We start from the raw sequence: 230686 nt of genomic DNA, 5'->3' as shown, positions 1-230686 counted from the left end.
CCCGGCATCACCACCTGGACCGCGCTGATCAGCGACCACATCCGGGCGCTGCGCACCGCCGCCTTCCGCACCTCCTGCGACGCCTGGCGGTAGCGGGTCAGGAACAGCTCCTCGCCGCCGATGCCGCGCAGCACGCGCAGCCCCGCGACCGTGTCCGAGGCGAGCTCGGTCGCCCGGCCCGCCTTCTCCCGCTGCTCGTCCGCGCGCCGGGTGGCGCGCGGCAGCAGCGGCATCACGGCCAGCGCGAGGACCGGTACGCCGATGGCCACGACCCCGCCGAGCGCCGGCTCGTACACCATCAGGGCCACGCAGACGGCCACGGAGGTGACGGCCGCCGCGGCGAAGCGGGAGAGTGCCTCGACGAACCAGCCGATCTTCTCCACGTCGCCCGTCGACACCGCGGTGATCTCGCCCGCCGCCACACGCCGGGTCAGCGTGGCCCCCATCTCGGCCGTCTTGCGCGCGAGAAGCTGCTGCACACGGGCGGCCGCGGTGATCCAGTTGGTGACGGCGGCGCGATGGAGCATGGTGTCGCCGAGGGCGATCAACGCGCCCAGGACGGCGATCAGTCCGCCGGACAGTGCCAGCCGGGGGCCCGAGCCGTCGACGACGGCCTGCACGGCGATGCCCACCACGGCGGGGAGCAGGGCGACACCGGACATGTGCAGGGTGCCCCACAGCAGTGCCTTGAGCTGACCCCGCCACTGGCGGCGGCCCAGCCACATCAGGAAACGCGGGCCGGACCGGGCGTCGGGTACGCCGGGATCGGGATACGGAAGATCGCGAATCTGCATGACGTCCCAGGGGCCGTTCTCGTCGTTCCTGCGGGGCGGGTGGTGAGCCGTGCAAGGTTCGCGCCGACGGCAGGCCCGTATCAACCGAATTTCCTCGCTCAACGTCACCGCGTGCGGCGGCCGCCGTAACGGAGTGGGAGCATGGGGTCCATGCGCATATCGGGGTCTTTGCGGGCAGGAGCCGTCGCCGTGGCCGGGATCGCCCTCCTGGCGGGCTGCGGCGGCACGGACAGCGGCCGCGGCGAGGGACGGCACGACGCGGGCGGACACCGGGCCGGTGCCTCGCCCGTCGCGAACCTCAAGCGCATACCGGGCCTGGGGGAGCGACTCCGGTCACGCATCCCGGCCGAGGCGGGCCAGGTCGTCGCGGTGTACGGCCGCGGCCGGAACTCGGCCGATGCCACCGTCGTGCTGTGGACGAAGAACGGCGGAAGCTGGGACCGTACGCGCAGTTGGACCGGGCACAACGGCAAGCGCGGCTGGACCACCGATCACCGCCAGGACGACAAGCGCAGTCCCGTCGGCGTCTTCACCCTGACGGATGCGGGCGGGGTCCTCCCCGACCCCGGCCCCGGCAAGGGGCTGCCCTACAGCCGTTCCGCCGCGTTCGCCGCCCCGCGCTCCTGGGCCGAGTCCCACTGGCACGACTTCGACTACGTCATCGCCATCGACTACAACCGGGTCAAGGGCACGGCCCCGAACGACCCGACGCGCCCCGAGGGCCAGGCCAAAGGCGGCAGCATCTGGCTGCACATGGACCACGGCAGCGGCACCTCGGGATGCGTGAGCCTGTCCAAGTCCGGGATGGCGTACCTGCTGCGCACCCTCGACCCGGCACGGCACCCGGTCGTCGTCATGGGCGACCGGGCCCATCTGACGGGCTGAGCGGGGCACTTGGGGGGAAGGAAGGCGGCTACGCCCCGGGCTTCTCCGAGTCCATGCCCGGCCGGGTCGCCTTCCACAGGCCGCGCGTGAAGTCCGGGATCTGCTGCGGCGCGCCCTTGGCCTTGATCGAGGCATGACTCAGCGGTACCGGCGCGGTCCAGGTGGCCGCGTCGTACACGTCGAAGTCGGGGACCAGGCCGAGCTGCATGGTCTGCATCAGCCGGAAGACCATGATGTAGTCCATCCCGCCGTGTCCGCCGGGCGGATCGGAGTGCTCCTTCCACAACCAGTGGTCCCACTCGGCGTACCGGGTGAAGTCACCCCACTCGTCGTCGGACATCTCCGGCTCGAGATAGATCCGTTCCGGGTAGTCCTCGAAGACGCCCTTGGTGCCGCCGAGGATGTTCAGCCTGCTGTACGGGTGCGGGTTGGAGACCGCGTGCTCCAGCCGGATGACCCGGCCCTTCGCCGTCTGCACCAGGCTGATCGACATGTCGCTCTCGATGTACGACTCCTTCCAGCTCGGGTCGCCCGGCGGCATGTGCTCCTTGCGGTAGGCGGCGAGACCCAGGGACGGGGATCCGAACGTGCTGATGCGTACGGCACGGTCGCCGCGGTTGACGTCCATGTAGTTGGCGACCGGACCGAGTCCGTGGTTCGGATAGAGGTCGCCGCGCAGACGGGTGTGCCACAGCCGCCGCCACGGGCCCTCGTAGTACGCCGGATCGAACATCAGGCCGCGCAGATCGTGGATGTACGCCCCTGCGCCGTGCAGCAGATCACCGAAGAGGCCGGCGTGCGCCATGCGCAGGACGCGCATCTCGTTCTTGCCGTAACAGCAGTTCTCCAGTTGCATGCAATGGCGCCGGGTGCGCTCCGAGAGGTCGACCAGCTCCCACAGTTGCCGCATCTCCAGCGCGACGGGACACTCCACGCCGACGTGCTTGCCGTTCAGGAGCGCCGACTTGGCCATGTCGAAGTGCCACTCCCAGGGCGTGGCCACATAGACGAAGTCGAGATCGCCGCGCTCGCACAGCTTCTCGTAGTCGTGGTCGCCCTTGGTGTAGAGAGCGGGGGCGGGCTGTCCGGCGGCGGTCACCTTGGCGGCGGCCTTCTCCGCCTTCTCCCTGACCGGGTCGCACAGCGCCACGACGCGTACGCCGGGTATCGCCAGGAACAGGTCGATCATGCTGCCACCGCGGTTGCCGAGGCCCACGATGGCGATCCGAACCGTGCTGCGCCGCTCGAACGGTACGCCGATCATGGTCTCGCCCTGACGCGCGGGCCAGTGCTCGTCCGTCGTCCCGGTGGCGTCCGCCTCCGCGGGGGCGGCAGCGGCGGCGGGACCCGCCCCGAGGCCGGTGATCCCCATGCCGAGACCGGCACTTGCGGCTCCGGCGCCCCACAGGACGGAGCGGCGGCTGACCGAGGACGGCGCGGTGACGGCCTCGCCGGTGTGGTGATCGACGCGCTCACCGGCGTGGTCGCCGGCGCGATCGTCGGGCGGTGCTGAGTCGTTCATCGGACCTCCAGGCAGGCGGATGGACGCGCTGGCGCACGGGAACTTCCGAATATCCCGACTGGACCCTGGCGGTTGCCGCCGACGCCGCGCAAGGGGACCGATCGGACACCGATTGGACTCTTCGCGCGGGTAGTTGGACTAGTGGTCGATCGCGGCGGCGACCAGCGCCTGGAGCTGCTCCGCGGTGCGGTCGAGCGGCTCGATGCTGCGCTTGGCCCGGCACAGGGCGACCGTGCCCTCGACCGCGGCGACGACGAGCGTGGCGATCTGCTCGGCCTGCTGCGCATCGGCTCCGTGTTCGCGCAGGGAGTCGGCGAGCAGGGATTCCCAGGCGCTGAAGGCCTCGGCCGCTGCGGTGAGCACGGCGGGGGTCTCGCCCTCGGGGGGCTCCTCGATGGCGACGGCGAGGACGGGGCAGCCGGCCCGGAAGTCCGTGCCGAGGACGGTCTCACGCCACAGCGCGAAGAAGGCGCGAAGCCCGGCGACGGGGCCCGCCGCGAGCTCGCGCCGCAGCGTACGGCTCACCATGTCGCCCGCGAACCGTACGGCCTCCGTGGCCAGTTGCTGCTTGCCGTCGGGGAAGTAGTGGTACGTCGAGCCGAGCGGCGCGTCGGCGTGCTTGGCCAGGGTGCGGACGGTGGTGGCGTTCAGCCCGCGGCGGCGGATCATGTCGGCCGCACCGGCGACGATGCGCCCGCGGACGTCCTGGCTCGGCTGGACCATTGCGCGTTCTCTCCGATCACCGAGGACTGGCTATGACGGTCGTCATAGTCTAGCGTGGGGTTTTCTATAACGGTCGTCATAGCGGAGGAGTCCTCCGCGCCAGAGGAGTGCAGAGATGCCGTTCATCCAGCTCACCGCCCCCGAGGGCGCCCTGACCCCGGAGGGCCGCGAGACCATCCGCACCACGCTCGCCCGGCTGCTGCTGCGCTGGGACGGTGCCCCGGACACCGCCTTCTTCCGCTCCGTGACGTGGACGCAGTTCGACGAACTCCCGCCCGGTGCCCTGACGGCGCTGGAGGACGACGAGCCGAGGTTCCGTGTGGACGTTCGCGTCCCTGCCGGTGCTCTGTCCCAGCGGCGCAAGGAGGGACTGATCGGCGATGTCACCGCCGCCGTGCTCAAAGCGGCCGGGCTGAGCGAGGCCGACGCACTACGGATCTGGGTGCTCGTGCATGAGCAGCCCGACGGCACCTGGGGTGCGGGCGGAAACGTGGTGCGCTACGCCGATCTGGTCGCCCTGGCGGCCGACGGGCAGGACGGCGGCGGCGCGAGCTGACGACGCAGCGACGCAGCGGCGCGAGCTGACGACGCAGCGACGCAGCGACGCAGCGACGCAGCGACGTTGCGACCCTGCGACGACGCAACGCCGCCGAGCGTGGCGGCCCGGCTGCTGCCCGGGCCCTGTACTTGACCGCACGTGTAAGAACGTAAGAACCGAGGAGCCTCCCCATGGTCGAAGTCCTGGAGCCGAGCGAGGAGTTCGGGGTGGTCGGCAGTGCCTGATGCGGTGGCCGGCGGTGTGGGCGGGACCGGAGGATCGTCGGCCGTGCCCGCCGCGGCCGGGCCGCCCGGCGGGGCGGGTCGGTATGACGAGGCGGATCGGTATGACGAGGCGGGTCGTTCGGGCGGGGTGGGCCCGCACGGCGCCCGGACGCGGACGTACCAGTGGGACGACCCCACGGTCATCGCGGACGCGGCGAGGAGGATGAGCGGTCTGGAGATCGTGCGGTCGCTGCTCTCCGGCGATCTGCCGGCGCCGCCCATCACGCACACGCTCGGGTTCCGGATCACCGAGGCGGAGCCGGGCCGTGTGGTCTTCAGCGCCGAGGCGGCCGAGTACATGTACAACCCGATCGGGTCCGTGCACGGCGGCGTCTACGCGACGTTGCTGGACTCGGCCGCCGGCTGCGCCGTGCACACCCTGCTTCCCGTGGGTGCCCGCTACACCTCACTCGACCTGTCGGTGAAGTTCCTCAAGGCCATGACCACGGAGACCGGTGTGGTGCGGTGCATCGGCACCGTCACCCATCTCGGGCGGCGCACCGCGCTGGCGGAGGCGCGGATGACGGACGGGAAGGACCGGCTGCTGGCCACGGCGACCAGTAGCTGTCTGGTCACTCCGGCCCCGGGGCCGGAGTGAGCGCCGAGCCCTGCTGCTGAAGGTGGCCCTCGGCGCCGTACATCAACGCCGTGCATCAACGCTGTACATCAACGGGGTGCATCAACGGCGGGTATGCACCGGCGGCGTCGATGGCGGGCGTCCACCGGTCGGGCGTGGGCGAGCGGTGGGGCGCCGGTGCCCCCGCAGGGGCGGGGCCGTTCAGCAGCGGCGGTCGGGCGCGCAGGTCAGGTCCGCCAGCAACTCCCCGAGCGCCGCGCGCTGTTCGGTGCTGAGTGGCGCCAGGATGTCCTCCGCCGCGGCTCTGCGAGCGGTGCGCAGGGCCTTGAGTGTCGCCCGGCCCTCGTCGGTCACCTCGATGCGCACCACGCGACGGTTGGCGGGGTCGGGGACACGGCGCACCGCTCCGTTCGCCTCCAGTGCGTCGACCAGCGTCGTGACCGCCCGGGGGACCACCTCGAGCCGCTCGGCGAGATCGGCCATCCGCGGGGGCTCCGGGAACTGCGTCACCGTCCGCAGCAGGCGGGACTGCGCGGGGGTGAGTCCCAGGGGCTCCAGATGCCGCTTCTGGGCGCGGTGCATCCGCCGCGTGAGTCGCAGCAGTTGCTCGGCGAGGGCGCCGTCGGCGTCGGTGCCGGGACCGTCCTGGGGGGAGCGCATGGCGTGAGCGTATCAGGACCATGTTCATTGTGAGTGTAGGTAACAATGAGCTAGGCTCTCCTCGTCACCGCCGGACGACGTCACCGTAGGAGCCCATGAAGCACGGCGAAACCGACTGGACCCCACCACCCCCCGATCCCGAGCAGCCCGCCCAGGTGCGGCGCATCCTCCGGCTCTTCCGTCCCTACCGCGGCCGGCTCGCCCTCGTCGGGCTGCTGGTCGCCGCCTCCTCGCTGGTCGCCGTGGCCTCGCCGTTCATGCTGCGCGAGGTGCTCGACACGGCCATCCCCCAGGGGCGTACGGGGTTGTTGAGCCTGCTCGCGCTCGGCATGATCGCCGCCGCCGTGGTGAGCAGCATCTTCGGCGTGCTGCAGACCCTGATCTCGACGACCGTGGGCCAGCGGGTGATGCACGATCTGCGCACCGCCGTCTACGCCCGCCTCCAGCGCATGCCGCTGGCCTTCTTCACCCGCACCCGCACCGGCGAGGTGCAGTCCCGTATCGCCAACGACATCGGCGGCATGCAGGCGACCGTGACCTCCACCGCCACCTCGCTGGTCTCCAACATCACCAGCGTGGTCGCCACGATCGTCGCGATGATCGCGCTGGACTGGCGGCTGACCGTGGTCTCCCTGGCCCTGCTGCCGGTGTTCGTGTGGATCAGCCGCCGGGTCGGGGACGAGCGCAAGAAGATCACCTCGCAGCGGCAGAAGCAGATGGCCTCGATGGCCTCGATCGTCACCGAGTCGCTGTCCGTGAGCGGCATCCTGCTGGGCCGCACCATGGGTCGCGCGGACTCGCTGACGGCGTCGTTCCGTGACGAGTCCGAGCGCCTGGTCGACCTCGAGGTGCGGTCCAGCATGGCGGGGCGCTGGCGGATGTCCGTCATCGGCATCGTCATGGCCGCCATGCCCGCGGTCATCTACTGGGCCGCGGGAACGGCGCTCCAACTGGGCGGCCCCGTCGTGTCGCTGGGCACCCTGGTCGCCTTCGTCTCCCTCCAGCAGGGCCTGTTCCGGCCGGCGGTCGGCCTGCTGTCCACCGGTGTGCAGGTGCAGGCCTCGCTCGCGCTCTTCCAGCGCATCTTCGAGTACCTCGACCTCCGCGTGGACATCACCGAACCCGCCGAGCCGGTGCGCCTGGAGACGGTGCGCGGCGATGTCACGTTCCAGGACGTGCACTTCTCCTACGAGGACACGAGCGGCGGCGGCTCGGCGACACTCAGCGGTATCGACCTCGCCGTCCCCGCGGGCAGCAGCCTCGCCGTCGTCGGATCCACCGGATCGGGCAAGACCACCCTCAGCTATCTGGTGCCCCGGCTCTACGACGTGACGGGCGGTCAGGTACGGCTCGACGGCATCGACGTCCGGGACCTCGACTTCGACTCGATCGCCCGCGGCGTCGGCGTGGTCTCCCAGGAGACCTACCTCTTCCACGCCTCCATCGCGGACAACCTCCGCTTCGCCAAGCCCGACGCGACCGATGCGGAGATCGAGGCCGCGGCGCGGGCCGCGCAGATCCACGACCACATCGCGGGTCTGCCCGAGGGGTACGACACCCTGGTCGGCGAGCGGGGCTACCGCTTCTCCGGGGGCGAGAAGCAGCGGCTGGCCATCGCCCGGACGATTCTGCGCGACCCGCCCGTCCTCATCCTCGACGAGGCGACCAGTGCCCTGGACACCCGTACCGAGCATGCCGTGCAGCAGGCCATCGACGCGCTGGCCCGGGGGCGCACCACCATCACCATCGCCCACCGGCTGTCCACGATCCGGGAGGCGGACCAGATCGTCGTGCTGGACGGCGGGCACATCGCCGAGCGCGGGACGCACGGCCAACTGCTCGCCCTGGAGGGGCGGTACGCGGCGCTGGTGCGGCGCGCCGCCGAACGCGCGCCCGCTGCAACGCCCGCCGCAACGCTCGGAGGCTGAGGTCCGGGTGAGCCCGGCGTAGCGACCCCGGGACCCCCGCCGTCCCTGCCGTCCCTGCGCCGCGGCGCCGCGGTGTCAGGCGACGGACACGGCCGCCGGACGCTCGTCGCGTTCCAGCAGCGCCAGGATCTCCCGCACCGCGGACCTGCCGAAGCGGTTGGCGCCGATCGTGCTCGCCGACGGCCCGTAGCCGACCAGGTGGACCCGCGGGTCCCGCACCGCCCGTGTGACCTCGACGCGGATCCCGCCGCCCGGCTCGCGCAGCCCCAGCGGCGCCAGATGGCCGATCGCCGCGCGGAATCCGGTGGCCCACAGGATCGCGTCCGCCTCGACCGCCGTGCCGTCCGCCCAGAGGGCGCCGTCCGGGGTGATGCGCTCGAACATCGGCCGACGCACCAGCACACCCCGCTCCCGCGCCTCCCGCATCGCCTCGGTGAGCGGCAGCCCCGTCACCGACACCACGCTCTGCGGCGGAAGGCCCTGCCGCACCCGCTCGTCGACGAGCGCCACCGCCGCCCGGCCCTGGTCCTCGCCGAACGGGCCGTCGCGGAAGACCGGCGGCCGCCGCGTCACCCACGTCGTCTCCGCGGCCACCTCCGCGATCTCCAGCAGATGCTGGACCCCGGACGTGCCGCCGCCGACGACGATGACGCGCTCACCCGCGAAGTCCCATGGCCCGCCGTACTGCGCGGTGTGCACCTGCCGTCCGCGGAAGGTCTCCTGACCGGCGTAGCGGGGCCAGAACGGGCGGTCCCAGGTGCCCGTGGCATTGATCAGAGCACGGGTGTTCCACACCCCGGCCGAGGTCTCGACGCGCAGCCGGCCGCCCTCGCCCTCCCGTACGGCCGTCACGTCCACGGGCCGGTGCACCCGCAAGCCGAAGGTGTGCTCGTAGCGTGCGAAGTAGTCGCCGATGACTGCGGAGGACGGCAGCGACGCGTCCGCTCCGATCAGTTCCATGCCGGGCAGCGCGTGCATCCCGTGCACCCTGCCGTACGTCAGCGTGGGCCAGCGGAACTGCCAGGCGCCGCCCGGCCGCGGAGCGTGGTCGAGTACGACGATGTCGCGGTCCGGCGCGTATCCGGCCTGTCGCAGGTGGTAGGCGCTGGACAGGCCCGCCTGCCCAGCGCCCACGACCACGACGTCGACCTCGGTACCGACTTCGGTCTCGGTGCCGCGTACTCTCTGCGCCCCGGAGTTGTTCACGCTTCCACCAACTCGGCCGGGGCTCCGAATCTTCCCGCTCAGCGGCCCCCGGCCACCAGCAGCGGTGCGCCGCCCGGCGCGGAGGCGGGACGCCCGTTCGCGGCGGGCACCCCGAGCAGCGGCGAGGCGGGGACCCGCGGCAGCAGCCCGCGCTCGGCCAGCAGCGGGGTCACACCCTCCCCGAACCAGTACGCCTCCTCCAGATGCGGATAGCCGGAGAGTATGAAGTGCTCGATCCCGAGCGCGTGGTACTCCTCGATACGGTCCGCCACATCTGCGTGGCTGCCGACCAGCGCAGTGCCGGCCCCGCCGCGTACCAGGCCCACTCCGGCCCACAGGTTCGGCGAGATCTCCAGCTCCTCCCGCGAGCCCCCGTGCAGGGCACGCATTCGCTGCTGTCCCACCGACTCGCTCCGGCCCAGTGCCTCCTGCGCCGCCGCGACCGTGTCCGCGTCCAGGTCGTCCAGCAGCCGGTCCGCGGTGGCCCACGCCTCGCGCGCCGAGTCCCGCGAGATCGTGTGCAGCCGGATGCCGAAGCGGACCGTCCGCCCGCGCTCCTCGGCCAGGCGGCGGATCCACGCGATCTTCTCCTCGACCTGCTCGGGGGGCTCGCCCCAGGTGAGGTAGACATCGGCGTGCCCGGCCGCAACCGGTCCCGCCGCCGCCGAGGAGCCGCCGAAGAAGATCTCGGGGAGCGGGTCCGGAGGCAGCGCCGTCAGACCGCCGTCGACCGTGTAGTGCTCGCCGTGGAAGTCGTACGGAAGCCCACCCCACACACCCCGTACGACCTCCAGGAACTCGGCGGTGCGCGCATAGCGCCGGTCATGGTCCAGGTGGTCGCCGAAGCGGCGCTGCTCGGTCGAGTCCCCGCCGGTGACCACATTGAGCAGCAGCCGGCCCCGGGTGATCCGCTGGTACGTGGACGCCATCTGTGCCGCGAGCACCGGCGAGATCACTCCCGGACGGAAGGCGACCAGGAACTTCAGCCGCTCGGTGTGCTGCGCCAGGGCGACCGTGGTCAGCCAGGCGTCCTCGCACCACGTCCCCGTCGGCGTCAACACGGCCTCGAAACCGAGCTGTTCGGCCGCCTTGGCGATCTGTGCCAGATAGTCGATGTCGGGCGCGCGGACCCCGCTGACGGGGGTGATGCGCGACCGCCGGACCCCGCCGTCGGTGTAGGCGTGACGGTCGACGAGCGTCCGCCCGTCACCGCCGGTGGGCAGGAACCAGTGCAGGCGTACGGTCATCAGGACTTCTCCTCGAAGGTGCGGGCGGGTGTCGTGGACGGCGGCAGATCGCCGTTGAACCGGGTGTCGACGAAGTCGCCGAAGTCGAACCGGCCCGGAATGAGCTTCAGTCGGGCGAAGGTGTCGGCGATCTCCTGCTCGGAGGCGATCGCGGCCTTGTCGACGGAGACGGGTACCCGTGTGCCGTTGCTCCGCTTCACCGCGTCCAGCGCCACCTCGTAGGGCAGCTTGGTGTCCTTCGCCCAGACCTTCGCCCACGCCTCGGGGTGCTTGTGGGCCCAGTCCTGGGCTCGGCGCAGCCGCTCGACCAGGTCGCCGATGGCGGCGGCCTTCTTCTTGTCCTTCAGGGCGCCGGGGGCCGCGACCTGGAAGCCGAGGCCGTTGACGACGCCCTGCCCGTCGGTGAGCACCCGGCCCTGCTTGCTGCGCAGCACCTGGGAGGTGTACGGGTCCCAGACGGCCCAGGCGTCGACCTTGCCGCCGTTGAACGCGGCCAGGGCGTCCGCCGGTTGCAGATAGCTGACCCGTACGTCCTTCAGCGTCAGTCCGGCCTTCTTCAGGGAGGCGACGAGCTGGTAGTGGGCCGAGCTGCCCTGCGCCACGGCCACCGACTTGCCCTTGAGGTCCGCGGTCTTCTCTGCCGACGAGTCCTTCGGCACCAGGATGGTGTCGCCGCGGGCATGCCCACGGGTCGCGGCGATCACCGAGATCTTCGAGCCGGCGCCGGCGGCGAAGACCGGCGGGGTGTTGCCGACGGTCCCGGTGTCGACGGCGCGTGCGTTGATGGCCTCCAGCAGTGGAGGCCCGGAAGTGAACGTCGACCATTTGATCCGGTAGTCGAGATCGTCGAGTTCACCGGCGGCGCGCAGGATGGCCTCCGAACCACCCTTCTGGTCACCGACGTTGAGGGTCAGGGACCCCTTGCCGTCGATGCCGCCGCCCGTCCCTCCCGAGGAGTCGTCGGCGGAGGACGCACCGGAGCAGGCGGTGAGGAGCAGGGCGAGCGGGAGAAGAGCGAGGGGGACGGTACGTCGTCGCATGGGCTGTCCGTTCGGTTGGTGCGGGGTAAGGGAGGGGGCGGGGTGACAGGGGGTCAGGCGGCCTTGTGCGCCGGGCCGGGCTCCGTGACGCCCAGCCGGTCCAGCAGCCGGGCGCGCAGTCCGGCGAACCGCGGGTCGGCGATGTCGCGAGGCCGCGGCAGGTCCACGGGCGTCTCGTACGCGATCCGGCCCTCGTCCATGACCAGGGCGCGGTCGGCGAGCAGCAGCGCCTCCTCGACGTCATGCGTGACCAGGAGGACGGCGCAGCCGCGGCGCTGCCACAGCTCCGCCACGAGCTGCTGCGCCTTGATGCGGGTGAGGGCGTCGAGTGCCCCGAACGGCTCGTCGAGCAGCAGCAGATCGGGCTCGCGGACGAGGGCGCGGGCAAGCGAGGCGCGCTGGGCCTCGCCGCCGGAGAGTGTCTTGGGCCATGCGTCGGAGCGGTGACCGAGGCCGACCTCCTCCAACGCCCGCTCCGCCACGGCTCGTTCGGGACGGCCGGGCAATCCGAGCATCACATTGCGCCATACCCGCTTCCACGGCATGAGCCGTGGCGCCTGGAAGGCGACGGCCCTGCGGCGGGGGACCAGAACGGTGCCGTCGATCTCGCGGTCGAGTCCGGCGAGCACGCGCAGCAGCGTGCTCTTGCCGCATCCGCTGCGCCCGAGCAGTGCGACGAACTCGCCCGGGCGTACATCGAGTTCGAGGCCGTCGATCACCGGCCGGCCGTCGAAGGCGCGGGTCAGGCCCGAGACCCGTACGGCGGTGGTGGCGGTAGGCGGGTCGGGGGTGCAGGTCACCGGCCGGTGAACGTCGGTCGCCATTGCAGCAGCAGCCTTTCGAGAGTACGGACGGCGAAGTCGGCGAGCAGGCCGAGGAAGGCGTAGACGATCAGGCAGACGACGATCACGTCCGTCCGCAGGAAGTCGCGCGCCTGGATCATCAGAAAGCCGATTCCGGCGTCCGCGTTGACCTGTTCGGCGAAGACCAGCGCCAGCCAGGCGATGCCCAGCGAGTAGCGCAGCCCCGTCAGCGCGCTGGGCAGGGCGCCCGGCAGGACGACATGGCGGACGAGCCCCCAGCGGGACAGCCCCAGGGACTCGCCCGCCTCGATGAGTTGCGCGTCCACGCCGCGGATGCCCGCGTAGACGTTGAGGTAGAGGGGGAAGGAGACACCCATCGTGATGATGGCGACCTTCGGGGCCTCGCCGATGCCGAACCAGATGATGAACAGCGGGATCAGCCCGACGAACGGCACCGTGCGCAGCATCTGCACACTGGCGTCCACCAGGTCCTCGCCGGCCCGGAACAGGCCCGCGAGCAGCGCGAGGGAGGTCCCGACGAGCGTCCCGAGGAGCAGCCCCGCCGCGACGCGCTGCAGCGAGACCCCCATCGCGGACGTCAGCGAGCCGTCGGCGACGAGGTCGGAGGCCACCTGCGCGATGGTGCCGGGGGAGGCCAGTACGTCGGCCGAAAGGACGCCTGTGGCGCTGAGCACCTGCCAGAGGACGAGCAGGAGGAGGGGGCCGGAGGTACGGCGCAGCCACCGGGGGACGCGGGCGCGGCGGGCGGTGGTGGAGGCGATGGGTTCGAGATCGGTGGACGTTTTCATGGGTTGTGTTGATATATCCCGCCGCGTGAGATGCGGCGGGGCGTGGCTGATGGTCATGAGGGCTCCACGGAGGACGGGAGAGACGGTTACGGACGGCCGGGTACGCGTCGGAGCCCGGGCACGGATTCAGCGCAACACGGCGTCAGCGCAATGCGGTTGGGCATCGCGGCACGGGCGACGTGGGCGCGGAACGGCGCACGGAGCCGGAACACCTGGGACGGGCCGGGCAACACGTACGAGAAGCAGGCCGGATGACGGCCGGAGGGGAATGACGGAACGTCAGCAGCCGCGGGGACAGGCGGCGGAGGCCACCCGCAGCAGGTCGATGTGACCGCGCGTGGTGAGCAGGGCTGAACGTGACATGCCGTGGAACGTAGCGAGAGGGGGTGGGCGGGGTCAATGCCGTCTCGCCACGCGGACGGAGGATGCCCGCCGAGTCGGCGTCATGCGGACGCGCAATGCCACCGCGTCGGCGTCACGCGGACGCGGTGGCATTGCGTCGGAGAGGATGGAGACATGTCCGATGCCTTCACCACCCGCATGATCGATGTCGCCACCGGCTCTTCCGAGACGGTGCACGACCTGACCCCGGCCTGCGAGAGCTTTCTGCGCGAAGCGGCGCGGGACCGCGACGGGCTGCTCCATGTGTTCGTGCCGCACGCGACGGCTGGTGTCGCACTGATCGAGACCGGCGCCGGCAGTGACGACGACCTGTTGGCCGCGCTGCACGCGCTCCTGCCCGCCGACGACCGGTGGCAGCACCGCCACGGCAGCCCCGGCCACGGCCGGGACCATGTACTGCCCGCGATCGTGCCGCCGTACGCGACGGTGCCCGTCATCGGCGGACGCATGCAGCTCGGCACCTGGCAGTCCGTATGCCTCGTGGATACGAACCGTGACAATCCGGACCGCCAGGTGCGGCTGTCCTTCCTCGGCTGACCCGCTACCCGCGCGTCAGTCGCGCTGCGCGCTCTTGGGGAGCTGGCGCAGCTTCATGGCGGTGTGCGCCCCGTACGCCCAGTCGAGCATCTTCTTGGCGTCCGTGTACCGGTTGGCGTCGTTGAGCACCACGCCCACGATGGTGCGGCTGCCGCGCTTGGCGGCGAACAACAGACACGGTCCCGCGGCGGTCCCGGTCCCGGTCTTTATGCCGATCGCGCCGTTGTAGGAGCCCAGAAGCTGGTTCGTGTTGTACCAGGTGTACGTGCGGCCGTTGGTCGCCTTCTGCTTGGTGCTCGTCGCCTTGACGACGCCGCCGAAGGTGCTGTTCTTCATCGCGTGCCGCGCGAGCTTCGCCAGGTCACGGGGGGTGGAGAGGTTCTTCCCCGTGGGCGAGATGCCGTCGAAGGAGTCGAAGTCGGTCTTCGACATGCCCAGTTCGTCGGCCTTCTTGTTCATCTTGGCGATGAAGGACTTGGTCCGCTTGGCCTTCGTGCTGCCCGTACCGAAGGTGTCGGCGAGCGCGTACGCGGCGTCGCACCCCGAGGGGAGCATCAGCCCGTACAGAAGCTGCCGGACCTTGAGCTTGTCGCCCGTCTTCAGGTCCGCCGTGCTCGCGCCCTCCCGGGCCACGTAGTCGCGGTAGGCCTGCTTGACGGTCACCTTCTTGTCGAGATCGACGCCCCGCGTGTCCAGGACCACCATCGCCGTCATGATCTTGGTGGTGCTGGCCATCTGGCGCCTGGTGTCGGCGCTCTTGCTCCACAGCTTCTTGTTGGGTCCGCTGTCGAGCAGATAGGCGCCCTTGGCGGTGATGCCCGACGGGCCCGCCGCGGCCTGGGCCGTGCCCATCGGCACCAGAACCGTCACGGCGGCCGTCGATGCGACGACCGCCACCCCCCACCGGCGAACCGCCGGTCTGCCCCCTGATGACATTTATGCTCCGTTTCCCTCTTTGTTCGAGTGAACCAGCGCATAATTGCACGTTCTTGCTACCGGAGAGCTTGGTGGGGCCCCGGATTGAGTAGCACTTTCTCAGTGGGCCGAGATCACCCAGTCGAACGCGGCAGCTGGATCGAACTCGCCCTGTCCGCCTGCGAAAAGCAGACCGGCCGTGGCGAAGGCGGGATCGGCGGCCGTCCCCGGCACGTACGGCACGGCGATGCAGCGCATTCCCGCGCGGTGTGCGGCCTCGGCGCCCGGCGGGGCGTCCTCCACCACCACGCAGCCGGAGGGATCTGCGCCGAGCCTGCGGGCCGCCTCCAGGAACACATCGGGTTCCGGCTTGCCGCGCGCGACCTCCTCCGCCGAGACGACCGTGTCCATCAGCGGGGCCAGACCCGTCGCGCCGAGCACCGCCTCGATCGCCGCTCGGGACGACCCCGAGGCCACCGCGGTACGGACCCCGGCAGTGTGGAGCGCGTCGGCGAACGTCCGCATCCGCGGAAAGGCTTCGGTGGAGGCGGAAGCCAGAGCGAGGTAGTGGCGGTTCTTTCCCTGAAGGAGTGCCTCGACCGGGGCGTCGATGCCGTGCTCGCGACTCAGCACCTCGAGCGTCTCCCGCGTGCCGATCCCGATGAAGCGCGTGTGCTCCTCCCAGGTGAAGCCGGTGACGCCGTACTCGGCGAGAAGACGACGCCCCGCCTCGTAATAGTTCGGCTCACTGTCGACCAGCGTGCCGTCGAGGTCGAAGATCACCGACGGGGTACGGGGCGGGCGCGCGGAACTCATGTCCCCAGCATGCAAGAGCAGCCTGCACGAGCCACGCCCGGGGGAGTGCGGGCGGGCGGGCCTGTGGGCGGAGGGCGGAGGGCGGAGCGTGCGAGAGAGGGCGGGCCCTGCCGGTCAGCGGGGCGCCTCCCGCCCCACCGCCTCGACGAGCGGCAGCATCCGATGCGGTACGCGCTCGCGCAGTGCCACCTCGGTGCGGGTCCGTACGACGGCGGGCAGCCGGATGAGCCGCTGGATGACGTCCTCCAGGTGCACGTTGTCGCGCGCCACCACTCGTGTCATGAGATCCCCGCCGCCCGTGATCGAGAACGCCTCGATGATCTCCGGCAGTTCGGCCAGGGCATCGCCCACCTCGTCCAGGTGCCCCTGGGTGACCTCGATGTGCACGAAGGCCAGGACCGGGTGGCCCAGCGCGGCGGGGGACAGCCGCGGCCCCGAGCCGGTGATCACGCCGTTCCGCTCCATCCGGTCGATCCGGGCCTGCAGCGTGCCCCGCGCGACGCCGAGGATGCGGGCGTACTCGCGGGCACTCGTCCGCGGCTGCTCCAGCATGAGCCGCAGGATGCGGGCGTCCAGCACGTCCACGGTGTCCATGGGCCATCGGCCTCCTTTCGGTCCAGGATATGCGCGAGTGGCTGTACCGATGGCCCAGTGGGACCGGGTGCCGGTTGAGCCACTGACCTGAATGATGCTTTCCTTGGCCGAGAGATGGCGCTGCACTGGGGCTGCGCCGGACGGCCAGGAGCCGCTTCCGGACCCCACGCGGCGCCATTTGCCGTGTTCGCGGTTCCGCGAGGCGCGGCCGGTCCGCAGGCGGGCCGACAGGTCCAGCAGGTCGGCGCGTCAGCCGGTTCGTAGGAAAGGAGTGGGGTCCACCCCGATGAAGAGGATGTTCGCGGCACCGGATCCGGGACTGCTGCGGCTGCGCACCTCCGTGCGCGCCGTCATCGGTGTCGGGCTCGCCGTCGCCGCCGCCGAGCTCAGCGGCCTCTCGCTGCCCGCGTCGATCACGGGTGGTCTCGCGGCGCTGCTCGCCCTCTTCAACGTCGCCGACCCCACCGTCCGCCGGCAGATGGTGACCACCGCTCTGCTCCCGGTCGCCGGTCTCCCGGTCCTGACGCTGGCCACGGTGCTCCACGACCGGCCACTCCTGCGCGACGCCGCCTTCCTCGCCGTCGTCCTCTGCGGCGTCTACGCCCGCCGCTGGGGTCCGCGGGGCACCGCGCTCGGCATCTTCGCGTTCATGATGTTCTTCGCCACCCAGTTCCTGGACGCGGTGCCGGCCCGGCTTCCGCAGCTCTACGCGGCGGTGCTGCTGGCCGTCGCCGCCGTGGGCCTGGTGCGCTTCGGCCTCTGGTGCATCGAGCGGCGCACCCCGCCGCCGGCCGCGCCCGCTCCGCTCGCCGGGCGCGGTCTGGCCCGTACGACCACGCGGCAGGCGGTCCAGTGCTTCGTGGCCTGTGCCCTGGCTCTGGGCGTGGGGCAGGCGATCTCCGACGACCGCTGGTACTGGGCCGTCGGCACCGCTTGGTGGATCTTCGTCAACACGGCGTCCCGCGGCGAGACCATGGTCCGCGGGTTCCGCCGGGTCGTCGGTACGGTCGCGGGGATCGCGGCCGGGCTGCTGGTGGCCGTACCGCTGCAGGGCGCGCCCCTGCCCTCCGTCCTCCTCGCCGCCGTCTGCGTCTTCGGGATCTTCTACACGGCCGCGCCCTCGTACAGCTGGATGATGTTCTTCGTGACCGTCATGGCCGGGCTGCTCTACGGGCTGCTCGGCGTGCTCCACCCCGGGCTCCTGGCGCTGCGCTTCGAGCAGACCATGGTGGGCGCGTTCGCGGCCGCCATCGCCGTGGCCGTGGTCCTTCCGCTCACGACGCATGCCTCGACCGACGCGTGGATACAGCGCGCCCTGCTGTGCGTACGCCGCTGCACGGAGGAGGCCGCCCGGCGGCTCGCGGGCGACGCGACCGCCGACCCGTCGGCCCGCGTCGCCGAACTCGAGGTGCTGCTCGGCCGGGTACGGACCTCGCTCGCACCGCTCGTGCACCCGCTCAGCCCGCTGCGGGCGCGCAAGGCACGTGCGTTGCGCGTCATCGAGCTGCTCGACGACTGCGCCCGGCAGGTCCGCGGCCTTGCCGAGACGGCCGGTGACCCGGAGGCCTCGCGCGACGAGCGGCTGACCGCTGCCTGCCGTCGGGTGGAGGCGGCGGTCGAGGGGCTCCTGGCCCCGGCGCCCGAGCGGGCGGCCGCCCCCGCCGCTCCGGCTGCCGAGGCGCACCACCACCCCGGTGTCGAACGGGCGCTGGCGCATCTGCACGCCCTGGAGGGGGCTCTCGCCGGTCTCGCCGCGCCGCTGAGGAGTCATCCACGCGCTCCGCTGACCTCGTCCTGAGCCGCCGCGCCGCCCGTCCTGTGTCGCGGGCCCAACCCGCAGTCCTGACCGGCCGGTTGACGACCGGCGTCTTCGTTCTGGTCTAGACCTACTGCTACGGTCGGGGTGGACGCATCCGCGTCCGCGGGGCGGCGGGCCCGCCCCTGCGATGCGGCGGAAGGGGAACGTGGTGGGCGGAAGCAGCGCGGTGCGGCCGGCACGGGCCTACATCGGATCCTTCACCTCCGCGGGCGGCGACGGCATCACCACGGCGGCCGTCGACCCCGGCTCCGGCGCCCTCACTCCTCTGCACAGCACCGATGACCTCGCCGACCCGTCCTTCCTCGCCGTGGCCGCCGCGGGTGACGTGCTCTACGCGGTGAGCGAGACCGAGAACGGTGCGGTGGCGGCGTTCGACCTCACGCGGGACACCGACCGACGGCCCACGCCCGGCGGCACCGCCCTGGTCCGCGGCCGCGGACCCACCCACCTGGCAGTCGCCGGCGGCCATCTCCTCGTCGCCAACTACGGCTCGGGAAGCGTGACCACGCTTCCGCTCCGCGCCGACGGCACCTTCGACCGAGGCGGTCATGTCCTGCGACACGAGGGTGGAGGGCCGCACCCCGAGCGGCAGGAAGCGCCGCACGCCCATGCCGTACTCCCCGATCCGACGGGCCGGTGGGTGCTCTCCGTGGACCTGGGGACGGACTCCGTCCGCATCTGCGCACTCGACCCCGAGGCCGGGGCGCTGGCCCTGCACCACGAGGTGCGTCTGCGCCCCGGCTCGGGGCCGCGCCACCTCGCCTTCCATCCGCACGGCGATCGCGCGTACGTCATCAACGAGCTGGTTCCGACCCTGACGACCTGCCGCTGGAACGGGGAGACGGGCGAGCTGGTGCCCGTGACGGAGACGGCCGTTCTGCCGGAGGGGGAGGGCGAGGTCACCTATCCCTCGGAGGTGGTGATCGCACCCGACGGCCGCTTCGCCTGGACGGCGAACCGCGGGCACGACTCCCTCGCCGTCCTTGCTCTCGACGGGGAGGGGGACCGGCCACGCCGCGTCGGACAGGTGCCCTGCGGTGGCCGCTGGCCGCGCCATCTGACGCTCGACCCCTCGGGCAGGCGCCTCTACGCGGCGAACGAACGGTCCGGTGATGTCACCTGGTTCGACGTGGACCGGGCCACGGGGATGCCGCGGCGGGCGGGCTCGGTGCCCGCCCCGGCGGCTTCCTGCGTCGTCTTCGGCTGAACCGCCGGCCGGGCACGCGCGCGTACCCGGCCCTGGCCGGTTCGCTGCCGGTTACGGGTCGGTTCGTGGCCGGACCCGGCGGACCCGGCGGACCCGGGATCCGGCGGTCCGCCGACGCCGCGAGGCGTCAGCGGACCGGCGAGGTGCCCTGGAGCTGCGGGTGCGAAATCCCCAGCGCCGTCGCGTACTTGCCGAGGACCAGCCGCCCGATGGTGGGGTAGGCGCCGAGCGGCTCCGCCGATGCGCAACCCGCCTCGTCCGCGGCCGCCTTGAGCAGCCCCTGGGCGACCTCGGGGCCGACCAGGTACGGCGCGAGCGCCAGCTGCGCCGAGCCGGAGTTCCTGAGCTGCTCGGCCGTGTTGGCGATGGCGCCGTCGACGTCGAGGGCCGCGGCCAGCACCGGTACGGCCAGGCGTGCGGCCAGCAGCATGCCGGTGATCCCGGCGGCCTGCACCGCCTCGTCGCCGCCGACCGTGGCGAGGATGATGCCGTCCGCGGCCGTGGCCACGGTGAACAGGCGGGCCCGGTCCGCGCGCGCGAGACCGGCCTCGGACAGACGGACGTGCAGCGCCTCCGCGAGCAGCGGGTGCGGACCGAGGACATCGGTCAGCTCGGCCGCGGTGCGGCTGTCCATCACGGCCTGCCGTATCCGGCGCATGAGCGCGCTGTCCGGGCCGGCCAGCAGCGGGACGACCACGGCGACCGGACCGTCGAGGTCCGGCATCTCCGGCATCTCGGACGCGTCGGCGGCCTCGTCCTCGGAGATCTGCTCACGTATCAGAGCGATGCGCTGGGCACGCTCGGAGCGTTCGGCCGCGGCCTTGCTCAGCACCGCTCCCAGCGAGGGGAACTCCTCGTCGTTCCCGTCCACATAGCCGATACGGGCATCGAGCCCGGGCAGCTCGGAACGCGCGATGCTCAGGACCTCCTCGGCCTGGCTGCGCGTCTCTGAACTGGGCGTTCCGGGAACGGCAAGGACAAGCGCGGGCGCACCCTCGGGAGCCGCCAGCGGCTCAGGTCTGCGGTGCCGCCCGGGTTGGCGGGGACGCGGCATTCGTACGGGCAGGCCGGAAGCAGGCCCTGTGGGGTGGCTCATGGCGCCGCATGCTAATGCCTTTGGGGTCGGATGCGTTCGGGGAGGGTGCGGCTGTGCGGCATCCGTCCCGAAATTTCCGGTGGAACTACGGTTGAACGCGGAACCGTCCAGCGATCGGTCGGTCGGGCAGCTCCGGACCGTGGCTCGACGCATGCGATGGAGGGGCCGGCGCATGCAGCGCGCGAGGATTGTTATGCCCGGGATTCGGGTGGTTCGGCCTCCGGCATCGCAGGCAGGTGCAGCAGCCGCGGATCGGCCGGGAGGAGCAACTCATCCATCGCCAGGGCCGCGGCGATACCCAGGGCGCCGTCCAGCGGATCACCCGCGGCCGGGACCAGCCGCGCGTACGGCAGATGGCGGCCGATCGCCTCCCGTACGGGGCCGAGCAACTGCTCGCCCATCCCGAACAGCCCGCCGGTGAGCGCCACGTCGAAGGGCGCCTCGCCACCGTCGTCCGGCGGGCGGACCGCGGCCGCGGCCTCCGCGATGCAGTGCGCCGCCTCCCGGAGGATCTCGGCGGCGACCGGGTCCTCCGCGGCGCAGCGGCCGACCTCCGGTGCGAACGAGGCCAGTACGGCGGCCCTGTCGGTGCGCGGATACAGCAGTCCCGGCAGTTCCGCTGCGGGGCCGAACACCGCCTCCATCCTGGCGAGCAGCGCGCGCGACCCCCGGCGCCGGCCGTCGGACGCGCGCAGTGCCGCCTCGAGACCGGCCCGGCCGATCCAGGCGCCGCCACCGCAGTCGCCGAGGAGGTGGCCCCATCCGTCGGCCCGCCGCCAGGTGCCCGGTCCGTCCGCGGTGCCGAGCGTCGCGCCGAGGGCGATCAGGCCGGTGCCCGCGGCCACCACGACGCCCGGACGCGGGCCGAGCGCACCGGCGTACGCGGTCACGGCGTCGGCCGCGAGGGCCAGCCGCCGCACTCCGAGGGCCGCGGCCAGCGCGCCGGGCAGCGTCGCGCGCAGATCGTCGCCGAGGGTGGCCATGCCGGCCGCACCGATGGCGACGGTGGCTACGCGCCCGCCCGACTCGGCCGGATGCCCGGCACCCTCGCGGCCCAGCACATCCCGTGCGGCAGGGAGTAGTTGCTCCAGCAGATGGCCGGCGTCGATGCCGGCGGCACCGGTGCGTACCGGCTCGCGCGACACCACCGTTCCGACCGGTTGCGGGTCCCCGGCGCGGGCCAGACCGATCCGCAGGCCCGAGCCCCCGGAGTCGACTCCGAGCACCCACTCGGAAGCGGAACCGGCGGACGGGGTCATCCGGCCCGCCCGGTCCGGCACGAACGCGGGCCATGGAGCGATCCGTTGCGGGGCCCGCGTCGGCCGTGAACCGATCTGCTGCGGGGCCAACGCGGGCCATGGGTCGCTCCGTTGCGGGGCGAACGCGAGCCGTACGCCGATCCGTTGCGGCCGGACGGCGCGGCGGGCCGGTCCCCGCAGGCCGCGCTCACGGCAGTCGCCAGTCCACCGGCTGGGCTCCCTGCCGGACCAGCAGATCGTTGGCGCGGCTGAAGGGCCGTGAGCCGAAGAAGCCCCGGTCGGCGGACATGGGGGAGGGGTGCGAGGACTCGACCGCCGGCAGATCGCGCAGCATGGGACGGAGGTTACGGGCGTCCCGGCCCCACAGGATCGACACCAGCGGCCTGCCGCGCGCCGCAAGCGCCCGGATGGCCTGTTCGGTGACGTCCTCCCAGCCCTTGCCGCGGTGCGCCGCCGGCTTGCGCGGAGCCGTGGTGAGCGCCCTGTTGAGCAGCAGGACGCCCTGGGCGGCCCACGGCGTCAGATCACCGGTGGAGGGCCGGGGCAGCCCGAGATCGGTGTGCATCTCCCGGAAGATGTTCTCCAGGCTGCCGGGCAGCGGGCGGACGTCCGGAGCCACCGAGAAGCTGAGCCCCACCGCATGGCCTGGTGTGGGATACGGATCCTGGCCGACGATCAGCACGCGGACCTCGTCGAACGGCTGCTGGAAGGCGCGCAGCACATTCGCTCCGGCGGGCAGATAGGTCCGCCCGGCGGCGATCTCGGCACGCAGGAAGTCGCCCATCGAGGCGACCCGTTCGGCCACCGGTTCCAGGGCCTTGGCCCATCCCGGCTCGACGATTTCGTTCAACGGTCGTGCAGCCACGGGGCGTCACTCTACTCGGCTCGGCGAACCGCCTCCTCACGCGACGTCATCGAGCCCGTACGGTTCGGGCCGGATCCGTACGGATCGAGCCACGGCCCGTACGGATCACGCACTCCCCGTGCGGAATCCGCTCTTTCCGCCGGGGTCAGGCCATCACGGCGGCCCGTACGCACAGCACATCCGGAAGGTGCGAGGCGATCATCTGCCAGCTGTCCCCGTCGTCCGCGCTGGCGAAGACCTCGCCGTTGCGATTGCCGAAGTACACCCCGGCCGGGTCCGCGTCGTCGGTGCACAGGGCGTCCCGCAGCACCGTGCCGTAGTGCGTGCCCTCGGGCAGGCCCGCGCCGAGCTTCTGCCAGGTCGTGCCCGCGTCCTCCGTGCGGTAGACGCGGCACTCCCGCCCCGCGGGCACCCGGTCCGCGTCGGCGTTGAGCGGAAAGACGTATGCCACGCCGCCTCGGGTCGGGTGGGCCGCGACGGGGAACCCGAAATCGGACGGCAGCCCTTCGCCGATGGACGTCCACGTGGCCCCCGCGTCGTCGCTGCGGTAGACGCCCCAGTGGTTCTGCAGATAGAGCCGGTCCGGATCCGCCGCGTCCTGCGCGACCTTGTGCACGCACTGCCCGAACTCGGGGTTCGGGTCGGGCAGGAAGACCGCCTGGACACCGGAGTTGGACGGCGCCCAGCTCGCCCCGCCGTCGAGCGAGCGGTAGACCCCTCCGGTGGAGACCGCGACCGTCACCGCGCCCGCGTCGCGCGGATTCGTGACGATCGTGTGCACCGCGAGCCCGCCTCCGCCCGGCGTCCACTGCTCACGCGTCGGGTGGTCCCACAGCGCCCGCACGAGCTCGAAGGTCTCCCCGCCGTCCTCGGAACGGAACAGCGCACCCGGCTCGGTCCCGGCGTAGACGACGCCGGGCGCGGCGGGGCCCGCCGGGTGCAGCTGCCAGACGCGCTCGAGCGAGGCACCGGTGTCCTTGGGGAACTTCACCGCCGGCTGGAGCGGTTCCTTCCAGGTCTTTCCGAGGTCGTCGGAGTGGAACACCGAGGGGCCCCAGTGGGAGTTCGTCCCGCCGGCCAGCAGCCGGGGCGCGGCTCCGCGGGTGTCGATGCCGACGGAGTAGACCTCCTCGGCGTTGAAGTGCGGACCGTCGAACTCCCAGCTACCGCCGTGTCGTCTCCCGACGAACAGCCCTTTGCGTGTGCCCACCGCGAGTAGTGCATCGTTCACTTCCGGCCACCTCCGGGACGCCGTTGTCTCCAGTCGGGCCAGTCTGCACCCGGCCACTGACAACGGCGTCCCAACGTGCCGTGATCGTCGCTCAGGCGGCCCGGTGGTACTGCCGCGGGCTGCCCACAGCACCCCCGAGTTCACGCGCCGCATGCCGCGCGAAGTAGGGATTGCGCAGCAGCTCACGGCCGAGCAGGACGGCGTCGGCCCGGCCCTCGTCGATGATCTTCTCGGCCTGCTGCGGCTCGGTGATCTCGCCCACGGCCGCGGTCGGAAGGCCGGTCCTCGCCTTGACGGCCTCCGCGAACGGCACTTGGTAGCCGGGCCCCGTGGGGATCCGTACGCGCGCCGCGTTTCCGCCGCTGGAGACGTCCAGCAGGTCGACGCCATGGCTGCGCAGGTCCTCGGCGAAGCGCACCGTGTCGTCCCCGGTCCAGCCCGTGCGGTCGTCGTCCGTGTTCTCCGTCAGCCAGTCGGTGGCCGAGATGCGGAAGAAGAGCGGCAGTTCGTCGGGCCACACGGCGCGCACCGCGTCCACGACCTCCAGCGCGAAACGCGTCCGGTTCTCGTACGACCCGCCGTACGCGTCCGTGCGGTGGTTGGAGTGGGGGGAGAGGAACTCCCCGATCAGATAGCCGTGGGCGCCGTGCACCTCCACGACCTCGAACCCGGCCGCCAGTGCTCTGCGTGCGGCGTCGGCGAACTGCCCGACGATCTCCTGGATCTGCTCGGTGGTCAGCTCGTCCGGTATCGGGTGCCCGTCCATGAAGGGCAGCGGGCTCGGCGCGACCGGCTGCCAGCCACCGGCCTCCGGCCCGACGGGAGCGCCGCCGAGCCAGGGCCGGTCGGTCGATGCCTTGCGTCCGGCGTGGGCGATCTGGATGCCGGGCACGGTGCCCTGCTCCTTGAGGAAGGCGGCGATGCGGCGGAAGGCATCGGTCTGGGTTTCGTTCCAGATCCCCAGGTCCGCCGGGCTGATCCGGCCCTCGGGGCTCACGGCCGTCGCCTCGACCAGGATGAGGCCGGTGCCTCCGGCGGCGCGCGAGGTGTAGTGCGAGAAGTGCCAGTCGTTCGGCACGCCGGTGCCGGGCCCGGAGTCCTCGGCGGAGTACTGGCACATCGGGGCCATCCAGATCCGGTTGGGGAAGGTCAGCGACCGCAGGGTGAAGGGCTCGAAGAGGGCGCTCACGGCAGGCTCCGTTTCGCAAGGGGTGGCCGGGCTGGCCTTCGTACGATAGGCATCGTAGTACGCCATGTGTCAAACTACGATGGCTCTCGTACAATGGCTGTCCCGAGAGACGAGGAGCCGCCGCGATGACCGGGACCGTCACCACGCCGGGCCGCACGCTCGACCACCCGGCGCGCGAGGACATCCGCCTGGAGGGTGTGCTGCACGCGCTGTCCGACCCCATGCGCCTGTGCATCGTCCGGACGCTCGCGGGCGGGAAGGGCCCGCTGTCCTGTTCCGTCTTCGATCTGCCCGTCACCAAGTCGACGGGCACGCACCACTTCCGTGTGCTGCGTCAGAGCGGCGTGATCAGACAGGCCTATCAGGGCACGGCCAAGTTGAACGGGCTGCGCCGGGACGATCTGGATGCCCTCTTCCCCGGGCTGCTCGACTGCGTCCTCGACGCCGCCGCACGTCAGGCGGATCGGCCCGGCACGCACTAGCGGGGCGGCGGACCCGGTAGTCGGCCACGCGGCCCGTCGGCTTCCGAGGCCAGTCGGCCACGCTGCCCGTCAGCCTCCCGTGCCCGTCAGCCTCCCGGGTCCGTCAGCTTCCCGTGCCCGTCAGCTTCCGGGGCCCGTCAGTCTCACGCGCCCGCCTGCTGTCCCGCCCCCGCGACGCTCCCGCCGGGTCCGTCGGCGGACGGAGGCGCTCCCGCCGCCGCCCCGCTCGCGCCGTTCGCCGCGACCGCGGATGCCGCTGCCAGCAGCCCCGCCCAGTCCGGGATCTTCGCGACCGTACGGCCGAGCGACCGGCCCAGCGCCGCCTCCGCCGCCTCGATGCCCTGCCACCCCGGCCACTCGACGGGCGCCTGGCCCAGCCTCCGCAGCTCCTCGACCGGATCGTCCGGCACCGGGCGTGCGACCAGTGCCCCCGCGTCCGCCAGCACCGAGGCGGCGGTCTGCTTGGCGCACGGCCGGTTGGTGCCGATGACCCCCGTCGGGCCGCGCTTGATCCACCCCGCGACGTACTCCCCGGGCGAGGGCGCGCCGTCGCGCAGGACGCGCCCCTCCTCGTTCGGCACGGTCCCGCTCTCCGCGTCGAAGGGGAGGCCCGGCAGCGGCACGCCCCGGTAGCCCACGGACCGCAGCACCGTCCCGGCGGCGATCTCCTCGTACTCGCCGGTCCCCGTCACCCCGCCACGTCCGTCCGGCAGCGTCCGCTCGAACCGTACGCCCGCCACGCTCTCGCCGTCCGTACCCGCGAGCACGGCCACCGGGCGCAGGAAGAACCGGAGATGGATGCGGCGGGCCTTTCCCTGGGGCGGCTGTGCTGCCCAGCTCCGCAGCACCTCGACATTGCGCCGGTTCACCGCGGGCAGCCCCGACGGATCGGCGAACGCCGGGTCCAGCGCCAGCTCCTCCGGCCGCACCACGACCTCGGCGCCGGTCAGTGCCCCCAGCTCGCGGAGTTCCTTCGTCGTGAACTTCGCCTGGGAGGGCCCGCGGCGCCCCACCATGGACACGTCCTTGATCCGGCTGTCCGCGAGCGCTCCGAGCGGCCCCTGCGGCATGTCGGTCGGTACCAGGTCGTCCACGGACCGCGCGAGGATCCGGGTGACGTCCACCGCCACGTTCCCGACGCCGATGACGACCGCCGCGGGGCCGTCGAGCAGGAACCGGTGGGTCGCGGCGTCGGGGTGGGCGCTGTACCAGCCGACGAAGTCCGTGGCCGAATAACTGCCCCGCAGCGTCTCGCCCGGGATTCCGAGGTGCCGGTCGGTGGCCGCGCCGACGCAGTAGACCACCGCGTGGTACAGCTCGTGCAGCTCCGCCGCGCCCAGCCCGCCCTCGCCGATGTGCACATTGCCGAGGAAGGAGACGCCGGGGTGGTCCAGGACGGTGCGCAGGTTGTTCTGCAGCGACTTGATCTTCTCGTGGTCGGGCGCCACGCCGTACCTCACCAGGCCGTAAGGGCAGGGCAGCCGGTCCAGTACGTGCACCCGTACGTCCGGCACGGCCTGCTGCTCGACGAGGGACTGCGCGGTGTAGACCCCGCTCGGTCCTGAACCTACGACGGCGACGCGAAGCACGGCGGGGCTCCTTCCCGCAGGGTGATTCCAGCATCGCACCGGGGCGCGCCGGGCGGGAGGTGCCCTGCCGCCACGTCTCTAGCGCATCCCCCGCATGCGGTTGATCTCACTCGTCTGCTGGGCGATGACGTCGTTGGCCATCTCCTCGACGAGGATGTTGTTGCCGTCGGAGAGCACTTCGGTGGCCATGCTGACGGCGCCCTGGTGGTGGGTGATCATCAGCTTCAGGAACAGCTCGTCGAAGTCGGCGCCGCGCGCGGCCCGCAACCGGCCGAGCTGCTTCTCGGAGGCCATACCGGGCATCGTGCCGTGGTCCACGTGGTCGTCCGCGCTGCCGTGCCCGCTGTGTTCATCGGTCCCTTCGTGATCACCGTGCTCGTCCGAGCCCTGGTGACCGCCCTGTTCGTCCTTCCCGGCGTGCTGGTCGAGCCAGCCCTTCATGGCTTTGACCTCCGGCCCCTGGGCCGCCGATATCCGCTCCGCCAGCCGCATCACCCGCTGCGCATCGGCCCGTTCATCGACGAGTGCGGTCATCGTCAGGGCCTGCCGGTGGTGCTCGATCATCCGCTGCGCATAGGAGAAATCGGCCGAGTTGGGGGTGTCGTCGCCGACGGCTTTCTCCGCCTCCTGCGCGGACAGCGTCTCCGCCGCCTCACCCGGCTTGCCGGGCGCCACCACCGAGGGCTCCTTGCCCTTCGCGTCGGCGTCCCCGCCGTCCGACTCGCAGCCGCTCAGGGCCAGTACGGCGGCAACGGCGGCCGCCGTTGCCGCCAGGACGCGGACGTGCGCTCTCGTACGGCGGTGGATCACTACGACCTCCTGAGAAGTACGGATGAGTCGGAAGCTGTCCGGGCACGTCAGCGACTATCGCCGATCGGCTTCGTTTTTTACATGCTCATTGACACCTGTTGTTGTGTACATGAGAGCAGCGATACTGCCGGGGTCCGAGAACCGTTCATCACCGAACGGACACTAGGGAGGACGCAGATGTCGTTGCACACCACCCGCGTGCGGCGCAGACGCCTCGGCGTGGCGGCGGCCGCCTTCGGCCTGATCGCCTCGTTCCTTGCTGCTGCACCCGCGGTCGCGACCCCTGACCCGGGGGACGCGCCCACCACCCGAGAAAGGGTGAGCACGAGCGAAGCCGCCGATACGAAAGCCGCCATCAAGGCCGGCGAGATACCCCCCGTGGACGCGGTCGTCCACAGCGACAACGTTTCCCATCTGGCCAACATCCCCAAGGACGCGCTCCCCGGGACCAATTCGGACCTGGCGTTCCAGGGCAAGTACGCCTTCGCCGGCAACTACGACGGCTTCCGGATCTTCGACGTCAGCAACCCCAAGGCCCCCAAGACGGTGAGCCAGGTGCTGTGCCCGGGGTCGCAGAACGACATCACGGTCTCCGGCGACCTGCTCTTCCTCTCCACGGACTCCTCGCGCAGCGACAACTCCTGCAGCAGCGCCACGCAGCCCGCGACCGAGAAGTCCTCCTGGGAGGGCATGAAGGTCTTCGACATCAGCGAAAAGCGCAACCCGAAGTACGTCGCCGCCGTCGAGACCGCCTGCGGTTCGCACACCCACACCCTGGTGCCCGAGCGCCGCAACGTCTACATCTACGTCTCCTCGTACTCGCCGAGCGACACCTTCCCCGACTGCAAGCCGCCGCACGACGGCATCTCGGTCATCAAGGTGCCGCGGAGCGCGCCCGAGAAGTCGGCGGTCGTGGACTTCCCCGTGCTCTTCCCGGACGGCGGCAACCCGGGTGCGCCCACCAACCCCGGCGTCTCCCAGACCACCGGGTGCCACGACGTCACCACCTTCCCGAAGTTGAAGCTGGCGGCGGGTGCCTGCATGGGTGACGGCATCCTGTTCGACATCTCACGGCCCGAGCGGCCACGGGTGATCGACCGGGTGCAGGACAATGTCAACTTCGCCTTCTGGCACTCCGCGACCTTCAACGAGCGCGGGAACAAGGTCGTGTTCACCGATGAACTCGGTGGCGGCGGCGCGCCCACGTGCAACGAGGCGACCGGTCCCCACCGCGGAGCCGACGGCATCTACGACATCACCGGCAAGGGCGACCACCGCAAGCTCGCCTTCCGCAGCTACTACAAGATCCCGCGGCACCAGGCCGACACCGAGAACTGCGTCGCGCACAACGGCTCGCTCATCCCGGTGAAGGGCCGCGACATCATGGTCCAGGCCTGGTACCAAGGCGGCGTCTCCATCTGGGACTTCACCGACTCGAAGCGGCCGAAGGAGATCGGCTACTTCGAGCGCGGTCCGATCTCCGCGGACACGCTCGTCGGCGGCGGATCGTGGTCGGCGTACTACTACAACGGCTACATCTACTCGAACGACATGGCCAAGGGCTTCGACGTCCTCCGGATCGACGACCGGCGGACGGACGGCGCCAAGTGGGTCCGGCTGAAGGAGCTCAACGTCCAGACCCAGCCCGACTACCTCTGAGCGGGCGGGGCGTCCGGCTTCACCGCGGGCACGCCCTCCGCTGCGGTCACCGTCTCCACCGCGGTGACCGCAGCGGGACGCCGGACCGCTCCGGGACCCGTGGCCGCTTCGGCCCCGCGGGTCGGTTCGGCCCCGCGGGTCGGTTCGGCCAGGCTCACCGGTTCCCTGGCGCTCACCGGTTCCACCGCGCTCACCGTCAGCCCGCCGGGCGGCTTCTCGCCCGGCGGGCTGCCCAGTTCCCAGGCCAGCCCGTACCGCTGGAACAACTCCGCGCGCAACCGTGCCAGAGGCATCGGCGCACCCGGTATGAGGAGGGCGAAGACCGCGCCCATGAGCAGCGCACGCAGCATCGTGTAGTCGGCGGCGAGATCGTCCGAGCCGTACCGCTCGACCGTGTCCCGGAGCAGCCCGGCGAGCCGTTGCTGCTCCGGGCACTGGACGAACCCGCCTTCCGTGAGGATGCCCGCCATGTGGGTCCGCATCAGTACGGGCCGCTCGGCCGCGACGCCGAGCAGGGAATCGATGGCGCGCGCCAGCCGCTCCCTCCCGTCGTCGCTCCGCGGCTCACGCTCCAGTTCTGCCTCCAGCCTCAGATGCATGAGCCGGTGGACGGCCGACTGCAGAAGCTGGCGCTTTCCGGGGAAGTAGTACGAGACCAGGCCGCGAGCGGCGCCCGCGCGATCGGCGATGTCGGCGAGTGTCGTCGCCTGGTACCCGCGTTCCCCGATGAGGTCGACCGTCGCCTGCAGCAGCCGTTCTCGGGAACGCCGGCGCAACTCTTCATTGACCGCTGCGCTTCGCGGGGACATCCTGTAACTCCTGCGTTGACTGGCTACGAGCCAATATACTCAGAGCGTCTCCGGAATCGCCCCTGTTCACAGGGGCTTTCGGAGCGTCCGCCGTCTCGGGCGACGCGGGGGATCGCCCGAGACGGCGACTTCCGGGGGGACATCGTTGTCAACGACCCGACCGAGTCCGGTCCGGCCGAACCCGCCCTCCGTCACCGTCCCGTGCCGACCCGGTCCAGTACGGGCCGCAGGGCCGCGGGCCGCCGTTCCACCGGCAGATGGTCCACCAGGTGCACCGCGCAGCCCAGTTCGGCGGCGCCACCGTCCGCGCGCCGGTCGTCCCCGACCATCAGCACCTCCCGCGGCGCCGCCCCGATCGCCTCGCAGGCCGCCCGGAACAGCCGTGCGTCCGGCTTCTGCACCCCGTGCTCGTACGACAGGACGTACGCGTCCACGAGTGCGTCGAGGCCGTGCTCCCGGAAGACCGGCCGCAGATCCCAGCCGATGTTGCTGACCACCGCGGTCCGCACGCCGCGGTCCCGCAGCGTCTTCAGCACCTCGGCCGCATCCGGGTAGGGCGACCACGCCGCAGGCTCCATGTGCCGGTCGTACAGCGGCTCGTAGAGCTCCGGCCAGGGGATGCCCGCCTCCCGCGCCAGGCCCGAGTACGCCGCACGATGGGTCCCGGCGCTGTTGTCGCGCTCGGCCCATGCCGCGGCCAGGTGGTCCGGCACCGCCTCGGGGGAGGCGCCGCCCGGCAGCGCCCCGGCCCGTTCGAGCCGCCCGGCCCAGTGGAGCAGTTCCTCCTCCGCGACGCGGATGCCGGCGCGGTCGAGCACGGTCCGCAGCCAGGAGCCGGTCGGTTCGACGCGGAACAACGTCCCGGAGAAGTCGAACAGCACGCCCGTGATCGTCATGCCCGCACGCGTCCTTTCCGCAGCCCGCTCGGGGCGCGTCGTCTACGGCGCCTCCGGCCGGTCCGAAGGCGCACCTCTCCCGGCATCGGCCGGATCTCCTGCGGCATCCACCGGAGTTGTCCCCGCACCCGGTGGCCCCCACCGCAAGCAGGCGGCAGCCGTCAGCGCGGCCAGCGCCACCCCGAACAGCCAGCCCCCGAGCACGTCCGAGAACCAGTGGACACCGACCCACAGCCGGGTGAACCCCACACCTGCTATCGAGATCACGGCCAGGGCGGTCGCGCCCCACAGCCACAGGCCCCGTGCGCCCGCGCGCAGCGCCAGCCACCACAGCAGCGCGCAGCCCAGGGCCGCCGTCATGGCGTGTCCCGAGGGGAATGCCGAGAAGTGGGCGGTGGCCACGGGGTCGGGCCAGTGCGGGCGGTCGCGCCCGACCGCCAGCTTGAGACCCTGCTGAAGTCCGGACACGACGGCCGTCGCGATCAGCACGCACACGCCCGTCACGCGGTCACCGCGCCACAGGAACCACAGGGCCGCGGAGACGAGCAGGGCGCGCACCGTCCAGGGGTCCCACACCCAGTCCGTGAGGATGCGGCTGACCCGCGTCCAGCCGGGGTGGTCGACCGCCGGTCCATGCAGATCGACCGCGATCGTGCGATCCCACGCGAGCAAGGACCCCCACTCGGCGGCGACCATCGCCAGGACGATCGTGCCCAGCAGGCCGGTGATCCCCGCGACCCGGAGACAGACGGCGGGACGACGAGACAGTGGCACATCCATGCGGAGATCTTCGCGGACAGCCGGGGCGAACCGCCAACCCGGCACCCGCACGTCCCCGTCCGTCCGCACGTTCCTCGTAGGTCAGCGCAGCACGCCGAGGGCGGGGACCAGCGTGACCAGCAGCGGCACCACGGGGACGAACGCCGCCGCGGCCGTCAGCCGCAGCCTGCGTGCCGGGGTGAGGCGGGTCGGAGCGGCCAGCAGCCGGTCGACGCGGCGCGGGAGTTCCGCGTGCGGCGTGGGACAGGGGCCGAACACCCCTCGGTCCTCGTTGAGTTGGACCAGGGCCAGAGCGATCGTCAGCCGGCCGAACTGCCGCGAGGCCACATCGTCGGCGGCCAGTTCGACCAGCCGGTGCATCTCATCGCGGAACCCGGCGAACACCGGCACCTGGGGAAATCCCTTCGCCAGCGCCGAGGAGCAGTGCAGCAGCCAGTCGTGGCGCGCCCGCGCGTGCCCCTGCTCATGGGCGAGTACGGCGTCGAGCTGGCGCCGGTTGAGGCGCCGCAGGGCCGCGGTGGTGATGACCAGCCGGGCTGCCGCGCCGGGCATCCACCAGGCACCGGGCCGCTCCCCTTCGAGGACGACGAGACGGTCTCCGGCCTCCACCTCGCCGGGCAGCCGCGGGGAGCGCACGAGCAGTTCCCTGCGCTGCCGCCTGCGCTGGGCGCGCGCTGTGCGCACTTCGCGGGTGAGCATCGCCGCCGTCCATGCCCCGCCGCAGGCGAGCACGGCGGCCATGGCGCCGGCCCACGGGCCGTACCCCTGCAGGGCGTACGCCTCGACCACGCCACGCGGCGCAGGAGCGAACACATGCCCGCGTACGGCCTCCCAGGCCGCGGCCGCGCTCAGCGCCATCGCGAGCGCGCAGCACAGCAGCACTGCCGCGACGACGCACTGCCAGACCCACAGCGCCAGCACGGGTTCGCGGTCCGGCCACTCGGCGCGCGCCAGGAGGCGGGGGGCGACGGCCGCGGCGAGCCCGCCGAGTGCGAGCAGCGCGAGCGGGAGCATCATGCCCGTCAGCCTACGAGCGGGGGCTACCGGCAGGTATGGCAACGACGGTGAAGTGACGGAAACCACGGCATGCGCACGGAACTCGGGGCCTGAGTGCCGGGACGTACGCGCGGACGCGCACGCACGGGCTTCGGTGCGCGGGGGCTGCTCAGACAGCCAGGAGCATCGCGAACATGCCCATGCCCATCGACACCCGGCACGCGGTGGCCAGCTCCGGGTGGTGCGTCCAGCGCATGCCCGGCGCAGGCGAGGGACCCCCGCCACCGATCCCGGCCGTCGCGGGAATGCCCGGCGCAGACGGGAGACCCTCGCCGCGGTTCCCGGCCGCCCCGCGGGTCCCGGCCGTCGCGGCCGGCGGCACGAGGGCGATGCCCGTACGCAGCACGTACACCGCGAAGTAGACGAGCAGCACCGCCGTCAACAGGGCCGTCCCGGCGACGGGTTGGGCCGCCCCGTGCGCGGCATGGTTCGAATGCCCCGGAGCGAGCGACATGTGGACCATCGCCAGCGCACCGACGACGTGGTGCAGATGATGACGTCCGCGCCGGGCGAGCAGCAGGGCGTGCAGTGCCGCCGCGGTGAACACGGCCGCGAACACGAAGTGGTCCCACGGCTGCGGGGCGCGCGCCACGGTCGGGACGGCCATCGCCGCCATGCCGATCCCCATGAGCGCCTCGCCACCCGCTCCGTGCCGCTGTCCGGAGTCGCCGCCCCGCATCCGCAGCAGGCACAGCATCCCGGCAGCTCCGCACAGAATGACCAGCAACCAGCCGACGAGCGGCGGTCCGTGCACGGCGCACCTCCCCGTACGCGACGAGACCGCCCGGAGCATGCCCGCGGGGGACGCCGCACACGGGAGCGCACAGGAGCACGGGAGGGGGCGCGCCGGCTCGGCGTGCCGCGCACTGTCCCGCCGCACGACCGTGCCGCGCGACCCTGCCCGTGTCGCCGACCGGTCAGGGCCGGTAGCGCATCGGGTGGTCCTCGGGGACCTCGACGACCGCGATCCGCACCCCGTCGGGGTCGGCGACCCACATCTCGATCAGCCCCCACGGCTCCTTGACCGGCGGCCGCAGGATCTTCACACCGCGTGCCGCCAGCTCCTTGTGGGCCGCCGCCGCGTCCGCGACCTGCAGCCAGAGCTGGAGCCCGGGCGCGGGGGGCTGCTCGGACCGTCCCGAGACCTCCAGAAAGCCGCCGCCGAGGAAGTACACCGTGCCGCGCTCGGGCCCCGTCCCGAACTCGCGGAAGACCGCGAGCCCCAGCGCCTCTCCGTAGAAGGCCCGCGACCGCTCGGGGTCCGTGGGCCGCAGCAGGATCCGGCCGCTCAGTACATGCACCATGAACGGGACCCTACGCAGAAGGGGCCGCTCCGGAGCCCCGCGACAGGCTTGTACGGGGAGCCCCGCGACAGGCTCGTACGGCCGCCGGACGCCACGCGCTGACCGGCGGCCGTACGAGATGACGTCGTACCCATGGAGCCGGGGGGACGAGCGCCGGGGGCGCGGCCCCGACCGCCTACGCGGTGAAGCGGCTCGTCCGCTTGATGTCCGGGAAGTCGGTGGTCGCGGCGTCCAGCCCCAGGGCGCGGACCAGCCGCAGATGGTCCTGGGTGTTGACCACCCATCCCACGATGCGCAGCCCGGCCGCGCGGGCGCGCTCGACGACCTCCAGGGTCAGCCGGCGGATGTTCAGCACGACCGTGCCGGCGCCCACGGCCACCGCGCGGTCGACCACGTCCGTGCCGTAGCGGCTCGCGACCAGGGCGGTGCGCACCCCCGGCACCAGCCGGGTGATCTCGGCCAGCGCGGAGTCGTGGAACGAGATGACCTCGACCCGGTCCACGAGATCGCGGCGGTGCATGACCCCGGCGAGGGCCTGCGCCGCCGCCACGTCCTTGATCTCCGCCTGCAGAGGGGCCTTCACCGCGTCGAGGACCTCCTCGAACACCGGGACGCGCTCGCCGTCGCCGGCGTCCAGCTCGCGCAGCTCGTCCAGCGTGAAGTCGCAGATCTGGCCCGAGCCGTCCGTCGTACGGTCCACCTCGGCGTCGTGCATGACCACGAGGGCGCCGTCCTTGCTCAGATGCAGGTCCAGCTCGATGACGTCCATGCCCTCGCGATCCGCGCGCACGAATGACCGGAGGGTGTTCTCCGGCTCTACGCCCATCACGCCACGGTGTCCGATGGTGAGGAATGTCAAGGATGTCTCCGTTCGGGCGGGGTCGACCGGGCGGTGCCGCAGCCTAATGGCTCCCACTGATTTGTGACCCATGCCGCGCCAGAATCCTTCGGACGGGAAAAACACCGGCGTGAGAGGGGGTCCGGCAGGATAATTTTCGGTCTCTCCGGTTGTACCGGATATCCTCGTACCTATACGGTGTCTTGACGCTAGGTTCTCCCGTGGAAGGTGGGCTATGACGGAAATTCTTGTGCAGGACCGCAAGGGCGGTGAAGGCGCCGACGCACAGCGCGTGATCGACCACCCGGCCTGGCCTGTTCTCAAGGATGCCGTGGAGCGGATCAGGGCCTGGCAGTCCAAGGACGGTTCGATCGACTTCGCCGCCGAGGGTGTTCCGGACCAGACCACCGTCGAGACGGCGCTGGACCGCGCGGTGTCGGCCATCGGGCAGCTCTCCCCGCTGCTGCCGCACGACGCGGGCTACCACCGTGCGCTCGTCGCCGACCTGTGCCGCTGGGCCGAGGGCGGCTTCGCCGTGCCCGACTTCCTCGACTCCCTGCTCGCGTTCCACCCCGCGCAGCACCGTGCGGACGGGCTCCAGCACCTCGTCGTCTTCCCGATGTACACGCAGAACGGGAACCCGGACCGCAACCTCGAGGCCGTCGTCCTGCGCGTCGTCTGGCCGGAGTGGCTGGCCGAGCTGGAGCGCACGCGCTACGACAACCCGCTGTTCCTCGGCATCACCTTCGAGGACTTCACCGGTGGCTACGACACCAACTCCGCCGTCCTCTTCCCGGAGACCATCGCCGTCCGCCAGGCCCCCGAGCGCTTCACCTGGGGCGCCATCTTCTGCGACCGCGAGGCCGCCCGCTTCCGCCGGGTCACCGAGGCCGCGGTGGACATCCTGAAGCTGGACCTGCCCGATGACATCCGGGAGATGGTCGGCGACCAGCAGCGCTGCCAGCAGGCATTCGTGCTCTGGGACATGGTCCACGACCGCACGCACAGCCACGGCGACCTGCCGTTCGACCCGTTCATGATCAAGCAGCGCCAGCCGTTCTGGATGTACGGCCTGGAGGAGCTGCGCTGCGACCTCACTGCCTTCAGGGAGGCCGTGAAGCTGGAGGCGGAAGGTTTCGCCCAGGCCCGCGACGTGCAGTACGCGGTGATCTTCGACCGGATGTTCCGCTTCCCCGTCAGTGGCGACCGGGTGCGCAACTACGACGGTCTCGGCGGCCAGCTGCTCTTCGCCTACCTGCACCGGCGCGATGTGGTCCGCTGGACGGACAACACCCTGCACATCGACTGGGACCGCGCCCCGCAGGTCACCAACGAGCTGTGCGCCGAGATCGAGAAGCTGTACCGCGAGGGCATCGACCGCCCGAAGTTGGTGCACTGGTTCGCCGCGTACGAGCTGGTCTCGAGCTACCTCTCCCCGCACCCCGGCTCCACCTGGGCCAAGGGGCCCGACGCGCTGGATCTGACGCTGCCGCCCCGCAAGCTCGTGGACGACGTGCTTCCGGACGAGTTTCCGCTGAGCATGTTCTACGAGGCGCTTGCGAAGAAGCTCAAGAGCGTGATCGCCTCCACCAAGGGCATCACTGCTCACAGTGACGAGCAGGTGGCCGCGTGACCGAGGCGGGAGAGGCGGAAGGCATGACGAGCAAGAGCAAGGGGGCCCTGGACGGATCGGTCGTCGCGGTGGCCGGCGCGGGTGGGCCCGCCGGGCGGGCGACGCTGATGCGCCTGGCCGAGCGGGGGGCGACCGTCGTCGCCGCCGACGCGGACCCCGCGCGACTCGTGGAGGCCGTGGACGCCGCCCGTTACGCCCACGGCGGCGCCACCGTCACCGGCGAGACCGTGGACCTGCTCGACCCCGAGGCGACCCGGGCGTGGGCCGACCGCACCGAGAAGGAATTCGGCCGGGTCGACGGCCTGGTCCACCTCGTCGGCGGCTGGCGCGGCTCCAAGACCTTCGCGGACGCCCCGCTCGCGGACTGGGAGGTCCTGCACAACCTGCTGATCAGGACCGTGCAGCACACCTCGCTCGCCTTCCACGACGCACTGGGGCGCAGCGGCCGCGGGCGCTACGTCCTGATCAGCGCGGCCGGTGCCGGCAAGCCCACCGCCGGCAATGCGGCCTACGCGGCGGCGAAGGCCGCCGCCGAGGCCTGGACCCTCGCGCTCGCCGACGCCTTCAAGAAGGAGGGGGGCGAGAGCGGTCCGCAGGCCGCTGCTGCGATCCTGGTGGTGAAGGCGCTGGTGCACGACGCGATGCGCGCCGAGCGTCCCAACGCGAAGTTCGCGGGCTTCACCGACGTGAACGACCTGGCCGAGGCCATCGTCGGCGTCTGGGACCGGCCCGCCGAGGAAGTGAACGGACACCGCCTGTGGCTGACCCCGCAACCGTGACCACCGACGCACGGCGGCGCCATGATCCCGAGGTGCGCGGATTCGCCAGCGACAACTACGCGGGCGCGCACCCCGAGATCCTGGAGGCGCTCGCGCTGGCCAACGGCGGGCACCAGATCGCGTACGGCGAGGACCAGTACACCGAGCATCTGCAGCGCGTCATACGCAGCCACTTCGGCCCGAGCGCCGAGGCCTTCCCGGTGTTCAACGGTACGGGCGCCAATGTCGTCGCCCTCCAGTCGGTCACCGACCGCTGGGGTGCCGTGATCTGCTCCGCCACCGCCCACATCCACACCGACGAGTGCGGGGCCCCCGAGCGCGTGGGTGGCCTCAAGCTGCTGCCCGTGCCGACCCCCGACGGCAAGCTCACGCCCGAGCTCATCGACCGGGAGGCGTTCGGCTGGGAGGACGAGCACCGTGCGATGCCGCAGGTGGTCTCGATCACCCAGAGCACCGAGCTGGGCACCGTCTACACCACGGACGAGATCCGGGCGATCTGCGCGCACGCCCACCGGCACGGCATGCTGGTGCATCTCGACGGGGCCCGGCTGGCCAACGCGTCGGCATCCCTGGACCGCCCGATGCGCGCCTTCACCAACGCCGCGGGTGTGGACCTTCTCTCGCTGGGCGGCACGAAGAACGGCATGCTGTTCGGCGAGGCCGTGGTGGTCATCAACCCGGACGTCGCCCGTGCGATGAAGCACGTACGCAAGCTGTCCATGCAGTTGCCGTCCAAGATGCGGTTCGTCTCGGTGCAGTTGGAGGCCCTGCTCGCCGGTGACCTCTGGCTCCGCAACGCCCGTCACGCCAACGCGATGGCCCGCCGCCTCGCCGAAGCAGTGAGCGACGTGGACGGCGTCGAGATCGTGTATCCCGTGCAGTCCAACGCGGTCTTCGCCAAGCTGCCGAACGAGGTCTCCGAGCGCCTCCAGAAGCGCTACCGCTTCTATTTCTGGGACGAGGCGGCGGGGCTCGTCCGCTGGATGTGCGCCTTCGACACCACGGAGGACGATGTGGACTCCTTCGCGAAGGCCCTCGCGGAGGAGATGGGCGGAACACAGCCCTGATCCTGCATGGGTATGCATCCGGGCGTAAATCGATTGACCCGCGCCCGGGTGCCCGCCTACGGTCCGGATGCCATGGAGCCGATCCAGGACGTCCCCGACCTCTCCGCGTATCTCGCCGCGGACGATGTGATCGACCACGACCACGACACCGTCCGTGCGACAGTGGCCCGTCTCGGCGCCGCGGGCCAGGACCCCGAGGCCTACGCCGGACGGGCCTTCGCGTTCGTACGGGACGAGATCCCGCACTCCGCCGACGCCGGCGACCCGCGCGTCACCTGGCGCGCCTCGGACGTCCTGCGGCTGCGCACCGGCATCTGTCATGCCAAGTCCCACGCCCTGGTGGCCCTGTTGCGCGCCGCCTCTGTCCCGGCGGGGCTCTGCTACCAGAAACTCGACGTCGTGCACGGGCTCGTGGCGATCCGGCTTCCGGGGCACCCGCGCTGGGCCCGGCAGGATCCACGGGGCAACAAGCCCGGTGTCGACGCCCGGTTCAGCCTCGACCGCGAGCAACTCGCCTGGCCCGTACGCCCGTTGCTCGGCGAGGCGGACTACCCGACCGTCCATGCCACGGCGCACCCCGCGGTCCTGGACGCGCTCCGGCGCGCCCGCGACCGCACGCACCTCATGCGGCTGCTGCCCGCCGCCCTCTGAAGCCTGAGAAAGGCCGCACATGACTCTCGCCCTCACCGTCTCCGACGAGGTCCGGGCCCTCGCCCCCGGCTTCGCACCCGTCGCCGTCGAGGCGCATGGGCTGACCAACGGGTCCAGCGACGAGGCCGGTTCCGCGATGCTCGACGCCGCCGCGCGGCGGCTCGCCGCGCGCCTCGACGGCCGGGCTCCGCACGAGCATCCGCACATCGCCGCCTGGCGCGCGGCGTACACCGCGTTCGGCTCCAAGCCCTCCCGCACCCGCAACTCCGCGGAGGCGCTGGCCCGCCGGGCCCTCGCCGACGGCGGACTGCCGCGCATCAACCGGCTGGTGGACCTCTACAACGCGATCAGCGTCGCTCACCTGATTCCGGTGGGCGGCGAGGACATCGCCCGTATCCAGGGCGGCATGCGACTCGTACGGGCCGTGGGCGACGAGCCGTTCGACACCGTGGCGGGCGGCGAGCCGGTCGTCGAGCACCCCGATCCCGGAGAGGTCGTCTGGCGCGACGACCGGGGCGTCACCTGCCGCCGCTGGAATTGGCGCCAGGGGGTCAGGACCCGCCTCACCGAGGAGACGTCCGACGCCCTCTTCCTGCTGGAGGGAATGGAGCCGATGGCGGTCGGCGAACTCGGGGCCGCGGCGACCGAACTGGCCGAGTCGCTCGCCAAGGCCTGCCCGGGCGCCCGGATCGAGATCCGCGACGTGCTGTAGCCGGCGCCCGGGTGGGCAGGGTGGTCAGCGACGGTCGAGGCGCTTGGCTTCCGCCGGAGTCGGGGCGGTGCCGCCGAGGTGCGCCGGGATCCACCAGGTGTCGTCCGGGCCCTTGGGCCGTACGGGGTAGGCGCGCTGGCAGGCCTCCAGCAGCTCCTGGACTCCGATGCGCAACCGCTCGGTGACGCTGACCGCCGTCTCGGAGGGGTCCGCGGTGATCGGCTCGCCCACACGCATCGTGATGGGGATGTGGTTGCGGCCGAGGTTGCGCGGACGGCCCTTGGTCCACAGCCGCTGCGTGCCCCACAGCGCCATCGGCAGCAGCGGAACGCCGGCCTCCTGCGCCATCCGGGCCGCACCCGACTTGAAGTTCTTCAGCGTGAAGGACGGCGAGATGGTCGCCTCCGGGAACACACCGACGATCTCGCCCGCACGCAGCGCCTTCACCGCGTGCGCATACGCGTGCTCGCCCTGCGCCCGGTCGACCGGAATGTGCTTCATCGCCCGCATCAGCGGTCCCGAGACGCGGTGCCGGAAAACGGACTCCTTCGCCATGAAGCGCACCAGGCGCTTGGCGGGCAGAGCCGTCAGACCGCAGAAGACGAAATCCAGGTACCCGATGTGATTGCTCACCAGAACCGCCCCGCCCCGCCGCGGAATGTTCTCGGCGCCCTTGATGTCGAAGCGCAGGTCGAGCGCCTTGAACATCGTGCGGGCGAGGCCGACGACCGGCGGATAGACGAGTTCTGCCATGTGGGGGGACCCTTCTGCGCAGCCCGGGGAGGGTTCTCCCGGCGAAGTTACGCGGCCGTAGGTCGCCGCTTTCGCCGATCGTGCCCCATCGTCCGGCCCCGGGCCAGTCCCGGAGCCGCCTTCGCGGGAGATCCTCGTCACGTCGAGCGCGCCGACGTGCACGGCCCGTGGCCTTCACTGACACCTGCTCAGCTCGTCGCCCTGCGCAGCAAAAGGTACATCTCGCATCCCAGGCAGTAGCCGAAGACGGCGTTGAGGAACGCGGCCGCGAGCGCGCACGCCGTGGCCGCCATGCCCAACCACTCCTGGCCCACGCCGTATCCGATGAGCGCGACGACGGTGAACAACAGCCCGACGGCCTGTGCGAAGCGCGGCGGTGCCGGGTGCTCGGACTCCTGCGGCGGCCCCAGTCGCGGGCGCACCAGCAACCGGAACAGCAGACCGTAGGGGGAGCGGGCCACGCCGGCCGCCGCCCCCACCGCGAAGGCCAGTGCCTGCCACTCCAGCAGCCAGTGGCTGCCGGTGGCGAGAGCGGCGGCCAGGACCACGCTTGTCACCGCCGCACCGAACCTGGGTCCCCGCACGTCGATCTCCGCGGCCGGGGCTGCTTCGGTACTCGAACTCATGCCGCCCAGCATGCCCCGGCGGAACCCGTCCGCGGCCACGGGAATTCTTGCAATCCTGTGAACGCTGAGCAGGGCGATGACCGGACTCATGGTGTGCGTGGTGGTGCTCGCGGCGGCGGGCGCCTACGGCCTGCTGCACACGCGACGCGGCGGGAGGCTGAAGGTGCGCGGGCGCGACGGTGAAGTGAGGCTCGGCGAGGACCGTCTGGGGGCGCGGCCGGGCGAGCGCGCGACGCTGGTGCAGTTCTCCAGCGCGTTCTGCCAGCCCTGCCGGGCGACCCGGCGCATCCTCGCCGACGTGGCCGGCATGGTGGACGGCGTCGCGCATGTGGAGATCGACGCCGAGGCGCAGCTGGACCTCGTACGGGAGCTGCACATCCTGCGCACGCCGACGGTCCTCGTGCTCGACGCGGACGGCCGGATCGTCCGCCGCGCCGCGGGCCTGCCCCGCAAGGCGGACGTCATCGCCGCCGTCGGTGAGGCGGTCGCACCCGCCGGCTGACTCCGCGTCATGCCCGCCTCACCCGGGCGTGACCGATCTCCCATCTCCACCGGGCCGCTTGACGTGGCGCTTCGCGGATCGCCACGCTGATGCGATGCAGTTGGTCTTTCTCTACGGACGGTCCTACGTGGATCTCGTGCGGCACGCCAGTGCGCGCTGTCCGGGTCGGCTCTGAGCGCCATCGCTCCTCCGCTCGCCCTCCCGGACCACGACTGAAGGACAACTGCATGACGGCCACGCACGATCTCGGTACGTCCCCGATCGCCGACCGCGACCTCGCCACCCCCGACCTCCTGCGCTCCGCTTTCCGCCGCCACGCCGCCGGTGTCTCCGTGATCACCGCGCAGGGCACCCGGCCCGTCGGATTCACCGCGACCTCACTCACCTCGGTGGCCGCGGAGCCGCCGCTGATCTCGTTCGGTATCGGCACCGGCTCGTCGAGCTGGCCGGTGATCGCCGAAGCCGGGTACATAGGGGTCCACGTCCTGGGCGAGCATCAGCAGGAGCTCGCCGCCACCTTCGCCCGCAGCGGCGCGGACCGGTTCGCGCCCCCCACCGCCTGGCGGACGGGACCGCACGGGGTGCCCGTCCTCGACGGAGTGCTTGCGTGGCTGGTGTGCCGGGTGGTGACCCGGATTCCGGCGGGCGATCACAGGATCGTCCTGGCGGAAGTGGTCTCCGGTGACCCGGACGGCGCAGGGCGCCCGCTGCTCCACCACCATGGCCGCTTCACGGGACTGCGGGACTGACGTTGGGGACGGCAGGCCGTGCGACGGGTGTACGCCGGTTACGCAGCGTTGGCAACGTCACAGTTCACCGGCCTTGAATACGGGGCAAGTGCACACTGTACTGACGAGTAATATTTCTGGTCGGAGCGCGGGCCGCCCCAACCGGGATACGCCCCGAAAGGCGCCTATGCTGCCAACAAGGCAGGCCCCTGGCCCTGACGTGGGGAACCCCGCGGAAATTAGACGATGCAGTAGGAGAGCCGGTCGTGAGCTTGAGGATCGTTGTCTGTGTGAAGTACGTGCCCGACGCCACCGGCGACCGGCACTTCGCCGAGGACCTGACCACCGACCGCGAAGCGGTCGACGGCCTGCTGTCCGAGCTCGACGAGTACGCGGTCGAGCAGGCCCTTCAGATCGCCGGGGACGCCGACGACGCGGAGATCACCGTGCTCACCGTCGGCCCCGAGGACGCGCGCGACGCGCTGCGCAAGGCCCTCTCGATGGGCGCCGACAAGGCCGTCCACGTCGAGGACGACGACCTGCACGGCACGGACGCGCTCGGCACCTCGCTCGTCCTCACCAAGGCCATCGAGCACATCGGCTACGACCTGGTGATCTGCGGCATGGCCTCCACCGACGGCACCATGGGTGTGCTCCCGGCGATCCTCTCCGAGCGCCTGGGCGTGCCGCAGGTGACGCTGCTGTCCGAGGTGTCCGTGACCGACGGCAAGGTCACCGGCCGCCGTGACGGCGACGCCGCGACCGAGGAGCTGGAGGCGTCCCTCCCGGCCGTCGTGTCCGTGACCGACCTGTCGGGCGAGGCCCGTTACCCCTCCTTCAAGGGCATCATGGCCGCCAAGAAGAAGCCGGTGGAGTCCCTGGACCTGTCGGACCTGGGCCTGGAGGCGGACGAGCTCGGCCTCCAGGGCGCCTGGACCAAGGTCGACGACGCCACGCAGCGCCCGGCGCGTACCGCCGGAACGATCGTCAAGGACGAGGGCGAGGGCGGCAAGCAGCTGGCCGAGTTCCTTGCTGGCCAGAAGTTCATCTGAGTCTTCAGCTTCGGCCACCACCCCAACCGCCCCAGATCCTTCGTACCGCAGGAGAGCAATCCCATGGCTGAAGTTCTCGTCTACGTCGACCACGTCGACGGCACCGTCAAGAAGCCGACCCTGGAACTGCTGACGCTGGCCCGCCGCATCGGCGAGCCCGTCGCCGTCCACCTCGGCGCCGGTGCCGACGCCGCCGCCTCCACCCTCGCCGAGTACGGCGCGGTGAAGGTCCTGGCCGCCGACGCCCCGGAGTTCAACGACTACCTGGTCGCGCCGAAGGTCGACGCGCTCCAGGCCGCGTACGACGCCGTCTCCCCGGCCGCCGTGCTCGTGCCGTCCTCCCCGGAGGGCAAGGAGATCGCCGCGCGCCTGGCCGTCCGCATCGGCTCCGGCATCATCACCGACGCCGTCGACATCGAGGCCGGCGGTGAGGGCCCGGTGGCCACCCAGTCGGTGTTCGCCGCCGCCTTCACCACCAAGTCCCGTGTCACCAAGGGCACCCCGGTGATCACCGTGAAGCCCAACTCGGCCGCGCCCGAGGCCGCCCCGGCCGCCGGCACCGTCGAGCAGCTCGCCGTCACCATCGGCGAGAAGTCCACCGGCACCAAGGTCGTCTCCCGCACCCCGCGTGAGTCGACCGGCCGCCCGGAGCTGACCGAGGCCGCGATCGTGGTCTCCGGTGGCCGCGGTCTGAACGGCGCCGAGAACTTCCCGCTGATCGAGGCGCTGGCCGACAGTCTCGGTGCCGCCGTCGGTGCCTCCCGCGCCGCCGTCGACGCCGGCTGGTACCCGCACACCCACCAGGTCGGTCAGACCGGTAAGTCCGTCTCGCCGCAGCTGTACATCGCGGCGGGCATCTCCGGTGCGATCCAGCACCGGGCCGGTATGCAGACCTCGAAGACCATCGTGGCCATCAACAAGGACGCCGAGGCCCCGATCTTCGACCTGGTCGACTACGGCGTGGTCGGCGACCTCTTCCAGGTCGTCCCGCAGCTCACCGAGGAGGTCAAGACCCGCAAGGGCTGACTTCCCGGCCGCGAGGCCGTTCCGCCGTGAGGCCCCCGTACACCGTGCGTACGGGGGCCTCACGTGTGCAGAGTGGTGTTGACCTGCGAGCCGACCCGCGGATAGCGTCATTCAACAGATTGTTGATTTAGCTGTTGATTGACCTGTTGATCGGCGTGCAGCGGACCATGGAGGGTTGTCGCATGGGGCAGGACGAGACCGTTCGCTCAGGGCAGGACGCGGCTGCGGCCACCAGCCTCACCGGCGCGGTGCACGAGCGGATCGGCGCGTCGCTGGCCGCCGTCGACGCGGACCTCGCCCGCCGTTTCCCGGGCGACCCCGGCACCCGTCAGCCCGTGCACACCGTCTACATCCCCGCCGACGCCTTCGCCGCCGGCACCATCCGCTCCTGGGGCGACCAGGCCCTCGCCGCCCTCGACGAGCACGCCCCCGACGCCGCCTCCTTCGCCGCCGTCCTGGGGCTGGACGACCGCCTCGCCGGGCCCGTCCACGCCCGCGTGCGCGCGAAGCTGGAACGCGAACCCGTCGAGGACCTGCGCATCGACTTCGAGGACGGCTACGGCCCGCGGCCCGACGCCGAGGAGGACGCCGCCGCGGCCCGGGCCGCCCGCCTGGTGGCCGAGGCGTACGAAACCGGCACCGCGGCCCCGTACATGGGCATCCGCATGAAGTGCATGGAGGCCGCCGTCCGCGACCGCGGCATCCGCACCCTCGACATCTTCCTCACCGGGCTCATGGACGCCGGGGGACTCCCCGGCGGTCTCGTCCTCACCCTGCCCAAGGTCACCTACGCCGAGCAGATCAGCGCGATGGTGCGGCTCTGCGAGGAGTTCGAGAAGGCACGCGGCCTCGAACCCGGCAGGATCGGCTTCGAGATCCAGATCGAGACGACCCAGTCGATCCTCGGGCCCGACGGCCGGGCCACCGTCGCCCGCATGATCGACGCCGCCGAGGGGCGTGCGACGGGCCTGCACTACGGCACGTTCGACTACAGCGCCTCCTGCGGCGTCAGCGCCGCGTACCAGTCCATGGACCATCCGGCCGCCGACCACGCGAAAGCCGTGATGCAGGTCGCGGCAGCCGGCACGGGCGTACGGCTCTCCGACGGCTCCACCAACATCCTTCCCGTCGGGCCGAGTTCGCAGGTCCACGATGCCTGGAGGCTGCACCACGGCCTGGTCCGGCGTTCCCTCGCGCGCGCCTATTACCAGGGCTGGGACATGCACCCGGGGCACCTGCCCACCCGCTACGCCGCCGTCTACGCCTTCTACCGCGAGGGCCTGGAGCAGGCGGCGGCACGTCTCACCGCCTATGTGAACCGGGCGGGCGGCGACGTGATGGACGAGCCCGCCACCGCCAAGGCCCTGAGCGGCTACCTGCTGCGCGGCCTCGACTGCGGTGCGGTGGACACCGACGAGGTCACCGGGCTCACCGGACTCGGTCGCGCCGACCTGGACCGCCTCGCGGGACGGCCCGTCACGGACTGAGGACCGGGTCGCCGCGCGGTTCCAACCCGTGGGCGCCATGGCGGGGTTGGGGGCGCACGGGTGCATCGATGGCGCCGAGACCGGACGCGATTCGCCGGCAGGCCCGTAGGCTGGGCCCCGGAACTGGCCGGGGTCGAGCATCGGAGCAGCAGTGTCGACGGGGGAGCACGGACAGGGCGCCGGGGCGGCACGGCTGCTCGCGGGCCGCTATCGCGTGGTGCGGCAGCTCGGGCGCGGCGGGATGGGCGTGGTGTGCCACGCGCTGGACGAGACCCTCGGCCGCGAGGTCGCGGTCAAGGAACTGCGCACGTACAGCGACTCCTCCGGGTCCGAACTCGCCGATCTGCGGCTGCGGATGCAGCGCGAGGCGCGTGCGGCGGCCCGTATCAAGCACCCCGGTGTCATCGCGATCCACGACATCGCGGAGGACGAGGGGCGGCCGCTCATCGTCATGGAACTCATCGACGGGCCCTCGCTCGACGACGTCCTGCGGGAGCGCGGCGTCCTCGACCCGCTGGAGGCCGCGTCGATCGGCGCCAAGGTCATGGACGCGCTGGACGCCGCCCACCGGGCCGGAGTTCTGCACCGTGACGTCAAGCCGGGCAACGTCCTCCTGGGTGGCGGAGGCCGCGTCGTCCTCACCGACTTCGGCATCGCCACGATGGACGATCCCGGGGACGACGCCTCGACACGGCTGACGCAGAGCGGCGACATCGTCGGCTCCCTGGACTACCTGCCGCCCGAGCGGGCGCAGGGACAGCTCCCCGGCCCGGCGTCCGACGTTTGGTCGCTCGGTGCCACGCTGTACGCGGCGGTGGAGGGCTCCTCGCCCTTCCGCCGTACGTCCACCTGGTCCACGCTCACGGCGATCGTCGTCGAGCCGCTGCCGGAGCCGCGGAACGCCGGACCGCTGGCACCGGTGCTGCGCGAACTCATGGACAAAAACCCGCAGTTGCGGCCGGACGCGCAGCGGGCCCGTGAGCTGCTGGAGGCCGTGGCGGCTGGACGGCCGTACGAGAGCGGGGCGCGCGACTCCGCGACGACCAACCTCGGTGGGCCGGTGCCGCGGGCTCCGGTGCCGGACGGTCGCGGGGTCGGCGGCGGGGCCGGTGCTACCGCGGGTACTCCCGCACCGGCAGCCGGGCCGCCCGAAGAGGGGCCGGCCCCGGCGGGGGCTTCGGCATCTGCGGGTGCGGCCGCGCCGGGCGGGGCTGCCGCACCGGCGGGGTCCGGCGGACCGGCGGCGGCCAGTGCTCCCGCTGGATCGGCCGAGCCGCCTCAAGGCCTGGGCCCGGCACCCGAGTTCGGCGCGCCGTCAGTGCCGTCAGTGCCGTCGGTGCGACCGGAGTCGGCGCAGTCCGTGCCGTCCGTGCCGCCCGTGCCGTCCGTGCCGCCCGTGCCGTCCGGGCCATCCTTGGCGCCTGTGCCGTCCGGATCGGTGGTGCCTGCGGCTTCCGCCGCTGCACCCGCGGCCCACGACCCGTTGGGTGCCAGTGACGACGGGTCGTTGGTGGCCGAGGGCCCTCACGGGCCGGGCGAGGGGCGCCGCCGTCGCCGTACCGTCGTGGCCGCGGTCGCGGCGGTCGTGCTCCTGGCCGGTGCCGTAGCCACCGCCGCCGTCGTGATGAACGGCCGCGGGGCATCGGACACGGTCGCGGCCGACGCCGCGTCGTCCTCCACCCGCGAACCGGGCGAACACGCCGATGACCAGGGCCAGTCCGCGGGGGAGAAGGCAGAGCGGTCGGACTCCGCGGCAGCGGAGGACCGGACGCCCGAGTCCTCGGACGGCAAACCCGCGGGCGGCGGGGACGACGGCAAGTCCACCGGTGGTTCCTCCTCCGGGAGCGAGAACGGAGGCTCGGACGCCGACGGCGCTACGACCGGGGGCGGTTCGGGCGACGCAGGATCCACGTCGGCCGGTGGGAACGGTTCCACCGGAGGCACCGGCACGAGCGGAGGCGGCGAGGACCCCGCCCCGGCACCCGTGTGCCGCGACATCGGCGCCGGCAAATACAACTGCCAGGTCTGGCGCACCGCCAAGTCCTATGACGCGGCGGGCCACGAGCGCGGGGTGCTGAACGCGGGCACCAACTACTTCTACTGCCAGCAGCAGGGACGCCGCGAGACCTCCGGTCAGTGGACCAACGTCTGGTGGGCCAAGACCGACGACGACAGCGGCAACGCGGGCGTCTTCGTCAGCGCCGTCTACATCAAGGGCGGGGACAACGACGAGCCGCTCCCCGGCCTCCCCGACTGCTGATGCGCGGGCCTGGGAGGGTGCGAGGGAGGAGGCCTCGACGATTGTGCGTCGCGGCCGCCCCGAGAGCGGGCGCCGAGGGCGCCTCGGGCGGCGGTGCCGTCGCTGGTGCCTCGGGGGTCGTCGTCTGCTGCGTGGGCGTATGTCTCGCGAGTCCCTCAGACGGCTTCCGCAGGCGGCAGTTCGCCGGATCCGCGCGGAATCAGCCGCGTCGGCAGCAGGAAGCTCATGGGCTCCTCCGCCACCCCGCCTTCGAGCCTGCGGAAGAGCTGCTCGGCGGCCGTACGTCCCAACTGGGCGGAATCCTGGGCGATCACGGTGACCGCGGGGGAGAGCAGATCGGCCAGCTCGAAGTCGTCGAAGCCGACCAGGGCGACCGGTCGCAGCCACCCGTTGAGGACACGTACGGCGGTGACCGTCACGCGGTTGTTCCCGCAGAAAAGCGCGGTGACCGGCTGCGGACCCTGCAGCATCGCCACGGTCGCCGACCGTACGCGCTCCGGTTCCGTGGAGCCGAGCGCCACCCAGGACGCGTCGACGGGGAGGTCGGCCTCCGCCATGGCGGCGAGGTAGCCGCGGTGCCGCTCGGAGGCGGTGTGGATCCGGGGCTGGTCGCCGATGAAGCCGATCCTGCGGTGGCCGTGGGCTATGAGGTGCGCGACGCCGTCGCGCGCGCCGGTGAAGCTGTCCGTGAGGACCGCGTCGGCCTCGATCCGGCCCGCCGGGCGGTCCACGAACACCGTGGCCACACCCGCGGCGATCTCCGGCTCCAGATAGCGGTGGTCGTCGCTGGCCGGGACGATCACCAGGCCGTCGACCCGGCGGGCGCACAGCGCCAGGACGAGTTCCTGCTCGCGCCCGGCGTCCTCGGCGCTGGAGCCGTGGATCAGCAGGGCGCCGTGCGCCCGCGCGGTCTCCTCCACAGCACGGCTCATCGGACCGTAGAACGGGTCGGCGAGGTCCTCCAGGACCAGACCGATGCTCGCCGTGCGGCCCTTGCGCAGCACGCGGGCGCTGTCGTTGCGCCGGAAGCCGAGGGCGTCGATGGATTCCTGCACGCGGCGGACGGTGTCGGGTGTGACGCCGGGCTCGCTGTTCACCACCCGCGACACCGTCTTCAGACCGACGCCCGCGCGTGCGGCGACGTCCTTCATGGTCGGCCTGGTGCCGTAGCGGCGCTTGGTGCGAGGGGCGGTGTCCGACACGTGCGCGTTCCTCTTCGTCCAGGGGCGGTTGCGCTATGAGCATAGGGCCTGGACAACGTTGTCAAAAGCGGTGAGACTGAACCGCCGGAACCTGAGACCGAACTGCCGGAAACGCTGCCCACCAGGAGATACGACACCGATGCAGAACGACCTCGTCGCCGCCCTCGACATCGGCGGTACCAAGATCGCCGGGGCGCTGGTCGACGGTGAGGGACGGCTCCTCGTACGGGCTCAGCGGCCGACTCCGGCGCGTGAGGACGGCGAGACCGTGATGGGTGCCGTGGCGGCCGTGCTCGCCGACCTGGCGGCCGACGCGCGCTGGGCCGGGGTGACTGCCGTCGGCATCGGCAGCGCGGGCCCCGTCGACGCCTCCGCCGGGACGGTCCGGCCGGTGAACGTGCCGGGGTGGAGGGACTATCCGCTGGTCGAGCGCGTACGGGCGGCAACCGGCGACCTGCCGGTGACCCTTGTGGGTGACGGAGTCGCCATGACGGCCGCGGAGCACTGGCAGGGCGCGGCCCGTGGCCGCGCCAACGCGCTGTGCATGGTGGTGTCGACCGGCGTCGGCGGCGGGCTCATCCTCGACAACCGGCTCCACCCGGGCCCGACCGGGAACGCCGGGCACATCGGCCACATCAGCGTGGACCTCGACGGCGACCCGTGCCCGTGCGGGGCGCGGGGGTGCGTGGAGCGCATAGCGAGCGGGCCGAACATCGCGCGCCGCGCGCTGGAGGGCGGCTGGCGGCCGGGCCCGGACGGTGACGCCACGGCCGCGGCGGTGGCGCAGGCGGCGAGCGCGGGGGACCTGGTCGCCCGCGCCTCCTTCGAGCGGGCGGCCCAGGCGCTGGCGGCCGGGATCGCCGCGACCGCGACGCTCGTGGAGATCGAGGTCGCGGTGGTCGGGGGCGGTGTCGCGGCGGCGGGTGAGGTGCTGTTCGCTCCGCTGCGGAAGGCTCTGCGGGAGTACGCGACGTTGTCGTTCGTGGGCGGGCTGGAGGTCGTGCCGGCGCAGACGGGGACGGACGCGGGGCTGATCGGGGCGGCTGCCGCGGCGCGGCCGGAGGTTGCCGCGCGGCAGGAGGCGGACGGGGAGCGGGTGTCGGCGGGAGCACGTACTTCGTCAACTCCCTGATCATCGCGGTCCCCGGCGTGCTGCTCGCCCTCTTCCTGGCCTCCTTCGTGGCCTTCGCGGTGGCGCGGCGGCATCGTGCTGCTGATGCTCTTCACGGCCGGCAACCTGCTGCCCCAGCAGGTCATCGTCACGCCGCTGTGTGTCGCCTTCAACCGGATCCCGCTGCCGTACTGGATGTCCGAGTCGATGACGCTGTACAGACTCGTACTGGGCCGTGATCGCCGCTCAGGTCGGCTTCCAGATGGGGTTCTGCGTCTTCGTCCTGGCCAACTTCATGCGCACTGCCGCAGGAGATCCTGGAGGCGGCGCGGGTGGACGGCGCCGGGGTGTGGACGCAGTACTGGCGCATCACCCTGCCGCTGTGCCGCCCGGCGCTCGCGGCCCTCGGGACGCTTCAGTTCACCTGGATGTACAACGACTTCCTCTGGGCGCTGGTCTTCGTCTCCGACGGCCAGAAACTGCCGGTCACTTCGGCGCTCAACAACCTCAGGGGTCAGTTCTTCACCGACTACACCCTGCTGGCGGCGGGTTCGGTGATCGTCGCCCTGCCCACCATCCTGGTATTCCTCCTCCTTCAGCGGCATTTCATCGCCGGACTGACGCTCGGCGCCAACAAGGGCTGACCGCAAGCCGAGTGGCCATTCGCCGACCTTGCCACGGCCGGTTTCCGTGGCAAGGTGTAGCGGGCAGTCCACTGGGGGCTACGGAAGAGGGGGAACCGTGATCGTCTGGCTGAACGGTGCGTTCAGTGCGGGGAAGACCAGCGCGGCCCGGGAACTGACCGATCTGATACCGGGCAGCACGTTGTACGACCCGGAGGTGACCGGCGGGACTCTGCAATATCTGCTTCCGCAGAAGCGGCTGAACGAAGTGGGCGACTTTCAGGACCTGCCCATCTGGCGGCGCCTCGTGGTGGACACGGCGGCGGCGATGCTGGCCGACCTCGGCGGCACGCTGGTCGTTCCCATGACCCTGCTGCGGCAGGACTACCGCGACGAGATCTTCGGGGGGCTGGCCGCTCGCCGGATTCCCGTACGGCATGTGCTGTTGTCACCTGACGAAACGATCCTGCGCCAACGGATCGCCGGGCGCGAGGAGTTCGAGGACGATCCGGGGCACAGCGCGCGCATACGTCAGTGGGCGCTGGACCACATCGCCCCGTACCGTTCGGCGCTCTCCTGGCTGGAGAAGGACGCCCACATGGTCGACACCAGCGCGCTCACCCCGCGGCAGACCGCCGAACACGTCGCCGAGGTCGTACGGACCGGGGCCGCCGGGGCATGCGAGATCGTCCAGACCCCGGAACCCACCGGCGAGACCCTGGCCGCCGGGGTCCTGCTCTTCGACGAGCAGGACCGGGTGCTGCTGGTGGACCCCACTTACAAACCCGGCTGGGAATTCCCCGGAGGCGTGGTCGAACCCGGAGAGGCGCCCGCCAGGGCCGGGATACGGGAGGTCGCCGAGGAGATAGGGATAGAACTCGACCGGGTACCGGCCCTGCTGGTCGTCGACTGGGAGCCGCCCGTACCGCCCGCGTTCGGCGGTCTGCGGCTGCTCTTCGACGGAGGCACCCTCGACAGTGCCTCCGACCGGCTGCTGCTGCCCTGTTCGGAACTGCGCGCCGCCCGCTTCGTGAGCGAGAGCGAGGCGGAGGAACTGCTGCCGCCCGTACGGTTCAACCGGCTGCGCTGGGCACTGCGGGCGCGTGAGCGGTCCACCGTCCTGAACCTGGAGGCGGGGGTCCCGGTGGGATGAGCGCCCGGGTGTTCCCGGCGCGGCGCGCGTCGGGAACACCCTTCGGCCGGGCTCAACCGGTCGCGGAAGCCCGGTAGTTGAGCAGAAACAGCGCCTCGGTGAGCGAAAGGCGCTCCAACTCCTCGGGGGACACGCTCTCGTTGACCGCGTGGATCTGCGCGTCCGGCTCGCTCAGCCCGATCAGCAGGATCTCGGCCTCCGGGTACAGCGACGCGAGGGTGTTGCACAGCGGGATCGAGCCGCCCTGGCCTGCGGTCTGCATCTCCTCGCCCGGGTAGGCGGCACGCATCGCCTCCGCCATCGCCGTGTACGCGGGGCTGGAGGTGTCGGCACGGAACGGCTGGCCCTGGCCGGCCTCGTCGACCGTGACCCGGGCACCCCACGGGGCCCGCGACTCCAGGTGCGCGGAGAGCAGCTTCGCGGCGTCGCCGGCATCCGTGCCCGGCGGCACGCGCAGGCTGACCAGGGCGCGGGCGGAGGCCTGCACGGAGGGTGTGGCGCCGACGACCGGCGGGCAGTCGATGCCGAGGACGGTGACGGCGGGGCGCGCCCAGATGCGGTCGGCGACCGTACCGGAGCCGGTCAGTTCGACGCCGTCGAGGACCTTGGCGTCCCTGCGGAAGTCCTCCTCCGGGTACTGCAGGCCCTCCCAGCCGGCGTCCGAGGTGAGCCCGTCGACCGTCGTCGAACCGTCCTCGGCCCGCAGCGAATCGAGGATGCGGATCAGCGCGGCGAGCGCGTCCGGGGCCGCGCCGCCGAACTGGCCCGAGTGCAGGTTGCCTTCGAGGGTGTCGACCTGGAGGCGGACGAGCGTCATGCCGCGCAGGGTGGCCGTGACGGTCGGCAGACCGACGCGGAAGTTGCCCGTGTCGCCGATGACGATGGTGTCGGCGGCCAGCAGTTCGGGGTGAGCCTCGGCGTACCGCTCGAGCCCGCCGGTGCCCTGCTCCTCCGAACCCTCGGCAATCACCTTCACGTTGACGGGAACGCCGCCGCGCTCCTTGAGTGCGCGCAGCGCCGTGAGGTGCATGATCAGGCCGCCCTTGCAGTCGGCGGCGCCGCGGCCGTACCACCGTCCATCCCGCTCGGTGAGGGTGAACGGCGGGGAGTGCCAGGCGTTTTCGTCCAGCGGAGGCTGCACGTCGTAGTGCGCGTAGAGCAGAACGGTCGGGGCGCCCTGGGGGCCGGGGAGGTGGCCGTAGACGGACTGGGTGCCGTCCGGGGTGTCCAGCAGGGCCACGTCCTGGAAGCCCTCGGTGCGCAGCGCCTCGGCGACCCAGCTCGCGGCCGCCTCGCACTCGCTCTTCGGGAACTGTGCCGGATCGGCGACCGAACGGAACGCGACCAGCTCGGCCAGTTCCGTCCTCGCGCGAGGCATCAGCGAGGCGATGCTTTCGGCCAGTGCGGGCAGCGCGGTCGGTTCCATGGGCACGCTCCTTGTGGGTGCGGGACAGAGGTGGGCGTCGGGTGCGGATGACGCGTGCGCACGGCGGTCCGAGGCCGTGCACGGGGCTTGCGCTACGCGCGTCCGCCGGGCGGGTTTCGTACGGCGTCCGTGCTGCCGATCATCCCACAGGGGCCGGACATGACCATGAGCCGTAGGATGCCAGGCGAGCGCCGGAGCCACGGGTCTCCGGCATGCGGACCAAGGCCGAGCGGGAGCGGAAGCACAGGTGAGCAGCGAGAACGCGGGACAGGAAAGCGAGCCGGTCTGGGACGTGGTGGTGATCGGCGCCGGTCCCGCGGGGGCATCGGCGGCCTATGCCGCCGCCGTCGCCGGACGCCGGGTCCTGTTGCTGGAGAAGGCGGAGCTGCCCCGGTACAAGACGTGCGGCGGCGGCATCATCGGCCCCTCGCGCGACTCCCTGCCGCCCGGCTTCGAACTCCCGCTGCGCGACCGGGTGCACGCCGTCACCTTCTCCATGGACGGCCGCCTCACGCGCACCCGCCGGTCCAGGTTCATGCTCTTCGGACTGATCAACCGGCCCGAGTTCGATCAGCGCCTGGTCGACGCGGCGCTGGACGTCGGCGCGCAGGTGCGTACGGGCGCCACCGTCTCCCGCGTCGAGCAGCACGGTCCCGCGGTGCCCGACCGGCGCACGGTAGCCGTGGTGCTCGGGGACGGGGAGACCGTGCTGGCGCGCGCGGTGGTCGGTGCCGACGGCAGCGCCAGCCGGATAGGAGCCCATGTCGGGGTGAAGCTCGACCAGGTGGACCTCGGGCTGGAGGCCGAGATCCCGGTTCCGCCGACGGTCGCGGAGGACTGGGCGGGGCGGGTGCTCATCGACTGGGGCCCGATCCCCGGGAGTTACGGCTGGGTGTTCCCCAAGGGGGACACCCTGACGGTCGGGGTGATCGCGGCCCGCGGCGACGGCGCGGGCACCAAGCGCTATCTGGAGACGTTCATCGCGCGGCTGGGCCTGGCCGGGTTCGAACCGAGCATCTCGTCGGGGCACCTGACCCGCTGCCGGGCCGATGACTCGCCGCTGTCCCGCGGCCGGGTGCTGGTGTGCGGGGACGCGGCCGGACTGCTGGAGCCCTGGACCCGGGAGGGCATCTCGTTCGCGCTGCGCTCCGGGCGGCTCGCGGGGGAGTGGGCGGTGCGGATCGCCGAGGCGCAGGACGCGGTGGACGCCCGCCGTCTGGCGCTCAACTACGCGTACGCCATCAAGGCGGGCCTCGGCGTCGAGATGGGTGTGGGGCGGCGGATGCTGAAGGTCTTCGAGCGCCGCCCCGGTCTGGTGCACGCGGCGATCACGAGCCTGCGGCCGGCGTGGCATGTCTTCGCGGAGATCACACGCGGCCAGACGTCGCTGGCGGAGATCGTCCGGACGAGCGGGCTGGCGCGGCGGGCGCTGACGGCGATGGATCGTTCGGAGAGGTGAGGGACCGCTCCCGACCGTGACGGACCGCTCCCGACCCTGACGGACCGGTTCGAGGTGGACGGACCGGTTCGAGGTGACGGACCGGTCCTCGCCGGGATGGGCCACTTCCTGCGGCCGGCCCTACGGGTTCTTGGAGTTCAGCTCCTGCCCGGACCGTGCTCGTCGTGCGTCTGATCCGCCGGCAGGCGCTCGCCGAGTTTCCGCGATCGCCCCGACGTGCGCTTGGTCGCCCACCACTCGTCGAGATGGGTGCGGATGAGCACAGCGACCCAGGCCACGAGATCGTCCGCCGGCCGACCGTCGAAGACGGCCATCTCGGCCGCCCCGTAAGGAAGCCGGACTCGCCACCGTTCCCCGAGGACCGAGACATCGAGGACGGCGGTGAAGGAGCGGCCGCGCTCGACCACTTCGAAGGCGGTGACATCCAGCTCCGTACCGTAGCTGTCCAGCCTTCCCATGAGAGACGGAGCCAGTAGGTCCCGTACCTCTTCAGCGGTTGGCATCCGACGCTCCTGCCCGTGTCGTGTCCTCCGTGCGGTGATCGGCCCGTTCGCTTGATCACGCCGCATGACAGGGCTCGTCAGGTCCGGGACTTCCGGACGGCCGCCACGGTGACACGGAAGACGGGGTGGTCGGGGGCGATCCGGCGCAGCTCCTCGTCTGAGGAGTCGGGCCCCACGCCGTTGAAGAAGGCGCCGACCTCCGCCTTCCAGCGCCGCAGATAGGCGCGAAGCAGCGGGGCCTTCTCGTCGTCCGGGACCTCGGCGGCCGTGAACTCCTCGACGGCCGTGCCGAGATGGAGTTCGCCGCCGCCCGCGGCACGCATGTTGTGGGTCCACTGGACGTGGCCGCGGGGCGCGACCAGATACGGCTGTCCGTCGACGATGAGCAGATTGACCGGCGTACGGCGCCACTCCCCGCTCTTGCGCCCCCGCACGGCCAGCACGCGAGAGCCCCACACGCTGACCCCGCGGCGGGTGAGCCAGGCGACGGCGCGGTTGACGACGTGGACGGTGAACCAGCCGGGCTTCTTGACGTGCTCGGACATCGGAAGTCTCCTCGGTGTGTGTGAGCACTCTGTGAGCACTGCTCTCGCTCAAGAACAGTGGTACACCCCGGCCCGGATCTCGGGCAAGAGCACTGCTCTCGTTGTTGGCCGCCGCTCCGGAGCGGTGGCACACTGGCCGACATGACCGCCATCAGGGGAGCCAGGGAGCGCGCCCGCGCAGAGGTGACCGCGGCCATCAAGGACGAGGCGCGACGGCAGCTCGTCGCCGAAGGGGCGGCCAAACTGTCCCTGCGGGCCGTCGCCCGCGAACTCGGCATGGTCTCGTCGGCGCTCTACCGCTACTTCCCCAGCCGCGACGCCTTGCTGACCGCGCTGATCATCGATGCGTTCGACGCCGTGGGCGAGGCCGCCGAACAGGCCCTCGCGGCCTCGCTACCGGCCGCTCCCGCCGACCGCTGTGTGATGGTCTGCCGCGCCGTACGCGACTGGGCCCTCGCGCATCCGCACGAGTACGCCCTGGTCTTCGGCTCTCCGGTACCCGGCTACTCGGCGCCCGAAGCCACCGTCGGACCCGCGTCCCGCGTGGGCCGCGCCCTGATCGCCGTCATCGCCGACGCCCGCGCCGACGGTGTCTTTCCCGTGCCGGAGCCCCCGCCCGCCCCCGAGGAGCTGGTGCGGGACGGCGAGCGGATCCGCGACCGGATCGGTGCCGGGCTGCCCGCCCCCGTCGTCGTGGAAGCCGCCGCGGTCTGGGCCGAACTCTTCGGCCTCATCGGCTTCGAGGTCTTCGGCCGGTTCGACGGCATGATCGAGGCGCGCGACGCCTTCTTCGACCGCGCCGTCACCCGCCTCGCCCACTCCGTCGGCCTCTGACAGCCCCGTGCCGCAGCACGGCGGCGACGGCAGGGGCTACTACGCCGGGAGTAGTGGCGGCCACCCCGCCCGGCGGACGCGTGAGGGACGCGGCCCGGTCTAGCGTTGCGATATGACAGAGGTGAGGGACGCGTTTCCGGCCGGACGGGCGTGGCAGCGGTGGCTGGGTGCGCTCGACTCCCGGCGTCCGGTCTGGATGTCCTCCCTCGTGGTGGCTGTCATCCAGAGCGTCGGGACGAACTTCGCCGCACAGGACCAGTCCGGCCGCGCGTCCCTGGACGTCTTCGCCCGCGTCCTGCTCCTCGTCGGTCCCGCCCTGCTGATCCTGCGCTACCGGTATCCACGGGTCGTCGTCTTCGGCGCGTCAGCCGTGGCCATCGTCTACTTCGCCGCCGGGTACCCGTACGGCCCGGTCTTCATCAGCGTCGCCGTCGCCTGCTTCGCCGCCATCGTCACCGGCCACCGCTGGGCCGCCTGGTCGGCCGTGGTCATGCTCTGGGTGGCCCATGTGCTCGTGGCGTTCTGGTTCTTCCACTGGCTGCCCCCGGCGGACGACACCTCACCTCCCTGGTTCCAGGAACTCGGTGTCGCCGCCTGGGTGGTGGCCATCATCGCCGCCTCCGAACTGGCCCGGGTGCGCATCGAGCAGATGGTCCGCGAGCGCGCCGAGCGCGAGGACGCGGCGCGGCGGCAGGCCGACGAGGAGCGGCTGAGGATCGCCCGCGAACTCCACGACGTGCTCGCCCACTCCATCTCGGTCATCAACGTCCAGGCGGGAGTCGGCCTGGCGCTCCTCGACCAGGACCCCGAACAGGCGCGCACCGCGCTCACCACCATCAAGACCGCGAGCAAGGAGGCGCTCGGGGAGGTCCGGCAGGTCCTCGACACCCTGCGCACGCCGGGCGAGGCGCCCCGCTCGCCCGCGCCCGGCCTCGACCGGCTGGGCGAGTTGACGGACCAGGCGTCCGGCGCGGGCCTCACGGTGGAGGTGAGGGTCGAGGGGGAGCGCGCCGCACTGCCGGCCGGAGCCGACCTCGCCGCCTTCCGCATCGTCCAGGAGGCCCTGACCAACATCGTGCGGCACTCCTCGTCCCGTACGGCCGAGGTCCTTCTGCGCTACGGCGTGGGGGAGTTGGAGGTCGCGATCGACGACGCGGGACCGGCGGCGCACAGCGGCGAGTCCCGTGGCGCCGGCGAGAGCGGCGGGGGAAGGGGCTTGGTCGGCATGCGTGAACGGGTCGCTGCGCTGGGCGGCAATGTCGAAACGGGTCCCCGCCCGGACGGTGGATTCCGCGTACTGGCCCGGATCCCCTTCACCTCTCCGGCTACGGTGTCCGAGGCCCCCGGCCGGGCCCCGGACAAGGAGGCGCCGTGATCCGCGTACTGCTCGCCGACGACCAGGTGCTGGTCCGCGCCGGCTTCCGTGCGCTGCTGGACGCGCAGCCCGACATCGAGGTCGCCGCGGAGGCGGCGGACGGCGACCAGGCGCTGGCCCTGGTCCGCGAACTCCGCCCGGACGTCGTGCTGATGGACATCCGGATGCCGCACCAGGACGGCCTGGCGGCGACGCGTGCGATCACCGCGGACCCGGACCTGGAGAGGGTCAAGGTGGTCATGCTCACCACCTTCGAGCTGGACGAGTACGTCTTCGAGGCCATCCGCTCCGGCGCCTCGGGCTTCCTGGTGAAGGACACCGAACCGGACGAGCTGCTGCGCGCCGTACGCGCCGTGGTCGACGGCGACGCCCTGCTGTCGCCGGGGGTCACGCGCCGTCTGATCGCCGAGTTCGCCGCCCGGTCCAAGGAACCCGCGGCCGCCGCGGGCCTCGGCGAACTGACCGAGCGCGAACGGGAGGTCATGGCGCTGGTGGGCATCGGCCTGTCGAACGAGGAGATCGCCCGCCGGCTGGTGGTCAGCCCGCTGACCGCCAAGACCCACGTCAGCCGTGCGATGGTCAAACTCAACGCCCGTGACCGCGCCCAACTCGTGGTCCTCGCCTACGAGTCGGGGCTGGTGCGCCCGGGCTGGCTCGGCTGAACGGCCCGTCTCCCCGAGGCCTGCGGGCGTAGGCCGCGTGGAGCGATGTGAACACCGGCCAGGGCCATTCCTCAGGCGAGGCGACCTCTCCGCCCGTGCGCCGATGAGCCGGGACGCGATACGGGCGGGCTGCTCCGGACGGCAGCGCGGCGGCCGGTCGTTGCGCCGCGACCGGGCCCTGCCGCAATCGGTGACGGCCGGTCACCGACCCTCGTAGCCGCCGCGTCCGGGCGCGCTGGGACCGCGACGCCGCGTCCGGGCCGCCCCGTCCGGGCCGCCCCGACCGGGCCGCTGCGACCGAGGCGTCGCGACCGTGCCGCCGTATTACGAGAGGGGGCGCCCGCCCTGGCGCGGAAGGCCGTAGCGGGTGGTCCGGGTGGTTCCGGGCTCTAGCTCTTCGCCGTCTCCGGCGCCGTCTCCGGTTGCCGGGGCTGCTTGCGCCGCACATGGAGCTGCTTGCGCACGCGCGCCACGACGGTGCCGTCCTCGCCCACGATGTCGCAGGTGAACCAGGGAAGTGCCTTGCCTCCGTCGGCCGTCTCCCGGCGGATCTCCTCCAGCCGCTCCTCGGTCACCGTGAACTCGGCGAACACATCGCCGCGCCCCGGCGCGAGGAACTCGATCTCGCCGACCTTGTCCCACACCACGTAGTCCCGGCCGAGGCTCTTCATGGTGAGCAACATCCAGAACGGGTCGCTCATCGCGAACAGCGAGCCGCCGAAGTGCGTGCCGACGTAGTTGCGGTTGAACCAGCTCAGCCGGAGCCGGACTCGGGCACTGCTCCAGTCGTCCGCGATCTCCAGCACCCGTACCCCCGAGAAGAGGTAGGGCGGCCAGCAGTTGATGGTGCGGCGGAGCGACGCGGGGGTCTGACGACGAGGCATACGGTCACGCTAGCACGGAATGTTACTCACCGGTAATACGCTGCTCCCGGCCCTGCTGCGGCCCTGCTGCGGCCGTACTGCGCCCCTCGGCCCTGCCCTCGCCGTGTCCCTGCCCTGTCCTCGCCGTGCCCTCCTCAGCCGAAGGTGATGGCCGATGTCTCCCGCCACAGCCGTGCCACTTCCGCGTCTCCCGCGACCTCGAGACTTTCCAGGGGCAGCCTGTTCCACAGGGCGAGGTAGACACGAGCCGCCGGCCCGGCGATCTCGCAGTCCGCGGCCTCGGCCCGCTCCTCGCCGTCCGCCGCCCGATCCGCCCGCAACGGATCGCCGGAGATCCGTACGGTCCAGGCGCCCGTCGCGCCCTTCGCATCCGCCGCCTCGCTCGCGTCCTCCGCATCCGTGGTCCTGACCCTCAGGGTGCGTGGTGTGGCGCTGCGGACCGCGCTGCGCTCGCGCGCGTGGAACCCCGAGAGCAACTCGTCGATCCCGTCGAGCGCGAACGCGGGGCCGATCGGCGTGAGCCGGTCCCAGGGCTGCGCGAGCGCACCCGGGCCACCGAGGGCGGCCTCGGCGTCCACCCGGTGCACGGTGGTCTCGTGCGCCTGCCGTCGCGCCCAGAAGGCGAGCGGTGACGGCGCGGGCAGAAACGCCCAGCACTTGAGGTCGTCCGGTGCGGCGAGCAGGGCGTCCACCAGACGTGCATGGCCCTCGCGGAACCACTCCAGCAGCTCGGCGCCGTCCAGGTCGGGCGGCGAAGCGGCGCGCCGTGGCCGGTCGAGTCCCTCGGCGACGAAGGCCGTCGCCCACCGGTGCACCGTCCCGGTGTGCCGCACCAGATCCCGTACGCGCCACTCCGGGCACGTGGGGACCTCCGCTTCGCTGCCCGCCCGTTCGGCGGCGTCCGCGAGCAACGAGCCTTCCGAGCGCAACGATTCGATCAGTTCGGCCGTTTCCATGCGAGGGATGCTATCCGCGGGTTCCGGCATTGCGGGTGGCGTGGGCGATGCAAGCGGCGGCGCCCGCGAGCAGCCCGACCGTGGTGAGGGCGACGGGCAGGGACAGCCAGTCGGCGAGGAAGCCGATGGCGGGCGGGCCGAGCAGCATGCCGCCGTAGCCGAGCGTGGACGCCGTGGCCACACCGCTCGGGCCTGCCAGGGCGCCGGCCCGGCCGATGGCGACGGGGAAGATGTTGGCCAGGCCGAGGCCGGTGACGGCGAAGCCGGCGAGGGTCGCCCAGATCGAGGGCGCCAGCGCGCCGAGCAGCATCCCGGCCGCGGCGGTGGCGCCGCCGGCGACCAGGACGCGCGTCTGTCCCAGGCGTTCGAGCAGCGCCGTGCCCGTCAGCCGTCCGACGGTCATCATCAGGGCGAAGACGGAGTAGCCCGCGGCGGCGATCCCGGGGTGCGCGCCGAGGTCCTGCTGGAGGTGGAGGGCGCCCCAGTCGGCGAGGGCGCCCTCGCCGTACGCCGTGCACAGCGCGATCAGGCCGAAGACGGCGACGATCCAACGCATACGGCCCGCAAGGCGCGTTGGCGCCACGGGTGTCGCCGACGACGGGCCGGGGTCCGGATGCGGATGCCGATGCGCCAGGAGCGTCCGTCCCGCGACGGCGGTGAGCGCCAGCCCGATGACGGCGAGGAGCAGCAGATGCCGGGTGGGGGAGAGGGAGCCGGCGACCAGGCCGCCCAGCCCCGCGCCGAGCATGCCGCCGAGGCTGAACGCGGCGTGGAAGCTGGGCATGACGGGGCGTCGCAGCGCGGCGACGAGGTCGACGGCCGCGCTGTTCATGGCGACGTTGATCGCGCCGTACGCGGTGCCGAAGACGAGCAGGGCGAGGCCGAGGGCGAGAGCGGAACCGGTCAGCGGGGGCAGCGCGATGCTCAGGGAGAGCAGCGCGCCGGTGACGACGGTGACGCGGTGGCTGCCGAACCGGCCGCACAGCCGGCCGGTGACCGTCATGGTCGCCACCGCACCTGCCGACACGCCAAGCAGTGCGAGTCCGAGATCGCCCGTGGAGGCGCCGGTCTGCGCCTTGATCGCCGGGATGCGGACAACCCAGCCGGCGAACAGGAAGCCGTCGAGGGCGAAGAAGGCGGTCAGGGCGGTACGGAGCCGGGCCGGAACGGGATCCGCGGTACTGTCGCGCCGCGCTCCGGGAAAGGCCGTCCGTATTTTGTTTAGGATCGGCACAAAGCCAGAATAGGGGTGTGACCCTGACTCGGACAACACGCTTGGAGAGAGGCCGCAGCGCCCTCGGCCCGGCCCTGGAGCTCGTACACACCGGCCGGGCGCCGACCCGCGCGGTGCTGACCGCGGAACTCGGCGTCACCCGCGCGACCGCCGGCGCCGTCGCCGCGGAGCTCGAAGCCCTCGGACTGATCGAGGTCGACTCCCGCCCCGGCGCCGCCGCGGGATCCCAGGGCAGGCCCTCCCACCGGCTGGCGATCGATCCCGCCGGGCCCGTCGTGCTCGCCGCGCAGGTGCACGCGGACGGCTTCCGCGCCGCGCTCGTCGGTCTCGGCGGCAGGATCGTCGCCACGGCCCCCGGCTGCATGACCGTGCCCGCCGACCCCGTGCACGTCCTGAGCGCCGTCGTCGACGCCGGCGCGGACCTGCTGCGCAGCACCGGACGGCGCTGTCTGGGCGCCGGGCTCGCCGTCCCGTCGGCCGTCGCCGAGCCCGACGGTACGGCGCTCAATCCGCTGCACCTCGCCTGGCCCGCTGGCGCGCCCGTCCGCGAGATCTTCACCGAACGCGTACGGCAGGCAGGCGTCATGGGCACTGCCGAAGTCACTGAATCCGCCGAATCCGCCGTCCCCGACTCCACCGCCTTCACCGCCTTCACCGGCAACGACGTGAACCTCGCCGCACTCGCCGAGCACCGGCACGGCGCGGGCCGCGGGGCGCGCGACCTGCTGTGCGTGGCGACCGGTCACCGCGGCGTGGGCGGGGCGCTGGTCCTCGACGGACGGCTGCACACGGGGAGTTCGGGCCTGGCACTGGAAGTCGGCCATCTGACCGTGAACCCGCAGGGGCGGACCTGCCACTGCGGCAGCCGCGGCTGCCTGGACGTCGAGGCCGACCCCCTGGCCTTCCTGGATGCGGCGGGGCGCGAGCCCGGCCCCGAGGTTTCCCTGCTCCAGCGGGCCCGGGACCTGCTGCGCACGGAGTACGAGGACGCCCGCGTAAGGAAGGCCGCCGAGTTGCTCATCGACCGGCTCGGCCTGGGCCTCGCCGGACTCGTCAACATCCTCAACCCTGACCGGATCATCCTCGGCGGCCTGCACCGCGAACTCCTCGAGGCGGACCCGGAACGGCTGCGTGCCGTCGTCGCCGAACGCAGCCTGTGGGGGCAGAGCGGCGGTGTGCCGATCCTGCCGTGCACGCTGGACCACAACAGCCTGGTCGGCGCGGCGGAACTGGCCTGGCAGCCGGTCCTGGACGACCCGTTGGCGGCCATGGCCGGCTAGCGGGAGCGGCCGTTGCCCCGGCGCCGCCTCTGCTCTCTCCTCGTGGGGATCCGCGGGCGTCCGCGGTCCCCGCACGGTGCGGCCGCCGGGCCCCCGCCGCCGTATTGCCTCCCGTACGTCATCCCGCGTACGTCATCCCCCGTACGTCATCCCCCGTACGTCATCCCCCGTACGTCACCCCGCGGCCGCGCCCAGGCCCGCCCCCACGGCTGGGCACTGGACGCGGCCCTCACGCCGCGTACGGGAACGACGGGCCCTGCCGTCCCGGACGCGGCTGCGGGGAGCCCCCCGGCCCCCGCGTCATTCGGCCAGCCACACCGCCGTGTCCGTCGGCAGCAGACCGTCCGTCAGGGGGCCGCTGGACAGCAGCACCCTGCTCTCCTCGGGCAGCGCGACCGGAGCCTCCGCGAAGTTGACCACGCAGCGGAAGCCCGGCGGGCGGCCGAAGGAGAGGACCTGGGACTCCGGCGACGAGTACCACGTCATACCGGCGCCCCGGAGGCCGGAGTGCGCCCGGCGGATGCGCAGTGCGCGCCGGTAGAGCGCCAGCATGGACTGCGCATCGCCCTGTTGCGCCTGCGCCGTCAGGCTCTTCCACTCCTCCGGCTGAGGCAGCCACGGCTCGGTCGCCGTGTCCTCCGGGCTGTAGCCGAACGGTGTGGTGCAGCCCGACCAGGGGAGCGGGACGCGGCAGCCGTCCCGGCCCCGGTCCGTGTGCTCCGACCGCTCCCAGATCGGGTCCTGGAGCATGTCCTCCGGCAGGTCCTCGACCTCCCAGAGGCCGAGTTCCTCGCCCTGGTAGACGTACGCGCCTCCCGGCAGGGCCAGCATCAGCAGGGCCGCCGCCCGTGCCCGCCGCGTGCCCAGATCGACATCGGCCGGGTTCTCCTCGGGGGAGAGATCGGCGAGCGTCCGGAGCGGGTGGTCGGGCTGGGGCCGGGCGAAGCGCGAAAGATGGCGCACCACATCGTGGTTGGAGAGCACCCAGGTCGCGGGGGCGCCGACTCCGCCCAGCACGTCGAGGGAGGCGTCGATGACGCGCCGCAGGTGATCGGGGCGCCAAGGGCACGTCAGATAGTCGAAGTTGAACGCGGTGTGCAGTTCGTCCTCGCGTACGTATCGGGCGAGCCGCTCCGGTGAACCGGTCCACGCCTCGGCCACGAACACCGGCCCGTGGTCGTACGCGTCGGCAACGCGGCGCCAGGAGCGGTAGATCTCGTGGACCTCGTCCCGGTCCCAGTGCGGATGGCCGGTGTTCGCCGCCGAGCCGCTGACCTCCAGGTCGGCGGTGCCGACGTCCGGCAGCCCCGGTGCCTTGACCAGGGAGTGGGCGACATCGATGCGTACGCCGTCGATCCCCCGGTCGAACCAGAACCGCAGGATGGACTCGAACTCCTCGCGCACCTCGGGGTTGTCCCAGTTGACGTCCGGCTGCTCGGGGGCGAACAGGTGCAGATACCACTGACCGGGGCGCCCGTCGTCCTCCACGACGCGGGTCCACGCCGGGCCGCCGAAGACACTCCGCCAGTTGTTGGGCGGCTGTGCGCCGTCCGCGCCGCGGCCGTCGCGGAAGATGTACCGGCCGCGGGCCGCGGAGCCGGGTCCGGCCCGGAGGGCCTCCTGGAACCAGGCGTGCCGGTCCGAAGTGTGGTTCGGGACAAGGTCGATGACCATGCGCAGACCCAGGTCATGGGCTTCGGAGATCAGGGCCTCGGCCTCGGTGAGCGTGCCGAACGCCGGGTCGATGTCCCGGTAGTCGGCGACGTCGTAGCCGCCGTCGGCCATGGGGGAGGGGTACCACGGGTTGAGCCAGAGCGCGTCGACGCCCAGGTCGGCCAGATACGGAAGGCGGGAGCGCAGACCGGTGAGGTCGCCGATGCCGTCACCGTTGCCGTCGGCGAAGCTGCGGACGTAGACCTGGTAGATGACGGCGCGGCGCCACCAGTCGGCGTCGGCCTGCTGGACGGCGGGGTCGGGCACCAATACGGGGCGGACGGTCGTCACTTGACTGCTCCTGCGGTGAGGCCGGCGATGATCCGGCGCTGGAAGACGAGTACGAGAATCACGAGCGGCACGGTGACGGCGACGCCGGCCGCCATCTTCGTGCCGTAGGGGACGTCGAAGCCGGACGTGCCGCCGAAGCGGGCGATGGCGACGGTCGCCGTCTGCATGTCCGGGCGGTTGACCATGGAGAGGGCGATGATGAATTCGTTCCAGGCCGCGATGAAGGTCAGGATCGCGGTGGTGAAGACACCCGGCGCGGTCAGCGGAAGGATCACCTTGCGGAAGGCCTGGCCCGGCGTGCAGCCGTCGACCATCGCCGCCTGCTCCAGCTCGCGGGGCAACTGCCGGAAGAACGCCGTCAGATTCCACACCGCCAGCGGCAGCGCGAACGACATGGTCGGCACGACCATCGCCTGGTAGGTGTTCACCCAGTGCAGGGTGTTGGAGAACAGCTTCAGCATCGGTACGAGAAGCGCGATGCCGGGGAACATCGAGGTGGCGATGATCACCGCCAGGACGAGGTTCTTGCCCCGGAACTCCAGGCGCGCGAGTGCGTAGGCGGCGAACGTGGCCACCAGCAGGGTCAGCACGGTGCTCGTGCCCGCGACGACCAGGCTGTTGAGCAGGGCACGGCCGAAGCCCGAGCCCGGTTCGAGCACGGCGCGGTAGTTCTCCAGCGACCACGGCGAGGGCAGCGGCGACTTGGCGAACAGGTCGGAACTGCGCCGGAGACTGGAGACGGTCATCCAGTAGAACGGCGCCAGGCAGTAGACGACGATGAGCGCCATGCCCGCCACGCTCAGGGCGGTCCTGACCGAGGGGACGGGGAAGCGCCGGGGGGCTTTCACTGCGGTGCTCATGCGGTCACCTCCGAGCCGGAGCCGTTCCGCCGGCGGAAGCGACGGGCCCTGGAACCACCGGACTTGGCGGGGCGGTCGGTGGCCAGGATGTCGGCGCCGAGCAGCTTCACGAACACGAAGGCCGTGGCCGCGACGTAGAGGAAGAGGATCACCGCGTACGCGGCGGCGGGCCCGTACCGCGTGTTGGCCGCCTCGTCGAAGGAGAGCATGGACAGCGTCTCCACGGACTCCTTGCGGGCGCCGATGAGGACGTACGGCAGGTCGAACATGCGCAGGGAATCCAGCAGCCGGAACAGTACGGCCACGAGCAGGACGGGCCGGACCAGCGGCAGCGTGATGCGCAGGAACTGCTGCCAGGGCCGCGCGCCGTCGACCCGCGCGGCCTCGTACACCTCGCCGGGGATGAGCTGCAGTCCGGCCAGCACGAGGAGGCCGACGAACGGGGCCGTCTTCCAGGTGTCGGCGATGATCACTGCGAAGGCCGCCTGCCCTCCGTCGGTGGTCCACAGGACCTCACGGCCCGTCAGAGCGTTGGCGACACCGTCGGCTTGGAAGATCCACTGCCACAGCAGCGCGGAGACCGCGGTGGGGATGGCCCAGGGGACGAGGATGCTGGCGCGCACCAGCCCCCGGCCGCGGACGACATGGTGCATGACCAGTGCCATGGCCACCCCGAGCACGGTCTCGGCGGCCACGGTGGTGACGGTGAAGAAGCTGGTGTTGGCGAACGCGTTCCAGAAGCGCTCGCCGGCCTCCCCCCGAAAGATGTCGGCGTAGTGCTGGAGTCCGACGAACGTCTCGCCCTCCCGCACGAATCCCGAGCTGTCCAGCCCCGACTGCTCGGCGAAGAGGGACTCGCGGAACGCGGCGAGCACCGGGTAGCCCGCGACGAGCGCGAGCACCGCGAGGGTGGGGGAGACCAGGAGCACGGCGAGCCGGGAGGTTCCGGCGCGGTGCCGCGTATGACGGGTCCGGCGGGACGTGCGCGGTGGCGGTGGCGCGGGGGGCTCGGTGAGAGAAGGCGGCGGTGCCGCTACGGCGGGCATGTACGGATCACCTCAAGTGCGGGGAATGCGGCGGGGGTTCCGACGGAAAAGACGCTCGCTGCCGGATCGACGCGTGACGCGGCCGCGGTTCACGGCTTGCTGACGGCCTGGAGCTTCCGCTGCAGATCGGTGAGCGCCTTCTTCGGCGTGACCTGGCCGCGCAGCGCGCCGTAGGCCGCCTCCTGGATCGCGGCGGTGGTGTCCCCGTAACGCACCACCTGGGGCCGGGGGTTGGCGTGCAGGAGGGACTGCTTCAGCACCGGAAGGTAGGGGTACTTCTCGATGAGCTTCTTGTCGTCGTAGAGCGAGGCGACGGTGGGTGCGTTGGAACTGAGCAGCAGGTTCTTGCGCTGTATCGGCTTGCTCGTCATGAACGCAACGAAGTCCAGTGCCGTCGCCCGGTTCTTGGCGGACGAGCTGATCGCCAGGTTGTGCCCGCCCAGGCTGGAGATGCCCGGTCCCTTGAGGCCGGGCAGCGGCGCCACGCCGAACTTGCCCGCCACGGCGGAGGATCCGTCCTTCTTGCTCGCCATCGACCACTGGTAGGGCCACTGCCGGTGGAAGACCAGCTTGCCCTTCTGGAACGCCTGCCGGCCTTCCTCTTCTTTGTAGGTGATGGCCTTCTTGGAGATCAGCCCGCTGTCGAAGGCGTCGGCGAAGAAGCTCAGGCCCTTCTCGGCCGCCGGGCTGTCGACGGAGGGACGGCCCTTGCCGTCGACGACGGTGCCGCCGGCGCTGTCGATCATCTCGGAGAAGTTGACCGTCAGGCCCTCGTACTTGTCGAACTGCCCGGCGTAGCAGGACATGCCTCTGCCCTCGGGCAGCTCACGGACCTTCTTGCAAGCCTCTGTCATCTCGTTCCAGGTCGTGGGCGGCTTCACCCCGGCCTTCTTCAGCAAGTCCTTGCGGTAGTAGAGGAGCGCGCCGTCCGAGGACCAGGGAGCGGCGTAGAGCTGCCCGCGGTACGAGGCGCCGTCCACGGTCGGCTTGAGGTCGTCCGAGGTGTCGACCGCCTTGCGGGGCAGGGGAAGCACCCAGCGGTTGGCCGCGAACTCCGACGTCCAGACGACGTCCAGGTTGAGCACGGTGAACTCGCTCGACTTCAACTCGGCGTTCTGGATCATGCGTTGCCGCTGCTCGTCGGGGGAGTCGGAGAACTGGATGGCGCGCACCCGCTCCTTGGGATGGCGGCGGTTCCATTCGTCGAGGGCCTTGTCGAGGGTCCCGGTGTTGTCCTTGCCCGTGGCCAGGGTGATGGGCCCGCGGCCCGTGAAGTCCCCGGTCGAGGCACCGGCGGAGTCCGGCCCTTCCGGACTCGATCCACAGGCGGCGATGGCGGTCGCCGCTATCGCCGCTGCACCGGCGCCAGTCAGTCGCTTGAAACGCATGATTTCTCCTCACCTGCGCACGCCGTGGCGGCTCATCCGGCAGTGCGTGACGAAAACCTTAAGAACGGGCTGACTGAAAGTCCACAGATTGACGAAAGATTCTTGCAAGATGGGAAAGTTGCTAATCATGGTCATGACAAAAGACCGCCACTGCTCAGGGGAAATCGCAGTCGTGCGGCCGATGCGGGGAGCGGGATCGTCGCGCTGCGGACGTCCGTTGGAGAGGGTCGCGGACGTCCGCGGAAGCCCGGGAGAAGCCGTGCCGGGGTCAGCCGTCGGCGGACGGCCGGGCGATGCCCGTGCTCGCCCGCACCACCAGCTCGGGCTCGAAGAGCATTTCCCGCAAGTCCGGTGCGCCACCGCCGATCTGCTGCAGCAGCACGTTCACCGCGGCCTGCCCCATGGCCTCGATCGGCTGCCGGACCGTGGTCAGCGGCGGGTCGACCAGCGGCATGAAAGCCGAGTCGTCGTAGCCGACCACCGACACATCGCCCGGCACGTCCAGGCCGAGGCGCCGCGCGGCCCTGATCGCCCCCAGCGCCTGCACGTCACTCCCGCAGACCAGGCCCGTGACCCCGCTCTGGAAGAGCTGCATCGCCGCGGACGTGCCGCCCTCCAGGGTGTACATGATCTGCACCGCGGTCGCGTCCGGATCGGACCGGGGGAACTGCGTGCTCATCGCCTCGCGGAACGCCGCCAGTTTGCGCGCCGCGGGCACATGTCCCGTAGCACCGATGGCCAGGCCGATCCGCTCGTGGCCCAGGGACATCAGATGCTGCAGCGCGAGCCGCACGGCCAGGGCGTCGTCCGTCGAGATGCACGGAATGCTCAGGCCCTCGACCATGCCGTTGACCGCGACGACGGGTAGTCCCCGCTCTGTGAGCCGGTCGTAGTGCGCGTGATTGGCGGCCGTCTCCGAATGCAGGCCGCAGACGAAGACCGCTCCCGAGACCTGGTGTTCGAGCAGGATGTCCACGTAGTCGGGTTCCGCCACGCCGCCGAGAGTGCGGGTGCACAGCACAGGGGTGAAGCCCCGCAGGGCCAGGCCGCTGCCGATGACCTCGGCGAAAGCCGGGAAGACCGGATTGCTCATCTCCGGAATGACGAGCCCGACCAGCCGGTTCGGGCGGCTGCGCATATGGGCGGGCCGGTCGTAACCCAGGACGTCGAGTGCCGTGAGGACCGCGGCCTGGGTCGATGTCGAGACGCCCGGCTTGCCGTTCAGGACCCGGCTGACCGTCGCCTCGCTGACGCCCGCGTACTGAGCAACCTTCGCCAATCGACTCGCCATGCCGTCAATTCTATGGCAACGGCTTGCATGAATGACAGGCGTCTTGCAAGCCGGGCCGATTCGGGCGGAGATCTTCCGTCCGCAGCCCGAATGCGCCGGACGTACTCCGGGGGAAGCAGCACAACGGCCTTCGGGCGTACGACGACCCGGCGGCCCCCGAGGACGACTCTCGGTAGCGGACACAGAACACCGCTACCGAAGGAGTGACGTTGCGATGAACACCCTGGCCTACGACGGGCCCGGCCCGTGGATCCTCTTCGTCCCCGTCATCTGGGCGATCGTCATCGGCGGCGCGATCCTGCTGCTGCGCCGCACCGTCTGGCGCGGCCGCGGCCCCGGGCGCGGCCCGTGGCAGCACAGCCCGGTCCGGGACGACAACTCGCCTCTCTCGGTGCTCGGCCGCCGCTTCGCGTCCGGCGAGATCGACGAGGAGGAGTACTGGCGCCGGCTCTCCGTCCTGGACGAGGAGTTCGGCCGCGGCCGGAGCGGTGCGGCGTGACCGCCACGCCTCCGGCGCGTACCGCCGCCGCCGGCGCAGCGCCTATCAACGGCACCGCGCCGGCCGCCCGCGTCGTGGACGCCGTGAAGATCTACGGCGCGGGCGACACACGGGTACGAGCCCTGGACGGGGTGAGCGTCGACTTCCCGGCCGGCCGCTTCACCGCGATCATGGGCCCGTCCGGCTCCGGCAAGTCCACGCTGATGCACTGTGCGGCCGGGCTCGACACCCTCACCTCGGGCTCGGCCTTCCTCGGCGGCACATCGCTCGGCGATCTCGACGACCGCCGGCTGACCCTGCTGCGCCGTGACCGCATCGGCTTCGTCTTCCAGGCATTCAACCTGGTGCCGACGCTGACGGTGGCCGAGAACATCACGCTGCCGCGCGATCTCGCCGGCCGGCGCGGAACGGACGAGTGGACCGACGCCCTCATCGACGTCGTCGGCCTGCGCGACCGGCTGCACCACCGGCCGAGCGAGCTGTCCGGCGGGCAGCAGCAGCGTGTCGCCGTCGCCCGGGCCTTCGCCGGACGGCCCGACGTCGTCTTCGCCGACGAGCCCACCGGCAACCTCGACTCGCGCTCGGGCGAGGAGGTGCTGCGTCTGCTCGGCCGGACCGTACGCGACATGGACCGCACCGTCGTCATGGTCACCCACGACCCGGTCGCCGCCGCCCACGCCGACGAGGTCCTCTTCCTCGCGGACGGCCGTCTCGTGGACCGGATGGGCGCGCCCACGGCCGAGCGCGTACTCGACCGCCTCAAGGAGTTCGACCTGGAGGCGCAGGATGCCCAGGAGGCCGAGAAGCGCCAGGTAGGCCGGGCGGGCCGGGCGGGCCGGGAGAGCGGCCGGGGCCCGGGCAGCCGGGACAACCAGGAGAAGGAATCCCTGACATGAGTGCCGCACGCGCCTCCCTGCGCATCAGTCTCGCCTCGCTGCGCGCCCATCGACGGCGCTTCGCGGGCACCTTCCTCGCCGTCCTGCTCGGCGTCGCCTTCCTCGGCGGCACTCTTGTCATGGGCGACACCCTGCGCGCCGGCTTCGACACGATGTTCGGCAACGCCGCACGCGGTACGGACGCGGTGGTGCGCAGTGCCGATGTCATCACCGTCCCCGGCGAGGGCCAGGGCACACGGCAGCCCGTCGCCGCTTCGCTCGCCGAGGACATCGAAGCGGTTCCCGGCGTGGCCTCGGCCGTGCCCAGCATCCAGGGTGCGGGCCAACTCGTCGGCAGCGACGGGAAACCGGTCGGCGGCCAGGGACCGCCCACCCTCGCGGGGAACTGGATCGACGACTCCGAACTCAACCCGTACCGCCTGGCCGAGGGCCGTACGCCGTCCGCGCCCGGTGAGGTCGTGATCAACCGCGGTGCCGCGAAGGCGGGCGGCCTGGACATCGGGGACCGGACCGTGCTGCGCACGCCGGACCCCGTGCGCGTGACCGTCGTCGGCCTGGCGACCTTCGGCGGCGCCGACGGCATGGGCCAGGTGACCTTCACCGGGATGACACGTGCCGACGCCGGGAAGTACCTCGTGCCCGAGCCGGGCCGGGCGGCGAGCATCCAGGTGCGCGGCGATCCCGGGACCGGACAGCAGGAGCTCGTCGACGCCTTGGAGCCCGTACTCCCCAAGGGAGTCGAGGCCGTCACGGGACAGGCGTCGGCCGAGGAGAACCTCGACCTGGTGACCGGTCAGTTCCTGACGTTGTTCACCACGCTGCTCCTGGTCTTCGCCGGAATCGCCCTGCTGGTCGCCACGTTCAGCATCCACAACACGTTCGCGATCGTCGTCGCCCAACGCACCCGGGAGAACGCCCTGTTGCGCGCGCTCGGTGCCTCCCGCCGCCAGGTCGTCGGCTCGACCCTCGTCGAGGCCGCGGTCGTCGCCGTCGTCGCCTCGCTCGCCGGCCTGCTCGGCGGCATCGGCATCGCGGCGGGCCTTCAGGCGCTGTTCCCCGCGGTCGGATTCCCGTTCCCCGACGGCGCCTTGGTGATCAGCGGGCTCTCGATCGCCCTGCCGCTCGTCGTGGGCGTCGTGGTGTGCCTGGGCTCCGCGCTGCTGCCCGCGCTGCGGGCCGGCCGTACGGCGCCGCTCGCCGCGCTGCGCGAGACGGCCGTCGACGACTCGGGAGCCTCCCGCACCCGGGCGGTCGCGGGCGCGGCGGCACTGCTCGCCGGCATCGGCCTGACCGTGTACGGCGTCGCCTCCGGGCCGTCGATCACGGGGACCGCGGCCGGGGCCGTGATCACACTCGGCGCGTTCGTCGTGCTGGGCCCGGTCGCGTCCTCGTACGCCGTACGGATCCTGGGCGCACCGCTCGCCCGGCTGCGGGGCGTGGGCGGGACGCTGGCCCGGCGCAACGCGCTGCGCAGCCCGAAGCGTACGGCGGCGACCGCCACCGCCCTCATGATCGGCGTCGCCGTGGTCTCGCTGTTCACCGTCTTCGGCGCCTCGCTCAAGGCGACGATGGACCGGACCGTCTCCCGTTCGTTCGCGGGCGATGTCGCGGTCAGCGCCCCGTCGTTCGGCGCGGGCGGCAGCGGGCTGAGCCCCGGGCTGGCTCCCGCGCTGGCGCGGCTGCCCGAGGTGGACACGGCCGTCGGTCTGGGGCGCGGCGTGGCCGAAGTGAACGGCAGCGGGAGACAGTTGACGGTCACCGACCCCGCCGCTCTCGCGCGCGTCCTCGACCTCGGTGCGGTCGACGGGTCGCTCGACGGCCTCGGCCGCGGTGGTCTGGCCGTGTCCGAGGACGAGGCGGGGAAGCGGGGCTGGAAGCCCGGCGACACCGCGCGGCTGACGTTCAGCGACGGATCGCGGCAGACGTTCACCGTGCGGGCGGTCTATGGGCAGGACGATCTCGCGGGCGACTACCTCGTCACGCGTGAGGCCTGGGCCGCGCACCGCGTACAGGACTCCGACCGGCTCGTCGCCGTCGGCTTCGGGGACGGCGTGGACGCGGGCGACGGAAAGGCGGCCGTGGAGAAGGCCGCGTCCGCGTACGGCAACCCGGAGGTGCAGACCCGCGAGGAGTACGCCGCGTCCTCGGCCGGCGGCGTCGACATGATGCTCACCCTCGTCTACGCCCTCCTTGCGCTGGCCGTCCTCATCGCCCTGCTCGGCATCGCCAACACCCTCACGCTCGCGATCCATGAACGGACCCGCGAACTCGGCCTGTTGCGCGCCGTCGGCCAGACCCGCGCCCAGCTACGGGCCATGGTGCGCTGGGAGTCGCTGCTGGTCGCGGCCTTCGGCACCGCCGGCGGTCTCGCGCTGGGCGGATTCCTCGGCTGGGCGCTGGTGCGGGCCTCGGACAGCGCGGGGACGAGCGTGTTCGCGGTGCCGCCTGACCGGCTGGCCGTCGTCGCTCTCGTGGGTCTCGCGGCGGGTGCGGTCGCCGGGTGGCGCCCGGCGCGCCGGGCGGCCCGGCTCGATGTGCTGCGCGCCGTCGCGACGGAATAGCGCGCGCAGGCGCCGGTGGTGGGCAGCTGTCCGTCAGGGCCGCCCACCACTTGCGTGCACCGCTGTCCGACGTGTCCTGGCGCGGCCCGGCTCCCGGGGCGCACGCCGGCCCCGTACAGCCCGAGTGCAGATGGGCCCCGTACAGCCCGAGCGAAGAGGCGCTGCCGAGGGTGTCCCGTGCGGTCTCCAGCGCGGACAGCCAGGAGGCGAGCGGGACATCGACCGTCAGTCGCCTGCCGAGACGGTCGGCAGGTGCCGAGTCGGTCGGCAGGTGCCGAGTCGGTCGGCAGGCCTCATGCGCGGCCGTTGATCCGGCCGCCGGTGCGGACGTCCGGTCAGCCCACGGCGGTCGGCCGGGCTTCGGTGCTCTCCCGGGTCCGCTCCCGGCCCTCGGCGTCCTCGCGGGGTACGGATGCCGAGGACGTGGGGCCGGCCCGGCCGCGCGAGGCCGCAGGACCGGAGCTGCGCATCGGGCCGGGCGCGGCCAGTGAGGGCACCGGTGCCGGCACCGCTACCGCGCTCCGCGGCAGGGCGGGGGTGTCGGTCTGGAGCGTGAACCACACCACCTTGCCCCCCTCGTCGTGCGGCCGTACGCCCCAGCTCTCGCTCACCGAGGCGACAAGCGTCAGGCCCCTGCCGCCGAGGGCGGCCAGGTCGGCGCAGCGCAGGCTCGGTACACGGGGGTCGTTGTCGCGCACCGAGACGGTCAGCCGGTCCCGGCGGAGATCGATCTCCACCCGGCACTGCTTGTCCGGCTCGGCATGGCGATGGACGTTGGTGAGCAGCTCGGTGACCCCCAGAGCCGCCGAGTCGATCAACGGATCGAGATGCCAGTAGCGCAGTTGCGCCGAAACGATCCTGCGGACCTGGCCTATACGCGACGGCAGGGCTTGGAGCTCCACCGTGCAGTGCCTGCTGGGCTTTCTGATCACGGCCGACTCCCTGAAGAAGTGCGGAAGACGAAGAACGCAGCCGGCAGCGACCGCCTACGGTTCCGGCCCGGTGCGGCCCCCAGCGCCGGACCCGGTTCCGATGTGCTCACTGCCGTAACCCGGCGGGACGGTCGAAGCGTGACCGCCGGTGAACCCTCGGTTACGTTCCACCAGAGTGAACCCGACCGGGCGCACGCGCAACTCGCGTCACGACTGCCACCGCGGCAACAGCAGGACCGGTGATACCGCCGAGGGTCGGCCGCGCTCGCGGCCCCCGTCACGACTGAGCGGCCTGACCGCCCGCGGTCCGGACTGCGTCGAGGAACGTGCGCGCCCATGGCCTGCTGCCGGGCTTCCTCTCGGGCGCGGGTTCGCTCCCGCCCGGGGAGAGGTGGTAGCGGGTGCCGTTCACGGTGGCCGATGCCCCGCCGCGGGCCGCGAACCACGGCTTGCCCGCCCGTACCTGCTGGACCGGCGCGCTGGCGATCTCGCGCCCGTAACTGGTCAGCAGCGTCAGCCTGCCGTCCTGGATCTGGACCTGCCCCGCACGGGTGACCGACCGCAGACCGTGCTCGATCCGCACCCCGGTCGCCGTGAATTCCGGCTCTGCCATCCTGCACCGCCCCCTCGACGTCCCATCGCCGACGAACCGCTCCGGTCGGTCTGCCATTCTCCCCTTGCTGCGCAGTGTGCCCGCGGCGGGGCTCGTGCACCAGTACCCCCCTTATGATCGAAAGGTCCGGTGCGTTGCGTCCGGACGCAGGTCAAGAGCTGGTCCCGACGAGATCCCGGACGGGGCGGAACGGCTCGGCACGGTTGAGGAAACACCCGAAGGAGCGCCACCGGTGAGCACGATCGAACGGCATAAGACCGGCGGCGCGGCCGCGACCATCGATGTCGACCGCACCGACCGCACGTACCGGAGCTGGCTGAAGGAAGCGGTCCGCAAGGTCCAGGCGGACGCCAACCGCTCCGCCGACACCCACCTGCTGCGTTTCCCGCTCCCCGACGAGTGGGGGATCGACCTGTACCTGAAGGACGAGTCGACCCACCCGACCGGCAGCCTCAAACACCGGCTGGCCCGATCGCTCTTCCTCTATGGGCTGTGCAACGGCTGGATCCGGCCCGGCAAGCCCGTCATCGAGGCCTCCAGCGGCTCCACGGCGGTCTCCGAGGCGTACTTCGCCGGGCTCATCGGCGTGCCCTTCATCGCGGTGATGCCCCGCACGACGAGCCGTGAGAAGACCCGCCTCATCGAGTTCCATGGAGGTCGGTGCCATCTGGTGGACGACCCGCGGACGGTCTACGAGGTCTCGGCTCAGCTCGCCGCGGACACCGGGGGCCACTACATGGACCAGTTCACCTACGCAGAGCGGGCCACCGACTGGCGCGGCAACAACAACATCGCCGAGTCGATCTACCAGCAGTTGCGCATGGAGCGGTATCCCGAGCCGGCGTGGATCGTCGCCACCGCCGGTACGGGCGGCACCTCGGCGACCATCGCGCGCTATGTGCACTACATGCAGTTCGACACCCTCCTCTGCGTGCCGGACCCCGAGAACTCCTGCTTCTTCGAAGGCTGGACGACCGGCGACCTCGAGGTGTCCAGCGACTGCGGATCGCGCATCGAGGGCATCGGACGCCCACGCATCGAGCCGAGCTTCGTGCCCGGTGCGATCGACCGGATGATGAAGGTGCCGGACGCGGCCAGCGTCGCCGCCGTACGCGCGCTGGAGCGGGCCATCGGCCGCAAGGCCGGCGGCTCGACGGGGACGGGGTTGTGGAGCGCCCTGAAGATCGTCGCCGAGATGGTGGCCGCGGGTCGTACGGGCAGTGTCGTGACCCTCCTCTGCGACCCCGGTGACCGCTATCTCGACAAGTACTACTCGGACGCCTGGCTGGAGGAACAGGGCCTGGACGTCACGCCGTACTCCGAGACCATCGACATCTTCCTGGCGACCGGGGCCTGGCCCGACTGACCGGTGGACTTCCCGGCCCCCGGCCCGGGAGGGAGAATCGGGGCGTGAGCGAAGCGGCGGACGGGGGTGAACCCGTGGACGAGGGCGGCGATCCGGCCTGCTGGCTCAGCCTGGTGTGCGAGGAGTGCGGGCGCGTGCGCGAGCGCCCGGGAGCCGGTGCGTGCGAGCACTGCGGAGCCCTCCCCGAGGGCGGCCTCTCCGGCGGGGGCGATGGCGAGGCATACGCCCCGCGGGTGCCGGGCCTCGGCACGGACGACGGCGCCGGGGACGCCACCGGCCCCGAAGGCCCCGAGGACGTCACCGGCCGGGCCGGGCGCTAGCCGCGCCGGGTGTCAGCCCGCCTGCACCCGCCGGTCGAGCGCGCGGACCGCGCTGCGGAACGCGTGCCCCAGCCCGGGGCGGCCGAGCCTCAGCGCCGTACGCAGCACGGCCGTGCCGTCCACAGCGAAGGTGTACCGGATGCGCGTGCCCGTCCCGGACGGGGACAGCCGCCACTCCTCCAACAGGGCATGCAGACCGGGGGCGTTGGTGTGGTCGATGCGGTACGCGTACCGCTCGGACGGCTCCGCCGCCATGATCGTCTCCTGGAACCGGACCCCGCCCTTGAGGCGGATCTCCCGGCCCTTGCCGCCGTCCGTCGGCCGGGCGTAGGCCACCGCGCCGAACCACTCGGGCCAGCCGGGGACATCGGTCAGTCCCCGGAAGACGGCGTCCGGCGGCGAGGCCGCCTCCGTGGTGAAGACCAGCCGCAATGGAGCGGAGTCGACAAAGTCGAGCGCGACGGCGCGCAATGAATGCGCCATGGTTCCGATCCCTCCCCTGAGTTCGGCCGTTGTGCGCGGCCACCGTAGCTGACGTGTTGTCAGATGTCGTCGCCGGGTTCCGATGAACCGGCGATCACCAGCTGCGCCAGGTGTTCCTTGACCTCTTCCCGGGCCTGGTCGGGCAGCCCGCGGTCCGTCACCAGCGTGTCCACCTCGCCCAGCGAGGCGAACGAACTCAGGCCCACCGTCCCCCACTTGGTGTGGTCCGCGACCACCACCACCCGCCGTGCCGAGGTCACCAGCCGCCGATTGGTCTCCGCCTCCGCCAGGTTGGGCGTCGACAGGCCGGCCTCCACCGAAACGCCGTGCACCCCCAGGAAGAGAACATCGAAGTGGAGCGAGCGGATCGCCTGATCCGCCACCGGCCCCACCAGGGAGTCCGACGGCGTCCGCACCCCGCCCGTCAGCACCACCGTCGCCGAGCCGGGCCCCAGCCCCTTGCCCGCCCGTCCCGCCGACCCCTGCGCCGCGTGGAACACGTCCGCCACCCGGACCGAGTTGGTCACCACCGTCAGGTCCGGCACTTCGAGCAGATGATGCGCCAGCGCGAACGTCGTCGTGCCCCCCGACAGGGCGATCGCGCTGCCCGGCGCCACCATCGGCGCCGCGGCCCGCGCGATGTCCTCCTTGGCCCGCAGCTCCAGCGAGGACTTCGCCTCGAACCCCGGCTCGTGGGTGCTCGCCTCCGCGACCGGCACCGCACCGCCGTGCACCTTCTCGATCAGGCCCTGGCGCGCCAGGGCGTCCAGGTCCCGACGGACCGTCATGTCCGACACCCTCAGCCTGCGGGTCAGTTCGTTGACCCGCACCCCGCCACGGCGCCGGACCTCGTCGACGATCAGGGCCCGCCGCTGCTCCGCGAGGAGATTCTGGTTGTCGTCCACCCCGGCCCGTCCTTTCGCCGACTGATCTTTCAGGCCGTCCGTCTTCATCCTCCCACGCACGGGTGACAAGTGGCCTGGCGCGCATCCGGCAGCGCTGGCAGGATCTTTGGGGGCAACAGAAGGATCGGGGGCGCGATGGTGTCGGCCATGCAGCCGGGCACAGCCGAGGCGATGAGCAAGGCCGTCGCACAGTCCGCAGCCGGGCCGCCGCTGGCGCTCGAACTCCTGGTGCACGGCGTCGGCGGCACCACCCCGCAGGAGATGCTCGACGACCCCAGCGTCGTCCGGGTCACCGGCGACGGGACGGCCGGCATCCACCGGCGTCGCGAGGACGCCGACGCCGAAGCCCGCCCGGAGGAGTACCAGGACCGGCCGGTCCCCGAGGCGTACTCCTGGTCCAATCTGACCTCCGGCAACAGCGCCCGCGCCCTGTGGCTGGTCCTGCTGCCCTTCATGGTCGCCAACCTCGCCCACTGGATGCGGCCCGCCGCCACCGGCCGCAGCACCGCGTTACGGACGTACGGGGTGCTGGTGCGGCTGGTCTCCCTCAGCCTCACCGTCCTGCTGGTCGCCGCCGCCTGCGAGGTCGCGCTCGACCTGGTCGCCTGGCAGTGCGCCGGTTCCGCGGGCTGCGCCCGCGACAAGTCCTGGCTCGGCTTCCTCTCCGCGGAACGCGGCGGCTGGTGGAGCGTCCCCGGCCGCAGGCTGGCCCTCGCCGCGGTCGTGCCCGCCGCCCTCACCGGACTGCTGTGGTGGCTCTCGCACCGCACCTGGAGCGCGTACGAGTCCCAGCCGCCGGTGCGCCGCCCGGTCCACGAGGACGATCCCGAAGCCGGTGCCCGGCCGGCGCTGTGCCTGCCCGGCTTCTGGTACGGCAGGCGCCTGGTGGCCCGGCTGCGCGCCGCCCACACGGCCGCCGGATTCCTGACCGTCGCCGCCGCCCTCTCCGCGGCCGCCACCCGGTTCGACCGCAAGCCCGGCGGCAGCGCCTCGCTGGACGCCGTCGGCTGGGCGCTTGAGGTCACGCTGGTCGTGGCGGGGGCCTTCGTCGTCTGGGTGGTGTGCAGCAGGGGGCGCAGCGAGACCGAGCCCGACGACCGGCTGGACCGGGCCATCGTGCGCTTCCTCCCGGGCGCGGCCCTCGGTGTCCTCGGCGTCGCCGTGCTGCACGCCGCCTGGGCGCGCCCAGGCTGGTCCTCGAACGGGCTGCTGCCCGGGGACGAGACCTTCGGCGTGCTCGCGCTCGTCCAGGGCGCCCTGGTCCTCGCCATCGCCGCCACCGCCCGGCGGCTCGTCTCCGATGCCCCCGACGACCGGTCCGCGCTGCACGGCCTCGGCGGCGCGGCGGTCGCGATGCTCGCCTGCGCACTCGGCAGCCTGATGTCCGGGGGCGTGGCCCAGCGGGTCGCGGACTGGCTGGACGACAACGGCACCCCGGGCATGGGCGACGGCCCCATCACCGGCCCTCCGGTCATGCTCTCCTGGCAGGCCGCCGTCATCCCGGTGCTGCTCCTGGCCCTGCTCGTTCTGGCCGGCTTCTTCGTACGGCGCACCTGGCGGAGTGCCCGCCGGGAGCTTCCCGCGGTCCGCGCGAGCCACCCCGGGGAGCCGGAGGACACCTCCCGGACCCGCAGGATCGCCGGCACGCTCGCCGCGGCCGAACTCACCGACTGCGCGCCCTGGTTCGTCGGTACGACAGCGGTCATCACCCTCGTCCTCGGCGGCGTCTCCGTCATCGGCGCGTGGACCAGTGGGGCGGTGCCGGGGGAGGCCGCGGAAGGGGCACCGGGCCTGATCGCCGCGGCCGCCCAGACGGCGCAGGCGCTCGGCTCCTGGCTGGTGGGCCTGGTGTTCATCCTGCTCATCGCGCTGGGCCGGCGCGCGTACCGTGACCCGGGCGCCCGCCGCACCATCGGTATCCTCTGGGACGTCGGCACGTTCTGGCCGCGTGCGGCGCACCCGTTCGCGCCTCCCTGCTACGCCGAGCGCGCCGTCCCCGACCTCTCCTGGCGTATGGCCACCTGGACCGAGAGCACGGGCGGGCGGCTGGTGATCTCCGGGCACTCCCAGGGCAGCGTCCTCGCCGCCGCCGCGGTCTGGCAGCTCGACCGGCGCACCCGGCGCCGGGTCGCCCTGCTGACCTACGGCTCGCCCCTGGAACGGCTCTACGGACGCTGGTTCCCCGCCTACTTCGGGCCCGGGCCGCTGCGTGCGCTCCACCGCGAGGTGCACTGCTGGCGCAACTTGTGGCGGCGTACGGACCCCATCGGCGGGGCCGTCCTGGTGCGGAGCGGCGAGGGTCCGCAGGTGGACCGCGGCCCGCTGCGCGACCCGCTGGCCTACGGCCGTACGGCCCAACACCCGCTCCCCGCACCGATCCTGGGGCACAGCGAATACCAGGCGGACCCGGCGTTCGGTGAGGAGCGTGCCGGGCTCCTCGCCCGCCTGCCGGACGTACCGCAGCAGCGCGGAGCCGAAGGCGGGTCCGGCACCGCCGCCGAAGCGACGTTGCCTGCCGCGCAGGGCGACCCACCCGCGCCGGATCAGGACGTCTCGGGAAGATCCTCGGGGTAGAGGAGCGTCAGGTCGTCCGTGCTGGGGTCGGCGACCTGGGCGACCCGGCCCGCATGGCGCTCGACCATGGCCTCGAAGGTCTGGCGTGCGGTCCTGCCGTTGCCGAACGCCGGGCCCTTGGGGAGCACCGTGAAGTACTTGAGCAGCGCTTCCGCAGCGCCTTCCCCGATCCGGTACTCGTGCTCCTCGGCCTGCTGTTCCACGATGTGCAGCAGCTCCTCCGGGGAGTAGTCGCCGAACCTGATGGTGCGTGAGAAACGGGACGCCACACCGGGGTTGACCGAAAGGAAGCGCTCCATCTCGGCGGTGTAACCAGCCACGATCACCACGACCGATTCCCGGTGGTCCTCCATCAGCTTCACCAGCGTGTCGATGGCCTCCCGGCCGAAGTCCCGCCCGGAGTCCTCGGGGGAGAGGGCGTACGCCTCGTCGATGAAGAGCACCCCGCCGCGCGCCCGGTCGAACGCCTCCATGGTGCGGATAGCCGTGGAACCGATGTGCTCGCCCACCAGGTCGACCCGGGACACCTCGACGAGATGACCCCGCTCCAGAACGCCGAGGGAGGCGAGGATCTCGCCGTAGAGCCGGGCCACCGTGGTCTTGCCGGTGCCGGGGGAGCCGGTGAAGACCAGATGGCGCTTCACGGAAGCCGCCTTGAGACCCGCCCGCTGCCGCCTGCGGCCCACCTCGATCATGTCGGTGAGCGCCCGGACCTCCTGCTTGACGCTCTCCAGGCCCACCAGACCGTCGAGTTCGGCCAGCACCTCACCGGACTCCCGGACCTCGGACCCGGGTCCACCGCCGTTCTGCCCGGACGGCCCCGCGGGCCCGGGGGACTGCTCGGGCACCGCCGAGAGCAGCCCGGCGGTACGGGTCTCGGTCTGCACGGCGGGCGCGACAGCGGGAGCCGGCGGGGCAGTGCGCAGCTGGCTGCTCTCGTCGCTGGTGCAGCCGTCGCGGACCGGGCCCTCCTCGGCGAACTCGTAACCCCCGCGGGCGCACCGCTCGGTACGGCAGCGGGTCAGCGTCGTGCGGCAGCCGTCGATGATGTGGAAGCCGTAGCCCGAACTGCCCGTCACCCGGCAGCCGTGGAAGGTGCCCCGGCCCTCCGCGGAGACGTAGAAGCCCGCCTCGGCAGGGGAGGTGACCGTGCAGCGCTCGATCGTGGGGTCGGCGCCCTTGGTGACGATGACGCCCGTGGCGGCGCCGTCGATCGTGCAGGAGGCGAGGGTTCCGCCGCTGCCGTGGTCGCGGAACCAGGCGCCGGTCGTGACGTCGCGGATCCTGCAGTCGTCGAGCTGGGCGGTGGCCCCGTCGCTCACGGACACCGCGGTGTTGCGGACCTGCGAGATGTCGCTGTCGACGACGTCGGCGCGGGAGCCGCGGTCGAGGACGAACAGCGCGTCCGGAACGTCGTGCACCCGGCAGGAGTCGAGCACCGCGACCGCGCCGTCACTGACCCATACGGCCGGATAGTCGCCCGTACTGTCATGTATCTCGCACTGGTTGGCGTCCACGCGGGTGCCCGGGTCCCAGACCGAGAGTCCGTTGCGCCCGAAGCGGCGCACCGTGCTGCGGGTGAGGGTGAGGACGGAGCGGGAGCGCAGATCGACCGCGTTCTCCGGGATGTCGTGGATCTCGCAGTCGGAGAGGGTCAGCACGGCGTCGGTGTCGAGGGTGAGGCCGTCGGCCGAAGTCCGGTGCACCGTGCAGTCGGTGAGGTGCCCGGCCGCACGGGAGGCGAGCTGCACACCCGCGCCCTTGATCTCGTACACCTCGCAGCCGATGGCCTCCAGCGAGCTGCCCTCACCCGTCAGCGCGAGCCCGGCGCCCGACGTGTGGTGGATCCGGCAGCGCTCCAGGCGCGGGTGCGCGCCGCCGCGGACGGCGACACCGGACTGGCCCGCGCAGACCACCTCGCACTCCTCGAAGACACCGCCCGAGCCGTCGACGACGGCAATGCCGATCCCACCGGGGTTGTCGACGGAGCAACGCCGCACGATGGGCCGGGCACCGCCGCGGACCTCGATGCCGGCGGCCGAGCGCGTGGCCACCCGCAGATCCGCCAACTCCGGTGTTCCGTCCTCGATCAGCAGCGCCGGGGCCGCGGAGTCCTGGCCCTCCAGGTGCAGGCTCTGGACGGTGGCCGAGGCGCGGACGGTCAGGGCCACACCGTCGATGGGGGCGATGCGCACCGAGCCGCGGGCCCCGTCCGGGCCGCGCAGGGTCACGGCCCGCTGGATCACCAGATTCTCGCGGTACGTGCCAGGGGCGACGGTGAGCACATCACCGTCTCCGGCGGCCTCCAGGGCCGCGGCGAGGGAGGGGTACTCGCCTGTGCGGCGCCGCCACCGCGATGTGCCGGTGTGCGTCACCTGGACCGTGCCCTGTGGTGCCATGCTGCTGCTGTGCCCCCACCTCGTGCGTGTGTCGACCGGGTACGGCGTGTACCGGCGCTCCACCGTAGCGCGCGTGGCGGGGGAGAGTTGTCAGGTCAGCTTCCTGTGCCCGTCCTGCCCCAGTCCTGACCGGCTCGTTCCCAGGCGCGGTCCCAACTCGCGTAACGCCGCTGCAGGATGCGCCACACGGTCAGCCGTCGTGCGCCCTCCACCAGGCCCGCGCTGAGGGCCCCGGCCCCGATGCCGGCGAGTGCTGCGTGCGAGCCGGCGGTGGACTCGTCCATGGGACGGTTCACCGGGCGTCCGTGGTCGTCGATCCAGAGACGGAACCGGTCGCCGGGCGTCACCGCGCGAGGGGCGCCCACCGGGCGGGTGTTCACGCTTCCGTCGGGGGCGGTCCAGGTGGCGACGACACGGTGCAGGGCATCCCGGGCCGAGGAGGTCTCGGGGTCGGGGTCGACCGGCGGCTGCTTCACCGGCCGGACCACCGTCGCGGCGACGAGATGACGGTGCTCGTTCTGGGCGCGCACGGACTGCACCAACGAGTCCTGGACCAGGGAGGCCACGGCCAGACCGGCGGCGGGGCCGCCGACGGCGATGAACAGGGCGGCGAGGAGCGCCACCCAGGATTCGAGGAGATCGGTCGGACGGCGCAGGGGATTGCGCCGCCACAGCCAGAATCCGGTCATTGCTCGCATGGGTCACGCACCCCCTTCCGACTGAGTAAGTACCGCAGAGAGCGCGATACATGCCCGATACGTGCCAAGAGAGAGCAACGTCACCCCGTGCCCCCGGTCCACCCCGTGCCCCCGGTCCGCCCCCCGGCACGCCGGTCAGCTCTCGATCTCGACTGAATCCCCCACCCGGATCGTACCGGTACCTTCCGGGATCACGTTCTGCCCGAAGACGAGTTTGTCGTCGAAACGGCGGTGGCGGGCGAGCGTGCGCAGGGGCTCCTTGCCGCGCTCGGCGGTGCGCTGGTCGGTCGTGGTGATCACGCAGCGGCCACAGGGCTTCGCGACCCGGAAGGCGACCTCGCCGATGCGCAGCCGGGTCCAGCCGTCCTCGGCCCAGGGGGCCGTACCGTCCACGACGACGCTCGGACGGAACCGGTTCATCGGCAGCGGGCCCTCGTCGGCATGGTCGCCCTGCGCTATCAGGGAGTTGAGGGCGTTGAGGGACGCCGTGGTGGTGACCAGCAGCGGATAACCGTCCGCGAAGGAGACCGTCTCGCCCGGGCGGCCGTACGCCGGGTCCACAGGGCGCCGGCGCGCGGGCTCGTCGAGATGCACCAGTCCCACCTCGGTGCCGAGCCAGTCGCTGAACCACGCACCCGCCGCCGGATCGGCGGGCACCGCTTCGACCTTGTCGCGCCAGACCTCCACGACCGTGGTGGCGCCGGGCTCCGGGACCTCGACGGTCAGCGGCTCCCTGCCCGGTGCGGCGACCTCGATTCCGCCGCCGGGCAACGGCGTGGCCGAAACCAACGCCAGCCGCCGCTGCTCCCGTTGGGTCACGAACCGTCCGTCCGGCTCGACCAGCATCCACCGGCGGTCCCCGGCGAGTCCCCACGGCTCCACAGCCGCCTCGCTCAGGGCGCACCCCGCCACCGACTTGACCGGATAGAGATGGACCGAGCTGAGCACTGTCTTCGGCATGGACCCAGTTTGCCAGCCCGGTCGGACAGCAGGACCGGCGGACGGCGCTTCGGCGAACCGGTGGGAGTACGGGCAGGCAGGAGGCCCGGCGTACGACCGGTCGCGCGGTTCGCGGCCCTCAGCGCGCCCCGGTCAGTAACCCCGCGGCGGGTACGGGCGGCCCTGGTACTGGCGGCCGTACGGGTCGTCGTACTGCGCCGGTGCGGGGCGCTGGGCCTGCGGCGGCCGCTGTGCGGGCCCGGGCCGGCCGGGCGCGGGGCGCGGGGCGGCGGGACGCATCTGGTCGTAGCCGGTGCCGCCCGGGGGTATGGGGTACTGCTGCGGTCCGGGGTACCCGCGCGGGGCCGTGGCCTGTTGCGGGATGTACGGCGCCGGAGCGTGCTGCAGCGGGGTCGGCTGCGGCGCGACCTGCGGATAGCCGTACGCGGCCTGGGGGTGCTGGGAGGGGCCGGCGGGGAGCGCGGGGAGCGCCGAAGGGAGAGCGGGCAGGTGGCTACCGGTCTCGTACGCGGACGGCACCCGGATGGGGGCGATCTGCGGCGTGCCCCGCTCGGCGACGAGGCTGTCGTAGATCGGCGTGTCCGGGAAGGGGGGCGCGGAGTAGTAACCGCCGCCATAGGTGGAGCGCGGGGAGGTCATGCCCCATAAGTTAAGCCCACGATGTGCTGGTTGGGGAGAGCGATAAGAGGGTTGTTTCTCGGGTTCGGAGTGGCTGTGCCGCGTCAATGCGAACGAAGCCGGGGAAATAGGGCTTCTCGTCGCGTTGAAATCGCGTAAAGGCCGAGTTCCCAGCGGGTTACCCAGGGTTGGCGAGGGGGCGCACCCGGCTGTCGCGCGCTCTTTCCGTACCGCATGGAGGGCGCAGGGCTCTAGGTTGGTCCCGGACATATATCGAGCTCCGGGACTTCCGGGCGGACCGGCCACCGCTTCCGGCGGACGGCAAGGGGGAAGAGCATGGCGATGCGCAAGGGCACCAATGTGCCGATTCCGGCACCCTCGGTGCGGATCGAGCTGGGCTGGCGCACGGGCGCGGGGGTCCCGGACGCCGATGCCTCCGCCCTGCTCCTCCAGCCGTCCGGAAAGGTGCGCTCGGACGCGGACTTCGTCTTCTACAACCAGCCGGCGCACTCCTCGGGGGCCGTGCGCCACGAGGGCAAGAGCTCGGGAGGCGGGAGCGTCACGGACACCCTGTCCGTGGACCTGGCCGAGGTCGAGCCGTCGGTGGAGACCGTCGTCCTCGCCGCGTCCACCGACGGCGGCACCTTCGGGCAGGTGCCCGGCCTCACCATCCGGGTGCTGGACGCGGCGGGCGGCGCCGAACTGGCACGGTTCGACAGCGACGACGCGACGGTCGAGACGGCCTTCGTGCTGGGGGAGCTGTACCGCAGACAGGGCGCGTGGAAGTTCCGGGCCGTCGGGCAGGGGTACGGCACCGGGCTCGCGGGACTCGCCACGGACTACGGGATCACGGTCGACGAACCGCAGACCCCGTCGGCCGCGGCGCCCGCCCCGGCCCCTGTGGCGCAGCCCGTACAGACGCCGCCCCCGGCGCCCGTCGCTCAGCCCCCGGCGCCCGCACAGCCGCCCGCGCCGCCTGCCCCGGCCGCCACCGCGGCGCCGCTGAGCCTGTCGAAGGTCACGCTCACCAAGCAGTCCCCCTCCGTGTCCCTCACCAAGCAGGGCGGCACGTCCGGCGCCCTGCGCGTCAACCTCAACTGGCAGGTGCACAAGCAGTTCAAGGGCTGGGGGAGCAAGCTCGGCCGGGCCATGGCCATGCACTCCGACCTCGATCTCGACCTCTGCGCGCTGTACGAGCTGACCGACGGCAGCAAGGGCGTCGTCCAGTCCCTCGGCAACGCGTTCGGGTCCCTGCACCATCCGCCGTACATGCTCCTCGACGGCGACGACCGCACCGGAGCGGTGGCCTCCGGCGAGAACCTCACCCTCAACCTGGACCACAAGGACCGGCTCCGGCGCATCCTGATCTTCGTCACCATCTACGAGGGCGCGCGCAGCTTCGCCGATCTGAACGCCACGGTCACCCTCCAGCCGCAGCACGGCGCGCCCGTCGACTTCTCCCTCGACGAATGCACGGTCCCCTCCACCGTCTGCGCGCTCGCGCTCATCACCAACGCCGGGGGCGGTGAACTCGTGGTCCAGCGCGAGGCCCGCTACCTGGTGCCCGAGCGCGGCGTCAGCCCGCAGCGCACCGTCGACTACGCCTATGGCTGGGGCATGAACTGGACCCCCGGCCGCAAGTGACCCGATAGGCACGGCTCGGGCGGTTCAGGGGGTGGGGCCCTCGTCCGCGGTACCGGACGCGGCCGGGTGTGCCTCCCGTGCGGCCCCGGCGCCGGCCCGCTCCCCGCGCAGCGGCGGCTCGTGCTGTTCCTGCCGGTCCGGCCGCACCTGCCGCTCGGGCGGCCCGGGCGGTTCGGGTCGCGCGTAGGTCCGCCCCTTCCAGGCGGCCCCCCGGCCCCGGTAGTGCTGTACGGCCGAGTCCACCGTCATCAGCAGATACAGCGCGGCGACGAACGGCAGCAGGGGCGCGAGCCACCACGGCTGCCCGTAGTAGCGGAGCATCGGCAGGTACGTCCCGCTCATCACCGCCCATGCCGCACCGGCCGTCACCGCCGCTGGGGTGTTCCCGTCCAGTGCGCCGCACAGCAGCACCACCGGCGGCACCAGATAGACCAGCGTCAGCCCCGCCACCGTCCCAGCCAGCAGCAGGGGATGGTGGCGCAGTTGGGTGTACGCGCTGCGCGAGACCATGCGCCACAGCTCGCCCAGACCTGGGTAGGGCCGCACGCTGTCCACCCGGTCGGCCAGCCCCAGCCAGATCCGCCCGCCACCGCGCTTGACCGCCCGCGCCAGCGCGACGTCGTCGATCACCGCCTGGCGGATGGACTCCGGGACGCCCGCCCGCGCCGCGGCGTCGTTGCGCAGCAGGACGCAGCCGCCCGCGGCGGCGGCTGTCCGCGTCCCGGGCCGGTTCACCCACCGGAAGGGATAGAGCTGGGCGAAGAAGTAGACGAACGCCGGGACGATCAGCCGCTCCCAGAGCGTCGCGACGCGAAGCCGCGCCATCTGCGACACGAGATCGAGGTCCGCGGCCCGCGCCGCACGCACCAACTCCCGCAAACTGTCCGGGGCATGGGCGATGTCCGCGTCCGTGAGCAGGAGGTATTCGGGGGCGGGGCCCTGGGCGCGGGCGAGCGCGATGCCGTGCCGTACGGCCCACAGCTTGCCGGTCCAGCCGGGCTCCGGTTCGCCGGGAGAGGACACCGTCAGCGGCAGACCCCCCGCCCCTGCGGCCAGTTCGCGCGCGATACGTCCTGTGCCGTCGGTGCTTCCGTCGTCGACGAGGAACACCGCGGCGCGGCCCGGGTAGTCCTGGGCGAGCAGGGACCCCAGGCTGTCCGGGAGCACCGCGGCCTCGTCCCGTGCGGGTACGACCACGGCGACGTAGGGCCACGCATCCGCCGTCCCTTCAGCGCCCCTTGCGGGCAGGCGTACCCCTGCCCGCCAGAAGCTCCCGTGGCCGAGCAGCAGCCACACCCACGCGGCGAACGATCCGGCAGCGATCCACGTCCATGCGCTCACGCGGGCAGTCTGCCGGACCGCACCGGTCACACCCCGCTGTGCAGGGGCGTTTCGCGGGCGCCGACGGCAGTGACCCTCGGTCGGCCCGCACGGCCGCGGCGCTGGGGCGGGTCCGGGGCACAGGCACGGTGCGTGTCTCTGCATCCGGCCGCCCCGTTCGGCCGGTCGGTGGGCGAGGGGCGGTCGGTGGGCAGATGAGCTCTCGTGCGGAATGACGGTGAACCGCGCCGAAAGAGCGTCCAACTCCGCACCGATCGCCTGGTGGAGCAAGGCCCGTATCCATTCGGAATCGGTGCTCTTGCGACTGCCGAACAGCTCGCGGGAAGCCACCCGCGGCCGCTCAAGGTGCAGTTCCGACCCGCGCAGTCCCCTTGTCGAACCGGTATCGACGTGAAAGTGCCCGAAATTCCCGACAGGGGCCCGAGGCAATTCCTCAACGGCGGGCCGGAGTGCCATTGACCTCGATCCGGGGCATGCGGGCCATGCTGCCGCAGCGCTCGTCAGGCCGATCGCGGCGATTCGGACCTGCGTCGGCCGGATCATCAGGACGGCGAGTGGGCGACGACGTGGCGCATTTCCCTGAGGGAACCTCTGGCATGTGAGGCGCCGGCGCCCTGAGGCTGCGGTCGGCGAGACCGAAACGATCGCGCCGAAATCCCCGCGGTACCGGGCCCGCAGGGTGGGGACCCGAGGCGATCGCATAGGGTTTGGCGGGTGAAGATCGCGCTGATTGACTCCGGGCTCGGACATCTGCCTGCTGCCGCCGCGGTCCGGCGACTGCGCCCCGATGCCTCTCTGATTCTCAGTTCGGACCCGGGCAGCATGCCGTGGGGGCCCCGTACGCCCGAGGACCTCACCGCGCACGCACTCGCCTGCGCACGGGCCGCGGCCGAGCACCGGCCGGACGCGCTGATCGTCGCCTGCAACACCGCGTCCGTGCACGCCCTTCCCGCGCTGCGCGCGGAGTTCGAGCCCACCCTGCCGGTCATCGGCACCGTCCCGGCGATCAAGCCCGCGACGGCGGCGGGCGGGCCCGTCGCGATCTGGGCCACCCCCGCGACCACCGGCAGCGACTACCAGCGTGGCCTGATCAAGGACTTCGCCGACGGAGTGGTGGCCACAGAGGTGGCGTGCCCCGGCCTCGCGGACGCCGTGGAGCGGGCGGACGAGTCGGCGATCGACGAGGCCATCGCCGCCGCGGCGCACGTCACCCCCGGTGACATCGGTGCGCTGGTCCTCGGCTGCACCCACTACGAGCTGGTCGCCGAGCGGATCCGGGCCGCCGTGCAGCAGCCCGGGCTGCCCCCGATCGCGCTGCACGGTTCCGCGGAGGCCGTGGCCGCGCAGGCGCTCCGCCGGATCGGTGCGGAACCGGATCCGGGCGCCGCGCCCTCGGAGCACCTGACCGTGATCCTCAGCGGTGCGGAAGCGGCGCTTCCGGCCGCCGCCCTCGTGTACGCCGAGGGCCGCGCTCTGACGGCTGCGAGCCCCGCCCCCCGGTAGATTCCGCACGCCGCGGGGCACCGGGCGCAGACGGCTCCACTCCCTCACCGCACAGGGCCGGGCACGGAAAGTCGTCGGCGACGACACCCTGCTGCCCCCGGCGATCACGGGTACTCTCACGTCCATGAGGGACCACCGCCACGGCGCATCCCGCGCGGCAGAGGGCGTCCCGGAGGTGTGGACCGGGCGTGCGGTCAATCGCGCCCAGTGGCCTCTCGCCGCTCTCGGTGCCGCCTGCATGGCCCTGGGAATCGAGCTCGCCGTGGATTCCCCGTGGACCGCGAGCATCGCGCCGCTGCTGATGTCCGTGATCGGGTGCGTGGCGACCGGTCTGCTGATCCTGTTCGGCACGCTCGCCTTTGTGCACGTCCATGTGCGGGTCGACGCGGAGGCGGTCGAGGTGCGCTGCGGCCATGTCGGTCTGCCGCGCCGCCGGATCCCCCTGGAGAACGTGGTGGGCGCCTACTTCGCACCCCGTGTCACACCCCACGAATGGGGCGGCTGGGGCTATCGCTGGCGCCCGGAGAAGGGCACGGCGGTCGTCGTACGACGTGGCGAGGGCCTGGTCGTACGGCTGGGGGACGGCCGGATCTTCACGGTGACCGTCGACGACGCCGAGGACGCGGTGCGGGTCATCCGCAACCGCCTCATCCGAATGGCCGAGCGGCGCCACACGGCTCAGGCCTGACACCGCTGACCCGCCTTGACCGCCCGAGACGGCCGACTCCTGACACCGCTCGCGTCTGAGGGCCCCGATCCTGACACCGCTCGCGCCCGAGAGCGCCGACTCCTGACACGGCTCGCGCCCGAGAGCGCCGACTCCTGACACGGCTCGCGCCCGAGAGCGCCGCGCCTCCGTCCCCGGTACCCCTGCTCAGGGGCCGCTTCCCGGCAGCGGCGAAGGAGCCGCCGCCCACGACGCGGCAGCGACCCGGGGCTCGGCGACCTGCCCCGCCTCCGCGCCCGGCCCATGGGCACCGCCCAGCGGGCGGGCCGTCGCCAGGCCCGCGAGGAATCCCATGCCGGCGGTGACCTGCGCGAAGCTCAGGGTGTTGCCGATGCTCGCCAGCGCGCCCACGACCGTCAGAGCCGCTCCTGCCGTGAGCACCACCTGCGTGGCCCGCGGCGAGTGCCACAGCGAGTGCAGCAGCCAGAGCGACGCCGCGCCCAGGAGCAGTACGCCCGGCATCCCCTGCTCGGCGGCAAGCTGCAGCACTGCCGAGTGCGGCTTGCCGTCCGGGCCTCCCGCAAGGCCCTGCGCCGCGGGGCTCAGATCGCCGAACCGGTCGGGACCGGCACCGAGCACCGGATGCGCCTCCGCCAGTGCCGCCGCGTCGTGCCAGAGCAGGACCCGCCGCTCGGTGAGCCGACTCTCCAGGGAGACCGCGAGGCCCTGGGGCAGCGCGTCCTGCGCGACCGCCCAGGCTCCTCCCGCGACGGCCGCCCCGGCGATGGCGAGCCCGGCCAGCCCGACAGCGCGGTGCCGGCGCATCGGGGCCGCGGCGAGCGAGCACAGCAGGACGGCGACCGCGGCCACGCATCCGGCCGGTGAGTCTGCGGCCAGGGCGGCGCCGGCGATGGCTGCGGCCAGCAATCGCAGCGCCGCGCGCAGTGCGGGCGCCCGGGCGGCCCATGCCGCGCAGCAGGCAGCACCGGCGGCGAGGGCGAACTGCGCCGCGTGCGCGCCGGTGTGCCCGGGCGGCGGATCGACGGCGACGCCGGGAAGCCCGTACGGAGCGGCCCACGCCAGCGCCGCGCCGGTGAGGGCGGCGATTGCCGGTACGGCGACGGGCAGGATCGCCCCGCCGATCCGGCCGCACGCATACCCCGCGGCGACGGCGAGGAGCGCGAGGAGCACCCCCTCGGGGCGGGCCTCCCGGCCCGCCGCCGTGATCAGCGCCCAGCCGGCGCAGCAGCCGAGGACGAGTACCCCCGTCACGTCGGCGGCGCCGCTTCGCCCCCTCTCGCCTGCGATTTCCCCTACGGCGGGCCTTGCGGCAGACGCCATCCCGTCAAACCCCCCTGAGACGGGCACCGCTTGCGGCGGTGGGGGGGACGCCGCCCGCGGGCACATGTGGGGCACACCGTAACGGCTGCGACGCGGGCGAGTGGAGCCATTGCGCGGAAACGGTGCGGTATGTGTGGGTGAGGGGACGCCAGGGACGGAACGCGTCGTCCGGATACGCTCGGGGTATGGCGACACCCGACTTCATCCGCGAACTGCGCGCCAAGGCCGGCCACCATCTCCTCTGGCTCCCCGGCGTCAGCGCCATCGTCTTCGACGACGACGGACGCGTGCTGCTCGGCCGGCGCGCGGACACCGGCCGGTGGTCGATCATCGGGGGCATCGGCGAGCCCGGCGAGCAGCCCGCGCAGACCGCCGTACGCGAGGTCCTGGAGGAGACGGCGGTGCGCTGCGTGCCCGAGCGGGTGGTCCTCGTACAGGCGCTGGAGCCCATGCGGTACCCCAACGGCGATGCCTGCCAGTTCATGGACATCACATTCCGCTGCCGCGCCGTGGGCGGTGAGGCGCGTGTCAACGACGAGGAGTCCCTGGACGTGCGGTGGTTCCCGCTGGACGCGCTGCCCGACCTCGAGGACTTCGCCCTCCTGCGGATCAAGCAGGCGCTGGAGGACGGCCCCGCATGGTTCGACCCCACCGTCGTGCCCTGAACTGTGTGCCGTCGCCACATCGGTGGTGAGGGGCCCGCTCCCTAGGGTTCCGCACATGACCGCGCCCCCACCGGGCCCCGGGCCCGCCGCAGCACCGGGCCCCGGCCCCGCCCCTCGCACCGTCGGCCTCGACCTCGGTGGCCGTACCGCGCTCGTCACCGGCGCCGCGAGTGGCATCGGCAGCGCCTGCGCGCTGCGCCTGGCGGCCGCGGGCGCCGAGGTACGTGCCGTGGACCGGGACGCCGACGGGCTCGCCGCCCTGGCCGAGCAGGCCGCCGGGCTGCCGGGAGTCCTCGAACCGCGCACCCTGGACCTCACCGACCTCGACGCCGCCGAGCAGGCCGCGGCCGGCACGGACGTCCTCGTCAACAACGCGGGTCTCCAACTCGTCCGCCCCATCGAGGAGTTCCCGCCCGAGGTGTTCTCCACGGTCCTGACGGTGATGCTGGAGGCGCCGTTCCGGCTCGTACGGGGCGCGCTGCCGCACATGTACGGGCAGGGGTGGGGCCGCATCGTCAACATCTCGTCCGTGCACGGACTGCGCGCCTCCCCCTTCAAATCCGCCTACGTCGCCGCCAAGCACGGCCTCGAAGGGCTCTCCAAGGTGGCGGCCCTCGAAGGCGCCCCCCATGGCGTCACCTCCAACTGCGTCAGCCCCGGCTACGTCCGCACCCCGCTCGTCGAGCGGCAGATCGCCGACCAGGCCGCAGCTCACGGCATCCCCGCCGACCGTGTCGTCTCCGAGGTGCTGCTCGCCGACTCGGCGCTGAAGAGGCTGGTGGAGCCGGAGGAGGTCGCCGAGGCGGTCGCGTATCTGTGCGCGCCGCCTGCCTCGTTCATCACCGGCACCTCGATCCCGCTCGACGGCGGATGGACCGCGCACTGAGCCCCTCCGGCGCGGGCGGGGACGGGCCGGACGGGAGCCCGGCGGGCGCTGCCGGCCCGGCGCGCTCCTCCGGCACGGGCCCGCGCCCCGCGCCGCCGCGCCCCGGGTCCTCGGAGCACCCGCCGCAGGCCACTGGCACACCCGGCCGCCCGGCAGGTATGTCTGGGAGCATGGCCCGCCCTCGTACGCCGCACTCCGCCGCCGAAGCCCCCTACCTGGAGCTTCTCGCCCGCGGTGCGCCCGCGGAGGAGTACGAGCGCCCCGTCCTGCGCGCCCGGGCCGACGGCGCGTCGGCCGAGGAGCTCGCCGCCCTGGAGAGCGGCAAACTGCTCGCGCTGCGGGTGCGGGGCGAGCTGGAGGGGCGGCGGCGCCGCGAGGCCGAGCTGTCCGCCCTGTTCGAAACGGCGCACGACCTTGCGGGGCTGCGGGACCTCGACGCCGTACTGCACGCGATCGTGCAGCGCGCCCGCTCGCTGCTGGGCACCGAGGTCGCGTATCTGACCCTCAACGACCCCGCGGCCGGTGATACGTACATGCGGGTCACGGACGGGTCCGTCTCCGCCCGCTTCCAGCAGTTGCGGCTCGGCATGGGGGAGGGGCTGGGCGGGCTCGTCGCACAGACCGCACGCCCGTACGTGACCGACAACTACTTCGACGACGAACGGTTCCAGCACACCCGGAGCATCGACGCGGGCGTGAAGGACGAGGGGCTGGTCGCGATCCTCGGCGTCCCGCTGGTCCTCGGCAGCGGAGTCATCGGCGTGCTCTTCGCCGCCGACCGCCGTGCCCGCGTCTTCGAGCGCGAGCAGGTCGCGCTGCTGGCGTCCTTCGCCGCCCACGCCGCCGTCGCCATCGACACGGCGAACCTGCTCGGCGAGACCCGTTCCGCGCTCGCCGAACTCGAGGCCGCCAACGAGATCATCCGGGACCGCAGCGGCGTCATCGAGCGCGCCTCCGACGTCCACGACCGGCTCACCGAACTGGTGCTGCGCGGCGGGGGAGTGGAGGACGTCGCCGACGCGGTGGCCGAAGTACTCGACGGCACCGTCGAGTTCACCGAGGCGGGGGCCGCGCCCGCGCAGGCCCTCGACCGCTCGCGCGCCGACGGCCACGCCGTACGCCACCGCGACGACTGGGTGGCCGCCGTCTCCGCGGGCGGCGAACTCCTCGGCGCCCTCGTCCTCCACGGGCACCCCGACCTCGACCCGGTCGACCAGCGCACCCTGGAGCGCGCGGCGATGGTGACCTCGCTGCTGCTGCTGGCCCGCCGCTCCGCCGGTGAGGCCGAGCAGCGGGTACGCGGGGAACTCCTCGACGACCTGCTCGACGCGCCCGACCGCGACCCGCGGCTGCTGCGCGAGCGCGCCGCGCGGCTCGACGCCGACCTCGACACACCGCATGTCGTTCTCTCCGCCCGCGTCGAGGCGTCGGGCACGGCGCCGGCCGGTCAGGAGACCGCCGACCGCCAGCGCCTGTGGTCCGCCGCCTCCCATCTGGCCGCCACCCGGCACGGGCTGGCCGCGGCACGCGACGGCGGCACCGTCCTCCTGCTGCCGCTGCGGGAGGGCGACGGTGCGGCCGCGACCGCACGGCAGACCGCCCGGCAGCTCGGTACCGCGGTGCATCACCCGGTCACGGTGGGCGCCTCGGCGCCCGTGCCCGAACCCGTCGCCCGGGCGGGATCCGTCGCCGCCGCCTACGCGGAATCGCGGCGCTGTCTGGAGGCGCTGCGGCTGCTGGGCCGGGCGGGACAGGGCGCCGCCGCCGAGGACTTCGGCTTTCTCGGGCTGCTGCTGGCCGACAACCGCGACGTGGGCGCCTTCGTCCGGCGCACCATCGGCGCCGTCACCGAGTACGACGAGCGTCGGGGCACCGACCTGCTCCGCACCTTGGAGGCGTACTTCGCCTGCGGCATGAGCCCGGCCCGTACGAAGGACGAACTCCACGTGCATGTCAATACGGTCGCCCAGCGGCTGGAACGCATCGGACGGCTTCTCGGCCCCGACTGGCAGGCCCCGGCCCGCTCCCTCGAGGTGCAGCTCGCGCTCCGGCTGCACCGGCTGGCCACCGCCGTCGACCGCTGACGGCGTCGCCCGGGGTGCGCGCCCGGACACCCTGCGGCAGCGTGGACTGCGGACGAATCCGTCCGAATCCAACACGACAGGAGGCAGCACGATGAGCTCCACGCGAAGCCAGAGCACCAGCCGGCGGCGCCCGGCCGCCAAGTCCGGCAGCACGGCGGGCAAGACGGGCGGCACCGCGCGCAGGACGGGCACCGCGACCAAGACGCGGAGCGCGGCGACCAAGACGCGCAGCACCGCGAGCCGGTCGAGTACCGCGACCAAGACGCGCAGCAGCGCGAGCCGGTCGAGTACGGCCACCAAGCCCCGGAGCACGTCGACCCGGTCGAGTACGGCGTCCAAGCCCCGGAGCACGACGACCCGGTCGAGTACGGCGTCCACATCGCGCAGCAGCGCGAGCCGGTCGAGTACGGCGTCCAAGCCCCGGAGCACGACGACCCGGTCGAGTACGGCGTCCAAGCCCCGGAGCACCACGAGCAAGACGCCCACCGCCGCGAGCCGGTCGGGCTCCGCGAGCCGGTCGAGTTCCTCGAGCCGGAGCACCAGCGCCGCGAGCAAGGCGAGCAAGGCCGGCAAGGCGAGCAAGGCCAGTGGCACCGCACGCAAGGTGAGCGGCGCCGCCGACAAGATGAAGGGCAAGGCCCGGGTCATGGCGGGCAAGGTCACCGGGGACAACGGGGTGCGCGCCCGGGGCGTGGCCGACCAGGCCAAGGGCAGGGCCAAGCAGGCGGTCGGCCAGGCCAAGCAGGCCGCCGGTCAGGCCAAGCGCAGCATCTCCGGGGCCAAGAGCACGGTGAAGAGCAAGACGCAGAGCAAGACGCAGAGCAAGACGCAGAGCAAGACGCAGGGCAAGGCACAGGGCAAGACGCAGAGCACGCGCCGGAGCGGGCCCAAGCGCTGACCGCCGACGGTCGCGCGACGCGCGGCTGCGCGGTCCGGCGGGGGCCGGCCGCGCAGCCGTCGTACGAGCGGAGGGTACGAGGGGGCTGCGGCGTCAGACCGTACGGGCCGGGGGTGCGGCCGTGGTGACGTCGGCGCCTTCCTCGGGTTCGATCGCCGCCAGATCCCGCTGCCGGGTCTCCCTCGCCGCCCCCACCGCGACCAGCGTGAGCAGGGCCGCCGAGATCACGTAGAGGGCGATCGGCGTCGCACTGTCGTAGTCGGCCAGTAGGGCGGTGGCGATCAGCGGAGCCGGGGCTCCCGCCGCCACAGAGGAGAACTGCGCGCCGATGGAGGCGCCCGAATACCGCATCCGCGTCGCGAACATCTCCGAGAAGAACGCCGCCTGCGGCGCGTACATCGCACCGTGGAAGACCAGGCCCACCGTCACCGCGAGCAGCAGGTTGCCGAAGCTCTCCGTGTCGATGAGTGCGAAGAACGGGAAGGCCCACAGGCCCACGCCCGCCGCGCCCAGCAGATAGACGGGCCGCCGCCCGACCCGGTCGGACAGGGCGCCCCAGGCCGGGATCACGGCGAAGTGCACGGCGGACGCGATGAGTACGGCGTTGAGCGCGGTCTGCTTGTCCAGCCCCGCCCGGGTGGTGGCGTAGACGAGGACGAAAGCCGTGATCACGTAGTAGCTGATGTTCTCCGCCATCCGCGCGCCCATCGCCACCAGCACATCCCGCCAATGGTGCTGCAACACTGCGACCAGCGGCATCTTCTCCACCCGGTCCTTGTCCGCAGCCTTGCGCTTCTCGGAGCGGGCGATCGCCTCCTTGAAGACGGGCGACTCGTCGACCGACAGCCGGATCCACAGCCCGACCAGCACCAGGACGCCGGACAGCAGGAACGGGATCCGCCAGCCCCACGCGGTGAACGCGTCGTCCGAGAGCAGCGCGGTCAGCGCGGAGAGCACACCGGTCGCCAGCAACTGCCCGGCCGGTGCGCCCGTCTGCGGCCACGAGGCCCAGAACCCGCGGCGCCGCGCGTCCCCGTGTTCGGAGACCAGCAGCACCGCGCCGCCCCACTCGCCGCCCAGTGCGAAGCCCTGGACCAGGCGCAGCACGGTGAGCAGGACCGGGGCAGCGGAGCCGATGGTGGCGTGGGTGGGCAGCAGACCGATGGCGAATGTCGCGCCGCCCATCAGCAGCAGGCTCAGCACCAGCAGCTTCTTCCGCCCGAGCCGGTCGCCGTAGTGGCCGAAGACGAGGGCGCCGATGGGGCGGGCGGCGAAGCCCACGGCGTACGTGAGGAAGGAGAGCAGCGTGCCGACGAGCGGGTCGGAACCGGGGAAGAAGAGCTGGTTGAAGACGAGAGCGGCGGCGGCGCCGTAGAGGAAGAAGTCGTACCACTCGATGGTGGTGCCGATGAGGCTCGCGGCCACGATGCGGCGGAGCGAACTCGGAGACGGGGGTGCGGAGGCCGGGGCAGCCATGGTCACCACTTCCGGGCGGGGACGGGGACGGGTTTCGTGTCGCCACACCGTAGAAATACGCAGGTCACCGGCACATGTGACGGGACACCATAGTTCGGCGTCCGGGTGTGCGCGCCACCACCATGCGGGGGCGCTCTGCGTGGCCCTCTGCGCGGCTCGTACGAGGGAGCGGACCGTACGAAGCGGGCCATGCCGTCCCCGGCGCCCTCGGGGAGGCGCACCTGTGCGTGCAAGGAACCGGCGTGAGGGCCTGCCTCGCGGGAGGACCTGGCCGTGAGCGAGCGGATCTCGTATCGGCGGTGGCGCTGGCGGTCCCCTCCCCGCGGGTATGGGAGCCGGCGGTCGTGCCGTTGCGCCGCTCCTCCGACCGCCCCGACCGCCGACGGCTCCGCTGCCCCGGAACGTGCCGGACCCCGCGCAGGTATGACGCGCAGGGGTGCCGGGCACGCGCGGCTCGACCGGCGATTTTGGCCCGTGCGTTCCCGCCCGGGGAAGCGCGGGGCCGGATCGCGCAGGGATCCGTGACGCCCGACGGGAGGGGCAGGCGTGGCAACGAGCACGGTGGGGCAGCGGCGGCCGTCGGCGGCCGGACTGCGGAACGTGCCTGCGCGGGCACGCGAGTGGGTCTCGCGAGCGGCCGGGGCGGAGGGGCACGAGCGTCACACGCTGCTACTGATCGCCAAGAGCACGCTGGCGGCCACTCTGGCGTGGGTGGTCTCGTACGACGTCCTGGATGCCGGGTCGCCGGCGTTCGCGCCCTTCTCGGCCGTGCTCATCATGCACGTGACGGTCTACCAGTCGCTGGTCCAGGCCCTCCGCTACGTCGCGGCCGTCGCCCTCGGCGTGGCCGTGCAGGCGGCGTCGGGCCTTCTCGGAGGGCCGGACCTGGCGACGTTCGTCCTGGTGACGCTGATCGCACTGGCCCTCGGGCGGTGGCCCGCTCTGGGTTCGCAGGGTCCCCAGGTCGCCACAGCCGCGTTCTTCGCCTTCTCGACCTATGCCGCCGCGACGACCCGAGCGGCCAAGGCCGAGCAGCTCGGGGAGATCGTCATCCTCGTCCTGATCGGCTGCGGGATCGGGGTGGCCGTGAACGTGCTGGTCGTGCCGCCCATGCGCTACCACAGTGCGGAATACGGCATCCGGACCCTGGCTCACGCTCTGTGCGACCTGGTCAGCGACATGCACCCGGCCCTGCGCGACGGCGCCCCGACCGATGAGGACACTCGCCGGTGGCGTCGCCGGGCGGAGCAGACCGGGGAGCTGGTGACACAGGCCCGGAGCGGTCTGCGGACCGCGCAGGAGAGCATCTACTACAACCCGCGCCGACTGCTGCGCCGGCATCGCGGGCGGGCCGGCTTCGACGGGTACGGCGCGGTGCTTGACGCGCTGGAACGGACCCTCCACCAGACCGCCTCCCTCACCCGCAGCCTCGACCAGTGGCACGAGGACCGAAAGGACCACCGTCACGGGCCGTTCCTCGCGAGCTACGGCGACTTCCTCGCATCGGTGGCCAGGATCAGCGCAGTGCTGGGCGAGTTGCGGGAGAGTGCGCTGCCGGACCAGGCGCGTGAGCTGTGCGGGCTGGCGGACGAGGCACAGGAGTGCCGCAGCAGGGTGGCCGAGCGGGCCGAGCGGGACGCGTTGCCTCTCGCGGACCCGACCCGGCCGTACGGGGTGTTGCTCGTCGAAGCGACCCGGCTGATGGAGGAGTTCCAGCACACCTGCGACGTACTGCAGTGCCACGCCGAGCGCTGACCTCGGCTCCCATTCTCCCGGCCTCCCGCCCTCTGACCTCGGTTCCCGTTCTCCCCCTCCCGCCCTCTGCCCGCGGTTCCCGTACTCCCCTCCCGCCCTCTGACCTCGGCCTTCCGGGCTCCCGCCGCCTTCTGACCTCGTCCTTCCGGCCACCCGCTTCTGACTTCGGCCCTCCGGCCTCCCGCCCTCCCGGGCGGGCCATGACCTCCTCCGGGAGGTACGCGGCCGCTGCCGTACTGCCGGAGATGTACGGGAAGGCACTCCTCGAGGCCGATGCCGCGGCAGGGGGCCGGGCGGCAGGGTGGGTGGTGTCACGGACGGCGTGAGCGGCCCCCCGGGGGGATCGGAACGAGCGGCCACCCCCTGGGGGACTCGTCGCCACCGTCGGACACGTGACCGCCGCCGGCAGGACGGCTCCGCAACGCTGCGGGAGCCCGCGGACGCCGCGGCCCGCGAGAGCGGACCCCGGCCCCGCGACCACCGCGCGGACCACACACGGGCCAGGACCGCGGCCCGCCACCACGGCCCGACCGCGTACCGGCGCCGCTCCCACCCCTCCCGGGAAGGCGCTACGCACTGCCTTCGGGCACCAGGAGCAATGATGGCCAGGACCCTCCCCGTCTTCTGCTACCACTCCGTCGCGGACGACCCGCCCGCGTGGATCGCCCCGTACACCGTCACGCCCCGGGACCTCGCCCGGCAGCTCGGACTCATCAGGGCCGGAGGCCGGATCGTCATCCCGCTGAGGCAGCTCGTCAGTGCGCTGCACGGCGGCCCGCCCGTCCCGGAGCACGCGGCCGTGATCACCTTCGACGACGGGTACTCCGACTTCGCCACCGCCGCGGCCCCGCTGCTGGCCCGTTACGACGTACCGGCGAGCGTGTTCGTCACCACGGGAGCTGTCTTCCCGCGTCTGCCCGCGCACAGTTTGCTGCCGCCCTCCGACATGCTCACCGTGCAGCAGCTGCGCGAACTGGACCAGGCCGACTTCGACATCGGGGCCCATTCCCGTACGCATCCTCATCTGGAGGCGGTGACCCGGGAGATGGCACGCCGGGAGATCGAGGAGTCCAAGCGGGAGTTGGAGGACATCCTCGGCCACGCCGTCCCGCATTTCGCCTATCCGCGCGGCAGTTCCAGCCGGGCGACACGACGGGCCGTACGGGAGGCGGGCTTCACGGCCGCCTGTGCGGTGGGCAACGTCCTGTCCTCCGATCGGGACGACCCGGTCCGCATCCGCCGGCTGCTCGTCCGGTCCACCACCTCCGACGAGCAATTCGGGAACTGGGTCCGCGGGGGCTCGACATGCCGTCCGCTGCGGGGAGTTCAGGAGCTGGCCGGGCGGACGTTCCGGCGGACCCGTCCCGGCCACCGACGTATCTGACGACCTCTCACATGCGAAGACGCCAAGGCTGCGGCGAACCGGAGGCGGCGAACCGGAGGGGCCGCGCCAGGAGGGGGAGTCATGCACGCCACTAGGCGCGGGACCGCTCCGGCGACTACCGTGCGTCCGCTCTCTGCGGATCGGGCGCCGGCCTCCGCGGATCGGGCGCCGGCCTCCGCGGATCGGGCGCGGGTTGATGCCGGGGCGCCCGGGCGGCGCCCACCGTCACAGCAGGGCGCAACGGACGTCCGGGGGCAAAAATCCGCCACCTGGCGGATGTTGCCCGCGCGCCCCCAGCGCATGCTCAGCCAGCCGGAACCCGCCGTCAGGCGACCAGTGAACGGAGGGCTTGTAGTGCTCCTCTCCAGGGAGGAAATCGCGCAATGATCTCTTGCCGCTGGGGAGTGGGCGCGTTTTCCGCACCGCCGTGCCTCGCGGACGGCCGTCCCGGGGGGGACGACCGGCCGCACCGGACGGATTCCCGCGCACACGCTGGTGCCGGCACCACGGGCGTCGCACACTTGAGACATCGGCCTCCAGGCGGAGGGAGGCAGGGATGGGCGACGTCCCCGTAGGGCTGCTCGAGCGAGTCGAGGCTGCCCACCTCGAGCGACTCGTCCTCCAGGCCTCCCGTGGCGTGGGACGCGCCCTCCTTGTCGAGGGAGAGCCCGGGATCGGCAAGACGGCACTCCTGGATCTCACGGGGGTGTACGCGGAGCGCCTCGGGCTGCGCGTCCTCAGCGGTGCCGCGGAAGAGATCGAGCAGCGCCTGCCGTTCGCGGCGATCTCCACCTGCCTCGGGAGCCGTACCGCCTCCGGTGACGCCCACGAGGCCGGCGTCGGCGCCCTCATCCGCGGCGAGGGATGGGCCGGCGCACCCCTGGGCGTGGACGCGGCCGACGCCGGGTTCGCGGAGTCCTTCCTCGCTCAGGTCGACGAGTTGTGCGCGGCGGGCCCGCTGGCGCTGGTGCTGGACGACCTGCACTGGGCGGACCAGGCCAGCCTCGGGGTGCTCGGGGAACTCGGCAGGTCGCTCGGCCAGCTCCCGCTGCTGCTGGTCGGCGCGTACCGCACCGCGCCCCCGCGCGGCCAGGACCTCGACCGTCTGCGCCGTGTCCTGCTGGCACAGGGAGCCACGGTGCTGCCGCTGGAGCCGCTGGACGACGACTCGGTCCGCGAACTGGTGACCCAGATGCTGGGCGCCACCCCCGGCGCAGGACTGCTGCGGCTGGTGAAGGACGCCGGCGGCAATCCCCTCTACATCACCGAACTGGTGGAGACGCTCACGGCTGGTGACCGGATCCGGATCAGCGAGGGCACGGCGGAGACCACGCTCGCCCCCGACAGCCCGTCGCCGGGAGCCGCGGTCCTGCACCGGCTGGACTTCATGTCCCCGGACGCGCTGTCCGTCCTGCGCGTCGCCTCCGTGCTCGGGTCCTCCATCACCGTGGAGGACCTGGCCGCGGTCGCCGAACGACCCGTGCCCGACGTGCTGGGCATCCTCCTCGACGCCTGTGACGCCGGTGTCCTCTCCGAGCGAGGCGGCCGGTTCTGGTTCCGGCACACCGTGATCCGGCAGGCCCTCTACGACCACCTGCCGATGCCGCTGCGGGCGGCGCTGCACCTGGAGGCGGGCCTGGCGCTCGCCGGAACGTCCGCCGCGCCGGAACTGATCGCGGGGCACCTGGACATGGGGACGCCGTCGGGCAGTCCCCGTGTCGTCGACTGGCTGGTCGGGCATGGCGAGCACCTCATGGTCAGCATCCCGAAGGTGACGGTCGAACTGCTGCGGCGGGCCCTGGACTACGCCGATGCCGCCGAGCCCCGCCGCTTCCGGCTGCGCATCCTCCTCGCCGCCGCCCTCCTGCGCTCGGGCCGGGCGGCGGAGGCCGAGGATCAGGCGCGCCAAGTGCTGGCCCACCACCACGACCGCGCCTCCGAGGGCGCCATCTGGTGGATCCTGGCCCGCGCCCCGTACGTGGCCGGCCATCCCGACCTGGCCTGGGCCGAGATCGAGCACGCGCTGCGCTCGGTCTCCCTCTCCCGCGTCGAGACCGTACGGCTCCAGGCATTCGGCTCCGTCGTTCTGCTGACGCTCGGGCAGCTCGAGCGTGCCGGGACGACCGCGCGCCAAGCCGAGCGGGATGCCCGGGAACTCGGTGACGTCAACGCCCTCTCGGACGCCTTCCAGACCCTGGCCGTGCTGCACCATCTGCAGCGGCGCACGCCCGAGGCGCTGGACCTGGCCGACCGTGCGCTGCGGATCGCGCAGGAGTCCAACGCCCCGGTGGACAAGCAGATCCCGCTGCACATGATCCGCGGTCACTGTCTGCTGGCGCTGGGCCGCACGCAGGAGGCAGACGACGCGATGCGGGCGGGCCAGCAGGTCGCCAAGCAGCTCTGGGACCACGTACCGCTGTGCGATCTGTCCCGGGCGCTGGTGATGTTCGCCGACGGACGGTGGGACGACGCGCTGGCGGAGATCCAGGCCGGTCTCGAACCCTCCGGCCAGTCACTGCCCAGGGCCCTGCACAGCCTGGCGGCGGTCATCGCCGTGCACCGCGACGACCTGGCGACCGCCCGAGCCCACCTCTCCGAAATCGGCACCGCGCAGGACGGGTCACCGGACGGAGGGTTCTACGCGTTCCTCGCCGCCTGGGCGGCCTGCCTGGTGGACGAGGCGGAGGGCGACTCCGACCGCGCCTTGAGCCGGTGCCTGGACTCCAGCCGGCAGGGGCTGGCGACCGTGATGTGCTCGGTACTCGCGTTCTTCGCACCCGGGGCGGTGAGCCTGGCGCTGAGTTCGGGGAACACCGACGCCGCTCGCGAGGTGACGGCCGCGATCGAGTCCCAGGCTGCTGCCGGCGGGGCGGACGACGGGATGGACGACCTGACCGGGATCGCCGCCCACTGCCGCGGCCTGCTGGACAACGACGCGGACACCCTGCAGAAGGCGGCGAGTTACTACGACAGGTTCCCCTGGGTCCTCTTCCGCGCCCGCTACTACGAGGACGCGGCCGCCGTACTGGCTCAGGCGAAACGGCTCTCCGAAGCGCGCGTGATGCTGTACCGCGCCATGGACGTCTACGCCGATCTCAATGCCACCTGGGACGCCACCCGGGCCGCCTCGCGGCTGCGGGCCCTGGGGGTCCGCCGCGGCCATCGCGGACTCCGGGGCCGTCCCGCCACCGGCTGGGACAGCCTCACCGACACCGAGCTGGCCGTCGCCGCCCTCGTCGCCCAGGGCCTGTCGAACCCGGAAGTGGGGGTACGTCTGCGCATCTCGCGCCGGACCGTGCAGACCCATGTGTCCAACATCCTGTCGAAGCTCGGCCTCGCTTCCCGTGTCGAACTCGCCACCGTCGTCACGGCGCACGGACTGGCCACGTCCGCCCGGGGCCGGACATCCCCCCGGTCCGGCGAGGAAGGGAGCACCTACACCGTCAGCGGCCGCGGCCTACCGCACCGTTGAGCGGTGCCGGGGAGACGCGCGGCGGCGGCACGGTGCCCACCCGGGCACGGGGGAGTACGACCAGAGATCCGACAGATGGCGAGGAAAGATGAGCGGGCCGAACGGCGACCTGCCGGGCAGGGCGGCGGAACTCCGCACCCTGGATGCCGTCATCGCCCGCGCCGGGACACGATCGCGTACGGTCCTGGGGACCCGGTCCGGCCGGGCGGTCCTGGTGGAGGGGGAGCCGGGCATCGGCAAGACGGCCCTGCTCCGGGCCAGTGCGGCCGATGCGCGCAGCCACGGCGTACGGGTGCTGGAGGGCGCGGCCGAACAATTCGAGCGCCGCGTCCCGTTCGCCGCTGTCGGCCGCTGCCTCGGGATCGGCGCCGCGGACGGCGACCCACGGGTGCGGACCGTCGCGGAAATGATCCGCGGCGAGGGCCAGCCGAACGCCATGCAGGCCCGCGACGCGGACTTCGCGATCGTCGAGGCGATCCTCGCGCTGCTCGACGAGTGGTGCGCCGCCGGCCCGCTGGCCCTGATGATCGACGACGTGCACTGGGCGGACGAGGCGTCCCTGCTGCTGCTCCACCGGCTCGGCAAGTCCCTGTCCACCCTGCCCATGGCCGTCGTGTGCGCGTACCGCCCGGTGCCCGACGAGGGGCTCGAACGGCTGCGCCGCAGCCTGATCTCGCGGGACGCCCGCGTGCTCACGCTGGGTCCGCTGGGCGACGACGCGGTCTCGCGGGTGGCGGAGGATCTGCTGGGCACCGCCATCGGACCGCGGCTGCGCCGCCTGCTGCGCGGGGCGTCGGGCAATCCGCTGTTCGTCACCGAGGTCGTGGAGGCCCTGGAGCGGGACCGGCTGATCCGCGTCGCCCAGGGCACGGCGGAGGCCGTCACCTCCTCCGTCCCGCAGTCGCTGGCCTCGGCGGTCCTCAGCCGGCTGGAGTGGATCTCCGACGCGGGCCTGTCCCTGCTGCGGGCCGCCTCCCTGCTGGGATCGAGCTTCACGGTCTCGGACCTGTCGACGGTCACCGGCCACTCGGCGGCCAAGCTCGTCGAGCCGATCCTGGAGGTCGTACGGAGCGGCGCCCTGACGGAGTGCGATGACCGGCTGGCCTTCCGCCACGACCTGATCCGGCAGGCCCTCTACGAGTCGACGCCCTCGCGCGCGGCCTCGCACACGGCTGTCGCCCGCGCCCTCGCGCGCAGCGGCGCACCGGTGGAGCGTGTCGCCGAGCACCTGCTGCTGGGCGCCGGATACGGCTGGGACGGCACGGTCGATTGGGTGCTCAACAACGCAGGGACGCTCATCCTGCGCGCGCCCGCCCTCGCCGTCGAGCTCCTGGGCCACGTGCTCAAGGAGACCGCCTCCGACGACGCGCACGGCGACACCCTTCAACTCATGCTGGCGTACGCCTTGTTGTGGGAGGGGCGGGCACCCGACGCGCACGAACGGGCCGAGACGGCCCTGAGCGGTCTGCACGACACCGCTCTGCGCGGCGAGTTGCTGTGGGTCCTCGTGCAGGCCGACACCGTCGCCGGACAACTCGAAGAGGCCGCGCAGCGGGCCCGGGACGTCCTGGACTCGGACACGCTCTCCCCGGAGGAGACACTGCGCTTCCAGGGATTCCTCTCCACGGCGCTGTACTTCCTCGGAGATCTGGACGAGGCGGAATCGGCCGCCCACCAGGTCCGGGAACGCGCAAGGGAGCTCGACCACACGGATGCCATGACCGACGCGCTCCAGACGCTGGCCGGGATCCACCAGGTGCGCGGGGAGACCGCCGCGGCCGTGGAGGGCGCGGACCACGCCCTGCTGTCGGGGCGGGCCCAGCCCATGAACACCCACCGTCAGGTGGCGCTCCAACTCATCCGTGCGGCCTGCCTGTTCGAGCTCGACCGGGGACCGGAGGCGCAAGCGGGTCTCGAGGCCGGGTTCGCACTCGCGGAACGCAGCGGCGGCATCCTCCTGGCGACCTGTCATATGTGCCGTGCCACCTTCATGTTCCACTGCGGACGCTGGGACGACGCCCTCGCCGAGATCGACGTCGCCCTCGAACACCCCGCCCATCTGGGCATCCCCCGAGCCTTCCAGGGACTTGGGGCGCTCATCGCCGCGCACCGCGGTGAATTCGCCGTCGCCAAGGCCCGGTTGGCCGCCGCGGAGCAGGTCGGCACCCCCTCGCCGACGACCACCTACTACGAGTACCTGGTCCACTGGGCGCAGCAGATCCTCCAGCAGGCGCAGGGCCACGGCCAGGAGGCTCTGAAGGATCTGAGGCATGGCTGGCGGCACGGCTTCGGGCCCGTGACCGGCCGTGCGATCCCCTGCCGCGCCGCCGATCTGGTGCGCCTGGCCCTGGAGTCGGGAGACCGGGCGACGGCGGAGGAGGTGACGACGTCGCTGGAGCTCCGTATCGCCTCGGAACAGCACGCCACCGTCAGGATGCGCGGGATCGCCGCCCACTGCCGGGGGCTGCTCGACGGCGACCCCGCCGTCATGGCGACCGCCGCCGTGGCCTACGGCGGCAGCAATTGGGTCGTCTCCCGCGCTCAGTACCACGAGGACGCCGCCGCCGTACTGGCCGGGGCGGGCAGGCCGGACGAGGCGCGCAAGGAACTCGACACTGCCCTCGGCATGTACGCGGATCTGCACGCGGACTGGTGCGTCGAGCAGGCCGAGGCGCGGCTCGGTGCGCATGGTGTCGTACGGCGGCGGCAGCGCCGCGAGCGGCGCCCGACCAGCGGCTGGGCCGCCCTGACCGAGACCGAGCACCGGGTGGCCGCGCTCGTCGCCGAAGGGCTGTCCAACCCCGCCATCGCGGCGCAGATGTTCGTCTCCCGGCGCACCGTGCAGTCCCATGTCTCCAGCATCCTGGCCAAGCTGGCCCTGTCCTCGCGGGTGGAGCTGGCGACGTACATCGCCGGCCGCCTCTGACGCTCCGGCGGGCCGCTGATCCGCGGCGCACCGCCACGCGGGAGGTACTCCGCCCGGCGCGGGCGACTGGTGTCGGAATTCGGGAACCGCAACGGTGATCTAGCGTGGGCAGGGCGACGGCGTCACCGAATGCGCCGCTCGCGGTACGAAGCGGATGCGGGACGTCCCACGGAGGCGTCATGACGGTGCGGGTACTGCTGGCGGACGACCAGGAACTGGTCAGAGCCGGATTCAAGCTGCTCATCGACTCCGATCCGGAGCTGACCGCGGTCGGCGAGGCCGAGGACGGCGCCCAGGCCGTCGAGCTGGCCCGCAGCACGCACCCCGACGTCGTCCTGATGGATATCCGGATGCCCCGGGTCGACGGGATCGAGGCCACCTCGATGATCATGGAGGACGAGGACCTGGCGGGCGTGAAGGTCCTCGTGCTGACCACGTTCGGGCACGACGAGCATGTCTTCGCCGCCCTGCGCGCCGGAGCCGGAGGCTTCCTCCTGAAGGACACCCCGCCCACGGAGCTGCTGAACGCCGTGAAGGTGGTGGCGCAGGGGGACAGCCTGCTGTCACCGAAGGTGACCCGGCAGCTCATCGAGGCGTTCGTCTCCCGCCCGGACCAGCGCGCCGACCCGCCCGACCTGACCATGCTCACCGACCGTGAGCGCGAGGTGCTGACCCTGGTCGGCCGCGGGCTGACCAACGGCGAGATCGCCCGGGACCTCGTGCTCTCCCCTCTGACGGCCAAGACCCATGTCAGCCGGATCCTGGCGAAGCTCGACGCCCGCGACCGTGCCCAGCTCGTGGTGATCGCATACGAGTCCGGGCTGGTCCGGGCACAGTCCTGAGCGCGCGTTCGGCGCGGAGGGTAGGTATGGGCGCGGAACGCGTGCGGCGGTCCCGGACCGGGCCGCCGGTCGCGCCCGTCAGCCCTCGGTCAGGACGGGAGCCGCCGCTTCGGGGTCGGCCGGGAGGAAGGAAGGCGCAGCGGTGCGGTGCTGCGCGGCCGCGACGGCATCCGGTGCGAGGGACAGCGGCGCGGGACCGACAGGGGCGGCCCCGTTGAGGGCGGACCCTGTGCGGGCACCGGGGGCACGATCGGCGGGTGCATGGCGGTCCGGCGGCCGCGGCAGCCGGAACCATACGGTTGTGGCGCCCTCGTACGTCTCGACGCCGCACGCGCTCGCGAGCTGGCGCATCAGCAGCAGGCCGTACCCGCCGGTGCGCAGGGCGTCCACGTCGGCGTCGTCCTCGATGGGATCGTGCCGCAGGTCCGGCTCGCCGCCGCCGTCGTCGCAGACGCATACGGTGAGGCTCCTGGCGTCCAGGAGCAGCTGCATCCGCAGGTGGGCGCAGTCCGCGACATGCTGGTAGCCGTTGGTGACCAGTTCGCTGACCAGCAGTTCGAGGTCGTCGGCCGTGGCCTCCAGCCCCCAGGCGGTGAGCTGATCGACGATGTGGGCCCGGGCCTCGCGGGGCGCGGTGTCGGAGGCCTGCTGCCTCCAGGTCTCCGCGGCGACCAGCGGTGGCACCTCGAGCTCGCGCTCGGCGGGGCGCACCTGCCGCCACGTGTGTTGCAGTGTCTGCTTCTCGATGCGGAACGGCATCGTGGGTTCCTCTCGGGCCACATGGCCATCCGGTACGGATCCCCCGATCACCTCCAGCGTGAAGCGGCGGCTTCGCTGCTGTATCCGCCACTTGGCGGCAATCTGTGCGATGTGCCGCGAATCAACCCCTTGGCCGGGCTGTGGCGGGCTCGGTTGCCGTGCGAGGGCGGGGTGCGGGGGGATCGAACCGGTCGTTCGGCGATCCCGATCCGGGGCCGGCGGCGCGAATTCGTCCACGCTCCGTGCCCACCCCGGTGCGGTACGTGCTCCGAGATGTCGCTGCGCCGGCGGACGGACGCCGGACGGGAGCACGGCATCCGCCAGGTGGCCATGTCGTGCGCGGGTGCCGGCGCGAAACCCGCCACCTGGCGGATATACGGAACCCGACCCGGGCGCAGGCTCACGCATGGGCGACGGGGGACGAACGCCCTCCTGTTCTGTGGGAGGAACGAGCGATGACGGTCCACCACGCTCGTTCCGCGCCGATGGCACCACTGTCCGTACATGTGGCCCGAGGTGACATCTGATGCACGCCATGCATGACGGGGAGAGGCTCGGTCCTGCACGGTCCTGGCTCAACAGCGGTCGTCCCGCCCCTCCCGGGTGGCCCGGTGACGTCCCCCCGCCGAGTTCCTCGCGCTTCGAGCAGGGCGCCAAGGACTGGCTCTTCGGTCTGGCACCCGACCGGTGGATCGGTCAGACGGTGCTGCACCAGTACCCGGTGGTCCTCGCCCGCATGGTGCGTCACCACCTCCAGGCGACCCTCGCGACGGCGTTCTTCTGCTCGCTCGCCGAGGACGAGCTGTCCACGGGGGTGGCGAGCCACCCGGCGGCGGAGGCCGTCGCCATCAGCCGGCACGAGGCCGAGCGCGCCGTGACGCTGGGCCATCAGGTACGACTGGTGGAGGAGGCCCTGCGCACCACGCGGTAGCGCATCTGTGCACCGACCCCCTCGCCACGCCGTACCTCCGCGTGACGCCCGCCCCACCCGAAAGCCCGGCCCGCACCTACCCCCATGGGTGCGGGCCGTTCGCGTGCCCGGGAGTCCTGCTGAGGAGGCGTCAACGGTGTTGCGGCAGGCGGACGTTGAAGCCCGCCGTCGGCAACTCGCCCCGGACGTAACGGATGAAGCACCGATATGTATCTCAGTCGGAACTTGTACTGATTGATTGTCTTTCATGGCGCTCTGGCGGGCTTGGGTTCCGCCAGGTGGCGGATATTGGTCCACGGAAGAAGTTGAAGGATGGCCGACCAGTAAGGGAGTTCTGCAAGAACTTTCACCGTCCACTTTCAACCCCCCACTGGAGACACGGTTGTGTGAGCGGAGCAAGGAGGCGCCCGCGCCACCATTCCGAGATCGATATCGCATCAGCACGGCGGGACGGAGATCTCTCCGGTCCCGCTCCGCGATCGCTGTCGCCTTCGCGCTGATGGCGCTCGCCGGCTGCGACTCGTCCGACGCCCTCTGGGCCGCACCGGAGAAACCGGCCGCGTCGCCCACGTCGTCGGCGCCGGAAAAGCCGGTACGGAAGAAGAAGCCGGCCGAGAAGCCGAAACCGTGTCCACGGCACCCGAGGAGCGCCGAGTACATCGCTGTCACCGGTAGCGGTACCGACGCCGGTGTCCTCACGCTGAAGACCGAAGAGGGCTATTTCGTCTGCTTCACGAACGCGGACCGGGCTTCCTTCGTGCTGACCGGCAAGCGGAAAACGCTCAACCTCGAACGCGCCGCGGACATCACCGCAGTCGCGCCGATGAGCGAGGACTCCTCCGCGACCAGCATCACCGTGGACGAATTCCTGACCGCCATCGAGAAGAAGAACGCCGACACGCTGCCTTTCACCTACAGCCTCAGCACCCGCGGCTGGATCGACAGGCTCGACGGAGTCGGCACCGACATACCGACAGGGCCGGCACCCAGCAGGTCGGCTCGCTGATCACCGCCCCCGCAGCCGAAATGCGGGGGCGACCCACGCGACACAGGGGAGGAATCCTGATGAGCACGCAGTACCACGCAAGGACCGGCAATATCGCCGAGGCCGCCGAACTCACCAAGAGGTGCCACAGTCAGATCGTCGACCTCACGCAGGCGATGCTGACCCGGACCCACTCGAGCATCGCCGAATGGCAGGGCCCCGCCTCGGAGAGCTACCGCACCGCCATAGCCCGCTGGCAGAGCCAGTCCGAGCGGATCCAGACCACCCTCCGGGAGATGGGGGATGCGCTGACGCAGTCGCAGATGAACTACGACAAGACCGAGCTCACCCACGTCCGGGCGCTCGACCAGCTCATCAATTCCATCTGACCCGCCCAGATTTCGGCACGAGGAGAAACCGCAATGGCCTACAGCGTGATGAACATCGACACCGGGGCGCTGTCGCGCGTGTCCACGGACATGGCGAAGCAGACGTCCGAGATCGAGCACCTTCTGACGGCGCTGGAAAACAATATCGAGGGCCTGATGGCGGGTTGGGTCGGCCCGGCGAACGTCCGGTACAACACATTCCGGCACGAATGGCGAGCGGCGGCGAAGTCGCTCAATGCCGCTCTGTCCGACGTCTCGCTGTGCACCAACAGGATGGCAGCCAACTACGAGGAGTGCGAAGCGCTCAATTCCCAGATGTGGTGAGGGGACGGGTGTGAGTACCTTCTGGGTGGACGCGCAGCAGCTCGATGTGGCCGCAGCGGGAAGCCAGATGCACGCCTGGGCACACAGCGCCGAATTCTCCGAATTCCAGACCAGGACCGCGGGAGCGAAAGGCGCCTTCGCCACCGACGAGGACAACAAAAAGTACGAAGAGACCCTGAACCAGGTCATCGCCTCGGAATCCAATATTGCGGACCTCTTCGTCAACGCCATCGACCGCATCCACGCCGTGGCGGTCAACTACGGGGCGGCCGACGTGTCCGCCAAGAATCCGCTGGACGGTTATATCGCCACGTGATGCGTCACGTGGCGATGTGGTACAGCACAAGAAATATGGGGAGGGTCCGCAGTGGCCTGTGGAAAACCGTCGGGCGATCCGCAAGCGATCCGCACCGCCGCGAGGGCGTACGACTCGTACGCCGATTCCATCGACCAGTTCTGGGCGACGGTGGACGCGATGGCAGGAACGCTTCTGCTCGGACACACCAGCGTCGTACAGCAATCGCTCGACGGTTCTCCCGTCCATCAGTCCGACGCCGTGTCCCTGGGGTTCGCATGGAAAGGCGCAGCGGCGGACAAGGCCACGGCGACCCTCACCCAGTCCCGGCTGGACCTGAATCAGTACACCCGCCAACTCCGTGACTACGCACGGCAGTTGAAGGAGTACGCGGACAAGCTGGAGGAGGCCCAGAAGTGCTCCATCTGGGAAATCCTCTCGTGGGTGCTGCTCGTCGTCTTCGCCGTCGCCGAGATCGTCGTCGGAATGTTCTTCGGCGGTGTCATCACAGCGGCCCTGCAATCGGTCTTCGGAGCCATCGCCCGATCCCTCTTCCAGGGCATCGAGTTCGCCGTGTCCACCCTGGCCCGCGCGGTCGGCGGTACGGGGCTGCGCGGAGCGGTGGCGGTGGGCCGGGGGCTGGGGGCGACGGGGGGCCGCCTCGGTGCCCAGGCCGGAGGCGGTTCCCTCCTCCGAGGTGGCGCCGGGGCGGCTCTGCGGAGCGGCGCGGAGTTCAACGCCGGCGGGTTCGTCCGGGGCAGCACGTACGCCGGGTCCCGCGGCTCGGGCATCGCCTTCCAGGACGCTCTCGGCAGCCTGACCGGGCACCTGGCGACCTTGCCGGACAACATCCTCCGCAAGGGGGGTGAGTACCTGTGGAAGTTCACCGTCCCCTACGCCCAACTCACCGGTGAGGACCTCCTGATCAAGGGTGTCGCGGCCCTCGATCCGCGGGTGAGCTTCAAGGACCTCTGGAACGTCAAGGGCGATCTGCTCTTCCCGCTCCTGGCGATCGGCGGGGGCATCGTCGCCAGCGGCATGACCTTCGACGCGCTGCACGCCCTGTCCAAGGGCGTGGTCAAGCAGGGCAAGGAGATGGGGCTCGACGTCTTCAAGCGGTTCGACGACCTCGACACCGCGGTCAAGGACCTTCCCTGGTCGCAGGCGGACATCGGTCCGGTCAACGGGGAGAAGTTCGCCTGGGGGAACATCCTCGACGGCACCGACCCGCGCGGCGCCCGTCTGATCAAGGAAGGGGCGGTCGGCGCGTTCCAGAACGTCCTGACCCAGGCATACGTCCAGCCCCTGTTCGCCACGCTGGGCAGCGTCGTCGACGGCAAGGACTTCGAGATCGACTGGAAGTCCTTCCTCTGGTACGCCGCTGCCGGAACCATTGCCGGCAGCGCGGTGCCCATCCTGAAGCGCAACGGCCTCTATGTGACCGAGAAGAACTTCGGTTCCCTCTCCAAGAACAACGACTTCGCCAAGGACCACCCGAACCTCGACCGGCCGGCGACCTTCTTCGGCAATGTCCTCCTGGAGTCGGGCCTGGCCGAGCTGCGCAAGGTGGCGATCGACCCCAACCTCGGATACGGCGCCTACTACACCTATCTGAAGGCGCTCAATCCCACGCTCGACAGCGCGACACCCCCGGCCCCGTTCGACCCCGCGTCCCTGCCGGGCGTCACGCAGGAGACCGTCGAAGCCGCGACCCGGGCCCGGCCATGAACGGCACCGGCACCTCCACCGGCCTGTTCGGCGGATCCGGCAGCGGGTCCGTATCCGAGCAGATCGCCGATCAGGAACTGCGCGGACTGCACGACCGCATCCACGCCGGCGAGGTGCACGGCAACCTCCTGGCGGAGGCCACCGGGCGCGGCCGGCCGGGAGCCGGCCTCGTCTCCGGCAGCACGCTCGCCGCGATCTCCGTGGTGGCCGCCCTCGTTGCCGGCATGGCCGGGGCCGTCATCACCCACCAGCGTGAAGAGACCCGGAAGACCGAGAGGGCGCCGAGCGTTACGGCGCCCCACCACCCCGCGTCGAAGGACGGGTGAATCCGTACATGTCGATTCAGGTTCCCGAGGCGCGAGCCGACCGTACCCAGCACATCAGGGTCACCGTTCACACCAACCGCTACGCGGTCGACGTGGACGCCCCCGCCCGCGCGCCCGTGGGGGAGTGGCTGCACCATGTGGTGGCCACCCTCCACGAGACGGGATTCGCAGCCGACTTCACCGGACCGCTGACCACGAGCGCCGGCACGCCGCTCGCGCTGGACATGCCGCTCGCGGCCCAAGGGGTCGTCAGCGGCGACCGGTTGTGGTTCACCGTCCCGCCCGAGCGCCCGCGGGTGTCCCCGCCCAGGGACGCGGGCCTTCCATCCGGCAGGGCGGGCACCTCACCGGCGGGCCCGAACGGCGTGGTCCCGGCGCTCATCGCGGCCGGTGTGCTGCTGTCCGTCGTCGCCTTCGGAGCCTCCCGCGGCTCCTTCGCCGACGTACCGGCCGTCCTGGCCGCCCTGTGCCTGCACGTCTGGGCCCTGCTCATGGCGAGATCCTCCGCCTGGAGGCCCGGCCGCGCCGGACGGCATCCGCGGCGCCCCTCGAATGATGTGCCGAGCCTGGCCGTTGTGGGCTGGGCCGCCGTCGCGTCGGCCGCGATCCTCACCCTGCTGCACGTACCCGGCCTCGCCGGCGGGATGGCACTCGCCGCGCTCGTCGTCCTCCTCGACGTGGCCGCCCTGGTCATCGCGAAGGTGCTGGGCCCCGGCTCCGCAGGAGCCCTTGTGGTGCTGCTCGTGCCGCTGGGCGGCGCGGCGGGAGCCGTTCACCTCGCACCCCGGTCGTTCGACGTCGGCCTGCTCGCCCTCGGGGCCGCCTGGACGGCGGCGATGGTGACCAGCCACCGCCTCGGTCTGTGGATCTCCCATGTCGTCGAGGCCGTCGGCAGGAGCAGCACCGCCCGGACCGATACGACCGCCAGGTCCGACTCCACCACGCGTATGCTCGACCGGCTCAGCCACAGCGAGACGCGGCTGGTCGACCGCGCCCGTACCGTTCAAGCGGCCATCGCCGCCGCGTCGTTCGCCGGACTGGTCGCCTGCGTTCTGCTCGACGGTGTCGCGCTGCCGTACCACGTGGCCTTCTGGGGCTGCACCCTCGCAGCCGCCGCCCTGCTGCCCCTCGGCGGGACCTTCCCCGGCAGGAGCGCCATCGGCGGCCTCGCGCTGCTGACGCTCGTCAGCCTGCTGGCCGCCAACGTACGGCTGCCGCTCGCCTCGTCCCTGGTCCTGGCCGCCTTCACCCTGCTCGCGGCCACGCTGGTCCTCATCGGCCACGCCTTCGTGCCCAGCAGATGGGCCGTGGTCACCTGTCTGCGGCTACGGCCCCTGGTGCACATCGCGGTGTTCGGGACCCTCGTCATGGAGCTGGGCGGCTGGACGTGGGCCTGGTCCGTCGGATACGACCTGGCGCAGGGGTGGTTCTGACCATGACACCCCCTGCTCCGCGGCCCACCGGAGGCCGCCGCTCCCGCGTGGTCCGCGAGGTACGGCCCGAGGTCCTCGACCCGGCGGACGTCGTCGAGGTCGACCTGCCCGACGTCCCCAAGGTCGATACGTTCCAGCGCGACGGTTCGGCCCTCGCCCAGGCCCTCATGCCCCTGGTCGGCATGATCGGCTTCTCCTTCATCTATCTCGTCAACCCCTCGCTGTCGTCCGTCTTCATGGGCGCCGGGCTGGTCTTCGCGACGATGATGTCCTCGGTCGGCATGGCCGTGCTCAGCCGCAGGCAGCAGGCCCGGCGGATGCGCCGCACCAAGCTCGCGTATCTGCTGGATCTGCGGGAGGCGCGGCGCGGGCTCGCCGAGACCATCGAGCACCGCCGTGCCGACCTGCGCCGGTCGGTACCGCATGCGCGGGAACTGCCTGTCCTCGCCCACGTCCCCGAACGGCTCTGGCAGCGCACGCCGGGCGACCCGGACTTCCTCTGTGTCCGCCTCGGCGCCGGGCCGCTGCCATGGCGGCTGGGCATCAAGCCGACCGCCTCGGCCAGTGAACAGATCGATCTGGACATCGCCTGCACCAAGGCGCAGACCGATCTCGTACGGCTGCTCGCCACGGTGCGGGACTGGCCGGTGGTCGTTCCCCTCGCCCGCTTCCGGGAGGTGACGCTCTGCGGCGACCGGGCGACCGCCACCGCGGTGGCCCGGAGCCTGATCGCCCAGGCCGCGATGTTCCATGGCCCGGACGGTCTGACGATGGTCTTCGCCACGGACTCCGCCCGCATGGCGGAGTGGCGCTGGTGCCGCTGGCTGCCGCATCTCGCCGGGCACGAACAGGCGGCAGGACGGGCAGAGTCGACGTCCCTGCAGAAGCCGGCGCACGGCGGCCGGCGGATGGCCGAGGACCGGCAGCGGGCGGACGACAGCGGGCACACCCTGATCGTCGTGGACGGCGAGGCCACCGCATCGCTGATCGACCGGCTGCCGCGCGCCTCCGACGCCTTCTCGGTCATCCGGATCGCCGAGACGCCGCCGGCGGCGCAGACGGCCGAGCAGGCCGTCCTCGAATGCCGGGCCGACGGCCGGGGCGTCCTGAGCCTGGTGAGCGGTGACCCTCAGGACATCGAAGTGGAGACCCTGGCCGCGGCGCCAGCGGACGCGGTCGCCCGCAGCCTCGCGCATCTGGCACTCGCGAGTGACGCCGTGGCCGCGGCCGGCGAGGGCGTCGGCCTGGACGAGCTCGTGCCCACCGCCCACCTGGACCGCCCGCCCGCCGACATCGGCTGGGTCCACGAGGAGTCCCCGGACTTCCTCCGCGCCGATCTCGGACTGGACGGGCAGCGCCGCCTGGTACGTCTCGACCTCAAGGAGAGCGCACGCGGCGGTGCGGGACCGCACGGCGCCATCGTGGGCGCCACGGGATCCGGCAAGAGCGAACTCCTGCGTACGCTCGTCGCATCGCTGGCCGTACGCCACCACACCGACGACCTGGCGATGATGCTGGCCGACTTCAAGGGCGGCGCCACCTTCGTGGGCCTCTCGGCGCTGCCGCACGTCTGCGGCGTCGTCACCAACCTGGAGGGCGATGCCACGCTGGTCGACCGCATCAAGCTGGCCCTCGAAGGCGAACTCCAGCGCCGCCAGGAGGTTCTGGCCGACCGAGGCGTCTCCTCGCTCCGCGAGTACCGCGCCCTGCGGCAGACGCGCAACACCGACTGGGAGCCCCTGCCGCACCTGCTGGTGATCGTCGACGAGTTCAGCGAACTCATCGAGGCTCACCACGACTTCGTCGAGACCTTCACTGCGCTCGGCCGGCTCGGCCGCAGTCTCGGCCTGCACCTGCTCATCTGCTCGCAGCGCCTGGACGAAGGCCGGATGCGCGGCCTGGAGAGCCACTTGAGCTATCGCGTGGCGCTGCGCACCTTCAACGCCGCGGACAGTGTGGCGGCCATCGGGGTCCGGGACGCGTTCCATCTGCCGAGCCGCCCGGGCGCCGCGATCCTCAAGGCGGGCGGCGACTCCCTGCGCGTCTTCCAGAGCGGCTATGTCTCCGGGCGGATCCGGGAGTACCGGACCGGCGAGACCGGTGTCGTCATCCGTACCGAGGACGGCGACCGGATCGGCGGGAGCACGGCGTCCCATGTCTACGGCCCCCAGACGGTCGTGGACCGCGCGGTCACCGCCCTGCAGCACGCCCTGCCCGCGGTCCGGCAGATCTGGCTGCCGCCCCTGCCCGGCAATCTGCCGCTGCGGGACTTCCTCGCCGAACGGGAGCAGGGCACGGCGGGCGTCCGGGTGCCCTTCGGACTGCTGGACCAGCCCTCGCGCCAGCGCACCGAGACGCTGCTGCTGGATCTCGGCGGCTCGTCCGGGACCACCGCGGTGGTGGGCGCTGCGCAGACGGGCAAGACCACCATGCTCCGTACGGTCGTTCTGTCCGCGGCGAGCCTCTATCCGCCGACCCACCTGGGCTTCGTGGTCGTGGACTACGGCGGCGGCCTGTCGGCGCTGCGCGAGCTCCCCCATGTCATGCGCGTCGTGTCGCGCGGCAGCGAGGGCCTGCTCCAGCAGACGATCGACTTCCTGCAGGCTTCCCTGCTCTACCGCGAACAGGCCCTGTCCGAGCGCGGACTCGACGGCGCCGAGCATCTGCGCGCCGCCTGGACGCCGCAGGACGTCGCCCAGGCGGGACCGGCCGATCTCATCCTGGTCCTCGACGACTTCGCCGAGATCAAGCGGAAGTCCGAGGACTTCGAGAGCGTGCTGAGCGAACTCATGGCCCGTGGACCGGGGTTGGGCGTGCACGTCGTCCTCACCGGGCGCCGCTGGGGCGATTTCCGCCCCAGCACCACCGAACTCGTGCCCAGCAAGCTGGAGTTCCGGCTCAACGACGTCATCGACTCGATGTACCAGCGGCGAGGCGGCCAGTCCCTCGACGGCGCGGGCCCCGGCCGGGCGCTGTGCCCCCTGGGACTGGTCCAGGTGGCAGAACCCCATCTCGTCGACGCCGACGACGAGCCCGGGACGCGGTACGCGCGGTCCATCGAGTACGTCCTCGGCCTCTGGGGCCGGGAGCAGGCGCTCTCCATCCCGACCCTGCCCTCCAGCGTGGAACTGGCCGAAGTCTCCGCCCTGGCGCCGGACTCCGGTGAGCGGATGCTCGACCGCGTCGTCGTCGGGCTCCGGGACGTCGACCGCGGGGTGGAGACCCAGGACCTGCTGGGGGCAGAGCCGGGGCTGATCGTCCTGGGCGGGCGCAAGCGCGGGAAGACCAGCGCTCTGCGGGCGATCGTCGAGCAGCTCGCCGCGGCGCACGACCCCGACTCCCTGCGCCTGATCGTCATCGACCCGCGGCTGGAGATCATCAAGTCCCTGCCCGAGGCGTACGTCCAGGCGTTCGCCGCCTCTTCCGTACGCGCCGAGCATCTGATCAACGAGCTGGTCTCCGACCTCGGCAACCGCCTGCCCAAGGGCGGCGTCGCAACCGGGGACCTGCTCTCCCGCGAGCGCTACCGGGGCCCGAGGACGGTCGTCGTCGTCGACAACGCCCAGGTCATCTCCCGGTCCGCGCTGGCCCCGCTCAACGACTGGCTGCCGCTGGGGCCGCTGCTCGGGCTGACCACGGTCGTCGCCTGCGACAGCGGACAGAGCGGAGCCGGGCTCCCCGGCATCGTCGACACGATGCGCTCCTTCGGAGCGCCGATGGTGCTGCTGGGCAAGGAGACCGCCGGCCGCCCCGTGTTCGGCCACCTGCCGGTCATCGGCCCGCCCGGACGCGCCCGTTACGACCGCTCCGACGGCTCCCCGTCCGTGGTGATCCAGGTCCCCTGGGCCGGGGCCGCGGGCCGGGACGGGGAGGGCGAAGGCCGAGGCGGCGAAGGCCGAGGCGGCGAAGGCCCGAGAGAGGCAACACCACGAGAGGAAACCCTGACATGAGCGAGACACCGTCATCGATCCCCGACCCCGACCGTCCGCTGGACGAGGAACTGGCCGCCTATCTCGGCCGGTTGCGTCAGCGCCTGCCGTCCATGACGAACCACCTCGGCGGCATCGCCTCCACCGCCGTCACCGCCGATGAGACCGTGAGCCCGCAGCGCTTCCAGGAGGACTTCTCCCGCGTCGTCCGGTCGCTCAGCTACCTCGGCGTCTCCCTGGACCGGCTGTCCAAGGAGCTCTCGACCACGACGGTGCGCGGCCAGGACGGCAGGTCCATGGTCGAAGTGGAGTGCTCGGCCCGGATGGAGGGCATCAAAGTCCGCTTCCTGCCCACGCCCACGCCGGTACCCACCAGAGAACTCGAGGCGGCCACGGCCAGAGCGTTCGAGGACGCTCTCCGGGCCTGCCGGGACCTGTCGATCCGCCGCGTCGAGGAAACCGCACAGAACGAGAGCGAACGATTCGGATGACCATGCCCCGAGACGGCGGACGGCCCGTTCCGTCGGACCGCTCCTTGCCCGAAGGCAGCACGACGACCTCATGAACCCCCCTCACATCGCGCTGGTGCTCTCCCTCTTCACCGCGGGAGCGGCGCTCGTGACCGCCCTGACGGTGATGCTCATACGGTCGGTCGCCGACACCCGTACCCTCCGCCGGCTCCTCGCCCTACGCGACGAGGAGCTGGGGCGGTGGGTCGCCGACGCCCTTCCCGCCATCGCCGAGGCCGTCGGCGAGCACCGGGAGGCGCCCCGATACGAGCCCGCCGACCCGCAGTTGGCCGACTCGGCCTTCGCCCACCATCTCCGCGGCGCCGGGGCGCGCGTCGCGCGTGCCGTCGCCGAGTCGCGCGACTGCACGGGACAGGAGACGATGCGGCTGCTCCTCACGGTGGCGCGCGAGACGCAGGCGCTCTCCCATACACAACAGGCCAAGATCGTGGAGATGGCGAGGTGCGACGCGGACCCGGACGTCCAGCAGAGCCTCGCCGAGATCGATCACGCCAATGCGCAGATCCTCCGCCGCGCCACGGCGTTCGTCGTCGAGTGCGGCACCCCGCCCGGCCGGCGGCGCCCCGCGACGCCGCTGAACGACGTCCTCCGTACGGCGGTCGGTCAGATCCGGGGCGGCAACCGGGTCCGCATCACGCTCGCCGACAGCGACCGTGCCGTGGCGGGCCCGGTGGTGGACGGTCTGATCCTCGTCCTCGCCGACCTCCTGGAGTCCGCCACCAGCGCCTCCGCCTCACGGACCACGGTCCAGGCACAGATCCAGCGCACCCGCGACGGCCTCGCCGTCGTCATCGAGGACGAGGGCTGTGCGCTCGACACCGCCGAATGGGGGCGTACGTCCCTGTTGTTGCAGAGCGAGTCCCCCGACATCTCCGCCCTGCGCACCCCGCCCCGCTTCGGCCTCGTCTTCTGCGGACTCCTCGCCCGGCGCTACGGGTTCGCCGTCACCGTGGACTCCTCGGTGACGCGTGGCCGCGTGCGTACCGTCGTGGATCTGCCGGACGAGATCCTCACCGGGCCCGGCATCGCCGCGGGGCGTGCCGCGGATACGCCGTTCCCGGCACCGTTCCCGGCGCCGTTCCCCGGAGGGGACCGCGGAGGGTCGGGCGAGCTCTCAGGCCCGTCCGGGCTGCCGAGACGCCCCCGCCACCGGCCCGTTCCCCTCGTGCCGCCGCCGCTGAACCGCACCCGGGGTGTCGGGGGCCGCTCGGCGCGCGAGGCGGCGGCACGGATCGCCCGCTTCATGCACGCCGCCCGCGCCGCCCGCCGGTTCCGTGCCTCCGGCGAACCGGAGGTCGTGGTCGTGCTGCGAGAGGCGGAACCGGAGACGGCCGACTCCTGGGGGACGTGACCACCACTCCCGCCTCGACGGAACGTCAACACCATTACACGCTCGCAGAGATGGCCGAAACCCGACCCCCGGCGGCGGTGCCGGCTCGACCTCCTGGAGCCACGGCGTACCGGGCTGAGACACTGCACCCACGGGGGCCGGCGTGCGCGGGACGCATCCGGTGCGGGACGGCGAGTCCGGCCGTCGGTCGTGTGCCGGCGCCGTGCCCCCCGCGGATGCGGACTCCGTATCAGCCCGGTTCTGAGGAAGGGAAGTCGGTGAGCAGTCTCAACAAGGGGATCTCCAAAGCCGAGGTGACGCTCAAATGGGACCCCAGTCCGTCCGGCACGCCGGCGAATGATCTCGACATCATCGCCGCGACCTATGCGGCGGACGACCCGTACGGGCGGCCCGTCTATCTCGTGCACTTCGACAGCCGTTCGCCCGACGGCACCATCACGCTCAGCAGGGACAGCCAGACCGGCCAGGGCTTCGGCACGGACGAGGCGATGATCCTGGAACTCGACCGGCTGGCACCCTCGTTCGGGCGGGTCGTCGTGGGCGTGGCCATCCAGCAGCGCACCGGGCGGAAGACCTTCGGCGAGGTGCCGAACAGTGAGGTCCGTGTCCTGGAGGGGCACATCGAGCTGGCGGGCGACGACTTCGGCGGCGTCGCGGGCGCCACGGCCGCGACGGTGGCGGAGTTCACCCGCTCGGAGTCGGGCACGTGGCAACTCCGCACGGGTGTCCGCGGGTTCGACACGGACCCGGAAGCCTTCGCCGACGAGATGGGTGCCGACTACTCCTGAACCCGGGGCCGCTGCCCGGAGAGCGCCGAGCGGAACTCCTCCGTGGTCGTCAGCAGGGAGTCGCCCGCGAAGCGGAGCCCGGCGAGGGCCCGTTCGGCCGCCTCCGGGTCGCCCGCGCCGCAGGCGTCGGTGACGACGACCGGGATGTAGCCGAGGTCCGCCGCGTGCCGTGCGGTGGGTTCGATGCCGATCTCCGTGGCGACACCGACGAGCGCGACGGCGGTGATCCCGCAGTCGCGAAGGACGATATCCAGCCAGGTGCCCTCGAACGCCGACATGGTGACCTTGTCCAGGACCGCCTCGCGGTCGGTCGGCCGCAGCTCAGGCACGAGCTGGGTCTGCCCGGCGTCCGGCGGGAAGGCGGAGACCACCTCGGCCGCACCGCCGGCCCGCTGCCAGCTCCGCCACATGCGGAGCTGGCCCGTGCCCATCAGCGCGGTGGGCAGCGTGACATGGCGGAGGAAGACCGTACGGACTCCCGCTGCCCGCGCGGCCCCGAGCACCTCGACGACCCTGTCCACGACCCGGTCGCGGTCGCCGATCTGACCCAGGACGCCGGCCTGCATGTCGTAGACGAGCAGCGCCAGGCGTCCGGGGTCGCACACCTCTTCCAGCGTCCGGGGAACGGCCAGACCGTTTCGCTCATCCACGGGCGCGACGCTACCCGCGCCCCGCGCGCCGTCCCTGCATCCACGCGCGGGACATCCGCCAACGGGGCCGCGGCCCCGTGATCGGCAGATCCTCCGCTCGCGCCGTGGTGCGAACGACGGGCCGGAGCGCTACGGTCGCTTGCGGACTCGGCCGTCGAGAGCAGGGAGGACCGCATGCCGGGCAGGAACCGATCAGCCGTGCTCGCCGGGGTGGTCATGGGGGCGGTCCTTCCCGCCCTGTACGAGGCGGCCGTCGGCGCGATGGTGCGGTACAACGCGTGGCGGCTGGCCGACGGCGACCTGGAACCGCAGCTCCGCTCGTACGCCGACGACGTGCGCTTCATCTTTCCCGGCCGCAGCTCATGGGCAGGGGAGTTCCGTGGCAAACCGGCCGTGCAGAAGTGGCTGCAGCGCTTCGTCGACGCCGGTCTGCGGATCGAGTTCGACGACGTCCTCGTCTCCGGACCGCCGTGGGCGACCCGGATCTGCCTGCGCTTCCACGATCTCGCCGAGGACGAGCGGGGCGAGACCGTCTACGAGAACGAGGGCGTCATCTACGGGCATGTCCGCTGGGGCAAGCTGACGCGGTACATGGTCTTCGAGGACACCCAGCGCGGCGAGGAGTTCGACCCCTACCTCGCCGAGCGGGGCATCTAGGGACCGGACGCGACGCAGGCTGCCGGAAGCACGGCACAGGGACGGGCAGCCCAGGGGCGCCGGGGACGGGAATCCCCGGCGCCGCTCCGCGTCCCGCGTCCGTGCCGGAGGCCGGCGGGTCAGCGGCCCCAGCGCAGCCCCGGTGTCACCACGGGGGCGTCGTACAGCCGCAGCAGTTCCTCGTCGGCCTGGCACAGGGTGACCGAGCATCCGGCCATGTCGAGTGACGTGACGTAATTGCCCACGAGCGTGCGGGCGATGGACACCCCGCGCTCGCCCAGCGCCCGGTGCACCTCGGCGTTGAACCCGTACAGCTCGATCAGCGGTGTGGCGCCCATGCCGTTGACCAGGGCCAGTACGGGGGCGTCCGGGCGCATGTCGTCCAGGATCGCCTCGACGGCGAAGTCCGCGATCTCGCGCGATGTCATCATCGCGCGGCGTTCGCGGCCGGGCTCGCCGTGGATGCCGATGCCCAGCTCCAGTTCGCCGGACGGCAGATCGAACGTAGGGCTGCCCTTGGCCGGGGTCGTGCACGCGCTCAGGGCGACGCCGAAGCTCCGCGAGACCTCGTTGACCTTGCGGGCGATGGCCTCGACCTGCTCGAGCGGCGCGCCCTCCTCGGCCAAGGCGCCCGCGATCTTCTCCACGAACAGGGTCGCCCCGGTGCCCCGCCTGCCGGCGGTGAAGAGGCTGTCGGTGACGGCCACGTCGTCGTTCACCAGCACGCTGGCGACCTGGATGCCCTCGTCCTCCGCCAGCTCGGCCGCCATATTGAAGTTGAGCACGTCGCCCGTGTAGTTCTTCACGATGAACAGCACGCCCTTGCCGCTGTCCACGGCCGCCGCGGCGCGTGCCATCTGGTCGGGCACCGGCGAGGTGAAGATCTCGCCCGGGCAGGCCGCGTCGAGCATCCCGGGCCCGACGAACCCTCCGTGCAGCGGCTCGTGACCCGAACCACCGCCGGAGACCAGTCCCACCTTGTGTGCGACGGGAGCGTCCCGCCGTACGACCACGCGGTTCTCCACATCGACCGTCAGCTCGGGGTGAGCGGCGGCGAGCCCGTGGAGGGCGTCGACGACCACGGTCTCCGGCACGTTGATCAGCATCTTCATGGGTACCTCCGAGGTGCTTCGAAAGCTCGATGATCTTGACGGTCCATGGCGGGTGCGAGCGGCTTCCGGCGGGTCCGAACGCGACGTCGCTGACTCTGCGTCAGATGATCCTCCTGAGGCAACCCCCGGGTGTTGGCGATCCCACGCACTGCCAGTATCGCTCCGTACGCGCGCGTCGGCAGTCGGTCCCATGGTCACGTGCTCAAGATCACCAGGGACTGTCGACTGTATGCGATGCGCGTGGGCGGTGCGGCGCCTGCTTTCGGCCGCCCGCGCCCGGAGAGGGGCCTGCTAGCGGCGGGGCGGGAAGAAGTCGGTCAGACCGCCGATGACCCGCGTCAAGGACGGCCGCCGCGTGCGGCCGGGCCGTGCGGCGCGGGCGCAGCGCCGCACGGGCGCACCCGGTTCAGGGGGGTCCGTGCCTGCCGGTGCCGGAAGGGCCGGCTCGTCGGCGGCCCGGCCCGGCTCCTGGGAGACGTAGATGTCGTCCGCCGCGGCCGCGCGCACGGCTCTGAAGAGGTCGTCCGGGGTCGCCCCCTTCATGAGGACCCCCGAGCACCCCAGGGCGAGCGCGTGGGCGGCGCTGTCCCGGTCCCAGAACGTCACATGGAGAACGACCCGTACCGGCGGGGTTCCGTCCAGCAGTGACTCGATGAGGCGCAGCTCCCGCGCCTCGGGCATACCGAGCCCCACCAGGACGACGTCCGCGGCGTGCCGGTGGACCGCCTCCGGCACGTCCTCCCCGGCCGCCGACACTCCGACGACCTCGATGTCGTCGGCCGGGCCGAGAACGGTGGTGATGCCGGCGCAGATAAGAGGCTCGTCGTCGGCCACAAGGACTCTGATCATGGTCTGTCTCGCACGTGGGGGGAGTCGGCGCACTCGGTGCGCCTGTCCCGCGCAAGTCTTGCGGATCGGGGGAAGGCCGCGCCTGAGTACGCGGTACTCAGACGTGACGGTGGGTGATCGCGGGCGCGGGTGCATGGGGGGCAAACCGGGCGCGCGGCTCACGCGATGTATCGCCGTGCCGGCAGGCGCAGCCGTTGGCCCGGTATCAGAAGGGGTAGTGGGCGTGCCGGCCCGCGAGCGTGATCCAGCGGGTGTTCGAGAACGCCTCGATGCCCCAGCGGCCGCCGAACCGTCCGTAGCCGCTGGCTCCGAACCCGCCGAAGGGGGCCTGGGGTTCGTCGGCCACCGACTGGTCGTTGACGTGCACGATGCCGGTGCGGACACGGCGGGCCACCGCCAGCCCATGCGTGCCGTTCTCGGTGATGATGCCGCAGGTCAGTCCGTGCTCGGTGTCGTTGGCGAGGGCAAGGGCCTCCTCGTCCTCGGTGAACGGTGTGAGGGACACGACGGGGCCGAACACTTCCCCGTAGTGCAGCTCGGCGTCCTCCGGCACATCCGCGAGGACCGTCGCCGGATGGACCGAGCCGTCCGGCGCGCCCCCACCGGCGAGCACGGTGGCGCCCTTGGCGACCGCGTCCTCGACGAGCCGGGCCACGCGCCGCGCCGCGGCCGGGCTGATCAGCGGGCCGACGACCGTCCGAGGGTCGGTGGGGTCGCCGGAGGGCAGCGCGGCGACCTTGGCCGTGAACTTCCGCGTGAACTCCTCGGCCAGGCCCGCATGGACCAGGATCCGGTCGCCGGACATGCAGATCTGGCCGGAGTTCATGAAGACGCCGAAGGCGGCCGCGTCCACCGCGTAGTCCACATCGGCGTCGTCGAGCACGATCAGGGCCTTCTTGCCGCCGAGTTCGAGCAGCGCGGGCTTGAGATGCGCGGCCGCCTTGGTGCCGATGATCCGGCCGACCTCGGTGGAGCCGGTGAAGTTCACCGCGCGCACGCGCGGGTCGGCTATCAGGGCCTCGGCGACGCGGGCGGCGTCGGACGGATCGTTGGTGACGACGTTCAGTACGCCGTCGGGCAGACCGGCCTCGCGCAGGACGTCGGCGACGAACAGCCCGCAGGCCAGTGGCGCGTCCTCGCTCGGCTTCATCACGACGGTGTTGCCGGCCGCCAGCGCGGCGGCCACCGCGCGTACGCCCAGGATGACGGGTGCGTTCCAGGGCGAGAAGGCGGCAACGACACCGACCGGTTCCCGTACGGCGAGACCCAGCGCGCCTTCCTCCTGGGCGGACAGCATCTCGCCGCGCGGCGCGGTGACCGCGGCGGCGGCCTCGCGCAGCATGTCGGCTGCGAGGGCGACGTTGAAGTACGCCCACGGCCTGGTGCCGCCGACCTCGCCCGCCATCAGCTCAACGACCTGCTCGCCCCGCGACTCCAGCAGGTCGGCGGCGTCCAGGAAGATCGTCCGGCGGGCGAACGGGCTCATGCCCGCCCAGGCACCGAAGGCGGCCTCCGCGGCGTCCACGGCGCGGGCGACATCCTCGGTCCCGGCCGCGGCCACGGTGGCGAACACCTCGCCGCTGTAGGGGGAGATGTCCTCGGTGGTCCGGCCGGATGCGCCGGGGACGTCCTGTCCGCCGATCAGCAGCCCACGGGTGATGGTCATGGCGTACCGGATCCTCACGTAGCAGTGCGTTCGCCTGGTGAACTTCCGTTCAGACCCTGGGGGCTGGGCATTCTTGAGGCGCGGTACGGGCGTGTCAATGGGCGTGACGGCACGGGAGCCGGGCGTCCGTACCCCGGCTGTCTCCTCCGCCGGGAGTCTCCGCCCGCCCGGCCGAAGTCTCCGCCCGCCCGGCCGAAAGGACGGGCGAGGGCCTCTCACCAGGTCGGGCACGGTTCTTTCTCAGGGACCGGCACGGGCCCCTCACTCCCGACGAGGAGCGAGGGGCCCGTGTCCCGTTGAGGTGCCCGGGGGTTCAGACCCGGGACATCACCACGCGCGTGACGCCCTCCTCGCTGTTGTGCCGGTCCGCCCACGCGGACAGGGCAGTACGGCACGCGTGGTCGAGATGGCGCAGCCCGTGGAGGTCGAGCTCGATCAGCCGGTCCTTCGGCAGCGCGTCGAGAGTGTCCAGGATCCGCGGCAGCCGCAGGAACGTCGCGTTGCCCGAGATCGCCACCCGTACCGGAGCTGACGGTTCGTCGGTGGACGCGTTGTCGCCCGGTTCCACATGCACCTGGACGTGAGAGACGTCCCACGCCGTCTTGGCGATCGCCAGCAGCAGGCCGACCAGGACGCCTTCGAACATGTTGGTCGCCACGATGGCGATGGCGGTGGCCGCCAGGACCAGAGCCTCGCCGCGGTGGTCGCGCCACAACGGCCCCCACTGCCGTACCGGAACGAGCTTCCATCCTGCGTGGACGAGGATGCCGGCGAGCGCCGCCACCGGGATGAGGCCGAGCGCGGCGGGCAGCAAGGCGGCGAACAGCAGCAGCCAGACGCCGTGCAGGACCCGGGAGGCCTTGGTCCTGGCACCCGCCTGGACGTTGGCCGCGCTGCGCACGATGACCGCGGTCATCGGCAGGGCGCCGAGCGCCCCGCACACCGCGTTGCCCGCGCCCTGCGCCATCAGCTCCTTGTCGTAGTGCGTGCCGGGGCCGCTGTGCAGTCGGTCGACGGCGGCCGCGCTGAACAGGCTCTCCGCGGAGGCGATGAGCGCGATCGCCAGGACCGTGCCGATCGCCCCGGTCACGCCCGTCTCCACGACACCGCCGACGTCCGCCACCGAGGGCGGATCGATCGTGCCGAGGAGCCCCTGCACCTCGACGCGGGCGACGGGCAGGTCGAACAGCGCCACCAGAGCCGTGGCCAGGGCCACCGCCGCAAGGGGCGCCGGGACCGTACGGATCTTCTCCGGCAGGTGCTTCCAGAGGGCCATCACCCCGATCGTGCCGAGGCCGAGGGAGAACGCGACGATCGCCGGCTGCGAACCGGCCGTTTCCGCCACCAGGCCGGGGAGCCCGGCGAGGTTCGCGGGACCCGACCCGGGCGCCTTCGCGTCGGCCATCGCGTAGATCTGACCGGCGATCAGCACCAGGCCGATCCCGGCGAGCATCCCCTCCACGACGGCGATGGAGATGGCACGGAACCAGCGGCCGAGCCGCAGCGCGCCCATGACGAGCTGGAGCGCGCCCGCCGCCAGGACGAGGACACCGAGGCCGCCCAGGCCGAACTCCGTGACGGCTTCGAGGACGAGCACGGTCAGACCCGCGGCGGGCCCGCTGACCTGGAGGCTGCTCCCGGGCAGCAGACCTGCGACCAGGCCCCCCACGATGCCGGTCACGAGGCCGAGTTCGGCCGGTACGCCCGAGGCGACCGCCACGCCCACGCACAGCGGCAGCGCGACGAGGAACACGACGACCGAGGCGGTGAGGTCGGCGCGCAGGACGGAGGCGTCGGGCAGCTTCCACCGCCGGGCCGGGCGGCCGTGTGCGTGGTGCCCGCCGTCGCGGTCCGGTCCGGCGCTCACAGCGGAAGGAAGGCGTCGGCGTGCGGGCGGTGGACGAGCACGGAACCGGTCGCTATCTCGTAGAACCAGGCGTGCAGGCCGAGCCGTTCCTCCGCGCATCCCCGCGCGACCGCGGGGTGGTCGCGCAGCGTCCGGAGCTGGCGCAGTACGTGGTCCTGGACCGCCTCGGCGACATCGCCCGCGTGGCGGGCGTCCTCGGCGACGGCCGGGGGCGGTGAGCTGCCGAGCCAGTCGCGGACGGCGGGTACGCCGGAGAGGTCCTCGCCGCGCACCATCGCGCCCACCGCTCCGCAGTGGGAATGGCCGCAGACCACGATGTCGCTGACGCCGAGGACGTCGATCGCGTACTCGATCGTGGCCGCCTCGCTCGTCGGGCGGTCCGGCCGGTGGACGGGAATGATGTTGCCCGCCGTGCGGAGTTCGAACAGCTCGCCGGGCCGGGCTCCGGTGATCAGTGAGGGGATCACCCGGGAGTCGGAGCAGGTGATGAACAGCGCTTGCGGGGACTGGCCGGACGCGAGACGGCCGAACTCGTCGGCGCGCGCGGCGGCTTCGTCGCGGAAGGCCCGCGCGTTCTGCATGAGGGTGTGCATGGGGGTGTTCCTCCAGTGCGCCCGCATCGGGGCGCACGTCGGTGACCGACCTGGTCGGTTAGCAGGTAGGGGTGTGAGCCGTACGGTGCCGACTGGCCCGGTCAGAGGCGGAACACCTGCAGCACGGCGGGGCGTGCCGCGGGGCGGGAGCCCGGGAGGCGCTCCCGCGGCGGCCCGTGTGCGGTGGGCCGGGGGAGGAGCCGGGCGGCGGCCGAACCAACGCCGTGGTCAAGGGTGTAGAGGATCCGGCTGCCGGTGGGCAGCGGATGATCGGCGGGGCGGTGGTGGGACCGCTGGCCGTGGCGGTGGGAGTACGGCGGTCTATCCGGGGGATCCGGGTCGTCCCACACCGGGCCGCCGGATGAGGAGACAGCTCCGTTCGACGATCCGCCGGTACCAAGTTCCGCGGCTTCGACGGGAGTTACGGCAGCGAGGCAGAGCAACAGGGCGGCGAGAAGGACGGTTCGCAGCACGGCGAGAGCGTCCGTCGCGGCGGCTGCCGCGTGACGTGCCATGACGCCCTCCCCTCCCCCTCGACGCCCAACTGGCCTGCGACTGCAGTCTCCTGAGTCTCTGTGACATTCAAGCGGCTCGAACGTCAGGAACTTGTTAAACATTCGTGAGCATCTCACTCCTTGACACGCTCGACCGTCAGGGCTAACGCCGGTCACCCGTCATCGCGGTGCGTCGGGCAGCGGCGGCCGGGCGGCCCGTGGCCGAGCGGGAGGCGAGGGAACGCGCGATGATCGGAGGAGAGGGCGGGGCCCGTCGGGAGAGGGCCCGAAACCGTCAGGAGACCGTCTGGGAGAGGACGTCGTGCGGGAACCGGAAGGGCAGCGCGAGCCGGAAGGGCAGCGGGAACGGGAACGTCGGCGGGAACGGCGAAGCGCGGAACCGGCGGGCCGCCAGGGGCTTGAGGCCCCCGACTTCCCGTCCCACGCGGCGCGGCGGGCACCCGACCTCCCCGCCCTCGACGCCGCGCTCACCACCTGCCGAGCCTGCCCGCGCCTGGTGGGCTGGCGGGAGGAGACCGGCCGGGTGAAGCGGCGGGCGTACCAGGACTGGGACTACTGGGCGCGGCCCGTCCCGGGGTTCGGTCCGCCCGACGCCGCGCTCGCTCTCGTCGGCCTCGCGCCCGCCGCGCACGGCGGCAACCGCACGGGCCGTATGTTCACCGGCGACCGTTCCGGTGATGTGCTCTTCGCCGCGCTGCATGCCGTAGGGCTGGCCACCCAGCCGACGTCGACGGCGCCGGGCGACGGCCTGGCACTCCACGGGGTACGCGTCACCGCGCCCGTGCACTGCGCGCCGCCCGCCAACAAGCCCACCCCGCAGGAGCGTCGGACCTGCAACCCGTGGCTCGCGCGGGAACTCGCGCTGCTGCGGCCGACGTTGCGCGCGGTCGTGGTGCTCGGTGCGTTCGGCTGGCAGGCGTTGCTGCCCGTGCTCGCCGACGCCGGGTGGCGGGTGCCCCGCCCGCTGCCCCGGTTCGGCCACGGTGTGCACCTCGAACTGGCCGACGGGCACGGCGGCCCCCCGCTGCACCTCCTCGGCTGCTACCACGTCAGCCAGCAGAACACCTTCACCGGCCGGCTCACCCCCGCCATGCTCCGCGACGTCCTGGCGGACGCGGCGGCGCTGGCGGGGCTCGGCAGGGCGACCCGCGGGGACTGAGCCCGCGCTGCAAGGGTCCCGCCCTGTAGGCGCTCGGTGGGCGTCGCCTTTCGCGGCTCCTCCACTCCTCCGCTCCTCTACTCCTCGAAGATCCCGTACGAGAAACCGTCCGCCCGGATCTTCGCGCCTCCCGCGCCGTCCGCCCGGATCTCGACGCCCCGGGCTTCGAGCACCCGGCCGGCGCGGACTCCGGCGAGGTCGAGCCGGGCGGGATCACGACGCGGGTTGACGACCACCAGATGCCGGTCGCCGCGCCGGTAGACCAGCGGGTAGCCGGAGCCCAGGATCTCGGTGCCGCCCCGGCTGCCGAGCGCGGGGACGGAGGAGCGCAGCGCCACCAGCCGCCGTACGAGGTGGAGCAGGGAGCCCTCGTCCGCCCGCTGCGCCGCCACGGTCGGCCGCGCGGGATCGGGGTCGAGGGGCAGGTAGAGCCGGTCGGCGGGGGCGGCCGAGAAGCCCGCGTTCGGGGAGTCGTCCCACTGCATGGGCGTACGCGACCCCGCGCGGTTGTTGGTCGGTTCGAGCGTGCTGCCCTCGGTGTCGGGCAGCCCGGGGAGGAAACGCATCCCGATCTCGTCGCCGAAGTAGATGGCGGGCAGGGTCGGCCAGGTGAGCAGGAACGCGAAGGCGGCGCCGAGCTGTTCCGGCGCGCGCGGGCCGCAGGCCAGCCGGTTGAAGTCGTGGTTGGCGGTGGGGAGTACGCCGTGTCCGCGGTCGCCGATGGCCTCCTGCGCCGTACGCCACGCCTCCAGGAACTCGGTCATCGAGCCACTGCCGTCCGCGTCGAAGTAGCAGGGCCCGTCCTCCCATCCGGCCGAGGACATCCCGCTTCCGTTGTCCCACAGCGAGCGCATCGACCTGCCGACGAAGTGCAGGAAGAAGTCGGCGTGGAATCCCGCGGGGACCGACAGGTGCGGCTCGCCCCACTCCGAGAGCATCACCGCGTCCGGGTGCGCCCGGTCGATCCAGTCGCGCATCCCGCCCCACAGCCGGCAGGTCTCGGCCAGTCCCGGATCGTCCTTGACGAGCGAGGCGGCCATGTCGACACGGAATCCGGAGACACCTCGCTCCAGCCAGTACCCCATGATCTCGCGCAGGGCGGCCCGGTTGGCGCGGGGGCCTTCGGCGTCGACGGGCTGCCGCCAGGGCTCTGCCGGGTCCGTGCGGGCGTAGCCGAAGTTGAGGGCGGGCTGGCAGTCGAAGAAGTTCGGCTTGTAGAAGCCGGGGCGGCTGCCCGGGGAGGGGACGAAGCCGTCGGCCCGCCGGTCGGACCAGATGTAGCGGTGGTCGTCCGCGTCCTCGGCCGAGGCCAGGAACCACGGGTGCCGGTCGGAGGTGTGGCCGGGGACGAGGTCGACCAGGACGCGCAGGCCGCGGCGGCGCGCGGCGTCCACGAGCCGCACCAGATCGTCGTTCGTGCCGTAGCGGGGGTCGACGGTGAAGTAGTCCGCCACGTCGTAGCCGCCGTCGCGGAACGGGGAGGCGAAGCACGGGTTGATCCACACCGTATTGATGCCGAGCCAGGCGAGATGGTCCAGCCGCTCGGTGATGCCGGGGAGGTCACCGATGCCGTCGCCGTCGGAGTCGGCGAAGCTCTGCGGATAGATCTGGTACAGGATCGCGTCGGACAGCCATGCCGGCATCGGGCGAGTCGTCATGGCGGGCAGGCTTCCACGCTGCTCCGCGGCTCAGCAAGCGCTTACGGACGCGGGTGTCCGTCCCGGGCCGGCACCCCGTCCGGCGGCACGGCCCCGGGCCCCGGAAGCTCCCCCGGCGAGCCCGTCAGATCCGCGAGGAGACGGGCCGCGTCCGCGGTGAAGACCGCCCTGCCCGTGGCGATGCGCCGGCTTCGCTCCGGACCGTCCTGAGCGAGCCGCCCGACCTCGGCGAGCAGGTCGTCCGGCTCCGTGGCGTAGGCGGAGAGCCCCGCCGCCGCCATCTCCCGTACGCCCTCCGCGCCGTGGCCCGGGATGGGGCGGTGGCCGACCACCGGGAGCCCGGCGGCCAGGGCCTGTACGGCGGTCTGGCCCGCCGCGTTGTCGACGAGGACCCGGCAGGCGGACATCAGGCCGGGCATGTCGCGCACCCAGCCCAGCGCCAGCACCCCGTCCAGCGAGGCCGCCCGGTGCCGCAGCCGCTCGTCCCGCCCGCACAGCAGCACGGGCAGGAACCCGCCCTGGGCCAGGGCCTGCGCGGTGGACCGCAGTCCCGGGCCGACGCCCCACGCACCCGTGGAAAGCAGCACGGGAGCGCGGCCGGGAGCACGGCGGGCGAACGTGGTCCGCCACGGACCGGACGGACTGCCGGCCGCCATGGAGAACTGCGGGGGGACGACGGGTCCCGCCGCGGTGGCGGGGCGGCCGGTCGCCCGGCGCGCGGCCCCGGCCGCGGCCTCGGTGACGCAGAGATGCAGGTCGTTGCCCGGGTGCAGCCATCCCCGGTGGACGGCGAAGTCGATGACGACGACCGTGCTGGGGACGTCGAGGGTTCCGCGCTCCCGCATCCTCCCGGTGATCTGCGCCGCCAGGTGGAAGGTGGACACCACGGCATCGGCCCGCCGGCGCCGGACGACCTCCGCCAGCCGTCGTTCCGCCAGTGCGGCGAGCGGCGAACTGCCGGGCCGCGGGCCGGCCCCCGGGGCCAGGAACGTCGCGTAGATCCCCGCGTACAGCCGCGGCGCGTGGCGGACCGAGGCGCGGTAGAACGAGCGGAGGGCGGGACCGGCGCCGGGCGGCAGCAGCGCGAGGACGTCCTGCACCAGAACGTCATGGCCCAGGGTCCGCAGCCGCCGCGCCAGTTCGCGGGCCACCGCGTCGTGCCCCGCGCCCATGCTCGCGCTGAGTACCACGAAACGCCGCTCCATGAGACTCCAGGGGTCGAGGCGGGCCGGGGCCGGGGCATGGCCGCCGGGGCTGGTGTGCCGAAGGGCTGCATGCCGCGTGGGCGCTGGGGCGAATCGCGCCTTTCGGGTGATTGGCCCGGAGGCTGTGGAGAGGCGGGCCGGGCCGGGAGCCAGGATCCTGGGAGCGCAGCTTCTTCAGATTCCGGAGGACCGCGATGGCCCACAGGCCCCGGCGCCATGCCTCGTTCGGCGCTGAGCGACCGGTCGCGCTGATCACGGGGGCCTCCTCCGGGATCGGGGCCGCGGCCGCCGAGCGGCTCGCCGCGGAGGGCGGCTGGCGGCTGCTGCTCAACGGGCGAGACCAGGACCGTCTGGCGGCGGTCGCCAAACGGACGGACGGCACCGCGCTGGCCGCCGACGTCGCCGATCCGGTCGGCCGCGAACGCCTCGTGGAGGAGGCGCTGGAGCACGCCGGCCGGGTCGACGCGCTGGTCGCGGCCGCGGGCATCGGCTGGGCCGGGCCCTTCACCACGATGCCCGCCGAGGCCGTCGACCGGGTGCTGTCGGTCAACCTGTCGGCGGTGGTCCACCTCGTTCGACTCCTGCTGCCGGGCATGGCGTCCCGGGGTACCGGCCGGGTGGTGCTGATCGGCTCCATGGCCGGGTGTGTGGGCGTGCGGGACGAGGCGGTGTACGCCGCCGCGAAGGGCGGTCTGATCGCTTTCGCCGAGAGCCTGCGCTACGAGCTCGGGCACACGGATGTGGGGGTTTCGATGATCATGCCGGGAGCCGTGGACACACCCTTCTTCAGCCGTCGCGGCGTGCCGTACCACCGCACGCGGCCGCGGCCCGTATCCGCGGACCGCGTGGCCGACGCCGTCCTGCAGGCGCTGGTCTCCGGCCGGGAGGAGGCGTTCGTCCCGTCGTGGCTGGGCTGGCCGGCGCGGATGCAGGGTGCGGCCCCGGGCGTGTTCCGTGCGCTGGCGAAGCGCTTCGGCTGAGGTGGCGCCGGGCGGCGGCCGGGACACCGTGGACGGTGCGAGGTCCACGGCGTGACGGCGGCACTGTCGATCGTCCTGGCGCTGCTGGCCGCGCTCGGCAACGCCCTCGCCTCCGTGCTCCAGCGCCGCGCGGCGGCCGAGGAGAAGCCACCGCCCTCCGCGCGGCGGGCCGCCTGGCTCGTCGGCCTCCTCCACCGGCCCGTCTGGCTCTGGGGCGTGGCCGCCCTCGTCCTCTCCGGCGTCTGCCAGGCTGGCGCCCTGGCCACCGGGCCGCTGGCCGTGGTGCAGCCCGTCATGACCACGGAACTGCTCTTCACCCTCGTCGTGGGCAGTGCCGTCTTCCACCACCGGCCAGACCGGCGCACCTGGTGGGCGTTCTTCGCCATGGCGGCCGGGCTCGCCGCGTTCATGCGCCTGGCCGAACCGTCCAAGGGCGTCTCCACGGTGCCGGACGGACGATGGGTGCCCGTGGCCGCGGGCGTACTCGTCGTGGTCGCCGCACTGATGGCGGTGGGGTCGCGGCTGCGGTCGGCGCCACGCGCCACGGTCTTCGGTACGGCGACGGCCATCGGCTTCTCGTGCACAGCGGCCCTGATGAAGGACGCCATCGGAATCCTGGCCGACGGCGGCGTGAGCGACTTCCTGACGAGCTGGCAGACGTACTCGGTGGCGGCCGTCGGGCTGGGCAGCTTCCTCCTGCTCCAGTTGACCCTGCGCGCGGGCACGCTGGTGGCCTCGCAGCCCGCCCTCACGCTCGGTGACGCGCTCCTCAGCGTCATCCTCGGCATCGTGCTCTTCGACGAGCACATCGTTCTCGGCCTGCGGATACTGCCGGAGGCGGTGGCTCTCGCCGTGCTCGTCCTGGGCAGCGTCCAACTGGCCAGGTCGCCGGTGATCTCCGGAGAGAACGAGGAGCAGATGTGGTGACAGCGCGTACCGCGGCCGGGCTTGCGGCCGGCGCCGCCCTGGCCACGGCCGGCTGGCACATCGGCCCCGCGGCCACCTGGATCCCCGCGGTGCGCCGGACGCTGAGCCCGGCGCTGGACGGGCAGGGCGACCCCGGCCATGTGGCGCTCACCTTCGACGACGGTCCCGACCCGCTCAGCACACCCCGGTTTCTGCGCGAGCTGGACCGGCTCTCCGTACGGGCCACGTTCTTCGTCCTCGGCGCGGAGCTCCAGCGGTACGCCGATCTCGGCCGGCGCATCGTGGCGGAGGGGCATGAACTCGCCGTGCACGGATGGCGACACGAGTGGCCCTGGTACCCCCGGCTCCGCCGCGATCTGCACGACCTGCCGCGCGCCGCGGACACCGTGCTGAAGGTCGGCGGCGAGCGGCCCCTGTGGTACCGGCCGCCGTACGGCATCCTCACCGGAGGCCGCTGGACCGCGGCCCGCCGCGCCGGGCTGCAGCCGGTGCTGTGGTCCGCCTGGGGGCATGACTGGACGGCGCAGGCCGACCCCGGCAGCGTCCTGTCCGAGGTGGCGGGAACCCTGCGGGGCGGGGGGACGGTCCTGCTGCACGACTCGGACCGGGTGAGCGCGCCGGAGTCGTGGCGGGCGGCGCTCGGCGCCCTGCCGATGCTGGTCGCGGTCTGCCGGGAGCGGGGGATGACGGTCGGGCCGCTGGGCGAACACGGGCTCCAGGCGGGAAGGGCGGCGTAGGCGCGGCCCGCACAGGCTCTGTTGGTTCGTGCAGCGGGCCCGTCCGTTCCAGCCGCGGCCTGTCCGTCCGTGCCCGCGAGCCTGTCCGTTCGGGCCGTGCGCGACCCGTACAGCGCCGCCTCTCCGCGCCGACATCCGTGTCCCGTACGGCTCATGGCACGGCTCCGTCACCGCTCTGTCCCTTCCGGATTAGTGAAACGAGTTCTAGTCTGTGCGCCGCCGCAGGGACAGCGAAGGACAGCGAGACTCCCAGGAGGGGCCGTGCACCTCGAATACACGCCCGAGCAGCAGCAGTTGCGCGCCGAGCTGCGCGCCTACTTCGCCGAGCTGGTACCGGAGAACGCCTACGCCCGCTACGCCGACCCCGCCGACCAGAAGCGCTTCTACCGGCAGATCATCCGCCGTCTCGGCGCCGACGGCCGGCTCGGCGTCGGCTGGCCCACCGAGTACGGGGGCCACGGCATGACGCCGATGGAACAGTTCATCTTCTTCGACGAGGCGGCTCAGGCGGGCGTGCCGCTGCCCCTGATGGCGTTGAACACCGTCGGGCCCACCATCATGCAGTTCGGCACCGAGGAGCAGAAGGCGTACTTCCTGCCCCGCATCCTCTCCGGCGAGATCGACTTCGCCATCGGCTACAGCGAGCCCGACGCCGGCACCGACCTCGCCTCCCTCAAGACCCGGGCCGTACGGGAGGGGGACACCTACGTCGTCAACGGACAGAAGATCTGGACCACCAACGGCGACACGGCCGACTGGGTATGGCTCGCCGTCCGCACCGACCCGGAGGCCCCGCCCCACAAGGGCATCTCCATCATGCTCGTGCCGACCACCGACCCCGGCTACACCTGCACCCGCATCAACACCCTCGCCTCCCACGACACCACCGCCAGCTACTACGAGGACATCCGCGTCCCCGTCGGCCGTCGCGTCGGCGAGGAGAACAAGGGCTGGCGGCTCATCACCACCCAGCTCAACCACGAGCGCGTCACCCTCGCCGCCCACGGCACCATGGCGATCCGCGCGCTGCACAACGTCCAGCGCTGGGCGGCCGACACCAAGCTCGCCGACGGGCGCCGCGTCATCGATCTCGGCTGGGTCCGCGGCCGCCTCGCCCGTACGCACGCCCGACTCGACGCGATGAGACTCCTCAACTGGCAGATGGTGGACGCCCTTCAGCGCGGCGCGCTCACTCCGCAGGACGCCTCCGCCGTCAAGGTCTACGGCTCGGAGGCGCGACGGGACGCGTACGCCTGGCTCATGGAGATCGTGGGCGCGGCGGCGCCGCTGAAGGAGGGCTCGGCAGGAGCGGTGCTCCACGGCGAGCTGGAGCGTGGTTACCGCAGCGCCGTGATCTTCACCTTCGGCGGCGGCAACAACGAGATCCAGCGCGAGATCATCTCCTGGATCGGCCTCGGCATGCCCCGGGTGCGCCGCTGACTGCCCGGCGGGCGACGCCTAGCCTTGTTGCCGGGAGGTGAGGCAGTGCGTGACGTGGATCCGGGCCTGTTCGGCCCCGAGTCGGTGACCTGGCAGATGCACGGCGACCCGGTGATGTGGATCGCCGGAGTCCGGGCGCTCTACCTTCAGGCGCTGCACCCGCGCGCCGTCCGCGGCGTCACCCAGAACTCCGACTTCCGGCAGGACGCGTGGGGCCGTCTGCTGCGCACCGCGAACTTCGTCGGCACCATCACGTACGGCACCACCGAGGCCGCCGAGAAGGCCGGTGCCCGGGTCCGCGCCATCCACCGGCATCTCTTTGCGACGGACCCGGACACCGGCGAGCGCTACGGCGTGGACGAGCCGGAGCTGCTCCTGTGGGTGCACTGCGCGGAGATCGACTCCTACCTCCAGGTGGCCCGCCGGTCCGGCATCCCGCTGACCGACCGCCAGGCCGACGCGTATGTGCACGAGCAGCGTTCGGCCGCCCGTCTCGTCGGCCTCGACCCGGCCGCGGTCCCCGGCGACACCGCGAGCATGGCCGCGTACTTCGCGTCGGTACGGTCCGAATTGGCGGCGGGGCCGGAGGCGTACGACGTGGACGCCTTCCTCCGCCGCCCGCCCGTCGCACCGCTGCTCGTCCCGGCGCGCGAGGTGCTCTGGCGGCGCGTCGCGGCTCTCGCGTACGCCGCTCTGCCGCCGTACGCCCACCGCCTCTACGGCCGTCCCGCGCCCCCGCCTGCGACCGTCACCAGGCGGTTGCGTGCCGCGCGGAGCATGCTGCGCACCGTGCCCGACGAGCTGCGATGGAGGCTGCCGCCCCGCCACATTCTCCGGGCCATGGACCGCCTCGGCCCCGGCACCCGCCCGTCGCCCTACAGGCTGCGCGAGCGGGCAGCCATACTGGACGAACCGGGAGGCGGGCCGAATTGACGGACGGGGGCGACAGCAGGCGATGGGGGAATCCAGTCTGATCAACGGCCGCTACCGGCTGCTGGACCGGATCGGGCGCGGCGGCATGGGCGAGGTGTGGGGCGCGGTCGACGAGGCCCTCGGCCGCCGCGTGGCCGTCAAGTGCCTCAAGCCGGTGGGCCGCCAGCACGACCAGCCCACGGTGCGGGCGCTGCGGGAGCGGTTCCGGCGGGAGGCGCGGGCCGCCGCGGCGCTTCAGCACCGCGGGATCACCGTCGTCCACGACTTCGGCGAGCACGACGGTGTGCTCTATCTGGTGATGGAGCTGCTGGAGGGCCGCAACCTCAGCCAGCTCCTGCGGGACAACGACAGCAAACCGCTGCCCGTCGCCGACATCGTGGAGGTCGCCGAGCAGATCGCCGCCGCCCTCGCCTACACGCACCGCCAGGGCATCGTCCACCGGGACCTCAAGCCCGCCAACATCATGCGGCTGACCGACGGCACGGTGAAGATCTGCGACTTCGGCATCGCCCGCCTCGGCCACGACATCGGCTTCACCGCCCGGCTGACCGGCACCGGCATCGCCATGGGTACCCCGCACTACATGTCGCCCGAGCAGATCGGCGACGGCGGCGTCGACCATCGCAGCGACCTCTACTCGCTGGGCTGCGTGCTGTACGAAATCGCCACCGGTGCCCCGCCCTTCGACCTCGGGGACGCCTGGGCCATCCTCATCGGGCACCGCGACACCCCGGCCGAGCCGCCGCGCACCCACCGGCCCGAACTCCCCGAGTTCCTGGAGCGGGTGGTGCTCGACCTGCTTGCCAAGGACCCCGAGGACCGCCCGCGGGACGCCGAGGAGATCGCCGTACGGATCGCGGCGGCCCGCGAAGCCGCGCGGTACGCGGGGGCGGGACGGGACGCGGGCGCGGGGCTGGACGCGGGAGCGGGGCTGGACGCCGGGCCGGGTGCTGTGCGGGGCGCGGATGCCGGGGCCTGGCAGTACGGCGGTGCGGCGGCCCCGACGGTGTGGCCTCCCGCCCCCGGCTCGCTCGCCGCCGGCCGGGCCGGCGGCGGGGGTGCGGCGGACGAGGCAGGCTCCGGGCCGGAAGTCAGGGTTCCGGCTTCCGGTGCCGCGTCCCTGAACCCCGGTACGGCACCTCACGGTCCGGGCACGTCGCCACACCGTCCGGGTACCGCACCCCACGGTTCCGGCACCGCATCTCACGGGTCCGGTGGCGCACCCCACGGTCCGGGCATCGCATCCCACGGTCCGGGCACCGCATCTCACGGGGCCGGTGGCGCGGCGTCCCCCAGTGCCGCATCCGCGCACGTGCCCCGCCCCGCCGCAGGCTCCGAAGCCGCCCGGGCGCTCCGCGGCGAGTCGCCCACGCTGCGCGTCGCACGCGCCGCACGGGCCGCCCACGCCGCGGACTCGCACGGGCTGCCCGGTTGGGCCCGCTCCATGACCACCGGATCCCGGGCACACTCCCACCCGGCCACGTCCGCCGTCCGCCCCGACCCCGTGGCCGCGGCGCTCACCGGTGAGTGGATCGCCCGCCCTGACCCGTACCGGTCCCGGGAGCCGGCACCGGCCGAGGACCGGCCCGCCCCGCCGCCGGAACTGCTCTCCGCCCTCGCCGAGCGGCACGACGCCGGGCTCGACCTCGGCCGCCTGGGCCGTTGGGAGGAAGCGGGCGAGGTGCACCGCTCGGTCGCCGTCGACCGGGCGCACGCGCTCGGCCCCGACCACCCGGACACCCTCGCCAGCCGCTACGAAGTCGGCTTCACCCTCACCCGGCTCGGCCGCGCCGCCGACGCGCTCCGCGAGTTCGGCCGCGTGGCCGAGGGGCGCGAGCGGGTGCTGGGACCGGAGCACCCCGACACGCTCGCCGCCCGCCAGGAGACCGCGTACGTCCTCGGCCTGCTCGACCGCCCCTTCGAGGCCCACCAGATCTACAGGGCCGTACTCGCCGTGCGGGAACGGACCATGGGCGCCGACCACCCCGACACCCTCCGCTGCCGCCACAACCTCGCCTTCAACCTCGGCCGCGTCGGACGGCTCGAGGACTCCTACGCGATGGCCCGCGACGTGGCCGCGGACCGCGCCCGCGTACTCGGCCAGCACCATCCGGACACGCTCGTCACCCGGTGCGAAGTCGCCTACGCCCTCGGCCTGCTGGGCCGCTGGCAGGAAGCCCTCGACGCCTACAGCGAGGTCGCCGCGGCCCGGGTCGAGGCCCTGGGCCCCGACCACGCCGACACCCTCGCCGCCCGCTACGAGGTCGGTATCAGCCTCGGGCGGCTCGGCCGCAGCGAGGAGGCGCTCGCCCTCTGCCGCGACCTGGTGGAGGACCGCACCCGCACGCAGGGGGCGGCCGACCCCGAGACACTGCGCACCCGGCACGTCCTCGGGGTCAACCTGGGGCGCCTGGAGCGCTGGGAGGAGGCCGTCGCCGAGGCGCGGGCGGTGGGCGAGATCCGCGCCGAGGCCCTCGGCCCGGACCATCCCGACACGCTCGCCAGCCGCCGCGAGGTGGCCGTCGGCCTCGGGAGGCTGGGCCGCTGGCCGGAGGCGCTGGCCGTCTACAGCGAGGTGTCCCGGGCGCGTGAGCGGGTCCTCGGAGCGGACCACCCCGACACCCTGACCAGCCGCAACGACGAGGCCCACTGCCTGGAGCAGCTCGGTCGCTCGGAGGAGGCCGACGCACTCCTCCTGCGCGTCGCGGACCTCCGCAGGCAGCGCCCCCCGCGCGGCCGTTGACGGGACCGGACAGCACGGGTCGTACGCGCCGGCACAGCTCGTACGGCCAGGACCGGTCGTACGGCCAGGACCGGTCGTACGGCACCGGGCCGGTGTCGCTGCCCGGCCCGGCCCGCGTCGTCGTACGGCTCCGGCGCCGTCTCGTACTGCTCCGTGCGCGCACAGCGGCGGCGATCGTCCGCAGGCGGCGACGGAAGGCACCGCTGCGCAGGAGGTGGGGGCCGTGTTACGAAGAGGCATGCCTGCCAAGGAGACCTACGACGCAGTGATCATCGGCGGTGGCCACAACGGCCTCACCGCCGCCGCCTACCTCGCCCGTGCCGGGCGCAGCGTGCTCGTGCTCGAGCGGCTGGACCACACCGGCGGCGCCGCCGTGTCCACGCGCCCCTTCGCCGGGGTCGACGCCCGGCTGTCCCGCTACTCCTACCTGGTCAGCCTGTTGCCGCAGAAGATCGTGCGGGACCTGGGCCTGACCTTCTCGGTCGCCGAACGGACCGTCTCCTCCTACACCCCCGCCGTGCGCGACGGCCGTGCGACCGGGCTGCTGGTGGACAGTGGGAGCACGACCCGTACCCGCGAGGCGTTCACCCGTCTCACCGGGTCCGACCGGGAGTTCCGTGCCTGGCAGGACTTCTACGACATGACCCTGCGGCTCGCCGGACGCGTCTTCCCCACCCTCACCGAGCCGTTGCCGGACCGCGAGGAACTGCGCCGGCGGATCGGGGACGACGCGGCCTGGCAGGCGCTGTTCGAGGAGCCGATCGGCGTCGCGCTGGAGGAGAGGTTCGAGGACGACCTCGTGCGCGGCGTCGTCCTCACCGACGCGCTGATCGGTACGTTCGCCGACGCGCACGACGAGAGTCTGCGCCAGAACCGCTGCTTCCTCTACCACGTGATCGGCGGAGGGACCGGCGACTGGAACGTCCCCGTCGGCGGCATGGGCGCGCTCACCGACGCCCTCGCCGGCGCGGCCCGGGCCGCGGGCGCCGAGATCGTCACCGGCCACGAGGCCACCGCGATCGCCACCGACGGCGGCAGCGCGGAGGTCTCCTACCGCACCGCCGACGGCGAGGGCACGGTGGCCGCCCGGCACGTCCTGGTGGGCGCCGCCCCGCACACCCTCGCCGCGCTGCTCGGCGAGGAGGCGCGGACGCCGAAGCCCGAGGGCGCGCAACTGAAGGTGAACATGCTGCTGAAGCGGCTGCCCCGGCTGCGCGACCGCGAGGTCGACCCGCGCGACGCCTTCTCCGGGACCTTTCATATCGCCGAGGGATACGGGCAGTTGGCGACGGCGTACGCACAGGCCGCGGCCGGTGAGCTGCCCTCCGCCCCGCCCTCGGAGATCTACTGCCACTCGTTGTCCGACCCGTCGATCCTCGGCCCGGAGCTGGTCGCCGAGGGCTATCAGACCCTGACCCTCTTCGGACTGCACACGCCCGCCCGGCTGTTCGAGCGCGACAACGACGCCGTACGGGAGGAACTGCTGAAGTCCACGCTCGCCCAACTCGACGCCTGCCTCGGCGAGCCGGTCACGGACTGCCTGGCGACCGACGCCGACGGCCGGCCGTGCATCGAGGCCAAGACCCCGCTGGATTTGGAACGCGACCTCGGGCTGCCCGGCGGCAACATCTTCCACCGCGACCTCGCTTTCCCGTACGCGACCGGGACCACGGGTCGTTGGGGCGTCGAGACCGCGCACCCGAACGTTCTGCTGTGCGGTGCGGGCGCGGTCCGCGGCGGAGGCGTCAGCGGCATCCCGGGCCACAACGCGGCCATGGCGGTGCTGGGGGAGTAGCGGCCGACAACGGGTGTGCGGTCCCGCACGTGGGTCGCACACCCGCCCCCACCGGACTGCTGAAAACCGATGGTGGGCCTTGATGAAGTCGGGCTGTTCAGGCTGGAGTTGGGTCACCGGACGAACAAGTCCACGTCCTGCCGCCGGATCAGTTCCGCGCCGCGGACCAGCCCGACAGCGCGATGCGGGAGGCGTCCGCCGGCCGCCCGTCGTCGAAGAGGGTGCGTGCGCCGTCCTCGACCCGGATCCCGTCGGCGTACACGCCGCGGCCCACGTACAGCCCATCGGTGGCGTACCGCCAGCGCAGGGTCACCGGCCTGCCGCGCCAGGCCGACAGGTCGGCCTGGGCCCGGTGCCAGACGCGTCCGGACCAGCCGGCGACCGTGCCGTCCGGGTGCTGCACCGGTGAACTGCCGGGGGCCGCCGTGCCGAACGGCACACGCTCCCAGCCGTCCCCGCCGTCCGTGGACGCCTCGAGGAACAGCCGGTCGGCCGCGGGCTCGGTGTCCCACCGGAGCGAGAACCGCAGCCGTGCGCTCGCGCGGGTGACCGTGACGGGCGGAAGGGCGAGCGTGGCGGAGCGGCCGCTCGCCATCCCGGAGAACCAGGCGGTCCGTCCGTGAGCGGGTGGTACGGGCACGGCGCGCGCCATGTTGTTCGCCGCGGCGACACGCGGTGCGCTGCCCGAGCGCCAGGTGCGGCACGGGTGAACGGAGTTGGAGAGGAGCACCAGGAAGGAGTCGGTGCTCGGGTCGAGCACGATGGAGGTCCCCGTGAAGCCGGTGTGCCCGGCCGTACGGGGGGTGGCCATCGCGCCCATGTACCAGTGCTGGTAGAGCTCGAAGCCGAGCCCGTGCTCGTCGCCGGGGAAGCCGGTGTTGAAGTCGGTGAACATCAGCTCCACCGACTCGGGTTCCAGAATGCGCGTGTGGCCGTACGCGCCGCCGTTCAGCAGCGTGCGGCACAGCACCGCGAGGTCCCAGGCGCAGGAGAAGACGCCCGCGTGCCCGGCGATTCCGCCGAAGGACCAGGCGTTCTCGTCGTGGACCTCGCCCCACACCAGCCCGCGATCCAGCCGTGCCCATGGCTTGCGCTGGTCCTCGGTGGCGGCGATCCGCGGCTTCCAGTCGCCGGGCGGGTTGTAGCGGGTCGAGGTCATCCCGAGCGGGCGGGTGATGTCCTCGCGCAGCAGGACGTCCAGCGGCCGGCCGGTGATCCGCTCCAGGACGAACTGGAGGGAGATCAGATTGAGGTCCGAGTAGAGGTACTTGGTGCCCGGGGGGTTGAGCGGCGCCTCGTTCCAGAGCAGCCGCAGCTTCTCCTCCCAGGTGGGCCGGGCGTAGAACGGCAGATCCGGCCTGAACCCCGAGGTGTGGGTGAGGAGCTGACGGATCGTGATGTCCTCCTTGCCCGCGGCGCCGAACTCGGGGAGGTACGAGGCGACGGTGGCCTCCAGCTTCAGCTCCCCGCGCTCGATCTGCTGGACGGCCAGGATCGAGGTGAAGAGCTTGGAGACGGAGGCGAGGTCGAAGACGGTGTCCGGGGCCATGGGGATCCGCTCGGCGGCCGGGAGTTCCACACCGGCGTCGCTGGCCTCGTCGTACCGGGAGTACCGCAGCGCGTGCCCGATGGCGTCCTCCAGAGCCACCGTGCCGCCGCGGCCCGCGAGCACGGCCGCGCCCGCGTAGTACGGGTGGGTGGGCGACGGACCCAGGTACGTACGGGCGTCGGTGACCAGCTGCCCGAGGTGCTGCTCCAGGAGTCCGGCGCGTGTGGGGGTGCCCCGGCGGAGGGTGGTGTGCGCCCGGGACGTACGGGAGCGGGCGTGCGGGGCGGAGGTGGCGTGTGCGGGCGGAGAGGCCAGCACGAAGGCTCCGCCGAGCGCCAGCACACCGGCTCCGAACTGACGCCGTTTCACAGGACCTCCTGAAAGTATCTTTCGATCCGTCGGTGCGACGTCGAAACTTTCTTCCCGAGCCGTGGCCCTGTCAAGGAGCGCAACGAATCTGACGCAGCATCAGAAAATCTCTTCCCTCGTCCGGCCCGCTGCGGCATCCTGCGCCCATGGAGACGGAGCTGAGCAGGAAACTGGGTGCGGAGCACGCCCTCTTCGGGTTCACACCGTTCCCCGCAGTGGCCGCGGCGCTTTCCCGCGCGGGCGGCTTCGGCGTCCTCGGCGCCGTCCGCTACGCCGCGCCCGGCGACCTGGCACGCGACCTCGACTGGATGCAGGACCACACCGACGGCAGGCCGTACGGGCTGGATGTCGTCATGCCCGCCAGAAAGGTCGAGGGGGTGACCGAGGCAGACGTCGAGGCAATGATCCCCGAAGGCCACCGCGCCTACGTCCAGGACCTCCTCGCCAAGCACGGCGTCCCCGAGCTCGCGGTCGGCGAGGCGTCCGGGTGGCGCATCACCGGCTGGATGGAGCAGGTCGCCCGCTCCCAGCTCGACGTGGCCTTCGACTATCCGGTGCGCCTCCTCGCCAACGCCCTCGGCTCACCCCCCGCCGACGTCATCGCCCGCGCCCACGACCGCGACATCCTCGTCGCCGCGCTGGCGGGCAGCGCCAAGCACGCCCGGCGCCATGCCGAGGCAGGGATCGACATCGTCGTCGCCCAGGGCTACGAAGCCGGCGGACACACCGGCGAGATCGCCTCCATGGTCCTCGTCCCCGAGGTCGTACGCGCCGTGGATCCGCTGCCCGTACTGGCCGCGGGCGGCATCGGGAGCGGCGAGCAGATCGCCGCCGGATTCGCGCTCGGCGCCCAGGGCGTCTGGCTCGGTTCCCTCTGGCTCACCACCGAGGAGGCCGACCTCCACTCACCGGCGCTCACGCGCAAGCTCCTCGCGGCGGGCTCCGGCGACACCGTCCGCTCCCGCGCCCTCACGGGCAAGCCCGCGCGCCAGTTGCGCACGGAGTGGACGGACGCCTGGGACGACCCGGCCGGACCCGGCACGCTGCCGATGCCGCTCCAGGGGCTCCTGGTCGCCGAGGCCGTGTCCCGTATCCAGAAGTACGAGGTGGGGCCGCTGCTCGGGACGCCGGTCGGCCAGATCGTCGGCTCGATGACCTCCGAGCGCAGCGTGCAGGCCGTCGTCGACGACCTCACCCGGGGTTTCGAGCGGGCGGTCGACCGCATCAACCGCATCGCCGGACGGGCTTCCTGACTTTCCGTCAGTTCCCTGTCTCAGCCTTCTCCGTTTCCATCAGCCCCGGTCCTCCCCGGAAGGAGACCCGAGCCATGTCGGAAGCCCCCAACGGATTCTGGGCCCAGGCGGCCCAGGACCCGGACCGTACGGTCCTCATCGCCCCCGACGGCGAGGAGTGGACCGCCGGCCGGCTGCACGCGGCGTGCAACCGGCTCGTGCACGGGCTGCGCGCGGCCGGGCTCCGCAAGGGGGACGCCTTCGCCGTCGTCCTCCCCAACGGCGTGGAGTTCTTCACCGCCCATCTCGCCGCCTCCCAGGCCGGTTTCTACCTCGTGCCGGTCAACCACCATCTCGTCGGTCCCGAGATCGCCTGGATCGTCGCCGACTCCGGGGCAAAGGTGCTGATCGCCCACGAGCGGTTCGGCGAGCAGGCCAGGCGGGCGGCCGATGAGGCGGGCCTGCCGCTGGAGCAGCGCTACGCGGTCGGCGCCATCGACGGCTTCAGGCCGTACGAGTACCTGCTCGCCGGGCGTCGCGCGACCCCGCCCGATGAGCGCACCCTCGGCTGGGTCATGAACTACACGTCCGGCACCACGGGCCGGCCGCGCGGCATCCGCAGACCGCTCCAGGGCAAGCCACCGGAGGAGACCTACCTCGGTGGCTTCCTCGGCATCTTCGGCATCCGGCCCTTCGACGACAACGTCCATCTCGTCTGCTCGCCGCTCTACCACACCGCCGTCCTCCAATTCGCCGGTGCTTCTCTGCACATAGGCCACCGGGTCGTCCTGATGGACAAGTGGACGCCGGAGGGCATGCTGTGGCTGATGGACCGTCACCGCTGCACGCACACGCACATGGTGCCGACCCAGTTCCACCGCCTCCTCGCCCTGCCCGAGGAGGTCAGGGCGCGCTACGACGTATCGGCCATGCGGCACGCCGTCCACGGCGCCGCCCCCTGCCCCGACCACGTCAAACGCGCCATGATCGAGTGGTGGGGCCACTGCGTCGAGGAGTACTACGCGGCGAGCGAGGGCGGGGGCGCTTTCGCGACCGCAGAGGACTGGCTGAAGAAACCGGGAACCGTCGGCAGGGCATGGCCGATCAGCGAACTGGCCGTCTTCGACGACGACGGCAACCGGCTGCCGCCCGGCGAACTCGGCACCGTCTACATGAAGATGAGCACCGGCGGCTTCAGCTATCACAAGGACCAGGACAAGACCCGGAAGAACCGCATCGGCGACTTCTTCACCGTCGGCGACCTCGGATTCCTGGACGATGACGGCTATCTCTACCTCCGGGACCGCAAGATCGACATGATCATCTCCGGCGGGGTCAACATCTATCCGGCGGAGATCGAGTCCGTCCTCCTCAGCCATCCCGCCGTCGCGGACGCCGCCGCCTTCGGCATCCCGCACGACGACTGGGGCGAGGAGGTCAAGGCGGTCGTCGAACCCGCCGAGGGCCACACCGCGGGACCCGCGCTCGCCGAGGCCGTACTCGACCACTGCGCGGAACGGCTCGCCGGCTACAAGCGCCCCCGGTCCGTGGACTTCACCGAGGCGATGCCGCGCGACCCCAACGGCAAGCTCTACAAGCGGCGGCTGCGCGAACCGTACTGGGAGGGCCGCGAACGCGCTGTGTGACGCCCCGTCATCACCACACCCGCGGCCCGGTCGTGGCCGGTCCCTCGTCGCGCACGCCCGGGCCAGGCGTCTTGACCCGGGCGGTGCGGACGAACAGGATCACGCCATGACCGGTGCACGGAGCAGCACGGTGGACGGGGTACTGCGGCGCAGCGCACGGCGGGTGCCCGAGCGCACCGCCGTGCGGTACGGCCCTCGCACCTGGACGTACGGCGAACTCGACGCGGCCGTCTCCGCGGCGGCCACCGTCCTGCGCGACCAGGGGCTCCGGCCCGGCGACCGGGTCGCCTCGTACGGGCACAACTCCGACGCGTATCTGATCGGCTTCCTCGGCTGCGCCCGCGCGGGGCTGGTGCACGTGCCCGTCAACCACCACCTCAGGGGCGAGGATCTGCGCTACATCCTGGAGCAGTCGGGGAGTTCGCTGGTGCTCGCCGACCCCGGCATGCGCAAGGAGGTCCCGGAGCCGTTCGCCGTCCTGGCGTTGCGCGACACGGACGAGTCGCTGCTCGCGCGGCTCGGCGGCGCCGGCGCCGGCGAGGGGGACGCCGATCCGGCGGCCGAGCAACTCGTCCAGCTCCTCTACACCTCGGGCACCACCGCACTGCCCAAGGGCGCGATGATGACGCACCGTGCGCTGGTCCACGAGTACGTCAGCGCCATCACCGCGCTCGACCTGAAGGAGACGGACCGCCCGGTCCACGCGCTGCCGCTGTACCACTCCGCGCAGATGCATGTGTTCCTGCTGCCGTGCCTCGCGGTCGGTGCGGAGAACACGATCCTCGACGCCCCGGACGCGGAGCGGATCTTCGACCTCGTGGAGTCCGGGCGCGCGGACAGCCTCTTCGCCCCGCCCACCGTCTGGATCGGGCTCGCCGAGCATCCGGGGTTCGCCGACCGGGATCTGACGGCACTGCGCAAGGCGTACTACGGCGCCTCGATCATGCCCGTACCCGTCCTGGAGCGGCTCCGCGGGCGCCTGCCCGGCCTGGCGTTCTACAACTGCTTCGGACAGAGCGAGATCGGCCCGCTCGCGACCGTTCTCGGCCCGGACGAGCACGCGGGGCGGATGGACTCCTGCGGCCGGCCGGTGCTGTTCGTGGAGGCACGTGTCGTCGACGAGGAGGGGCGGGAGGTGCCCGATGGCACCCCCGGCGAGGTCGTCTACCGCTCGCCGCAGCTCTGCGAGGGCTACTGGGGCAAGCCGGAGGAGACGGAAGAGGCGTTCCGGGGCGGCTGGTTCCACTCCGGTGACCTCGTCGTACGCGACGCCGAGGGCTACTTCACCGTCGTCGACCGTGTGAAGGACGTGATCAACTCCGGCGGAGTGCTGGTCGCGTCCCGCCAGGTGGAGGACGTGCTGTACGAACACCCGGCGGTCGCCGAGGTGGCCGTCATCGGTCTCGCCGACGCACGGTGGATCGAGGCGGTCACGGCCGTCGTCGTCGCGCGCGGTGAGGTCGAGCCACAGGATCTGCTCGACCATGCGCGGGAGCGGCTCGCCCACTTCAAGGCGCCCAAGCAGGTCTTCCTGGTCGACGAACTGCCGCGGAATGCCAGCGGGAAGATCCTCAAGCGCGAGCTGCGGGAGCGTTTCACCGCTTCCTGAGCCCGCTTCCTGAGCCCGTTCCTGCATTTACCGCTCACCGGACCCGTCATCCGAACCCCGCCGCCAGACGCGGTGTGACCATGCCATTCCCCCAAGGGCAGCCGAGCCGTACGCGGTGTGCCCTCGCCTCGTACGGTCCTCGACCCGCCTCGCCCGGCCCGGCTCGACCCCGCCCGATCGGGCCCGGCCCGATCCGCGCCCCGCCCGAGGCCCTCTCGCCGTTTGCGCGGAGATCGCGGAGGATGATGGTTGAGGATGCAATCACCGTTATGGAGGTGTGCAGGAATGCCCCAGCTCGAGGGAGCCGCACTGGAGGCCGTACGAGTGCGCCGCGAGGAGCTCCGGGCCCGGTATCTCCGTGAGGGCCGGGAACGGCGGGAGACCACGGCGCTCGGCGTCCATCACGTCGCGTTCATCTGCCGCGACGTCGAGGAGACCATCCGCTTCCACCAGGAGTTCCTCGGCTTCCCGCTCGTCGAGATCGTGGAGAACCGCGACTACCGCGGTTCCACGCACTTCTTCTTCGACATCGGGCACGGGAATCTGCTCGGGTTCTTCGACTTCCCCGGCCATGACCACCCGCCCTTCGCCGAGACCGTCGGCGGGATCCAGCATCTGGCGATCTCGGTGGGCGACGCGCAGTTCGACACCGCGCGCCAGGCGCTCGACGCGGCGGGCATCCCGTACGCGGGCCCGGACCGGGGCGTGGACGACAGCCTCTATCTGCACGACCCGAACAGCGTGCCCATCGAGCTCTACCGGGAGCGGCTCGGCGTCTTCAACGGGCACCCGATCCTGGGCGAGGGCCTTGAGGCGTCACCCGGGGCGCGCGCCTGACCGCACACGGTCGTCCCTCCGGCAGCGGCCCGTTTCGTCCCCCTTCAGCCGGGCAGTCGAGCGGTGCAGGACCAGCACGAGCCAAGGGCCGAAAGGACCTGCCGAGAGGACGTGAAGATCGTGAAGGTAGCTTTCCTCGTGGCCCCCGAGGGCGTCGAACAGGTGGAGCTCACCGAACCGTGGCAGGCCGTACGCGACGCGGGAGGCACGCCGGAGCTGGTGTCCACCAAGGCCGGCAAGATCCAGGCGTTCGACCATCTCGACAAGGCCGACAGCTTCCCCGTGGACAAGACCGTCACCGACACCTCGGCGGAGGAGTACGACGGACTCGTCCTGCCAGGCGGTGTGGCCAACCCGGACTCCCTGCGGATGGACGGACGGGCCGTGGCCTTCGTCAAGAGCTTCTTCGACGCCGGCAAGCCGGTGGCGGCGATCTGCCACGCACCGTGGACGCTCGTCGAGGCGGACGTCGTCGGCGGCCGCACCCTCACGTCGTGGCCGAGCGTGCAGACCGACATCCGGAACGCGGGCGGCCTGTGGGTCGACGAGCAGGTGCACATCTGCCGCGAGGGCCCCAACACCCTGATCACCAGCCGCAAGCCGGCCGATCTCAAGGCGTTCAACGACACCGTGGTGACGGAGTTTCCCGTGACCGCGTCCGCGTCGCAGGGCTGAACCCCTCCGGATCCCCGAGCCGTCCGCTCCCCGAAAGAGCGGACGGCTCGTCAGCTTCGGGGCGAGTCGGCCCCGTTGGTGCCGCACCGAGGAAGGTCGGCACTGCGGGAGGTTCGGGGCTTGGGGCGTCGAGGCTCGGACGTCGCGTCGCCAACGGGCCTCCCGTACCAGGCCGTTGGGTACGCACCCGTGGGCGGGGCGCCGCCACGGACTCACACCCCGCCGTCGGCCGCCACCGTCCGCGCCCACCGGTAGTCCGCCTTGCCGCTGGGGGAGCGCTGGATGAGCGGGGCGACGACCAGACCGCGCGGGATCTTGTACCCCGCCAGCCGGGGCCTGCAGTGCTCCTGGATCTCCTGGAGGGTCGGCTTCGCCGCGCCCTCGCGCATCTGCACCACGGCCGACACCCGGTTGCCCCAGGTCCCGTCCGGTACGCCCGTCACGAGGGCGTCGTACACGTCCGGATGCGCCTTGAGGGCCTGTTCGACCTCCTCCGGATAGACCTTCTCGCCCCCGGTGTTGATGCACTGCGAGCCCCGGCCGAGCACGGTCACGACCCCGTTCGCGTCCACCGTCGCCATGTCGCCCAGAAGCACCCACCGCGTACCGTCCCGCTCGAAGAAGGTCTCGGCGGTCTTCACCAGGTCGTTGTAGTACCCGAGCGGTACGTGGCCGCACTGGGCCACCCGGCCCGGCTCGCCCACCGCTGCGGGCTTCAGCGTGACCGGATCCACCACGGTCGTACGGTCGTTGACCTGCACCCGGAAGCCGGTGGCCGGCCCCGCGTCGTCCGTCGCCGTGCCGTTGAAGCCGGACTCGGAGGAGCCGAAGTTGTTGAGCAGTACGGCGTGCGGCACGAGTTCGCGGAAGCGGTTCCGTATCGTCTCCGACAGGACCGCGCCCGAGCTGCTGACGCTGAACAGCGACGAGGTGTCCGTCCCCTTCAACGGCCCTTCCAGCGCGTCCACCAGCGGCCGCAGCATCGCGTCCCCGACCAGCGACATGCTGGAGACCTTCTCGCGCTCGACGGTGCGCAGCACCTCCGCCGGTGCGAACTTGCGGTGCAGGACGACCTTCTGCCCGAAGTGGAAGCCGATGAACGCGGTCAGCGTCGAGGTGCCGTGCATCAGCGGCGGGGTGGGGAAGAAGACGATGCCCTCGCCGCTTCCGGCCACGCGCTCCGCCAGTTCCTCGGGCCGGGAGACCGGCACACCGGTCGGTGCACCGCCGCCCATCCCCGCGAAGAACAAGTCCTCCTGACGCCACATCACACCCTTGGGCATGCCGGTGGTGCCGCCGGTGTAGATGATGAACTGGTCGTCGGCGGAGCGCGGTCCGAAGCCGCGCCCGGGAGAGCCGGACGCCTCCGCGTCGGTGAACTCGACCGGCGCGACGGGGAGTCGGGGAGCGTCGTCGGGGGCGGCGGCGTCGGTGGCACCGGCTGCATCGGTGGCACCGGCGTCCGGCGCGCCCACCCTGACGAGGTGGCGGAGCACGGTCGTGTGGCGCAGGGCGCCCGCCACCCGCCCGGTGAACTCGGCATCGAAGACCAGTGCGGCCAGGTCGGCGTCCCGGTAGAGGTAGGCCAGTTCCTCCTCCACGTACCGGTAGTTCACGTTGACCGGGACGGCGCGGATCTTGAGGCATGCGAGGACGGTCTGGAGGTACTCGACGCCGTTGTAGAGGTACAGGCCGACGTGTTCGCCCGGCCCGATGCCGCTGTCCGCGAGGTGGTGGGCCAGCCGGTTGGCCGCCGCGTCGAGTCCGGCGTACGTCAGACGGCGCTCGGCGCCGGTACCGGGATGGTCGACGTACACCAGTGCTTCGCGGTCCGGGACCACGTCGACGATCGACTCGAACAGGTCGGCAAGGTTGAACTCCACCGTTCCTCCTGATCCCGTCGTGGGGCCTTCAGCGGACCGAGGTGTCGCCCGGAGTGCGGTCACGGGCCCCCTTGGGCGGTCATTAGAGCGTCAGCGGGCACAGGTGGGAAGACCGCCGCCGAAGAAATCTGACTGGCAGTCAGAAAACTCTTGAAGTGCCTCTCCGCCTCCTGCAACCTGTTCTAGGTCTCGAGACGGGAGGACTGTCATGAGCGGGACCGCGCACCTGACCGTGCGACGCGAAGGCGCAACCCTGGTGCTCACCCTCGATCGGCCGGAGGCGAAGAACGCGCTTTCCCTGCCGATGCTGGTGGGTCTCTACGACGGATGGCTGGAGGCCGACGCGGACGACACCGTCCGGTCGGTCGTCCTCACCGGTTCCGGCGGGGCCTTCTGCGCCGGCATGGACCTCAAGGCCCTCGCGGGCAACGGGATGGAAGGGCAGGAATACCGGGACCGGATGAAGGCCGACCCCGACCTGCACTGGAAGGCGATGCTCCGGCACCACCGGCCGCGGAAGCCGGTCATCGCGGCCGTCGAGGGCCACTGCGTCGCGGGCGGCACCGAGATCCTCCAGGGCACCGACATCCGCATCGCGGGCGAGAGCGCCATCTTCGGCCTCTACGAAGTACGCCGCGGACTCTTCCCCATCGGCGGTTCCACCGTCCGCCTGCCACGCCAGATCCCGCGCACGCACGCGCTGGAGATGCTGCTCACCGGGCGCCCGTACAGCGCCACCGAGGCACAGCGCATCGGGCTGATCGGTCATGTCGTCCCCGACGGCACGGCCCTGGAGAAAGCCCTGGAGACCGCCGAACTCATCAACGCCAACGGCCCGCTCGCCGTCGAGGCCATCAAGGCCAGCGTGTACGAGACCGCCGACTGCACCGAGGAGGAGGGGCTGAAGCGCGAACTCGCCTGCGGCTGGCCCGTCTTCGACACGGCCGACGCGAAGGAGGGTTCCCGGGCCTTCGCCGAGAAGCGCAGGCCCGACTTCCGGCGCGCCTAGCCGGGCAGCGGAAGCGCCCGGCGGTCGTCCGGCTCCGGCGAGCCCGGCAAAAGCCCGGCGACCGGTGGATGCCGGGCGACGGCCGGACGCCGGGCGCATCGCGCGGCCGAATTCGTCCGGCGGACCCCGGCGGGTGGGGCGCGGAGGAGAGGACACCGACCGGTCGCAGCCGGGCGGCGACGCGAGCACAGTTCCGCGACGCGCGCACAGCCCGCCGACGCGAGCACAGTCCGGCACGCACAGTCCGGCAAGGCGAGCACGGCTTGGCGAGCACGGCTTGGCAACCGCCGTGCCCCGCCGCGCACTTCGAGCCGAACCCGCGACAACGTCCCGCCGCGGAGAACCGCCGACCCCCCGACGGAGGAGAGAGACTCATGACATCCACCCCCGCACCGGAGGTGCTCCGCGCGCCCCTGGTCGTGGAATTCCCCTTCACGCGCTCCCTCGGGCCGGTCCAGAGCGCCTTCCTCACCGGGCTGCGCGAGCGCACCGTCCTCGGCGTCCGGACCGGCGACGGTCAGGTGCTCGTACCGCCCGTGGAGTACGACCCGGCCACCGCCGCCGAGCTCCGCGAACTCGTCGAGGTCGGCGCGACCGGCACCGTCACCACCTGGGCCTGGAACCCCGCCCCCCGTCCGTACCAGCCGCTCGCCACGCCCTTCGCCTGGGTCCTCGTCCGCCTCGACGGAGCCGACACCGCCCTGCTTCACGCGCTCGACGCACCCGGGCCCGAAGCCGTACGGACCGGGCTGCGCGTCCGCGTCCGGTGGGCCGCCGAGCGGACGGGCTCCATCACCGACATCGCCTGCTTCGAGCCGTACGAGGACGGACCCCGCGAGGACGAGCACGACGGCGGTCCTGAGCGCCGAGCCGTCCCGCACAGCGGCGAGTTCGACGATCCCGTCACCGGCATCGTCGCCCCCGCCCGGCTGGAGTACAGCTACTCGCCCGGCCGCGCCCAGACCCGCTACCTCGCCGCCCTCACCGAGCGCCGCATGACCGGCGAGCGCTGCCCCTCCTGCCGCAAGGTCTACGTGCCCCCGCGCGGGGCCTGCCCCACCTGCGGCGTGGCCACCGGCGAACAGGTCGACTGCGGGCCCCGCGGCACGGTCACCACCTTCTGCATCGTCAACATCAAGGCCAGGAACCTCGACATCGACGTGCCCTACGTCTACGCCCACATCGCCCTCGACGGCGCCGACCTCGCGCTCCACGGCCGTATCGGCGGCATCCCGTACGACCAGGTCCGCATGGGCCTGCGCGTCGAACCCGTCTGGGCCGAGGGCGGTCGCTACCCCGACCACTACCGGCCCACCGGCGAGCCCGACGCGGACTACGACACGTACAAGGAGCTGCTGTGACACCGGACTCCAGCGACGACGGCCGGGGCGTCGCGATCGTCGCCTTCGCCCAGACCCGCCACCGGGCCGACTCGGCCGAGGTCTCGGAGGTCGAGATGCTGATCCCGGTCCTCGAGGACGTCCTCGGCCAGGTCGGGCTCAAGGCAGGCGAGATCGACTTCACCTGCTCCGGCTCCAGCGACTACCTGGCGGGCCGGGCGTTCTCCTTCACCATGGCCCTGGACGGCGTGGGCGCCTGGCCGCCGATAGCCGAGTCCCATGTCGAGATGGACGGAGCCTGGGCTCTGTACGAGGCCTGGGTCAAACTCCTCACGGGCGACGCGGAGACGGCGCTCGTCTACTCCTACGGCAAGTCCTCGCCCGGACGCGTCCGCGATGTGATGACCCGCCAGCTCGACCCGTACTACCTGGCCCCGCTGTGGCCCGACGCCGTCTCCCTCGCCGCGCTGCAGGCACAGGCGCTCATCGACGCGGGGGAGACGGACGAACGGGCGCTCGCCGGGGTCGCCTCGCGCAGCCGCGCCGCCGCCGCGGACAATCCGTACGCCCAACTCCGCGGCGGCTCGGACGACCCCGGTCAACTCCTGGGCGGCGACTACCTCGTGCAGCCTCTGCGCCGCCACGACGTGCCACCGGTCGGTGACGGCGCGGCCGCCGTCGTCCTGGCCGCGGGGGACACCGCGCGCAGGCTGTGCCCCCGTCCGGCCTGGATCCGCGGCATGGACCACCGCATCGAGGCCCACAGCCTCGGCGTACGGGATCTCACCGACTCGCCGTCGACCCGGCTCGCGGCCGAGCGGGCCGGCGCCTTCGAACGCCCCGTGGACACGGCCGAGTTGCACGCCCCCTTCACCTCGCAGGAAGTCGTGCTGCGCAAGGCGCTGTGGCTCGACGACAGCGTCGACGTCAACCCCTCGGGCGGGGCGCTGGCCGCCAACCCCGTCATGGCCGCCGGGTTGATCCGGCTCGGCGAGGCCGCCGCCCGCATCCACCGCGGAGCCTCCGACCGCGCCCTCGGGCACGCCACCTCCGGCCCCTGCCTCCAGCAGAACCTGGTCGCCGTCCTGGAAGGGGATCCGGCATGAGCAAGGAGCCCGTCGCCGTCGTCGGAATCGGCCAGACCGAGCACGTCGCCGCGCGCCGCGACGTCTCCATCGCCGGACTCGTACGCGAAGCGGCCGTACGCGCCCTGGAGGACGCCCGGTTGACGTGGGCCGACATCGACGCCGTCGTCATCGGCAAGGCGCCCGACTTCTTCGAGGGCGTGATGATGCCCGAGCTCTATCTCGCGGACGCGCTCGGAGCGGTGGGCAAGCCCATGCTCCGCGTCCACACGGCCGGTTCGGTCGGCGGCTCCACCGCGCTCGTCGCCGCCGGCCTGGTCGCCGCCCGCGTCCACGGGACCGTCCTCACGTGTGCGTTCGAGAAGCAGTCCGAGTCCAACGCCATGTGGGGCCTCTCCCTGCCGATCCCGTTCCAGCAACCGCTGCTGGCCGGCGCGGGCGGCTTCTTCGCGCCGCACGTACGGGCGTACATGCGGCGCACCGGAGCACCCGACACCGTCGGCTCGCTCGTCGCGTACAAGGACCGCCGCAACGCTCTCAAGAACCCCTACGCCCACCTCCACGAGCACGACATCACCCTGGAGAAGGTGCAGTCCTCGCCGATGCTCTGGGATCCCATCCGCTACTCCGAGACCTGCCCGTCCTCCGACGGCGCCTGCGCGATGGTCCTCACCGGACGGGAGGGCGCAGCGCGCGCCCCGTACCCGCCCGCATGGGTGCACGGCGGCGCCATGCGCAGCGAGCCGACGATGTTCGCGGGCAAGGACTTCGTCTCCCCGCAGGCGGGCAAGGACTGCGCCGCCGATGTCTACCGGCAGTCCGGCATCACCGATCCGCGCCGGGAGATCGACGCCGTCGAGATGTACGTGCCGTTCTCCTGGTACGAGCCCATGTGGCTGGAGAACCTGGGCTTCGCGGAGGAGGGCGAGGGATGGAAGCTCACCGAATCGGGGGCCACCGAATTCGACGGCGATCTCCCCGTCAACCCTTCGGGCGGAGTTCTGTCCACCAACCCCATCGGCGCATCGGGGATGATCCGGTTCGCCGAGGCGGCACTTCAGGTCCGCGGCCGGGCGGGGGAGCACCAGGTGGACGGCGCGCGGCGGGCGCTCGGCCACGCGTACGGCGGTGGCTCGCAGTTCTTCTCGATGTGGCTGGTCGGCTCCGAACCCCCTGGCGCGTAATGCCGTTGCGGCCTGTGCGGTCCCCGTCACGCTCGCTAGGCTGACCGGGGTAGACGAACCGGGAGGAGCACGGACGTGGCCGACAGCACCACACAACAGCCACTGGCGGGGTTCACCAAGCCGAAGCTCGATCTGAGCAACGCCGAGTGGCAGTCCAGCAGCCAGGGCACGGGCGATGTCCAGATCGCCTTTGTCGAGGGCTATATCGCGATGCGGGACGGCCGCAATCCGGAGGGACCGTCGCTCGTCTTCACCCCCGCGGAATGGCGCGCGTTCGTCCTCGGCGCGCGGGACGGCGAGTTCGACCTCACCTGACGGGCGGAGACCTGGAGCTGCACGACATCGCACCCGCGCCGCACCCGCTCATCGAGCGGGCGCGGGGCGGGTGCGATGTGGTTCCCGGCCCGCACCGTTCCGGCCGGGAGGGAGCCCTGCCGGGATCAGGATCAGGGGCCGGGATCACGGCCAGGGGGCGAGTTCCGCAAGGGGCGAAGGATCGCTGTCGAGGGAGCCTTCGGGGACGCGCCCGGCCTCCACGCCGTCAGATCGCTCAACGCACCGCGCACGGTGACCGGGTCGGGCCCGGAGCCGGCGACGTGGACCTCCGAGCCGTCGGTCGCCACCAGCGTCAGACCCCGCCCGCGTGCCCGCGGCGCCAGGAACTCCAGCAGATGCGCGCAGAACGGGCGGGACCAGTCGCGCGGGGCGTGACCGATGAGGGCATCGGCGGTGTGGATCTCCAGCTCTCGCCACCAGCACAGCAGCGCCGTCGTCACATCGCCGTCGCGATAGCGGACCGGGCGTGACCAGTCGCCGGGCCCGAGCGCGGACCAGACGCTTCGGACTCGGCGAGCGACGTCAGGAGTGCGCTCCGCGGCTCCTCCGCCGTACGGCGCGATCCCGTCTTGATCGCGGCGTCGCGTCCCGGGCGCCCATGGTCGTGCATCTCGATCAGCTCGCCCTTGGCCGCGTACGCCGCCTGCCGGGCGAGGGCCGCGCACACACCCTCGATGTGCGAGAGCACATGGGCCCGCGACGAGCCCGGCAGCGCGCTCGGTGCGCGGAAGCCTGCGTCGGTGAGCCCGTCGAGCAGACCGGTGAGGCGCCGTGCCCGGTGAGGACCTCGGCCAAGGGCGGCGTCACGGCCACGGCGGCGTCCCTCTTCTCGTACGTCGCGCCGTGCGGTGCGGCATCCGTGCCCCGACGGGAGGCTAATGGTTATGGCGCAGTCTAGCATTAGCCGTGTGGGAGATCTGCTGGCACTGGAACTCGCCGCCACCATCCGGCACGACGGGCACGGCGGCGTCGCCGACGACCTCGAGACCGTGGACGCACTGGCGCGATGGCTGCGCGGTAAGGACGAACGACTCCGCCGGATCCTCGATGTCGGTCCGACCACCGCGGACGGCCCCCGGACCGCGGACGAGGAGACCCTGTGCGCCGTCCGTGAGGTACGGTCCGCGGTCCGCGCCCTCTTCGCCCGAGCCGTCGCCCCTCGCCCCCCGAGCCGCGCCGACTCGGCGGACCTCCCCCCGACCGCCATCGCGCTGGATGTCCTCGCCACCGCCGCAGCCCGCGTGCCGAGCGCGCCCCGACTGGACTGGCCCGAAGGAGGCCGACCCGTCGTCGTAGGCATCGCGCCTCCCGCGCCGCCGTCCGCGGATCTGCTGCCCGCCACCCTCGCCCGGGCCGCCATCGACTTCCTCGCGGGAGAGGACCGGACCCGGCTCCGCGCCTGCCCCGCACCGCGCTGCGCCCGGTACTTCGTCAAGGAGCACCCGCGCCAGGAGTGGTGCGGTCCCGCCTGCGGCAACCGAGCCCGGGTGGCCCGCCACCACCGCAGGCACCGCGCCGGGGAAACCGAACCTGCCTAGGACGGCCATCGCCCGGGACCGACCGCGACGACACGGACCGGCGTTGGCATCACCTCTCTGGCCATGTCCCGCCGGTTCCCCGGCTCCGGCACACGCGCCCGCGCCCGGGACGCGGGCAGCACGCGGACACGTACCATGTCCGCATGTCGTTCCTCCGCCGCCGCAGCTCAGCCACGCCCATCGGGCCGGACTTCGACGTCCTGGCGATGGACCCCAGTGACTGGCCCGGCAATCTGGGCGCCGGCCTGCTGCCCGCTCCCGACGGGAGCTGCCAGGGTGTCTTCCTCCGCTACGACCTGTTCGGCGGACGCGGCCCGGCGATGATCATCGGCAATCTGCCGGAGGGCTCCCCGGCGCGGGAACTCGGCGAGGACCAGCCCCCGTTCGAGGTGGCGCAGCTCCTCGCCGCCCTCGGCAACGACGAGCCGGTGCAGGTCCTCGAGACCGAGGACACGCCCGTGATGCAGGAGGACAACCTCCTCATCGTCAAGCGCATCGTGGTCTCCGAGGAGCGCGTCTCCTGCGTCCAGTTCGACCGCAGCGACGGGGTGCTGGTCACCATCGCGAGCTGGGACCGGCCGATCACCGAGGACCTTTACGCGCTGCTCAAGCCGCTCCCCGCGGAGATGTTCCAGCAGTCCTGAAGAACCCGGTCCCCTGGAGCCCACCGCGCGCGCAGCGTCAGACTCGCCCCGCAGGCTTCGCACCCACGTACCGCACAACGCTGAGCCGCCGCCCGGCCCTGCCGGACGGCGGCTCTCTCGCTTCCGCGGGCGACGCTCCTACGAGGCGGAACGGCGCACGGTCACATCGTCGGCCTTCACAAAGGCCACCCGGTGCCCGAGCTGGATCTGGTAGTACTCCAGCTTGCCCCGCACCACCGTGTGGTTCGTCGTGTCGAAGGTGACGGCCCAGTAGTACTCGCCGCGCGTCTTCAGCCCCGCCGCGTACTTCTGGCCGGGCAGGAGCTTGTACGGCAGCGGGTCGAGAGGCTGGACGGTGATGCCGGCCGGGTAGGCCGCCTTCTCCGGGTAGGCCCGCCCGTAGACCGGGACCTCCTTCAGGCCCTTCCGGGGCGTGAGGACCTGCCCCTCGGCCGGCACCGCCGTCGGCTGCGTCCGCGGGTTGTGGAACCACGCCTTCTGGCCGAGGTACCAGATCGCCGTCCAGTCGCCCTGGCGTTCGGCGACCGCGTACTGCTGGCCGGTGGTCGCCCGGGCGCCGGTGTCGTTGACACCGGTCGTGGAGTTCGAGCCGTCCGGGCGCAGGCCGATGTCCTTCACCAGCGGCGCGTCCGCGCGCGGCTCGGTGCGCAGGCGTACTGCCGCCGAGCCGTGTGCGGGACAAGTGTCGTCGCCGGCATCGGTGCAGCCGGTGTAGACGGGCCGGTTCCCGGCGTAGTCGGGGAGGATCGTCACCAGGTCGCTGCGTGCGCCCGCGGTGGCCTTGAGCGGTGCGCCCAGCAGCCGGAAGTAGTGCGCCCAGTCCCAGTACGGTCCAGGGTCGGTGTGCATGCCGGGGACGGTCATGGGGGTGGGGCCGGGGACGTTGTCGTGACCCAGGATGTGCTGCCGGTCCAGCGGGATGCCGTACTTCGAAGCCAAATGCCGCACCAGCCGTGCCGAAGCGCGGTACATCGCCTCCGTGTACCAGGCGTCGGGCGCCGTGAGGAAGCCCTCGTGTTCCAGGCCGATGGACTTGGAGTTGATGTACCAGTTGCCCGAGTGCCAGGCGACGTCCTTGTTCGCCACATGCTGGGCGGTGTGGCCGTCGGAGGAGCGGAGCGTGTAGTTCCAGGACACATAGGTCGGGTCCTGGACCAGCTCCAGGGCGGAGTCGTAGTAGCCCTCGATGTCGTGGATGACGATGTGGTCGATCTTCTGGCTGCGCGGGCGGTCCGCCTTGTCGTGGTTTCCGTAGTCCCGCTCGTTGCCCTCGCCGAACTCCGCGTACGCCGCGGGGAACCACTCGCAGGCCACTGTCCGCGGGCAGTCCGCCTTGGCGGCGTCCACGGTGCGCAGGCCCAGCTTCCGGCTCTGCCCGGTGTCGGGGGTCACGCCCGGCGCGGCGGAGAGGGCGACGCGCTGGCCGCTGTCGGTGGTCCGGGACGCTCCCTTGCGGATGACGTCGAAGACGTCCGCGGCGTACGCCGACGCGGTGGCGTTGTCGTCCGCGCCCGAGTAGCGCGCCACGGCGCCGTACCACTGCGCGGGGTCGGCGCTCAGCGGCAGACCCAGCTTCTTCTGCGCGGCGGCGAGGAGGGCCGCGCCACCGCGGATGTTCGCAGGCGCGTCCTCGCGCAGCTCCTCGGGAGCGATGCCGGTCAGCTCGGCCGCCCGGTCCAGCGTGCGCAGCCGGGCGGGCAGTTCGGCGGCCTCGGGCGCGGCACGGGTGAGCACCTTGACCGGGCGGGAGTCGTCGCCGCGCGGATCCTCGGAGTCGTGGCCGTGATGGGGCGCCGTGGCGAGAGCGGTACGCGCGTCGGTGAGGTGCATGGGGCCGTAGCCGCCGGACACACTCGGCGCGCCGCTGTGCGTGTCCCAGCGGGACTGCAGATACGCAACGCCCAGCAACACGCTCTGCGGCACCTTGAACTGCTGGGCGGCGTCGGAGAACGCCCGCTGCAGCGAGGCCGAGGAACCGGCATCGGGACCGGGCAGCGCGGCGCTCGCCGGCGGTGCCGCGGAGATCAGGGGAAACAGCAGGGCGGCGGTCGCCGTGGCGCCCGCCGCCCGGGTCATGCGTCGACGCGCGGTTCTCGCGGCGTCGGGAGCGGATCCTCGCATGCAGCCTCCTCGGGCTGGGCTGTGCCAGGTGATGCGCAGACGGTGGGTGGGGGGACAACCTGACAAGAGCTATCGCCTGACCGACGATCCGTCAATCATGCCGCGCCAGGGGATCGTCGCACGTCACGGACCCGTTCGGGGAGTTTCCGGAATGACCGGCTCCGACCTGCGGTGCGTCAGTGGCGTGGACCAATTGCCGTCTCTTCGCGGACAGCACGAAGCGGCGCTTCGGGGCTCGCCCGGTCGGGGGAGTCACGAAGCGCCGCGGTCGTGCGGTATCCGGCCTCGGGCCGCGTGCACGTGGCCCTGGCGAACTGCGTGCTGTGCACGACGCCGTTCGTGTGAGAACGCGGGACGGTACGTGTTCCACGCCGCCCGTGCGGGACGGCGTGGAACGACGTGGCGCCGCTGCCTCAGCGGGTGCCGACGGCCGCCCTCACCGCCCGGCGGGCCATGGCGCAGTCGTCGTACAGCCTGCGCAGGAGCAGCCTCTGCTCCTCGCCCGAGGAACCGGGCGCGGGCGGTGTGGCCGGCGCAGGCTCCTGCATCGTGCGGTGCACAGCCATCTCGTACGTACGGATCTCCCGGGTGAGCACCAGCATGAGGTTCACCAGGAAGGCGTCCCGGGCGGCCGGGCCCGGGAGCTGGGCGATCTGGCTGATCTGGCGTCGCGCCATGGGGGCGTCCCCGAGCGCGGCCCAGAGGGTAGCCAGGTCGTAGCCCGGCAGATACCAGCCGGCATGCTCCCAGTCGACGAGTGCCGCGCCGGCCGGGGAGAGCAGGAAGTTCGAGAGCTGGGCGTCGCCGTGGCAGAACTGGCCCTGGCTCTGCTTGCCGGAGGCGTGCGCCACGCCATGCAGAAGCTTCTGCAGATCCCCCATGTCACGGTCGGTCAGCAGACCGAGCTCGTGATAGCGGGTCAGGCGCCTCGCGTAGTCCAGCGGCGCGTCGAACATGCCGGCCGGCGGCCGCCACTGGTTCACGCGGCAGATCGCGCCGAGGGCCGCCCGTACATCGGTGCGGGGCGGGGCCTCCGCCGGATGCCTCTGCAGGGAGACGACCCGGCCCGGCACCCGCTCGATCACCAGGGCGTAATTGTCCGGATCCGCGGCGATCAACCGGGGCACCCGCACAGGCGGGCGGTGCCGGACGAACGCGCGGTATGCAGTTATTTCATGACGGAAGCGTTCCGCCCAGGCGGGGGAGTGGTCCAGTAAACACTTGGCGACAGCGGTGGTGCGGCCGGCAGTGCCGACCAGCAGTACCGACCGGCCGTTGCGCCGGAGGACCTGTACCGGATTGAACTCCGGGCAGATCCGGTGCACCGACGCGATCGCGGTGCGGAGCTGTGCGCCCTGCGAGCCGGACAAGTCGATTCTCCCGCTCAGGGGCCCCGGTCCGAGCCCCGGCGCCCGCCGAACACGCCCGCCGATCGCCGCCCCCACGGCGTGGGATGGGTCGAGGTACGGGCCACCGCCGGTCTGGTGCGTACGGTGCGGCCGGGGCGGGGCGGACACGGAGGACGATGCTGCGTGCATGGGCGATACAGATCCCTTCGTGCGCCGACGAGTTGTGCGCGCGCTCCCGGTTCCGGAGGACCGGCCGCATCCTGGGGAATGCGATCCGGGCTCCGGGCCGGGGAGGCGCGTTTCTAACAGACACCCGGCCGCGGGTGGCACACCATCTGGCGGACCCTGGCGAACCCTGGCGAATAGTCGCCTGGCCCGTGACGGGCGGTTACTGTCAACACAGCCGAGGAACCTGGGGGCTTGACGTGACCAAGGAACCCAACACCCGACTCTCGGACCTGTTCGGACTCACCGGCTGGTCCAAGGGGGAGCTCGCGCGGTTGGTCAACCGGCATGCGGCTGCCATGGGGTATCCGCAGCTGGCGACCGACACCTCGCGGGTGCGGCGTTGGATCGACACCGGCGAAGTGCCGCGCGATCCGGTGCCGAAGGTACTGGCGTCCTTGTTCACCGAGCGCCTCGGCCGTGTCGTGACCATCGAGGACCTCGGGCTCGCCAGACATGGGCGTGCAGGGAAGCGGCAGTCCACGGACGGGCTTCCGTGGGCGCCGGACCGAACAGCCGCGGTCCTCACCGAATTCACGGGAATGGACCTCATGCTCAACCGACGCGGCTTGGTGGGCGCGGGCGCCGCGCTCGCCGCAGGCTCAGCACTGACCAGCGCAATGTACGACTGGCTCCACACCGACCCGGCCCTCGCGGCCGACCGCCCTCCGGGCGGCGCAGCACTGACCGCGGAACCCGCGGGCCACGACCGCTACGAGGCGGCTCCCGTCGGCTCGCAGGAGATCGAGGCGCTCGAGCGTTCCGTCGAGGTCTTCCGCGCCTGGGACGCCGCCCGTGGCGGCGGGCTCCAGCGCAAGGCCGTGGTCGGCCAGCTCAACGAGGTGGGCGGCATCCTCGCCTACCGCCACCCCGACCATCTCCAGCGCCGGCTCTGGGGGGTGGCCGCCAACCTGGCCGTCCTCGCCGGCTGGATGTCCCACGACGTGGGCCTGGAGCCCACGGCGCAGAAGTACTTCGTCATCGCGGCCCATGCCGCCCGCGAGGGCGGTGACCGCCCGCGCGCGGCGGAGGCGCTCTCCCGCGCCGCGCGCCAGATGGTCCATCTCGGCCGTCCCGACGACGCGCTGGACCTGATGAAGCTGGCCAAGTCCGGTGCGGGCGACCAGACGCTGCCGCGCACCCGGGCAATGTTCCATACGATCGAGGCCTGGGCGCAGGCGTCCAAGGGACAGGTCCAGGCGGTTCGCCGCACCCTCGGCGAGGCCGAGGATCTGTTCGTCTCGGACAAGGGCGATGTGCCGCCCCCGAGTTGGATGCAACTCTTCAACGAGGCGGATCTGCACGGCATGGAGGGGCTGGTGTACCGCACGCTCGCGGAACACGACCCCTCGGTGGCGTCCATCGCGCACCGGCATGCCAAAGAGGCACTGGACATGCGGGAGAACGGCCGTCAGCGGTCGCAGATCTTCGACCACATCTCCATCGCCTCGGCCTGCTTCATCGCCGACGACCCCGAACAGGCCGACCGCTACGCCCGGATGGCACTGCTGAGCATCGGTGACACCTCGTCGCATCGCACATGGGACCGATTGCGGGAGATGTACCGGCTGACCGGGCGCTACGCCGACTTCTCCAGCATCGAGGATCTGCGCGAGGAGATCGAGCAGGCACTTCCCAAGGACCCGGGCAAGACGGCCAAGGGGAGCGGCGCACGCGTGTGAGGGAGATCCACCGCCCCGCGGTGGATACCCCGTCCGGTGCGCAGTGGCGCGCCTGACACCAGGGCGCCTCGGCGTATGCGAGGACGTCCGGCGAGCCCGGTCCGTGCACCGTGTGCGGCCGAGATCCGGTCCGTGCGCGTCAACGCGGCGCCCTGGTCCGGCTGTTGGTGCCGTGTCCCGCGCAGCGCGGTGCGCTGCTCAGGAACGGCCACACTCAGCACAGCCGAGCGGGACCGCGGTCCGGTGCGGTACGAGCTGCCGTTGCCCCGTTTCCGGAATCCGGCCGGGTACCGGCAGGGCGGTGTCAGGAGCCGACCCGGGCCACGAGCACGCACGCGTCGTCCTCGCGCTCCGTGCCGCCGCACTCCTCGACCACGATCCGTACACACTCCTGCGCGCTGCGGGCCGCCGACAGTCGCGGCGCGAGGTCCAGCACACGCTGGGCCCCCGTGGAGTCCTGGGGCGGGCCCGAGGGGTCCGCGGTGCGCCGCTGCGCCAGACCGTCGGTGTGCAGCACGAGCAGGTCACCGGGGAGCAGTTGCTCCTCGGCCTGCCCGAACTGGGCACCGGAGGCGGCCCCGAGGAGCATCCCCTCGGGCGCCGACAGCGCCCGCCCCGTCCCGTTGCGGAACAGCAGCGGGGCGGGGTGGCCGGCCTGCGACCACGTCAGCGAACCGGTCCTCGGGTCGTACTGGCAGCACACCGCACTGCCCAGCGCGGGCTGGGAGGCGGTGTCCAGCAAGTGGTTGAGGCATCCCATCAACGGGCCCGGGGTCACACCCGCGACGGCCATCCCGCGCAGCGCCCCGAGCAGCATCGCCATGCCCGACGTCGCGGTCACACCGTGCCCGGTGAGGTCGCCGACGCTCAGGAGCGCCCGACCGTCGGGCAGCGGCATCGCGTCGTACCAGTCGCCGCCGATCAGTGCGCCGGTCGCACACGGCAGATAGTGCGCGGCCACATCCAGCGTGGCGGCCGGTACGTCGAGCGTGGCGGGTCCCGTCTCAGGGAACCGCAACGAGCCGCGCCAGGGCGGCAGTACGGCCTCCTGGAGCTCGACCGCGAGACGGCGCTCGGTCTGCGCCGCATGCCGCTCGCGCTGGAGTGAGTCACGCGTCTCGTGCAGGGCCCGCTGGCTGCGGCGCAGTTCGCTGACGTCCCGCAGCACGGCCCACATCGAGGCAGTGCAGCCGTCCGCGTCGAGCACCGGCTCGCCCGTCATGTGGACCGTGCGCTCGGCGCCGTCGGCGCGGACGATCCTGAACTCCCCGTCGATCGGCTTCCCTTCGACCAGGCAGTCGGTGACCATCGAGGTCAACTGCGTGTGGTCCTTGGGGAGGACGAACGACGGCAGTTCGTCCAGGGAGAGCGCACCCTCGTCCGGGGCGCGGCCGAAGATCCGGAACAGCTCTTCCGACCAGTCGACTTCGTCCGCCAGCAGATTCCACTCGGCGCTGCCGACGCGGCTGAGCAGAGACGTCCGGCGGTTCTCCGGCGGCGCTGCGGGCAGCGGGATGGCCGTGGCCGCCGGACCGTCCTCGGTCCGCGGCTCCTCGGGCGGCAGCCCCTCACGAAGCTGGCCGAGCTGCTGCCCCAGGTCGTCGAGGTGGTGGACGGCAAGATCGCAGAGCGCACGCCGCCAGCGGAGCCCGGGGTCTTCCTCGTCCGAGACGGTGTCACGGCGTACGGCATCGACACCACCGCGGAGTCTGTGCGTCTGTGAGATCAGCGCATCGACGGTGCCGCGCTCGGGCGGCTGAGCGGCGGATCGGTCCGTAGAAGTGGGGGACGGCATTGCGTACTCCATTACCTGCGCGGCCGACTCTGGCGTATGGGCCGGTTACGACTCTTGCACAGGGAGCGACGAGCCGTAAGGGATTTGGCAACACCCGTTTCGGTGGTGCTTCCGTCATATGACGCCGGCCTCCCGGCCCCGTACAGGCGCGCGAAGAGAGCCCAAGGCCGCCCGGACTCCGCGGAATTGATCCATCCGGGTAGGCTGCGGGCCGCGTGACCCGGAAATCCTCGCCGTTCACCAGGCGTGGACCCCTTGGTCACCGGCAAGAATGCCGGTCGCGGGAAATCCCGTTGCCAGCGAACCCACCGCACCGGATGCTGACCTTATGTTCGATCCAGACATAGCGCCCAGCGGCACCCTGCTCGGCCTCCTCCAGCGAGGCCGCGGCGACGGGACCCTGCACGCCCTCGCGGCCCCGCGGGCCGAGGCGCTCGCCGCGCTGCACCACTGCGTGCTGCGCGACCCCCGGCGCGACTGGCAGATCGAGAACCGCTCCCTCTACTACGCCCGGCTCTGCCTCGACCTGGACGCCGGCCTGGAGGAGATCGAGGCGCACCTCTTCCACGCGGACGACGTCGTCGACCCCGCCGAGGAGCGCACCGGCCTGGCCCTGGCCGTCCTCGGCCACCTCGCCTCGTACGGGCGCCAGGACGCGCTGCTGCTGCTCCGCCGCTACGCCACCACCGGCGCCAACTGGACCTGGGCCCTCGACGAGCTCGCCCTTCGCGACGACGACACGGCCCTGCGCGCCCTCGGCGCACCGATCCTCGCCAGATTCCCCGCCACTGCCGAGGGAGAGGCCGATCTCGCGGCCGCCGTGCGGGACGCCTTCGAACCCCGCCCGTGGCGCCTGTGGGCCGAGAACCCCGACGACCCGGCCGGTGCCGCCCGCGTACGGGCCGCCGGCGAGCAGGGCTGCTTCGACCGCTGGCAGCGCCAGCTCCGGCCCACCGGACCCCGCCCCGGCTGGAGCGTGCGCGAAGTCCTTGCCTGGGCCCAGCAGGGCCTGGACCAGCACCCCTCCCGGCCCCGCCACATCGCGGCGGCCCGCTGCCTGACCGCCGTCGCGTCCGCCGAGGACCGCCCCGAGATCGTGGAGGCCGCCCGCAGCGGCCCCGAGGGCGCCCGCAGCGCCGCGCTGCGCTACCTCGCCGAACAGCAGGACGCCGAGGCGTTCGATCTGATCGACGCCGCCGCGGCGGACGGATCGGCCATCGTCGCGGACGCCGCCCTCTCATCCTTCGAACGCATGCGCAGTACGGCCGCCCTCGCCCGCGCCCGCGTGTGGGCCCGCCGCACGGACGCACTGGGCGGCGCGGCCGCCTGCATGCTCGCCTGCCGCGGCGGACACCGGGACGCCGATCTCGTCCTCTCCGCGCTGCGCAGGACCGTACGGACCGAGGGCGCGGACGCACCCGACCTCATGACGCTCGTCGACGGCACCGGTCGCCTGGCCATCGCCTGCGCCGCCCCCGTCCTGCGCCACATCTACCGCGAGACGGCCTCCTCGCATCTGCGCGGCCGCGCCGCCCGCGCCCTGGCCGCCACCGACCCGACGTTCGCCTCCGGCTTCGCCGTCGAGTGCCTGTGGGACTGCGAGGAGACCACGCGCGAGCTGGCCGCGCGGCACGCCGCGACCGGCGACCAGCGGGTCGTCGAGCGCCTGCGGCGGCTCGCGGACGACCCCGCGGAGGAGGCGGAGGTCCAGACGGCCGTCCGGAGCCGGATCGGGCCCGACATGCCCGCCGTTTGACGACACCGGCAGGGGGCGCGGTGAAACGCTCATGGGACGTTTCACCGGCGGAAAGATCCACGTGGCCGGGTCCACGCTCCGTACGTCGACAACACCCCTGTGCGTGTCGTCATCGTCACCGAGTCCTGCGCTGCTCGCCGAGGCGGGCGTCACCGGCACCCCGCCCCCTGGCGCCGAACCGGTGACCCCGGAACCGGGACCTCTGGCGCAGGCGCTGTGGATGGCGACGAAGGGCACGCAGTGGGTGGTCGCGCGGTGCCAGGACCTGCTGCCGGGGCTGCTGCGCCTCGCGGCGGCGGAAGGCGGGCACCGGATCGCCGGATCGCTGGAACGGCGCCGGTCCTGGACGTTCGCGCCCATCGCGCCGCACTCCACGCCCTCGCCACGCTCGCACCCGCCCCGCCCGTCGACGCTTCTGTCGCCGAGGGGGCATTCGGGGTGCGGGCGTGCGCGCACCGGTGACTCCGCGCGGACGGTGGACCGACTGCTGACACCGTGCCGACGGCAGGCGCAAGGGCCGGCACCGCAGAGAGTGCAGCCGACCGCCGACACCGCAGAGAGTGCACCCGACCGCCGGCACGGTGGGGACGGTGGACGCACCGGTGACACTGCGCTGATGGCGGACGCGCCAGGGACTCACGCGCGGAACCGTGGATGCGCCAGGACTCGCGCGCGGAACCGTGTACGCACCGTCGGCACCCTACGGGCGTGGGATCCGCCGCCCCCGCCCCCCGCTGCGACAATGGACGGATGACCGGACGCTGGGAGTTCTGGATCGACCGGGGCGGCACATTCACCGATGTGATCGGACGAAGGCCCGACGGCCGCCTGGTCACCCGCAAGCTCCTGTCGCACAATCCCGACCGGTACGAGGACGCCGCCGTCGCCGGAGTGCGGCTCATGCTGGGGCTGCGGCCGGGCGAGCCCGTACCGGCGGAGCGGATCGCGGTCGTCAAGATGGGCACGACCGTGGCCACCAACGCCCTTCTCGAGCGCAAGGGCGAACCGACCGTCCTCGTCGTCACCGAGGGCTTCCGCGACGCGCTGCGCATCGCCTACCAGAACCGGCCGCGCATCTTCGACCGCCGCATCCTCCTCCCGGAGGCGCTCTACGACCGGGTGATCGAGGTGTCCGAGCGGGTCGGTGCGCACGGTGACGTCGTGACGGAACCCGACCTCGACGCCGTCGCCGCCTCGCTGCGCGCCGCACGCGAGGAGGGCTTCCGCAGCGCCGCCGTCGTCTTCCTGCACGGCTACCGCCATGCCGCGCACGAGCGTGCCGTCGGTGCGCTGGCCGAGGAGCTGGGGTTCACCCAGGTGAGCTGCTCCCACGAGGTGAGCCCGCTGATGAAGCTCGTCCCGCGCGGTGACACGACGGTCGTGGACGCCTACCTCTCGCCGATCCTGCGCCGGTACGTCGACGGCGTCGCCGAGCAACTGCGTGGCACCCGACTGATGTTCATGCAGTCCAACGGCGGGCTGCGCGAGGCCGCGCACTTCCGCGGCAAGGACGCGGTGCTCTCCGGTCCCGCGGGCGGCGTCGTCGGCATGGCGCGGTCGGCCGCCGAGGCGGGCCACGACCGCGTCATCGGCTTCGACATGGGCGGGACGTCCACCGATGTCTCCCACTACGCGGGGGAGTTCGAGCGCTCTTTCGGCACCGAGGTCGCGGGTGTACGGATGCGCGCGCCGATGATGAACATCCACACCGTCGCGGCGGGCGGCGGCTCCGTCCTCCACTTCGACGGCCGGCGCTACCGCGTGGGCCCCGACTCCGCCGGTGCCGTCCCCGGACCCGCCTCCTATCGCGGGGGCGGCCCGCTGACCGTGACCGATGCCAATGTGATGCTCGGCCGCGTCCAACCCGCCCACTTCCCGGCCGTGTTCGGGCCCGGCGGCGACCAGCCGCTCGACACCGGGACCGTACGCGGCGCGTTCGCGGGCCTCGCGCGGGAGGCGGCCGAGGCGACCGGCGACGACCGCAGCCCCGAGGAAGTCGCCGCAGGATTCCTCGACATCGCGGTGCTCAACATGGCCAACGCGGTCAAGAAGATCTCGGTGCAGCGCGGTCACGACGTCACCAGGTACGCCCTCACCAGCTTCGGCGGCGCGGGCGGCCAGCACGCCTGCGCGGTCGCCGACGCCCTCGGGATCTCCACCGTCGTCGTCCCGCCGCTGGCCGGACTGCTCTCCGCGTACGGCATCGGGGTCGCGGATGCCACCGCGATGCGCGAGCAGGCCGTCGAGACCGAGCTCGGCGAGGGCGCCGTGGAGCGTGTCCGGGAGGTGTGCGACCGGCTCGCCGCGCAGACCCGCGACGAACTCCTCGCCGACGGCGTCCCCGAGGACACCGTCACCACCGCGGCCCGGGTCCATCTGCGGTACGCGGGTACGGACGCGGCCATCGCCGTGCCGCTGGGCAGCGCGGACGCGATGCGTGAGGAGTTCGTACGGGCCCACCGCACCCGCTACGCGTTCACCATGGACAAGCCGCTCGTCGCCGAGGCCGTGTCGGTCGAGGCGACCGGCTCCTCGGGCGGCACCGTGGGGCACGCCGTGGAACTCCCGCCCCGCGAGGGGGAGTCCGGTGCGGAGGAGTCCGGTGGGGAGGAATCCGGTACAGAGGATTCCGGTGGACGGGAGTCCGCTGCGGTGCAGTCCGGGCGCGGGGAGACCGGCCCGGCCGTGACGGTGCGGATGTTCAGCGAGGGCCGCTGGCAGGACACCGGGCTCTACGAACGGGCGCACCTGCGCGCCGGAGACCAGGTCACCGGCCCGGCGATCGTCGCGGAGGACGACGCCACCACCGTCGTCGAACCGGGCTGGCGGGCCACCGCCGGCGACCACGGGCACCTGGTCCTCACCCGCGTCCGTCCCCGGCCCGGCACGGCCGCGGTCGGCACGGACGTCGACCCGGTCATGCTGGAGGTCTTCAACAGCCTCTTCATGGCCATCGCCGAGCAGATGGGGCTGCGCCTGGAGCACACCGCCCACTCCGTCAACATCAAGGAGCGGCTCGACTTCTCCTGCGCGCTCTTCGACGCCGAGGGCAACCTCATCGCCAACGCCCCGCACATCCCGGTCCACCTCGGCTCGATGGGCGAGTCCATCAAGGAGGTGCTGCGGCGCAGGAGCGGCAACGGCGCGATGCGGCCGGGCGACGTGTACGCGATCAACGACCCGTACCACGGCGGCACCCACCTGCCCGATGTCACCGTCGTCACCCCGGTCTTCGACGAAGCGGGGGAGCACCTGCTCTTCCTCGTCGCCTCGCGCGGACACCACGCCGAGATCGGCGGCATCACCCCCGGCTCCATGCCCGCCTTCAGCCGCACCATCGAGGAGGAGGGCGTCCTCTTCGACAACTGGCTGCTCGTACGGGACGGGCGGCTGCGCGAGGAGGAGACGCGCGAGCTTCTGGCCGCGGGCCCATACCCCTCCCGTGCCCCGGACGCCAACCTCGCCGATCTGCGTGCCCAGATCGCCGCCAACGAGAAGGGCATCCGTGAACTGCGCCGCATGATCGAGCAGTTCGGGCTCGATGTGGTGCAGGCGTACATGGGGCACGTGCAGGACAACGCCGAGGAGTCCGTGCGCCGCATCCTCGCCGGTCTGGACGACGGCTCGTACCGCTACGAGACCGACGGCGGAGCGGTCATCCGCCTCGACCTGCGCGTCGACCGCGAGGCCCGCAGCGCCGTGCTGGACTTCGCCGGGACCTCGCCGCAGCAGCCGGGCAACACCAACGCGCCCAGCTCGGTGGTGATGGCCGCCGTCCTCTATGTGTTCCGGACGCTCGTCGCCGAGGACATCCCGCTCAACAGCGGCTGCCTGAAGCCCCTGGAGGTCCGCATCCCGGAGGGCTCGATGCTCTCGCCCGCCCATCCGGCCGCGACCGTCGCGGGCAACGTCGAGACCTCGCAGGCCGTGACGGGCACGCTGTACGCGGCGCTGGGCATCCAGGCCGAGGGCTCCGGCACCATGAACAACGTCACGTTCGGCAACGACCGCGTGCAGTACTACGAGACCGTGGCCAGCGGCTCGGGCGCCGGGGACGGCTTCGACGGGGCCGACGCCGTGCAGACCCACATGACCAACTCGCGGCTGACCGACCCCGAAGTCCTGGAGTGGCGCTACCCGGTGCGCGTGGAGAGCTTCGAGGTACGGGAGGGCAGCGGCGGACCCGGGCGATGGCACGGCGGACGCGGGGTCACCCGGCGTATCCGGTTCCTGGAGCCGATGACCGTCGCGCTGCTCACCGGGCACCGGCGGGTGGCGCCGTACGGGATGGCGGGCGGCGAACCGGGAGAGCTGGGCGAGAACGTGATCGAGCGGTCCGGCGGTACGACCGAGGCACTGAAGGGCTGCGATGTGACCGATGTCGCGGCCGGTGACGTCCTCGTCGTCCGGACGCCCGGGGGCGGAGGCTACGGAAAACCGGACAGGGGCCGGGCGGCTGCCCGGGGCGGGGACAACCGGCCATGAACTGCGGCTCGTTGAACCCTGCCCTTCGTGAACCCGGCCGCCTCGAATCCGGCCGCCTCGAATCCGGCCGCCTCGAACCCGGCCGCCTCGAGCCTGGCTGCTTCCTACCCGGCCTCCTCGAATCCGGCCGCTTTGACCTTGGGCCGCTTCGACCCTGGGGCGCTTTGACCTGAGTCGCCCCGAGGCGCGAGTCGAGCACGGTCTCAGCGCGGCCGTACCGGCAGGAAGCGGATCGGTGTGCCGGGCGCGGCCTGTGCGGCGGCGTCCAGACGGCTCTCCGGCACCACACCCACCACCGGGTAGCCACCCGTCGTCGGGTGGTCGGCGAGGAAGACGACCGGGCGGCCGTCCGGCGGCACCTGGACCGCCCCCAGCACCATGCCCTCGCTGGGGAGTTCACCGTCCCGCGCCCGCTCCAGCGGCGGGCCGACGGTGCGCAGCCCGATGCGGTTGCCCGATGGCGAGACGCGGTAGTCCCCGGTGGCGAGGGTGCGCAGGGCGGCCGGGGTGAACCAGTCGTCCCGCGGCCCGAGCAGGACGGGCAGCACGAGCCGGGCCGGAGGCCGTTGCCAGGGAACGGTGTCCACCGCTGCCGGGGCGCGCAGCGGTCCGTCCGTGTCGCCGAGCGGCAGCAAGACGCCCCGGGTGAGCGGTGGGGGACCCAGACCGGACAGGAGGTCGGTCGACCTGCTGCCGAGCACCGGGTCGACCGTGATGCCGCCCGCGAACGCCAGATAGCTGCGCACCCCGTGCGTCGCGGCTCCGGCGCGCAGGACGGCACCGGCCGGGACGCGTACCGCCGTTCCCCAGGCGGCCGGGCGTCCGTCGACGGTGACCGGACAGGGCGCTCCGGTCACGGCGACGGTGACGGCACCGCGGGCGCGTACGGCGCAGCCCGCGACGGTCGTCTCCAAGCCGGCGGCCTCCGGGGGGTTGCCGACGAGGCGGTTGGCCAGCCGGTGCGCCCCGCGGTCGAGTGCCCCGGCACGGCTGACCCCCAGATGCGCGTGGCCGGGGCGGCCCAGGTCCTGAAGGGTCGTCAGCGGGCCGGGGTCGACGATCTCCAGCTCCCGGTCGCTCATCCGCGGCTCTCCGGAACGGAGGCCGGTTCGGGCTCGCTCGCCGGGCGCCGGGGCGCCGGGGCCGAGCCGCGGTCCTTCCGCGGGGCGGGGACGAAACGGACGCGGGTGCCCGGTGCGAGCAGCGCGGCGGGTTCGCGTACGGGGTCCCAGAGCACGGCGTCGGTCGTCCCGATGAGCTGCCAGCCCCCGGGCGAGGAGCGCGGGTAGACGCCCGTGTATGTCCCGGCCAGGGCGACCGCTCCGGCAGGGACCTTGGTCCGCGGGGTGGAGTGGCGCGGCACATGGCAGGTCTCGGGGAGACCGGTGAGGTAGCCGAAGCCGGGCGCGAACCCGCAGAAGGCGACCCGGAATTCGGTGCCCGCGTGGATCCGGGCGACCTCGTCCTCCGCGACCCCCCAGTGGTCGGCGACGGAGGCGAGGTCGGGCCCGTCGTAGCGCACGGGGATCTCCACGGCGCTCTCCTGGCCGCGCGTGATCGGCGGGATGCTCCAGCGTGTCAGCTCGGCGGCGAAGGCCCCGGGGTCGGGGAGTCCCGTGATGAGGACGGTCCGCGCCGCGGGGATGATCTCGCGGGTGGGCGGCAGTTCGTCGAGGTCCCGGCGGCGGAGCAGTTCGGCGTGCAGGGCCTCTGCCTCCTCGCCGCTGCCGAGTTCGAGGAGCAGCCCGTGCTCACCGGCGGGGAGGGCCGTCAGATGCGGTGCTTCCAGGGGGAGGGCGTTCATGCGAAGCCCTCGACCCGTACTCCGGCCGCTTCGAGTTTCGCGCGGACCGCCTGGGCCAGTTGCGTCGCTCCCGGGGTGTCGCCGTGCAGGCAGAGGGAGCGTGCGCGCACGGACACGCGCTGCCCGTCGAGGGAGTCCACGGCACCGTCCACGGCGAGGCGTACCGAGCGGTCGATCACCGCGGCCGGATCGCTGACCACCGCGCCGGGCAGGCGCCGGGAGACCAGCGTGCCGTCGGCGGTGTAGGCGCGGTCGGCGAACGCCTCGGCGACGATCGGCAGGCCCGCCTCGTCCGCGGCGGCGTGCAGCCGGGAGCCGGGCAGGCCGAGCACGGGCAGGGCGGTGCCGGTGAGGCGTATGCCCGCGACCACGGCCGCCGCCTGTTCCTCGTCGGCGACGACACGGTTGTAGAGCGCACCGTGCGGCTTGACGTACGCGACGCGCGCGCCGCCCGCACGGGCGAAGACCTCCAGCGCGCCGATCTGGTACGCGATCTCGTCCGCCAGCTCCTCGGACGGCACGTCCATCGGGCGGCGGCCGAAGCCGGCGAGGTCGCGGTAGGAGACCTGGGCGCCGATGGTCACACCGCGCTCGGCGGCCAGCGCGCACACCCGGCGCATGGTGGTGGGGTCCCCGGCGTGGAAGCCGCAGGCGACGTTGGCGCTGGTGACGACGGAGAGCAGCCCGTCGTCGTCGGTGAGACTCCAGCGGCCGAACCCCTCCCCGAGGTCGGCGTTGAGGTCGATCACCGCATCGCTCATACGTCCTACGCTCCCCAAGTGCCGGGCGGTCTCGCTCGGTTGCAGCCCGGACGGGCCGAGGGCGGGCCGTGTTCGCGCGACGGGCGCGCAACCGCTCCCGCAGCGCGTGCGGACACGCTCTCGTGCCGGGTGTGGAACCGCCCGTGCCGCGCAGACCCTCCCTCAGGAGGGGCGGCCGGGCCGTCCGGATGTTCGGAACAACGTAGCGGATCGTTGAACGATCCCACAAGAGGTGTGTTGTCTCGCTCCCCGTCTTGGGATTGACTCCCCCTGGCGGCGCGATCGCAAAGGTCCGACGCGGGCGGAGAAGAGGAGGTGCGCCGTGGCCGACGAGGACGAGCGCCGGCTCGTGGAGGCGGCCGGTCTGGAGGAGGACCGGGCACTACTGGGGCGTACGAGCACGGCCGAGCGGGTCGCCGCCATCCTGCGGGACCGGATCGCCGAGGGCTACTTCACGCCCGGCACCCGGCTCTCGGAGGAGAACATCGGAGGTGCCCTCGGCGTCTCCCGCAACACCCTCCGGGAGGCCTTCCGCCTCCTCACCCACGAGCGGCTGCTGGTGCACGAGCTCAACCGCGGTGTCTTCGTCCGCGTGGTCACGCTCGAGGACCTGCTCGACATCTACCGGGTCCGGAAGCTGGTGGAATGCGCCGCGGTGCGCGGACTGGGGGATCCCTCCACGCGGCTGGACGCCCTCGAAGCGGCGCTCGCGGCGGGTGAGAAGGCGGCCCGCGATCAGTCCTGGCAGGATCTGTCGACCGCCAACATCCGCTTCCATCAGGCCGTCGTCTCGCTCGCGGAGAGCCCGCGACTGGACGAGCTGATGCGCGGCGTCCTGGCCGAACTCCGGCTGGTCTTCCACGTCATGGCCGACCCGCGCCGCTTCCACGAGCCGTATCTGGCCCGGAACCGGCAGATCCTCGCGGCGCTGCGGGCGGGGGACACGGCGCAGGCGGAGCGGATGCTCGCGGTCTATCTGGACGATTCGCGGGCGCAGCTGTCCGAGGCGTACTCGCGAAGGGTCGCGGAGATGTGACGACGGCGGCGGGCGGGTGCTCCCGCCGGCCGCCCGGGCGGGGGAACGCCTCGATGGCATGGCATGTGCGAGATGTGAAGAATGCGCCAAATGTGCCATATGTCGGCGTTGCCGGCCCGGAGTTGCCCGGCGGGACCACCGGTCCGGGTCCGCGCCGTTTCGTCCGTTGTCGGTCCCACCGCCTAATCTGTGCGTCGTGACATCTCCAGCCCCGGCGGCCGTTCCGCCGCAGTTCAACGGGTCCGCCCGGCCGGCGCCCGGCCCGGCCGCCGACGAGGGGCTGGCCCGGCGGCTGCGCGCGCTCGCGTGCACCGCCCCGCTGCACGACCTGGACGTCCGCAAGGCCAACCTCGCGGGCGAGTACTCGGTCTACGCCATGGCCGAGGTCGCCCTCTCCGCCATCGATGTCGTCACGCTCCACATGGACTTCGACACCGGCGCCGACCACGAGGAGATAGTGGCCAGGCTGCTGCCGCGCGTGGCGGCCCAGGCGCCGTCCCGGCCGTCCGCCGAGCACGACCGGGTGGCGCGCTGGGTGCTGGAGAACCTCATCAACGTCGGCAGCGTCGACCGCGGATTCCGCGCCGTCTACGGCACGTTCGGGCCCGACGGCGCCTATGTCCGCCGCGACTACGACTTCAAGCTCATCGAGGAGGTGCCGGGACCCGGCGGCAGCGTCTATCTGCGCACCACCGACGAAGCGGTCAACGTCCTGGTGGGCGCCCTCGACACGGATGTGACCAGCGCCCAGATCGCCGCCGAGGTGAAGCTGGAGGTGCTGATCAGCCGCGGGCGCCTCGCCGACGCCCAACTGGCCGCGGAGCAGGCCCGCTACCGCACCGTCCAGTACGCGGAAGCGCTCCGCAGGACCCTGGAGGCGACGCGCCGCAACGTCCGCGCCGTCGACTGGCTGTCCGCCGTACCCGACATGATCGCCGAGGCGCTCGACCATGTCGCCGACCGCTACCGCCACGAGAACGCGATCCTGACGAACATCCGCCGGGCCCGCGACGAGGCCGAGGACGCCGAGCACAAGCGCCGCGCCGCCGAATTGGTCGACATCGTCAAGGACTGCATCCGCCGCCACACCCAACTGCAGTCCCGGCTGCTGGAGGCGGGGCCGCTGTTCCGGGCCGAGCAGGACCGCCAGGCGTTCGCCGCCCGTGCGACCGGTTCCGGTCTCGACCTCTACGGCCAGCTCGTCGCGCCCGTCCTCCCGCTGCCGGTCGAGCAGGCGACGCGGGTCACCGACGCGTTCTTCGCGCGCGGCACCGGCCTGCGCACGCCCGCGGCCGTACGGGTATGTGACCTGGTGGACCTGCTGCTGACCCCGCCCGTCGAGCGCGAGCACCTCGGGGCGGAGATGCCCGAGCCGGACCTGGTCGCCACACCGGACGACAGCCGGTTCAGCGAGGAGCAGCTCGCCTCCGCCCTGGAGCTGCTCGACCTGCCGGCAGACGCACCGCGCCGGCTGTCCGGGCTCCTCGCCGACGCCCGCCGCCGGGACCCCGAACTCCCGTATCTGGTCGCGCTGCTGGCCGTCCACGCGGCGAGCCCCCCTGTGGGCACGGCCTACCGTCAGGGCGAACAGCAGCTCCTGTTCGCCGTCGACGACGGCACGGAGCTCGACGACCCGGAGTTCGGCGGTGCCGACCTGATCGTCGGCAAGGCTCTCCTGGACGCGGCGGGCATGGCGGCGGACCGATCGGAGGCGGCGTAGGTGCGGGACCGGTCGACAGCGTCAGGACCGATTTCTGTGAGGAGTGGTGCCGGTGACCGGTGAGTTCGATGACGACGGCCTTTCCCCTTCCGCAGGGGAGGGGGACGGCGCGGGCACCCGCGTCCGCGCCGGTGGTGTCACGCCCGCGGACGCGGCGGATGCCGCGCGGCTCGTCGCGTTCGGGCTGCAGCCCAAGCTCGTGCCCGCGCGCGACGTGGAGTACGCCGAACTGCTGCGGCGCCATCGCGACGACCCGGCGTTCGCGCGGCTCGCCGACGCCGTGGCGGCCGGTCTCGGCCTCGTCGTCCTGGAGGTCTCCACCCGCGCCGGCATGGCCGTGACCGCCGCCGAGGACTCCGTCTTCGCGGTCCGCATGGGGGACTACGCACGCCGCGCCTCCTCCGACTCCGGCGACCGCTTCCTGCACGGGCTGGCCCATCTCGCCGTCGCCGCCCTGGCGTTCCCGCGTCCCGAGGACCTGGCCGACGACGGGTACATCGGCCGGATCACCGTCAACGGCGTCGACGCGTTCGTGCGCCAGGCATGCCGTCGGCTCGAGGAGCGGGCCGAGGAGTCCGGGGAGAACACCGACCCCGCCACCGGCGCCCCCGGGCTGGAGGCAGCTTGGCGGGTCTGGGCGCGCCGCAGCGCCACCGGTGCCACCAAGGACGCCCGGAGGCTGGCCGGTTCGACTACCGGCATCGTCGGCAAGGCCGTGGCCTTCCTCACCGACTCCGGATTCCTGCAGCGCACCGGAGACGATTCGGGGGGCGCGTACCGCACGACCGCGCGCTACCAGCTCCAGGTCCGCGACATGGCGGGCAGCGCGGCCATGACGGAATTGCTCGAACTCGGCGTCGTACCCGTGACGGACGGCACCGCGAGCCTCGTCCCGGCCGACGACACCGACGACCTCGGCCTGGTCGCGGACGCCGGGCTGCCCTTCCACAACTGAGCTACGCCGGTCTCCCGGCCCCTGAATCCACTACCGCACGACCGCCCGCCCCGCCGCACCGTCCAGCCCCGCACCGTCCGCACCGCCCAACGTCCGCACCGACCGCACCGCCCAACGACCGTACGACGACAACGAGAGTCCGCCGCCATGTACGAGCTGTCCCGGGTCCGCCTCTACTCCATCGGGCCTGCCGGTGCGCGCTACGCCGACACCGTGCTCGACCTGCGCGGCGTGGGTGAGCCCGTGACCGACCCGGCGCCCACCCAGGCCGACTTCTTCGAGGACGAGCCCACAGGGCCGCCCCGCCGCCCCGCACCCGCGGGCGTGCTGTTCCTGGAGAACGGCGGCGGCAAGTCCGTCCTGCTGAAACTGATCTTCTCGGTGATGCTGCCCGGACACCGCAACACCCTCGGCGGCGCCAGCTCCGGCGTACTGCGCAAGTTCCTGCTCGCGGACGACTGCGGCCATGTCGCCCTGGAATGGCAGCACACTCTGACCGGCGAGTGCCTGGTCGTCGGCAAGGTCAGCGAGTGGCGGGGCCGGCAAGTCTCCGGCGACCCGCGGAAGTTCGCCGAGGCGTGGTACTCCTTCCGGCCCGGCCCCGGGATGTCCCTCGACTCGCTCCCCGTCGCCGAGTCCACCGCGGTACGGCCCCTGGTCGAGGGTGCCTCGGGGGCGGAGGGCCGCCGCCGGACGATGAAGGGGTTCCGGGACGCCATCACCGAGGCGGGCAAGGCCTACCCGAACCTGGACGTCGTATGGGAGGAGATCCACGAGCGCTGGAACGAGCACCTCGGCATCCTCGGCCTCGACCCCGAACTCTTCCGCTACCAGCGGGAGATGAACGCCGACGAGGGCGAGGCGGCGGGCCTCTTCGCCGTCAAGAACGACTCCGACTTCACCGATCTGCTGCTGCGGGCCGTCACCGACACACGGGACACCGACGGGCTCGCGGACCTCGTCCACGGGTTCGCGCACAAGCTGGGCCGCCGGGACGAGCTGACGGCGGAGCGCGACTTCACGGCCGGTTCCCTGGACCTCCTCTCGCGTATCGCCGAGACGGCCGAGAAGCGCGAGCAGGCGCGCGATGTGCACGCGGGCGCCGAACGCCGCACCCGTACGCTCGCCCGCCGGCTCTCCGCCCGCGGCGCCGAGGAGCGGGGGCGCTCAGCGGAGCTGGCCGAGCAGGTGACCACCGCCGCGCGGACCGCGTCCGAAGCCGAGGGGGCACAGGGCCGCAGCAGGCTCGTCGCGGCCGAACTGGCCTACCGGCACGCCTCGCTGGCGCTCGCCGCAGGGGAGAAGGCCGCCGCCGCGCAGCGCCGCGAGCTGAGCGACGCGCGGACGCTGCACTCCGCCTGGCAGGCCGCCGAGATCGTGCTGCGGCACCGGGCCGCCGCCGACCGCTCGGCACGCGTCGCCGCGGCGATCCGGGAGGCCGAGCGGGACGCGGCCCCGGCTCTCGCAGCGCGCGCGAAGGCCGCCTCGGATCTCGTACGGGTCCTGCACGCCGCGGCGGAGGACGGCGAGAGGCTCGCCAACGAGGAGGAGGAGCGCTCGGCCGGGCTTCAGGAGGCGGGCGAGGTGGCCCATCGCGACGCCACGGCCGCCGCCACCGGCGCCCAGCGCGCGCGCAGCGAGGCCGAACACCTGCGGCAGCGGCTCGCCGAGGTCGAGCAGGAGACCGCGGAGGCCGTACGGGCGGGCTGGCTCGACGCGCCCCGGCAGACGCCGGACGACGGACCCGACGCGCCCGACACGGACCCGGCCCGCGCGGCACTCGCCGCAAGCGACGCCGAGAAGTCGGCGGTCGCCGTCTCGGACGCCGCCCGTGAGACGGCCCGTCAGGCCGCGGACCGAGCCAAGGAGGCGGCTGCCGAGCAGACCCGTGCCGATCTGGCCGCGGCCCGCGCCGAGGATGCGGCCGATGCGGCGGAGTCCGCGTATGCCGCGGAGCGGCGCGCGGCGGAGTCCATCGGCGCGGAGGCGCGCCTCGCCGAACTGCTGAGCCTGCCGCAGCCCGCGCCCATGGCCACGCTGCCCCAGCCGCGCCGCGGAGAGGGAAACGGAGGCGCAGGCCGCGAAGGTGTGTCCGACGGCTGGGCGGCCGACGCGTCCACGGAGGCGAACACCCGCTCCGGCGCCGGTACATCCGTCTCCGCAGGGCAGGACAGCGGGCACGACGAACGTCACGACGGCGGATACGGCAGCGGGCAGGACGGCCGGGTCCCACAACCCCCGGCGGACGGCGACTCCGACGCCGCGACGGGAGCCCCGGCCCAACCGGCGGCCGATGGGGGGGGCGTTGCGGGCGGAGCCGCCACGGGACAGGCGGCCCCCGCCGACGGGGAGCCCCACCCCGAAGGCACCGAAAGCACCGCAAGCACCGAGGGCACCGAAGGCGGTGGCGGTGGCGGTGGCATGGCGGACACCGCACACCGCCCCGCCGCGGCCTCGGAAGCGCACCGGAACGGCCCGGCATCACGCTTCTCAGCAGAGGCCGACCGGGCCCTGTCCGCGACCGGCCAGGGCAGGCCCGCGGCCGACGGACCGCTCGGCGCCGAGGAGTTGGACCGTAATGCCGAAGCGCTCCAGGAGATGCTCGAGGAGACGGTCGCGTCGGTCGAGCGTCACCTCTTCGACCTGCGCACGGCCGCCGCCGACGACGCGCGCATCCTGGGGGCACTCGGCGACGGCGGTCTGCTCCCGGCGGGCCCCGACGTCCTGGCCGCGGTGGAGTACCTCGGCGAGCACGGCATCCCGGCCCTCCCCGGGTGGCGCTACCTCGCACAGGCCGTCGACCCGGCCGACCACGCCACCGTCCTCGCCGCACGCCCCGAACTGGTCGACGGCGTGATCATCACCGACCCGGGCACGCACGCACGCGCCCGCGACGTACTAGCCGCCGCCTCCCTTCTGCCGCGCTCCACCGTCGCCGTCGGCACCTCCGCCGCGCTGCTCGCGCCCACACCCGGTCCGGGCGCAGAGGACAGCGGTGTCTTCCTCGTCCCGCCGAACCCGGCGATGCACGACGAGCGCGCCGCCGACACCGAGCGCCACGCCCTGCGCGCCCGTGCCGGTGAACGCGACGAGGAGATCCGGGCGTTGGCCGCCCGGCTCGCCACCGACCGCGCGCTCGCCGCACGGCTCACCTCCTGGCGCGCGGGCTGCGCGCCGGGCCGTCTGGCCGAACTCGGCGAGGCGGCACGCACGGCGGGCGAGGCCGCGCAGGTCGCCCGGGAGACACTGGCGAAGGCCCGTACGGCCCGTGCCGAGGCGGATGAGATCGCCGCCGAGACGGCGCGGGTCCGCGACGAGCGGCAGGAGGCGGCGCAGCGCGCCCGCCGCTCGGCCGACGCCCTGGCCGGTCTCGCCTTCCGGCTGCGCGAGCGCGCCTCCTGGCAGGCCCGGTCCCGCGAACTGACCGACGAGGCGGCCGAGTCGGAGGCCCGTGCGACCGCGTTCCTGGAGCGGGCCAGGGCGGCGGACGAGGACCGCAGAGCCGCGCAGCGCGCCGCCGACGACGCGCGCCGCACCGCCCGCGCCCTGCGCGCCGAGCGCGCCGAGATCGCGGGCGCGCCCGAGGACACCCCCGAGGACGCGCCGCCCGGTGCCTCGCTGCCCGCGCTCCGCGAGGCGTACCGCGCGGCCTCGCAGCTCTACGAGAAGGTGGGCGTCGGCGCGGACCTGCGCGCCGAGCAGGCGAGGGCGGAGAGCGACGAGTCCGCGGCCCTCGCCGCGCTCGACCGGCTCACCAACAAGGTCCGCACCCGCGCCGCCCAGCTCCTCGAAGGGACCGAAGGCGCCGACGGGCCGTCCCGCCTGGCCGCCGTGGCCCGGGCCGAATCCCTCGTCCAGATGCTGGAGTCGCGTGCCTCGGCCGCCAGCGAGCAGCTCGGCCGCCTGCGCGGCGAGGCCGAACGGCAGGCTCCGGCCGAGGGGGAGACGCACACCGATCTGCCCGGGGATCTGGTGCCCACCGATGCCGACCACGCCAGGGAACTGCTGCGCGGGGCCACCGCCGAGCTGGCGACCCGTACGGACGCTGTGGAGACCGCCCGTGCCGTGCACGCCGGACTGCTGCGCGAGCACCGGGCGGCCGAGGACGCCGCGGGCGGCTTCGACGAACTCGCCGCGCTCCTGCGGGATCTGCTCCGGGACGGCCACCAGGCGGCCGAGCAGGAAGGGGACGCGCCCGAGCCGTACGGGGGCAGCCTGGAGGAGGCGCGGCAGGCCGCGGGCGAGGCGCGGCGTTCGCTGCGGGGCTGTGCGGCCGACCTCGCCTCGGCCGAGTCCGCGGTGCGCGAGGCCAGCGACGTCCTCGTACGGCACGCCAACTCCACCCGCTATGAACAGGTGCGCACCCCTGCCCGTCAACAGATCCGGGAGCTGCCCGCCTCCGCCCTGCCCGAGCACGCTGCCGCCTGGGCCGAGGCCTTCGCTCCGCGGCTGCGTGTCCTCACCGACGAACTGGTGCAGTTGGAGCGCAACCGCGACAGCATCGTGGACCGCCTCCGCGGACTCGTGGAGTCCTCGCTCGCCACGCTCCGCTCCGCGCAGCGCCTCTCCCGGCTCCCCGAAGGGCTGGGGGAGTGGTCGGGGCAGGAGTTCCTGCGGATCCGGTTCGAGGACCCCGACCAGGCCACGCTCACCGAGCGTCTCGGCGAGGTCATCGACGAGGCGACCCGCGCGGCCGTGAGGAAGAACTCGGATCTGCGCCGCGACGGGATGTCCCTGCTGCTGCGCGGTGTCGCGGCCGCACTGCAGCCGCGCGGGATCGCGGTCGAGATCCTCAAGCCGGACGCCGTGCTGCGCGCCGAGCGCGTCCCCGTCGGGCAGATGGGCGACGTCTTCTCCGGGGGCCAGCTCCTGACCGCGGCCATCGCGCTGTACTGCACGATGGCGGCGCTGCGCAGCAACGACCGCGGGCGCGACAAGCACCGGCACGCGGGCACGCTGTTCCTGGACAATCCCATCGGCCGGGCCAATGCCACGTATCTGCTGGAGCTGCAGCGGGCGGTCGCGGACGCGCTCGGCGTCCAGCTCCTCTACACCACCGGCCTGTTCGACACGACGGCGCTGGCCGAGTTCCCGCTGGTGATCAGGCTGCGGAACGACGCCGACCTGCGGGCGGGTCTGAAGTACATCAGCGTGGAGGAGCATCTGCGTCCCGGGCTGCCGCAGCAGGCGGAGGGCGAGGAGGCGGTGCATGGCGAGATCACCGCCACCCGGATGTTCAAGCGCCCGCCGGTCCCTGCGGAGTGACCGTACGGGGACGTGGCGGCGGGGCCCGCGACCGCGCGAAGCGCGGAGGACGCCGGGTTCCGGCCCGCGGAGCCGGCGCCGTAGGAGATCATGGGCGTACGGGGAGGAGATACCGCAAGTGGGGTGCCGGTACGGCTGCTGCCGGCACCGCGTGAGGACGCCGTCGCTGCATCGGCGCGCCCCTTGACCCGTGGGCGTCTCCTCCTCAATCCTGCAGTTGCGCATCCAGAGACGCGTACCGCAATAGGAAACACAGCAGCCCAGGGATCCGTCAACGACGAGGAGTACCCATGGCTCACGAGGTCCGTGCAGTCGTCGCCCGGCAGAAGGGCGCGCCCGTCTCGCTCGAAACGATCGTCGTCCCCGACCCCGGGCCAGGTGAGGCACTGGTCAAGGTCGAGGCGTGCGGCGTCTGCCATACCGATCTGCACTACCGCGAAGGCGGCATCAACGACGACTACCCCTTCCTGCTCGGACACGAGGCGGCGGGCCGCGTCGAGGCCGTGGGAGAAGGGGTCACCGAGGTCGAACCCGGCGACTTCGTCATCCTGAACTGGCGTGCCGTGTGCGGCCAGTGCCGGGCCTGCCGCAAGGGCAAGCCGTGGTACTGCTTCGCGACGCACAACGCGTCCCAGCCCATGACCCTGCTCGACGGCACACCGCTGTCCCCGGCGCTGGGCATCGGCGCCTTCGCCGAGAAGACCCTGGTGGCCGCGGGCCAGTGCACCAAGGTCGATCCGCGGGTGCCGGCGACCGCCGCCGGTCTCCTCGGCTGCGGTGTCATGGCCGGCTTCGGCGCCGCGGTCAACACCGGTGCCGTCGGCCGCGGCGACTCCGTCGCCGTCATCGGGTGCGGCGGTGTCGGAATGGCGTCCGTCGCCGGGGCGGCGCTCGCGGGCGCCACCACCGTCATCGCCATCGATATCGACGAGCGCAAACTCGCGCGCGCGAAGAGCATGGGCGCCACCCACACGGTCAACGGCAAGAACTCCGACCCGGTCGAGGCCGTACGGGAGTTGACCGGCGGGTTCGGCGCCGATGTGGTCATCGACGCGGTCGGCCGCCCGGAGACCTACCAGCAGGCCTTCTACGCCCGCGACCTCGCGGGCACCGTCGTGCTCGTCGGCGTGCCGACCCCCGAGATGAAGATCGAGCTGCCGCTGCTCGACGTCTTCGGACGCGGCGGCGCGCTGAAGTCGAGCTGGTACGGCGACTGTCTGCCCTCGCGCGACTTCCCGTATCTCATCGACCTCTATCTCCAGGGACGCGTCGACCTCGACGCCTTCGTCTCCGAGACGATCGGGCTGGAGGACGTCGAGAAGGCCTTCGAGACGATGCACCACGGGGACGTGCTGCGTTCGGTGGTGGTGCTGTAGTGGCCGGCGCGGTACGCATCGAGCATCTGGTGACCAGCGGGACGTTCAGTCTCGACGGCGGCACCTGGGACGTCGACAACAATGTGTGGCTCATCGGCGACGACGACGAGGTCGCGGTCATCGATGCCGCCCACGACGCGACGGCGATCCATGAAGCGGTGGGCGACCGGCGGCTGGTGGCCGTCCTGTGCACCCATGGGCACAACGACCATGTCAACGCCGCCCCCGCCCTGTCGGAGTTGACCGGCGCACCGGTTCTCCTCCATCCGGACGACCATGTGCTGTGGAAGCTGGCGCATCCGCAGCGGCTGCCCGACGGACCGCTCGCCGACGGCGAGGTGATCGAGGTCGCGGGCATGCCGCTCAGCGTCCTCCATACGCCCGGGCACGCTCCGGGCGCGGTGTGCCTGCACGCGCCGGAGCTGGGCGCGCTGTTCAGCGGTGACACGCTGTTCGCGGGCGGTCCCGGCGCAACGGGCCGTTCCTACAGCGATTTCTCCACGATCATCGGCTCGATCCGCGACAGGCTGTTCGTCCTCCCCGAGGAGACGGTGGTGCACACCGGTCATGGGGAGACCACGACCATCGGCGCGGAGGCGCCGCACCTGGAGGAGTGGGTGTCCCGCGGCCACTGAGCCGTCATCCGCCGCAGTCGCTGTCACCCGGGCCTCGTGGCCGGCCGGTGCCCGTCCGGGCACCGCGCCGCCACGGGGCCTTGGCGCAGGGGGTTCCGCGGGCATCGGGACAGCCGAGGGTATGAAGGGCGACCGCTCGCCGTGGCGCATTCCCGCGCCGGACGAGCGGTTTTTCCCTGCGCACAGCGTTGCGCGGAGTGATGCGACAGGACGGCTTCAGGCCACCCAAAACGGCTCCTTGACAAGGCATAGGGCCGCCTCCACACTGGCGTTGCGTTGTTCGCATCATGTTTCGCTATACGCATTCGAGGTGGTCATGATGATTCCCGTGTGCCGTCTCGCCGACCTCCCGCGAGGCGAGTCCTACCGACTCGAGACCGACCCCCCTGTCGCGGTGTTCCACACCGACGACGGCGAGGTCTATGCCATCGACGACACGTGCACCCACCAGGACGCCTCGCTCTCGGACGGATGGCTGGAGGGCTGCGAGGTCGAATGCCCCCTGCACGCCTCGAAGTTCGACCTGCGCACCGGCGGCGTCGACGCGCCACCCGCCCGGTTCCCCGTCCGTACGCACCAGGTCCTCGTCGAGGACGGCGTGATCTACGTGCTGCTGTCCGATGCCGTACCGAACCTCCCGCCGTGCGCCGTCGCACGCGTCGCCGGAGGCGTCGGGTGAGGAGCGTGGCCGTCGTCGGCGCATCGCTCGCCGGACTGTCGGCCGCCCGCTCCCTGCGCGCGCAGGGGTACGACGGGAGGCTCCTCGTCATCGGCGAGGAGTCCCACCGCCCGTACGACAGGCCCCCGTTGTCGAAGGAGTTCCTCGCCGGGGAGATGGACGAGGCGGATCTCGCGCTCGAATCCGGGGACGAGGACCTCGGTGCCGAGTGGCTGCTCGGCACCCGTGCAGTCGGCCTCGACCGAGGTGAGCGCTCCGTGCACCTCGCGGACGGCCGTACGGTCGTCGCCGACGGGGTCGTCATCGCCACCGGGGCGGCGGCGCGCACCCTCCCCGGCAGTGAGGGTCTCGGCGGTGTGCACGTGCTGCGCACGATCGAGGACGCCCGGGCGCTGCGGGCCGATCTGCTGCGCGGCGGGCGGCTGGTCGTCATCGGCGGAGGGTTCGTCGGTGCCGAAGTCGCCTCGACCGCCCAGGGGCTGGGCCTCGACGTCACCGTGGTGGAGGCCGCCCCGACTCCGCTCGCCGGCCCCCTGGGCCAGGTGATGGGCGGCATCGTCTCGGCACTCCATCAGGACCACGGCGTCCGGCTGTTGTGCGGAACCGGGGTACGCGCCCTCGGCGGAAGCGGCCGGGTGGACGCGGTCCTCCTCCAGGACGGGCGCCGCATCCCTGCCGACACCGTCGTCGTGGGCATCGGTGCCACCCCGTGTGTCGCGTGGCTGGAGGGCTCCGGCGTCGCGCTGGAGAACGGGGTGCGGTGCGGCGCCGGTGGCGCCACCGACGTTCCGGGTGTGGTCGCCGTCGGGGACTGCGCCGCCTGGTACGACCCGGCAGCGGGGCGCCACCGCAGAGTCGAGCACTGGACCGGTGCGCGGGAGCGACCGGCGGCGGCCGTGTCGGCACTGCTCTCCGGCGGCACGGCGGAGCCGGGACGGCTCCGCCCGCCCTACTTCTGGTCGGACCAGTACGGTGTGCGCATCCAGTTCGCCGGGCACGCCGCCGGGGCCGACAGTGTCACCGTCGAGGAGGGCGCGGCCTCCGACCGCAGCTTCCTGGCGGTCTATCGGCGCGCGGACCATCCGGTCGCCGTGCTCGGCGTCAACCAGACGCGGTTGTTCACCCGTTGGCGCCGCCAGTTGGCCGGCGCCGCGTCCGGTCCCGGAGCCGTCTCGTCTCCTGGCGCCGCCTCCGGTCCCGGCGCCGCTTCGTCTCCCGGCACGGCCTCCGGTCCCGGTGGGCCGCCGTAAGAGCGACGGGCCACCGGCCCATCGGGTCCTATCGGCGGGTGCCACCCGCCGCGCCGCTCCGCCGCTCAGCGTCCACACCGCGTCCGTACCGCACCGCGTCCGTACCGCAGCGTCCGTACCGCACCGCACCGTTCCGGGGCCCTGTCCCGGCGCGCGACGACCCGCCCAGCCACGCATCCCGCGAGGAGTGCACTGTGACCACGACCGGTACCCCGACCGGCACCACGACCGGGACAGTGACCGGGGCATCGACCGGCCTGTCCGAGAGCCTGATCGCCACGCTCTCCGGCCACCACTACACCGACGCCGGCATCTTCCGCCTGGAGCAGGAACACATCTTCGAGTCGATGTGGTTCTGTGCGGCCCGCTCCTCCGAGCTGGCGAAACCGGGCGCGTTCCGGACCGTGGACGTGGGCCGCGAGAGCGTCCTCCTCACCCGCTCGCGGGACCATACGGTGCGTGCCTTCTTCAATGTGTGCCGGCACCGGGGGGCGAAGCTGTGCACCCAGGAGTCCGGCGAGGTCAAGCGCGCGTTCCAATGCCCGTACCACGCCTGGACGTACGACCTCCAGGGCAAGCTCGTCGCCGCCCCCAACCTGACGAAGATGCCGGACATCGGGCGTACCGCGTACGGGCTGATGCCGGTGGCGGTGCGCGAGTGGCTGGGCTACGTCTGGGTCTGCCTGGCCGAGGACCCGCCCTCCTTCGAGGAGCAGGTCATCGGGGACGTCGTCGCCCGGCTCGGCGACACGGAAGCGATCGACCGGTACGACATCGCCGATCTGGAGATCGGACGGCGCATCGTCTACGACGTCAGGGCGAACTGGAAGCTGATCGTCGAGAACTTCATGGAGTGCTACCACTGCGCGACGATCCACCCCGAACTGACCGAGGTCCTGCCCGAGTTCGCGGACGGCTACGCGGCGCAGTACTTCGTCGGGCACGGGGCGGCGTTCTCCCCGGAGGCGAAGGGGTTCACCGTCGACGGCTCCGAGGGGCTCGACCGCATCCCCACCGTCGCCGAGGAGCAGGACCGCAGGTACTACGCGCTGACCGTCAAACCGCAGGTCTTCATCAACCTGGTGCCCGACCATGTGATCTTCCATCGGATGTTCCCGCTGGCGGTCGACCGCACGGTCGTCGAGTGCGACTGGCTCTACCTCAAGGACGTGGTGGACAGCGGCCGGGACATCTCCCGCTCCGTCGAACTCTTCGACCGGGTCAACCGCCAGGACTTCGACGCCTGCGAGCGCTGCCAGCCCGCCATGAGCTCACGGCTGTACGCCAAGGGCGGTGTCCTGGTGCCCAGTGAGCACCACATCGGTGACTTCCACACCTGGGTGAACGGCCGTCTGGGCATGCGCTGACCGTGCAGCTCATTCCTCGGTCCTCACAGAGCGGAGGACGAGCCCGCCGCGGTCGGAGTCACGGTCGGAGTCACGACTGGGGCGGATCCGGCGCGCTCTTCGCCGGAGGGCCTGTTCGGCTCCGCTGACGGGTGGTCGTCGGACGCGCCGGATCTCCGCGGACGGGCGGCCGTCGGACGCGCGCAGCCGAAGGGCGGGCCGTCCTGCCGGATCCGACGCGAACCACTCGCCCGGAAGCGGCCGTTCAGCCCAGGTAGCCCATGCGGTGGCTGATCTCTTCCGCGCCCTCGACCAGGACCGGCGCGAGCTCGTGCATCCGCTCCTCGGTGAAGCGGTAGCCCGGCCCCGATGCGCTGAGCGCGGCCACGACCTCGCCGTCGCGCGAGCGGATGGGCGCGGCCATGGCGTGCAGCCCGACCTCGAACTCCCCCTGGGTGAGCGAGTATCCGCACTCCCGCGCCTCCGCGAGGCTCTTCTCGAGCTTCGCCTTGGAGGTCATGGTGCGCGCGGTCACCTTCTTCAGGCCGGTCTCCTTGAGGAGTTCCGTACGGTCCTTGGAGGGGAGGTGGGCCAGGAGGATCTTGCCGCTGGAGGTCGCGTGCGGCGGTGTGAGCTGCCCGACCCAGTTGTGCGCGGTGACCGCGCCCGGACCGCGCACCTGGTACAGGTTGATCGCGTAATGCTCCTGCAGAACGGCGATGTTGACGGTCTCGCCGATCTGTTCCGCCAGCCGCTCGCACACCGGCCGCCCTTGCTGGGTGATGTCGATACGGTCGGTGACCGCACCGGCCAGTCGCACGATCCCGAAGCCGAGCCGGTACTTGCCGCGGTCCGCGGCCTGTTCGACGAGACCGCGTGCCTCCAGGGCACCGAGCAGGCGGAACGCGGTCGACTTGTGGACGTCGATCTCCGCGGCGACCTCGCTGACGCCGGCCTCGCCCCGCTGGGCAAGGATCTCCAGGACGCTGACCGCGCGATCGACGGACTGCACCCCTCCCGCCGGCTGCTGCCCGGCGTTCTCGACGGCTGCACTGTGGTTGCTCATGGTGCAACTATACGCGCTGTAACCAACAGGCCATGGATCCCTGCGGCAAGGGATTTCTGTTTGAGTAGCCGCTCCTCAGTTGCGCCGGTCGCAACCTGGTGCGCATGGCGATACTCGTACTAGCATGCCCGGCGTACGGCGGCCGGGGCGTCCCCCGGCCGGAAGTCGGCGGGAAGGAAGAGGCACGCAATGGTGGCCACGAGGTACGACTTCGTCATCGTCGGCGGCGGTTCGGCGGGCAGCGCACTGGCCAACCGGCTCTCCGCGGATCCCGGCGCCAAGGTCCTGGTGCTGGAGGCGGGCCGCTCCGACTACCGGTGGGACGCCTTCATCCACATGCCCGCCGCCCTGCCCTTCCCCATAGGCAACCGCTTCTACGACTGGAAGTACGAGTCCGAGCCGGAGCCGCACATGCACGGCCGCCGGATCTTCCACGCCCGCGGCAAGGTCCTCGGCGGTTCGAGCAGCATCAACGGCATGATCTTCCAGCGCGGCAACCCGATGGACTTCGAGCGCTGGGCGTCCGGCCCGGGCATGGAGAGCTGGGACTACGCGCACTGTCTGCCGTACTTCCAGCGCATGGAGAACTGCCTGGCCGCCGACCCCGACGACGCCTTCCGCGGCCACGAGGGCAACCTCGTCCTGGAGCGCGGGCCCGCCACCAATCCGCTCTTCCCCGCCTTCCTCGAAGCGGCCGAACAGGCCGGCTACCCGCGCACCGACGACGTCAACGGCTACCGGCAGGAGGGGTTCGCGGCCTTCGACCGCAATGTGCACCGCGGCCGCCGCCTCTCCGCCGCCCGTGCCTACCTCCACCCGGTCATGAACCGTCCGAACCTCGAGGTGCGGACCCGGGCGTACGTCACCCGCATCCTGTTCGAGGGTGAGCGCGCGGTCGGCGTCGAGTACCGGCGCGGCCGCGGCGCGCCCCAGCGGGTGTACGCAGGCGAGGTCGTCCTGAGCGGCGGGGCGATCAACTCCCCGCAGCTCCTGCAGCTCTCGGGGGTCGGCAACGCGGACGATCTGCGGGCCCTGGACATCGACGTGGTGCACGACCTGCCCGGTGTGGGGGAGAACCTCCAGGACCATCTGGAGGTGTACGTGCAGTACGCCTGCAAGCAGCCGGTGTCGATGCAGCCGTATCTGAAGTGGCGCTACCGCCCGTGGATCGGTCTCCAGTGGCTGTTCCGCAAGGGCCCGGGGGCGACCAACCACTTCGAGGCGGGCGGGTTCGCCCGGAGCAACGACGACGTCGCGTACCCCAACCTGATGTTCCACTTCCTGCCCATCGCCGTCCGCTACGACGGGACCGCCCCCTCCGGCGGGCACGGCTATCAGGTGCACATCGGGCCGATGTACTCCGACGCGGCCGGCTCGGTGAAGATCACGAGCAAGGACCCCGACGTCCACCCGGCCCTGACGTTCAACTACCTGTCCACGGAACAGGACCGTCGCGAGTGGGTCGAGGCGATCCGGGTCGCCCGCCGCATCCTGGGCCAGTCCGCGATGGACGCGTTCAACGGTGGGGAGACCTCGCCCGGCCCCGATGTGCAGAGCGACGAGCAGATCCTCGACTGGGTCGCCAAGGAGGGCGAGACCGCCCTGCACCCGTCCTGCACCTGCAAGATGGGCACCGACGACATGGCGGTCGTCGACCCGGCGACGATGCGGGTGCACGGTCTGGAGGGGCTGCGCGTCGTGGACGCCTCGGTCATGCCGTACATCACCAACGGCAACATCTACGCGCCGGTGATGATGGTCGCCGAGAAGGCCGCCGACATCATTTTGGGCAATGAGCCGCTGCCGCCCTCGAAGGCGGAGTTCTACCGGCACCGGCCCGCCGGGGACGGGCAGCGCCCCAGCCCCGCCTGAGACCGGAGAAGGTGAGTGAGAACGCGGATGCGGCCCACGCCGTACCCCGACGACGCCGTACGGGCCACCCCCGCCGAGGGCCTCGCCGGCCTGCTGCGCGGCGTCCGGTACGAGGTGCTGCCCACGCCGTCCGCGGAGGACCGGGTGCTGGGCAGCGTCCCGCCCGATGTGCCGGTCACCGTGACCGCTTCGCCCGCCAAGGGGCTCGGCCCGACGCTGGACCTCGCGGTGCGCCTGGCCGGGCACGGCTACCGCGTCGTTCCGCATCTGCCCGCCCGGCAGGTGGTGGACGAAGCCCACCTCGCGGAGGTCGTCGCCCGGCTGCGGTCGGCCGGTGTCGACGACGTGTTCGTCCCGGCCGGGGACGCCGATCCGCCTGTGGGACGGTACGACGCGGCGCTGCCCCTGCTGCGCCGGCTGACCGAGCTGGGGAGCCCTTTCGCGCGGGTCGGCATCACCGGCTACCCGGAGCCCCATCCGCGGATCGACGACGACATCACCGTGCAGGCGATGTGGGACAAACAGTGCTATTCCAGCTATATCGTCAGCAACTTGTGCTTCGACGCACGGGCGTTGAGCGCCTGGATCGGCCGGGTACGGCGCCGCGGTGTCGCTCTGCCGCTGCGCATCGGCATCGCGGGGCCCGTACAGCGGGCGAAGCTGCTGTCCATGGCGTCGAAGATCGGTGTCGGGGAGTCGGCACGCTTCCTCACCCGCCACCCCGCGTGGTTCCTGCGCTTCGCAACCCCCGGCGGCTACGCCCCCGAGCGGCTGCTGCGCGCGGGGGCCGCCGCGCTGACCGCACCCGAGGCGCGGGTGGAGGGGCTGCACGTCTTCACGTTCAACCAGATCGCCGAGACGGAGCGCTGGCGGCGCGCACTGCTGGAACGGCTCGGGGACGGCGCTTCACCGCGCCGGGGGTGAGCGTGCGGCGCGTGCCGTCGTGCCCGCGCCGCCGATGGGACGTCCTCAGCGGAAGACGACCGTCCTGTTGCCGTTGAGCATGACCCGGCTCTCGCTGTGCCACTGCACCGCGCGCGCGAGGACCTGCGCCTCGACGTCCCGCCCGATCGCCACCATCTCGTCGGGGCTGCGCGAATGGTCCACGCGGACGACGTCCTGCTCGATGATCGGGCCCTCGTCCAGGTCCGGGGTGACGTAGTGCGCCGTGGCGCCGACGAGCTTGACGCCGCGCTCGTGCGCCTGCGCATACGGCCGTGCGCCCTTGAAGCCCGGCAGGAACGAGTGGTGGATGTTGATCGCCCGCCCCTCCAGCCGTTTGCACAGATCGTCGGAGAGGATCTGCATGTAGCGGGCGAGCACCACGACGTCGACGTCCAGCTCCTCGACCAGCTCCAGCAGTCGCGCCTCCGCCTCCGCCTTCGTCTGCGCCGTCACCGGGACGTGGTGGAAGGGGATGCCGTAGCTCTCCGCGAGGGAGGAGTACGTGCGGTGGTTGGAGACGATCGCCGGGATCTCGATGTTCAGGCTGCCCGTCCTGCGGCGGAAGAGCAGATCGTTCAGGCAGTGCCCGAAGTTCGACACCATGATCAGCGTCCGGGTGGGCGTCGACGCGTCGTGCAGGTGCCAGGAGATCCGGTAGGCCTCCGCGACGGGGGTGAACCCGCGGCGCAGCTCCTCCAGGGTGATGCCCGGATCCGACACATCGAAGTGGACCCGCATGAAGAAGCGGTCCTGCAGTCGGTCGTCGAACTGCCGGCTCTCCAGGATGTTGCCCGAGTGGTCCACGAGGAAGCCGGTGACGGAGTGGACGAGCCCGGCGCGGTCGGGGCACGAGAGCGTGAGGACGAACTCGCGGCCGGGGCGCGGTCGAGGAGCCATAGCCATCCTCCTTGATGCGCATTACACAACGCAGTGAGTTATACGCAACATCGTCCAGGGCGTATGTACAACGGGTCAAGAGTTGCCGGCCAACTCGCGAGGTCGTGAATCAGCCAGGGCTCGCCTCTTGACGTACGCCAGTTCGTGGGCAAGTGTGTTCCCCCCCGAGCAATACGATGCGTGATACGCAACGCAGGTTCGGCGCGCGGCATTTCTGCACTTCGGCGGCACTGGGCGCGGCGCGCTGAGCCATCGGAAGAGAGGCCGGTCGTGACCGTAATCAGGACAGAACTGCCGCCACAGCGGGGCTCGTCCGGGGACGCGACCCCGGTCATCTCCGTGCGCGGGCTGTGGAAGGTCTTCGGCCAGAAGGCCTCACAGGTGCCCGGGTCGCCCGAGCTTCGCGATCTCGCCCCCCGCGACCTCATGGAGCGCACCGGGTGCACGGCGGCGGTACGCGACGTGGCCTTCGATGTCGCGCCCGGCGAGGTGTTCGTCGTGATGGGTCTGTCCGGCTCGGGGAAGTCGACCCTGGTCCGCTGTCTCACCCGGCTGATCGAGCCCACGGCGGGCGAAGTGATCTTCGAGGGCGAGGACATCCGCGGCGCGGACGAGAAGCGGCTGCGCGAGCTGCGGCGGCGCAAGTTCTCGATGGTCTTCCAGCACTTCGGCCTGCTGCCGCACCGCCAGGTCCTGGACAACGTCTCCTACGGCCTGGAGATCCGCGGCGTGAGCCGTGCCGAGCGCGGCAAGCGGGCGATGGAGGTCATCGAGCTGGTCGGTCTGTCCGGATTCGAGCACTCCTATCCCGACCAGCTCTCCGGCGGCATGCAGCAGCGCGTGGGGCTGGCCCGCGCCCTCGCGGTCGACCCCGACGTCCTCCTCTTCGACGAGCCGTTCTCGGCCCTCGATCCGCTCATCCGCCGGGACATGCAGAACGAGGTCATCCGGCTCCACCACGAGGTCGGCAAGACGATGGTGTTCATCACCCACGATCTCTCCGAGGCGCTGAAGCTCGGCGACCGCATCCTCATCATGCGCGACGGCCGGATGGTCCAGTGCGGTACGGGTGACGAACTGGTCGGGGCGCCTGCCGACGACTACGTCCGGGACTTCGTCGCCGACGTACCCCGCGCGGAGGTGCTCACCCTCCGCTGGATCATGCGCCCTGCGGAGAAGGACGAACCGCTCGACGGGCCCGAGTTCGCGCCGGGCACCGTCGTCCGCGACGCCACCCGCGCGGTGCTCGCGTCCGGCAGTCCCGGCAAGGTCGTCGAGGACGGCAAGCTGCTGGGCGTCGTCGGCGACGAGGAGATCCTCGAGGTCGTCGCCGGCGCGGAGGACGGTGAGTGATGGCGGCACTCGCCGAGACGGCCGCACGGGTGGCGTCCCCCCTGAGAGGCGGCCGGCGGTTCGCCGTTGCGGGTGTCGTCGTGGCCTGGGTGGTGCTGTGGCTGGTGCTGCGCGGCACCCACACCCTGGCCCTCGGAACGGCCGAACTCACGCCTCTGCATCGTGAGTTCAACGAGATCAACGACGCCGTCGGCGCCAATCGCAACAGCAACCCGCTGTTCCTCTACTTCTTCAACGAGATCCGGCTGGTCATCGACAACCTCGTCACGTTCATCCAGGGACTGATCTCCCAGCCCGCGTTCGGGCGGACCGTCCCGGCCGTCGGCTGGCTGGGCGTCGTCGCCGTCGTGGGCTATGTCTCGTGGGCCCTGGGCAATGTGCGGGTCGCCCTGCTGGCGGTCGCCGGGTTCGTCTTCTTCGGGCTGCAGGGGCTGTGGCAGGAGAGCATGGACACCCTCGCCCTCACCCTGGCGGCCGTCCTGGTATCTCTGCTCATCGGCATCCCGCTCGGCATCTGGTCCGGCCTCTCGGACCGGGTGAACCGCCTCATCACGCCGGCGCTGGACTTCATGCAGACGATGCCGACCTTCGTCTATCTGGCCCCGCTGACGCTGTTCTTCCTCATCGGCCCCGCGTCGGCCACGATCGCCACGTTCATCTACGCGACCCCGCCCGCGATCCGTATCACCGCGCACGCGATCCGCGAGGTGCCGGAGGAGACGGTGGAGGCGGCACGGTCGATGGGCTCGACCCGGCGGCAGGCCCTGGTCAAGGTGCTGCTGCCGATGTCGAAGCGGACGATCGTCCTCGGCGTGAACCAGACCATCATGGCCGCGCTGTCCATGGTCACCATCGCCGCGCTCATCGACGCCCCGGGACTGGGAAAGACGGTCATCAAGGCCCTCGAGACCCTGGACGTGGGCACGGCATTCAACGCCGGTCTCGCCATCGTCGTCATGGCCATCGTGCTCGACCGCGTGACCACGGCCGCGAGCGAGCGAAGCGCGATGGGGGTCCCCCCGGCCGGACGCCGGGGAGGCCGTATCCGTGCCTGGCGCAAACCGCTGCTGCTCGGCGGCGGTGTCGTCACCGCGGTGTGCGTCTTCCTCTCGCACACCTACGTCTGGGCCTCGGAGTTCCCGAACGACATCGACCTGGGCAGCGCCATCGCCCGTACCGCGGACTCCGCGACCGGCTGGACGCGCGACAACCTCGCCGGTCTGACCGGCGGTCTGCGGGACATGGTCACCACGCTGCTGGTCGATCCGCTCGAGGCGCTGCTGACCGGTTCGCCGTTCTGGCTCGTCGCCGCCGTGCTGGTGGCCCTGGGCGCCCTGCTGGGCGGATGGCGCGCCGGCGCCACCGCGGCCGCCTGCACCGGGCTCATCGTCGCCACCGGACTGTGGCGGGACGCCATGACGACGCTCGCCGCGAGCACGGTGGCCACGGTCATGGTGCTCATCCTCGGCGTGGTCGTGGGGGTGTGGATGGGGCGCAGCGCGCTGGCCGACCGGCTGATCAGGCCCGTCCTCGACGCGGCCCAGACCATGCCGCCGTTCGTCTATCTGGTGCCGTTCCTGGCCCTGTTCGACGCGACGCGGTTCACGGCGATCGTGGCCGCGATCGTCTACGCGGCCCCGGTGACCATCAAGATCATCGCGGATGGGGTGCGGGCCGTCCCGCCGACCACGGTGGAGGCGGCGACGGCCGCGGGCTCCAGCTCATGGCAGATCATCACCAAGGTGCAACTGCCGATGTCCCGCGCCTCGTTGACGCTCGCGACCAACCAGGGCCTGATCTACGTGCTGTCGATGGTCGTGGTGGGTGGACTCGTCGGAGCCGGTGCGCTCGGCTACGACGTCGTCGCCGGTTTCTCGCAGGGTCAGTTGTACGGCAAGGGCCTGGCGGCGGGCCTGGCCATCGTGCTGCTCGGTGTCATGTTCGACCGCATCACGCAGGCGGCGGCACGCCGGGCCGGAAGAGCGCCCCGAGGGCGTTGATGCAGAAGGGCAGGACACAGGTGAAGAACGTCATGACAAGACACGCGCCGGCCATCCGGCGCGGCGGACTGGCGGGACTGGCGGCGCTTGCCCTGGTACTCAGCGGCTGCGGTGGAGCGAAGGTCGGCGAGTCCGGGGACAAGGGCAGCGACGGGAAGTGCGGCGAGTTCAATCTCGCCATCAACCCGTGGGTCGGTTACGAGGCGAATGCGGCCGTCATCGCCCATGTCGCCGAGAAGGAACTCGGCTGCACGGTCAACAAGAAGGACCTCAAGGAAGAAGTCGCCTGGCAGGGATTCGAGACGGGCCAGGTCGACGCGGTGGTCGAGAACTGGGACCACCCGGACCTGAAGAAGAAGTACATCGAGGACCAGAAGACCGCCGTGTCCGCCGGTGAGACGGGGAACAAGGGCGTCATCGGCTGGTACGTGCCGCCGTGGATGGCGAAGAAGTACCCGGACATCACCGACTGGAAGAACCTCAACAAATACGCCGATATCCTCAAGACGTCCGAATCAGGAAGCAAGGGCCAATTGCTCGACGGCGACCCGTCGTTCGTCACCAACGACGGGGCCCTGGTGAAGAATCTGAAGCTGAACTACAAGGTGGTGTACGCGGGCAGCGAGGCCGCGCTCATCCAGGCGTTCCGCAAGGCCGAGGCCGAGAAGAAGCCCGTGCTCGGGTACTTCTACGAACCGCAGTGGCTCTTCTCCGAGATGAAGCTCGTCAAGGTCGATCTGCCGCCGTACAAGGACGGTTGCGACGCGGACGAGGAGAAGGTCGCCTGCGACTATCCCGAATACGCACTCGACAAGATCGTGAGCAAGAAGTTCGCCGAATCCGGCAGCCCCGCCTACGACTTGGTCAAGAAGTTCACCTGGACGAACGAGGACCAGAACGTCGTGGCGCAGTACATCGCCCAGGACAAGATGTCGCCCGAGAAGGCGGCCGAGAAGTGGGTCGAGGACAACCAGGACAAGGTCGACGCCTGGATCGGCAAGGACTGACCAGGGGAACAATTCCGTAGAGCACACACGTGCCCGGCGGCTGCTTTCGGCAGCCGCCGGGCACTGCTGTTTCCGGCCGCCCGCCGGCCCGGTTTTCCGGGACCCGACACCCCCTTGACACCGCCTTCGGGCGAGCGGCACTGTGAGTTGCGCAACCTGATACACGTTGCGCACACAGCAACCAGACGTCGTGGGGTGTTGGAGGGGTGGCGATGGCGGGACCACGAGTGGTCATCATCGGCGCCGGTGTCGTGGGAGCGGCCCTGGCCGATGAACTGTCCTCCCGGGGCTGGACCGAGGTGACGGTTGTCGACCAGGGGCCGCTGCCCGTCACCGGCGGTTCGTCGTCCCATGCGCCGGGCCTGGTCTTCCAGACCAACCCGTCGAAGACGATGACCGAGCTGGCCCGCTACACCGTGGAGAAGCTCAGCTCCCTCGCCGTCGACGGCGAGCCCTGCTTCCTCCAGGTGGGCGGCCTCGAAGTGGCCACCACCCCCGAGCGTCTCGACGAACTCCGGCGCCGCCACGGCTGGGTCACCGCCTGGGGCATCGAGTCCCGGCTGCTGGACCCCGACGCCTGCGTGGCGCTGCACCCGCTGCTGAGGCGCGACCGCGTGCTCGGCGGACTGCTGATCCCCACCGACGGCCTGGCCAAGGCGGTGCTCGCCGTCGACGCCCAGCTCCGGGCCGCCACCGACCGCGGCGTGCGCTGCCTCGCCCGCCACGAGGTTCTCGACATCCGCACCGAGACCGACGAGGACGGCACCGACCGCGTCCGCGCCGTCGTCACCGACCAGGGCGAGATCCCCGCCGACATCGTGGTGTGCTGCGCCGGGATCTGGGGCCCCAAGGTCGCCCGCATGGCCGGGATGAACCTGCCCCTGACCCCGCTGGCGCACCAACTCGCCTGGACGGGCCCGGTTCCCGCCCTCGCCGGCCAGGAGCAGGAGGCGGTCCGCCCCATCCTGCGCCACCAGGATGCCGACCTCTACTACCGCGACCGCTACGACCGGCTCGGCATCGGCTCCTACGGCCACCGCCCCATGCCACTGTCCGCGGACGACATCGCCTCCGTGGAATCCGCCGAAACGATGCCGTCCGTCCTGCGCTTCACCGAGGACGACTTCGCCGACGCCTGGACGGAGACGCAGGCCCTGCTGCCCGCGACACGGGAGGCCAAGGTCGAGGAGGGCATCAACGGGCTCTTCTCCTTCACCACCGACGGCATGCCGCTGCTCGGCGAGTCACCGGACGTCAAGGGGTTCTGGGTCGCCGAGGCCGTGTGGGTCACCCACTCCGCGGGCGTCGGCCGCGCCATGGCCGAGTGGCTCGTCGACGGCCACTGCACCTCGTTCGATCTGCACGAGTGCGACGTGAACCGCTTTGAACCGCACCAGCTCGCCCCCGACTACGTACTGGCGCGCGGCTGCCGCAACTTCGCCGAGGTCTACGACATCATCCACCCGCTCCAGCCGCCCGGCGACCTGCGGCCCCTGCGCACCAGCCCCTTCCACGTACGGCAGCGGGAGCTCAACGCGTACTTCCTGGAGGCGTCCGGCTGGGAGCGGCCGCAGTGGTACTCCGCCAACGAACCTCTCCTCGCCCGCCGGGACATCCCCGTCCCGGGCGACTGGGCGGCCCGCATGTGGTCGCCCGTGGTCGGCGCCGAGGCGCTGGCGACCCGTGAGAGCGTGGCGATGTACGACATGACGGCGCTGAAGCGGCTGGAGGTCACCGGCCGTGGCGCGGCAGCATTCCTGCAGTGCATGACCACGGCCAACGTCGCCAAGTCGGTCGGCTCGGTCACCTATGCCCTGATGCTCGATCAGGACGGCGGTATCCGCAGCGACATCACCGTCGCCCGCCTGGGCCGCGACCGCTTCCAGGTCGGCGCCAACGGCAATCTCGACCTCGACTGGCTCACCCGCCACCTGCCCCGCGACGGCTCCGTCTCCGTCCGGGACATCACCTCGGGCACCTGCTGCGTCGGCCTGTGGGGCCCCAAGGCCCGAGAGGTCCTCCAGCCGCTCGCCGACGCCGACTTCTCGGGCCAGGGCCTGCGCTACTTCCGCGCCAAGCCCGCCCACATCGGCTCCGTCCCCGTCACCGCGATGCGTCTGAGCTACGTCGGTGAACTGGGCTGGGAGCTGTACACGACCGCCGACATGGGGCTGAAGCTGTGGGACACCCTCTGGGAGGCGATCCAGCCCCACGGCGGCATCGCCGCGGGGCGCGGTGCCTTCAACAGCCTCCGCCTGGAGAAGGGTTACCGCGCCTTCGGCACCGACATGACGTACGAGCACGACCCGTACGAAGCCGGCCTGGCCTTCGCCGTCAAGCTCGACAAGGGCGACTTCATCGGCCGGGCCGCTCTGGAGGAGCGCGGGACCGAGGTGCGCCGCCGCCTGACCTGCCTGACCATCGACGACCCGCGCGACGTCGTCATGGGCAGGGAACCGGTCCACGACGGAACGGCCTGCGTCGGGCACGTCACCAGCGCCGCCTACGGCTACACCATCGGCAAGGGCATCGCCTACGCCTGGCTGCCCGCCGAGTACGCCGTGCCCGGACGGACCCTGCACATCGGCTACTTCGACCGGCGCGTGCCGGCCGTCGTCGCCGAGGAGCCGTTGTTCGACCCGTCGATGTCCCGGCTGCGCGGCTGACCGCCGCGAGCGGACAGCCCCAGCAGACAGCAACCGCTCAGCGAGGAAGCAGGAGATCTCCGATGAGCCCGCGCACCCCCGGCGCCGACCTCCCCGAGCACCCCGGCTCGCTGTGGCGCACCCCCGAGCCCAAGCGCGCGTACGACGTCGTCATCGTGGGCGGCGGCGGACACGGTCTGGCCACGGCCCACTACCTCGCCAGGAACCACGGGATCACCGATGTCGCCGTCCTGGAGCGGGGCTGGCTCGCGGGCGGCAACATGGCCCGCAACACCACCATCATCCGGTCCAACTACCTCTGGGACGAGAGCGCCGCCCTCTATGAGCACGCCCTGAAGCTGTGGGAGGGACTGGAGGAGGACCTCGACTACCCCCTCCTCTTCTCCCAGCGCGGCGTGCTGAACCTGGCGCACAGCCTGCAGGACGTACGGGACAGCATGCGCCGGGTGGAGGCCAACCGGCTCGGCGGCGTGGACGCGGAATGGCTGGATCCGCAGGCCGTCAAGGACGTCTGCCCGATCGTCAACATCTCGCCGGACGTGCGCTATCCGGTCCTCGGCGCCACCTACCAGCCGCGGGCCGGGATCGCCAAGCACGACCACGTGGCCTGGGGCCTGGCACGGTCCGCCGACGCCGCCGGGATCGACATCATCCAGAACTGCGAGGTCACCGGGATCGATGTACGGGGCGGCCGGGTGACCGGCGTCCAGACCTCGCTCGGTCCGATCGGCGCCGGAAAGGTGGCGCTCTGCGCGGCCGGTCACTCCTCCGTCCTGGCCGGGATGGCCGGGTTCGACCTGCCCATCCAGAGCCACCCGCTGCAGGCGCTGGTCTCCGAACTGCTGGAGCCCGTGCACCCCACGGTCGTCATGTCCAACGCCGTGCACGTCTACGTCAGCCAGGCGCACAAGGGCGAACTGGTCATGGGGGCGGGCATCGACGCGTACAACGCCTACACCCAGCGCGGTGCGTTCCACATCATCGAACGCCAGATGGCCGCGGCGCTGGAGCTGTTCCCGGTCTTCGCCCGCGCCCACGTCCTGCGCACCTGGGGCGGCATCGTCGATGTCAGCCCCGACGCCTCACCCATCCTCGGGCTCACCCCGGTGGACCACCTCTACCTCAACTGCGGCTGGGGGACCGGGGGGTTCAAGGCCACACCAGGAGCCGGATGGGCGTTCGCCCACACCATCGCCCACGACGAGCCGCACCCGCTCAACGCCCCCTTCTCGCTCGACCGCTTCACCACCGGCGCGCTCGTCGACGAGCACGGCGCGGCCGCGGTGGCCCACTGAAGGCCGAGGACCTGCCGATGCTGCTGATCCCATGCCCCTGGTGCGGGCCCCGCGACGAGGCCGAGTTCCACTACGGGGGCCAGGCCCATGTGCCCTACCCCGAGGACCCGGCGGACCTCACCGACGAGGAATGGGCCCGCTACCTCTTCTTCCGCGACAACCCCAAGGGGCCGTTCCCCGAGCGCTGGAACCACGCGGCCGGCTGCCGCCGCTGGTTCAACGCCGTACGCGACACGGCCACCCACGAACTCCTCGCCGTCTACCGCGTCGGCGAACCAAGGCCGGTGATCCGATGACATCGCAACCCGAGCGACGGCCCGCCGGGGGCCGGATCGCGCGCCGGGAGCCGCTGCGCTTCCGCTTCGACGGCGTCGCATACGAGGGCTTCCGCGGCGACACGCTCGCCTCCGCCCTGCTGGCCAACGGCGTCCACCTCACCGGCACCAGCGTCCGGCTCGGCCGCCCGCGCGGGATCTTCGCGGCGGGCAGCGAGGAGCCGAACGCGGTCGTCCAGATCGAGGCTCCCTTCCCCGAGCCGATGCTGCCCGCGACGACCGTGGAGCTCCACGACGGACTCGAGGCGAGCAGCCTCCCCGGACAGGGACGGCTCGCCACCGCACCCGACCCGGCGCGGTACGACACCGTGCACGCCCACTGCGACCTGCTGGTCGTCGGCGCGGGCCCGGCCGGCCTCGCCGCGGCTCGGGCCGCCGCGCACAGCGGCGCCCGTGTCATCCTCGCCGACGAGCAGCCCGAGCCGGGCGGAAGCCTGCTCGGATCCGCCGACCCCGTAGCCCTGGATGCGGGTTGCGAAGCCCCGTCCGCCGAAGCCGAGTTGCTCGACCGGCTGACCGCCGCCGCCGGTGAACTCGACGCCGCCCCCGAGGTCCGGGTGCTGCGCCGCACCACCGTCTTCGGCTACTACGACGACAACTACCTCCTCGCCGTCGAGCGCCGCACCCACCATCTCGGCGACCGCGCCCCCGCACACCTCTCGCGAGAGCGCGTCTGGCGGATCCGTGCGCGGCGCGTGGTCCTCGCGACGGGCGCCCACGAGCGCTCGTTCGCGTTCGAGGGCAACGACCGGCCCGGCGTCATGCTCGCCGCCTCGGCCCGCACGTACGCGGTCCGCTACGGCGTCCTCCCCGGGCGCCGGGCCGTCGTCTGCACCACCAACGACAGCGCCTACGACGCCGCCCTCGGCCTGGCCGCCGCGGGGGTGGAGATCGCCGCGATCCTCGACTCCCGCCCGGCGCCCGGGCATCGGGCCGCCCGTGCCGCTGAAGCCGGGATCGAAGTGCTGCCCGGTTACGCCGTCACCGCGGCGGCCGGCGATCCCCGCGTGACATCGGTGACGGCACGGCCGCTGGGCGGGAACCCGGCGCCGGTACGGGAGTTCGCCGCCGACCTGCTCCTCGTCTCCGGCGGCTGGAATCCCGTCGTGCACCTCTTCAGCCAGGCGGGCGGGCGCCTGCGGTACGACGACGTGCTCGGCGCGTTCGTCCCCGGTGCCTGCCGCCAGGACGTACAGGTCGCCGGTGCGGCCCGCGGTGTCCTCGGCCTCGGCGAGGCCCTGGCGGACGGCGCGGCGGCGGGCGCCCGGGCCGCCGAGGCCGGGGGATTCGCCGCGGCCGGGCCGTCGTCCCGGCCCTGGCCCGGGGGCGAAGCGATGCCGCTTCCGGAGATCCGCGACGAACCGGTCACGCCCCCCGCGCACCTGTGGCACGTCCCGGGCGCCGATCCCGCTCTCAGCTTCGTCGACCTGCAACGCGACGTCACGGTGGCCGATCTCGCGCGCGCCACGGGGGCGGGCATGCGATCGGTGGAGCACGTCAAGCGCTACACCACGGCGGGTACGGCGCACGACCAGGGCAAGACGTCCGGTGTCCTGGCGAGCGGCGTCGTCGCGCAACTGCTCGGCACCGAGGTCGCCGCCCTGGGCACCACGACGTACCGCGCCCCGTACACCCCGGTCTCCTTCGCCGCGCTCGCCGGACGCGACCGCGGCGTCCTGCACGACCCGGTACGCGTCACGGCCCTGCACGACTGGCATGTGGCGCACGGCGCCCTGTTCGAGAACGTCGGGCAGTGGAAGCGGCCGTGGTACTACCCGCGGCCGGGGGAGGACATGGCGGCGGCCGTGGAGCGCGAGTGCCGCGCGGCCCGCGAGGGCGTCGCGTTCATGGACGCCTCGACGCTCGGCAAGATCGACGTGCGGGGCCCGGACGCGGGTATCTTCCTCGACCGGCTCTACACCAACATGATGAGCACGCTGAAGACGGGCATGATCCGCTACGGCGTGCTCTGCCGCCCCGACGGCATGGTCTTCGACGACGGCACCGTCATCCGCCTCGCCGAGAACCACTTCCTGACCACGACCACCACCGGCAACGCCGCCGCCGTCCTGGACTGGATGGAGGAGTGGCTCCAGACCGAGTGGCCGTATCTGCGGGTGCACTGCACCTCCGTCACCGAGCAGTGGGCCACCGTCGCCCTCGTGGGCCCCCGCTCGCGCGAGGTGCTCGCCGCCCTCGCCCCGGACCTGGCCGTCGACGCGGAGCACTTCCCCTTCATGGCGTGGCGGGACGCGACCGTCGTCGGCATCCCCGCACGCGTCTGCCGGATCAGCTTCTCCGGCGAACTGGCCTACGAGATCAACGTCCTGCCGTGGGACGCGACGGCTCTGTGGGAAGCCCTGGACGACGCAGGGCGCCCGCTCGGCATCACCCCGTACGGCACCGAGACCATGCACGTCCTGCGGGCCGAGAAGGGCTACCCCATTGTCGGCCAGGACACCGATGGCACCGTCACCCCGCAGGACCTCGGCATGGGATGGGTGGTGTCCCGGAAGAAGCGCGACTTCATCGGCAAACGCTCCCACGCCCGTGCCGACACCGGCCGGCCCGACCGCAAGCATCTCGTCGGCCTCCTCCCGGACGACCTGGGCACGCTGCTGCCCGAAGGCACCCACCTGGTGGCGCACGGAACGCTCCCGGAGCCGCCGGTGCCCACGCTCGGGCACGTCACCTCCAGTTACCGCAGCGCCGCTCTCGGCCGCACCTTCGCGCTCGCGCTCGTCAAGGGCGGCCGGGAGCGCATCGGCGACCGGCTTTTCGCGCCGGTCGGGGACGAGCTGGTCCCGGTGACGGTCACCGGTCCCGTTCTCTACGACCCCGAGGGGGCACGCCGTGACGGTTGAGAGTCCTGCCCGCCGCAGTCCGCTGGACCGGCACCACGCCCGGTTCGCGGCCGCCACCCGCGCCTCCGGCGGTACGGTCCGCCTGGCGGAGTTCCCCTTCCTCACCCAGTTCTCGGTGCGCCTCGACCCCAAGGGGCCGGCGGGCGACGCCGCCGGGCTCGCACTGGGCCTCCAGCTTCCCCTGGAGCCCAACACTCTCGTACGCGGAGGGGAGTTGACGGCTCTGTGGCTCGGCCCGGACGAGTGGCTCGTGGTCGGACCGCCGGGAGCGGAACACGACCTGCGGGCGCGGCTGCGGGCGGTGTCGGAGTGCCCGGCCGCCTCAGTGGTTGAGGTGTCCGCCCAGCGCACCACGCTGCTCGTGGGCGGTGCGCGCTCGCGCGACCTGCTGGCGCGGGGGTGTTCGCTCGATCTGCATCCCCGCTCGTTCGGCGCGGGCCGCTGCGCGCAGACGAACCTGGCCCGCAGCCAGGTGGTGCTGGCCGCGCGCGATGCGCACAAGCCCGGCTTCTGGGTGCTGGTGCGGTCGTCGTTCGCGGCGTATCTGGGGGACTGGCTGCTGGACGCCGCGACGGAGTACACGAACACGGAGTACGAGGACACGGAGTACACGGACACCGAGTGCGGGGAAACGGCGTACAGCGACCAGGGATCACCACCCGGACCGGGTCTGTGATCACGGTGCTGTGCGATCGCCCACCATGAGCGCGGAGGAAGGAAGCGGGACGGAGGGGCAGTGCTTCGGTCCGCCCGGCGAGCGCGGGAACCGACCGGTCGGGGCCCGCGGGTGCGGGAGCGGCCTGTCAGGACAGCGGCGGGGGAGCCCCTTGTCAGGACTGCGGCGGGGGAGCGCCTTGTCAGGACCGCGGTGCGGAAGCACGACCGCTCAGGCTCGCGACAAGTGCTGCCCCGACGATGGCCGGGAGCGCTCCGCCCTGCGGGCCTCCCGCCGCGCCCTGCGCCGCTCGCGGCGCAGCGCCCGCGCCGTACTGCTCGGCTCCGAGACCACGCCGTGCCGCTGGTTCCACACCTGCCGGGTCACCCAGACATCGAGCACGCTCCAGGTGGCGACCACGGTGCTCGCGACCGAACCGAGCACGGCGGGGAACGCGAACCACGATCCCGCGAACGTGCACAGCACCGCGACCATGGCCAGAACGAGCGTGAAGGCGGTGATGATCCAGGCCCGCACCGCGGCCGAACGGACCGGATCGGGCATCCGGGGCCGTATGGCCGGCTCCACGGTCCACAGCGAGGTGCGCGACCCTTCGCCGGTGCCGCTCTCCTCGGCGTCGCCGCTGTCCACGATGTCCGGTTCCGTCTTCATCCGGCTCTCACTCCCCTCAACCAGGATCACGAACGGGGGGAGACCTGAGGTTCCCGAGGAAGGCGTCTTTCCGTGAACCACGCTGTCCAACCACCGAGTCCGGCCGGTCGGTACGGCCTGTATCCAAGGATGCGATGTCCTGCCATCACCCGACAACGGAGCGTGCAAGCGTCCGACGACATGGGTGAACGTCCGGACGGGTCTTCGAGATGACCGGCAGGCAGTAGTAGGCTCGCGCCGTTTATGGAAACGGAATCCGAACCGGAACACCGCCCCCGCGTGCCGGGGTTGACGTAGGGGAGGCCATGCGCTTTCGCGGGAAGTCCATCCGCCGGAAGATCGTGGGGCTGCTTCTGGTGCCGTTGGTGTCCCTGACCTCCATATGGGCATTCGCCACGGTGATCACCGGCCGGGAGGCGAAGCAACTCCTGGACACCGCCCAGATCGTGGACGAAGTGGGCTTTCCGGCCGAGGACACCGTACAGATGCTCCAGCAGGAGCGCAGGCAGACCCTGGTGCATCTCGCCGACCCCCGCAGGTCGGACGGGCTCTCCCGGCTCCACCGCCAGGAGGCGGCCACCGACAGGCTCGTGGACCGGCTGCGCGCCAACGCGCGTGACAGCGGCGTACGGGACGGCATGGGCGACGACGCCGACCTCCGGCTGAACAACCTCCTCGACGGACTCGAAGGGCTGGAGACCCTGCGCGCCAAGGTCGAGGAGGGCACGGTCTCCCGCCCGTACGCCTTCGCCGCGTACAACGCGCTCATCGACCCCGCCTTCGAGTTCCTCAACGCCCTGCACGCCCTCGACGACGCCGAGATGGACAAGCAGGGCCGGGCCATCGTCGGCATCACCCGCGCCCGCGAGGAGCTCTCCCGCGAGGACGCCTTGCTCGCCTCGGGGCTCGCCGCCGGCCGGATGAGCCAGCGCGACCAGCGGGCCTTCTCCGACCTCGTGGCCAACCGCAAGCTGATCTACGCGACCAACCTGCAGGTGCTCCCCGCCGAGGAGGGCGCCGTCTTCGAGAAGTACTGGAACGGCCCCGACACCGTCGACCTGCGGGGCGACGAGGAACGCGTGATCAACGCCCGCACCGAGGACACCCTCGACGGCATCAACGCCGAGCGCTGGCAGGCCGCTTCGAGCACCGTCCTGGACGCTCTGGACCGCATGGGCGCCGATGCGGGCCGCGACTACCAGGACCGTGTGCAGCCCGTCGCCGTCGGCGTCCTGATCCAGGCGGCCGTCGCCGGCGTCCTGGGCTTCGCCGCCGTCCTCGTCTCCATCGTCGTCTCCGTCCGCATCGGCCGCGGCCTGGTGCGCGACCTGTCCCGGCTGCGCAAGGAGGCGCACGAGGTCTCCGGCGTACGGCTGCCCAGCGTGATGCGCCGCCTGGCCACGGGGGAGCAGGTCGACGTCGATACCGAGGCACCGCGCCTGGAGTACGGCCAGGACGAGATGGGCCAGGTAGGCAAGGCCCTCAACACCCTGCAGCGCGCCGCCCTGGAGGCGGCCGTACGGCAGGCGGACATGCGGCGTGGCGTCTCCGAGGTCTTCGTCAACCTCGCCCGCCGCAGCCAGGTCCTCCTGCACCGCCAGCTCACCCTCCTCGACGCGATGGAGCGGCGCACCGAGGACACCGAGGAACTCGCGGACCTGTTCCGGCTCGACCACCTGACCACGCGTATGCGCCGCCACGCCGAGGGCCTGGTGATCCTCTCCGGCGCCGCCCCGTCCCGGCAGTGGCGCAAGCCGATCCCGCTCATGGACGTCGTCCGCGCCGCCGTGGCCGAGGTCGAGGACTACGAGCGCGTGGAGGTACGGCGGCTGCCGCGGATGGCGGTGACCGGCCCGGCCGTCGCCGACGTCACCCACCTCATCGCCGAACTCCTGGAGAACGCCACGGTGTTCTCGCCCCCGCACACCGCCGTCCAGGTCCTCGGCGAGCGCGTCGCCAACGGCTTCACCCTCGAAATCCACGACCGCGGGCTGGGCATGGCCCCCGACGCGCTCCTCGACGCCAACCTCCGGCTCGCCGAGACCCCCGAGTTCGAACTCTCCGACACCGACCGGCTCGGCCTGTTCGTCGTCAGCCGGCTGGCCCGCCGCCAGGGCGTGCGCGTCTCACTGCAGACCTCTCCGTACGGCGGCACCACCGCCGTCGTCTTCATCCCGGCGTCGCTGCTCACCGACGCCCCGGCCGACGAGGCGCCGGACGACCGGGAGCCCGAGGCGACGGGCGGCGAGCACGAGACGTACGGCGACCCGCTCACCACCCTGGCCCAGTTTCCCCTCCCGATGGCCGGAACGCAGAGCGCGGAGAGCGCCCACGACGGCCCCGCCGAAGTGGAGGCGCCGGTCTCCGCGCTCGACGAGGACGACGACGAGGGCCTCATCTTCCGCGGTCGCGGCGCCGAGCGCGAGGCATGGCGCGGACGGCGGCTGCGCCGGAGCGGGGTCCCTGCCGGGCGTTCGGGAGAGCGTGAGGCGCAGCGCGGCGAGACCGACGACCACGGGCCGGCCGACGAGGAGGCCCGCGACGCCGGCGGGCACGAGCAGGCCCCCGACAACGACGGACCCGACGTCACGCGCCCCGAGGGCCAGGTGCCGCTGCCCCGCCGTACCCCGCCCGTCCTGGTCTCGGACCACGGTCGGCCCGTGGACGAGAAGGGTCGCCGCGGTGGCGCTTCCGCCGCGTCGCGCGACAGGAACGAGGAACGACCGTCGGAGCCCGCGGAGTCCACCGCGACGTCCGTGGGAGGGCTGCCCCGCCGGGTACGGCAGGCCAGCCTCGCTCCGCAGCTCAAGACCGATCCCGCACAGCGCGCCGGGCAGCAGACGCCCCGGCCCGCGGAGAGCGAACCCGAGCGCGATGCCGAGGAGGTGAGGGCCCGTATGGCCTCACTCCAGCGTGGCTGGCAGCGCGGCCGGGCTCACACCGGTGAGGACACCGCGTCCGGCCGGGCTCACCCCGGCCAGGACGACGGGTCCGGCCGGGACACCGCATCAGGAACGACACCCGAGGGGGACGGTCGATGACAGCACCGGCACACAACGCCGCGATGGGCGCGGCGGGTCAGCTCAATTGGCTTCTCGACGAGCTGGTCGACCGGGTGGGCAGCATCCGCAAGGCGCTGGTGCTGTCCGGCGACGGACTGGCCAAGGGCACGTCGAAGGACCTGACCCGGGAGGACGGCGAGCACCTGGCCGCCGTCGCGTCGGGCTTCCACAGCCTCGCCAAGGGCGTGGGCCGCCACTTCGACGCGGGTGATGTACGGCAGACCGTCGTGGAGCTGGACGACGCCTTCCTCTTCGTGACCGCGGCCGGGGACGGCAGCTGCCTCGCCGTGCTCGCCGACGCGGACTCCGACGTCGGCCAGATCGCGTACGAGATGACGCTGATGGTCAAGCGGGTCGGCATTCACCTGGGCACCGCGCCGAGGAGCGGATCCGGCGCCGCCGCCGGGGGGTGACGAGGCTCCATGACGGAACACGGGGGTTCCAGATACGACGGCGGCCCGGGGGAGGGCGGCCGGGAGGAGGGGCGTAGCGCGGCTCACTGGTTCGACGACGCGGCCGGCCCGGTCGTGCGTCCTTACGCCATGACGCGGGGCAGGACCCGCAGCGCGGCCGAGGACCGGCTCGACCTCATCGCGGTCGTCGTCGCCGAGTCGCGCAGCGGCGTGGACGGCGCCCGGAGCGCCGCGGACCACACGCTCTCTCCCGAGCACCTGGACATCGTCGACCGCTGCCGGGAGGTGCCGCAGTCGGTGGCGGAACTCGCGACCGACCTGGACCTGCCGGTGGGGGTCGTCCGCGTGCTCATCGGCGATCTGCTGGACGAGGACCTGGTCCATGTCTCACGGCCGGTCCCCGCTGCCGATCTGCCGGACGAGAACATCCTCCGCGAGGTGATCGACGGCCTGCGGGCGCTGTGACACCGGCGGAGGACGGCGCCGGAGCGCGGCGCTGTCCACGCTCTCTGGGGCGTATCCACTGCTGCGGCGTATCCACGCGATCCGCGGTGCGTCTGCGGGATCAGCGGCTCGTGTGCGCGGTCGGCGGGGCGTCGTAGGGGGCCGTGGGAGCCGTGGGGGCGTACCGGAATCCAGGGCGCCTAGGCGACAGGTCGCGCCTCGACGGCCGAGCGGTGTTCCTGGTGGCCGCCGCTGGCGATCATCCGTACCTCGTCGCGGTCGCTGATCTCCGCCCGGACTATCCCGGTGTCGTCGGCGTAGACCGGGTGCCCGCCGGGGCCGCTGCGGTCGGTGCGGTGGACCACCACCACATCCTCGGCACCTTCGGGCGCGCGCGCCGTGACACCGGATTGTGCGAACACAAGTTCGTAATCTTCAGCCTGCCGCATGACGCCCTCCTCTGCGGTGACCCCCAGGTGATGCTGACACCAGACTGCATGGAATCGGGCATGAGGTACAAATCACCAGCGGATTCTCCGGGCCTGATCCGCGAAAAACCGAAGATCGGCTACGGAGCGTGCCCGGCTCGTATACGGTACGGCGAGCGGTGACGGGCGTGCGGTGCCGCGAGGCGTGGGCGCGCGGTTCGCCGTGCTGCCCGCACCGTGAGGGCCGGGCGCGGGCGCGACCGGTGGTCACGAGTTTGCGCGCAGGATGTCGGGGGCGTGAAGGATCCGGTCGCTTCGTGGACCGGGGAGCCCGGAAGGGCACGTCGCCGCTACAGTCCTCCCCGAAGGATCTCCGTACAGCGAAGTGAGAGAGCCATGGCCTTCGGGCGCTCCGAGCGGCGCCGCAAGTCTCCTGCGGAACCGGTGACCCTCAAGATCCTGGTGGCGGGCGGCTTCGGAGTCGGCAAGACGACGCTGGTGGGTGCGGTCAGCGAGATCAAACCGCTGCGCACCGAGGAACTGCTCACCGAGGCGGGCCGCCCCGTGGACTCGCTCGACGGTGTGGAGGCCAAGTCCACGACCACCGTGGCCATGGACTTCGGCCGGATCTCCCTCCGTGACGACCTGGTGCTGTACCTCTTCGGTACGCCCGGCCAGGACCGCTTCTGGTTCCTGTGGGACGAGTTGGCGCGCGGAGCGCTGGGGGCCGTCGTCCTCGCGGACACCCGCCGCCTCGGCAACTGCTTCGCCGCAGTCGACTACTTCGAGCAGCGCGGCATCCCGTTCACGGTCGCCGTCAACTGCTTCGACGGCGCGCAGCGTTACGCCCCGGACGCCGTGCGGGACGCGCTGGACCTGGACCCCGGGGTGCCCGTCGTGGTGTGTGACGCGCGGGAGAGGGAGTCGGCGAAGGACGTGCTGATCTCGGTCGTCCAGCATGCGCTGGAGACCGGCGCCGGCCACCGTCAGCCCGCGGTCACCTGACGAGCTACTCCGTAGCCGCTGACGACCGCCCGCCTCCCGCGGCCCGTCGTCAGCGGCCTCGAGGGCCGTCTACGCCCCGTCCTCCTCCAACCAGCCGAAGCTGCGCTCAACTGCCTTGCGCCAGTTGGCGTATTCGCGCTCGCGTGCCTGCGGCTCCATGTGCGGCTCCCACTGCTGGTCGCGCTTCCAGTGCGTGCGGAGCTCGTCCAGGTCCTGCCAGACGCCCGTGGCGAGCCCGGCCGCGTACGCCGCGCCCAGACACGTCGTCTCGGAGATCACAGGCCGGATGACGGGCACACCGAGTACGTCCGACTGATGCTGCATCAGGAGGTTGTTGGCGGTCATGCCGCCGTCCACCTTCAGCGTCGTGATCTGCACGCCCGAGTCCTGGTACATCGCGTCCACGACGTCGCGCGTCTGCCAGCTCGTCGCCTCCAGCACCGCCCGGGCCAGATGCGCCTTGGTGACGTACCGGGTCAGGCCGGTGACCACACCGCGGGCGTCGGAGCGCCAATAGGGCGCGAACAGGCCGGAGAAGGCCGGAACGATGTACGCGCCGCCGTTGTCGTCGACGCTCGCCGCCAGTGTCTCGATCTCCTCCGCGGCGCTGATGATGCCGAGCTGGTCGCGGAACCACTGCACCAGGGCGCCCGTGATCGCGATGGCGCCTTCGAGGCAGTACACCGGCCGCTCGGCCGAGTCGGTAGCCCATCGTCGTCAGCAACCCGCTCTTGGACGGTACGGGCCGGTTGCCGGTGTTGAGCAGCAGGAAACTGCCCGTCCCGTAGGTGTTCTTGGCCTCGCCCACGCCGTAGCAGGTCTGACCGAAGACAGCCGCCTGCTGGTCGCCGAGCGCGGAGGCCACCGGGACACCCGCGAGCTGGCCGACGGCCGTGCCGTACACCTCGGCGGAGGAGCGGATCTCCGGCAGGACCGCCTCGGGGACGTTCATGGCCGCGAGGATGGCCGGATCCCACTGCAGGGTCTCCAGGTTCATCAGCATCGTGCGGCTCGCGTTGGTGACGTCGGTGACGTGCACCCCGCCGTCCGTACCGCCCGTGAGGTTCCAGATGAGCCAGGAGTCGATGGTCCCGAAGGCGATGTCGCCGTTCTCGGCGCGGGCGCGCAGACCGGGGACGGTCTCGAGCAGCCAGGTGGCCTTCGGGCCGGAGAAGTAGCTGGCGAGCGGGAGGCCGGTGGCGTCGCGGAAGCGGTCCTGGCCGTCCGCGCCGCCGAGTTCGTTGCACAGCGCGGCCGTCCTGGTGTCCTGCCAGACGATCGCGTTGTGCACGGGCTTCCCGGTCTTCCGGTCCCACAGCACGGTCGTCTCGCGCTGGTTGGTGATGCCCAGCGCGCTCAACTGGTCGGCGCGCAGGCCCGCGTTGGCGAGAGCGCCCGCGACGACCGCCTGCACCTTGGACCAGATCTCGGTCGCGTCGTGCTCGACCCAGCCGGGCTTGGGGAAGATCTGCCGGTGCTCGCGCTGGTCGACGGCGACGATCGCGCCGCCCTGGTCGAAGATGATGCAGCGACTGGAGGTGGTGCCCTGGTCGATCGCGGCGACGTACGTGCCCGTCATGAACGTCTCCTGACTGGGAGGCTGGGAAGGCTGTTCGGAAGCGGTGCGGAACGCCGAGGCGGTGCGGAACGCCTGCAGTGGTGCGATACGCCGCTCAGAACGCCAGGTTGAAGATCAGGCCCGCCAGCACCGCGCCGATCAGCGGGCCTGCCACCGGCACCCACGCGTACCCCCAGTCGGAGGTGCCCTTCCGCGGAATGGGCAGCACCGTGTGGACGATGCGCGGGCCGAGGTCGCGCGCCGGGTTGATGGCGTAGCCCGTGGGGCCGCCGAGGGAGAGCCCGATGCCGACGACGAGGAAGGACACGACCAGGATCGTGGTTCCGGAGTCGCCGAGGCCCTTGTTGAGACCGAAGGTCAGGAGCGGCAGGACGAGGCCGATGGTCGCGATGATCTCGGTCAGGAGGTTGGCGACCGGGTTCCGGATCTCCGGGACGGTCGAGAAGATGCCCAGTGTGGGCTGGTCGTTGGCGCGGAACTGCGCCATGTACGTGAGCCAGGTGAGCGCCGCTCCGAGGGCCGCGCCGACCAGCTGGCCGATGATGTAGAGCGGAACCTTGTCCCACTCGCCGGTGTCGGTGGCGATGCCGACGGTCACGGCCGGGTTGAGGTGGGCCCCGGACAGCGGGGCCGCGGTGTAGGCACCGGCCATGACGCCGAAGCCCCAGCCGAAGGCGATGACGATCCACCCGGAGGCCTTGGCCTTCGAATGGTTGAGTGTGACGGCGGCGCAGACGCCTGCGCCGAACAGGATCAGGATCGCGGTGCCGATGATCTCACCGACGATTATGTCTCCGTTGGAGAATTCCATTGCGGCTCCCAGTCCTCGCCCGGGTGCGTGGCGCCCCGGTCCTCCGTGCGGGTGTGTTCTCCCGTGCCGGCGGAGAGCCTGCGGCAGGGCCGCCCGAGCCCCGCCCGGCGTCCGCGACGAGCGTGCCAACGCAGCGGAATCGCCCATGGACATGGGCCCGACGACCACCTGAGCCGGCGGCCGGCGTACGGCGATGCCGACTGACATCCGGAAGTGTTCACCGGCGCTGTGGGGGCGTCAAGGTGGCCGACAGGACCCGCGTCGTACGCGGCGCGCGCTCCGGTGCGAACGCGGCGCCGGATACGGCATTCGCGTCGGGAACGGAGGTCAACGCGCGGCTCCAGCAAGGATGTTGGGGAGTGCTGGACCCCGTGCATGGCCGGGACGCCCGGGTGGGAGAACGGATACGGACCCTGCTCCCGCACGCGCGGGTCCGTGCCCGCCGTACCTCGTATCGCGGTCCTCCGGCCGGCGGGCACCCGACTCGCCCCGAGCTGGGCCATGGCCGTCTGCCCTCGGCGGACGCCGTGACGGCGTCGACGCCTGTGCCCGGCAAGGCCTTGCGCGCACAGGTCACGGCGCCTACGGGTGCGTGGGCGCGCGGGATTCGGCAGGTGCGCGTCGGCGGTCGCGACCGGGACAGCCGGGAGGCGACCATGTCGAGACCGCGGCGTGCTGCCCGTACCCCGGTGCTCAGCGGACCGCGACGACTGCCGAACCGTGCCCGAACAGCCCCTGGTTCGCCGTGATGCCCGCGCGCGCCCCGGACACCTGACGGTCACCCGCCGTGCCCCTCAACTGCCAGGTGAGCTCGCAGACCTGGGCAATGGCCTGGGCCGGAACCGCCTCGCCGAACGAGGCGAGCCCGCCGCTCGGATTGACCGGGACTCGCCCGCCCAGCGCCGTCGCGCCCTCGTGCAGGAGCTTCGTGCCCTCGCCCGGGGCGCACAGCCCCAGATCCTCGTACCACTCCAACTCCAGTGCCGTGGACAGGTCGTAGACCTCCGCGAGCGACAGGTCATCCGGGCCGATACCGGCTTCCTCGTACGCGGCCTTGGCGATCGATGCCCGGAAGCCGACGGGCGCGGGATCGACGGCGGCGGCCGAGTCGGTGGCGATGTCGGGGAGATCCGGCACGGTCCTCGGGTAGGTGGGGGTCACCGTGGAGACGGCCCGGATACGGACCGGGTCCGCCGCCCCGTGACGCCGCGCGAAGTCCATGCCGCTGAGCACCAGGGCCGCCGCCCCGTCAGAGGTCGCGCAGATGTCCAGCAGCCGCAGGGGGTCGGCGACGACGGCGGAGGCCGCGACCTCCTCGGCGCTGACCGCCTTGCGGTAGCGGGCATGGGGGTTGAGCGCCCCCGCGGCGGCGTTCTTCACCTTGACCCGGGCGAAGTCCTCGGGCGTATCGCCGTGGAGGGCCATCCGGCGGCGGGCGTAGAGCCCGAAGTACGTGGGGTTGGTGGCGCCGAGGACGCGGAAGCGCAGCCAGTCCGGGTCATCGGGCCGGTCGCCGCCTGCCGGGGCGAAGAAACCCTTGGGCGCCGCGTCCGCGCCGATGACCAGGACGACATCGGCCATACCCGAAAGGATCTGTGCGCGTGCTGTGTTGATCGCCTGGGCGCCCGAGGCGCAGGCCGCGTACACGCTGGTGACCCGCGACCCCTGCCAGCCGAGCGCCTGGGCGAAGGTGGCGCCCGCGACGTAGCCCGGGTAGCCGCCGCGCACGGTGTCCGCGCCGACCACCGACTGCACGTCCGGCCAGCCGATCCCGGCGTCGGCGAGCGCGGCGCGGGCGGCCACCGTCCCGTACTGGACGAAGCTTCGGCCCCACTTGCCCCACGGGTGCATTCCGGCGCCGAGCACCGCCACGTCGCCGGTCATGAGCGCCGGTCCCGTCCGGGTGCCGTCGGCCGCTCGCGTCCGGGGTCCGCCATGGGCCGCTCGCGTCCGGGGCCGGCGATCGGCCGTTCCCGCCCGTCGTCCGGTACGGGGCGCCAGTGCCAGGTGGTCCGGACGTGGTCGTCGTCCTCGTCGAGGACACCCGGTACGACCTCGACCTCCATGCCCACCGCCAGATCGGCCACCGCAACTCCCGGCGCGGCCTGTCCCAGCACGATCATGCGCTCGGCCTCCAGCTCGACCGCGACGAGTGTGTACGGCACCCACTCCCGGCCGGGATCGGAGACATACGGCGCGGGCGGCCGGTAGCGGCCGTCGGTGTACGACCAGACTCTGCCCCGGCGGGAGAGAGCCACCTCGGTCAACTCGGTACCCGCGCAGGCGGGGTTGCGGCAGAAGTGGTCCTCGCGGGGGAAGAAGACGGCGGTGCACGCGGCGCAGCGGGTGCCGAGGAGCCGGAAGCCGCTGTCGTCCTCCCTGAACCAGCCGGTCACCACGGGCGTACGAGCACGTGCCACGAGACCTCCCGAGCCACTCCTGACGGGTCGTCAGAAGTGTGCCACGCGGAGCCCGGGAGAGGAATGCCGCGCGTTGCCGGCCAGGCGCGGCCGGCGGGGGGCAGGGCTCAGTCGGTGTTCAGCCGGTGTTTTCGGTGTTCTCGGCGAGCCACTTGGCCGCGATCTCCGCCAGTTCGTGGTCCCGCCCGGCCAGCATCATCCGGATCATCTGCGCGTCGCCGCGAAGCGACCAGCCGGGGTGGCCGAACGTGGCGGGATTGTTCTTCTCGATGAGGAAGTGCGCGGGCCAGGCCGCGCCGTAGCCGATCACGGGGAGCCCCAGCAGATAGCGCCGGCGTCCGCTGAACAGACCGTAGGCGCTCACCGCGAGGCCGGAGAGCGTGCCGCTCAGATGGATCCAGCGCGTGGCTGCCCGGGAATGCATGGCCACGTAGTACGGCCAGAAGTCCTCGTAGGAATCGAACGTCCGCTGTGTCATGTCCGCACCGTAGTGCAGCGAACGAGGCCCGGCGAGATCGCTCGTCGACGGGACGGTGCTGGGCGCGGGAAGGCAGACGCAACGCATCCGACCTGCGGAAACAGACGAGGCGCGGGAGTGGCCGCCCCGATCGCCCGCCCGGAATGCATGCGCGAGGGAGGGGCCTTGACTCACACCGAATATGGAGGAAAATTCTCAATACACCAGAAAACCGAAAGCGAGCCGCACCGCCGGTGGAGACGTCCCCGGCCCGCGTGACCCACTTGACGGGTCTGGCCAGGCCCCCGGCAGATCCTTCTGATCCCCGAGCCCTTCAGCGACGGCTGAGACTCATGGAATCGGTACGGACTACCGGGGACTGCATGTTTCTGGCCCCACGCAGAGGTAAGGGCCCTTCGCTTCCTCGAGGAGCGAAGGGCCCTTGGGCGTTCCTGATACGGGAGGGGCCCTCGCGTGCGCGGGACGGAGGCGCACACGAGGTGCTCGGGCGCGCGCGAGCGCTCAGTGATGCGTGAGGGACCGCCGTGACACCGGGAAGTCGAAATAGGTGTCGGGGAACAACTCCGGCTTGTGCGTGAAGTGCCACCACTCCTCGGGCAGATTGACGAAACCCACGCCCTCCAGGGTGTTCTTGAGCAGCATGCGGTTCGCGCGCTGCTTGCCCTTGATGCGGGGATCCATGGTGTGCGAGAGAGTGTCGAAGCAGTCGAACCCGGTGCCCATGTCGACCGAGTTGTCGGGGAAGCGCTCGTCCTGCGGTCCATGACAGGGGACGAGGGGCTCGCCCGGCACGTACGGGCGCGTCGGCCCGGCCGGGAGCCTCACGATCGTCACGTCCAGGGTGCTCCCGCGGCTGTGGCCCGACTTCTCCGCGATGTAACCGTCCTCGAACAGACGGGACTTGTCGACCCGGGGATAGAACTCCGCCTTCATGGACTGGTCGTCGAGGTCCTTCGCCCAGGCGACGAAGTGATCGACGGCTCGCTGCGGCCGGTAGCAGTCGTACACCTTCAGCGAGTACCCCTGTCCCAGGAGCTTCTTCTGCGCCCGGTGCAGTGCCTTGGCGGCGGGCGAGGTGAGGATGCACAGGGGACGGCGGTAGCCGTCGATCCGTTCCCCGACGAAGGTGTGCGGCGTGAAGTAGCGGATCTCCTGCAGGATCGTGGGATCGACGTCGCGGAGCGCCACGAAGGCATCGGGGGCCTTCGGTTCCGGACTGGCCTCGGCCGCCGGGGGAGCGGCGGTGACGACGGCGAGGGCGGTGGCGGAGAGGGCAACGGCGCGCAGGGCCGCGGGGATGCGTGGCATGCCCCAGGGATCTACCACCCGGACCGCCCGTGGGGAAGTCCCGTATGGGGGCTACGCGCCCGTACGGCCGTGACTCCCCTCGTCCCTGCGCCGCCGGTGGCCCGTCGGTCGCCGATTCGCCCGCCCCCAGCGGTCGGCCGTACGGATCGGGTCCGCTGCCGGTGGGCCGCTGTCGGTGCGCCGACGCCGACGAGTCGCCGTCGGGCCCGCCGCCGATCCCCGCTGTCTCCCTTGTCTCCCTTGTCTCCACGAAGCCACAAAGCCACAAAAACTGACGGGAGTTGGATACAGTCCGCGCGTGCCCGAACCACGACTTCACTCGCACTGCTCGTACTGCGGCGCCGCCTATCCGCCCGACGCGGGCTGGCCGCGGCAGTGCCCCGCTTGCGGCGACGTGGTCTACCGCAACCCCCTGCCCGTCGCCGTCGCTCTGCAGCCCGTCGGTGATGGCGGCCGCCCGGGCCTGGTCGTCGTCCGCCGCACGATCGAGCCGCAACGGGGCCGACTCGCCCTGCCCGGCGGCTTCATCGACCACGGAGAGGACTGGCGCGAGGCCGTCGTCCGTGAACTGCGCGAGGAGACCCGCATCGTGGCGGACGCGTCAGCGGTCCGCCTTGCCGATGTGCTCAGCTCGCCCGGCGGCCATCTGCTGGTCTTCGGGCTGCTGCCCGAGCGCCGGACCGGTGAACTGCCGCCCTCCGCGCCGACGGACGAGACCGAAGGCTGGGAGACGCTCTCCGCGCCTGCGGACCTGGCCTTCCCGCTCCACACGGCGGCGGCCGGCGCGTGGTTCGCCGGGCGCTACGGCTGAGGCGGTCTGCGGATACGGGTCGTGGATGGGGACGGGCCTTCCCACACAATGGAGCGTCCCCTCCCGCACGGTGCGGCCGTCCCCGGTGGCAGTCACCTCCCGCGGTCGACCACCTCGGCGGAACCGCCGCTCGGTCGACCGCCCCAACGAAACCGCCCCCACGGAATCGCCCCAACGAAACCGCCCCAACGACACCACCCCAGCGGAACCGCCACACCGGCCGCGCCACCGCCCGGCCGCAGACCACCCCGGCCCGCATCGTCCCGGCGGCAGACCAGCCGTCACGGCGCACCGACCGACCGGCGGGCCGTTCACCGGACGTCCCCCCGCACCCGTACCGCGTATCCCGGCTCCCCGCCGCCGTCCCGCTCGACGACCACCCGGCCGTCCACCACCCGTGAGGTGAACCGTTCCAGCCGGGCCCGTTCCCAGCCGTCGCCCGCACCGGCAGCCACGAGCCCGCTGCCCCTGCGCCCCTCCGCCGGAGCCCACACCTCCAGTTCCACGTCCCCGCCCTCGCCCGTCACCGGCAGCACCGTCCCCGCCCGCGCCAGCACCGGAATCCGCGACAGCGGCGCATCGACCACCGCCTGACCAGGACCCCGGTACGCCTCGCCGGTCGCCGTGTCGTACCACAGCCCTCGCGGCAGCCGCACCGTCCGTCGCGTCGCGCCGGGCTCCAGCACCGGAGCCACCAGCAGTCCTTCGCCCAGCAGGAAGGCGTCCTCGCAGTCGCGCAACTCCCGGTCCTCCGGGGCGCTCCACCACACTGGCCGCACATACGGTGCCCCGGTCCGGTGGGCCACGTGCGCGAGCGCGACGAAGTACGGCAGCAGCCTCTCCCGCCCGGCCAGCGCCGTCCGTGCGTGCTCCAGCGCCTCCGGGCCGAACTCCCACGGCTCCCGCCGGCCGGCGGAGATCGCCGAGTGCGTACGGAACAGCGGGAGCCACGCGGCCAGTTGGAACCAGCGCAGATACAGCTCCGGCGTGGGCGAACCGGTGAAGCCCCCGACGTCCGGCCCCGAGTACGGCACTCCGCTCAGCCCCAGCCCCAGCACCAGCGCCAGTGACGCACGCAGCCCGGGCCAGCTCGACGCCACGTCCCCCGACCACGATCCGCCGTACCGCTGCATCCCCGCCCACCCCGACCGGGAGAAGAGGAACGGGCGTTCCTCCGGCCGCAGTTCGGCCAGGCCCTCGTACCCCGCCCTGGCCATGGCGAGGCCGTAGACATTGTGCGCCTCCCGGTGATCGCCGCCCCGTCCCTCCAGGGCGTGCCGGGCCGAGCGCGGCAGCGTCGGGTCGCCGAAGGCCGCGAAGGACACCGGCTCGTTCATGTCGTGCCACATGCCCGAGAAGCCCTGGGCGAGCCGTTCCGCGTACAGCCCGCCCCACCACTTGCGGACCCGTGGGTCGGTGAAGTCCGGGTACACGGACTCGCCCGGCCACACCTCGCCGCGCACCTCCCGCCCGGTCGCGTCCCGTACGAAGGCATCGGCCGCGGCCCCGCTGTCGTACACCGCGTTCCCCGGCTCCGCCTTCACCGCCGGATCGACGATCGACACCAGCCGGACCCCGTCCTCGCGCAACTCCTCGGCCAGCGCGGGCAGATCGGGGAAGCGGGTGGTGTCCACCGTGAAGACCCGGTGGCCGTCCAGATGGTCGATGTCGAGGTGCAGCGCGGACAGCGGCAGCCCCCGATCCCGGTATCCGGCCGCCACCCGGCGCACCTCCGCCGAGCTGCCGAAGCCCCAGCGCGCATGGTGGTACCCCAGCGCCCAGCGCGGCGGGACCGCGGGCGCGCCCGTCAGGGACGCCCAGCCGCGCATGACACGCGCCGGGGTGCCGACCACCGTCCAGGAACGCAACGGACCGCCGTCCATGCGCAGTTCGCAGCCGCCCGGCCGGTCGTGCCCCGAGCCCCTGCCCTCCTCGCCCTCGGCCAGCCGTACCCGCCCGTCCCAGGAGTTGTCGTGGAAGACCAGGTGCGTGCCCGCGTCCGCGACGACCATGAGCACGGGCATGCAGAGGTAGAGCGGGTCGTCGCCCGGTTCGAACCCGGCCTCGGGGTCGGTGTTCCACAGCCGGTACGAGCCGTCGCGCAGCCGCGGACCCGCGGCCCGACCGCCCAGCCCGAAGAACCGCGCGTCCGCCGTCACCTCCGCGCGCTGCACCCAGCGCGATCCCTCCCCCTCCGCGTCCACCGGGTCCCACCAGCGCGGCGGCAGGTCACGCCGCAGGACCACCCCGCCCGGCGTACGGATCTCGACCGCTCCGTGCCGCGACACCGCCACCGTCACCCGCTCCGAGACCACGCGCCAGCCGCCGTCCTTGTCCGGTTCGAGGACGGCACGCGGGTCCGCGCCGGGGCAGCCCCGCTCCAGCGCGTACGAGGGCTCGGGCTCGGCGCCGTCCCAGCCGCAGAAGACCACCCCGCCCGCGGACACCCGCACGCGCAGCGAGGAGCGGGCGAACCGCACCACCCCGCCCCCCGGCCTCTCCTCCGCATCCTGCGCGGGCCCGGGGACACGCGCACGCTCCGGCCCCCGCCGGGGCAGGGCTTCGGCGTCGGCGCGCTGTCTCCGCCAGGCGGCCCGCACCGTACGCCGGCCCTGCGCCGTACCGACCACCTTCATCGACCGCACCAGGTCACGCGCATCCATGCTGCTCAGCCTGCCACTGGCGGCGGCGTGCACGAGACGCGTTCAACTGCCGTTCATCCGTGGTGCGGCCACATGCCCCGGACTCGCGCCATGGGCTGTCCGCCCTGGTGCGGGAGTCGATCACATGGCATCGTCCTGCCCAGTCCCCGCTCCGGGCACACCCCTGCCCGGACCGGAGAAGCGACGCGGATCACGCGGCGCGCCCAGCAGCACGAGCAGCAGACCAGCAGCACCACCACGCGTCGACCACGACGCGAAGAAGACGACGCGTACAGCCCGGGAGCCGAGCCATGACCGCAGCGAACACCGCACCGACGCCCGCCGGACCGGAGCCGCTCTGGAGGCCCTCCGCCGACCGCATCGCCGACGCGCAGGTCACCCGCTTCCAGGAGTGGGCCGCCGAACGGTACGGCGCGCCCCGTGCAGTGCCGGGTGACCCCGTCGCGAGCTACGCCGCGCTGCACCGCTGGTCGGTCGACGAGCTGGAGCGCTTCTGGCAGGCCGCAGCCGAATGGTTCGACGTCCGCTTCGCCACCCCGTACGAGCGGGTGCTCGCCGACCCCGCGATGCCCGGCGCCCGCTGGTTCCCCGGTGCCACCCTCAACTACGCCGAGCACGCGCTGCGCGCCGGCGAGGACCCCGCGCGGGCGGACGAGGCAGCACTCCTGCACGTCGACGAGACCCACGAGCCGCGGCCGGTCGGCTGGGCCGAGCTGCGCCGCCAGGTCGGCTCGCTCGCCGCCGAGCTGCGCCGTCTGGGTGTCCGTCCCGGAGACCGGGTCAGCGGCTATCTGCCCAACGTCCCCGAGGCCGTGGTCGCCCTGCTGGCCACCGCCGCCGTCGGCGCCGTCTGGACCTCCTGCGCCCCCGACTTCGGCGCCCGCAGCGTCCTCGACCGCTTCCAGCAGGTCGAGCCGGTCGTCCTCTTCGCCGTCGACGGCTACCGCTACGGAGGCAAGGAGCACGACCGCGCGGACACCGTCGCCGAACTGCGCCGCGAACTGCCCACCGTACGGGCCCTGGTGCACATCCCGCTGCTGGGCGGCGCCGCCCCCGAAGGCGCCCTCGAATGGTCCGAGCTGGTCGCCTCCGACACCGAACCGGTCTTCGAGCAGGTGCCGTTCGATCACCCGCTCTGGGTGCTCTACTCCTCCGGCACCACCGGACTGCCCAAGGCGATCGTCCAGTCCCAGGGCGGCATCCTCCTCGAACACCTCAAGCAGCTCGCCCTCCACACCGACCTCGGCCCCGACGACCGGTTCTTCTGGTACACCTCCACCGGCTGGATGATGTGGAACTTCCTCGTCTCCGGTCTGCTCGTCGGCTCCACCGTGATCCTCTACGACGGCAGCCCCGGCTACCCCGACATCGCCGCCCAGTGGCGCGTGGCCGAGCGCACCGGGGCCACCTTCTACGGCACCTCCGCCGCCTACGTCATGGCCTGCCGCAAGGCCGAGGCGCACCCGGGCCGCGACTTCGACCTCTCCCGCGTACGGTGCGTCGCCACCACCGGATCGCCCCTGCCGCCCGACGGCTTCCGCTGGATCCACGACGAGGTCGCCGAGGACATGTGGATCGCCTCCGTCAGCGGCGGCACCGACGTCTGCAGCTGCTTCGCCGGCGCCGTCCCCACCCTCCCCGTCCACATCGGCGAGCTCCAGGCGGCCTGCTTGGGCACGGACCTCCAGGCCTGGGACGCGCACGGCAAGCCCGTCACCGACGAGGTCGGCGAGCTGATCGTCACCAACCCCATGCCGTCCATGCCGATCCACTTCTGGAACGACCCGGACGGCAGCCGCTACCGGGACAGCTACTTCGAGATGTTCCCCGGCGCCTGGCGCCACGGCGACTGGATCACCCTGACCTCGCGCGGCACCGTCGTCATCCACGGACGCTCCGACTCCACCCTCAACCGCCAGGGCGTCCGCATGGGTTCGGCCGACATCTACGAAGCGGTCGAGCGTCTCCCCGAGATCCGCGAGTCCCTCGTCATCGGCCTCGAACAGGCAGACGGCGGCTACTGGATGCCCCTCTTCGTCCACCTCGCCGAAGGCGCCACCCTCGACGACGCCCTCCGCGACCGCATCAAGCGGACGATCCGCGAGCAGCTCTCGCCCCGCCATGTCCCCGACGACATCATCGAAGCCCCCGGTGTCCCGCACACCCTGACCGGCAAGCGCATCGAGGTCCCCGTCAAGCGGCTCCTCCAGGGCACCCCGCTCGACAAGGCCGTGAACCCCGGGTCCGTCGACAACCTCGAACTGCTCCGCTTCTACGAGCGCATCGCCCGCGACCGCTCCGCGGACGGAGCCTGAGCCCGTTCGTCACCCTGCGTTGTCAGACCCCCCGATTACGGTGAGTGAGCACGTGAAGCTCATGCACTGAGGGGGAGTCATGGACCGCACCGGAATCGGCGCATACGACGACAGCGGCGACAGGCGGGGCCGGCCGGGCCCGCGGCACGCACTGCGCCGCGAAGTTCCCAGTACGGTCGCGCTGCTGGCCGGGGAGGAGGACTTCGCGGCCATGCGGCGCTACACCACCTTCGACTTCCACGACCATGCCGTCTACCTCCGGGAGATGGAGGATCTCCTGCGGGTGCTCTCGTCACAGGGCGTGCACACCACCGTCGCCCTCTTCGACCCCGACGAATACGCGGAGTTCTGCACGGAGGTCCGGCTCGACCCGGACCTCCCCGGCAGCCGCACGCGCTACACGGCCGATGTGGCCGGCCTCGGCGCCACGGTGCCGTATGCGGGTCAGCCCATCGACGTACTGCTGCCCGAACTCATCGGCGAGGCCGAGCGGCACGCGGCGCTCGACCGCGCCACCGAACTGCTGGCCGCGTCGGGCCGTGATCCGGACACAGGGGAGGAGCGGGGGAGGGCGGCGTACGTCCGCGCCTCGCAGGCCCTGATCCAGCTCGTCGAAGCCTCCGGCCCGGGCACGCACCATGTGGTGTGCAGTGTGCCCGTGGACGGCTCGTCGCTCGTCGCGGTGCTCCACGCCGCGTGCGGGGACGACGGGCTGGTCCATCTCCGGGAATCGGAGGCGCTGGTGTTCTGCTCGGTCCTGGGCGCGGGCATCGCCACCGGCACCCGCGGCGGCATCGTCGTTCGCAGCACCCCCTTCCCGACCGGCCACCCGGACGCTGCCGGAGAAGCCGTGGCCACGGGGCCCGATGTCGTACGGGGCTGGACGCTGCGCAACGGCTGGCTGCGGCCGCTGACCGAGGCGGAAGTGTTCGCCGCCTATTGCACCGATGCCGACACCGGGGATCCCGTACCACCCGAGCACGGAGTCGACTACCGGCCGGGCCTCGAACTGCCCCTCCCGGAAGGGGAGTGGTGACTCTTCGGGGACGACAGGAGTGACGCCGCCGGCAGCACGGGAAACGGCCAGGACCGCAGAACCGGCGATCGCCGCAGAAACGGCGGTGGGCCCCCCCCCCCCGGCGGGGGGGCCCCCCCCGGGGGCCCGGGTAGGGGCCACACACCCCCCCGAGCCCCCCCCGCCCCGCCCCCGGGCCTCGCGCCGCGGGGGGGGGGGGGCCCCCCCCCCCGGGGGGGGGCCCCCCACCGCCGTGGACCGGGATCGGGGCATCACTCGCCCGAGAGCACCGCCTGCGCAGCCCGGCGGGCCTCGTCCGCGCTGTCGGCCGCCCGCGCGGCCGCGGCCGCGCGCTCGCACTGGGCAAGGGTGTGCTTGGAGAGCGTCGCCCGGACGTATGGGATGGACGCGGCGCCCATCGACAGGCTCGTCACGCCCAGACCCGTCAGCACACAGGCGAGCAGCGGGTCCGACGCGGCTTCACCGCACACACCGCAGCTCTTGCCCTCGGCCTTCGCCGCCTCCGCCGAGAGCGCCACCAGATCCAGCAGCGCGGGCTGCCACGGGTCCTGCAGACGCGACACCGCGCCGACCTGACGGTCCGCGGCGAAGGTGTACTGCGCCAGATCGTTGGTGCCCAGCGACAGGAACTCGACCTCCTGCAGGATCGAGCGCGCCCGCAACGCCGCCGACGGAATCTCCACCATGGCACCGAACTTCGCCTGCAGCCCCGCCTCGCGGCACGCGTCCGCGAACGCCTTGGCGTCCGTACGGTCCGCCACCATCGGCGCCATCACCTCGAGGTAGACCGGGAGGCCCTCGACAGCCTTGGCCAGCGCGGTGAGCTGGGTGCGCAGCACCTCCGGGTGGTCCAGCAGCGTGCGCAGACCGCGCACACCCAGTGCCGGGTTGGGCTCGTCGGCCGGAGTGAGGAATTCCAGCGGCTTGTCGGCCCCCGCGTCCAGCACCCGTACGACCACACGGCCCTCGGGGAACGCCTCCAGCACCTGACGGTAGGCCTCGACCTGCTTTTCCTCCGGCGGAGCGTTCTTGCTGTCGTCGAGGAAGAGGAACTCCGTACGGAACAGGCCGACACCCTCGGCGCCCGCCTCGACCGCTGCCGGGACATCCCCGGGACCGCCGACGTTCGCCAGCAGCGGCACCTTGTGTCCGTCGGACGTCGCGCCCGGGCCGGTGGACGCGGACAGCGCCGCCTTGCGCTCGGCCGCCGCCGCCTCCAGCCCGGCCCGCTTCTCCGCACTCGGCTCCACGAAGATCTCACCGGTGCTGCCGTCCACGGCGATCACCGTGCCCTCGCCCAGCTCACCGGCGCCCGGCAGCGCCACGACCGCGGGCACGCCCAGCGCCCGCGCGAGGATGGCACTGTGACTCGTCGGCCCGCCCTCCTCGGTCACAAAGCCCAGCACCAGCGTCGGATCCAGCAACGCCGTGTCGGCCGGCGCCAGATCGCGCGCGATCAGCACATACGGCTCGTCGCTGTCCGGCACTCCCGGCATCGGCACACCCAGCAGACGCGCCACGATCCGGTTCCGTACGTCGTCCAGGTCGGCGACACGCCCCGCCAGGTATTCACCTGCGCCGGCCAGCAGGGCCCGGTACGCCGCGAAGGCGTCGTACACGGCACGCTCGGCCGTACTCCCCACCGCGATCCGGCGCTCGACGTCGGCCATCAACTCCGGGTCCTGCGCCATCATGGCCTGCGCCTCGAGCACGGCCTGCGCCTCGCCGCCCGCCAGGTTTCCCCGCGCCATCAGATCGGCGGCGACGGCTTCCACGGCCTGGCGCGCACGGCCCTGTTCGCGCGGGGCGTCGTCCTTGGGGATCTGCTTGGCCGGCGGCTCAAGAACCGCCGTACCCATGTGCCGTACTTCTCCGATCGCCACGCCGTGGCTCACGCCGACGCCTAGCAGCGTTGTTTCCATGTCACCGTCTCCGGTTCGAAGGCGGATCGCCTCCGCCGTGATGGATGTCGTACTCCCGGTCAGCGGGGCGGGACTCAGCTCCAGAGAAAGAGAGTGTCGCCCGGCTTCAGGTCGGCGTCCTCGGCGACCTCGGAGAGAGTGTCCGCGCGGGCCTCCAGCGCCACAACCGGGCAGACGGCGGACTTCCCGGCCGCTTCGACAGCGGACGGGTCCCACCGCACGATGGCGTCCCCGCGGTGGACCGTGTCCCCCTTATTGACGAGCAGTTCGAACCCCTCGCCGTTGAGCTGGACGGTGTCGATGCCCAGGTGCGTCAGCACGCCGTGCCCCTCACCGTCGACGACGACGAATGCGTGGGCATGGAGGGAGACGACGACCCCGTCGACGGGGGAGACGGCTGTATGAGGCTCACGCACCGGATCGATCGCCGTGCCCGGTCCCACCATCGCCCCCGAGAACACGGGGTCGGGCACTGCCGCGAGTCCGATGGCACGCCCGGCGATCGGGGACGTCACGGTGGTCATGGAGCCTCCCAGGAGGTGGAGATTCATCGCCGCCGTCACCACGTGTGTCCCGGACGACGTACTGATCAGAAGCGTAAGTCATAGGAAGGAAGCGATCGGCGCGACCGCAGCGCGGGTAATCAGTTTGCTTCGCCCGCGGAAGGCCCTGTACTGTCGTACCCCTGCTCACAGTCGAGGCAGTGCGGTTTCACCGCAGGGTAAGGCGCGAGCGGCAACCCATCTCTTTCGATCCCAATTCCGGATCAGCTTCTGCATGCCCGCAGATGCGTGGTCAGGAAGCCGGAAAAAGACTGGTAAGGTTGGAAACACCGAAGGGAAGCGCCCGGAGAAACCAGGGATGGTTTTAAAGGAAGCGTCCGTTCCTTGAGAACTCAACAGCGTGCCAAAAGTCAACGCCAGA

General features: G+C 72.2%; 187 protein-coding genes and 5 pseudogenes (1 of these 192 cut by a window edge). 107 read left to right on the top strand and 85 right to left on the bottom strand.

From position 1 onward, the window contains the following. Nucleotides 1-794 carry the 5' portion of an ABC transporter transmembrane domain-containing protein gene (locus ACGFNH_RS15910; protein ID WP_393653964.1) on the bottom strand. The gene continues 1102 nt to the left of window position 1, outside the view, so only the first 794 of its 1896 coding nucleotides appear in the window; its start codon is at nt 792-794; its stop codon lies beyond the left edge, outside the window. Nucleotides 795-944: 150 nt separating this feature from the next. Between ACGFNH_RS15910 and ACGFNH_RS15905 the strand changes: the two genes are divergently transcribed. Further along, nucleotides 945-1679, top strand: a complete 735-nt coding sequence (locus ACGFNH_RS15905) for a L,D-transpeptidase family protein (protein WP_393653962.1) — start codon at nt 945-947, stop codon at nt 1677-1679. A 28-nt stretch (nt 1680-1707) separates the two neighbouring features. Here ACGFNH_RS15905 and ACGFNH_RS15900 read toward each other — a convergent pair whose 3' ends face one another. Continuing rightward, nucleotides 1708-3201, bottom strand: coding sequence for a Gfo/Idh/MocA family protein (locus ACGFNH_RS15900; RefSeq protein WP_393653960.1), 1494 nt, complete (start codon nt 3199-3201; stop codon nt 1708-1710). 138 nt (nt 3202-3339) lie between these two features. After that, nucleotides 3340-3924 carry a TetR/AcrR family transcriptional regulator gene (locus tag ACGFNH_RS15895; RefSeq protein ID WP_393653958.1) on the bottom strand — a complete coding sequence of 195 codons (585 nt, stop codon included), beginning with the start codon at nt 3922-3924 and terminating at the stop codon, nt 3340-3342. A gap of 115 nt (nt 3925-4039) precedes the next feature. On the opposite strand from ACGFNH_RS15895, the gene ACGFNH_RS15890 reads away from it, so the two are divergent. Further along, nucleotides 4040-4480: a 4-oxalocrotonate tautomerase family protein gene (locus ACGFNH_RS15890; RefSeq protein WP_393653956.1), complete on the top strand. Its 441-nt coding sequence runs from the start codon at nt 4040-4042 to the stop codon at nt 4478-4480. Between the two features lie 354 nt (nt 4481-4834). Then, nucleotides 4835-5344, top strand: coding sequence for a PaaI family thioesterase (locus tag ACGFNH_RS15885; protein WP_393654476.1), 510 nt, complete (start codon nt 4835-4837; stop codon nt 5342-5344). Between the two features lie 180 nt (nt 5345-5524). Here the strand turns inward: ACGFNH_RS15885 and ACGFNH_RS15880 are convergent, their stop codons facing one another. Next, on the bottom strand, nt 5525-5983 hold the full coding sequence (locus ACGFNH_RS15880; RefSeq protein ID WP_393653954.1) for a MarR family winged helix-turn-helix transcriptional regulator: 459 nt from the start codon (nt 5981-5983) through the stop codon (nt 5525-5527). Between the two features lie 95 nt (nt 5984-6078). On the opposite strand from ACGFNH_RS15880, the gene ACGFNH_RS15875 reads away from it, so the two are divergent. Beyond that, on the top strand, nt 6079-7911 hold the full coding sequence (locus ACGFNH_RS15875; RefSeq protein ID WP_393653952.1) for an ABC transporter ATP-binding protein: 1833 nt from the start codon (nt 6079-6081) through the stop codon (nt 7909-7911). Nucleotides 7912-7986: 75 nt separating this feature from the next. Here ACGFNH_RS15875 and ACGFNH_RS15870 read toward each other — a convergent pair whose 3' ends face one another. The 6 genes from ACGFNH_RS15870 to ACGFNH_RS15845 all read right to left on the bottom strand — a co-directional run bounded on the left by ACGFNH_RS15870 (nt 7987) and on the right by ACGFNH_RS15845 (nt 13379). Beyond that, the gene (locus tag ACGFNH_RS15870) at nt 7987-9117 is read right to left on the bottom strand and encodes an FAD-dependent oxidoreductase (RefSeq protein ID WP_393653950.1); all 1131 of its coding nucleotides are present in this window, start codon (nt 9115-9117) and stop codon (nt 7987-7989) included. Between the two features lie 38 nt (nt 9118-9155). Beyond that, a complete protein-coding gene (locus tag ACGFNH_RS15865) occupies nt 9156-10364 on the bottom strand; it encodes an LLM class flavin-dependent oxidoreductase (protein ID WP_393653948.1) in 1209 nt (402 codons plus the stop codon). Next, nucleotides 10364-11404 carry an ABC transporter substrate-binding protein gene (locus tag ACGFNH_RS15860; protein WP_393653946.1) on the bottom strand — a complete coding sequence of 347 codons (1041 nt, stop codon included), beginning with the start codon at nt 11402-11404 and terminating at the stop codon, nt 10364-10366. Before ACGFNH_RS15860 ends, ACGFNH_RS15865 begins: the two co-directional genes overlap by 1 nt. 53 nt (nt 11405-11457) lie before the next feature. Continuing rightward, nucleotides 11458-12228 carry an ABC transporter ATP-binding protein gene (locus ACGFNH_RS15855; RefSeq protein WP_393653944.1) on the bottom strand — a complete coding sequence of 257 codons (771 nt, stop codon included), beginning with the start codon at nt 12226-12228 and terminating at the stop codon, nt 11458-11460. Next, a complete protein-coding gene (locus ACGFNH_RS15850) occupies nt 12201-13016 on the bottom strand; it encodes an ABC transporter permease (protein WP_393653943.1) in 816 nt (271 codons plus the stop codon). The genes ACGFNH_RS15855 and ACGFNH_RS15850 overlap by 28 nt, the downstream gene beginning before the upstream one ends. Before the next feature lie 279 nt (nt 13017-13295). Continuing rightward, nucleotides 13296-13379, bottom strand: a complete 84-nt coding sequence (locus ACGFNH_RS15845) for a putative leader peptide (protein ID WP_393654474.1) — start codon at nt 13377-13379, stop codon at nt 13296-13298. A 153-nt stretch (nt 13380-13532) separates the two neighbouring features. Here ACGFNH_RS15845 and ACGFNH_RS15840 point away from each other — a divergent pair, with 153 nt between their 5' ends. Further along, the gene (locus tag ACGFNH_RS15840) at nt 13533-13955 is read left to right on the top strand and encodes a secondary thiamine-phosphate synthase enzyme YjbQ (protein WP_393653941.1); all 423 of its coding nucleotides are present in this window, start codon (nt 13533-13535) and stop codon (nt 13953-13955) included. Nucleotides 13956-13970: 15 nt separating this feature from the next. On the opposite strand, the gene ACGFNH_RS15835 is transcribed toward ACGFNH_RS15840, so the two are convergent. The 3 genes from ACGFNH_RS15835 to ACGFNH_RS15825 form a co-directional block, all read right to left on the bottom strand. Continuing rightward, on the bottom strand, nt 13971-14891 hold the full coding sequence (locus ACGFNH_RS15835; protein ID WP_393653939.1) for a D-alanyl-D-alanine carboxypeptidase family protein: 921 nt from the start codon (nt 14889-14891) through the stop codon (nt 13971-13973). A gap of 99 nt (nt 14892-14990) precedes the next feature. Continuing rightward, nucleotides 14991-15686 (bottom strand): HAD family hydrolase, encoded by a 696-nt coding sequence (locus tag ACGFNH_RS15830; protein ID WP_393653937.1) that lies wholly within the window; start codon nt 15684-15686, stop codon nt 14991-14993. Between the two features lie 114 nt (nt 15687-15800). Continuing rightward, nucleotides 15801-16280, bottom strand: a complete 480-nt coding sequence (locus tag ACGFNH_RS15825; protein ID WP_393653935.1) for an Lrp/AsnC family transcriptional regulator — start codon at nt 16278-16280, stop codon at nt 15801-15803. Between the two features lie 286 nt (nt 16281-16566). Between ACGFNH_RS15825 and ACGFNH_RS15820 the strand changes: the two genes are divergently transcribed. Both ACGFNH_RS15820 and ACGFNH_RS15815 read left to right on the top strand, forming a co-directional pair. Then, a complete protein-coding gene (locus tag ACGFNH_RS15820) occupies nt 16567-18078 on the top strand; it encodes an FUSC family protein (RefSeq protein ID WP_393653933.1) in 1512 nt (503 codons plus the stop codon). A 148-nt stretch (nt 18079-18226) separates the two neighbouring features. Then, a complete protein-coding gene (locus ACGFNH_RS15815; RefSeq protein ID WP_393653931.1) occupies nt 18227-19306 on the top strand; it encodes a lactonase family protein in 1080 nt (359 codons plus the stop codon). A 127-nt stretch (nt 19307-19433) separates the two neighbouring features. On the opposite strand, the gene ACGFNH_RS15810 is transcribed toward ACGFNH_RS15815, so the two are convergent. The 5 genes from ACGFNH_RS15810 to ACGFNH_RS15790 all read right to left on the bottom strand — a co-directional run bounded on the left by ACGFNH_RS15810 (nt 19434) and on the right by ACGFNH_RS15790 (nt 24946). Further along, nucleotides 19434-20402: a sirohydrochlorin chelatase gene (locus tag ACGFNH_RS15810; protein WP_393653929.1), complete on the bottom strand. Its 969-nt coding sequence runs from the start codon at nt 20400-20402 to the stop codon at nt 19434-19436. A 191-nt stretch (nt 20403-20593) separates the two neighbouring features. Next, nucleotides 20594-21661 carry an N-acetylglucosamine kinase gene (locus tag ACGFNH_RS15805; protein ID WP_393653928.1) on the bottom strand — a complete coding sequence of 356 codons (1068 nt, stop codon included), beginning with the start codon at nt 21659-21661 and terminating at the stop codon, nt 20594-20596. 187 nt (nt 21662-21848) lie between these two features. Next, nucleotides 21849-22526, bottom strand: a complete 678-nt coding sequence (locus tag ACGFNH_RS15800) for a uracil-DNA glycosylase (RefSeq protein ID WP_393653926.1) — start codon at nt 22524-22526, stop codon at nt 21849-21851. A 145-nt stretch (nt 22527-22671) separates the two neighbouring features. Beyond that, the gene (locus tag ACGFNH_RS15795; protein ID WP_393653924.1) at nt 22672-23757 is read right to left on the bottom strand and encodes a WD40/YVTN/BNR-like repeat-containing protein; all 1086 of its coding nucleotides are present in this window, start codon (nt 23755-23757) and stop codon (nt 22672-22674) included. Nucleotides 23758-23848: 91 nt separating this feature from the next. Further along, nucleotides 23849-24946, bottom strand: a complete 1098-nt coding sequence (locus ACGFNH_RS15790; protein WP_393653922.1) for an NADH:flavin oxidoreductase/NADH oxidase — start codon at nt 24944-24946, stop codon at nt 23849-23851. Between the two features lie 125 nt (nt 24947-25071). On the opposite strand from ACGFNH_RS15790, the gene ACGFNH_RS15785 reads away from it, so the two are divergent. Continuing rightward, nucleotides 25072-25428, top strand: coding sequence for an ArsR/SmtB family transcription factor (locus tag ACGFNH_RS15785; protein WP_393653920.1), 357 nt, complete (start codon nt 25072-25074; stop codon nt 25426-25428). 143 nt (nt 25429-25571) lie between these two features. On the opposite strand, the gene ACGFNH_RS15780 is transcribed toward ACGFNH_RS15785, so the two are convergent. Both ACGFNH_RS15780 and ACGFNH_RS15775 read right to left on the bottom strand, forming a co-directional pair. Then, nucleotides 25572-27017, bottom strand: a complete 1446-nt coding sequence (locus ACGFNH_RS15780) for an FAD-dependent oxidoreductase (RefSeq protein WP_393653918.1) — start codon at nt 27015-27017, stop codon at nt 25572-25574. A gap of 78 nt (nt 27018-27095) precedes the next feature. Beyond that, on the bottom strand, nt 27096-27827 hold the full coding sequence (locus ACGFNH_RS15775) for a DUF305 domain-containing protein (RefSeq protein ID WP_393653916.1): 732 nt from the start codon (nt 27825-27827) through the stop codon (nt 27096-27098). Nucleotides 27828-28004: 177 nt separating this feature from the next. Between ACGFNH_RS15775 and ACGFNH_RS15770 the strand changes: the two genes are divergently transcribed. Further along, nucleotides 28005-29486, top strand: a complete 1482-nt coding sequence (locus ACGFNH_RS15770) for an LVIVD repeat-containing protein (protein WP_393653914.1) — start codon at nt 28005-28007, stop codon at nt 29484-29486. 200 nt (nt 29487-29686) lie between these two features. Here the strand turns inward: ACGFNH_RS15770 and ACGFNH_RS15765 are convergent. The 7 genes and pseudogenes from ACGFNH_RS15765 to ACGFNH_RS15735 all read right to left on the bottom strand — a co-directional run. Next, nucleotides 29687-30295: pseudogene (locus ACGFNH_RS15765) on the bottom strand (TetR/AcrR family transcriptional regulator); the annotation flags it as partial. A 191-nt stretch (nt 30296-30486) separates the two neighbouring features. Then, on the bottom strand, nt 30487-31191 hold the full coding sequence (locus ACGFNH_RS15760) for an HAD family hydrolase (protein ID WP_393653913.1): 705 nt from the start codon (nt 31189-31191) through the stop codon (nt 30487-30489). 42 nt (nt 31192-31233) lie between these two features. Next, nucleotides 31234-31971 (bottom strand): phosphatase PAP2 family protein, encoded by a 738-nt coding sequence (locus ACGFNH_RS15755; protein ID WP_393653911.1) that lies wholly within the window; start codon nt 31969-31971, stop codon nt 31234-31236. A gap of 81 nt (nt 31972-32052) precedes the next feature. Next, on the bottom strand, nt 32053-32988 hold the full coding sequence (locus ACGFNH_RS15750; RefSeq protein ID WP_393653909.1) for a M56 family metallopeptidase: 936 nt from the start codon (nt 32986-32988) through the stop codon (nt 32053-32055). 148 nt (nt 32989-33136) lie between these two features. After that, nucleotides 33137-33781: a DUF5134 domain-containing protein gene (locus tag ACGFNH_RS15745; protein ID WP_393653907.1), complete on the bottom strand. Its 645-nt coding sequence runs from the start codon at nt 33779-33781 to the stop codon at nt 33137-33139. A 163-nt stretch (nt 33782-33944) separates the two neighbouring features. Then, the gene (locus ACGFNH_RS15740; protein ID WP_393653905.1) at nt 33945-34331 is read right to left on the bottom strand and encodes a VOC family protein; all 387 of its coding nucleotides are present in this window, start codon (nt 34329-34331) and stop codon (nt 33945-33947) included. Nucleotides 34332-34506: 175 nt separating this feature from the next. After that, on the bottom strand, nt 34507-35190 hold the full coding sequence (locus ACGFNH_RS15735; protein ID WP_393653903.1) for a glycerophosphodiester phosphodiesterase: 684 nt from the start codon (nt 35188-35190) through the stop codon (nt 34507-34509). A gap of 214 nt (nt 35191-35404) precedes the next feature. Here ACGFNH_RS15735 and ACGFNH_RS15730 point away from each other — a divergent pair, with 214 nt between their 5' ends. The 5 genes from ACGFNH_RS15730 to ACGFNH_RS15710 all read left to right on the top strand — a co-directional run bounded on the left by ACGFNH_RS15730 (nt 35405) and on the right by ACGFNH_RS15710 (nt 40011). Then, nucleotides 35405-36802 carry a DUF6421 family protein gene (locus ACGFNH_RS15730; protein ID WP_393653901.1) on the top strand — a complete coding sequence of 466 codons (1398 nt, stop codon included), beginning with the start codon at nt 35405-35407 and terminating at the stop codon, nt 36800-36802. 23 nt (nt 36803-36825) lie between these two features. After that, on the top strand, nt 36826-37581 hold the full coding sequence (locus tag ACGFNH_RS15725) for an SDR family NAD(P)-dependent oxidoreductase (protein WP_393654473.1): 756 nt from the start codon (nt 36826-36828) through the stop codon (nt 37579-37581). Beyond that, a complete protein-coding gene (locus ACGFNH_RS15720) occupies nt 37560-38648 on the top strand; it encodes a threonine aldolase family protein (protein ID WP_393653899.1) in 1089 nt (362 codons plus the stop codon). The genes ACGFNH_RS15725 and ACGFNH_RS15720 overlap by 22 nt, the downstream gene beginning before the upstream one ends. Before the next feature lie 72 nt (nt 38649-38720). Further along, nucleotides 38721-39299, top strand: a complete 579-nt coding sequence (locus tag ACGFNH_RS15715; protein WP_393653897.1) for a transglutaminase family protein — start codon at nt 38721-38723, stop codon at nt 39297-39299. A gap of 19 nt (nt 39300-39318) precedes the next feature. Next, the gene (locus ACGFNH_RS15710) at nt 39319-40011 is read left to right on the top strand and encodes a B3/4 domain-containing protein (protein WP_393653895.1); all 693 of its coding nucleotides are present in this window, start codon (nt 39319-39321) and stop codon (nt 40009-40011) included. A gap of 24 nt (nt 40012-40035) precedes the next feature. Here the strand turns inward: ACGFNH_RS15710 and ACGFNH_RS15705 are convergent, their stop codons facing one another. After that, nucleotides 40036-40764, bottom strand: a complete 729-nt coding sequence (locus ACGFNH_RS15705; RefSeq protein WP_393653893.1) for a lysophospholipid acyltransferase family protein — start codon at nt 40762-40764, stop codon at nt 40036-40038. Nucleotides 40765-40952: 188 nt separating this feature from the next. Then, a complete protein-coding gene (locus ACGFNH_RS15700) occupies nt 40953-41390 on the bottom strand; it encodes a DUF4395 domain-containing protein (RefSeq protein ID WP_393653891.1) in 438 nt (145 codons plus the stop codon). 76 nt (nt 41391-41466) lie between these two features. Between ACGFNH_RS15700 and ACGFNH_RS15695 the strand changes: the two genes are divergently transcribed. From ACGFNH_RS15695 to ACGFNH_RS15670, 6 genes are all read left to right on the top strand, one after another. Next, the gene (locus ACGFNH_RS15695; RefSeq protein WP_393653889.1) at nt 41467-41892 is read left to right on the top strand and encodes a thioredoxin family protein; all 426 of its coding nucleotides are present in this window, start codon (nt 41467-41469) and stop codon (nt 41890-41892) included. 227 nt (nt 41893-42119) lie between these two features. Next, nucleotides 42120-42641 (top strand): flavin reductase family protein, encoded by a 522-nt coding sequence (locus tag ACGFNH_RS15690; RefSeq protein ID WP_393653887.1) that lies wholly within the window; start codon nt 42120-42122, stop codon nt 42639-42641. 245 nt (nt 42642-42886) lie between these two features. Continuing rightward, entirely contained in the window at nt 42887-43672 is a 786-nt protein-coding gene (locus tag ACGFNH_RS15685) for an electron transfer flavoprotein subunit beta/FixA family protein (protein WP_393653886.1), read from the top strand. Nucleotides 43673-43735: 63 nt separating this feature from the next. Continuing rightward, complete coding sequence (locus ACGFNH_RS15680; protein ID WP_393653884.1) at nt 43736-44698, top strand: electron transfer flavoprotein subunit alpha/FixB family protein; 963 nt, start codon at nt 43736-43738, stop codon at nt 44696-44698. A gap of 182 nt (nt 44699-44880) precedes the next feature. Beyond that, nucleotides 44881-46185, top strand: coding sequence for a DUF6986 family protein (locus tag ACGFNH_RS15675; RefSeq protein ID WP_393653882.1), 1305 nt, complete (start codon nt 44881-44883; stop codon nt 46183-46185). Between the two features lie 151 nt (nt 46186-46336). Further along, nucleotides 46337-48445 carry a serine/threonine-protein kinase gene (locus ACGFNH_RS15670; protein WP_393653880.1) on the top strand — a complete coding sequence of 703 codons (2109 nt, stop codon included), beginning with the start codon at nt 46337-46339 and terminating at the stop codon, nt 48443-48445. Between the two features lie 155 nt (nt 48446-48600). On the opposite strand, the gene ACGFNH_RS15665 is transcribed toward ACGFNH_RS15670, so the two are convergent. After that, a complete protein-coding gene (locus ACGFNH_RS15665) occupies nt 48601-49647 on the bottom strand; it encodes a LacI family DNA-binding transcriptional regulator (protein ID WP_393653878.1) in 1047 nt (348 codons plus the stop codon). A gap of 139 nt (nt 49648-49786) precedes the next feature. Here ACGFNH_RS15665 and ACGFNH_RS15660 point away from each other — a divergent pair, with 139 nt between their 5' ends. The 3 genes and pseudogenes from ACGFNH_RS15660 (at nt 49787) to ACGFNH_RS15650 (ending at nt 52534) form a co-directional block, all read left to right on the top strand. Continuing rightward, entirely contained in the window at nt 49787-50779 is a 993-nt protein-coding gene (locus tag ACGFNH_RS15660) for an ROK family protein (RefSeq protein WP_393653876.1), read from the top strand. Continuing rightward, nucleotides 50749-51402: pseudogene (locus tag ACGFNH_RS15655) on the top strand (carbohydrate ABC transporter permease); the annotation flags it as partial. The gene ACGFNH_RS15660 and the pseudogene ACGFNH_RS15655, both read left to right, overlap by 31 nt. A 97-nt stretch (nt 51403-51499) precedes the next feature. Next, nucleotides 51500-52534 (top strand): NUDIX domain-containing protein, encoded by a 1035-nt coding sequence (locus tag ACGFNH_RS15650; RefSeq protein ID WP_393653874.1) that lies wholly within the window; start codon nt 51500-51502, stop codon nt 52532-52534. Nucleotides 52535-52586: 52 nt separating this feature from the next. Here ACGFNH_RS15650 and ACGFNH_RS15645 read toward each other — a convergent pair whose 3' ends face one another. Then, on the bottom strand, nt 52587-53960 hold the full coding sequence (locus ACGFNH_RS15645; RefSeq protein ID WP_393653872.1) for a dipeptidase: 1374 nt from the start codon (nt 53958-53960) through the stop codon (nt 52587-52589). A gap of 247 nt (nt 53961-54207) precedes the next feature. Between ACGFNH_RS15645 and ACGFNH_RS15640 the strand changes: the two genes are divergently transcribed. Then, complete coding sequence (locus ACGFNH_RS15640; protein WP_393653870.1) at nt 54208-55419, top strand: geranylgeranyl reductase family protein; 1212 nt, start codon at nt 54208-54210, stop codon at nt 55417-55419. A gap of 137 nt (nt 55420-55556) precedes the next feature. Here the strand turns inward: ACGFNH_RS15640 and ACGFNH_RS15635 are convergent, their stop codons facing one another. Both ACGFNH_RS15635 and ACGFNH_RS15630 read right to left on the bottom strand, forming a co-directional pair. Continuing rightward, a complete protein-coding gene (locus ACGFNH_RS15635; RefSeq protein WP_393653868.1) occupies nt 55557-55922 on the bottom strand; it encodes a hypothetical protein in 366 nt (121 codons plus the stop codon). A gap of 77 nt (nt 55923-55999) precedes the next feature. Then, nucleotides 56000-56467 carry a nitroreductase family deazaflavin-dependent oxidoreductase gene (locus ACGFNH_RS15630; protein WP_393653866.1) on the bottom strand — a complete coding sequence of 156 codons (468 nt, stop codon included), beginning with the start codon at nt 56465-56467 and terminating at the stop codon, nt 56000-56002. Nucleotides 56468-56608: 141 nt separating this feature from the next. Here ACGFNH_RS15630 and ACGFNH_RS15625 point away from each other — a divergent pair, with 141 nt between their 5' ends. The 3 genes from ACGFNH_RS15625 to ACGFNH_RS15615 all read left to right on the top strand — a co-directional run bounded on the left by ACGFNH_RS15625 (nt 56609) and on the right by ACGFNH_RS15615 (nt 59338). After that, nucleotides 56609-57301 carry a TetR/AcrR family transcriptional regulator gene (locus tag ACGFNH_RS15625; RefSeq protein WP_393653864.1) on the top strand — a complete coding sequence of 231 codons (693 nt, stop codon included), beginning with the start codon at nt 56609-56611 and terminating at the stop codon, nt 57299-57301. A 112-nt stretch (nt 57302-57413) separates the two neighbouring features. After that, nucleotides 57414-58676 carry a sensor histidine kinase gene (locus ACGFNH_RS15620; protein WP_393653862.1) on the top strand — a complete coding sequence of 421 codons (1263 nt, stop codon included), beginning with the start codon at nt 57414-57416 and terminating at the stop codon, nt 58674-58676. Beyond that, the gene (locus ACGFNH_RS15615) at nt 58673-59338 is read left to right on the top strand and encodes a response regulator (protein WP_393653860.1); all 666 of its coding nucleotides are present in this window, start codon (nt 58673-58675) and stop codon (nt 59336-59338) included. The genes ACGFNH_RS15620 and ACGFNH_RS15615 overlap by 4 nt, the downstream gene beginning before the upstream one ends. A 389-nt stretch (nt 59339-59727) precedes the next feature. Here ACGFNH_RS15615 and ACGFNH_RS15610 read toward each other — a convergent pair whose 3' ends face one another. The 3 genes from ACGFNH_RS15610 to ACGFNH_RS15600 all read right to left on the bottom strand — a co-directional run bounded on the left by ACGFNH_RS15610 (nt 59728) and on the right by ACGFNH_RS15600 (nt 62412). Beyond that, nucleotides 59728-60222, bottom strand: a complete 495-nt coding sequence (locus tag ACGFNH_RS15610; protein WP_393653858.1) for a DUF4442 domain-containing protein — start codon at nt 60220-60222, stop codon at nt 59728-59730. 134 nt (nt 60223-60356) lie between these two features. Beyond that, complete coding sequence (locus tag ACGFNH_RS15605) at nt 60357-61178, bottom strand: maleylpyruvate isomerase family mycothiol-dependent enzyme (RefSeq protein WP_393653856.1); 822 nt, start codon at nt 61176-61178, stop codon at nt 60357-60359. Between the two features lie 10 nt (nt 61179-61188). Continuing rightward, nucleotides 61189-62412, bottom strand: coding sequence for an MFS transporter (locus ACGFNH_RS15600; RefSeq protein ID WP_393653854.1), 1224 nt, complete (start codon nt 62410-62412; stop codon nt 61189-61191). Nucleotides 62413-62435: 23 nt separating this feature from the next. Here ACGFNH_RS15600 and ACGFNH_RS15595 point away from each other — a divergent pair, with 23 nt between their 5' ends. After that, nucleotides 62436-63692, top strand: a complete 1257-nt coding sequence (locus ACGFNH_RS15595) for an ROK family protein (RefSeq protein WP_393654471.1) — start codon at nt 62436-62438, stop codon at nt 63690-63692. Nucleotides 63693-63992: 300 nt separating this feature from the next. Here ACGFNH_RS15595 and ACGFNH_RS15590 read toward each other — a convergent pair whose 3' ends face one another. From ACGFNH_RS15590 to ACGFNH_RS15570, 5 genes are all read right to left on the bottom strand, one after another. Beyond that, nucleotides 63993-65696: a glycoside hydrolase family 13 protein gene (locus ACGFNH_RS15590; RefSeq protein ID WP_393653852.1), complete on the bottom strand. Its 1704-nt coding sequence runs from the start codon at nt 65694-65696 to the stop codon at nt 63993-63995. Then, the gene (locus ACGFNH_RS15585) at nt 65693-66556 is read right to left on the bottom strand and encodes a carbohydrate ABC transporter permease (RefSeq protein WP_393653850.1); all 864 of its coding nucleotides are present in this window, start codon (nt 66554-66556) and stop codon (nt 65693-65695) included. Before ACGFNH_RS15585 ends, ACGFNH_RS15590 begins: the two co-directional genes overlap by 4 nt. Continuing rightward, on the bottom strand, nt 66553-67602 hold the full coding sequence (locus ACGFNH_RS15580) for a carbohydrate ABC transporter permease (RefSeq protein ID WP_393653848.1): 1050 nt from the start codon (nt 67600-67602) through the stop codon (nt 66553-66555). The genes ACGFNH_RS15585 and ACGFNH_RS15580 overlap by 4 nt, the downstream gene beginning before the upstream one ends. An 89-nt stretch (nt 67603-67691) precedes the next feature. Continuing rightward, nucleotides 67692-68990, bottom strand: coding sequence for an ABC transporter substrate-binding protein (locus ACGFNH_RS15575; protein WP_393653846.1), 1299 nt, complete (start codon nt 68988-68990; stop codon nt 67692-67694). A 268-nt stretch (nt 68991-69258) separates the two neighbouring features. Further along, complete coding sequence (locus tag ACGFNH_RS15570; RefSeq protein ID WP_393653844.1) at nt 69259-70281, bottom strand: LacI family DNA-binding transcriptional regulator; 1023 nt, start codon at nt 70279-70281, stop codon at nt 69259-69261. Between the two features lie 214 nt (nt 70282-70495). On the opposite strand from ACGFNH_RS15570, the gene ACGFNH_RS15565 reads away from it, so the two are divergent. From ACGFNH_RS15565 to ACGFNH_RS15555, 3 genes are read left to right on the top strand one after another with little or no spacing between them, the layout of a single operon-like run. Continuing rightward, the gene (locus ACGFNH_RS15565) at nt 70496-70780 is read left to right on the top strand and encodes an SHOCT domain-containing protein (RefSeq protein WP_393653842.1); all 285 of its coding nucleotides are present in this window, start codon (nt 70496-70498) and stop codon (nt 70778-70780) included. After that, entirely contained in the window at nt 70777-71676 is a 900-nt protein-coding gene (locus ACGFNH_RS15560; protein ID WP_393653840.1) for an ABC transporter ATP-binding protein, read from the top strand. Before ACGFNH_RS15565 ends, ACGFNH_RS15560 begins: the two co-directional genes overlap by 4 nt. Beyond that, nucleotides 71673-74237, top strand: a complete 2565-nt coding sequence (locus ACGFNH_RS15555; protein ID WP_393653838.1) for an ABC transporter permease — start codon at nt 71673-71675, stop codon at nt 74235-74237. Before ACGFNH_RS15560 ends, ACGFNH_RS15555 begins: the two co-directional genes overlap by 4 nt. A 335-nt stretch (nt 74238-74572) precedes the next feature. Here ACGFNH_RS15555 and ACGFNH_RS15550 read toward each other — a convergent pair whose 3' ends face one another. Together ACGFNH_RS15550 and ACGFNH_RS15545 are read right to left on the bottom strand one after the other, a co-directional pair. Continuing rightward, nucleotides 74573-75169: an ATP-binding protein gene (locus tag ACGFNH_RS15550; RefSeq protein ID WP_393653837.1), complete on the bottom strand. Its 597-nt coding sequence runs from the start codon at nt 75167-75169 to the stop codon at nt 74573-74575. Between the two features lie 277 nt (nt 75170-75446). Further along, nucleotides 75447-75782, bottom strand: coding sequence for a hypothetical protein (locus tag ACGFNH_RS15545; protein WP_393653835.1), 336 nt, complete (start codon nt 75780-75782; stop codon nt 75447-75449). 232 nt (nt 75783-76014) lie between these two features. Here ACGFNH_RS15545 and ACGFNH_RS15540 point away from each other — a divergent pair, with 232 nt between their 5' ends. After that, nucleotides 76015-77148, top strand: coding sequence for a PLP-dependent cysteine synthase family protein (locus ACGFNH_RS15540; protein WP_393653833.1), 1134 nt, complete (start codon nt 76015-76017; stop codon nt 77146-77148). A gap of 44 nt (nt 77149-77192) precedes the next feature. Further along, entirely contained in the window at nt 77193-77468 is a 276-nt protein-coding gene (locus tag ACGFNH_RS15535; RefSeq protein WP_393653831.1) for a hypothetical protein, read from the top strand. A 12-nt stretch (nt 77469-77480) separates the two neighbouring features. Here ACGFNH_RS15535 and ACGFNH_RS15530 read toward each other — a convergent pair whose 3' ends face one another. Together ACGFNH_RS15530 and ACGFNH_RS15525 are read right to left on the bottom strand one after the other, a co-directional pair. After that, nucleotides 77481-77951, bottom strand: coding sequence for an SRPBCC family protein (locus tag ACGFNH_RS15530; RefSeq protein WP_393653829.1), 471 nt, complete (start codon nt 77949-77951; stop codon nt 77481-77483). Between the two features lie 59 nt (nt 77952-78010). Beyond that, nucleotides 78011-78856 (bottom strand): DeoR/GlpR family DNA-binding transcription regulator, encoded by an 846-nt coding sequence (locus ACGFNH_RS15525; RefSeq protein WP_393653827.1) that lies wholly within the window; start codon nt 78854-78856, stop codon nt 78011-78013. A gap of 147 nt (nt 78857-79003) precedes the next feature. Between ACGFNH_RS15525 and ACGFNH_RS15520 the strand changes: the two genes are divergently transcribed. Next, a complete protein-coding gene (locus ACGFNH_RS15520; protein WP_393653825.1) occupies nt 79004-81430 on the top strand; it encodes a hypothetical protein in 2427 nt (808 codons plus the stop codon). Here the strand turns inward: ACGFNH_RS15520 and ACGFNH_RS15515 are convergent. The 4 genes from ACGFNH_RS15515 to ACGFNH_RS15500 form a co-directional block, all read right to left on the bottom strand. Beyond that, nucleotides 81400-83829 carry a right-handed parallel beta-helix repeat-containing protein gene (locus tag ACGFNH_RS15515; protein ID WP_393653823.1) on the bottom strand — a complete coding sequence of 810 codons (2430 nt, stop codon included), beginning with the start codon at nt 83827-83829 and terminating at the stop codon, nt 81400-81402. The genes ACGFNH_RS15520 and ACGFNH_RS15515 overlap by 31 nt on opposite strands. Nucleotides 83830-83924: 95 nt before the next feature. After that, nucleotides 83925-84527: a hypothetical protein gene (locus tag ACGFNH_RS15510; RefSeq protein ID WP_393653822.1), complete on the bottom strand. Its 603-nt coding sequence runs from the start codon at nt 84525-84527 to the stop codon at nt 83925-83927. 135 nt (nt 84528-84662) lie between these two features. Beyond that, complete coding sequence (locus ACGFNH_RS15505; RefSeq protein ID WP_393653820.1) at nt 84663-85487, bottom strand: MOSC domain-containing protein; 825 nt, start codon at nt 85485-85487, stop codon at nt 84663-84665. 132 nt (nt 85488-85619) lie between these two features. Beyond that, complete coding sequence (locus tag ACGFNH_RS15500; protein ID WP_393653819.1) at nt 85620-86126, bottom strand: DUF6643 family protein; 507 nt, start codon at nt 86124-86126, stop codon at nt 85620-85622. A gap of 315 nt (nt 86127-86441) precedes the next feature. Here ACGFNH_RS15500 and ACGFNH_RS15495 point away from each other — a divergent pair, with 315 nt between their 5' ends. Then, on the top strand, nt 86442-87749 hold the full coding sequence (locus ACGFNH_RS15495) for a TerD family protein (RefSeq protein ID WP_393653817.1): 1308 nt from the start codon (nt 86442-86444) through the stop codon (nt 87747-87749). Nucleotides 87750-87773: 24 nt separating this feature from the next. Here ACGFNH_RS15495 and ACGFNH_RS15490 read toward each other — a convergent pair whose 3' ends face one another. Beyond that, the gene (locus tag ACGFNH_RS15490; protein ID WP_393653815.1) at nt 87774-89090 is read right to left on the bottom strand and encodes a glycosyltransferase; all 1317 of its coding nucleotides are present in this window, start codon (nt 89088-89090) and stop codon (nt 87774-87776) included. Nucleotides 89091-89804: 714 nt separating this feature from the next. Here ACGFNH_RS15490 and ACGFNH_RS15485 point away from each other — a divergent pair. Then, nucleotides 89805-90593 carry a glutamate racemase gene (locus ACGFNH_RS15485; protein ID WP_393653814.1) on the top strand — a complete coding sequence of 263 codons (789 nt, stop codon included), beginning with the start codon at nt 89805-89807 and terminating at the stop codon, nt 90591-90593. 124 nt (nt 90594-90717) lie between these two features. After that, nucleotides 90718-91281: a hypothetical protein gene (locus ACGFNH_RS15480; protein ID WP_393653812.1), complete on the top strand. Its 564-nt coding sequence runs from the start codon at nt 90718-90720 to the stop codon at nt 91279-91281. A gap of 186 nt (nt 91282-91467) precedes the next feature. On the opposite strand, the gene ACGFNH_RS15475 is transcribed toward ACGFNH_RS15480, so the two are convergent. After that, nucleotides 91468-92601: an O-antigen ligase family protein gene (locus ACGFNH_RS15475; RefSeq protein WP_393653810.1), complete on the bottom strand. Its 1134-nt coding sequence runs from the start codon at nt 92599-92601 to the stop codon at nt 91468-91470. 185 nt (nt 92602-92786) lie between these two features. Here ACGFNH_RS15475 and ACGFNH_RS15470 point away from each other — a divergent pair, with 185 nt between their 5' ends. The 4 genes from ACGFNH_RS15470 (at nt 92787) to ACGFNH_RS15455 (ending at nt 97134) form a co-directional block, all read left to right on the top strand. Beyond that, entirely contained in the window at nt 92787-93266 is a 480-nt protein-coding gene (locus ACGFNH_RS15470; protein ID WP_393653808.1) for an NUDIX domain-containing protein, read from the top strand. 55 nt (nt 93267-93321) lie between these two features. Further along, nucleotides 93322-94152: a 3-hydroxybutyrate dehydrogenase gene (locus ACGFNH_RS15465; protein ID WP_393653806.1), complete on the top strand. Its 831-nt coding sequence runs from the start codon at nt 93322-93324 to the stop codon at nt 94150-94152. 158 nt (nt 94153-94310) lie between these two features. After that, on the top strand, nt 94311-96236 hold the full coding sequence (locus tag ACGFNH_RS15460; RefSeq protein WP_393653804.1) for a helix-turn-helix domain-containing protein: 1926 nt from the start codon (nt 94311-94313) through the stop codon (nt 96234-96236). A 91-nt stretch (nt 96237-96327) separates the two neighbouring features. Then, complete coding sequence (locus tag ACGFNH_RS15455; RefSeq protein WP_393653803.1) at nt 96328-97134, top strand: CsbD family protein; 807 nt, start codon at nt 96328-96330, stop codon at nt 97132-97134. A gap of 93 nt (nt 97135-97227) precedes the next feature. Here the strand turns inward: ACGFNH_RS15455 and ACGFNH_RS15450 are convergent, their stop codons facing one another. Continuing rightward, the gene (locus ACGFNH_RS15450; RefSeq protein WP_393653801.1) at nt 97228-98610 is read right to left on the bottom strand and encodes an MFS transporter; all 1383 of its coding nucleotides are present in this window, start codon (nt 98608-98610) and stop codon (nt 97228-97230) included. A 546-nt stretch (nt 98611-99156) separates the two neighbouring features. Here ACGFNH_RS15450 and ACGFNH_RS15445 point away from each other — a divergent pair. From ACGFNH_RS15445 to ACGFNH_RS15425, 5 genes are all read left to right on the top strand, one after another. After that, nucleotides 99157-100365, top strand: coding sequence for an aromatic acid exporter family protein (locus tag ACGFNH_RS15445; protein ID WP_393653799.1), 1209 nt, complete (start codon nt 99157-99159; stop codon nt 100363-100365). A gap of 601 nt (nt 100366-100966) precedes the next feature. Then, the gene (locus tag ACGFNH_RS15440) at nt 100967-101749 is read left to right on the top strand and encodes a polysaccharide deacetylase family protein (protein ID WP_393653797.1); all 783 of its coding nucleotides are present in this window, start codon (nt 100967-100969) and stop codon (nt 101747-101749) included. 556 nt (nt 101750-102305) lie between these two features. Beyond that, a complete protein-coding gene (locus ACGFNH_RS15435; protein WP_393653795.1) occupies nt 102306-105221 on the top strand; it encodes an ATP-binding protein in 2916 nt (971 codons plus the stop codon). Nucleotides 105222-105309: 88 nt separating this feature from the next. After that, nucleotides 105310-108147 carry an ATP-binding protein gene (locus ACGFNH_RS15430; protein ID WP_393653794.1) on the top strand — a complete coding sequence of 946 codons (2838 nt, stop codon included), beginning with the start codon at nt 105310-105312 and terminating at the stop codon, nt 108145-108147. 179 nt (nt 108148-108326) lie between these two features. Beyond that, nucleotides 108327-108989, top strand: a complete 663-nt coding sequence (locus tag ACGFNH_RS15425) for a response regulator (protein ID WP_393653792.1) — start codon at nt 108327-108329, stop codon at nt 108987-108989. A gap of 78 nt (nt 108990-109067) precedes the next feature. Here ACGFNH_RS15425 and ACGFNH_RS15420 read toward each other — a convergent pair whose 3' ends face one another. Then, complete coding sequence (locus ACGFNH_RS15420) at nt 109068-109748, bottom strand: ATP-binding protein (protein WP_393653790.1); 681 nt, start codon at nt 109746-109748, stop codon at nt 109068-109070. Between the two features lie 526 nt (nt 109749-110274). Between ACGFNH_RS15420 and ACGFNH_RS15415 the strand changes: the two genes are divergently transcribed. The 12 genes from ACGFNH_RS15415 to ACGFNH_RS15360 all read left to right on the top strand — a co-directional run bounded on the left by ACGFNH_RS15415 (nt 110275) and on the right by ACGFNH_RS15360 (nt 122757). Beyond that, the gene (locus ACGFNH_RS15415) at nt 110275-110679 is read left to right on the top strand and encodes a hypothetical protein (protein ID WP_393653788.1); all 405 of its coding nucleotides are present in this window, start codon (nt 110275-110277) and stop codon (nt 110677-110679) included. Nucleotides 110680-111178: 499 nt separating this feature from the next. Beyond that, nucleotides 111179-111685, top strand: coding sequence for a hypothetical protein (locus tag ACGFNH_RS15410; protein WP_393653786.1), 507 nt, complete (start codon nt 111179-111181; stop codon nt 111683-111685). A gap of 59 nt (nt 111686-111744) precedes the next feature. Continuing rightward, on the top strand, nt 111745-112053 hold the full coding sequence (locus ACGFNH_RS15405) for a WXG100 family type VII secretion target (RefSeq protein WP_393653785.1): 309 nt from the start codon (nt 111745-111747) through the stop codon (nt 112051-112053). Nucleotides 112054-112086: 33 nt separating this feature from the next. Then, a complete protein-coding gene (locus ACGFNH_RS15400; protein WP_393653783.1) occupies nt 112087-112377 on the top strand; it encodes a WXG100 family type VII secretion target in 291 nt (96 codons plus the stop codon). A gap of 10 nt (nt 112378-112387) precedes the next feature. Further along, the gene (locus ACGFNH_RS15395) at nt 112388-112693 is read left to right on the top strand and encodes a hypothetical protein (protein WP_393653781.1); all 306 of its coding nucleotides are present in this window, start codon (nt 112388-112390) and stop codon (nt 112691-112693) included. A 51-nt stretch (nt 112694-112744) separates the two neighbouring features. Then, complete coding sequence (locus tag ACGFNH_RS15390; protein ID WP_393653779.1) at nt 112745-114400, top strand: hypothetical protein; 1656 nt, start codon at nt 112745-112747, stop codon at nt 114398-114400. Then, entirely contained in the window at nt 114397-114726 is a 330-nt protein-coding gene (locus tag ACGFNH_RS15385) for a hypothetical protein (RefSeq protein WP_393653778.1), read from the top strand. Before ACGFNH_RS15390 ends, ACGFNH_RS15385 begins: the two co-directional genes overlap by 4 nt. Nucleotides 114727-114734: 8 nt before the next feature. Beyond that, on the top strand, nt 114735-116159 hold the full coding sequence (locus ACGFNH_RS15380) for an EsaB/YukD family protein (RefSeq protein WP_393653776.1): 1425 nt from the start codon (nt 114735-114737) through the stop codon (nt 116157-116159). A gap of 2 nt (nt 116160-116161) precedes the next feature. Beyond that, nucleotides 116162-120109 (top strand): type VII secretion protein EccCa, encoded by a 3948-nt coding sequence (gene eccCa / locus ACGFNH_RS15375; protein ID WP_393653774.1) that lies wholly within the window; start codon nt 116162-116164, stop codon nt 120107-120109. Beyond that, a complete protein-coding gene (locus ACGFNH_RS15370; RefSeq protein ID WP_393653772.1) occupies nt 120106-120579 on the top strand; it encodes a YbaB/EbfC family nucleoid-associated protein in 474 nt (157 codons plus the stop codon). The genes eccCa and ACGFNH_RS15370 overlap by 4 nt, the downstream gene beginning before the upstream one ends. A gap of 70 nt (nt 120580-120649) precedes the next feature. After that, the gene (locus tag ACGFNH_RS15365) at nt 120650-121969 is read left to right on the top strand and encodes a hypothetical protein (RefSeq protein ID WP_393653770.1); all 1320 of its coding nucleotides are present in this window, start codon (nt 120650-120652) and stop codon (nt 121967-121969) included. Nucleotides 121970-122226: 257 nt separating this feature from the next. Next, nucleotides 122227-122757, top strand: coding sequence for a TerD family protein (locus ACGFNH_RS15360; RefSeq protein WP_393653768.1), 531 nt, complete (start codon nt 122227-122229; stop codon nt 122755-122757). Here the strand turns inward: ACGFNH_RS15360 and ACGFNH_RS15355 are convergent. Then, complete coding sequence (locus ACGFNH_RS15355; RefSeq protein WP_393653766.1) at nt 122748-123407, bottom strand: cysteine hydrolase; 660 nt, start codon at nt 123405-123407, stop codon at nt 122748-122750. The genes ACGFNH_RS15360 and ACGFNH_RS15355 overlap by 10 nt on opposite strands. 174 nt (nt 123408-123581) lie before the next feature. On the opposite strand from ACGFNH_RS15355, the gene ACGFNH_RS15350 reads away from it, so the two are divergent. Continuing rightward, on the top strand, nt 123582-124064 hold the full coding sequence (locus tag ACGFNH_RS15350) for a nuclear transport factor 2 family protein (protein ID WP_393653765.1): 483 nt from the start codon (nt 123582-123584) through the stop codon (nt 124062-124064). 119 nt (nt 124065-124183) lie between these two features. On the opposite strand, the gene dhaK is transcribed toward ACGFNH_RS15350, so the two are convergent. From dhaK to ACGFNH_RS15325, 5 genes are all read right to left on the bottom strand, one after another. Further along, nucleotides 124184-125176, bottom strand: a complete 993-nt coding sequence (gene dhaK, locus ACGFNH_RS15345; RefSeq protein ID WP_393653763.1) for a dihydroxyacetone kinase subunit DhaK — start codon at nt 125174-125176, stop codon at nt 124184-124186. 291 nt (nt 125177-125467) lie between these two features. Next, complete coding sequence (locus ACGFNH_RS15340) at nt 125468-126025, bottom strand: response regulator transcription factor (RefSeq protein ID WP_393653761.1); 558 nt, start codon at nt 126023-126025, stop codon at nt 125468-125470. 205 nt (nt 126026-126230) lie between these two features. After that, entirely contained in the window at nt 126231-127691 is a 1461-nt protein-coding gene (locus tag ACGFNH_RS15335) for an aldehyde dehydrogenase family protein (RefSeq protein ID WP_393653759.1), read from the bottom strand. A 313-nt stretch (nt 127692-128004) separates the two neighbouring features. Then, nucleotides 128005-129492 carry a SulP family inorganic anion transporter gene (locus ACGFNH_RS15330; RefSeq protein WP_393654469.1) on the bottom strand — a complete coding sequence of 496 codons (1488 nt, stop codon included), beginning with the start codon at nt 129490-129492 and terminating at the stop codon, nt 128005-128007. Between the two features lie 62 nt (nt 129493-129554). Next, nucleotides 129555-130151, bottom strand: a complete 597-nt coding sequence (locus ACGFNH_RS15325; protein WP_393653757.1) for a carbonic anhydrase — start codon at nt 130149-130151, stop codon at nt 129555-129557. Nucleotides 130152-130967: 816 nt separating this feature from the next. On the opposite strand from ACGFNH_RS15325, the gene ACGFNH_RS15320 reads away from it, so the two are divergent. After that, nucleotides 130968-131825: a uracil-DNA glycosylase gene (locus ACGFNH_RS15320; protein ID WP_393653755.1), complete on the top strand. Its 858-nt coding sequence runs from the start codon at nt 130968-130970 to the stop codon at nt 131823-131825. Nucleotides 131826-131902: 77 nt separating this feature from the next. Here the strand turns inward: ACGFNH_RS15320 and ACGFNH_RS15315 are convergent, their stop codons facing one another. Together ACGFNH_RS15315 and ACGFNH_RS15310 are read right to left on the bottom strand one after the other, a co-directional pair. Next, nucleotides 131903-133483, bottom strand: coding sequence for an alpha-amylase family glycosyl hydrolase (locus ACGFNH_RS15315; RefSeq protein ID WP_393653753.1), 1581 nt, complete (start codon nt 133481-133483; stop codon nt 131903-131905). Between the two features lie 41 nt (nt 133484-133524). Then, nucleotides 133525-134688: a galactosyldiacylglycerol synthase gene (locus ACGFNH_RS15310; protein WP_393653751.1), complete on the bottom strand. Its 1164-nt coding sequence runs from the start codon at nt 134686-134688 to the stop codon at nt 133525-133527. Between the two features lie 194 nt (nt 134689-134882). On the opposite strand from ACGFNH_RS15310, the gene ACGFNH_RS15305 reads away from it, so the two are divergent. From ACGFNH_RS15305 to ACGFNH_RS15275, 7 genes are all read left to right on the top strand, one after another. Then, nucleotides 134883-135668 carry an SDR family NAD(P)-dependent oxidoreductase gene (locus ACGFNH_RS15305; RefSeq protein ID WP_393653749.1) on the top strand — a complete coding sequence of 262 codons (786 nt, stop codon included), beginning with the start codon at nt 134883-134885 and terminating at the stop codon, nt 135666-135668. A gap of 51 nt (nt 135669-135719) precedes the next feature. Further along, entirely contained in the window at nt 135720-136595 is an 876-nt protein-coding gene (locus tag ACGFNH_RS15300) for a DMT family transporter (protein WP_393653747.1), read from the top strand. Then, a complete protein-coding gene (locus ACGFNH_RS15295; protein ID WP_393653745.1) occupies nt 136589-137332 on the top strand; it encodes a polysaccharide deacetylase family protein in 744 nt (247 codons plus the stop codon). The genes ACGFNH_RS15300 and ACGFNH_RS15295 overlap by 7 nt, the downstream gene beginning before the upstream one ends. Before the next feature lie 261 nt (nt 137333-137593). After that, entirely contained in the window at nt 137594-138772 is a 1179-nt protein-coding gene (locus ACGFNH_RS15290; protein ID WP_393653743.1) for an acyl-CoA dehydrogenase family protein, read from the top strand. Nucleotides 138773-138868: 96 nt separating this feature from the next. Then, nucleotides 138869-139705 carry an oxygenase MpaB family protein gene (locus ACGFNH_RS15285; RefSeq protein WP_393654467.1) on the top strand — a complete coding sequence of 279 codons (837 nt, stop codon included), beginning with the start codon at nt 138869-138871 and terminating at the stop codon, nt 139703-139705. Nucleotides 139706-139727: 22 nt separating this feature from the next. After that, complete coding sequence (locus ACGFNH_RS15280) at nt 139728-142448, top strand: tetratricopeptide repeat protein (protein ID WP_393653742.1); 2721 nt, start codon at nt 139728-139730, stop codon at nt 142446-142448. A gap of 238 nt (nt 142449-142686) precedes the next feature. Continuing rightward, complete coding sequence (locus ACGFNH_RS15275; protein WP_393653740.1) at nt 142687-144243, top strand: phytoene desaturase family protein; 1557 nt, start codon at nt 142687-142689, stop codon at nt 144241-144243. Between the two features lie 148 nt (nt 144244-144391). Here ACGFNH_RS15275 and ACGFNH_RS15270 read toward each other — a convergent pair whose 3' ends face one another. Further along, nucleotides 144392-146161 carry a serine hydrolase gene (locus ACGFNH_RS15270; protein ID WP_393653738.1) on the bottom strand — a complete coding sequence of 590 codons (1770 nt, stop codon included), beginning with the start codon at nt 146159-146161 and terminating at the stop codon, nt 144392-144394. A gap of 146 nt (nt 146162-146307) precedes the next feature. Here ACGFNH_RS15270 and ACGFNH_RS15265 point away from each other — a divergent pair, with 146 nt between their 5' ends. From ACGFNH_RS15265 to ACGFNH_RS15245, 5 genes are all read left to right on the top strand, one after another. Further along, nucleotides 146308-147414 (top strand): NAD(P)H-dependent flavin oxidoreductase, encoded by a 1107-nt coding sequence (locus ACGFNH_RS15265; protein ID WP_393653736.1) that lies wholly within the window; start codon nt 146308-146310, stop codon nt 147412-147414. A 74-nt stretch (nt 147415-147488) separates the two neighbouring features. Next, nucleotides 147489-149039 (top strand): acyl-CoA synthetase, encoded by a 1551-nt coding sequence (locus tag ACGFNH_RS15260; RefSeq protein ID WP_393653734.1) that lies wholly within the window; start codon nt 147489-147491, stop codon nt 149037-149039. 106 nt (nt 149040-149145) lie between these two features. Next, nucleotides 149146-150648, top strand: a complete 1503-nt coding sequence (locus tag ACGFNH_RS15255; protein WP_393653732.1) for an acyl-CoA synthetase — start codon at nt 149146-149148, stop codon at nt 150646-150648. A 285-nt stretch (nt 150649-150933) separates the two neighbouring features. Continuing rightward, nucleotides 150934-151485, top strand: coding sequence for a VOC family protein (locus ACGFNH_RS15250; protein WP_393653730.1), 552 nt, complete (start codon nt 150934-150936; stop codon nt 151483-151485). Between the two features lie 120 nt (nt 151486-151605). Then, nucleotides 151606-152160, top strand: a complete 555-nt coding sequence (locus ACGFNH_RS15245) for a type 1 glutamine amidotransferase domain-containing protein (protein WP_393653728.1) — start codon at nt 151606-151608, stop codon at nt 152158-152160. Between the two features lie 212 nt (nt 152161-152372). Here ACGFNH_RS15245 and ACGFNH_RS15240 read toward each other — a convergent pair whose 3' ends face one another. After that, nucleotides 152373-154043, bottom strand: coding sequence for an acyl-CoA synthetase (locus tag ACGFNH_RS15240; protein ID WP_393653726.1), 1671 nt, complete (start codon nt 154041-154043; stop codon nt 152373-152375). A gap of 208 nt (nt 154044-154251) precedes the next feature. On the opposite strand from ACGFNH_RS15240, the gene ACGFNH_RS15235 reads away from it, so the two are divergent. The 5 genes from ACGFNH_RS15235 (at nt 154252) to ACGFNH_RS15215 (ending at nt 158976) form a co-directional block, all read left to right on the top strand. Further along, nucleotides 154252-155052 (top strand): crotonase/enoyl-CoA hydratase family protein, encoded by an 801-nt coding sequence (locus ACGFNH_RS15235; RefSeq protein WP_393653724.1) that lies wholly within the window; start codon nt 154252-154254, stop codon nt 155050-155052. Between the two features lie 374 nt (nt 155053-155426). Continuing rightward, nucleotides 155427-156413: a Zn-ribbon domain-containing OB-fold protein gene (locus tag ACGFNH_RS15230; RefSeq protein WP_393653722.1), complete on the top strand. Its 987-nt coding sequence runs from the start codon at nt 155427-155429 to the stop codon at nt 156411-156413. After that, on the top strand, nt 156410-157498 hold the full coding sequence (locus ACGFNH_RS15225; RefSeq protein ID WP_393653720.1) for a thiolase domain-containing protein: 1089 nt from the start codon (nt 156410-156412) through the stop codon (nt 157496-157498). The genes ACGFNH_RS15230 and ACGFNH_RS15225 overlap by 4 nt, the downstream gene beginning before the upstream one ends. Further along, a complete protein-coding gene (locus ACGFNH_RS15220) occupies nt 157495-158661 on the top strand; it encodes a thiolase domain-containing protein (RefSeq protein WP_393653718.1) in 1167 nt (388 codons plus the stop codon). The genes ACGFNH_RS15225 and ACGFNH_RS15220 overlap by 4 nt, the downstream gene beginning before the upstream one ends. A gap of 75 nt (nt 158662-158736) precedes the next feature. Next, the gene (locus ACGFNH_RS15215) at nt 158737-158976 is read left to right on the top strand and encodes a DUF397 domain-containing protein (RefSeq protein WP_393653716.1); all 240 of its coding nucleotides are present in this window, start codon (nt 158737-158739) and stop codon (nt 158974-158976) included. Between the two features lie 131 nt (nt 158977-159107). Here ACGFNH_RS15215 and ACGFNH_RS15210 read toward each other — a convergent pair whose 3' ends face one another. Both ACGFNH_RS15210 and ACGFNH_RS15205 read right to left on the bottom strand, forming a co-directional pair. Next, nucleotides 159108-159437 carry a hypothetical protein gene (locus ACGFNH_RS15210; protein ID WP_393653714.1) on the bottom strand — a complete coding sequence of 110 codons (330 nt, stop codon included), beginning with the start codon at nt 159435-159437 and terminating at the stop codon, nt 159108-159110. Beyond that, a complete protein-coding gene (locus ACGFNH_RS15205; protein ID WP_393653712.1) occupies nt 159434-159898 on the bottom strand; it encodes a maleylpyruvate isomerase N-terminal domain-containing protein in 465 nt (154 codons plus the stop codon). Before ACGFNH_RS15205 ends, ACGFNH_RS15210 begins: the two co-directional genes overlap by 4 nt. Before the next feature lie 7 nt (nt 159899-159905). Here ACGFNH_RS15205 and ACGFNH_RS15200 point away from each other — a divergent pair, with 7 nt between their 5' ends. Then, nucleotides 159906-160535, top strand: a complete 630-nt coding sequence (locus ACGFNH_RS15200; protein WP_393653711.1) for a CGNR zinc finger domain-containing protein — start codon at nt 159906-159908, stop codon at nt 160533-160535. A gap of 143 nt (nt 160536-160678) precedes the next feature. Next, complete coding sequence (locus ACGFNH_RS15195) at nt 160679-161179, top strand: hypothetical protein (protein WP_393653709.1); 501 nt, start codon at nt 160679-160681, stop codon at nt 161177-161179. A 138-nt stretch (nt 161180-161317) separates the two neighbouring features. Here ACGFNH_RS15195 and ACGFNH_RS15190 read toward each other — a convergent pair whose 3' ends face one another. Together ACGFNH_RS15190 and ACGFNH_RS15185 are read right to left on the bottom strand one after the other, a co-directional pair. Then, the gene (locus ACGFNH_RS15190; RefSeq protein WP_393653707.1) at nt 161318-163321 is read right to left on the bottom strand and encodes an N-acetylmuramoyl-L-alanine amidase; all 2004 of its coding nucleotides are present in this window, start codon (nt 163319-163321) and stop codon (nt 161318-161320) included. A gap of 413 nt (nt 163322-163734) precedes the next feature. Further along, the gene (locus tag ACGFNH_RS15185; RefSeq protein ID WP_393653705.1) at nt 163735-164859 is read right to left on the bottom strand and encodes an aminoglycoside phosphotransferase family protein; all 1125 of its coding nucleotides are present in this window, start codon (nt 164857-164859) and stop codon (nt 163735-163737) included. Between the two features lie 236 nt (nt 164860-165095). Between ACGFNH_RS15185 and ACGFNH_RS15180 the strand changes: the two genes are divergently transcribed. Next, nucleotides 165096-166577: a hypothetical protein gene (locus tag ACGFNH_RS15180; protein WP_393653703.1), complete on the top strand. Its 1482-nt coding sequence runs from the start codon at nt 165096-165098 to the stop codon at nt 166575-166577. Nucleotides 166578-166881: 304 nt separating this feature from the next. Here ACGFNH_RS15180 and ACGFNH_RS15175 read toward each other — a convergent pair whose 3' ends face one another. After that, nucleotides 166882-168372, bottom strand: a complete 1491-nt coding sequence (locus ACGFNH_RS15175) for a PP2C family protein-serine/threonine phosphatase (RefSeq protein ID WP_393653701.1) — start codon at nt 168370-168372, stop codon at nt 166882-166884. 328 nt (nt 168373-168700) lie between these two features. Here ACGFNH_RS15175 and ACGFNH_RS15170 point away from each other — a divergent pair, with 328 nt between their 5' ends. Both ACGFNH_RS15170 and ACGFNH_RS15165 read left to right on the top strand, forming a co-directional pair. Further along, entirely contained in the window at nt 168701-170128 is a 1428-nt protein-coding gene (locus ACGFNH_RS15170; RefSeq protein ID WP_393653699.1) for a HEAT repeat domain-containing protein, read from the top strand. A gap of 750 nt (nt 170129-170878) precedes the next feature. Further along, the gene (locus ACGFNH_RS15165; RefSeq protein ID WP_393653697.1) at nt 170879-174613 is read left to right on the top strand and encodes a hydantoinase B/oxoprolinase family protein; all 3735 of its coding nucleotides are present in this window, start codon (nt 170879-170881) and stop codon (nt 174611-174613) included. Nucleotides 174614-174816: 203 nt separating this feature from the next. Here the strand turns inward: ACGFNH_RS15165 and ACGFNH_RS15160 are convergent, their stop codons facing one another. The 3 genes from ACGFNH_RS15160 to ACGFNH_RS15150 are packed head-to-tail and all read right to left on the bottom strand — an operon-like array spanning nt 174817 to nt 177178. Then, a complete protein-coding gene (locus ACGFNH_RS15160; protein WP_393653696.1) occupies nt 174817-175695 on the bottom strand; it encodes a biotin-dependent carboxyltransferase family protein in 879 nt (292 codons plus the stop codon). Further along, complete coding sequence (locus ACGFNH_RS15155) at nt 175692-176417, bottom strand: allophanate hydrolase subunit 1 (RefSeq protein ID WP_393653694.1); 726 nt, start codon at nt 176415-176417, stop codon at nt 175692-175694. The genes ACGFNH_RS15160 and ACGFNH_RS15155 overlap by 4 nt, the downstream gene beginning before the upstream one ends. Next, nucleotides 176414-177178 carry a LamB/YcsF family protein gene (locus tag ACGFNH_RS15150; protein WP_393653692.1) on the bottom strand — a complete coding sequence of 255 codons (765 nt, stop codon included), beginning with the start codon at nt 177176-177178 and terminating at the stop codon, nt 176414-176416. Before ACGFNH_RS15150 ends, ACGFNH_RS15155 begins: the two co-directional genes overlap by 4 nt. Nucleotides 177179-177500: 322 nt before the next feature. Between ACGFNH_RS15150 and ACGFNH_RS15145 the strand changes: the two genes are divergently transcribed. From ACGFNH_RS15145 to ACGFNH_RS15105, 9 genes are all read left to right on the top strand, one after another. Next, entirely contained in the window at nt 177501-178214 is a 714-nt protein-coding gene (locus ACGFNH_RS15145; RefSeq protein ID WP_393653690.1) for a GntR family transcriptional regulator, read from the top strand. 196 nt (nt 178215-178410) lie between these two features. Then, complete coding sequence (locus ACGFNH_RS15140) at nt 178411-179934, top strand: hypothetical protein (protein ID WP_393653688.1); 1524 nt, start codon at nt 178411-178413, stop codon at nt 179932-179934. A gap of 52 nt (nt 179935-179986) precedes the next feature. Beyond that, a complete protein-coding gene (locus ACGFNH_RS15135; protein WP_393653686.1) occupies nt 179987-180889 on the top strand; it encodes a hypothetical protein in 903 nt (300 codons plus the stop codon). A 147-nt stretch (nt 180890-181036) separates the two neighbouring features. Continuing rightward, nucleotides 181037-186154 (top strand): hypothetical protein, encoded by a 5118-nt coding sequence (locus ACGFNH_RS15130; RefSeq protein ID WP_393653684.1) that lies wholly within the window; start codon nt 181037-181039, stop codon nt 186152-186154. Between the two features lie 290 nt (nt 186155-186444). Continuing rightward, on the top strand, nt 186445-187530 hold the full coding sequence (locus tag ACGFNH_RS15125; RefSeq protein ID WP_393653682.1) for an S-(hydroxymethyl)mycothiol dehydrogenase: 1086 nt from the start codon (nt 186445-186447) through the stop codon (nt 187528-187530). Next, nucleotides 187530-188165, top strand: coding sequence for an MBL fold metallo-hydrolase (locus tag ACGFNH_RS15120; protein WP_393653680.1), 636 nt, complete (start codon nt 187530-187532; stop codon nt 188163-188165). The genes ACGFNH_RS15125 and ACGFNH_RS15120 overlap by 1 nt, the downstream gene beginning before the upstream one ends. Before the next feature lie 316 nt (nt 188166-188481). Next, nucleotides 188482-188844, top strand: a complete 363-nt coding sequence (locus ACGFNH_RS15115; RefSeq protein ID WP_393653678.1) for a bifunctional 3-phenylpropionate/cinnamic acid dioxygenase ferredoxin subunit — start codon at nt 188482-188484, stop codon at nt 188842-188844. Further along, entirely contained in the window at nt 188841-190094 is a 1254-nt protein-coding gene (locus ACGFNH_RS15110) for an NAD(P)/FAD-dependent oxidoreductase (RefSeq protein ID WP_393653676.1), read from the top strand. Before ACGFNH_RS15115 ends, ACGFNH_RS15110 begins: the two co-directional genes overlap by 4 nt. Before the next feature lie 194 nt (nt 190095-190288). After that, nucleotides 190289-191461, top strand: coding sequence for an aromatic ring-hydroxylating dioxygenase subunit alpha (locus ACGFNH_RS15105; protein ID WP_393653674.1), 1173 nt, complete (start codon nt 190289-190291; stop codon nt 191459-191461). A gap of 244 nt (nt 191462-191705) precedes the next feature. On the opposite strand, the gene ACGFNH_RS15100 is transcribed toward ACGFNH_RS15105, so the two are convergent. Next, nucleotides 191706-192452 carry an IclR family transcriptional regulator gene (locus ACGFNH_RS15100; protein WP_393654465.1) on the bottom strand — a complete coding sequence of 249 codons (747 nt, stop codon included), beginning with the start codon at nt 192450-192452 and terminating at the stop codon, nt 191706-191708. Nucleotides 192453-192695: 243 nt separating this feature from the next. Between ACGFNH_RS15100 and betA the strand changes: the two genes are divergently transcribed. Continuing rightward, the gene (gene betA / locus ACGFNH_RS15095; protein WP_393653672.1) at nt 192696-194378 is read left to right on the top strand and encodes a choline dehydrogenase; all 1683 of its coding nucleotides are present in this window, start codon (nt 192696-192698) and stop codon (nt 194376-194378) included. A gap of 27 nt (nt 194379-194405) precedes the next feature. Further along, nucleotides 194406-195302, top strand: coding sequence for a 5,10-methylenetetrahydrofolate reductase (locus tag ACGFNH_RS15090; RefSeq protein WP_393653670.1), 897 nt, complete (start codon nt 194406-194408; stop codon nt 195300-195302). 45 nt (nt 195303-195347) lie between these two features. Here ACGFNH_RS15090 and purU read toward each other — a convergent pair whose 3' ends face one another. Next, nucleotides 195348-196220 (bottom strand): formyltetrahydrofolate deformylase, encoded by an 873-nt coding sequence (gene purU, locus ACGFNH_RS15085; RefSeq protein ID WP_393653668.1) that lies wholly within the window; start codon nt 196218-196220, stop codon nt 195348-195350. A 270-nt stretch (nt 196221-196490) separates the two neighbouring features. Between purU and ACGFNH_RS15080 the strand changes: the two genes are divergently transcribed. From ACGFNH_RS15080 to ACGFNH_RS15050, 7 genes and pseudogenes are all read left to right on the top strand, one after another. Then, nucleotides 196491-197573, top strand: a complete 1083-nt coding sequence (locus ACGFNH_RS15080; RefSeq protein WP_393653666.1) for a glycine betaine/L-proline ABC transporter ATP-binding protein — start codon at nt 196491-196493, stop codon at nt 197571-197573. Further along, on the top strand, nt 197573-199573 hold the full coding sequence (locus ACGFNH_RS15075; RefSeq protein ID WP_393653664.1) for an ABC transporter permease: 2001 nt from the start codon (nt 197573-197575) through the stop codon (nt 199571-199573). The genes ACGFNH_RS15080 and ACGFNH_RS15075 overlap by 1 nt, the downstream gene beginning before the upstream one ends. Before the next feature lie 32 nt (nt 199574-199605). Next, on the top strand, nt 199606-200580 hold the full coding sequence (locus ACGFNH_RS15070) for an ABC transporter substrate-binding protein (RefSeq protein WP_393653662.1): 975 nt from the start codon (nt 199606-199608) through the stop codon (nt 200578-200580). Between the two features lie 212 nt (nt 200581-200792). Next, nucleotides 200793-203246: an FAD-dependent oxidoreductase gene (locus tag ACGFNH_RS15065; protein WP_393653660.1), complete on the top strand. Its 2454-nt coding sequence runs from the start codon at nt 200793-200795 to the stop codon at nt 203244-203246. A 62-nt stretch (nt 203247-203308) separates the two neighbouring features. Next, complete coding sequence (locus ACGFNH_RS15060; protein WP_393653658.1) at nt 203309-204541, top strand: sarcosine oxidase subunit beta family protein; 1233 nt, start codon at nt 203309-203311, stop codon at nt 204539-204541. A gap of 17 nt (nt 204542-204558) precedes the next feature. Further along, nucleotides 204559-207740: pseudogene (locus ACGFNH_RS15055) on the top strand (sarcosine oxidase subunit delta family protein). Next, nucleotides 207730-208416, top strand: coding sequence for a sarcosine oxidase subunit gamma (locus ACGFNH_RS15050; RefSeq protein ID WP_393653656.1), 687 nt, complete (start codon nt 207730-207732; stop codon nt 208414-208416). Before ACGFNH_RS15055 ends, ACGFNH_RS15050 begins: the two are co-directional and overlap by 11 nt. 210 nt (nt 208417-208626) lie before the next feature. Here ACGFNH_RS15050 and ACGFNH_RS15045 read toward each other — a convergent pair whose 3' ends face one another. Then, nucleotides 208627-209067, bottom strand: a complete 441-nt coding sequence (locus tag ACGFNH_RS15045; protein WP_393653655.1) for a hypothetical protein — start codon at nt 209065-209067, stop codon at nt 208627-208629. Nucleotides 209068-209372: 305 nt separating this feature from the next. Between ACGFNH_RS15045 and ACGFNH_RS15040 the strand changes: the two genes are divergently transcribed. The 3 genes from ACGFNH_RS15040 to ACGFNH_RS15030 are packed head-to-tail and all read left to right on the top strand — an operon-like array spanning nt 209373 to nt 213007. Continuing rightward, entirely contained in the window at nt 209373-212108 is a 2736-nt protein-coding gene (locus ACGFNH_RS15040) for a nitrate- and nitrite sensing domain-containing protein (RefSeq protein ID WP_393653653.1), read from the top strand. Then, the gene (locus ACGFNH_RS15035) at nt 212105-212542 is read left to right on the top strand and encodes a roadblock/LC7 domain-containing protein (protein ID WP_393653651.1); all 438 of its coding nucleotides are present in this window, start codon (nt 212105-212107) and stop codon (nt 212540-212542) included. Before ACGFNH_RS15040 ends, ACGFNH_RS15035 begins: the two co-directional genes overlap by 4 nt. A gap of 9 nt (nt 212543-212551) precedes the next feature. Beyond that, a complete protein-coding gene (locus tag ACGFNH_RS15030; protein ID WP_393653649.1) occupies nt 212552-213007 on the top strand; it encodes a DUF742 domain-containing protein in 456 nt (151 codons plus the stop codon). 179 nt (nt 213008-213186) lie between these two features. Here the strand turns inward: ACGFNH_RS15030 and ACGFNH_RS15025 are convergent, their stop codons facing one another. Beyond that, nucleotides 213187-213435, bottom strand: coding sequence for a DUF6296 family protein (locus tag ACGFNH_RS15025; RefSeq protein WP_393653647.1), 249 nt, complete (start codon nt 213433-213435; stop codon nt 213187-213189). A 375-nt stretch (nt 213436-213810) separates the two neighbouring features. Here ACGFNH_RS15025 and ACGFNH_RS15020 point away from each other — a divergent pair, with 375 nt between their 5' ends. After that, nucleotides 213811-214419: an ATP/GTP-binding protein gene (locus ACGFNH_RS15020; RefSeq protein WP_393653645.1), complete on the top strand. Its 609-nt coding sequence runs from the start codon at nt 213811-213813 to the stop codon at nt 214417-214419. A 69-nt stretch (nt 214420-214488) separates the two neighbouring features. Here the strand turns inward: ACGFNH_RS15020 and glpK are convergent. The 6 genes and pseudogenes from glpK to ACGFNH_RS14990 form a co-directional block, all read right to left on the bottom strand. Continuing rightward, nucleotides 214489-215998 (bottom strand): annotated as a pseudogene (gene glpK, locus ACGFNH_RS15015) (glycerol kinase GlpK). 94 nt (nt 215999-216092) lie between these two features. After that, on the bottom strand, nt 216093-216809 hold the full coding sequence (locus ACGFNH_RS15010) for an MIP/aquaporin family protein (protein WP_393653643.1): 717 nt from the start codon (nt 216807-216809) through the stop codon (nt 216093-216095). A 693-nt stretch (nt 216810-217502) separates the two neighbouring features. Then, complete coding sequence (locus tag ACGFNH_RS15005) at nt 217503-218693, bottom strand: lipid-transfer protein (RefSeq protein ID WP_393653641.1); 1191 nt, start codon at nt 218691-218693, stop codon at nt 217503-217505. A 95-nt stretch (nt 218694-218788) separates the two neighbouring features. Then, nucleotides 218789-219229, bottom strand: a pseudogene (locus ACGFNH_RS15000) (Zn-ribbon domain-containing OB-fold protein); the annotation flags it as partial. A gap of 118 nt (nt 219230-219347) precedes the next feature. After that, complete coding sequence (locus ACGFNH_RS14995; RefSeq protein WP_393653639.1) at nt 219348-219707, bottom strand: Mpo1-like protein; 360 nt, start codon at nt 219705-219707, stop codon at nt 219348-219350. A gap of 501 nt (nt 219708-220208) precedes the next feature. Then, nucleotides 220209-221015, bottom strand: coding sequence for a M15 family metallopeptidase (locus ACGFNH_RS14990; RefSeq protein WP_393653637.1), 807 nt, complete (start codon nt 221013-221015; stop codon nt 220209-220211). 298 nt (nt 221016-221313) lie between these two features. Between ACGFNH_RS14990 and ACGFNH_RS14985 the strand changes: the two genes are divergently transcribed. Continuing rightward, nucleotides 221314-221826 (top strand): NUDIX domain-containing protein, encoded by a 513-nt coding sequence (locus tag ACGFNH_RS14985; RefSeq protein ID WP_393653635.1) that lies wholly within the window; start codon nt 221314-221316, stop codon nt 221824-221826. Nucleotides 221827-222137: 311 nt separating this feature from the next. Here ACGFNH_RS14985 and ACGFNH_RS14980 read toward each other — a convergent pair whose 3' ends face one another. After that, entirely contained in the window at nt 222138-224489 is a 2352-nt protein-coding gene (locus tag ACGFNH_RS14980) for a glycoside hydrolase family 31 protein (RefSeq protein ID WP_393653633.1), read from the bottom strand. Between the two features lie 290 nt (nt 224490-224779). On the opposite strand from ACGFNH_RS14980, the gene ACGFNH_RS14975 reads away from it, so the two are divergent. Together ACGFNH_RS14975 and ACGFNH_RS14970 are read left to right on the top strand one after the other, a co-directional pair. Continuing rightward, the gene (locus ACGFNH_RS14975) at nt 224780-226804 is read left to right on the top strand and encodes an acetoacetate--CoA ligase (RefSeq protein ID WP_393653631.1); all 2025 of its coding nucleotides are present in this window, start codon (nt 224780-224782) and stop codon (nt 226802-226804) included. Nucleotides 226805-226883: 79 nt separating this feature from the next. After that, nucleotides 226884-227840, top strand: coding sequence for a hypothetical protein (locus ACGFNH_RS14970; protein WP_393653629.1), 957 nt, complete (start codon nt 226884-226886; stop codon nt 227838-227840). A gap of 251 nt (nt 227841-228091) precedes the next feature. Here the strand turns inward: ACGFNH_RS14970 and ptsP are convergent, their stop codons facing one another. From ptsP to ACGFNH_RS14955, 3 genes are all read right to left on the bottom strand, one after another. Then, nucleotides 228092-229762, bottom strand: coding sequence for a phosphoenolpyruvate--protein phosphotransferase (gene ptsP / locus ACGFNH_RS14965; protein WP_393653627.1), 1671 nt, complete (start codon nt 229760-229762; stop codon nt 228092-228094). 74 nt (nt 229763-229836) lie between these two features. Next, the gene (locus tag ACGFNH_RS14960; protein WP_393653625.1) at nt 229837-230286 is read right to left on the bottom strand and encodes a PTS glucose transporter subunit IIA; all 450 of its coding nucleotides are present in this window, start codon (nt 230284-230286) and stop codon (nt 229837-229839) included. 165 nt (nt 230287-230451) lie between these two features. Further along, on the bottom strand, nt 230452-230686 hold a 235-nt coding region (locus ACGFNH_RS14955; protein ID WP_393653623.1), incomplete at its 5' end, for a hypothetical protein.

Origin of the sequence: Streptomyces sp. NPDC048639 (genome assembly GCF_043199075.1) — a bacterium.
In the GTDB taxonomy this organism is placed as follows: Bacteria; Actinomycetota; Actinomycetes; order Streptomycetales; family Streptomycetaceae; genus Streptomyces.
This window is presented reverse-complemented; position numbering and strand designations above follow the sequence as displayed.

What these genes read in the sequence shown, in the direction of transcription:
- ACGFNH_RS15565 (WP_393653842.1), top strand. Translation starts at nt 70,496, where the DNA reads ATGAACACCCTGGCCTACGACGGGCCCGGCCCGTGGATCCTCTTCGTC.
- ACGFNH_RS15880 (WP_393653954.1), bottom strand. Translation starts at nt 5,983, where the DNA reads ATGCGCTCCCCCCAGGACGGTCCCGGCACCGACGCCGACGGCGCCCTC.
- ACGFNH_RS15470 (WP_393653808.1), top strand. Translation starts at nt 92,787, where the DNA reads ATGGCGACACCCGACTTCATCCGCGAACTGCGCGCCAAGGCCGGCCAC.
- ACGFNH_RS15660 (WP_393653876.1), top strand. Translation starts at nt 49,787, where the DNA reads ATGCAGAACGACCTCGTCGCCGCCCTCGACATCGGCGGTACCAAGATC.
- ACGFNH_RS15335 (WP_393653759.1), bottom strand. Translation starts at nt 127,691, where the DNA reads ATGACCATCACCCGTGGGCTGCTGATCGGCGGACAGGACGTCCCCGGC.
- ACGFNH_RS15035 (WP_393653651.1), top strand. Translation starts at nt 212,105, where the DNA reads ATGACAGCACCGGCACACAACGCCGCGATGGGCGCGGCGGGTCAGCTC.
- ACGFNH_RS15070 (WP_393653662.1), top strand. Translation starts at nt 199,606, where the DNA reads ATGACAAGACACGCGCCGGCCATCCGGCGCGGCGGACTGGCGGGACTG.
- ACGFNH_RS14970 (WP_393653629.1), top strand. Translation starts at nt 226,884, where the DNA reads ATGGACCGCACCGGAATCGGCGCATACGACGACAGCGGCGACAGGCGG.
- ACGFNH_RS15695 (WP_393653889.1), top strand. Translation starts at nt 41,467, where the DNA reads ATGACCGGACTCATGGTGTGCGTGGTGGTGCTCGCGGCGGCGGGCGCC.
- ACGFNH_RS15580 (WP_393653848.1), bottom strand. Translation starts at nt 67,602, where the DNA reads ATGCCCGCCGTAGCGGCACCGCCGCCTTCTCTCACCGAGCCCCCCGCG.
- ACGFNH_RS15820 (WP_393653933.1), top strand. Translation starts at nt 16,567, where the DNA reads ATGAAGAGGATGTTCGCGGCACCGGATCCGGGACTGCTGCGGCTGCGC.
- ACGFNH_RS15415 (WP_393653788.1), top strand. Translation starts at nt 110,275, where the DNA reads ATGCACGCCATGCATGACGGGGAGAGGCTCGGTCCTGCACGGTCCTGG.
- ACGFNH_RS15040 (WP_393653653.1), top strand. Translation starts at nt 209,373, where the DNA reads ATGCGCTTTCGCGGGAAGTCCATCCGCCGGAAGATCGTGGGGCTGCTT.
- ACGFNH_RS15425 (WP_393653792.1), top strand. Translation starts at nt 108,327, where the DNA reads ATGACGGTGCGGGTACTGCTGGCGGACGACCAGGAACTGGTCAGAGCC.
- ACGFNH_RS15400 (WP_393653783.1), top strand. Translation starts at nt 112,087, where the DNA reads ATGGCCTACAGCGTGATGAACATCGACACCGGGGCGCTGTCGCGCGTG.
- ACGFNH_RS15630 (WP_393653866.1), bottom strand. Translation starts at nt 56,467, where the DNA reads ATGTCCGAGCACGTCAAGAAGCCCGGCTGGTTCACCGTCCACGTCGTC.
- ACGFNH_RS15680 (WP_393653884.1), top strand. Translation starts at nt 43,736, where the DNA reads ATGGCTGAAGTTCTCGTCTACGTCGACCACGTCGACGGCACCGTCAAG.
- ACGFNH_RS15460 (WP_393653804.1), top strand. Translation starts at nt 94,311, where the DNA reads ATGTCTGGGAGCATGGCCCGCCCTCGTACGCCGCACTCCGCCGCCGAA.
- ACGFNH_RS15310 (WP_393653751.1), bottom strand. Translation starts at nt 134,688, where the DNA reads ATGGAGCGGCGTTTCGTGGTACTCAGCGCGAGCATGGGCGCGGGGCAC.
- ACGFNH_RS15005 (WP_393653641.1), bottom strand. Translation starts at nt 218,693, where the DNA reads ATGACCGGCGACGTGGCGGTGCTCGGCGCCGGAATGCACCCGTGGGGC.
- ACGFNH_RS15075 (WP_393653664.1), top strand. Translation starts at nt 197,573, where the DNA reads ATGGCGGCACTCGCCGAGACGGCCGCACGGGTGGCGTCCCCCCTGAGA.
- ACGFNH_RS15435 (WP_393653795.1), top strand. Translation starts at nt 102,306, where the DNA reads ATGGGCGACGTCCCCGTAGGGCTGCTCGAGCGAGTCGAGGCTGCCCAC.
- ACGFNH_RS15805 (WP_393653928.1), bottom strand. Translation starts at nt 21,661, where the DNA reads ATGACCCCGTCCGCCGGTTCCGCTTCCGAGTGGGTGCTCGGAGTCGAC.
- ACGFNH_RS15325 (WP_393653757.1), bottom strand. Translation starts at nt 130,151, where the DNA reads ATGCACACCCTCATGCAGAACGCGCGGGCCTTCCGCGACGAAGCCGCC.
- ACGFNH_RS15275 (WP_393653740.1), top strand. Translation starts at nt 142,687, where the DNA reads ATGCCTGCCAAGGAGACCTACGACGCAGTGATCATCGGCGGTGGCCAC.
- ACGFNH_RS15760 (WP_393653913.1), bottom strand. Translation starts at nt 31,191, where the DNA reads ATGACGATCACGGGCGTGCTGTTCGACTTCTCCGGGACGTTGTTCCGC.
- ACGFNH_RS15255 (WP_393653732.1), top strand. Translation starts at nt 149,146, where the DNA reads ATGACCGGTGCACGGAGCAGCACGGTGGACGGGGTACTGCGGCGCAGC.
- ACGFNH_RS15195 (WP_393653709.1), top strand. Translation starts at nt 160,679, where the DNA reads ATGTCGTTCCTCCGCCGCCGCAGCTCAGCCACGCCCATCGGGCCGGAC.
- ACGFNH_RS15500 (WP_393653819.1), bottom strand. Translation starts at nt 86,126, where the DNA reads ATGACCTCCCCGCGCTCCACCTATGGCGGCGGTTACTACTCCGCGCCC.
- ACGFNH_RS15340 (WP_393653761.1), bottom strand. Translation starts at nt 126,025, where the DNA reads ATGATCAGAGTCCTTGTGGCCGACGACGAGCCTCTTATCTGCGCCGGC.
- ACGFNH_RS15315 (WP_393653753.1), bottom strand. Translation starts at nt 133,483, where the DNA reads ATGACGACTCGCCCGATGCCGGCATGGCTGTCCGACGCGATCCTGTAC.
- ACGFNH_RS15890 (WP_393653956.1), top strand. Translation starts at nt 4,040, where the DNA reads ATGCCGTTCATCCAGCTCACCGCCCCCGAGGGCGCCCTGACCCCGGAG.
- ACGFNH_RS15480 (WP_393653812.1), top strand. Translation starts at nt 90,718, where the DNA reads ATGAGGGACCACCGCCACGGCGCATCCCGCGCGGCAGAGGGCGTCCCG.
- ACGFNH_RS15825 (WP_393653935.1), bottom strand. Translation starts at nt 16,280, where the DNA reads ATGGACACCGTGGACGTGCTGGACGCCCGCATCCTGCGGCTCATGCTG.
- ACGFNH_RS15515 (WP_393653823.1), bottom strand. Translation starts at nt 83,829, where the DNA reads ATGGCACCACAGGGCACGGTCCAGGTGACGCACACCGGCACATCGCGG.
- ACGFNH_RS15465 (WP_393653806.1), top strand. Translation starts at nt 93,322, where the DNA reads ATGACCGCGCCCCCACCGGGCCCCGGGCCCGCCGCAGCACCGGGCCCC.
- ACGFNH_RS15715 (WP_393653897.1), top strand. Translation starts at nt 38,721, where the DNA reads ATGGAGCCGATCCAGGACGTCCCCGACCTCTCCGCGTATCTCGCCGCG.
- ACGFNH_RS15895 (WP_393653958.1), bottom strand. Translation starts at nt 3,924, where the DNA reads ATGGTCCAGCCGAGCCAGGACGTCCGCGGGCGCATCGTCGCCGGTGCG.
- ACGFNH_RS15840 (WP_393653941.1), top strand. Translation starts at nt 13,533, where the DNA reads ATGTCCGATGCCTTCACCACCCGCATGATCGATGTCGCCACCGGCTCT.
- ACGFNH_RS15185 (WP_393653705.1), bottom strand. Translation starts at nt 164,859, where the DNA reads ATGCACGCAGCATCGTCCTCCGTGTCCGCCCCGCCCCGGCCGCACCGT.
- ACGFNH_RS15865 (WP_393653948.1), bottom strand. Translation starts at nt 10,364, where the DNA reads ATGACCGTACGCCTGCACTGGTTCCTGCCCACCGGCGGTGACGGGCGG.
- ACGFNH_RS15570 (WP_393653844.1), bottom strand. Translation starts at nt 70,281, where the DNA reads ATGGCGAGTCGATTGGCGAAGGTTGCTCAGTACGCGGGCGTCAGCGAG.
- eccCa (WP_393653774.1), top strand. Translation starts at nt 116,162, where the DNA reads ATGACACCCCCTGCTCCGCGGCCCACCGGAGGCCGCCGCTCCCGCGTG.
- ACGFNH_RS15675 (WP_393653882.1), top strand. Translation starts at nt 44,881, where the DNA reads ATGGGGCAGGACGAGACCGTTCGCTCAGGGCAGGACGCGGCTGCGGCC.
- ACGFNH_RS15455 (WP_393653803.1), top strand. Translation starts at nt 96,328, where the DNA reads ATGAGCTCCACGCGAAGCCAGAGCACCAGCCGGCGGCGCCCGGCCGCC.
- ACGFNH_RS14980 (WP_393653633.1), bottom strand. Translation starts at nt 224,489, where the DNA reads ATGGATGCGCGTGACCTGGTGCGGTCGATGAAGGTGGTCGGTACGGCG.
- ACGFNH_RS15605 (WP_393653856.1), bottom strand. Translation starts at nt 61,178, where the DNA reads ATGGAAACGGCCGAACTGATCGAATCGTTGCGCTCGGAAGGCTCGTTG.
- ACGFNH_RS15305 (WP_393653749.1), top strand. Translation starts at nt 134,883, where the DNA reads ATGGCCCACAGGCCCCGGCGCCATGCCTCGTTCGGCGCTGAGCGACCG.
- ACGFNH_RS15420 (WP_393653790.1), bottom strand. Translation starts at nt 109,748, where the DNA reads ATGCCGTTCCGCATCGAGAAGCAGACACTGCAACACACGTGGCGGCAG.
- ACGFNH_RS15220 (WP_393653718.1), top strand. Translation starts at nt 157,495, where the DNA reads ATGAGCAAGGAGCCCGTCGCCGTCGTCGGAATCGGCCAGACCGAGCAC.
- ACGFNH_RS15855 (WP_393653944.1), bottom strand. Translation starts at nt 12,228, where the DNA reads ATGGCGACCGACGTTCACCGGCCGGTGACCTGCACCCCCGACCCGCCT.
- ACGFNH_RS15635 (WP_393653868.1), bottom strand. Translation starts at nt 55,922, where the DNA reads ATGCCAACCGCTGAAGAGGTACGGGACCTACTGGCTCCGTCTCTCATG.
- ACGFNH_RS15385 (WP_393653778.1), top strand. Translation starts at nt 114,397, where the DNA reads ATGAACGGCACCGGCACCTCCACCGGCCTGTTCGGCGGATCCGGCAGC.
- ACGFNH_RS15755 (WP_393653911.1), bottom strand. Translation starts at nt 31,971, where the DNA reads ATGGATGTGCCACTGTCTCGTCGTCCCGCCGTCTGTCTCCGGGTCGCG.
- ACGFNH_RS15835 (WP_393653939.1), bottom strand. Translation starts at nt 14,891, where the DNA reads ATGTCATCAGGGGGCAGACCGGCGGTTCGCCGGTGGGGGGTGGCGGTC.
- ACGFNH_RS15905 (WP_393653962.1), top strand. Translation starts at nt 945, where the DNA reads ATGCGCATATCGGGGTCTTTGCGGGCAGGAGCCGTCGCCGTGGCCGGG.
- ACGFNH_RS15115 (WP_393653678.1), top strand. Translation starts at nt 188,482, where the DNA reads ATGATGATTCCCGTGTGCCGTCTCGCCGACCTCCCGCGAGGCGAGTCC.
- ACGFNH_RS15265 (WP_393653736.1), top strand. Translation starts at nt 146,308, where the DNA reads ATGGAGACGGAGCTGAGCAGGAAACTGGGTGCGGAGCACGCCCTCTTC.
- ACGFNH_RS15175 (WP_393653701.1), bottom strand. Translation starts at nt 168,372, where the DNA reads ATGCCGTCCCCCACTTCTACGGACCGATCCGCCGCTCAGCCGCCCGAG.
- ACGFNH_RS15810 (WP_393653929.1), bottom strand. Translation starts at nt 20,402, where the DNA reads ATGAGCCACCCCACAGGGCCTGCTTCCGGCCTGCCCGTACGAATGCCG.
- ACGFNH_RS14975 (WP_393653631.1), top strand. Translation starts at nt 224,780, where the DNA reads ATGACCGCAGCGAACACCGCACCGACGCCCGCCGGACCGGAGCCGCTC.
- ACGFNH_RS15610 (WP_393653858.1), bottom strand. Translation starts at nt 60,222, where the DNA reads ATGCCTCGTCGTCAGACCCCCGCGTCGCTCCGCCGCACCATCAACTGC.
- ACGFNH_RS15430 (WP_393653794.1), top strand. Translation starts at nt 105,310, where the DNA reads ATGAGCGGGCCGAACGGCGACCTGCCGGGCAGGGCGGCGGAACTCCGC.
- ACGFNH_RS15155 (WP_393653694.1), bottom strand. Translation starts at nt 176,417, where the DNA reads ATGAACGCCCTCCCCCTGGAAGCACCGCATCTGACGGCCCTCCCCGCC.
- ACGFNH_RS15475 (WP_393653810.1), bottom strand. Translation starts at nt 92,601, where the DNA reads ATGGCGTCTGCCGCAAGGCCCGCCGTAGGGGAAATCGCAGGCGAGAGG.
- ACGFNH_RS15860 (WP_393653946.1), bottom strand. Translation starts at nt 11,404, where the DNA reads ATGCGACGACGTACCGTCCCCCTCGCTCTTCTCCCGCTCGCCCTGCTC.
- ACGFNH_RS15170 (WP_393653699.1), top strand. Translation starts at nt 168,701, where the DNA reads ATGTTCGATCCAGACATAGCGCCCAGCGGCACCCTGCTCGGCCTCCTC.
- ACGFNH_RS15025 (WP_393653647.1), bottom strand. Translation starts at nt 213,435, where the DNA reads ATGCGGCAGGCTGAAGATTACGAACTTGTGTTCGCACAATCCGGTGTC.
- ACGFNH_RS15530 (WP_393653829.1), bottom strand. Translation starts at nt 77,951, where the DNA reads ATGGCGCATTCATTGCGCGCCGTCGCGCTCGACTTTGTCGACTCCGCT.
- ACGFNH_RS15770 (WP_393653914.1), top strand. Translation starts at nt 28,005, where the DNA reads ATGTCGTTGCACACCACCCGCGTGCGGCGCAGACGCCTCGGCGTGGCG.
- ACGFNH_RS15815 (WP_393653931.1), top strand. Translation starts at nt 18,227, where the DNA reads ATGCGGCGGAAGGGGAACGTGGTGGGCGGAAGCAGCGCGGTGCGGCCG.
- ACGFNH_RS15785 (WP_393653920.1), top strand. Translation starts at nt 25,072, where the DNA reads ATGACCGGGACCGTCACCACGCCGGGCCGCACGCTCGACCACCCGGCG.
- ACGFNH_RS15090 (WP_393653670.1), top strand. Translation starts at nt 194,406, where the DNA reads ATGCGGCCCACGCCGTACCCCGACGACGCCGTACGGGCCACCCCCGCC.
- ACGFNH_RS15585 (WP_393653850.1), bottom strand. Translation starts at nt 66,556, where the DNA reads ATGAGCACCGCAGTGAAAGCCCCCCGGCGCTTCCCCGTCCCCTCGGTC.
- betA (WP_393653672.1), top strand. Translation starts at nt 192,696, where the DNA reads ATGGTGGCCACGAGGTACGACTTCGTCATCGTCGGCGGCGGTTCGGCG.
- ACGFNH_RS15205 (WP_393653712.1), bottom strand. Translation starts at nt 159,898, where the DNA reads ATGCTAGACTGCGCCATAACCATTAGCCTCCCGTCGGGGCACGGATGC.
- ACGFNH_RS14995 (WP_393653639.1), bottom strand. Translation starts at nt 219,707, where the DNA reads ATGACACAGCGGACGTTCGATTCCTACGAGGACTTCTGGCCGTACTAC.
- ACGFNH_RS15405 (WP_393653785.1), top strand. Translation starts at nt 111,745, where the DNA reads ATGAGCACGCAGTACCACGCAAGGACCGGCAATATCGCCGAGGCCGCC.
- ACGFNH_RS15250 (WP_393653730.1), top strand. Translation starts at nt 150,934, where the DNA reads ATGCCCCAGCTCGAGGGAGCCGCACTGGAGGCCGTACGAGTGCGCCGC.
- ACGFNH_RS15545 (WP_393653835.1), bottom strand. Translation starts at nt 75,782, where the DNA reads ATGGCAGAGCCGGAATTCACGGCGACCGGGGTGCGGATCGAGCACGGT.
- ACGFNH_RS15235 (WP_393653724.1), top strand. Translation starts at nt 154,252, where the DNA reads ATGAGCGGGACCGCGCACCTGACCGTGCGACGCGAAGGCGCAACCCTG.
- ACGFNH_RS15875 (WP_393653952.1), top strand. Translation starts at nt 6,079, where the DNA reads ATGAAGCACGGCGAAACCGACTGGACCCCACCACCCCCCGATCCCGAG.
- ACGFNH_RS15190 (WP_393653707.1), bottom strand. Translation starts at nt 163,321, where the DNA reads ATGCGAGGATCCGCTCCCGACGCCGCGAGAACCGCGCGTCGACGCATG.
- ACGFNH_RS15520 (WP_393653825.1), top strand. Translation starts at nt 79,004, where the DNA reads ATGCAGCCGGGCACAGCCGAGGCGATGAGCAAGGCCGTCGCACAGTCC.
- ACGFNH_RS15705 (WP_393653893.1), bottom strand. Translation starts at nt 40,764, where the DNA reads ATGGCAGAACTCGTCTATCCGCCGGTCGTCGGCCTCGCCCGCACGATG.
- ACGFNH_RS15575 (WP_393653846.1), bottom strand. Translation starts at nt 68,990, where the DNA reads ATGCGTTTCAAGCGACTGACTGGCGCCGGTGCAGCGGCGATAGCGGCG.
- ACGFNH_RS15010 (WP_393653643.1), bottom strand. Translation starts at nt 216,809, where the DNA reads ATGGAATTCTCCAACGGAGACATAATCGTCGGTGAGATCATCGGCACC.
- ACGFNH_RS14960 (WP_393653625.1), bottom strand. Translation starts at nt 230,286, where the DNA reads ATGACCACCGTGACGTCCCCGATCGCCGGGCGTGCCATCGGACTCGCG.
- ACGFNH_RS15645 (WP_393653872.1), bottom strand. Translation starts at nt 53,960, where the DNA reads ATGGAACCGACCGCGCTGCCCGCACTGGCCGAAAGCATCGCCTCGCTG.
- ACGFNH_RS15160 (WP_393653696.1), bottom strand. Translation starts at nt 175,695, where the DNA reads ATGAGCGACCGGGAGCTGGAGATCGTCGACCCCGGCCCGCTGACGACC.
- ACGFNH_RS15850 (WP_393653943.1), bottom strand. Translation starts at nt 13,016, where the DNA reads ATGAAAACGTCCACCGATCTCGAACCCATCGCCTCCACCACCGCCCGC.
- ACGFNH_RS15165 (WP_393653697.1), top strand. Translation starts at nt 170,879, where the DNA reads ATGACCGGACGCTGGGAGTTCTGGATCGACCGGGGCGGCACATTCACC.
- ACGFNH_RS15725 (WP_393654473.1), top strand. Translation starts at nt 36,826, where the DNA reads ATGACGAGCAAGAGCAAGGGGGCCCTGGACGGATCGGTCGTCGCGGTG.
- ACGFNH_RS15750 (WP_393653909.1), bottom strand. Translation starts at nt 32,988, where the DNA reads ATGATGCTCCCGCTCGCGCTGCTCGCACTCGGCGGGCTCGCCGCGGCC.
- ACGFNH_RS15740 (WP_393653905.1), bottom strand. Translation starts at nt 34,331, where the DNA reads ATGGTGCATGTACTGAGCGGCCGGATCCTGCTGCGGCCCACGGACCCC.
- ACGFNH_RS14990 (WP_393653637.1), bottom strand. Translation starts at nt 221,015, where the DNA reads ATGCCACGCATCCCCGCGGCCCTGCGCGCCGTTGCCCTCTCCGCCACC.
- ACGFNH_RS15030 (WP_393653649.1), top strand. Translation starts at nt 212,552, where the DNA reads ATGACGGAACACGGGGGTTCCAGATACGACGGCGGCCCGGGGGAGGGC.
- ACGFNH_RS15730 (WP_393653901.1), top strand. Translation starts at nt 35,405, where the DNA reads ATGACGGAAATTCTTGTGCAGGACCGCAAGGGCGGTGAAGGCGCCGAC.
- ACGFNH_RS15365 (WP_393653770.1), top strand. Translation starts at nt 120,650, where the DNA reads ATGAACCCCCCTCACATCGCGCTGGTGCTCTCCCTCTTCACCGCGGGA.
- ACGFNH_RS15150 (WP_393653692.1), bottom strand. Translation starts at nt 177,178, where the DNA reads ATGAGCGATGCGGTGATCGACCTCAACGCCGACCTCGGGGAGGGGTTC.
- ACGFNH_RS15130 (WP_393653684.1), top strand. Translation starts at nt 181,037, where the DNA reads ATGTACGAGCTGTCCCGGGTCCGCCTCTACTCCATCGGGCCTGCCGGT.
- ACGFNH_RS15495 (WP_393653817.1), top strand. Translation starts at nt 86,442, where the DNA reads ATGGCGATGCGCAAGGGCACCAATGTGCCGATTCCGGCACCCTCGGTG.
- ACGFNH_RS15505 (WP_393653820.1), bottom strand. Translation starts at nt 85,487, where the DNA reads ATGCCGAAGACAGTGCTCAGCTCGGTCCATCTCTATCCGGTCAAGTCG.
- ACGFNH_RS15450 (WP_393653801.1), bottom strand. Translation starts at nt 98,610, where the DNA reads ATGGCTGCCCCGGCCTCCGCACCCCCGTCTCCGAGTTCGCTCCGCCGC.
- ACGFNH_RS15830 (WP_393653937.1), bottom strand. Translation starts at nt 15,686, where the DNA reads ATGAGTTCCGCGCGCCCGCCCCGTACCCCGTCGGTGATCTTCGACCTC.
- ACGFNH_RS15380 (WP_393653776.1), top strand. Translation starts at nt 114,735, where the DNA reads ATGTCGATTCAGGTTCCCGAGGCGCGAGCCGACCGTACCCAGCACATC.
- ACGFNH_RS15045 (WP_393653655.1), bottom strand. Translation starts at nt 209,067, where the DNA reads ATGAAGACGGAACCGGACATCGTGGACAGCGGCGACGCCGAGGAGAGC.
- ACGFNH_RS15125 (WP_393653682.1), top strand. Translation starts at nt 186,445, where the DNA reads ATGGCTCACGAGGTCCGTGCAGTCGTCGCCCGGCAGAAGGGCGCGCCC.
- ACGFNH_RS15620 (WP_393653862.1), top strand. Translation starts at nt 57,414, where the DNA reads ATGACAGAGGTGAGGGACGCGTTTCCGGCCGGACGGGCGTGGCAGCGG.
- ACGFNH_RS15370 (WP_393653772.1), top strand. Translation starts at nt 120,106, where the DNA reads ATGAGCGAGACACCGTCATCGATCCCCGACCCCGACCGTCCGCTGGAC.
- ACGFNH_RS15440 (WP_393653797.1), top strand. Translation starts at nt 100,967, where the DNA reads ATGGCCAGGACCCTCCCCGTCTTCTGCTACCACTCCGTCGCGGACGAC.
- ACGFNH_RS15900 (WP_393653960.1), bottom strand. Translation starts at nt 3,201, where the DNA reads ATGAACGACTCAGCACCGCCCGACGATCGCGCCGGCGACCACGCCGGT.
- ACGFNH_RS15285 (WP_393654467.1), top strand. Translation starts at nt 138,869, where the DNA reads ATGCACGGCGACCCGGTGATGTGGATCGCCGGAGTCCGGGCGCTCTAC.
- ACGFNH_RS15260 (WP_393653734.1), top strand. Translation starts at nt 147,489, where the DNA reads ATGTCGGAAGCCCCCAACGGATTCTGGGCCCAGGCGGCCCAGGACCCG.
- ACGFNH_RS15065 (WP_393653660.1), top strand. Translation starts at nt 200,793, where the DNA reads ATGGCGGGACCACGAGTGGTCATCATCGGCGCCGGTGTCGTGGGAGCG.
- dhaK (WP_393653763.1), bottom strand. Translation starts at nt 125,176, where the DNA reads ATGAAGATGCTGATCAACGTGCCGGAGACCGTGGTCGTCGACGCCCTC.
- ACGFNH_RS15020 (WP_393653645.1), top strand. Translation starts at nt 213,811, where the DNA reads ATGGCCTTCGGGCGCTCCGAGCGGCGCCGCAAGTCTCCTGCGGAACCG.
- ACGFNH_RS15510 (WP_393653822.1), bottom strand. Translation starts at nt 84,527, where the DNA reads ATGCGAGCAATGACCGGATTCTGGCTGTGGCGGCGCAATCCCCTGCGC.
- ACGFNH_RS15625 (WP_393653864.1), top strand. Translation starts at nt 56,609, where the DNA reads ATGACCGCCATCAGGGGAGCCAGGGAGCGCGCCCGCGCAGAGGTGACC.
- ptsP (WP_393653627.1), bottom strand. Translation starts at nt 229,762, where the DNA reads ATGGAAACAACGCTGCTAGGCGTCGGCGTGAGCCACGGCGTGGCGATC.
- ACGFNH_RS15410 (WP_393653786.1), top strand. Translation starts at nt 111,179, where the DNA reads ATGGCGCTCGCCGGCTGCGACTCGTCCGACGCCCTCTGGGCCGCACCG.
- ACGFNH_RS15710 (WP_393653895.1), top strand. Translation starts at nt 39,319, where the DNA reads ATGACTCTCGCCCTCACCGTCTCCGACGAGGTCCGGGCCCTCGCCCCC.
- ACGFNH_RS15700 (WP_393653891.1), bottom strand. Translation starts at nt 41,390, where the DNA reads ATGAGTTCGAGTACCGAAGCAGCCCCGGCCGCGGAGATCGACGTGCGG.
- ACGFNH_RS15350 (WP_393653765.1), top strand. Translation starts at nt 123,582, where the DNA reads ATGCCGGGCAGGAACCGATCAGCCGTGCTCGCCGGGGTGGTCATGGGG.
- ACGFNH_RS15060 (WP_393653658.1), top strand. Translation starts at nt 203,309, where the DNA reads ATGAGCCCGCGCACCCCCGGCGCCGACCTCCCCGAGCACCCCGGCTCG.
- ACGFNH_RS15690 (WP_393653887.1), top strand. Translation starts at nt 42,120, where the DNA reads ATGACGGCCACGCACGATCTCGGTACGTCCCCGATCGCCGACCGCGAC.
- ACGFNH_RS15230 (WP_393653722.1), top strand. Translation starts at nt 155,427, where the DNA reads ATGACATCCACCCCCGCACCGGAGGTGCTCCGCGCGCCCCTGGTCGTG.
- purU (WP_393653668.1), bottom strand. Translation starts at nt 196,220, where the DNA reads ATGGCTCCTCGACCGCGCCCCGGCCGCGAGTTCGTCCTCACGCTCTCG.
- ACGFNH_RS15280 (WP_393653742.1), top strand. Translation starts at nt 139,728, where the DNA reads ATGGGGGAATCCAGTCTGATCAACGGCCGCTACCGGCTGCTGGACCGG.
- ACGFNH_RS15555 (WP_393653838.1), top strand. Translation starts at nt 71,673, where the DNA reads ATGAGTGCCGCACGCGCCTCCCTGCGCATCAGTCTCGCCTCGCTGCGC.
- ACGFNH_RS15845 (WP_393654474.1), bottom strand. Translation starts at nt 13,379, where the DNA reads ATGTCACGTTCAGCCCTGCTCACCACGCGCGGTCACATCGACCTGCTG.